Origin of the sequence: Saccharopolyspora sp. ASAGF58 (assembly GCF_012277335.1) — a bacterium.
Classification (GTDB): domain Bacteria; phylum Actinomycetota; class Actinomycetes; order Mycobacteriales; family Pseudonocardiaceae; genus Saccharopolyspora; species Saccharopolyspora hattusasensis.
Genome location: NZ_CP040605.1, coordinates 3,932,762 through 4,158,895, shown reverse-complemented (window position 1 = coordinate 4,158,895; position 226,134 = coordinate 3,932,762). Strand labels below are relative to the sequence as shown.

Below are 226,134 nucleotides of genomic sequence, written 5' to 3'. Positions count from 1 at the left end.
CGGTCGCCGCGCCCGGGACGGCCAGGTCCGCCTCAACGAACACCCCGTTTCCGTCCAGGATTTCCTCCAGCCGCTCGCCGCGGTCGACCGAGCGTCCCGTCGCAACGATCTGGTGCCCGGCCTGGCACAGCCGCATGGCGATCTCGTGCCCGATGCCGGAGGTTGCGCCGGTGACAATGGCGACGGAGCGGTTTCCCGTGCGACTCATCCGCCCCACACCTCCCGGAAGACGCGCAGGAAATTGCCGCCGAGGATCTTGCGGATGTCGTCGTTCCCGTAGCCGCGCTCCGCGACCCGCTGGGCGAACTCCACGGAGTTGGTGCCGTCCAGCGCCCACGGCCACGGCGGTCGCGGGTACTCCTCCGGGTCCCAGACGCCGAGATCGACATTGGTCTGCCAGCCGCTGTCGTCGAAGTAGTCGATGCCCAGACCGACGTGGTCGATCCCGATCAACTGCACGAAGTAGTCCAGGTGGTCGATCAGGTCATCGATGGTCGGCTTCTTCCCGTCGGCACTGACGAACGCGCAGAACGCGCACAGGCCGATGACACCGCCCTTCTGCCCGACCATCCGGATCTGGTCGTCGGTGAGGTTCCGGCAGTGGTCGACCACGCCGCGGGCGTTGGCGTGGGTGAACACGTCCGGTCGCTCGGAGACCTCCATCGCGTCCAGCGTGGTGCGCACCCCGGTGTGGGATAGGTCGACCAGGACGCGTTCCGAGTTCATTTTGCGGACCGCGTCACGGCCGAAGCGCGAGAGCCCAGCGTTCTCCGGCTCCATGCATCCATCACCGAGGTTGTTGCGGAAGTTGTAGGTCAGCTGGATGACCCGCACACCGAGCCGCCGGTAAACCTCGACCATCCACGGGTCGCGGCGCAACGGCGCGGCGTTCTGGAAGTGCGGCACGATCGCGATGCGGCCCTCCGCCTTTGCCTGCTCGATCCCGGCCACCGACGACGTAACGAGGATCGAATCGGCCTGCCGTTCCCCGAGCGCGTACCAGCCGGAAATCTTCTCGACGGTGTCGCCGACGTCGTCCCCGCTGGTGATCGTGGCCAGAGCGACGTCGATGCCGCCGTCCTTGTAGTGCCGCCAGCGGTTCGGGTCCTGCGCCAGCAGCGGCGCCGTCGCGTCCACCACGACGCTGTCGGCGACCAGTCGTTCGATCTCGTTCGTTGCCTGCGATGACATCGTTTCTCCTCCCGCAGTGGTTTCGGGGCGGATCAGGCCTGGAGCTGTGGGGTGATCGTTTCGGGGCTCGTGCTCTCGGCGGTCCGGCGCAGCGGAGCCAGGCAGAAGAGCGTGACCAGGGAGCTGACGATCACGAAGACTGCAACCGCCGCGGTCCCGCTGGTCGCGGCGAACAGCGCCGCGGCCACCGAGGGGGCGACTCCACCGCCGACCGCCGCGCCGATCTGGTAGCCGAGGGAGAATCCGCTGAGCCGGTGACCGGTGGCGAATTGCTCGGCGAAGAACACGATCAGCGGACCGAGCATCACGCCGAGCGCCAGCCCGGCAATCGTCATGCCCGAGACCACCGCGACCGCGCTGCCCTGCAGCAGCGAGAACACTGGGACGATCAGCGCGGCCATCGCGACCGCACCCGCGGCGATGATCGGTCGGCGCCCGAGGTGGTCGGAGAGCCACGCGGAGAGCACCACGGTGGCGACCATGGCGATGTTCGCCGCGAGGAGGCCGAGTGACACGACACCGGCCGAGGTGTCGAGCCCGTTCCGCAGGTAGCCCGGCATCCAGGTGATGACCAGGTAGTACGACCCGATGAAACCGGCGTTGACCCCGACCACGCAGAGAACCCGCGGCAGGTCGATCCGCAACGAGCGGGCCAGCGGGTAGTCGGCGATGTCGTCGTTCTTCCTGACCTTCTGGAACTCGGGCGACTCCGCTAGCCGGAACCGGGCGTAGGCTCCGACGGCGACCACGATCGCGCTCAGCAGGAACGGGATTCGCCAGCCCCACTCGAGGAGGGCGTCGCCGGTGCTCGTCTGCGCCACCGTCCAGACCAGGGTGGCGATGAGCGCCCCGAGCGGAGAGCTCATCCCCAGCACCGAGGTATAGAGCCCGCTGCGTTTGGGCGGGGCGTGTTCCATCAGCATGAGCGCGGCGGATCCCGTCTCGGCGCCCTGCGCGACACCCTGCAGCAGCCTCAGCACGACGAGAAGTACCGGAGCGGCGAGTCCGAGGACGGCATGACCGGGGAGCAGGCCAATGAGCACGGTCGCCCCGCCCATCAGGTACAGCGTCCAGATCAGGACGAGCTTGCGCCCGTACCGGTCTCCAAAGTGCCCGGCCAGCATGCCGCCGATCGGGCGCATCAGGAAGCCGACGCCGAAGGTCATGAAAGACAGCAGGGTACCCGTCGCGGGCGAGTTAGCTGGGAAGAACAGCTGGTTGAACACCAGAGCACTGGCCAAGCCGAAGATCGTCACATCGTAGAGTTCCAGCGTCGGTCCGATACCACAGCCAATCAACAGTCTGGGAACCGATGCGGGCTCCTCAGTAGACGGGCCGGCAGCGACGTTGCTGCTGGCGGTCCTCCTCATGACGGCGTTCCTTCCCTGAGGGGATATGAGCGCGACTCGTGGTCGCCGACCGCGACCACGAGACCGGGTCAGTCAGTCGGTACGACGAGCGGCGACGGCCTCGATCTCGAGCGCCACGCCGCCGATTAGCCGGCCGGCCTGGATCGTGGCCCGGGCGGGGAGGTGGCCGGTAAAGAACTCCGCGTAGGCTTTGTTGATCTCGGCGAAGTCGTCCAGGGACGTCGCATAGATCGTCACCTTCAGCAGGTGGTCGAAGTCCGAGTTGGCGGATTCCAGACTGACCCGCAGGTGCTCCATCGTGTTGGTGGTCTGCTCGCCGGGTGAAAGGTGGCTAAGCAGTTCGCCGTCCGGCCCCAGGGGCAGGTGACCGCCGAGGAAGACGAGGTCGCCGTAGGTGCAGACGGTGTTGTACGGGGCGAGAGGGGCTGGCTCGCCGTCGGGGGTAAAGGCGTGGACGGTGGACACGGCCGTTCTCCTCAGTAGGTGATGGGGTTGGTACGGCGGGGGCCGAGCACGCTGTCGACCTGCTCGGCAACGGTGCGACCCGCGATCGGACCCAGCGTCATGCCCTGGGTGTTGTGGCCGACCGCGGCGATAAGGTTCTCGGCGACCGGGCGCACGATCGGCACACCCGTGGGAGTCATCGGGCGCGCGCCGCGCCAGGACTCGCCGTCGCGGGGCAGGTCGCGCAGCCCGGGCACGGTGACCTCGGCAAGGTGACGCATCCGGGAGATCGCAGCGGGCAGCGGGCCGGGCGCGCCGTGCGCGCCGAACTCCATGCCGCTGGTGATCCGCACGTAGTTCGCGCCGGGCGAGATCACGACGTGCGCGTCACCGGCCATCAGCGCGCCGGTCAGGAGCTGCTGGTTCGGAGCCGAAAGAGTCAGGCTCAACCCGTGCCCGGCCTCGACCGGCAGGGACACGCCGAAACACCGGCCCACGGAGTGGCTGGCGGCGCCGGTGGCGAGGACGAAAGCACCGGCCCGCAGCTCACGGTGGTCGCTCCAGACCTTCGTGATCCGGCCGCCGTGCCGCTCGGCGCCGACCAGGCGTTCCTTAACGAAGCGTGCACCGTACTTCTCGGCGGCCTCGGCGACGACCCGGGTGGTGCGGCCGGGGTCCATGTTGCGGTCGTCGGGGTAGACGACCGCGCCGGCGACGTCGCGGGCGACGTTCGGCTCGCGCGCGGCGAGCGCATCGCGGTCGAGCAGCTCGTGCCGCACGCCGGCGTCCACCAGGCGCTCGGCGAACCGAATGTGGGCGTGGTACTCGCCCTCGTTGTGGAAGACGTAGGTCCAGCCGTGCGGCCGCAGCTCCAGGTCCAGCCCGTCTGCGATCATCTCGTCGTACAGCTCGACGCTGCGCGTCGTCAGGTCATGCAGCGAAGCTGCTTCGCGCCACGCCCGGCCGGGCCGGCAGGCCAACGCGAAGCGGGCCATCCACAGCAGAGTCCGCGCAGGGACCGGGCGGCGGAACGTGACGGGGCCGCGCCCGGTGAGAATGCTCAGCCCGGCCAGGAGGCTGTCCGGGTTCGCCATCGGCAGGCTGTAGCTCGGGCACAACATCCCCGCGTTGCCGTACGAGGCCCCCTCCCCCGGAGCGGGGTCCAGCACGACGACGTCACGTCCCTCGCGGGCGAGGTAGTAGGCGATGCAGGAGCCGATGATCCCGCCGCCGACGACGATAACGTCCGATGTGTCGAGTTCCATGTGAGCTCCTTACGGGCCACTGTTGGGGCAGTAACGACAATCACACACGCGGACACATACAAAAAGCGAAGTTTTCTGGCGCGGAAACGGTAGAGAAACTTCCGCGTGGCGGAGTGGACCCAGCGTCGCGCCGTGGACACGACTTCGTAGTACCGAGCCTGGGGTAGTCAGCTGCGCTCGAGCTCGGCGGCAGCTCCTGCACCGACAGTGTCCAAGGCGTCGATGACGGCGTGAACACTGGCTCGGTCAGCTGGGGGTCGCCACAAAGCGGAGATGGTGCGCTTGAGCGCGGGGCGTACCGGAATCAGGACGACTCCGGCCGGCACGCCGGACCGGCCCAGGCGAGGAACCAGGGCCGCCCCAATTCCCAGGGATACGAGCGACATCTGGGTGGCGAAGCTGCTGACCGCAGCACGAACCGTCGGGTCCAGGCCGCTCAACCGCAGGGTCTGGACCATCCACTCGGCACAGGTTGAGCCCTCTACCCAGGTCACCCATTCCACATCGTTGAGCTCACTCAGCTCGATCGACGACCTGTGTGCCAGGCGATGGCCTGCCGGGAGGGCGAGATCGGCCACGTCCTCGAAGAGCGTCCGGTTCGTGATTGACGAGGGGAGTCTGGTGGGTAGTTGGTCCCAGCTGTCGAACACTGCGATGTCGATGTCCCCGTGCACGACGCGGGGGATCGTGTCCTCGGACTCCCCGGCCAGCAGAGTTATCCGGAGTCGGGGATGACGCTCGACGAGCAGTTGCACCAGCCGCGGGAACAACCCGTCGACGACAGTCGGGAGGGCGCCGACACGCACTGTTCCGGTGACCTCGTCATGCAGCCTGTCCAGCTCGCTACGAGCCAGGGTCAGCCGGTCGAGAATCTCGGCCGCGTGCGCCACGAGTAATCGGCCAGCCGGAGTGAGTCGGACCCCCCGACCGTCCCTGACGAGCAAGGGTTGACCCGCTTCGCGTTCGAGCTTCGCGAGCTGCTGGGACAATCCGCTCGGTGTCACATGCAGAGCAGCCGCTGCTGCAGCGATGGACCCATGGAGAGCCACAGCATGAATCGCTCGCAGCCGATCGAGTCCGAACACGGCGCGATCCTACGGCGCGCCGCCAACCCGTGCACGAATATCCTGGCCGGGTCGCCACTGGTCTGCGGGCCACCACCGGCATGTTGGCGACGCAGTAGTGCCGACACCCTCCTCGACGTAGATGTGGTTCGCGTAGGTGGTGGGCCGGGACGACTCGAAAGCGCCACCCTGATCGATGGCGACGTCGATGACAGAGCAGAGAGCTTGAGCGGACCAAGGTCCGCTCGCCGCAGTACATTGGGCGCGACCCCGCCGGGCACTAGGACGGCGCCGATGACGATGTCGGCCTGGGCGAGTTCGCGGGCTAGGGACTCAAGGTCGGAGACGAGGTCTTGCGGGGCCTTTCTGCAGAGCAGTCGCCAGGTGTGGAATCGCGGGGCGCGCGCCCAGAGAGTCCAAGCGTGCTTCCAGGCGCGGGGCCGATGTCGTGCTCGTGCGAGGCAAGCTGCGACGCGACGGAATCGACAATCGAACTGACCAGATTCCTCAACGCTGCCATGTGGATTCGCGTCGCCGACGGACCTTAGAGTGATGCGTACCATGAACAAACGAAGACGTCGAGCCGCCCAACATCCTCAATGGACACATCGCCAAATCTCCACCTTGCCCCTATGATGACTGGTATTTGATCGCACGGGCTGCGCGATCCCGTGAAGCAATCGCCATGACCGTGCGCGGCGCTGGTCTCCTCACCACAGGTCAACTCTTGGTTCATCAAAAAATGCGACCAATGTGGACCGAGCGAATAGCAGTCTGCTGACCGCTTTCGGCCTGCGGTTCTGTTGGTGCAGTACGAACTCCTGGATTCGGAAAGCCACTGGGCGATCCGGCACGATGTGTGCCGACGACGGTTTGGCAATCACTGCTGGATGCCATGCTTCCGCTTGTCCTGGGTGTGAACAGCGGAGAGGGAGTGGTCAGCACTGTCCGGCAGCACCTGGGCATCGCGGCGTTGCAGGCTGCGGCGCACGAGCGGCCAGAAGACGGCGAGCACAGCCACCGAAATGAGGCTCGTCCAGACCTGGGTGCGCCCGTCACCGTCGGTGAGCAGCATTACCAAGACGATGCCCACCACACCACCAACTGTGAGGATGCCCAGCCACGGGTGCAGCCACATCTTGAGCTTCAGGGCAGCGCGCTCCTCGGGTGTCATCTTCTGCCGCATCCGCATCTGGGTGACCGCGATGAATGCGTACACGAACAGCGCCACCAGCCCCGCAGAGTTCATGATGAAGTCGAAGATGCCCGAATCCGGGGCGACGAAGTTGACGACGACTGCCGCGTAGCCGCCGAGGGTCGACGTCAGCACCGCAAAGGTCGGGACGCCCGACCTCGACTGCTTGGCCACGATGCGCGGGGCAAGGCCCCGTGTGGCGAGCGCCGAGAACATGCGGGCGGCCGAATACAGCCCGGAGTTGAGGACGGAACAGGCCGCGGTGAGAATGACCGCGCTCATCACCAGGCTGGCGCCGGGGAGACCGAAGAGACCGAAGATGTGGGCAAACGGCGCCTCTTTCTTGGGATTCGGAAGCTCGCTCCACGGGACGATCGTCACGATAAGCAGCACGCCACCGACGAAGAAGAGCAGGATGCGCCAGATGACCGTGCTCACCGCTTGCCGGATGCCCTTGGCCTGGTTTTCGGACTCTGCCGCCGCCATCACGGCGATCTCGGTGCCGAAGTACGAGAAGATCACGATCGCGACGCCGCTGATCACGGGCCACCAGCCATTGGGGGCGAAACCGCCGTGCGTCCAGATGTTCGGGATCGAGAAGGCAGAATTTGGCCAGAGCCCGAGAGCGAACAGAGTGCCGACCGCGAGGAACACGAGGATCGCGCAGACCTTCACGCTCGCGAGCCAATACTCGACCTCGCCGAAGGACCGGGCCGACACGAGGTTCGAGGCCGTGAAGAAGAGCAGCAGCACCACAGAGAAGAGCCACTGCGGAACGGCAGGGAACCAACCGGCGAGGATGGACCCGCCGACGACCGCCTCGAACGCGATGACGCCGATCCAGAAGTACCAGTAGAGCCAGCCGACGAAGTAGCCAGCCCACTCCCCTAGGCCGACACGGGCGTACTCCATGAACGAACCGATGGCGGGCCGTGCAGCTGCCATCTCGCCGAGCATCCTCATGGCGAGGAAGACGAGCAGGCCGCCGATCAGGTAGGACACCACCGCGGCCGGGCCGACGGAACGGACGACGTTGCCCGAGCCGACGAAAAGGCTCGCGCCGATGATGCCGCCCAGGGTGATCATCGTGATATGGCGCGACCGGAGCTTCTTGTACTCAAGGCGGGCCATCTTCGGGATCTCCGCAGAGGTATCGGGAGACACCGGCCTATGGCCGCCGTCCGGAATGCGCTCATTCATTGATGGATCTTCCTCTCGATTTCTGCTTGTGGTGTCCCTAGTGGACGCGATGGCGACGTGTAAGACCGTCCTTCGCGGGCGGTGTGTGGATTAGCCCCTGACCCCCTGCACGGACCGACGGCGGCTGCCGCCTGTCGGGACCCGGGCCGTGCGCTTCGGGGGCTAATAGTGTGGCCTGCGTCATCCGATTGTCAACAATCAGATTGATGTTCCGTGGCCGCAGCTCGCTGAAGTGTTGCCAACAAAGGACTCTGTCGTCTTCGGAAGGAGTTTTAGTGCCATTCCAGGACGGACTGCGGCCATCACACTGGAATCCACCCCGTCGCTGATCGCGGCGCAGCTCCGGAAGCTCGCAGGGCAGGGGTCTGTTCCCCGGTGGAAACCAAGTTGCTGCGGACAGGGGCACCACGGCGAGATTCATCCACTGCGGCCGGGTAATCCCGGCTCCACAGAGATTGTGGCGTGACCGGTCGCGGCGCTCCTCGTTCAAGATTCTCGGGCAGGAGGGAAAGCCGCCGCGGAGGACAGGCCACAGTGCCGTGGCCGAAGTCCTCCGAGGCGGCCCAGGTTCGGGCACCCGGACTTGAGCACAGTGCTCCGCCCAACCCGCGGCCCCCGAAGTGCAGGTTTGCGGAACACTCCGCAGCCGCAGAGCCCCAATTGCGTCTAGTTCTAGTGCTTCGGCGCGGTGGTGGGGATGGCCGTGTACTTGTACTCGAGGAATTCCTCGATGCCGACTCGACCGCCCTCGCGACCGATTCCGGACTGCTTGATGCCGCCGAATGGCGCAGCCGGGTTGGAGACCACCCCGGTGTTCACCCCGACCATGCCGACCTCGAGCTCCGCGGAGAACCGGGCAGCCACATCGAGGTCCTGGGTGAAGACGTAGCCCACGAGACCCCACGCGGTGTCGTTGGCCATCCGGATGACCTCGTCCTCGGCGTCGAAGACGGTGATCGGTGCGACGGGGCCGAAGATCTCCGTGCGGCTCATTTCGGCGTCCGCGGGCACGTCGACGAGCACCGTGGGCTTGTAGAAGTACCCAGGCTCCTGCGGCCGGAACCCCCCGGTGAGGACTTTCGCGCCACGAGTGACGGCGTCGTCAACGAGCTGCTGGACCTTGTCGAGCCCGTCCTGGTCGATCAATGGGCCGACCTCGGTGCCCGGAACCGCGCCGTCTCCGACGCGGAGGGCGTCCATGCGTTCAGCCAAGCGGCGGCTGAACTCCTCGGCGACGCCGCGCTGGACGTAGAGCCGGTTGGCGGCCGTGCAGGCCTCGCCCATGTTGCGCATCTTCGCAGCGATAGCGCCGTCGACCGCCCGATCGAGATCGGCGTCCTTCAACACGATGAAGGGGGCGTTGCCGCCGAGCTCCATGGAGGAGCGCATGACGTTCTCCGCTGCCTGCCGAAGGAGGATCTTCCCGACCTCCGTGGACCCGGTGAAGCTGACTTTCCGGGCGATGCCACTGGACATCCAGACACTGACCACCGAGGAGGGGTTGGAGGTCGTGACCACGTTGAGGACGCCGGCGGGCAAGCCTGCCTCGTGGAGGATCGCGGCGAGGGCCAGGGACGTAAGAGGGGCGAGCTCGGCAGGCTTGAAGACCATTGTGCACCCGGCGGCGATCGCGGTGCCGATCTTGCGCGTACCCATGGCAAGGGGGAAATTCCAGGGAGTGACGAGGACGCACGGGCCGACCGGCTCCTTGGTCACGAGGATGCGGTTGTTGCCGTCGACGGTGGTGGTGGAGTCGCCGTCGATACGCGCGGCCTCTTCGGAGAACCAGCGGAAGAACTCGGCGCCGTAGGCGACTTCGCCCTTGGCCTCCGCGAGGGGCTTGCCCATCTCAGCTGTCATGATGGCGGCGAGATCATCGGTGCGGCTGAGGATGATCTCGTAGGCCTTCCGCAGGATGTCGGCGCGGAAGCGCGGCGAAGTCCGACCCCATGATTCCTGCGCCGCACCGGCGGCCTCGATGGCCCGCTGGGCATCTTCCGGAGTCCCGTCGGCGACGTAGGCGATGGTCTCGAGAGTTGCGGGGTTCTCAACGCCGAACTGCTTCTCCGAGGACGCCAGGGTCCACTTTCCGTCTATGAACAGGTCAGTCTGGAGTTCTGGGAGGACTGGGGTGGCGATGCTCATGGGGATGTCCTTCAGTTCGTGGGGGTGTTGCGTGGGTCGACGAGTTCGGCGAGGTGCAGGCTCTTGCGGCTCGGGTCGAGCTGCCTGACCTGCATGGAGCAGCTGAATCCGTCGGCCAGGACCGGGGTGTCCGGGCGGGTCGTCGCGAGGGCTGGAGCGAGTGCCTGCTGTGCGACCTTCATGGAGATGTCGTAGTGCTGGGCTTCGAACCCGAAGTTCCCGGCTACGCCGCAGCATCCGGTCGCCTCCGTGACATCGGCGATGCCGAGGGCCGCGAGGGCCTTGCGCTGGATGGCGGCGCCGAAGGTCGAGTACTCGTGGCAGTGCGTCTGGACGGTGGCCGCGGAGGGCACCGACGCCGGCCTCCACCCGGCCTCCACCCAGTCGGTGACGGCTTCGGCGAAACTGCGGATCCTCGAGGCCACTCTTTGTGCCTTCTCGGTACCGAGGAGCTCGGGTGCTTCCTTCTTCATGGCTGCGGCACAGCTGGGCTCGATGACCACGATTGGAGCGTCGGTGCCGTCGTCGAGCTTCTCCACGGCCTTCGTCAGGGCCTTCTTGGCGGTGTCGAGCTGGCCGGTGGAGATCCAGGTGAGGCCGCAGCACGCATCGGTCTCGCAGGAGACGGTGCGGCCGGTGTCGGCCACGACCCGGGCGGCGGCACCGGCTACCTCCGGTCGGAAGCCCTTGGTGAAGGAGTCGACGAACAGGACGACGTCGGCCGGACTGACCGCGCTGTCGAACCCTTCCAGCTCTTTGCGGAGCATGGCTCGTGAGGCGAACCGCGGGAGAGCACGCTCGGTGGCCAGCCCCCCAATCTTGGCGATGACCTTGCGCAGCGGTGTGGCCAGGACGGCGTTGACGAACGGGCTGGCATGCGCGGTGAGTTTGAGCCAGAACGGCAGCCATCCAAGGGAGAAGTGCGACATCGGCCGCAATCGCCCCGCGTAGTAATGCGAGAAGAACTCGGACTTGTATGTCGCCATGTCCACCCCTGCGGGGCAGTCGTGCGAGCACGCCTTGCAGGCCAGGCACAGGTCGAGCGCCGCGCGCACGTCCTCGGAACGCCAGCCCTCGTCAATGCTGCGGGCCCGACGGACCATATCCTGCAAAACGCGGGAGCGGCCTCGGGTGGAGTCCTTCTCGTCACCAGTAGCCCGGAAGCTGGGGCACATCACGCCGCCAGCTTCCGAACGACACCGCCCCACGCCGATGCAGGCCTGCACCGCGTGGACCCAAGGATCCGTCCCTGCCTCTTGGGCGTCGAGGGGCCTCAGCTCGAAATGGGTCCGCCATTCGCGGTCGGGGATCCCCGCGAGCGCCAGATGAGCGTCGATCGGGTCCGGGTCGGTGATCGAGCCCGGGTTGAGGAGCCCGTAGCGGTCCCACGCCCGTCGGTACGCAGCGAACGCCGTGAGCACGGCCGGGGTGTACATGACCGGGAGGAACTCGCTTCTTGCGCGCCCGTCACCGTGCTCGCCCGAGAGCGAGCCTCCGTGGCGGACCACGAGTTCGGCGGCTTCCCGAGTAAACTCCCGAAAAACCTTCCGGCCCTTGTCGGTGCGCAGGTCGTAGGTGATCCGGATGTGCATGCACCCTGCCCCAAAATGCCCGTACATGATGCCGGTCAGTCCGTGCTCAGCAAGCAATTCCCGGAAATCGGCAAGATAGTCGGCGAGGTTCTCGGGCGCGACGGCAGAGTCCTCCCACCCCGGCCAGGACTCACCTCCACTTGCAGGCCGGGAAGACAGCCCGGCACCGTCCTCCCGTACCCGCCACAGCGCAGCCCGCTCGGAAGGATCAGGGACGGCACGGCCGTCTAAGATGCGCCCGTTGGCCCTGAGCCGTTCGACCAGTCGCTCAGCGTCCTCGGCTACCTGTTCCGGCCCCTCGCCGTCGAGGTCGACGTACAGGAAGGCTTTTCCCGCTGGAAGCCCGGTGATCGAGTCGGCGCCGCGACGCAGCCGCATCGTGTCGACGATCGCCTCGTCGATGCCTTCCACCGCTGCGGGTGAGAACTCGAGGATCGTCCCGATGTCTCGTGCGGCATCGACCACGTCCTCGTAGCCCAGGCACACCAGAAGGGCACTCGGGCTCTTGGGCACCAGCCCCATCCGCGCCCGCACGACGACGGCACAGGTCCCTTCGGATCCGGCGAGGGCCCGGGCGACGTTGAAGCCCTTCTCGGGCAGTAGATGCGAGAGGTGGTACCCGGAGACCTGCCGATGGATCCGCCCGAGCTCGGTGCGCAACGGCGCAAGATTCGCTCGCGTGAGCTCCTTAAGCTCTTCGTCGAGCTCGAAGGCCCGCGAAACGGAAAAAGCATCGGCCGGGTCGGTGGCACGCAACCCGCCGTCGAATGCGGTGAGGCGTGCCCCGTCGGAGGTGACGACGTCGAGCTCGACTACATGGTCCGAGGTTCGACCGAACCGCACGGAGTGATTGCCGCAGGCGTCGTTCCCGACAGCACCACCGACCGTCGCCCGGGTCTTCGAGGACGGGTCCGGGGCGAACGTCAGCGAACCTCCCGTGACACGCTCGGCCGCACGGGAGAGCACGGAGAGCACGACGCCCGGATCGACATCCGCGACACCCGCAACGTGATCGATCGAGTGTATGCGGTCCATGTGCCGGGAAAAGTCCAGAACAATGCCGGGGCCGATCGCGTTCCCGGCCATCGACGTCCCTCCGCCGCGGCTGACCACAGGCGTGCCCGTGGCGCGGCAGATATCCACGACAGCGACCACATCGTCGACGCCCCGCGGGAAGACGACAGCCACCGGAGGAACCCTGTAGTTGGAGGCGTCGAACGAGTACGCGGCAAGCCGATGGCCCGTCGTCTCCACCGGCACGCCAGCGGACTCGATCCTGGACAGTGCGGCTGCGACGTCCGCGACGGCGAGGATGTCTTCGGTCATCCGGTCAGGCTCCGACCGCGGCGGGGGCACTGACCACAGCACCCACGGCGGCCTCGAACCGCTCCAGCCCCGTGGCTATCTCAGCCTCAGTGACGACCAGAGCGGGGATGAGGCGGACGACATTGCCCTCAGGACCGCACGTGAGAGTCAGCAGCCCCTGCGGGATGGCAGCCTGCTGGACGGCCGCGGCCGTGGCCGCATCGGACGTCCCGTCCGGGCAAGTGAATTCGATGCCCGCCATGAGACCGATCCCGCGGACGTCGCCGATCGCAGGGAAGCGGCTCTGGATGTCCTTGAGACCGGCGAGCAGTTCGTTGCCGCGCACGCGGGCGTTGTCGACGAGCCCCTCTTCCTTGATGACCTCGAGTGTCGCGACACCGGCGGCGGCCGCGACCGCGTTGCCGCCATAGGTGCCCCCCTGCGAGCCCGGCCATGCCTTCGCCATCGTCTCGGTCGACGAGGCGATGGCAGAGATCGGAAACCCGGAAGCGATGCCCTTGGCCGTGATGATGATGTCGGGCGACGACTTCGAGTGCTGGTGGCCCCAGAACTTGCCGGTGCGGCCGACACCGGCCTGAACCTCGTCGAAGATGAGCTTGATGCCGTGACGATCCGCGCGCTCACGGAGACCGTCCATAAAGGCCGGAGGCGTCGGGAGATAGCCGCCGTCTCCCAAGGCCGGCTCGATGAGGAACGCTGCTGTGTCCTCGGGAGCAGTTCGCGTCTTGAGTAGGTAATCGAGTTCCTTCAAGGCGAACGCGACAGCAGTCGCCTCGTCCATGCCGTAGCGGTAGGCATATGGGAACGCGGACATGTGCACACCGGCCATGAGCGGGGCGAAGCCCGCCGAGAACTTCGTGCCGGCGGTCGTCAACGAGGCCGCCGCGACAGTGCGGCCGTGGAACCCGCCCTGGAAGACGACGATATTCGGCCGGCCCGTGGCCATGCGGGCGAGACGGACCGCCGCCTCAACCGCCTCCGATCCAGAGTTCGCGTAGAAGACCGAGTCCAGCCCCTCGGGCAAGACCTCCCCGAGCTTCTCGGTCAGTTCGAGCAACGGCTTGTGCATCACCGTCGTGTACTGAGCGTGGATAACCTTGCCGACCTGCTCACGGGCGGCCTCCACGACCTTGGGATGACAGTGACCGGTGCTGGTCGCACCGATGCCCGTCGTGAAGTCGAGGTACTGCTCACCATCGGTGCCGAAGACCCAGCTGCCAAGGGCATGGTCCACGACCACGGGAGTCGCCTGCTTGAGGATGGGGCTCAGAGAAGTCATCGTCCACTTTCACAATCGAGGTGCGGGCAGCACCTGAGAACGCACCGGCATGCCGGAATGAAGGCCGGTCGAGGAGGCCGATCCGGCGCCGTGCGCCCCAATACTGAAGCCGCGATTGCAGATTGTCAACAATCCTACAAAGAGACTGTCTGTTGGCGCCTCGCCTTGGATGCAGGCATGTTGCTCGCGATGATTTCCGATCGCCAGCGGCCATCGGCGTCCCGGCCGCGCGCCGTCACCGGAATGTTGAGCTCGTGACAGGCGCGAACCTGTCGGGTTCCAAAAGTCGGCCGCGCCCGTGACCTGCACTGATCGACACACAGCGGTGATCCAGGAATGATCGTGCGCCGTGCCGTTGCGCCTGCTCTACCTGATCTTCATCCGGCCTGTGGGCTGGCTGGCATTGCTCGGCCGTTCGTCGGCAGCCAAGGATGCGGAGTTGCTGGTCCTACGCCACGAGGTCACCGTGCTGCGCAGAACGACCCCCAAACCGCGCCCGGACTGGGCCGACCGGGCAGTCCTTTCCGCGCTCATACGGCTGCTGGCCGCGCCCCTGCGCGGATACCGGCTGATCACGCCAGGCACAGTCATGCGCTGGCACCGCCGCCTGGTCGCCAAAAAGTGGACCTACCCGCACCGATCCGGACGTCCACCCATCAACGAGACGCTCGCCGCGCTGATCGAGCGGATGGCCACGGAGAACGCGACCTGGGGACATCAACGAACCCAGGGCGAACTCCTCAAACTCGGCCATCGCGTTGGTGCTTCGACGATCCGCAGGATCCTCAGGCGACGGCAGATACCGCCGACGCCATGCCGAAACACCGACACGACCTGGCGGCAGTTTCTGCGCACCCAGGCCTCGACCATACTGGCAGCCGATTCCGGGCCGCCAAGTTCACCTTCCTCATCCGCGATAGGGCCGGTCAGTTCACGGCGTCGTTCGACACGGTCCTGGCTGACACCGGCATCCGTGTCGTGAAGATTCGTACCGGCTGCCCCGAGCGAACTGCTTCGCCGAGAGGTTCGTGCTTACCACTAGAACCGAACTCACCGATCGCATGCTGATCTTCGGTGAACGACACTTGCGAACCGTGCTGGCCCACTACGTTCAGCACTACAACGGTCGGCGACCGCACCGAGGTCACCAACCCCGGCCTCCGCAGGCGGACCACCCCATCCCCAACCTCAACCACGAACGAATCAGACGCAGATCAGTCCTGGGAGGCTTGATCAACGAATACGAACGCGCAGCATGAAACCGCAGGTCAGCCCCACAGACAGAGTATTGAAACCCCACAGGACACGTACACGCAGGTGGTTCACGAGATCCCCAAGCTCCAGGATGCAAAGAGCCTGGACGATGCCGCGTGGATCGCGACGATGAACGAGAAGGAGAAGGAGACCGGCGATAAGCTGCTCGCGGCCAACCATGCTTTCTTCAAGAAGATCAGGGATCGCGGCCTGAAGCACCCGGACGAGCGCCCGTTCCTGATGAAGATCGCAGACGGGTTCGACACCGTCGTCACCGCAGTCATCAACTTCGTGGAAAAGGCGGCCGATTGGCTGGCCAAGAAGGTCGAGTGGGTCTGGAACAAGATCAAGGAAGCAGCCGGCTTGGGTCTGGGACAAGATCACGTCCGCGGCGAAGGCCGTGGCGCACTTCTTTGGGCTCTGACCAGCGGACACAGGAAGGGAAGGCCACCGGCGAGCGCCGGGGGCCTTCTGCTGTTCCAGTCAGGTCCCCACGGAGCCGCTTGTGTGAGCTAACCGTTGCTTTCTCGGCGTGTACTGGCGGCACACTCAGCAACGCTGGCGCGGCCAACGGCGCCGCGTCAGAACTCGTCTCCCTCGAATACGTCGCTGTACCACTACGGCAGGGTGACCTGGCAGTTGCTTTTGGGCACCTCGCCTGCGTGGCGATCAGCGCCCGTGATCACGCGAATTACGTGCCCAGTACGCCTGTTCGGCCTCCAGCCGGGGGATCAGTTCCTCTCGGGTGAGATTGTCGAGATCGGCCCAGGTGAGCCGTTTGAACCGAGCCATCAGAGCGAGCCTATCCGCCGGTGCTGGGCGTCGATGGAGTCGTATACGGTCTGCTTGCGCTGCCGCAGGTCGGCCCACGGTGCGCGAGAGCTGATCACGATCGATCCCGGGCTGTTCATCGCGGACTCCGGCCGTAGGTGGTGCGGCGGGCCCGCGCGGCGCTGGCCTCGGCGTGGGCGGCTCGTCGATGAGGTCATCAGGCACCGCCGGGGGCAGGTCCGACTCATCTCCGCACTCCTCGCTCCGGTGCAGCGGCGTGATCTGCCACAGGTAGCGCCACGAGATCAAAGCCATGCCGAGCAGCAAACGCGCCCCCGCGAGCGCGCGGCGGACGAAAGAAACCTTGGACGCCACAACGGCACTCCTTTCGCACGGATCGCCCAGGCCGGGCATGCTCGTGTCATGCCCCGAAACGCCAGCGATGACACGGGGAGGACCAGTGGTCGTTCGGGCACTGCACCAGGTCGGGCTGCGCAGCACCCATCTGCAGGTGCTGTCGCTGGGGTCGGTTCTGCTGTGCTTGGGCCTGTGGGTCAGGGCCAAGACCGTCGACGAGGAACAGCGCGGCAACGCCGAACGCCGAGCCCTGTTCACCGGTTTGTGGCCACCAACGCTGTGGTTGATCGGTGCTTCACTGCACGAATTCGAACGAAGTCGCGATGCGCGCTCCACTGCTCCGGGGCGTTGACTACGTCTCAGCTCTGGGGAAATTGCGGCACCGCCAGGTGAATTTCACCGCTGAGCAAGTCCAACCGCCGGAATGGCACTTCGACACCTACCGCCAGTACCTCGCGCGCGAGCGACCAGGCCCGCCGGAGCCCGGCGGCGCCTGGGAGATCGCCTGCCAACTCGTCCGGGACTACGAGTTCTCGGTGCCCGAGATCGTCCGTGCCGTCTACGACGGCCGCAACCCGCTGCTGGGGCGGGACATGCTCCTCGAAGGGCGCTTCCACGGGTTGCGCTTCTACATGGGCGTGCGTGTGACCCATGTGGTCGACGAGACGCGTGGCGGCTCGCAGCAGGTGTGGGGCTGGGCTTACGCGACGCTCGAAGGCCACCTCGAGCGCGGCAGGATGAGCTACGAACTCGTCAAGGACCTGGCGTCCGGCGAGGTCGAGTTCGTGATCACCGGCTTCTCGCAACGCTCGCCCGCCCTGGGCCCGATCACCCGGCTGGGCTGGTTGCTGTTCGGTCGCCGCATCCAGCTGCGCTTCTACCGCCAGTGCGGCGCACGCCTGCGCAGGCTGGTGCAAGACCGTCTCGCAGGCGCCACCGCGCCGGCGACCGCGCTGCACGAGGGAGACCTGGTGCTTGCGCCCTCCGGCATCCACCCCACCGCTGGCGATCTGCTCACCGTACGGTGGCACCATCCGGGTACCTGAACATACGAATTGCCCGACCGGTCCAGCATTGCGAAGATCCCGTTGAGTTCCGACTTGTATGTAGCTACCAGTTGGACAGGTCGGATGATCACTGGCCGGTCTGCGCCCAAGCCCGGCAGAACGCCTCTCATCAGCAGGCGAGAACGGCAAACCCACCAGGTTTTGCCTTCGGAAGGAGGTGTGTGCGATGCCGGTGCTGCAGTTCGACCCGTTCCGCGATATCAGCCGGTTGGCCAACGAGGTGTTGACTGCGGCGCGCACGCCGCAGCCCATGCCGATGGATGCCTACCGCCGCGGCGAGGAATACGTCGTCGAGTTCGACCTGCCTGGCATCGACCCCGGGTCGCTGGAGGTCACCGCTGAGCACAACACGCTGACCGTGCGCGCGCAGCGCAGCGCGACCGAGTCCAGCAGTTCGGACGTGAGCTACCTGGTCACCGAGCGCCCCACCGGCACGTTCGCCCGGCAACTCCAACTCGGCGCCGCGCTGGATGCCGACCGCGTCCAGGCCGAGTACCGCAACGGGGTGCTGACCCTGCGCATCCCGGTAGCCGAGCAGGCCAAACCCCGCCGCATCAACGTCGCCCGAAGCGACGAAGCCCGCATGATCTCCGGGCCCACCACGGACCCCGATTAAACAGTCGACCTCTTCCAGCCCGCCGTTCATGCAGCCCGGAGGGCTGGCGCGTTCCTACTCCGGTTCCCGAGCGGGTGGATTTTCGAGGAAGGCGCGGAGCTGGTCGGCCGGGAGCGGGCGGGAGAACAGCCAGCCTTGGTAGAGATCGACTCCGAGGTCGCTGAGGACCCGGGCCGGCGTGCATCCGGGCGGCAGCCCGTCCACGAGACGCCGCGCCAACGCCGTGAGCAGTTCGTCGCCGGCCTCGTGGCCCAGCGCGTCGTTGGCGCGCTTGAAGTCTGTGCCGGACACCGCCTGGCCAATAAACGGGACTCCCGCCAGACTCATCCCGGGATTGCCGTCCCGGCGCAGGAGCCAGCCTTCGTCCACATGGCTGCCGAGCTCGGCGGCCTGAGCCAGCTGCCATTCCGCGTGGTCGGCGACGCCCGGTTCCGCCGGGGAGAACACCGAGAAGTGCTTCCCGATGATCTCCTCGCTGCGATAGCCCATGATGCGTTCTGCCCCGTCATCCCAGCCATCCACCCGACCGGCCGCATCGAGCGCGAAGATCGCGTACTCCTGCAGTCCCGCGGCCAGCAGACCGAGGCGCGCCTCAGCCTTCGACTGCAGCCGCGCAATCCCGCCGTGCCCACCCCGGGTCACGAACTCGGTATCACGTTCCTCGACCATCGGGCCCCGATGCGTTCGATCCTCACCCTGATTTTCGCACCGACGCAGCCGGACTACGACTACAGCTTGCCGTCGAGCAGCACCCCGGGTCGGCTCATCGAGCTCAGGCCTGGAGGTCGACGACGGCCTTCACCTCCTCGGGGCCCGTCTCGAAGACTTGGGCCCAGTCGCCCAGCGGGATCCGGCGGCTGATCAGGGCCCCCAGCCAGTTCCGGTCCGCGCCGGCCAGCGCCTGCACGGCCTGGTTGTAGTGGCGCAGGTTGGCGTTCACGCTGCCCAGAACGACGTCGTTGTCCAGCATCAACTCGTCGTCGATCGCCGCCGCTGGGAAGGGCACGGTGCGGTGGTGGCCCGTGCTGCCGGTCAGCACCGTGATGGAGTTGCGCGCGGTGTGCCGCAGCACCTCGAACACGACCTTCCCAGAACCGGTCGCCTCGATCACGACATCCGGTTCGCAGCCCAGATCGTCCAGCGACGTGTGATAGGTGGCGCCCAGCGCGCGCACCAGATCCGGTTTCGGCCCCTCGGTAGCGTGGTCGAGAACGTGCATGTCCAGGCCGCGCTGCGCGCCCAGCAGCGCACCGAGCAGGCCGATCGGTCCGGCGCCGGTCACCAGCGCGTGGCGGGGAGCGAAGTAGGCTCGTCTGCCGATCGTGTCGACCTGCTCCCACGCCTTGGCCACCGCCGATGCAGGCTCGGTCAGCACCCCCAGATCACCGAGCGCCGGGGTGACCTTGATCGCGAACTGGGGCTCGACCGTCCATTGCTGAGCACCGAATCCGTCCAGTTCCTTGATGCCGCGCTCGGTGTACTCGCCGTTGAGGCAGAAGTCCCACTGCCCGGCCGTACACGCCTCGCACGGCTGCGGGTCCGGACGCCGGACGACGCCCACCACGTAGTCGCCCTCCAAGAAACCACTGACCGCGGGCGCGTGGATCACCCGACCCACAGATTCATGAAAGAGAACCATCCGGTCCCGCCCCGGCGGCAAAAGACCACGCGCGCGTTCGGTGACATCACGATCAATGTCGCAGAACCCCACCAGCAGGCCACGCACCAGCAGCTCCCCTGGCTGCGGCACGGGATCGGGCAGTTCGGTGACCGCCGACAACTCCGGCCTGCCTGGAACCACGGTGGCGGCCTTCACCAGAAAACCCTCCCGTCCCGTCGGGTGCGCACCGACATACGACCAGAACGCGGCTACGAGGTGTTGTCCCTGATGGACGGGTGTCGCAACGGCATGCCGACCGCGTGCAGGTGCCGCAGCACCTGGGCGTAGGAGCTGAGCAATTCGCACTGGCTGTACGAAACTCCGCGACTGGTGCAGAACCGGCGCACCAGCCGCTGGGCATGTCGCAGGTTCGGCCGGGGCATGCTCGGGAAAAGGTGATGTTCGATCTGGTAGTTCAAACCTCCGAGCAGGAAATCCACGAACCGGCTCCCGCGAACGTTGCGGGAGGTGAGCACCTGCTTGCGCAGGTAGTCCAGCCTGTCTCCCTCGGACAGGGTCGGCATGCCCTTGTGGTTGGGCGCGAACGCGCACCCCATGTACACGCCCCACAAACCCTGGTGCACCGCGATGAACACCACCGCCTTCAGCGGCGACAACACCAGCAACACCACCACCAGATAACCCACCACGTGCGCGGCGAGCAGCACGGTTTCCACCCGGTGCGCTTTCACCTCCCGCCGCAGCACGGCCTGGATGCTGCGGACGTGCAGGCCGATCCCCTCAACCGTCAGCAGCGGGAAAAACAGGAAAGCCTGGTACTTCGCCATCCACCGGACGATGCCGCGCTTGGCGCGGGCCTGCTCGGTGGTGAACGCCAGAACCCGGATCTCGATATCGGGATCAGCGTCCTCATGATTCGGGTTGGCGTGGTGACGCCGGTGCTTGCCGACCCACCAGCCATAGCTGATCCCGGTGAGACACCCGTGAACATGCCCTACCAGATCGTTCGCCCGGCGCGTGCGGAAGATCTGGCGGTGCCCGGCATCATGTCCGATGAAAGCGAGTTGGGCGAACGCTCCCGCGAACGCCATTGCCGTGAGCACCTGCCACCAGGAGTCGCCAAGCACGATGAACGCTGCGCCGGCGGCCGCGAGCAACCCTCCGTTGATGGCCATCTTCGCCGCGTAGTAGGCGCGACGATGATCCAGCAGGCCGCGTTGCTTGATCAACCGAGCCAGCTCGGCGAAATCACTACCTCGCCCTGCGCTCCCGTCACCGACCGGGCACACCGCCGTCCGGCGGTGTTCACCCGAAGTCCCGACATCCCCCCGCGAGTTTTGCCGCGACGACCGCCTACCACCACCAGTGGGCGGCGCATCGGAAGTCATGATCGCCCGCCCCCCCTTACGACCGATCGACACCCGCCTTCCTGGGTGCGCTCGGGAGCCTAAACCCAACACGGAGTTGCCGCAGGCACATCATGCCCCTGCCCCCGCACTGGCGACGTCGCCGAGTCCGTCACCACACGGGTACCCATGCGCGCGGCCGTCACTCGAGTGATGCCGTTGCTCGGCGAAGGGCAACCACCAGCGTGCCGAACTACGCTCGGGAACAGCAGAGGACAGGAGCGTGCACTGGGGACCACGTCAGTGCGGACCGGATGAGGAGTGCGCGATGAAGCACCCCGAGGAGTACGCAAAGTCAGCTGAAGAGAGCCTGCAGCAGGCGAAGGACCACTCCACCGAGGAGACCCGAGAGGCTCGTCTGACCGAGGCCGCGGTGTGGGCGCAACTGGCGCAGGCGGCCGCTACGGTCTACGCCGCCGACCAGCAGAGGGCCAGCGAGCGGCCCTGACCCGGCCCGACCTGCCACAACGCCGCCTTCGAGCACGACCGTCTGCTGCCCGAGTCGTATCGGTGGCTCGTACATCAGATGTCTCCGGGTAGCCGCCCTCGTCGACGAGGCGGTTTACGCCAGCCACGGCCTTGTGTCGTCTGTCACTATGAATGCATGGTCGCGCTGGTGTGGTTGATCGCAGGCGTGGTCCTGATCGTGGCCGAGGTCATCTCGGGTGAACTCGTGTTGCTGATGCTCGGCCTCGCGGCCATGGGGGCTGCCGGAGCTGCGGCGTTGGGAGTGCCGCTAGGTGTCGATGCCGCCGTGTTCGCCGTGCTGGGACTGGGATTGATCTTCGTCGCTCGGCCCGCGCTGAAACGCCGGCTGAACCGCGGTATCGAGCTGAAGACCAACGTGGAAGCGCTGATCGGCAAGAAAGCGGTCGTCGAATCGACCGTGGATGCCACGAGCGGCCGGGTACGCATCAATGGCGACGTGTGGTCAGCCCGGGCGTTCGACGGGACCCAGGTGCTGGAGACCGGCCAGACGGTGATGGTCATGGACATCTCCGGGGCCACCGCCGTCGTGTGGGCCGAACCCTGAGGAGGCTGACGTGGACCCGTTCGGACTGATCGTCCTCGCTGTCATCGTGCTGCTGGTCCTCGTGATCGCGGTGAAGACCGTGCTGGTGGTGCCGCAGGCAACGGCTTCGGTGATCGAACGGCTCGGCCGGTTCCGCAACGTGGCCGAGCCGGGCCTGAGCTTCCTGGTGCCGTTCCTGGACCGGGTACGCGCCCGCGTCGACCTGCGCGAGCAGGTCGTGTCCTTCCCGCCGCAGCCGGTGATCACCCAGGACAACCTGACGGTGTCCATCGACACCGTCGTGTACTTCCAGGTCACCGACGCACGCTCGGCGGTGTACGAGATCTCCAACTACATCATCGGCGTCGAACAGCTCACTACCACCACGCTGCGCAACGTCGTCGGCGGCATGAGCCTGGAAGAAACCCTGACCTCCCGCGACGCCATCAACACCCAGCTGCGCGGCGTGCTGGATCAAGAGACCGGGCGCTGGGGCATCCGCGTCGCGCGGGTGGAACTCAAGGCCATCGACCCACCCCCGTCCATCAAGGACTCCATGGAGAAGCAGATGCGCGCCGACCGCGAGAAGCGCGCGACCATCCTCAACGCCGAAGGACAGCGGGAATCGTCGATCAAGACCGCCGAAGGCCAGAAGCAAGCCGCGATCCTCGCCGCCGAAGGCCAGAAGAAGGCGGCCATCCTTGGCGCGGAGGCCGACCGCCAGTCCAGCATCCTGCGGGCGCAAGGCGACCGGGCCAGCCGCTACCTGCAGGCACAAGGCCAGGCCAAAGCCGTCGAGAAGGTCTTCGCGGCCGTCAAACGCGGCAAACCGACCCCGGAACTGCTGGCCTACCAGTACCTGCAGACGCTGCCGCAGATGGCGCAGGGAAACGCCAACAAGGTATGGGTCGTGCCCAGCGACTTCGACAAAGCCCTGGAAGGCTTCGCACGGATGCTCGGCGCGCCCGGCGAGGACGGCGTATTCCGCTACGAGCCACCGACGGAAGAAATGCCCACCACTGCGCCCGAAGAAGAAGAGGAATCGGTCAAAGCCTGGTTCGATACCTCCACCGCCCCAGAGATCGCGGAAGCCGTGCGGGCGGCCGAAGAGGTCGCCCGTAAGGAAGTGCCCAGCCCGAGCAGCATCAGCGGCGGTCCGGTGCCCATTCAGCGTTCGAGCGTTCCGCAACGTGCACCGCAACCGTCGCCGAGTCCGCATCCAGGTTCAGCAGAATTGTCCGATGTGGAATCTTCTGAACGCGACCAACGCGACTGAGATCTTCCAGAACACGGCCAGACAAGAGCTCACCTCCTTGGCAGTGCGCCCGCGCCGGCGCATTTACCGGCTCTGGCGTGACGGCGCGCTCGCCGTCGGCGCCATCATCTCCAGCATTGTCGCCGACCTTTGCGCCTCCGCAGCGCGGTGTGGTCGTGGCCGCGATCATCAGCATCGTCGTCGCGGTCCGCAATTACATCGACCACCACATACGGGACAGGTCGCGGAAGAGGCGGACAGGCAGTAGAAATCGTCGGGCACCAGTCCTCCGGTGATGTGGCTGCTCTAGCCACCATCACGCTCAACCTGAGGGTTGTCCAGCCGGTGCAGCAACTCCGGCAGCGAGGGGTTGCCCAGCGAGATGGTGACCCCGCCGAGCCGATAGGTCGGCGTCCCAACGAGACACACCCCTCATTGCCAGACTGATGTGAGACACCTCGTGTAAGTGCGGGGTCCCTGACGGAGGGCGGGATCGGAGATCCTGGTGCACGTGTCCACACCATCTGACAAGCAGCCCAACCCGTCACCGCTGGCGGGTCTGGGCGACCCGGCACCGCGCCCTCGCGCCGGGTGTTCAGCCCGGAGTACAAGCTGGCGATCGTCACCGAGTACGAGAACGCTCCCAATGGCGAGAAAGGCGCGATCCTGCTGTCGGACTCCGGAGTCAGGGTCGAGGACATCGCCCGCTTGGTCGGCCACAGCGGTACGACCGTGACCGAGACCGTCTACAGGAAGCAGATCAGACCGGTGATCATCGAGGGTGCGCAGGCTATGGATCAGATCTTCGCGAGATCGAATCGAGAGTCATAGTCACTCAGTTAGTCACTCGGCAGGCCATCGGGGGAGCTTGAACCTGCGTTGCACCCCCGATGGCCTGGTGTTTCACGGTGGGCGCAGCAGGGTTCGAACCTGCGACCCCTTGCTTGTAAGGCAAGTGCTCTTCCGCTGAGCTATGCGCCCCGTTGGTGGCCGTCCGCTTCATCCGATCGGATCACCTTGGACACCCTACCGGTGTTTAGCGCCGCTCCCGGCACCCGGTCGGCCACCACGCCGCTTGCAGGCGTTCGTCACGCCACGAGCTCGGCCAGCGCCTTCTTCCAGACGTCCTGGTCGCGGGCCTCGCCCGGCTGGTTCACCTCGGCGAAGCGGACCTTGCCCTCGGTGTCGATCAGGAACGTGCCGCGGTTGGCCATCCCGGCCGCCTCGTTGAACACGCCGTAGGCCTTCGCGATCTCGCCGTGCGGCCAGAAGTCCGACAGCAGCGGGAAGGTGTAGCCCTCCTTCTCCGCCCAGGCCTTGAGCGCAAACGGGGAGTCAACCGAGACGCCGAGGACCTGAACCTTGTCGTTCTGGAACTCGCCGAGGTCATCCCGAACCTGGCACAGCTCGCCCTGGCAGATGCCGCTGAACGCGAACGGGTAGAAGACCAGCAGCACGTTCTTCTCACCGCCGAAGTCGGCCAGCGAGACCTTCTCGTTGTTGAAATCCGGCAGCGTGAAGCCCGGCGCCTGCGCACCGACCTCGACCGTCATGAGTGCATCCTCCTGATCGACGTGACCTTGTCATCGCCGAACCTACACCGAACCGACCGCCGTGGGCACCGATGGCGAACATCGGCGCCCACGGGGCGGAACGCTGCGCGCAGCGACTGGCGGCGGCCGATCAGCGCCGGGCTTTCGCCCTGCGGTAGGCCAACCTGGTGCCCATCCAGCCCTCGCCGAGGCTGACGTTCGCCGTTTGGGCGAGGTTCGCCGTCGATGCCGCCTCTGCGATGTCGGCCGGCTCGACGTAGCCTTCCCGGCCGGTCTTCGGGGTCAGCACCCAGATGACCCCATCGTCGGACAGTGGCGTCATGGCATCGAGAAGCGTGTCTGTCAGGTCGCCATCATCTTCGCGCCACCAAAGCAGCACGACATCGACCACTTCGTCGGCATCTTCGTCGAGCAGCTCGCTTCCGCAGCGCTCCTCGATCGCGGCACGGGCGTCATCATCGACGTCCTCGTCCCAGCCGAGCTCCTGGATAACCATCTCGGGCTCGATGTCGAGCCTCTCGGCGACGTCGGCTTCGCCTTTACCGGCGTCTCCCGCGGCGACCACGGTTTGCTCACTCCTCCAATGCACAGGTGCGGCGACCGTCCGACGCCGCACAACTTCCAGATCTGGCGGATAGCGAACACTGCCGACCACCACCCGCGCAACTGCTGACGGCACGACACGCCGTAGCAAATGCGTTGAGATTCGACTGTAGACCGACGAGCAACGCACCAACAGCCTGGTGCGGAATCCCCCGCCGCTGGTGTACGCACCAGTGGCCAAAATGGGGGAACATGAGAGTGTCGGACATCACTGTCAGACACCCTGCCACGTCCACGACGTAGTCGAGGAGATCCCTTGTCCCCGCTCAACCACGACGATGCCGCCGTCCCCGCCCAACGGGTGCGGGTCATCCGGGACGGTCTCGCCTCCCACTTGCCGGACATCGATCCGCAGGAGACCGAGGAGTGGCTGCAGTCCTTCGATTCGGTGCTGTCGGCCAACGGGCAGCAGCGTGCCCGGTACCTCATGCTGCGGCTCCTCCAGCGCGCCCGCGAGAGCGGCGTCGGTGTGCCGTCGCTGACCAGCACGGACTACGTCAACTCCATCCCCACCGAGAAGGAGCCGTGGTTCCCCGGCGACGAGGAGACCGAACGCCGCTACCGCGCCTGGATGCGGTGGAATGCGGCGATGATGGTGCACCGCGCGCAGCGACCAGGCATCGGCGTCGGCGGCCACATCTCGTCCTTCGCGTCTTCCGCCAGCCTCTACGAGGTCGGCTTCAACTGGTTCTTCCGCGGCAAGGACCACCCGGGCGGCGGGGACCACCTCTACATCCAGGGCCACGCCTCTCCCGGCATCTACGCCCGCGCGTTCCTGGAGGGCCGGCTGTCCGCCGACCAGCTCGACGGGTTCCGCCAGGAGTACTCGCACGCCGGTCCGGGCGGCGGCCTGCCGTCCTACCCGCACCCGCGGCTGATGCCGGCCTTCTGGGAGTTCCCCACGGTCTCCATGGGGCTGGGGCCGATGAACGCGATCTTCCAGGCGCGATTCAACCGCTACCTGCACGATCGCGGCATCAAGGACACCAGCCAGCAGCGCGTGTGGGCGTTCCTCGGCGACGGTGAGATGAACGAACCCGAATCGCGCGGGCTGCTTCAGGTCGCGGCCAACGACGGGCTGGACAACCTCACCTTCGTGATCAACTGCAACCTGCAGCAGCTCGACGGACCGGTCCGCGGCAACGGCAAGATCATCCAGGAGCTGGAGTCGTTCTTCCGCGGCGCCGGCTGGAACGTGATCAAGGTGATCTGGGGCCGCGAGTGGGACGCGCTGCTGCACGCCGACCGCGACGGCGCCCTGGTGAACCTGATGAACACCACCCCGGACGGCGACTACCAGACCTACAAGGCCAACGACGGCGCCTTCGTCCGGGAGCACTTCTTCGGCCGCGACCCGCGCACCAAGGAGATGGTCAAGCACCTCACCGACGACCAGATCTGGGGTCTGCGCCGCGGCGGCCACGACTACCGCAAGGTCTACGCGGCCTACAAAGCGGCCACCGAGCACCACGGCCAGCCGACCGTTATCCTCGCCAAGACGATCAAGGGCTACGGTCTCGGGCCGCACTTCGAGGGCCGCAACGCCACCCACCAGATGAAGAAGCTGACCCTGGACGACCTGAAGCTGTTCCGGGACAGCCTGCGGATCCCGATCAGCGACCAGGAGCTCGACCCCTACCTGCCGCCGTACTACCACCCCGGTCAGGAGTCGCCGGAGATCCAGTACCTGCACGAACGGCGCCGCCAGCTCGGCGGCTACCTGCCGGAGCGGCGGACGAAGGCGAAGCCGCTGGTGCTGCCCGGCGACAAGGTCTACGAGGTGATCCGGCGCGGCTCCGGCAAGCAGGAGGTCGCCACCACGATGGCGTTCGTCCGACTGATCAAGGACCTCGCCAAGGACCGCGAGATCGGGCCGCGGATCGTGCCGATCATCCCGGACGAGGCCCGCACGTTCGGCATGGACTCGATGTTCCCGTCGCAGAAGATCTACAACCCGCTCGGCCAGCTCTACACGCCGGTGGACTACCAGCTGATGCTGGCCTACCGGGAGAGCGAGCAGGGCCAGATCCTGCACGAGGGCATCAACGAGGCCGGGTCGGCCTCGTCGTTCACCGCGGCGGGCACCAGCTACGCCACGCATGGCGAGCCGATGATCCCGGTCTACATCTTCTACTCGATGTTCGGCTTCCAGCGCACCGGCGACAGCTTCTGGGCCGCGGCGGACCAGATGGCTCGCGGGTTCGTGCTAGGCGCGACCGCCGGGCGGACCACGCTGACCGGTGAGGGCCTGCAGCACGCCGACGGCCACTCGCAGCTGCTCGCCGCGACGAACCCTGCGGTGGTCGCCTACGACCCGGCGTGGGCGTTCGAGGTGGCGCACATCGTCAAGGACGGCCTGCGGCGGATGTTCGGCGAGGACGCCGAGAACGTCTTCTACTACCTGACCGTCTACAACGAGCCGTACCAGCAGCCGGCCGAACCGGAGGACCTGGACGTCGACGGGCTGCTGCGCGGCCTGTACCGGTACCAGACCGCGCCGGGCGGTTCCGGGCCGCGAGCGCAGATCCTCTCCTCGGGCGTGATCATGCCGCTGGCCTTGAAGGCTCAGCGGATGCTGGCCGAGGAGTGGGGCGTGCAGGCCGACGTGTGGTCGGCGACGTCCTGGTCGCAGCTGCGGCGCGAAGCGGAGGCCGCCGATCGGCACAACCTGCTGCACCCGGAGGCCGAGCCGCAGGTGCCGCACGTGACTCGGGTGCTGTCGCAGGCCGACGGCCCGGTGGTCGCGGTCAGCGACTGGATGCGCGCGGTACCGGACCTGATCCGGCCGTGGGTGCCAGGCGACATGATCAGCCTCGGCGCCGACGGGTTCGGGTTCTCCGACACCCGACCGGCCGCGCGGCGGGTGTTCCTGGTCGACGCGGAGTCCACAGTGGTCGCGACGCTGGCCGCGCTGGCCCGCACCGGCCAGGTGGACAAGTCCAAGGTGGTCGAGGCGACCCGCCGCTACCGCCTGGACGACGTCCAGGCCGCCGGCCCGCAGACCTCGGACCCCGGCGTGGCCTGATCAGGCGGTGCACGAAGAGCACCTCGGACTCCCCAGCCGGTCCGAGGTGCCCTTCACCTCGCCCTGCCGCTCGGGGGTCCGCAATTTCAATGGAAATCGAAGGCCCGATTTCCATTGAAATTGCGGAGACCCGCCCTGCCGCTCGGGGTCAGCTGCCGACCGGGACGCTTTCTCGGGTGCGCTGCGCGCGCGCCGCGCGGTTCCAGCTCCACCAGCCGTGGATGACCAGTGCCGCGAAGACCACGTAGATCGCCGCGCTGAAGTACAGCCCCGAAGCGATCTGCAGCGGCACGCCAACCGCGTCGACGGCCAGCCAGACCAGCCAGAACTCGACCAGGCCCCGGCCCTGCGCCCAGAACGCGACCAGGGTGCCGATGAAGATGTAGGCGTCCGGCCACGGGGCCCACGAGGCGTCCAGCGCGGACAGCAGCAGCGCGAACGCGGCGGTGCCCAGCGCCAGCGCGGCGATCAGCGCGAGCCGTTCCACGCCGCGGGCCTTGCGCACCACCACGCCGTAGACCGGATCGCTGCGCCGGTTCCAGGCCCACCAGCCGTAGACGGAGATAAGCAAGATCACCACCTGCCGGATGGCCAGCCCGCCCAGGTGGGCGGAGGCGTAGACGGCGAAGAGCAGCACCGTCGCGGCCACCTGCACCGGCCAGGTCGCCAGGGTTCTGCGTTGCGCGAGGAAGACCACGGCGAGCGCGCACAGCTGCCCGACCAGTTCAGCCCAGGAGATCTTCTGGCCCAGCACGGTGAATCCGTTGCCGAGCACCCATTCCGCGATTGCCTGCACGCCCGCTCCTCCCACCGGCTGCGAACGCACCGGGGGTACACGCGGGTAGCCGACGTCGACGGCCGCCGGCGTGGCACGCCGACGGCCGACCGCGGCCGCCCGTGCGCTGCCTCTCATCCGGACTTTCACCGTCGGTTCCGGAATTCCACCGGATCGGCCGACACCTCCGCGGGGAGGCGCTGGTTCGCGGACTTTCACCGCCGGTTCGGATTTTCACCGAGCCCCGGAGCGCACGACTTCGTTTGATCTATTCAACATCGTGCGCCCGTGGATCTGTTCCGAGACCGGTACGTGGTCTGGATCACAACATCGATCCGCCCAGACTCGCCCGGAAATCCGGTTGCACCCGGGCCCGCGCAACGATGATCGTTGCCCGCGTAATTCGGGTGGCTGGGCGCCTCGGTGCTCTTGACGCCCCTGGCGGGGCTTGCGCTGGCCCGCCACCTGATCCACCTGCGACGCGCCGTCGCCGCCCGTTCGCCGCGAGTGACATCGAAATTTCCGCGCAACAGACCGGGATGGCCGATCGAACACGCGTGCCCCCGTCGGTAGACTCGCTCGGCAGCACCGCCAGAGGGAGGGCACGCCGGATGAACGACACCGACCGCGCCATCCTCGCTTTCGAGCTGGAGCACTGGCATTACCAGGGCAACAAGGAACGGGTCATCCAGGAGCGCTTCGGTTTCTCCCCGAACCGCTACTACCAGCGGCTGAACCGCCTGCTGGACGAACCCGAAGCGCTGCAGCAGCAACCGGCCCTGGTCAAACGCCTCCAGAACCGGCGCGACCAACGGGCCCAGCGCCGCACAGCCAGGGATCGCTGACGCCCGGGACCTCGGCCGAATTGGTGATGCCGAGGCCCGGAACCTCTTGGTAAAGAACCGTTTCAGCTGCTCAAGACCCGCAGGTGGTTATGAGCGCTATAGCTATAGCTATAGCTATAGCGGCTGTTTCCAAACTCGTTCTGCGTGGCGATGCGGGTAACGGAGCCTCAGAGGCCGCTGGACTCCGGGATCTTCGACTTGGGTATGAAGCCGCCCTACCACATCCCGGACGACCACTTCCAAAACAGCCTCCATAACACCCAAACCCATTCACGGGTCTTCTGAAGCAGCGCTGGCGCCTACGACTGGGGGCGTTGGGCGTACTGCTCGGGGGTGAGCTGGCGGGCTTGCTGGATGCGGACCAGTTCCGCCAGCAGCGGCGCTGCCTGGTCCGGCGGCAGGGCCTGGAACGCGGCCTTGATCGCGTCCACGTTGGGGCCCGGCCCCTGCGCGGGTACGGCCGGCTGCTGCTTCGCCACCACCTCGTTGACCAGGTCGACGAGCATCGCGACGATCGTGCGCGGGCCGACCTCGGTCTGCCAGCCCTGGATCTCGCCTTTCGGCCCGCAGGGGCCGAGCAGTTCGTGTTCCAGGCGCCGCAGAATCGCGTCCTGCTCCGGAGTCATCACGTCCTCCTGGTCCTTCTTCCCGAGTTCGGCACGGAACCGGTCCATGTCCACGTGACCGGGGTCGATCTTGCCGGTGACGCTGGTCTCCTTGTGGCCGCGCGCGGCGTCCGTCGGGCGCCCGAGGTGGTTGAGCACCGCGGTGGTCGCCTTCAGCGCCGCCCGGTACTGCTCCGGGCTGGGCCCCTGGTTCACGCCCTGGTAGTCCCATTCGAACCCGACGTAAAGGGTGTTTCCGTCGCCCTCCGGGTTCGGCCCGGAGGCCTTCGCCTTCCCTGCGTGGTTGGCCCGCCCGGCGGCGATCAGGTGCACGACGCCGTCGAAGCCGATCACTGCGTGGCACAGCGGTCCCGCCAGGTCGGGTCGGCCGTCGATGCACAACTGCACGCTCGGCGCGGGGTTCTCGTAGGACGCTGGGGTCGCGGTGTGGTGCTCCAGCACGCCTACCGGTGCGGGCTGCGGTCCCGACGTCGCGGTCCGGTCCCGCCAACCGTCGGTCTCGACCACGGTCAACCCGGCCGCGCGCAACACGTCCGCTAGCCAGACGAGAGGCAAAGCCACTTCTGATCACTCTCCCGGCTTGATCCGTTCACTCATGGTGTCGTGATCGCACGCGCGCGACCACGGCCAAGTGCGTGAAAAAGGGGCGGGACCCACCCAACGGGTGAGTCCCAACCACCAGTCGGTACGACACGCGATCACGCGTGACCGCCCACACCGGCGTCACCGGTCTCGGGCTTCGCGCCGTTCTTGCTTGCCCTTCGAGTCGGCGCGAACGGGGCCTCGGCGCTGTTCAGCCACCGGCTCCAGCGCTGCCGCATCGGCCGGATCAGACCGCCACCGACCCCGGCGACGAGGAATATGGCCAGTTTCGGGACGAACGTCTCGACCGCAGCCCGGGCCCCGGCCAGTCCCTGTTGGAGGGCTCTCACTTTTCCTCCTCGACAAAACAGAAGCGAATTCGCGTGCGCCGGAGATCGTTTCGGGCGAATGGATTAACGGCAACCGCGACAGGCTCCCCGAAAGAGCGATTTTTTCCCTCGTTTGGGTATCTGAGCGAGGACGCGGCCACCGCCACCGTTTTCCTCGCGAACGCGTCGCTTCCCGAGGCCGATCAGGTCAAGGTCAGCCACCACGGTGCCGCGATTTCGGCAGGGTACGCATTGAGCGTTTCCAACTTCTTGGATTGCGGTGCGGATAGCTGAACCCAGCGGCGGTGCAAGCCGAGAGGGTGGGCCAAGTCGGCTACGCCGCTTGCGGCAGCCCGTGTCGAACTGCCGATCTGCTGGAGCGCCGGTGCGCTGTGAGCCTGCCCGCACAGGACGGCCGCTGCCCGCCGGGACTGATCGGCGGCGTGCGATTCTGAGGGCATGAGTACCGAACGCGCAGGTGAGCGGGATACCGGTACGCAGCGGCAGGTCTCCGCGGCCACCCTTCGCCGACTGGAACGGGGCACCGGCGGACTGGCCAGCGCCAGCGTCAGCGAGATGGAACAACGCCTCCCGTGGTTCCGGCGGCTGCCCGCCGACCAGCGGGCGAGCGTCCTGCTGGTCACCCAGACCGGGGCCAACAACTTCGTTGCGTGGCTGCAGGACCCGACCGAGGCGATCCGGCTGACCGCCGAAGCGTTCCGCACCGCGCCCCGGGACCTGTCCAGGTGGGTCAGCCTGCGGCAGACCCTGGAGCTGGTCCGGGTCGCCATCGACGTGTTCGAGCGGCAACTGCCCGAACTGGCGGCCGAGGTGCCCGACCGCACCCTCCTGACCGAATCGATCCTGCGCTACACGCGGGAGATCTCGTTCGCGGCAGCCACCTCATACGCCGCTGCGGCGGAGGCCCGCGGTGCGTGGGACGCGCGGCTGGAAGCGCTCGTCGTCGACGGCATCGTTCGCGGCGACGCCGAGGAGTCGCTGCTCTCCCGCGCCGCCGCGCTCGGCTGGGAGCCGTCGTCGGAGGCGACCGTGCTAGTCGGCAACGCACCGTCGGACGACCCGCCGACCATCATCTACCAGGTGCGCAGCCGGGCGGCGCGGCTCGGCTGCCCGGTGCTGCTCGGCGTGCAGGGCACCCGGCTCGTGGTGGTCTTCGGCGGGCCGGGCGACGCGCGCACCAACGATGAGGCGGCCAAGCGGCTGTCCGAAGCTTTCGACGAAGGCCCCGTCGTGGCCGGGCCGACCGTGCCGAGCCTCGCCGAGGCGCACCGGTCGGCCGGCGATGCGATGTCCGCGCTGCGGGCCGTGGTGGCCTGGCCGACCGCGCCGCGCCCGGTGCCCTCCGGCGACCTGCTGCCGGAACGTGCTCTGGCCGGCGACCCGGAGGCCGAACGGCAGCTGGTCGAGCGGATCGTGCTGCCGCTGGTGGACGCCGGCGGCGCGCTGATGGAGACCGTCGACACCTACCTGGAGGTCGGCGGTGTGCTGGAGAACTGCGCGCGGCAGCTCTACGTGCACCCGAACACCGTGCGGTACCGGCTGCGCAGAGTGGCGGAACTCACCGGCCACACGCCGTCCAACGCCCGCGACGCCCACGTCCTCCGGGTCGGCCTCGCGGTGGGTCGGCTCGCCAAGTCCCGCGGCCTGTGGTGACCGCACCGATCACCCGCCGCAGCAGGCATTTACCGATGTTCACGGTTCAGTCACCAACCGGGCACGGCCGACAACGATTCGGGGCCGGGCAGCGCCTGGTCACCCGCTCGCTTGTAGACACTCCACAACTTTGCGGTCCGGACTTCGTCACTCCCGTCATCACGTCGATCACCCCCGGACGTGTTCAGTAGCAAGAGTGATCGCGCTTCTAGCCCCCGGACAGGGGTCGCAGACCCCAGGGATGCTCAACCCGTGGCTTGAGCTGGATGGTGCCGCCGAACGCGTCGGCGCCTGGTCCGAGCTGACCGGCCTCGACCTGCACCGCCTCGGCACCACCGCCGACGCGGACGAGATCAAGGACACCGCGGTCACCCAGCCGCTGGTGGTGGCGCTGTCGCTGATCGCCGCCGTCGAACTGCGCCGCCGGGTGACGATCCCGGACGGCACCCCGGTCGCCGGGCACTCCGTCGGTGAGCTGGCCGCCGCCGCCATCGCGGGCGCCCTGACCTTCGACGACGCCGTTTCGCTGGCCGCCGTGCGCGGCCGCGAGATGGCTGCCGCCTGCGCGCTGGAGCCGACCGGCATGGCCGCCGTGCTCGGCGGCGAGGCGGACGACGTGGTCGCCCACCTCGAACAGCTCGGCCTGGACCCGGCCAACCGCAACGGCGCCGGCCAGATCGTGGCCGCCGGGCGGGTGCCCGCGCTCGAACAGCTCGCCGCCGAACCGCCGGTCGGTGCCCGGGTGCGCCCGCTGCCGGTGGCCGGTGCCTTCCACACCCGCTTCATGGCTCCCGCTCGGGAGACCCTGGCCCAGCACGCGGAGAAGGTGACCGCGACCGACGCCGCCCTGCCGCTGCTGTCCAACGCCGACGGCGCGGTCGTCACGGACGCCGCCGAGATCGTGCAGCGGCTCGTCTCCCAAGTCATCAGCCCGGTGCGCTGGGACACCTGCATGGCGGCGCTGGCCGAACACGGTGTCGAGGCGGTCGTGGAATTCCCGCCCGCCGGCGCTCTCAGCGGCCTGGTGCGCCGCGAGCTCAAGGGCGTCAAGACCGTCGCCCTGAAGACCCCTGCCGACCTGGACAAGGTCGCCGACCTGCTCGGGAGCGACGCGTGACGCGACCCCGCATTGCCCAGAACCCCATCCCGGCCGGCACCAAGCTGCTCGGCTTCGGCAGCACGCAGGGCAACCGGATCGTCACCAACGACGACCTGGCCAAGATCGTCGACACCAACGACGAGTGGATCCGGCAGCGCGTCGGCATCATCCACCGGCGGCTCGGCGACGACGACCAGACGGTGGTCGGCATGGCCGTCGAGGCCGGCGCGAAGGCGGTCGCCGACGCGGGCCTGACACCGTCCGATGTGGACCAGGTGATCGTCGCCACCTGCACCATGCAGGGCGGGATCCCGAACGCCGCGGCCCAGGTCGCCGACCAGATCGGCATCAAGGCCAAGAGCGCCTACGACCTCAATGCCGCCTGCGCCGGGTTCGTCTACGCGCTGTCCACCGCCTCGGACGCGGTGCGCGCCGGTTCGGCCCGCAACGTGCTGGTGATCGGCTCCGAGCGGTTCCAGGAATGGCTGGACTGGGAGGACCGCGGGAACTGCATCATCTTCGCCGACGGCGCCGGTGCCACGGTGGTCGGTCCGGCCGAGGAGCCGGAGCTCGGCCCGGGCGTGCTAGGCAGCGCCGGCGACCTGGCGGACACCATCTACCTGCGCGACGGCAAGTACATCTACCAGGAGGGCCAGGCGGTCTTCCGGTGGGCGACCACGCAGATCGCCCCGGTGGCCGTTCGCGCGGTCGAGGCGGCCGGCCTCCAGATGTCCGATGTGGACGTGCTGGTGCCGCACCAGGCGAACCTGCGGATCGTCGAGGCCATCGCCAAGAAGCTGCAGTCCCAGGGTGCCCGTGACGACCTCGTGCTCGCGCGTGACATCGTCTACTCCGGCAACACGTCGTCGGCGTCCATCCCGCTGGCCATCGACCACATGCGGGCCGCGGGGGAGATCCCCAGCGGTGCCGTGATGCTGCTCGTGGGCTTCGGCGCCGGGTTGTGCTACTCGGCCCAGGTCGCAATCTGCCCCTGAGCCACCCGAAAGCTGCCGCGGGTCACCGAGCCGCGGTGCGGAACGCAAGAACCAGGAAGGAACTACCCGTGTCGAACGAGGAAATCAGCACCGGTCTCGCCGCCATCGTCGAAGAGGTCGCCGGTGTCGACGCCGCCGACGTGACCATCGACAAGTCCTTCGTCGACGACCTGGACATCGACTCGCTGTCCATGGTGGAGATCGCCGTGCAGGCTGAGGACAAGTTCGGGGTCAAGATCCCGGACGACGAGCTGGCCAACCTCAAGACCGTCGGTGATGCGGTTGACTACATCACCAAGAACGCATGACAGCGGATGTCGTGATCACCGGGCTGGGCGCGACGACACCGCTGGGCGGTGACGTCGCGTCCACCTGGGACGGAATCGTCAACGGAGCCTCCGGCGTTCGCCGGCTGGAAGCCGAGTGGGTGGACCGGCTCGAACTCCCGGCCAAGATCGGCGCCCCGGTGGCGGTGGACCCGAGCGAGGTGCTGCCCCGCGTTCAGCTGCGGCGGATGGACCGCTGCGAGGCGATGGCCGTGATCGCCGCCCGCGAGGCCTGGGCCGACGCCGGTTTCGAGCTGCCCACCGACGACAACGAGCCGGTCGACCCAGACCGGCTGGGCGTGTCGCTGGGCACCGGCATCGGCGGACCGATCACGCTGCTGCAGCAGAACGACCTGCTGCAGCAGAGCGGGCTGCGCAAGGTTTCGCCGCTGACCGTGCCGATGCTGATGCCCAACGGCCCGGCCGCGATGGTCAGCCTGGACGTGCGGGCCCGCGCCGGAGTGCACTCCCCCGCGTCGGCCTGCGCCTCGGGCGCCGAGGGCCTGGCCAAGGGCTTCGACATGATCCAGCAGGGGCATGCGGACGTGGTGGTGGCCGGTGGCGCGGAGGCCTGCATCCACCCGATCACCATCGCCGGTTTCGCCCAGGCCCGGACCCTGAGCACCCGCAACGACGACCCGGAGCGCGCCTCGCGCCCGTTCGACGTCGACCGCGACGGGTTCGTGATGGGCGAGGGCGCCGGCGTGGTCATCCTGGAGAGCGCGGAGCACGCCAAGGCGCGCGGCGCTCGGATCTACGGCCGGCTGGCAGGCGTGGGCATCACCTCCGACGCTTACCACATCACCGGTAGTCCGCCGGACGGCCGGGGCCAGGTCGCCGCGATGCGCAAGGCGATGCAGACCGCGGGCCTGCAGCCTTCGGACATCGGGCACGTCAACGCGCACGCGACGTCCACTGCGGTCGGCGACGTGGGCGAGGCGAACTCGGTGCGCAAGGCGATCGGCGACCGCGCGGTGGTCACCGCGCCGAAGGGATCGCTGGGCCACCTGGTCGGCGGGGCCGGTGCGGTGGAGAGCATCATCACGATCCTCTCGCTGCGGCACGGCATCATCCCGGCCACCCGGAACCTGGAAACGATCGACCCGAAGGTCGAGCTCGACGTGGTGGCCGACAAGCCGCGGCACGTCGAGCAGACCGCAGCGATCAACAACGCCTTCGGCTTCGGTGGGCACAACGTCGCGCTCGCCTTCGCCAGGGCATGACCGTTCCCGTAAAGGACGGGCTGAGCCGTTGCTCAGCCCGTCCTTTCGCGCTCTGCGGTACGACGAAACCGCAGGCAGTCGGTCGCCCGTCGGCGAAGCCGAATCTCGTCGCCCGGCGGCCGTACCAACACCGACTTCCCGGAGGATCCGATGACCGCAGTGGCCAGCCGGCCGGAGAGCGTGCAGCAGCAGCGGGATCCGCGTGATCCCGAGGTGCGGCTGGATCAGCTGCTCGATCCGGAGTCGATCGAGCCCCTGCACCCGCGCGACAACAGCGGGATGTTCGCGGTGCGCGGCCGTGTCGATGGCACGAAGGTGGTCGTCTACTGCAGCGATGCCACCAAGATGGGTGGCGCGCTGGGTGCCGAGGGCTGCGGGCACATCGTGGACGCCATCGACGTGGCGGTGCGGGAGCGCTGCCCGGTGATCGGCGTGTGGCATTCCGGCGGCGCCCGCATCCCCGAGGGGGTGGAGTCGCTGGATGGCATGGGCCGGATGTTCGCGGCGATGATCCGCGCGTCCGGTCGGGTGCCGCAGATCTCGGTGGTGGTGGGCCCGGCCGCCGGTGGCGCCGCGTACGGCCCGGCGCTGACGGATGTGGTCATCATGTCCCCGGCCGGGCGCGTGTTCGTCACCGGACCGGATGTGGTCCGCAGCGTGACCGGCGAGCAGATCGACCAGGAGGGTCTGGGCGGTATCTCCGCGCACGGCGCGAAGTCCGGCGTGGTGCACGTGGTCGCCGACGACGAGACCGACGCGTACGTGCGGGCCCGGCGGCTGACGGGGTTGTTCGCCAGGCCGGGCGTGTTCGACCTGCATTCCGTGCAGGGCGCCGACGATCTGCGTGCGCTGCTGCCGGACCGCCCGCAGCGTGCCTATGACGTCAAGCCGGTGATCCGCGGCATCCTCGACGCCCGCGCCGACGGCGGTGCGGACTTCGAGGAGTTGCAGGCCAAGTGGGCTGCGAACATCGTGGTCGGCCTCGGTCGGCTCGGCGGCCGCAGCATCGGTGTGATCGCGAACAATCCGCTGCGCAAGGGTGGTTGCCTGGACTCGCTGTCGGCGGAGAAGGCCGCCCGGTTCGTGCGGATGTGCGACTCGTTCGGCGTGCCGCTGCTGGTGCTCGTCGACGTGCCCGGTTATCTGCCCGGGGTCGGCCAGGAATGGGGCGGAGTGGTGCGGCGTGGCGCGAAGCTGTTGCACGCTTTCGGTGAAGCCGTGGTGCCGCGGGTGACGCTGGTGACCCGCAAGTCTTACGGTGGCGCGTACATCGCGATGAACGCCCGCTCGCTGGGCGCGACCACCGTGTTCGCCTGGCCGGAGGCCGAGGTCGCGGTGATGGGGGCCAAGGCCGCGGTCGGCATCCTGCACCGCAAGACGCTGGCCGCCGCGCCCGAGGGGGAGCGCGAGGCGCTGCAGGCCAAGCTCACCGAGGAGCACGAGCGGGTCGCCGGCGGGGTGGTCCGGGCGATGTCGATCGGTGTGGTCGACGAGGTGATCGACCCGAAGACCACCCGCCGCCGGGTCGCCGAAGCACTGGCCGCTGCCCCCGCAGGCCGCGGTTGGCACGGCAACATCCCGCTGTGACCGGCTGCGGCTCGTGAGTGACAAATCCGGTTCTTACCGGAACGAACACTCACGACCCCTGACCGGTAAGAAGGCCGCCCCGCACCGAGAGGCGGCACTACTGAAGGACCGGGTTGTTGGTCTGGTCCGGCATGGGCGTTGCTTACGCTCCGGCGAATGCGACAGCCGAAACCAAGTTCGTCGCGTCGCTAGCCGCGCGCGGGGTGCGCTCAATTGCCAACGAACAGCGGGCCCGGTTGGGGCGCACGTTCGGGTGTGTGCGCCTGGTGTGGCACAAGACCCTCGAGGAACGCCACCGTACCTACCATGACGAAGGCCGCCGGATCTCGTACAAGGAAACCGACGCGGCCTTGACGCGGTGGAAGAAGACCGAGGAGCTGGCGTTCCTCGGTGAGGTGTCGAGCGCGCCGTTGCAGCAGACGCTCGGCACCAGCACACCCCGTCTTGAGAACTTCTTCGCCGGGCGTGCGCGGTATCCCCGGTTCAAGTCCCGCAACGGGCGCCAGTCGGCGCATTACACTCGCTCGGCGTTCCGGATGCGCGAGGGACAACTGTTCCTCGCCAAACAGGCCACGCCACTGCGGTTCGTGTGGTCCTGGGACGCCGGCACGTTCGCCGCGCTGGATCCCACGATGGTCGTGGTCTCCCGTGACGCGGACGGTCGTTGGTACGTGACAGTCAATGGTTGCAGTAGTCGAGCAGGGCGCTGTTGGGCAGTTTGCTGGTGTCCAGCCGGAAGCTCCTGCCCGCATCGTCCAACACCAGCGGGTACACCACGTTCCAGGCCACGCACGTCGCCTGGAGCTGCGGTGGCGCGTCTTCCAGGGCCTGCTCGCTCATGAAGGTCAGCATCACCAGCAGCGAGCCGTCCGCTCCCTGGTCGATCCGGTGCACCGTCCAGCCGAAGTCGCGAGTCGTCCCGTAGTTGTCGAACCACTTGTCCTTGGGCAGCTCCTGCCACTTCTCCGGGACCACTGTGGACTTCCACCGGTCGTAGTTCCGCTCGTTGATGGAGCTGAAGTGGCTGTCCAGCAGGGACCGCACGCCCGGCAGATCGGGGCTCGCCGCGGCATCCGGGGTGTAGACGATGCCGATCGGGGACTTGACCCACCCGGCCAACTGCGAGGCCTGGGAGTTCTGCTGAGTGAGCGCGCGCGGGTAGACGTTTTCGGCCAGCAGCACCCCACCGCCCGCCGCACCGAGCAGCACGACGACCGCCAGCGGAAGACCCCATTTGAACCAGGAACGCACGGTCTCAGCCTTTCACACCGAGATCGCTCGCGAGCGGTGGTTCCGGCAAGAACCGGAAATCATCCTCGCGAACCGCGCGTCAGCCCACCCGGTGCAGCCAGGTCACCGGAGCGCCGTCGCCGGCGCGGCGGAACGGTTCGAGGGCGTCGTCCCAGGCGGCACCGAGCAGCTGGTCCACGCGGTGGCCGAAGGCCTCGGGGCCCTTGGCGTTGGCCGCGAGGGTCCGCAGCTGGTCCTCGCTGACCATGATGTCGCCGTTGGCGCTGGTGCAGGCCCGCCACAGGCCCAGCCCGGGCGCATGGCAGAACCGCTGCCCGTCGACCCCGGGACTGGGGTCTTCGGTGACTTCGAAGCGCAGCATCGGCCACGCGCGCAGCGCGGTGACCAAGCGCGCTGCGGTACCCGGCTCGCCCGTCCAGTTGCACTCCGCGCGGAGTTGCCCTGGGGCTGCCGGTTGTGCCGTCCAGCGGAGTTCTGTCCGAATGCCGAGTGCGCCAGAGATCGCCCACTCGACGTGCGGGCAGACCGCAGACGGCGACGAGTGGACGTAGACCACACCAGATGTGCGGCCACGGTCGCTGCCACGGGTGCTCACTGCTGACCTCCGCTGTTCGACGAGGGACGTCTTCCCCTACGACCTCGCGTACTTGGCGATCAACAGGTGCGGCGCCATTCTGCATTGCGGATGGAGCGGTCCGCCACCAGAACGTCGTCATCCGTCTCGCGTCCGCGAGCGACCTGCACCGCTCGGCCCGGCCCGGCACCGACTGCGCCGAATAGCGGTAATCGCAGATCCGAGGCGTTGCCACGGGCTTTCCGGGTCGCTCGAAAGCACCAGTGCACGACAGGCCGGAGAGTGGTGGACACCACTCGATCGGACGAAAGTCGGAACTCGCGACAATACTTGGTCCCCCCGACTAACGTCTCAGCTTGAACAGCGGGTGATCGTCGGCGCGCGATGTCCGCCGGATCTTGGAGGTCGTCATGCGACTGGTGCGGCTCGGTGCGGAACCGTCCCAGGTCGGCGCCGACATCCGGGCGGCCATCTCCGCATGGGGCACCGGTTGCTCGGTGCTCGGCGGGGTCGCCGCCTTCGGCTGCCGCCCGCCCGGTAGCCCGCGCCCGCTAGACGCGGTGATCGTGCTGCCCCGCGGGGTGGTCGTGGTGCTCGGGCTCGATCTCCCCGAGCCCGCGCTGAAGGTCGACGCGCCGCTGCAAACCCCGTGGAGGGTCGACGGCTGGCCGCTGGTGCGCACCGAGGGCGCGGTCAACCCCGGGCTGGAGGGGCTCGAATCGGCGGCCGCGCTGGCGCGCAGCCTGCAGTCGCGCGGGCTGGAACCGTTGCCGGTGGCCGCGATCGTGGTGGTCGGCCCGTACGCCGGTCAGGTCACGCAGCCCACCACCGACCTGCACCGCGGGGTGCGGGTGGTTTCGCCGAACACGACCAGCATCCTCGCCGCCGCCCGCGAGCTGGCCACCTACGAACACCCCTGCCCCGTTGAACCCGCCCAGCGGCTGTTGCGGGTGCTCGACGAGAACTGCGAGCTCGGCCTCGCCGAGCTGGCCGGCGAGGGCTTCCCGGAATCCGGGGCCGTGGATCTGGCCACAGCGGACACCATGCTGATCCCGAAGTACACCGGCCAGCCAGCGGCAGCGGCGGCACGGCGATTCGCCCCGCGCGACAGGCTGATCGCGGTAGCGGCGGCGGCGCTGGTGCCGCTCTGCGTCGTCATCGGGATGTGGTTGACGCTCGGCAAACCCACCGCTAGCCCGCCGCCGCGGACCCCGCCTATCCAGCGGGCCGACGGCGTCGAGTTCGCGCAGATGGTGACCGCTCGCGACGCCTCGTGCGCCCAGCACTCGTTCGGCGATGTGCAGCGCTGGTTCGAGCAGCGGTCGTGCCGGAGCCTGACCCGCGCGGTGTTCGACACCCAGGTTTCGGGTCGGCCGGCCGCCGTATCGGTGGTCATTGTCGAACTGCCCGACCAAGGGGCGGCCAGCGAGCTGCGGGAACTCGCCGATGCCGCGGGCACCGGTGGCGTCACGGATCTGATCGCCGAGGGCTCCGGCTGGCCGGACGGCCCCGACGGGTTCGACAACGCGGCGCAGGCCGTGCAGCAGAACGGGAACCAGGTGCGGATCGTGCAAACCGTGTGGCGGCACCGATCCTCCAGCCCGGACGACGTGGGACTCCGCGCGCTGGCCGAACGCGGCCTCCGCCTGACGCCCCAGCCCTGACGCACCGCTCTCCCCGCTCCGGGTCCGCCGCAATTTCAATGGAAATCGGACCTTCGATTTCAATGGAAATCGGACCTTCGATTTCAATGGAAATTGCGGCGGGTTGCGCGGTCACGACTGCCCGGGTTCGCGAACTTCGTTCGGTTTTGGCTGTTCGGGGATCCGGGACGAGCCGCCCCGGGCCGGCGCGCGGTCCGCGGAGAGGATCTTCGGGGCCTTGGTCAGGTAGGGATTTCCCAGCCGGGCGAGGAACAACGCCGGTGCGAACAGCGGGACGACGGCCGACAGCGCTGCCGCCGTCACGCCCGCGCGCAACACGTCGCGCGGCAGCAACGTGGTCCGGCGGTCGACGAAGCGGTCGCTGGTCAGCGCCGCCAGCCACAGCACGAGCACGAACCCCGCCATGGTCGCCACCGCCAGCAGTATCGCCGGTTGGTAGCCGAGCCGTTCCGCGCCGAGCATCACCGAGATCCAGCCGAGCAGCGCCGGCAGCTGGCCGCGCTCGGTGGTGGCCGCCCAAAGCAGTCCGCCCAGCAGCGCGAAACCGCCGCCGCCGCTCTGCCAGGTCTCGGTGAGGCGCTCGGCCCACTCGCCTCCAGTGAGCCCGAAACGGGCGGCGAGCCGACCCAGCACGTCCAGCGCGGTCGGCCCGTCCTCCGGCACCAGGAACTGGCCGGCGATCCAGGCCAGCGTCCACAGCGACACCCCGAACGCGAGGACCTGCTGCCACCTCGGCCGGTCCAACGCGGCCTGGTAGAGCCGCGCCAGTTCCCGTTGTTGCGCCTGCACGTCCACCCCTGTCCTCGGGACCGGAAAGCCGCTGCCGATCGTCCGGGCCCGGCGACGATCAGGTCCGGCATTGATCAAATCGAGGGCGTGTCCGCGCTGCGGAGCGTGACCGGCTTCAGAAGACCCCGGGCCCTTCCGCGCAAGCACCGTCGTCGGTGCAGGCCGGTGGAATCGGGCGGATCACCGAGCCGTCCACGAGCCACTGCCCCTTCCCCTTGGTGGACACCAGGAAGCGGCCGAGCGGGTCCGTGGACAGCCGTGCCTGGCCCGCGGCCAGCGGCGGGGTCCGGAACGGCACCCCAGCGCCGATCTTGCGCCCGCTGTCCGCCGCGAACGTGGCCACCCGAGCCTGCTCGCCGCCGCAGTCCACCGGTTGCAGCGCCGCGACGTCGCGTCCGGACCAGGCAATCGCCACCGGGCCGCAGGTGGCGTCCGGCACCGCATCGACGTGCCCGGCCAGCGAGGTCGCGTCCGGCGCGAGCAGCAGCACCAGGGCCTGGCTGCCCTGATGCCCGGCCAGCACCGCGAGGCGGCCGTCATCGGCCAACGCCAGGTCGTCCACCCGCAGTTCCGGCGGGATCGCGATCCGCTGCTGCTGGCCGCCGTCGTGCACGACCACCACGGCCTTCCCGTCGAGGTAGGCGACGCGCCCACCGCCCGCGGTCAGCAACCGCCCGTCGCCGATGTCGCCGGGCAGCACCCGCTGCCCGCCGCGCAGCAGCACCTCGACGATCCGGCGACCGTCCGATGTGGACACCGTGGTGTAGACCCGGTCGCGGTCGGTGGCCAGGACACCTGCGTCGGCCCCGTCGACGCGGGCGACCTCCTGGTTCTCCCGGCCGGACCGCAAGTCGAAGGAGGCGATCACACCGGGAGCGGGCGCGGCGAGGTAGCTGTCCGGCTGGACGCTGACCGGCTCGGGTTCCTGCTGGCGGGGAATGCCCAGCGAGACCACGACGAACGCGGCCGCCGCAACGGCCACCGCGCCGACCAGGGCGAGCAGCGGGCGGCGCGGCGACCTCCGCCCGCGCGTGGCCGCCAGCAGCCGGGGCAACGCGTCCGGCTTGGGTTCCACGTCCTCGACCAGCCGGTGCAGCTGCGCTCGCAGCAGGTCCACGTCCCGTGTGCTGTTCCCGTCGTTCACACCCTCTCCCCCAGCAGATCCGACAGTCGCGAAACCCCACGCGAGCAGTACGACTTCACCGCACCCTGGCTGCAGCCCATGATCTCGGCGGTGCGGGCCTCGCTGAGATCCGCGTAGTAGCGCAGCACCACGGCCTCCCGCTGCCGGCGCGGCAGCTTCGCCAGCGCTGCGGCCAGCACCGCACGGTCCACCCCGCGTTCCGTGTCGTCCGGCTGGCTGTCCTCGATGGCGAGCTTCGGCTGGTACTTCTTGGCGATCAACCGGCGCCGCAGCATGGACCGGGCCCGGTTGAGCACCGCCTGGCGCAGGAAGGCGAGCGCCTTGTCCGGATCGCGCAGCCGCGAGCGGGAGTCGAAGACCCGCACGTAGGCGTCCTGCACGATGTCCTCCGCGGAGGCACGGTCGTCCACCAGCAGGATCGCGATGCGCAGCAGTTGCCGGTAGTGCTCCTGGTACAGGTCGGTCAGCTTGCTAGTCAGTTCATCCATTGCCGCCAGCCCGTCGCCCGGCCAGGCGGTCACGGGCAATGCGATCGACACCGTCACATATCTGCACGACGCCCAAGACCCCCTCCTTGGTTGTGGCCGGGTTTCACTCGTTATCAATTTGGCTGCGCCCAACGGCGGCGAAGTTTACCGGCGCACCGATCGATGATGATCTCCTGGCGGCTTCTGCGCACCCCGACCCAGATGGATCAGGTTTGGTCAGCCCCATGCACTTCCGCCCCGCGCGACTGGTGTATGGGGCCGCCTCCGGTGGGAAATCTTGCCGCCGGCCGTCCGCGGCGGTAGGTCTGTGGTGCTGACGCGGCGGGAGACTGCATTGGAAGTAGCTTCGAACCTCGCCTTCGAAGCGCCGAAGGGGCTCGGCCCAACCTATCGGGGGCTCTTGGCGAAGCCAGTCCCCAGCGCCGCGCATCGGACACGCACAACGCGGGGATTCCGGAGCCCAAGGTTCCGCCACCCGCACCGCCACGCAAACGAGTTCGGCAACAGCTTTCAGGAGGATGCGATGAAGTTCGGGATTTCCACGTTCATCACCGACGAGGGGATCGGCGCGGCGGATCTGGGCCGGGCCGTCGAGGAACGCGGGTTCGACTCGCTGTTCATCGCAGAGCACACGCACATCCCGGCCAGCCGGGAGTCGCCCTACCCGGCCGGCGGCGAGCTGCCCCGGATCTACTACCGCACGCTGGACCCGTTCGTCGCGCTAGCGGCGGTCGCCGCGGTCACGGAGCGGCTGTTGGTGGCCACCGGGATCGCGCTGGTCGTCGAGCGCGATCCGATCATCACTGCCAAGGAGGTCGCCAGCCTGGACCTGATCTCCGGCGGCCGGATGATCTTCGGCGTCGGGGCTGGCTGGAACCGCGAGGAGATGCGCAACCACGGCACTGACCCGGCGGCCCGCGGCGCGCTGATGGACGAGCGGATCCGGGCGATGCGGGAGATCTGGACCAAGGACGCGGCCGAGTTCCACGGCGAGCACGTCGACTTCGACCCGATCTACTCCTGGCCGAAGCCGGTGCAGCGGCCGCACCCGCCGATCTACGTCGGCGGGGAGAGCGAGCGGTCGTTCGCACGGGTCGCCGAGTACGGCGGCGGCTGGCTTCCGCGCGGCGGCACCGAAAACCTCGGAGAACTGGTGGCGAAGGTGCGCGACCGGGCGGGCTGGCGGGTGCCGGTCGCGGTCTACGCGGCGCCGCGCGATCCGGCGGTCCTGGAGTCCTACGCGGCGGCCGGGGTGGACCGCACGCTGTTCTACCTGCCGACCCGCCCGCGCGATGAATCCTCGCGCAGGCTGGACGAACTGGCCGAACTCGCCGAAAGCCTCGGCTGAACGGGCGGTCGCGAACCTCGCCGGACGCCGGTGACCGGAAGTCAGCCGTGTCTTACATCCTGGTTACTTCCAGGCAACGGGCTGGACATGCGGGGACATGCAAGTCGATCCTCGTGTCTGCTTTGCCAGTCGTATCCACACAGCACAACGGAGAAATGGGGTCTTGGGACGGTGGCTGAGATAACGGCACCGAGCACAGGGGCGGCTCGGAAGCGCAAGATGAGTCCCAAGGAAAGCGCCATCTGGGTGCTGGTGGCGGTCGTCGGCGCAATTTCGTGGGGCGTCATCGCACTGGTCCGCGGCGAGGAGATCTCCGCGGCCTGGCTGGTGTTCGCGGCGCTCGCCTCGTACGCCATCGCCTACCGCTTCTACGCGCGGTTCATCACCTACAAGGTCCTGAAGGTCGACGACACGCGCGCGACGCCGGCGGAGCGGCTGAACAACGGCACCGACTTCCAGCCGACCGACCGCCGGGTCCTCTTCGGCCACCACTTCGCGGCGATCGCCGGGGCCGGCCCGCTGGTGGGCCCGGTGCTGGCCGCGCAGATGGGTTATCTGCCGGGCACCATCTGGATCATCATCGGCGTCATCTTCGCCGGCGCGGTGCAGGACATGGTGGTGCTGTTCCTCTCCACCCGCCGCAACGGCCGCAGCCTCGGACAGATGGCCCGCGAGGAGATCGGCCCGGTGGGCGGCATCGCGGCGCTGATCGCGGTACTAGCGATCATGATCATCCTGCTGGCGGTACTGGCGCTGGTCGTGGTCGGCGCGCTGAAGGGCTCCCCGTGGGGCACCTTCTCCATCGGCATGACGATCCCGATCGCCCTGTTCATGGGCTTCTACCTGCGCTACCTGCGTCCAGGCAAGATCGTCGAGACCTCGGTGATAGGCGTGGCGCTGCTGCTGCTGAGCATCGTCGCCGGCAGCTGGGTCGCGGACTCGTCGCTGGCCGGGTTGTTCACGCTCTCCGGCAACGAGCTGACCTTCGCGCTGGTCGCCTACGGCTTCATCGCCTCGGTGCTGCCGGTGTGGATGCTGCTGGCGCCACGCGACTACCTGAGCACTTTCATGAAGGTCGGCGTCATCGTGCTGCTCGCGGTTTCGATCCTGATCGCGATGCCGATGATGAAGACCGAGGCGATCACCGACTTCGCGCTCAACGGTCAGGGCCCGGTGTTCCCCGGCTCGCTGTTCCCGTTCGTGTTCATCACCATCGCCTGCGGTGCGCTGTCCGGCTTCCACGCGCTGGTGTCTTCGGGCACCACGCCGAAGATGCTGGAGAAGGAATCGCAGGTCCGGGTCGTCGGCTACGGCGCGATGCTGACCGAGTCGTTCGTGGCGATCATGGCGCTGGCCGCGGCGTGCATCATCGATCCCGGCCTGTACTTCGCGATGAACATGCCGTCCGCGGTGCTCGGCGACACGCTGCAGTCGGCGTCGCAGGCGGTCGCCGGGATCGGCTTCCAGATCACACCGGACCAGCTGGCGGCGGCCGCCGCAGCCGTGGACGAGCACACGCTGGTCGGCCGCAGCGGCGGCGCACCGACCCTGGCCGTCGGGCTTTCCGAGGTGTTCTCGCAGGTCATCGGCGGGGACGAGATGAAGGCGTTCTGGTACCACTTCGCGGTGATGTTCGAGGCGCTGTTCATCCTGACCACTGTGGACGCCGGTACCCGGGTGGGCCGGTTCATGCTGCAGGACACCGTGGGCAACGTCTGGAAGCGCTTCGGCGACGTCAGCTGGAAGCCGGGCAACTGGATCGCCAGCGCGGTGATCGTCGGCGCCTGGGGCTACTTCCTGTGGGCCGGGGTCAACGACCCGCTGGGCGGCATCAACCAGCTGTTCCCGCTGTTCGGCATCGCCAACCAGTTGCTGGCGGCGGTGGCGCTGGCGGTGGCCACGACGATCCTGATCAAGTCCGGCCGCGCGAAGTACGCGTGGGTGACGCTGGTGCCGCTGGCCTGGGATGCGGCGGTGACGCTGGTCGCGAGCTGGCAGAAGATCTTCTCCGTCGACCCGAAGATCGGCTTCTTCGCGCAGCGCACGGCCTACCAGGCGGCGCTGGACGCCGGGCAGACCAGCAAGGGCTCGGCGCACACCGTCGAGGAGATGCAGAAGGTCGTAGTCAACTCCACCGTGGACGGTGTGCTCAGCATCCTGTTCGCGCTGCTGATCGTGATCGTGCTGGTGGACGCGGTCCGGATCTGGATCAAGGTGCTGCGCACGAGCGCGCCGCTGCCGAGCACCGAGGCGCCGCACGTGGAGTCGAAGATCTGGGCCCCATCCGGGCTGATCCCGACGGTTGAGGAGAAGCAGACTCAGAAGGAGCTGGCGGCGGCCGGGAAGGCCGAGGCCAGCACATGACCGGCACGCCGATCCTGGCCAGGCTGCGCGGGTCCGCCCGCACGGCCTGGCAGATCGTGCGCGGCGTGGTGGGTGAGAACGCCTACGAGCGCTACCTCGACCACCACCGCCGAAACCACTCGGACGAAGAACCGCTGACGGAGCGGGCGTTCTGGCGCCGCCATGTGGACCGCCAAGACGCCACCCCAGGCTCCCGCTGCTGCTGAACCAGCGGCAACCACGGTGAGGGGCACCCGTGACCCCGGTTACTCGGTCACGGGTGCCCCTCACTCATTTGGCGCACGCTGAAGATATGGCTGCCCCAGCTGAAGGCACGCTGGGCTTCCTTCGCAGATGTCAGGCTCATGCGGAGACTGCGGTCGGTGCTGATGACCTCGAACAGCGTGCCCGGGACTGTGGAGGTTGACGGTGGCCCAGGACAACGGCCTCGCTAACGCGACCGTGCGAAGGTGGCAGCTCACAGAAACGCTTCGTCGGCTTCGCGAGGAAGCGGGACTGACAGCAAGGCCCCCAAAGTCGGTGTTCTGCTCTTCACTCGCACCCAGGCCGACTCCTTGATGCAAGGCCTCAAGAACAACAAGTTCGGTCAGGCCAGCTGACTGTGCACTGGGAGTGTCGGCGGCCAGTTCTGATGCCCACTCGCAGCCAATAAGCGGGGAGCTATCCAGACCGCGAATGTGATGATGAGTGACCGTGGGGATCATGGCCACCTGCGCTGCCGCTTTCGCGCTCGCATTCGCTGCCGTCCTCCTTCGGGTCGGCCGTGCCCGCGACCAGCACTCCGCGGCTTGCAACGTTGCGCTGAGCGTCTCCAAGCTTTGCGCGCGAATCGACTTCGAGCGACAACGCCACCACCACGTCGAAACCTACGGTTGCCACGCACTCCGGACGTGCGCTCCAGCCCCACCCCAAGACCGACGCCTCCCCGACCTCCTCCCCGACCGCGGAAGTTCGCAATGTTAGGGAAAATCGGGCATCCGGGTTGAGTTCCGCATGGCGGATCGACGGGCACCTGTCGCTGTACGTCACGGGATCGGTACTATCCGGCGTCGTTCGTCGAAGCGCTTGGGGGCACCACGGCATGACGCTGTTCAAGAACACCACGTACTCGGTCGACGACCTTGTCGGGCGGGTCGGTAAGGGCGAGATCGCGCTGCCAGACCTGCAACGCCCGTTCGTCTGGGATACCAGTAAGGTGCGCGACCTCTTCGACTCGCTGTACCGAGGCTTCCCGGTCGGCAGCCTGCACCTGTGGGAAGCCCGAGCCGAGCAGGAATCCCGTCAGATCGGCACGGATGCGAAGCAGTCCGGACCACGCTTGTTCGTGGTCGACGGCCAACAGCGCATCACATCCCTGTTCGCGGCCCTGACCGGCGTACCCGTGCTGTCCGACGACTTCGAGGATGTGCACATCCGGATCGCCTTCCGGCCCGCCGACGGGGCCTTCAGGGTGCACGACGCGACGGTGGAGAAGAATCCCGAGTTCATCCCCGACATCGCGGCGGGTTGGGCTGACGGCACCTATCGGGTCATCGACGACTTCCTCACCCGGCTCCAGGAACACCGCGAACTCGACAACATCGACCGGGACAAGCTGGCCAACGCCATCGGACAGCTGCACGCCATCCGGAACTACACCTTCCACGCTGTCGAACTGTCCAGCGCGGCCGATCCGGAGGAGGTTTCGGACATTTTCGTGCGGATCAACAGCAAGGGCACCCCGCTCAACCAGTCCGACTTCATTCTCACCCTGATGTCGGTGTTCTGGGACGACGGACGACGCGAACTGGAGAAGTTCTCGCAGGAAAGCCGACAGCCCAGCATCAAAGCGAACACCTCGTTCAACTGGCATCTGCAGCCCAAGCCACCGCAGCTGCTGCGCGTGATCATCGCCGTGGCTTTTCGGCGGGCTGTGCTACGTGCGGTGTACTCGCTCCTGCGCGGGCACGACATGCGGGGCGGCAAGCTCGACTCCGCTGATCGGCAGGGCCAGTTCGCCCGCTTGCAGCAGGCCCAAGCGCAGGTCCTCGACCTGTCAAACTGGCACGAGTTCCTGCGCTGCCTGGACCACGCCGGTTTCAGCAGCGGCCGGATTATCTCCAGCCAGAACACGGTCATGTACAGCTACGCGCTCTGGCTGATCGGCCGCATCGAGTATGAAGTGCCGGTCCACCAACTGCGGGAAACGATCGCCCGCTGGTTCTTCATGGCCCAGATCACCAGCAGGTACACGGGTTCCTTCGAAAGCCGCGCGGAATCGGACCTATCCGCAATCGATGCTCTCGCGACCAAGGACGCGCAGTCCTTCCTCGACCGCTTGAACCGGACCATCGACGACACGCTCACCGGCGACTTCTGGACAATCACGCTGCCCAACGAGCTGAACACCTCGGCATCCGGATCGCCGGCACTCTACAGCTACCTCGCCGCGCTGAACGTCCTAGAAGCCGACGTGCTGCTGTCGACGAGCAAGGTGAGCAGCCACCTAAACCCGTCCGTGCTCGCCACCCGGAATGTCGAACGCCACCGACTGTTCCCCCGCGACTATCTAGAAAACGCGCTGGGCGTAAACAGCTCCAAGCAGTACAACCAGATCGCGAACATGACGATCGTCGACTGGGTCGATGACATCCGCATCTCCGACCGGGCTCCGAGCGCATTCTGGCCGGAGCAGCTGGCAGCCAAGAATATCGGCGAGAACCAGCTCCAAATGCAGTTGAGACACCACGCATTGCCGAACGGTTGGGAACAGATGGACTTCCAGGAGTTCCTTGCCGAACGTCGCAGTCGCATGGCGAAGGTCATCCGCGAGGCGTTCTTCAAAATCGGCGAGACTACCTACCAACCCACCTACCAGCCTCCGACGCGCAGTTACCTGGAAACTCCCGCAGAATCCGCCGACAAGCGTAGCAACGAAGCGACAGACCTGTTCGGCAGCGGTGTGCTCGCGGACGGCGTCCGGTTGTACTCCGCGTCCGGCGACAAGGTGGTTACCGTCCGATCTGATGGCTCATTCGAGTTCGACGGCGAGGTCTACTCCAGCCTGGCCACGCTGACCGTCTTCGCCGGGTCCTCCCTGGACGGGCAGGACTTCTGGCAGCTGGAGGCCGACAGCGGGATGGTCACTCTGCGCTGGGCACTCATCGAGCACCGACGGCAGCAGAAGAAGTCAGCGTGAACCACCGTCCAACGCCATGACGATGTACGCGGCGGTCTCTTCCAGGCGGGAGATGACCGCAGCGGCCTCCTCCGCGGATACCGGTTGCCGCCGATTTGGATCTGCCTGGTCCAAATCCGCCTGATGCACGATCTGGTTCCGTCGCTCCATGATCCGCTTGAGCCGAGCCTGCACTTCTTTGGCATCCACCTGATCGCCATGCGCATGAGCCCGCTTCGCCACCTCGGCCCAGAGCTTGACGTCGGAAACGTGCTTAAAGGCCTCCTGGATGTAGCGCGGGTTCTGGTACGACTCGTGCCCGAACTCCCGGTCCAGCATTTCCCCGAAGACCGCTTCGCGCGATTCCCCACCGTAGTGGATCCGGTCGAAGAGGTCGACGGGAATGCTCAGCTTGCGCAGCCCAGAGGGCTTCGGCCCATCCGGCTTCAGCAGCAGCGCCAAAGCCCGGTGGCGGATCTCCTCGAACACCCAGTGGTCGAGGGCAGCAACGGCCATCACCCAGGCCGAGCGATACAGGTCCGTCACGTCGAAGTCCTGGATGTCCTGCGCTTCCAAGCGACGCCCACCGTCCACCAGGCCCCGGGCGTACTTGAGGTTCTCGCACAAGCGCCGAAAGGCGTGCGTCGTCTCGTTCATCGAGCCCCCAATAATCGACTTCCGCGCCAATGATGCCGCACCCGGCATGCGCTGGTGTGTACCGGCCAGAAAGGCGTATGCGTCGTTGGTGTGCAGTCCGAGTAATCGGTGGAATCCTACGAGCGCACCGACCGGCGCCAAGGGCCTCAACCTCGCGGTGTCCGATATGGACAGGGTGACCGCCGTCGCCGACCACTACCGGACCGGCAGCGCCACGGGTCCAGCACTTCTCCTGGTGGACGACGTCGATGACACACCGCTTCGGTGGCCCGGCCGCGGCCTTCGACCGCCGCTTGCAACGCTCCCAGTCCGACTACCTCCGCACCTCCACCGCGGCAGCCACCACCTTCGCCGAGAACTACGCCGGCTTCCCCCTGCGCTGAACCGGCCGGTGGAAAATGTGTTTCGCGGCGGGAGCACCGGCGGAATAATCGGTGCAATGGAGTTCAGGGACTTCGACGCGCGGGGTTATCGCACCGTTGACGTGCGCACCGGGTACGGCGAGTGGGTCACCAACTACGAGCAGACCGTCGAGGACGTCATGGACCTCGCGCTGCTGGACCAGCTCCAGGAGCCGTCGTGGGCGACCGTCACCCGGGCCGCCGACCTCGGCTGCGGGACCGGCCGGACCGGGCAGTGGCTGCGGGGCAAGGGAGTTCCGGCGATCGACGGGGTGGATCTCACCCCCGAGATGCTCGCCGTAGCGCAGCGCCGCGGCGCCCACGACCGGCTGGTGGAGGCCGACGTCGCGGCCACCGGCCTGGCGGACTCCGCCTACGACCTGGTGATCTCCTCGCTGATCGACGAGCACCTCGACGACCTGAACCCGCTGTACCGAGAGGCGTGGCGGCTGGCCGCGCCGAAGGCCGCGTTCGTCCTGGTGACGTTCCACCCGCACTTCATCATGACCTCGGGCATGCCCACCCACTACACCAACAGCGCCGGCGAATCGGTGGCCATCACCACCAACGTGCACCTCGTCAGCGACCACGTCGCGGCGGCGCTGGCGGCGGGCTGGCGACTGGCGGAGCTGCACGAGGGCGTGATCGACGACGCGTGGGTCGCGGTGAAGCCGAAGTGGGAACGCTTCCGCAACCACCCGATCTCCGCCGCCTACGTCTGGCGCAAGGACGGCTGATCCTTCCGTGGCCTGTGAGTGCTTTTGGGCGCTATGGCACAATGCCGCTTAGCTTGAGTTGATCTTGTTGTTGGTGGCGGGGATGATCTCGGGTGTGGTGGATGATGGCGTGGTGGCTGGGGCCCGGTTGACGGATCTGGTTTCGCTGGGGGTGCTGGCCTCGTCGGTTCCTCGGGATGTGGTCGATGAAGTGATCGTCGCGGCGGGGCGGCAGGCCAAGCGCTCGGATGGGAAGCTTCCGCCGCACGTCATGGTGTATTTCGTGATGGCGATGGCGTTGTTCGCCACGGAGGATTATGAGGAAGTCGCGGCCCGGCTGACCGATACGCTGGCGGCGTGGGGCTGCTGGGATCAGCAGTGGAGTCTGCCTACTTCGGGTGGGATCACCCAGGCTCGTCAGCGGTTGGGGGCCGAGCCGCTTGCGGAGTTGTTCGCCCGGGTCGCGGTCCCGGTGGCCGGGGAGCTGACCCGGGGTGCGTTTCTCGGGCCGTGGCGGTTGATGGCCATCGACGGGTTCGAGTGGGATGCACCGGACACCAAGGCCAACGGCGCGGAGTTCGGATACGGCGGCTCGGGGGAGAGCCGGTCGGCGTTTCCGAAGGTCCGTGTGGTGTCGGTCAGCGAGTGCGGCTCGCATGCGATGGTGGACGCTGAAATCGGTGGGGTCACCGGCAAGGGCAGCGGGGAACAGACCCTGGCGAGGCGATTGTACGGGCGCCTGCAGCCTGGCTGGTTGCTGATCGCCGACCGCAACTTCTACACCTGGCAGGACTGGTGCACCGCGGCTGACACGGGTGCGGAGCTATTGTGGCGCGTCAAGTCCAACACGAGGCTGCCGGTGCTGGGATCGCTGTATGACGGCTCCTACCGCTCGGTGCTGATCGAGGCGAAAATCCGGGGCAGGGCACGGCAAGCGCTCATCGACGCCGCCGCCCGCGGCGAGGATCTCCCTCCTGATCAGGCCAGGATTGTGCGGGTCGTGGAATACACGGTGCCCGACCGCGACGGCAACGGCAAGGGCGAACTGATCCGGCTGATCACCACTATCACCGACCCCACCGCAGCGCCGGCGGCGGCGTTGGCCGAGAGCTACCACCACCGCTGGGAACACGAAACCGCCAACGGACAGATCAAAACCGTCCTGCGCGGACCGGGAAGAGTGCTGCGGTCGAAAAGCCCCGACATGGTCCGCCAGGAGCTCTACGGCTACCTGCTCACCCACTACGCGATCAGCGCGCTGATCTGCCGGGCGGCCACCGAAGCCGACATCGACCCCGACCGGGTCAAATTCACCCGCACCGTCCGCATCGTCCGCCGCCGGATCGCCGATCCGGCGGCTTTTTCCCCCTGAACACCAGAAACGATCTCTGGCCGCTATCACCTCCGACATCACCGCCGCCCGCAACCTCAATCCCCGCCGCCGCCACCGCAGCTACCCCCGCGTGATCAAACGCGGCCGCCACAACGCCTACCGAGTCAAAAAACCCACCGACACCGGAACCCGCCACGACAGCCCGCCCAGCATCCAACTCACCCACACAGCAGCATGATCAAAATAGGCTAAGCGGCATTGCGCTAGGACACCGAAAAACACTCACCGGCCCTTGGCCCCAACCACTACCGGACCAGCGCTCCCCGGCGGGCGTGATCGGAATGGCCGTCCTCACGGTCGTCGACGGCGGTCTGGCCGCAGTCATGAAGGCCCGCCGCCGGCAGTGACCCGGTCGGGCGACACCGGGAATGCCTGGCCGACCACCTCCGTTGGCCAGTGACATGACCGCAACCCTCGGCAAGCTCGGCATCTGGCGGATTTCCACGGCACTCGACCCCGAACTGGCGATCGAGGTCGAGAAACTCGGATACGGCACGATCTGGATCGGCGGCTCGCCGCCCGCGGACCTGGCGCTGGCGGAACGGCTGCTGGACGCCACCGACTCGATCACGGTCGCCACCGGGATCGTGAACATTTGGAACTCCGCCCCTCAGGCCGTCGCCGCGTCGTACCAGCGGATCGTCGCAAAGCACCCGGACAGGTTCGTCCTCGGCATCGGCGCCGGGCACCGCGAGATTACGGACACCTACACCAGGCCGTACCAGGCGCTGGTCGACTACCTCGACCAGCTAGACGCCGCCGGGGTGCCGAAGACCGACCGGGTGCTCGCCGCGCTCGGCCCGAAGGTGCTCGAGCTCGCCGGCGACCGGGCCGCGGGAGCGCACCCCTACCTGACGGTTCCCGCGCACACGAGGCGGGCCAGGGAGATCCTGGGCGACGCACCGCTGCTCGCCCCGGAGCAGAAGGTCGTGGTCGACACCGACCAGAACCGGGCCCGCGCCACCGGTCGCGCCTCGGTGGGCATGTACCTGAACCTGAACAACTACACCCGTAACCTGCGCCGCTTCGACTTCACCGACGACGATCTCGCGCCACCCGGCAGCGACCGCCTGATCGACGCTGTGGCCCTGCACGGCACCGCGGCCGAGATCGCCGAAGGCATCAACGCGCACCTGGATGCGGGCGCGAACCACGTGAGCATCCAAGCCCTCGGCGACGACCCGCTGCCGTCCTACCGCGCACTCGCCGAAGCGCTCCGCTGACTTCAGGACTCAACCCGGGACGCATCGGGGTTTCTCCCCGATGTGCGGGCCAAGGCACAGCAGGAGGATTCTCCCGTCCTGAGTAGAACGATCGGGGGAGTCTTGCGTGAGGACGTCCTGGTCGAGGTCGCCGTGGACGTTCTTCGCGCTGGTCTTCGTCCTCGGGGCCCCGTTCACGCTCCTCGGCGAGCTCTCCGACGTGCGGCTTCCGGCGAACATGCCGTTGAGCGCCCTGCAGTTCGTGTCCGCTGGTAGCGGCGGTGATCCTCGTTTACCGCAACGACGACAGCGGCGGGGTACGCAGGCTGCTCCGAAGTGCCTTCGACGCTTCGAGGATCAAGCGGGCCTGGTACGCGCCGATCCTGCTCATCGTGCCCGTGGTCACGTTGGTGTCGTACTGGCTGATGCGCATCGCCGGGGAGCCGCTCCCCGAACCGCACATCTCGTTGTCGGCGGTGCTGGTCTACTTCGCGCTCTACAACGTGATCGTCGATCAGCACATAGAGTGCGGTCAGGAGGGTGTCCAGGTTCTTTGCTCACACATTGATCTTGGACGCCCTCCGCTCATGCCCTCGACTCGGGGCCACGCCACTTCACATGATCTTCTTCACCGCGCCGCCCGAGCCGCCGGCGGAAGCGGTCGCGACATCTTGGTCAGCCGGTCGTGCGGTGTCCACATCGGACGGTTGGGTGTGCGCGGTGCAGGACCAAGGCCCGTGAGCGTTTTTCGGTGCTATGGCACCCAAAAGCACTCACGGCCAGGTGGCGACCTTCGCGGGCCGTGCCGCAACGGGTCGCGGGTCTGCTTCTCGTCGACACCAAGGCTGTCGCCGACAACGACGAGCAGCGTGCCCACCGCCTCAAGGTCGCGGATCGAGCGGAACGCGAGGGCACCGGCGGCCGGCTCGCGGAGAGCACCCTGCCGAACCTGCTGGAAGCACGACGCACGAAACGACGGCCAGAGGTCGTCGCCAGCGTCCGAGTCCCTGTGCGGGCGGGAACAACGTGGTCGTCGACGAGCACGTAGAGTGCGCTCAGGAGGGTGTTTAGTTCTTTATTCACACATTGAGCTTGGCGGCATGTTCGACGTAGCGACGTTGACCGGATTCTTCGCCGCAGCAGCGGCAATCGTGCTGCTGCCCGGACCTGGTCAGACGCTGGTGCTTGCCAGGGTCGCCAGCGGCGGTCGGCGAGCAGGCGTGGTCACCACGTTGGGCCTGAACACCGGGACACTGCTGCACGCGGCAGCCGCGGCGGCAGGATTGTCCGCGGTGCTGGCGACTTCTGCGACCGCGTTCACGACGGTGAAGATCGCGGGAGCGGTTTACCTGGTGTGGCTGGGAATCGCGGCCTGGCGATCCGGCGGCGAGGACGAGCACGTCGTTGCGGCCCGAGCGCGCCCGGGCCGGTTGTACCCCGGTGCCCTGGTCACCGGCGTGCTAAATCCCAAGGTCGCGGTGTTCTTCCTGGCTTTCCTCCCCCAGTTCGCCCACCCCGAGAACGGTTGGGTGTTCGGGCAATTCACAGTGTTGGGAGCGCTGCTCGCGACGCTGTCGGTGCTGTGGGACTGCGCCTTGAGCACCACGGCCGGAGCGATGTCGAAGAAGCTCGCGGGGAACGCCAGGTTCGCCCGGTGGCGCCAACGGATCACGGCGACCGTCCTCATCGGTCTCGGGATCCGTATGGCCCTGACCGAACAACGCTGACCGCGTCACGGGTCGGTCTGCTCAACCTCGTGCAGCCTGCGCCGCAGATGCGCGCGTTCGGGTTCGGTACCCACCAGTTCGAGCGCCTCCCGGTAGGCCGCACGACCCTGACCAGGAACAATCCGAGTTCTTCAATGCGGGCGCGCCTCGGTTCGCTCCGCCAGGTGCTCGGCCGAGGTGTCGAGGACGGCCAGGAAGGCCTTCGCCGCGGGTGTCAAGCCGACGTCGTTCCAGACCAGGTGCTCGACGCGGGCCGGTGCGTCGGACACCGGGATGGCGCGCACGCCGGCGAGCTGCGGCACGTAGGTGGACGGGAGCATGGAGATGCCCAGGCCCTGCCGGATGAGCTTCGCCATGAGATCGGGGGCCTGCACTTCAAAGGCGACATCGCGGTCAAGGCCCGCCGCCGAGAATGCCTGGTCGGATTGGGCACGGCCGGCGGTTCCGGCCGTGAAGTCCACGAACACCTCGGATGAAAGCCGGCGGAGGTCGACCTCCGGTTCCTCCGAGAGGGGATGCCCGGGCGCGACCACGGCAACGAGCCGATCTCGGGCGAGTTCCCGGCCGCGGACACCGCGGGGCCGGGCCGTGGTCGGCAGCCCGAGGCAGGCGACATCGATGGCTCCTTGCCTGACCTGCTCGACGAGCTTCTCGCTGCCGCCAACGCGCAGGCCGATGCGCACGTGCGGGTACCGGCTGCGGAACTCGCGCAGCGCGGCCGGGATGTCCACCGCGGCGACGGTGGGGATCACGCCAACGGTGAGCCGCCCGCGCACCTCGCCGAGGGCCGCTGCGACCTCGGCGGCCGCGCGCTCCGCAGCGTCCAGGCATTGGCGGGCGGCGGGGAGAAATGCTGCACCGGCAGGCGTGAGCCGCACCCGACGACTGTTGCGCTCGAAGAGCTTGCCGCCGAGTTCCCGTTCCAGGCGCGCGATCTGGTGGCTGAGCGCGGACTGGACGACCAGACACCGCTCGGCGGCGCGGGTGAAGCTGCTCGTCTCCGCGACCGCGACGACGTAGCGCATCTGCTGGAGCTCCATCCATCCATCGTGCATCGAGATGGATCAGTTGACAAACATGTATTGGACTCATTGATGCAGGTCGAATGAGACTTAGATCGTGATGAACCAGACGACCTCCGGCAGCGGGAGCACTGCAGCCCGCACAGCGCTGACGGCGCTCGCGCCCATGGTGTGGGGCACGACCTACGTGGTCACCACCGAGCTCCTACCCCCAGGAAATCCCATGTCCGCAGGGCTTCTGCGCGCGTTGCCCGCAGGGCTGATCGCTTTGGTGATCACGCGGACCCTGCCGAACGGGACGTGGTGGGCGAAGGCGGCGGTGCTCGGCGTGCTGAACATAGGGATGTTCTTCCCACTGCTGTTCGTGGCGGCCGAAAGCCTGCCAGGAGGCGTTGCCGCCACGCTGGCTGCGGCCCAGCCGCTCATCGTGGCAGTCCTGGCAGTGACCGTCCTCGGCGAGCATCCTTCGGCTTGGCGCTTCGGCTGGGGGGTGGTCGGTGTACTGGGCGTCGGCCTAGTGGTGATCGGTCCGGATGCGGCGTTCGACGTCCCCGGGATCCTGGCGGGCCTGGCGGGCGCGGCATCGATGGCGCTGGGGGTAACGCTAACCAAGCGGTGGGGTCGTCCTGCGGAAGCCAGCCCCACCGCGTTCGCCGGCTGGCAACTCACCGCCGGCGGTCTTTTCCTCCTGCCCGTCACGTTCCTGTTCGAGGGGCCACCGCCCGCGATCGACGGGACGGCCGCGCTCGGCTACCTCTGGCTGGGCCTGGTCGGCGGTTTGGCCGCCTACGTCTTGTGGTTCCGCGGCATCACCACGTTGCCGGTCACCTCGGTCGCCCTCCTCGGCCTGTTGTCGCCGATGGCTGCTGCGCTACTCGGAGTCCTCCTGCTCGATCAGATGCTCGGCCCGATCCAACTGCTCGGCTTCGCGCTCTCGCTCGCCGCAATCGCCGCAGGCCAGTTCTCGCCGCGAACCCGCTCCCCACTTCCGAACCTCACCGCGCAAAGGACTGCTCGATGAAGATCGCCGTAATCGGAGCCACCGGCATGGTCGGCTGAGGAGGGCGCGTCCCGAATCTCGGCAGAAGACCTCGCGGTAGCGGTCCTCGACGAACTGGAGAACCCCCGCAACGAGCAACACTTCACCGTCGCCTACTGAGAAAAAGCGCTGAGCCCGCAGCCCCTCGGGCAACAGCCTGCAAGGGTCTACCGGCGCGCTGCCGAAAGACCCACGAGGACGACACCTCGACCGGTACTGCCCGACGGACCATTGGCCGGCTCAGCCGGTCACGGGGTGGTTCATGGGAACCGGCGCGGGCGATGGCGCCGAGTGAACCCGGGGGGCGAACACCTGCGGCGTTGAGAATGAGATCCGCCATCGCTTCGGGGTGCGACAGATCGGCAGGTGGCTGGAGTCGAGTTCTATGGTCGTCGCCCCCATGCGCGCAGCGAGGAACCTTTCAAGATCAGGCGTCGTGATTCTGTCATTCTTCGACACCGCGTACCAGGTCGGTTTGTGCCTTCACGCCGCGACGCTCGTCTTCGACGAGAACAGCGAACTCGATATGGGGCGCTGCACGGCGTAAAGGCCGAGCGCGCGACTTCTGGGCACGTCGCCGGCGAAATCGCGCAGGAGGATTCCTGGCTCAGTTGTTCGAAGTCGGCGAATTTGACGATCCCGGATTTCGCAAGCGGCTGCGGGAACCGTGCCGCGAGGGCGGCGTAGTCCTCGCCGGCGTCCGGTGCACGAGCTGCGACGTAAACCATACCGGTGACATTCGGGGAAGGTCCCGCATCCGAGATGACCGTTCCTCCCCAGGAATGAGCGGCCAGGACCGTCGAAGTGCTTGCGAGACGCCGACAAGTTGGAGCTCGTCCTGCAGGCCCGGGAGTACCTGTGCGAGGACTACACGCAGCTGGACGAGTGGGTGCGATCGGGCGTGGAGGCAATGACGACGCCACGGGAAAGGCGTTGGCCCGGCGGCTTTGGAGGTGTCGCCGGGTTAGTGGTGGAGCTCGTTCGCTCGCGCTGTCGATCGAAGCTGAGTGGGACACAAAGAGCCGCCCCGCCGGTATTTCCGGGACGGCTCTTTTCATACATTCAAAGAGCTTAGCCATTGTCCGACACGAGGTCGGCGCGATCTAGATGGATCTAGATGACGCTACACCGAAGCGGCTACGCAAAAGACCGAAACTCAATCAGACGCAAGAGGTTCCTGACGCGTTGCCCTGGCTTCAGCCTCGGCGGCGTCCCACGTCTGCCGGTAGCTACGCAGCCTCGGCAACCGATCTTGCACACCCCACACGGCGCGCGCGGCAATGGTCTCCACGATGCCCTCATGCTCGATCAGAGGTTCATGGAGGTCCTGAACCACGTCGGCGATGCTGGCGGCCTGAACCGCTGGAGCCCAACGCGCTAGCAGATCCATCAGCGTCGGCAAGCTGCTGACCTTCAAGTACTCCGACGTCTGGTCCTGATTGCTGACCGCAATGAGGTACTCGCTGCGGCCATCCTGGTCGCGTTGCCAGGTGAGCAGATTCAGGCTCGCCCACTCCCCAGCGCCGAGCCTGAGGTATGGACTCCACCCTTGCGACTCCAGATAGTCCCCGACATCAGTCAGGTCAGAGGCACCGCCGGACACGTCGTATGGCTCCCACTTGCCGTCATCGGAGAGCTGCAAATCCCTAGGTGAGTTCACGGCGGTCACAGTACGACACCAGCTCGGCTCGTCACTCCTTGAACCCATCAGGCTGCCCTTTGGGTCAGCATTCGAGTGCCCGGACGAGCAGATCCTTGATCCCGGCGACTCGTGGTCGACGAAGTCCTTGATGGGTTGCAGGCGGGAGCGTTTGGCACCGGCGCACCAGCCGTGCAGGTACTCGGCGGCGTAGCTGGGGTCCTGGTCGTAGAAGGCTTGGAAGTCTTCCCGCCAGCGCAGGGCGCGCGCGGTGGCCAGTTGCGCCGACGGCCGCATCAGCTGTTGCAGCTCGCGACGCTGCGTGACCGAGAGGTTGGACCAGTTCTTCAGCCACAGCCAGCGGGTGTGCTTGAGCTCGGGACGGGTGGCGATCTCGGTCCGCCGTACCGCGTCAACGGCCTCGGACAGCTTGGCCGCCAGGTGATACCGGTCGAAGGTCAGCCGCGCGTGGGGTTTCGCCGATGCCGGCGATGAACGCCGCACTCATGTCCGAGCTGGTGGTGTGCACCTTCTTGGGGTCGCCACCGTGGGCGGCCAGATCCGCGGCGAACCGCTCGACCGTGGCGGCGTCGCGGCCTTCGGTGGCGAAGGGCGGGCACCCGGGCGGTGTCGAGATCGGCGAACAGGCTGATGTAGTCCTGCCCCGGCGAGCCGAGGTCTCATCCATCCCCACCCGCCGCACCGACGAGAAGTCCTCACCGGCCCGGGCAGTACGCACATGATGCTCCACAACCCGCCATACCCGGACTCGTTCGAACGTGTGGACTAACCGGCCGTTATCTGCTGAAACCACAGCGAGCTCGTGCTCCGTCTTGCCCGGTCTGACGTCGCGCCGGGGCAGATCATGACCGGTTCGCCTGTCGTAGTTCTAGGGTCCAGCCTCTCCGGGGATCGGCATCCTCGCGTACACCGTTGCCGTGATCGTGTCGGCTTCCAGCCCCTGGATGGCCAGCACCGCGAACCCGCCACCACGCTCCGCCGACCCGCCCGCTGGGTCGACCAAAGGAGGTGCCTTCACCGTCCCCAGGACGGTAGTAGCTCGTCAACGTGGGGCTCGGCGTTCCTCGATCTTTGACGAGTCGGCCGCTCAGGAAGGCGTGGAGATGATCTCTCTGCGCTTTCCCCACACGTGTTTCACCTGGGGTTTTGTGGGGCAGGTGGGACTTGAACCCACGACCTGACGGGTCATGAGACCACTCCCCCGTTGTCTGCCATCACCTGACATAGCCAGCAACTTTCACAATCGCACACGCCATAAGGGCACGTTGTTTGCCGACGTTCGACAGGGTTTTGTGCGGGTAAAGCATGGAGATGATCTTGAGTCGTCTTGGTGTTGTCGACCTCCTGCCGCAACAAACCAGGGCGGCCGAACCCTGAACCCGCGGATCTCGTTTCCGTGGTCAACAACGTCTGCCATTGCCTGCCAACACCTTTGACTACCTGCGCGAACGCAAGTTGCTCATCCCGTCTTGCCTGCTGTCGTTTGCTGTCGTTTGCGGAGGATTTTTGGCAATAGATTGGCAATCGCTTCCCTGCTCCCACGACCCGATGCGAAGCAAATTGCCCGGTGGCGGGCAAGGCCAAGAGGCCGAACTCCGGAGCACACACCGTGGTGCGCTTGCCCATAGTCGGCACCGCCGGGTCTTGTCGTGCTGCCGACCTAACCGAGTCACAAACTGATCACAATAAGTAACATTGTGCCCTCTGTCTGTGATCTAGCTGGCGATACGAGGATCTAGCTAGGGACAACAGGTGAGCACATCAAGTGAACGGGACCGTGCGAGCGTTCGCAAGACCAGCCGGACCCAGAATAGTTCAGTAAACGGAACAGTCACTTTAGCGTTAGCCGCACTTGAAGAGGCGCGAATTGCTATGCGGAGCCTCCGAAAGCAGCGAGAAACCAAATCGGACACAATTGAAATTTCGATTCTGCCTTCTTTTGCCGATTTCGGCGAAGCTCTTCGCAACGCCCAGGATGCGCTTGAGAGTTCGCGAACCATATCAATGGAATCCGACTCAGTCGCCACCATTATCGAATCTTGTAAAGTTGCAACAGAGCAGTTTATCTCGCTGTCTAAAATTAGCGATTTCTCATTTGAGGTAATTCACGTCCAGGTTTCGAAAATTCAAAGTTCTGCGCGCCGCATAAACTCTGCCACGCATGAGCTCTTGAAGAGCACCCTAGTAATGTCAGAGTCAGAGCGGGCGCGTATCCTGACTATTATCGACCGCGCTGAGTATCAATCGGCCGAGTTAAACCATTCTGCACGCACTGCCACAGAAAAGCTTCACGATTTCCAGTCTATGTTAAACGCCGAGACTGCCAGACTCGAACACCTCAGAACTTCTGCGGAAGAGCTTAGAAAAGAACAATCAGTCCACTTCAGAGCAGAGTTGAGCTCACTCACAGAGGAACGTGCTAGGGTATTAGCTGAAGCCAGAGAAGAACTAAACACAGCCGTGGGCGTGGCGCGCGAAGAGGAGCGCAAATCAGCTGAATTACACGTTCAGAAAATTGAGAAGCTGCTCGACCAATCGAAATTGGCGGCTTCGAAAGTGGCGAACGATACCATAGCTAGTTACTACACAAACTCCGCGAATAAGGAGGTGCGGAGCGCACGGCTTTGGTCAGCTACGGCAATAGTAACAGGCGTCATCATTTCGGTACTTGTTGTCACGGTTGTCATTATATCCATATTTAAACCCGTGGAGAATACATTTGCCGCAGTACTGCGAATACTCGCCCCACTAATTGGAAGTCCAATTTTCGTATATGCGACGTTAGAAGCGCGGCAACATCGAAAGCGATCATGGGATCTGGATGACGCTGCTATTACACACAGCACCATCGGTGCGATGATCTCGCCGCTCCCGCAGGAAATGCAACATAGCGTCCTTCTTCAAACCGCAACACGTATGTACGTGAACGGCAAACAATCTTCGGAGTTACCTGCGGACGCAAGGGCAGCAGCTGCAACTGCCGAATCCCAAGAGCAGCCATCCGCGTAGTCGTTCGACGAACCGAACTGGGGCAGTATGCATTTTAGATAAAGACCTTGTAATTAGCTACTATCTAAGATAGTAGCTAATCTTACTTCCGGCCCTTTGCGGACAGTTGCGGATAACGCCTCTTCCCTGCGCAGATTCCGATTGCAAACGCTGATAATTCGGCGTCGACTACGGTCATTTCCGATTGATCCTTGAGGATAAAGTGGGGTCTCTGATCGGGACCACAAGCAGGCAACCCCGTTCGGTACGCGATAGCTCGGCACCATGCTGGAGTGGTAAGGTGCCCAGCTTGGCGACGCGCCCAGCACCGTTCTGCGAAGGCTCGCCCAGGTGACCACGTACGGTTGGGAGCCTACGGTTCAAGATCTCCATCTCGGCGGCTTCTGCGGGGCCGCCTGCCTTCCGCTCGCGCCCGGACGAGGCCGCCGACCTTTCCGCTCGCGCCCGGTCGCCGCCGATGGCCGGCCGGGACCGGTGAGCGCAGCGAGCCGCACGCCCGGCCGGCCATCGGCGGCTTGACCGGGCTTGCATACAGGAAGGTCGGCGGCCTCGTCCGGGCTTGCATACAGCAGGCAGGCGGCCCCGCAGGGGCCGCCCTTGATGAAGTAGAGAAAGTTTAAACACACGTGGGCTGGGGCCTGGTGCAACAGCTGTGCGGCAGACAGCAGCCCTAGTCCCGAACAAGCCTGGAGACGTAGCCGACATCAATGAGTCGGCGGTACGAGGCATTGACTTCGACTGGAACTTCCTGGGGGATCGCGAAACCGCGTTCGGCATAGACCGTGATGCGCTGGGTGTCCCCCACGAGCATGTTGATCACGCGGTCGGCGTCTCCAATGGCGCGCACGTATTCGTCCAGCGGCAGGCGCTGCGAGCTACAGACGATCTCGACCTCTGGCCAAATCTTCTTCGCCGTAGCGAACGCTCGGCGTTGCTGATAGGGCCGCGACACCAGCAGGATCGAGCCGACTGCAATATCCTTTGCGGCCAACAGTCTCCGGGTGTACTCGATGTTTTCGGCTGTGTTGGTCGCTTGCGGTTCGACCAGGATTGCCGAGTCCGGAACCTCGCGTTCAAGGGCACGCTCGCGGTAGTGCACGGCTTCTCCCCGGGGAAACCGTCCTACGGTTGTCGGTGCGTTCGCGCCGGTGAAAACGATCAGCGGAAAGTTCCCGGCCTGGTAGAGGTCGACGATATGGTCGGCAACGCCAAGGTCATGGCTGCCCAGGCCGACGCCCACGTCGCAGTCTCGAAGTTCGTGATGAAGGTCGTGGTAGTTCCACAACCGCTCCACATCCGCCCGAACGTTTTCAGGGATGCCTACTGTCGGTGCGTTCATTGCGATTCTCGCGCTCTCGGTTCAGTCGGGGATCTTGAACGTGTACGACCAGGCGAACCGTGATGCCGAGTGCACACCACGGGCGAACTCGACCACACGGCCGCTCGCGGTGCACGTCGCCCGGTTCAAGATCATTACTGGTTCGCCTGCCGGAAGTTCTAGGGTCCCCGCCTCTTCGGGGGTCGGCATCCTCGCGTACACGGTTTCCGTGATCGTGTCGGGTTCTAGCCCCTGGATGGTCAGGACCGCGAATCCGCCGCCACGCCCCGCTGGCCCTTCCGCTGGGTCGACCAAGGGGGTGCCTTCAACGTCCTCAGGGCGGTAGTAGCTCGTCAAGGTGTGGGTCGGCGTTCCTCGATCTTTGACAAGTCGGGCCCGCTCGTACACGGGTGTTCCAGCCTCCACCCCGAGTGCGTCAGCCACTTCCTGATCTGCCTCGATCTTCCGGACCTTGTTGGTTTGATCCTGCGGCTTCCACCCACGACCTGAAGCTTCACGGTCCGCAGCAAACGCAACAACGTTGCCGAACTTCCATTTGCTCTTGGCATACCGATCTGCGCCAAGCCTCCGCATCGGCGGGCGTCTCCGGACGACAGTGCCGCGTCGACGCACTGGAGTGACAAGCCCCTCCGCCTCAAGGGCCGCGATGGCTTTGCGCACCGTGCCGAGGTTGACTTCATAGCGCTCGGCAAGCTCCTTCTGCTTGGGGAGGGTCGAGTCAGGTGGATACTCCCCTCCCTCGATCGCTTGCCGTAGCTCGGCAGCGACCTCCTTGTAACCGGTTCCCATGCCTGTGACCTCCCTTTGACCTGCGGCGATAACCGTACTCCTATCGCCAGCGCAGCGTCCAACAAGTCAATAGATGTACATCTATTGACAACCGTCGAGGCCTGATGTCTAATAGATGTAGACCTAATAGGTCGCGTAGGCCACCCAGAGCTACTCGGAGGCAGTGATGGCACTGAAGAACATCCCGGTGAACATGCAGGGTTACAAGCTGATGATCACGGAGGCCCCGACGGTGAAGATGCGGGAGAACGACAACGGGGTGGCGGAGGCTGTGACGGACCGTCAGGGCGTGCAGCAGTTCGTGGTGTCGCTGTTCGCGAAGAAGCGGCCGCAGCCCGGCGAGTTCGCGGAGAAGGGCGAAGAGATCAAGGTGACCCTGACCGTCGACCCTGGTGAGGGCTTCGAGGAGGGCACCTACGTCCAGCTCGTGGACGCGACGACGAGCCCGTGGCAGACCGAGCGCAACGGCCGGTACTCGTCGGGGATCTCGTTCAAGGCCCACGGCCTGACCCCCCTCGGTGGCTGAGATGCTGCAACAAGACATGCCGTGGTGGCCTGATCCACTGCCCGATGATTGCCCTGATCACTGGGGGCCGGACTGCGAGATCTGCGGGGGCGACGGCTGGGTGTTCAATTCCGCTGTCGAGTATGCCCCTAATCCGTACGAAAGCAATTCTGACTGAATTCGCTTGAGTCGAATTTAGTGAATTCCTGTTCTTTGAGAATTACATAGTGGGCCGAGCTATGCCTTTTTTCGGCGCGGATTCGCGTCGGGGAGGCCATATTGACCCCGGTCGATCAAGCAAGTAGCACCGGGGTCTTCATGGTCTCCAGCACTGAGGAAGGGGTGGCGTTGATGAGTGAACGTCCGGCGATTCCTGGCGAGTTGTGTACGTGTGGCCGTCAGGCGTTGGTGGTGTACGTGTTCGAGGACGAGGACAAGGTCCGGGAGATCGGTTGGTGCGGATTAAGCAACGTCTCGACGCTGCTGCCGTGCCGGTTCTGCGGTTCGGAGGTTCCGCACCGGAGTTCTTGGGGTGACTCGGAGAAGTGCCCTGATTATCAGCTGGTTCCGGCTGGGGAAAGGAAGGGTTAGATGTCGCTGAAGTACTGCCCGGCTTGCGACTGCGACAAGTGGCTTTACCCGCACTCGCAGGACGCGTTCTGCAAGCGATTCGTGAAGGTGAAGCGGTCCTAGTAAGGAGTGTCCTGGTGAACGGCTTCGACGGTTTCGGTTTTCACGGTTCGGGATGTATCGGAGAAGGTGGGAGCAAGTGAGGATCAACGTGAACACGGGTGCTGCGGAGTTCGGCGGCCGGTCCAGCAAGCGCCGGAAGCGGTGGTCACAGCCCGGTTCGACCAGGGCTGAGCGCGAGACTCCGGGCGTGGTCAATCTGAACTTTGGGCAGGTGGAGACGCACGTGGCGGTCCAGGGCGACATCCACGGGGACCTGAATTTCTCGTAGCCCGAACTGGGCACGGACACGACTACTGAGAAAAGGGGAATTGGTTCGTGAATGCGAATTTGCCGGTCGGGATGCGGAAGAACACGCCCGCTGTCGCCCGGCTGAAAAAGATCGGGGAGTTGCTGGATGCGTTGTTCCGGGAACTGTCGCGGGTGGAGTTCCTGGAAGACGACATCATGCAGAAGAAAGATCTCCAGGAAGTCGAGGATTTGGCGGGCGCGGCGCAGTCGTCCGTGTTCGGGGTTCGGGACGCGATCGCCGCAAAGGGCGGTCCGAATGTGGCGAAGGGATATCAAAAGTAATGGCACGTGGTGACGAGGTACACGCGACGGTCCGGCGTATCGATTCGACGATGCTGGCGCTGGTGAACCACTTGAAGAAGTTCGGGGTCCCGAAGGGTATGGGGACCTCGCTGAACAAGATGCGGAACTCGGTCGGCGACTTGGTCGCCAAGCTGGAGATGACCCAGCGCCGGAACTGATACCAGCTCGACTCGGCACAGGGGGCGTTGATCTCTGCGGAGAATCAGCGCCCCCCTTTTTCTGCTCGTAGAAAGGTAAGGCGGCAATGCGGGACACGCGAGTTGACACGGAAAGGACCCCGGTTCGGGCGGCGGCACGGTTCGTCGCGCGGCATCCGCGTTCGGTGGGCTCGGTGGTGGTCCTGGACGCAGCGGTGCTGTGGGTGGGGTACCAGACCGTGCTCATGGCGGCCGGGATTGCCGTGGTGGCCGGCGCTTCCTGGCGGCTGCTGGACCGGCCGACCTTCGACAGGTTCGCCGGTCGCCTGCTGCGGGCGTGGTGGAGACGGTGGTGGTCCTACCGGCGGCAATGGCTTCAGATCATGACCGCCTGCAACCTGACCACCATCGATCACAAGGGAAACACCCTCACGCCGCGCGTGACGCGGGTGAAAAGCACGTGGTCATGGGACACCGTGCACGTCCGAATGGCCAAGGGCCAAGAACCGGAGGATTTCATGAAAGTCATTAATCGGCTGGCGAACTCGTTTAGGGCGCGTTCGACCAACGTGCGGCAGCTCAAGCCCGGCCGGATCGCGTTGGACTTCCAGCGCCGGGAACCGTTCGATGACATGTTCGTGCCCCTGCCGGACCTGGCGGAGTCGGTTGAGGCGGTGGATCTGCGGCGGCTGCCGATCGGCCGGGACGAATACGGCCGGGACTTCACCCTCGACCTGCTCGGCCGGGACCTGCACATCCTTCTCGGTGGGGCGACCGGGGCGGGGAAGGGCTCGTTCATGTGGGCGCTTCTGCGCGCTCTGGCTCCGTTGATCCGGGCCGGTTACGTGCGGCTGTGGGTGATCGACCCCAAGGGCGGCATGGAGTTCGGCATCGGCGAGGACATGTATTACGAGTTCGCCGAAAGCGACCAGGCCGGGCAGAAGCTGATCACGAAGTACACCAGCATGCTCGACGCCCGGAAGCTGGAGCTCGGACGCCAAGGGGTCCGGACGTTCACGCCGTCGCTGGAGACGCCGCTGGAGTTGCTGATCTGCGATGAGCTGGCCGCGATGACCGCCTACGCGGACAAGGCGATCCGGGCACCCTTCGAGCTGGATCTCAGCAAGGCGCTCACGCAGTACCGGGCGGTGGGTGGCCGGACCGTGGCCGCGTCGCAGGAACCGACCAAGGACGTCATCCCGATGCGTGGTCTGTTCCCGACGAAAATCGCGCTGCGGCTGGATTCCGCGTCGTATGTGGACATGTGCCTCGGTGAGGGCATGCGCGATGCGGGCGCGTTCGCCGACAAGATCCCCGAGTACCTCGCGGGTGTCGCCTACGTGAAGAAAGACGGCCGACGGGAACCGCTTCGCGTCCGCGCCGCCTACACCACCGACGACGACATCACCGAGCTCGTCCGGTTCTGCACCGACCGGGGCGCGACGGTCACCCCGATCCGGCGCGAGGCCACCGACGACGAACACGCCGGGCAGACCGAAAAGGACATCTACAGCTTCGACTTCGAGTCGATCGAGGACGCCGAGGACGAGATCGAGGAGATCGGCTACTTCGAAGACGACGAGGGTGACGAAGAGATCGCCTGATCATTCCCTGTTTCAGACGGCCCGCCCGGGCTCCCAGGCAAGAGCAATCCGGGCGGGCCTACCCCTGTAGAGAGGCAGTTTCCATGTTGGCAAAAGTCGTGTTGGGTGTCACCACCGCCACGAGTGTGGCAGCCGGTACCTGCGCCTACCGGCTGTTCCGGCAGACCAGAACGGACCCGTTGACCGGGCTGGGCAACCGTGAGGCGCTGGAGGCCGCGTTCAACCGCGTTCGCTGGCATCGGCGGGGCCTGGTGGCCGTGGCGCTCGGGGACATGAACGGTTTCAAGGCGTTCAACGACACCTACGGGCACCGGTTCGGGGACCGGGTGCTGATCGAGGTCGGCGCGGTCCTGAGACACATGGCATTCCGCGGTGAGGTCCCGGTTCGCCTGCACGGCGACGAGTTCGCGGTCCTCCTCCCGTGGGTCGTCAGCGCCGACGACGCCGAACGACGGGCCCGGGAATTCCAGGCAGCGGTGGCCACGATCACCGAGATCGACGGTCAGCCGGTCGAGGTGTCGATGGCGCTCGGGGTGATGACCGCGCCGGCCGAAACCGCCCAGTTATCCGGGCTGCTCGCCTCAGCCGATGACCGCATGTACGGCGACAAGCACACCACCCGCACCCACACCGCCGCCGAATCGGTTTCCGTTTCCCAGTAAGGAGTTTCGAAGTGCAGAGCATCAACATTCACCTCACCGGCCGCAGCGTCCTGACCGGGCTGCTGCTACTCGCGGTCGTGCTCGGCGTGCTGGCGCTGGTGTGGCTGCTGGTCACCCCGGCCTGGGCGATCGGGATCGGGGCGGGCCTGGTCCTGCTCATCCGGGGCCTGGTCTGGCTGTTCAAGCCCCACAGCGAGTAGGAAGGAACGCAACGTGGGCCTGCTGCGCCGTAAACACGATGACAACACCCCCGCCAAGACGGGGAAGACCCGGCGGGTGCGCAAGCTCGGTGCCCGGATTTTCGAGGCTCGCCAACTGCGGGGCCTGGTGCGGGATCCGGACCTGCAGGCCGTGGAGATGGAACGGCAGACCCGCCGCACCCTGATCGGGCTGTGGTTCTTCCTGTCGCTTGGCCTGGTGTTCACCACGGCCGGTGTGCAGAAGTTCCTTGCGGGCGATGCGACCCGCACGGATCCGCTGTGGTGGGCCGCGTGGACGGTCGAGCCGATGTTCGCCGGGCTGTTGATCGTGATCCTGAACTTCGAGGCCGTGATCCTTTCCTACGGTCTCGACCCGGATCACGAGTGGTGGTACCGGCTGAAGAAGGTGCTGCTGGCCTCCACGCTGGCCATGAACGTCATCCCGCAGATCACGCCGCTGCTGCGGGGCCGCTGGCAGGAGTTCAACCTTGGCTCGGCGGCGGTACACGCGATCATCCCGGTCATCGTCTACGGCATCGCCGAAGTCATCCCGGTCATCCAGGCGAAACGGCGGGAGATCATGCTCCTGATCTACGAGACCGCCGACCAGGCCGACGACACCGAGGAACCCGAACCCGGATCTGAACCGGCGCGGCCGGCCACCGAACCGGCCCCGGCTCCGACCTCGGCACCGGTTCCCGAACCTGTACCGGCTCCGGTGATGCCTGCGGTCCGGCGGGCTCCACGGCTCCCGGCTCCGATCCTCCAAAAGGTCAAGGACGCCCGCTCCCAAGCCCTGGCCAACGGGCGGGAGTTCACCGCCGCCGACATCCAGCGGGTAGCCAAGCTCTCTGCGGACATCGCCGAACAGGTCGCGGCCGAGTTCACCACCCACAACGGCCACGCATTCAACTGAAAACCGTTGCGGGACAACTGAAAACAGAACCAACACAACCACGCTCGGCGGGCAGCACCGCGCGAGGGATGGACCTGGTGGTGATGCCCGCCGGGCTCTCTCCCTCGAAAGGTCACCACATGGTGTTGCCCACGCTCCCCGACGTCGACCGCATCAAACAGCGCACCCAAGCCCCCGATTACCGCGACTGGCGCAAGAAGGTCGAAGACGTCTACGGCTGCCTGCACCCGGTCCGGCTCTCCGGTAGCTGGCAGATCACCGACAAGACCACCGGCCAGGTACTCACCCGCCCCGACGGGCGCCCGGCCGAGACCAGCGGGCACATCCTGTCCCCCTGCGGCAACCGCCGCGAGAGCGTCTGCCCAGCCTGCTCCGACCGCTACGCCGCCGACGCCTTCCAGCTCATGCGCGCGGGCCTCTCCGGCGGCTCCAAGGGCGTCCCGGTCACCGTGTCCGACAAGCCCCGCCTGTTCGTGACCCTCACCGCCCCGTCATTCGGGCCGGTGCACAACCGGCGCACCACCACCACCGGCAAGCACGCTCCCTGCCGCTGCGGGCGCTACCACCACGAACACGACCCGCTGATCGGCCAAGCGATCGCCCCCGACGGCTACGACTACACCGGGCACGTCCTGTGGCAGGCACACAGCGGCAAGCTCTGGAACCGCTTCACCCAGAAGCTCCGGCGGCACCTCGCCCGCGCGGCCGGGCTCACCGTCCGGGACTTCAACGACCACGCCCGGCTGTCCTACGCCAAGGTCGCCGAGTTCCAGCGGCGCGGCATCATCCACTTCCATGCCGTGATCCGCCTCGACGGTCCCGACGGCGCGATCGACGCCACCCCAGCGTGGGGCACGGTCGATCTGCTGGCCGACGCTGTGCGGGCCGCTCATGCCGACACCACGGTCACCTCACCGAAGTTCAACGGCCAGGCGCTGACGTTCGTGTGGGGTGAACAGGTCGACATCCGGCCGATCCGCCCGGCTGAGGCGTCCCGGTTCGAGGACGAGCACGGCACGATCAGCGATGACCGGATCTCCTCCTACGTGGCCAAGTACGCCACCAAGGGCACCGGTAAGTCCGAAGCCGCGGACCGGCCGATCCGCTCCCGCACGGTGATCGAGCTCCTGCGCACCACCGAGCACCACAAACAGATCATGCGCACCGCCTGGGACCTCGGCGCACCCATCGTCTGCCCCGACTGCCACCCCGACGGCGAGCACCAAGCCGGCGGCTGCCCCTGCGCCTCCATCGACCACTGCGGCACCTGCGACAACGGCGGCTGGATCCCCGGGCCGCTCGACGAACTCAACCTCCGGCGCTGGACGCACATGCTCGCTTTCCGTGGGCACTTCCTGTCCAAGTCGCGGGCGTACTCGACCACGTTCAAGCAGCTCCGCGAAGACCGGCAGATCTGGCGCTTTGAGCAGAACCTCGCCGAACTCGGCGTCGAAGCCGACACCGTCGCCGTGGTCAACCACTGGGACATGACCAGCGTCGGCCACCGCACCGACGAAGAACGCGAACTCGCCGCCGCCATCGCCGAACGCACCCGCCAAGCACGCAAACACCGCTACGCCACCGAAAGGAAAGACTGACCATGATCCGCAACCTCTGGGGACCGAACGACGTTGCCAGCTACCTCGGCGTCCCCGTCGGCACCGTCTACCAGTGGCGAAGCCGTGGCGGCGGTCCTCCTGGTCGCCGGGTCGGAAAGTACGTCCGGTACAAGCCCGACGAAGTCGAGCAGTGGTTCGAGTCCCAGCCTGAGGGGATGATCTGATGCCGCGCCCGCCGTTACCTGTCGGCACCTACGGGAAGATCCGCTTCTACCAGACTGCGACCGGTTGGCGTGCGATGACGAAGTATCGCGACTACGACGGTGTGACACGTCCGGTTGAGCGCATGGGCGCCACGCGGGCCAAGGCGGAGAGGAACCTCAAGAGCGAGCTGCGGGAGCGGTTGACCCCGGTTCAGCAGGCTGGTCTTACGCCGGAGTCGAAGTTCGGCGAGGCTGCTGAGCTGTGGCTGAAGGAGTTCGAGGACGCCGTTGTTGAGGGCAACCGTTCACCAACGAGCTTGGACACCTATCGGGGACGGCTCAACAGCATTGTGCTTCCGGCGATGGCCGCGCTTCGGTTACGTGAGGTGACGGTTTTCCGCGCGCAACAGGTCTGCATGACTGTCAAGAAGAACCAGAGTGTTGACTCCGCCCGGACGGTGCGCAACATCCTCTCGGGAATCTGTGGCCTGGCGGTCCGGTACAAGGCCATGCAGGTCAATCCGGTTCGCGACATGGCACCACTCGAGGGCCGACGCAAGGCGTCTCGCTCACTCGAAGCTGAGGAGATGAAGGACCTGCTGCAGAAGCTCGACAGCAGCGAGGTAGCGATCCGTCATGATCTGCCGGACCTCGCTCGCTGGTATGCCGGGACAGGCTTCCGGACCGGGGAGGCTCTCGCTGTCCACTGGCATCACCTCGACCTTGACACGGGCACCGTCGACTGGGCCGGGAATCTGATCCGCGCGAAGGGAACCGGCAACATGATCAACGACGGGAAGACAGAGGTCTCCGAACGGGCTCTCGCCTTGCCGACTTGGCTGGTGGCCATGCTTCGAGAGCGGCATGTGAGGCTGGCTGAGCGGTTCGGTATCGAGCCGGACCAGCTGACCGGGCCGGTGTTTCCGAACACTCAGGGCGGTCTTCGCGACAAGCACAACACGCTAGCTCGGTGGCGGGACTTCCGTTCGGATGCCGGGTACCCGTGGGTGACCTTCCGGACCTTCCGCCGGTCGGTGGCGACGGTGTTGGACGATGCCGGGTTGACTGCTCGGGACATCGCCGATCAGCTCGGCCACTCCAAGGTATCGACGACTCAGGACGTATACATGGGGCGTCGGGTCAAGAGCCGCAAGGCGGCCGACGCGCTGAGCAGGGTTGAGTGGTTCGCCGAATAAAGTGTGGGGAAAGTGTGGAGATGATCTCTCTGCGCTTTCCCCACAGGCGTTTCACCTGGGGTTTTGTGGGGCAGGTGGGACTTGAACCCACGACCTGACGGATTATGAGTCCGCTGCTCTGACCTGCTGAGCTACTGCCCCCGGCGGCTTTCGCAACACCAGCGATCGTAGCGAGGTCGCGGGGGGGCGGAACTGGCGGGTGGATCGGCCGACTGGCCTACAAGGCGGTTGGTCGGACCGGTCGAATCAACAGCGTACGGCGTTACGCCGAGTGGACTACTCGGGTGCCGGCCGCACGAAAACGAGGGCCGGCGCACCCGTGCAGTGCGCCGGCCCCGGACCGTCAACTCAGCCGATGAAGCTGAAGACGTTGAAGGCTCCGCTGAGCTGGCCGATGACCACGATGGTGGCCAGCAGCGCGCCGATCGCCGCCACCGTGATCACCGACAGCATGATCAAGTAGACGATCGCCTTGATCGGCTTCGGCAGCTTGGCTACCGAGCCGAAGTCGGGCAGCGAGATCTGCGATTCCTTGCCGATCCCTGGTGCGGACATCCTGACTTCCCCCATCCTCTGTCAGTCCCCTTGGACGAAACACCACTACTAAAGAGACGAAGCGCAACGGGTTTCCGTTGCGCGCAACGCATCACGAGTTCGTTTCGGTCATCAATCGAGCGGATCAAACAGCACAGCCAAGCCATTCCAGCCCGCAGGTCGCGTGGCTTGCACAAATCATCCGTGCCGACACCGTCGACCGCGAGCCGAGCAAGGATGTAATCGCGCAACGATCCTGGATCGTTATCCAGCCCGACACCGGGCCACTCAGGCAGGTGACACGCACCGCCGCGACCACGGTGTCGCTACCGACAACTCTCCACCGAAATACCCACCACCGATCTTACCCAACGGATGCGCCACCACCGCCACCGGGCTTCGAGACCCCGCACGCCCCACATTCGACCCGTCACGGTGACCCGGGGCGAACAAGTCGTGACGCCCCGTCGCGTCTCGAACGATCGGCACATGGGATGCACATCGGGCGTATTCCGGCAACCTGTCGAGCGGGTGAACTCGTTCAAAATCCATTGTGGACACTTCTGTCGTGGTGGCTCGATCACGAAAACGCGCTCGACTTCCGCCGTGAGCACAAGGAAGATCAAACCCGTGCCGGACGTCTAGGTGTTGGTGCCCTGCGGGCCGGGAGGCGTCGGAAGTCCACAGCCCCCGCCTACGAGCCCATCCGGCAACTCGCCGAGCTCGACCTGGCCCACGCGTTGATCGACTCCGACCGGCTCCAGAGCACGAGCGCAGCTCAACCGGTCCGTGGACCACCTCGCGGCAATCGCCCGATTCGAACCAACGAGCGCGATCGACACGACCCACCAGGGGACGTCAGCGCGACCGCGACGCAGAACCTCGCTTCTGGCCGAATCCGGGAATTCGAAATACCGACCGTCACCATTCGGGATTACCGCAATCGGCTTCCGCTCGTTGTTCCGAACAGTACTGAGCGGTTGCTCGGCAGGTCCGGTTCAGCAATTTCGCTCGTACGGCGCAGGAATAATCCAAATCGGCGAACCTTCCCGGATCTGCTCCGCGACGATCGCCAATTCGCCGAACCAGCTCCGGCGACGTGTCGGCGCAGTCCGGTGATCGCCGTCTCGATCTCGTCGTCGCACTGCCCTTCGCGGGTATGTTTCGTCGTGCAGCAACCGGTGGATGCGAGCGATCACCCCGCCCAACACCCGATCGGCCGCTCCCGGATCGTCCACCACGGTGACTCCAAATTTGTGTCGCGCCGAGATCCACGACACCCGTAACATCACCGAGCACGCTCGCACGATCATGACAGGCTCCCTGCCAGTATCGAACGCATAGCGCGGCACCACGAGGAGATCGCATGACATCGACCGTCTCAATTGAGCAGTACACCGTCGCCGACGGCGAGAGCGGTCCGTACGCGATCGCCACCGGACCGGACGGCGCGTTGTGGTTCACCATGGTCCGCAGCGGCCGGATCGGTCGACTGGTGCCAGGGGGCGAACCCACCGGCCACCAGCTCGCTGCGGAGAGCGGACCGACAATCATCGTCAACGGCCCAGACGGTGCGCTCTGGTTCACCGAGTACCAGGCGCACCGGGTCGGACGCATCACCACCGGAGGAGAGATCGACGAGTTCGAACTCCCCACACCGGAATCGGGACCGTACGGCCTCGCCGCCGGACCGGACGGTGCGCTGTGGTTCACCGAGACGGCCGCCAACCAGATCGGCCGGATCACGCCAGACGGTCAGGTGCGGGAGTTCCCGCTGCCGCTCGCCGGCGCGTTCCCGTCCGCGATCATCGCCGGGGCCGATGGCGGGATGTGGTTCACCATGAACATGGCCAACGCGATCGGGCGGATCGACGGGGACGGCGAGGTCACCGTGCACCCGCTGCCGACCGAGGCCGCCGGGCCGGTGGGGATCGCGGCGGGCCCGGACGGCGCGATCTGCTTCGTCGAGATCGGCGCGGGCCAGATCGGCCGGATCAGCACCGACGGCAAGATCGAGGAATTCCCCCTGCCCGACCGCGCCGCCCGACCGCACGCCATCACCACCGGCCCGGACGGCGCGATGTGGTTCACCGAGTGGGGCGCCAACCGCGTCGGCTCGATCACCGCCGAAGGCGCCATCGAGGTCCACGACCTGCCCACCCCCAGCTCGGAACCGCACGGCATCGCCCTCGGCCCGGACGGAGCGCTGTGGACGGCGCTGGAGTTCGGCGCCCTCGCCCGGATCACCGTTCCCACGCCCGAGAACGACCGCTAGACGAGCAAGCCCCATCGCGAAACCAGCCGCAAAAGGACTTCATAACTGATCAGACGACCATCGGCGCGGGTGTCGAGTTCGACCAGCAGGTCCAGAACCTGATCGACTTCGGCTAGCCGGCGATGGCTGGCTTGGCGCCGCAGTTCGACGCCGTCGTCGCCCCGCTGCGCGACCGCGCTGCGGCAGTCGGGAAGTGCTTCTCGGTCGGCGGCTCGCGCTGCGGCGACCGCCGCGTCGCGGCGATCTGGATCAGCCAGAACGCGCCAAAACTCGGCTGGTGCTGGGAAGACAACCCGCACACGTGGCCCGGGACGGCCTCCCCGGCCGCCCGCCGCGCGGCCGGGTAAACCGAGCGTCGGAAGCCGCCTGGGCTTCCGACGCCATGATCCGGTGTGGACGCTCCTATTAGGCGACGGGCAGCTCCTCGGACACGGTGATCGCCTGCCGCTGCCGCACCTGCCGACGAATCCGGCCCCACGGCTTGAAAACCGACAGCAGGTAGGCGACCAGCAGCAGGGTGGGAGCTACCACGACCGGGTAAAGCAGATCGCTGGGCACCACGGCGGTGCGGTCACCGGCCAGCAGTCGCGCACCGACATCCGCCGCCGCACCAACGCCGGGCCGCAAAGCGAAGACGATCAGCGTCGACATGAGGACGTTCACGCCGAGTTTTACCGCGACCCACCAGTACCGGACCAATCCGTACTTGCTGCCCAACCCGAGCAATGCGCCGGTGGCCAGGCACACGATGCTGGCGCCGAACATCGGCCAGATTGCGAAGATCTCGACCGCCTGCAACGCAATCCCCGCGGTCTGCGGCACGTCGGTCAACAGCGCGGTGACCACGAGGATCCCGAGCGCGAGGTCGATCCCGAACCAAGCTGCGCTGGAGAGGATGTGCGCGGCCAGCAGGGTCTTGCGACTGCGGCCGCTGAGCCTGCGGATCGTCGTGGACATCGCCGGGCCTCCCTGAAAACGCTGGTCAGATCGCCCTTCAATGCTCTACCAACGCGCACACCCACTCATCTGCCCGCGAACGCATCTCCACCTACGCCCACCTGCGTACGCACGCCATGCCGGGGTGCCGCCGGAAGCGACGCGGCCGCAAGATCCAGGTACGAGCCCAGCCGAACACGTCACGCAAGTGCCGAAGCGATGGGATCACCCCCGCAAGAGGCGCTTGATCTTGGACACCAACCTCTGGTTCTACGTCGGCGAAACCATCCAAGCGGGCTGGGCACGCACCGTTCTCGCTGTCTTCCCGCAACTCACGAACCAAGCGATTGTCGCCATCGCAGCCGAGGCACGGTTCGAACGCCCAGAGCAGTACCAGCTACCCGCCGCTTGGTTCGCTGCGGAAGCGCCCGACGGTTTGCGAGGCGTCCAACACCCTGGAGCGTTGTGAGGGGAGCACGAACTCCACCATGGCTGATGTGTGGGGAGCGATCTGCACCATCCAGTCGGACCCGCCAATTCAGCGGGATCATCGACTGCGTGAACCTCCTAGGGCGCGGCCAAGCGGTCAAGCTTGGCGATGAATGACGTTTTGCGCTTGTGGCGCTCCCGCAGGTCGTCGAGGTATGTGTCGAAGCCGGTCGCGTAGTCGATGGCTCGGTAGGCGTCGCGGAGCCGTCGGAGCATCGTGATTGCCTTGCTGTAGCGATACTTGTCGGTGCTGGCATCCAGTCGGTGCTGGATCAGCCGCTGCCACGGCTCGATCACGTCGTTGGGGTGCGTGGGTTGGCGCAGATCGATGAGTTGCTGCCAGCGGGATTCGGGCAGGTCGTCGGGGTGATCGACCGTCACCCGCCACGCCTCGTCCTGTTCGCCTTCGTCGAGCAGCACTCCAACGAGGTGGTCGGCGAACGCGGGCTGTTTCGCAGCGGCGTGGTGCAGGCGCTTGAGCGCTTCGTCTCGCAGGCCGCTCCAGTCACCGGTGCGTTCTGCGGTGCAGCGTAGGTCTCGGTAGTGGGATGCGGTCGGGTGCTGGTCGAACAACTGCCACCGCAGGGCGAGTGCTTCATCGGCCGCGCCGCGCTCAAACAGCAAGTCCACGTAGAGATCGCGAAGCTTGTCCTGGTCGATCGGGTTACCGATTCCGAGCCCACGCTGCGCCCACTGCTCGGCGTCGGATGCACGCCCGGCGTTTCGGAATACGGTGGCGATCTTGAGGTACTGGGAGGCAGCGTAGAGATCTTCGGCCAGCACAGCAACGTAACGGTCGACATCTCCGGTCAGTTCGGCGAGTTGCTCGCGCAAGATGCGGATCCCGAACGGTGTCCTGCCGAATTCGGGCTGTGCTGTCTTGGCGCGTTCGTCGACGATCCGGGCCAGTTCGCCACGGCCCTTCTGGCCGAGCGCGGCAGCGTAGTCGCGCAGCTCGAAGTCCGGCCAGCCCGGCCCATCCAGACGAAGCGTGGCCAGCCACGCTGCCAGCCGCACCGGGTCGGGTGGTGCCGCCGCGCAGGCGCGCGCGTGCACCGCCATCAGCGCGTGGAGATCGTCACCGACGATGCCGGACGAGTCGTCCAGATACATCAGCGCCGTTGTGATCAGGTCGACCGTACGACGGGCGAGGGAAGGTACGGAGGCCGGCTCGGTTTCGATCAACGCTTCACACGCGGCAGCGACCTCCCGAACCCGCTGCGAATACTCCCGTCGCCCGTGCTGTGGGTGCGTCCGACGATTGCGCCGCAGTCCGTCGATCAACCGACGAACCCGCTCCACTTCTGCGCTGACCACGCCACCATTCAACACCGACAGACCCGGCGGCTCGCACAGTGACTACCCTGAGGCCGCGACAGCGCACATGGGAGGGAATAGGTACGAAAAAGATCGTCGCTCGCCTGGGCCCCGGCTGACTTAGGCACCGTTGGTGTTCAGCTTTCACTGAGGTCGTGTTCGCCGGGGTGGGCGCGTTGGATGTCCCGGTCGAGTCGGTTCTTCTCGCCGTCACCCGCGATGTTTCAGGCCCTGGCCGGTCGGGAACAACCGTACTGCCGGACCGCTGGCGGATGACGACAGGTAATGGCGCGTGTTGCCGGTCGAACGCGGTGTGCGGCGTCGGAAAGGTCGGCCTCGTGCATGGCAGTACTCCGGAAAAGAGCTCCCATCAGCTGGTTGTGTGGCGGCAGTTGGTCGATGCTCTCGATCAACTTGAGGTTGTCTGGAGGAACATCCGGGTTACCGTCCCGCGATCATCGGCGTCGTCGCAGCTTCCGGCCAACGTCGCCACAGCCTTGGCGAAGGCCACCGAGCGAGGAACGAGGACCATCGCCGAGGTGACCGACGTCCTTGTGACACAACTCGACAGCGGTGCTGCTTTCCGGCCGGTCGCGGTCGCCCTGCGGCAGGCGCTGGACGAATGGCCGGAGAGGTGACAAACCCTGCCTGGCACTACGGCAGGAGGGGAATACTCGGGATCCGAGGAGGGTGACGCTTCACGCCAGGAGGGATTCCCAAGCCGGCCGCGCCTCGGTGGGGCTCCTGGACACTCATCCACAATGGACGATGTGATCGAAACTCTCACGTGACGCTGGGAAGGGTCTTGACCTCCCCGCGTTCGCGCTTCGAGCGCGCTGACCTGATGCCCGCCGTGGTGCGAGGATACGTAACTCGCACCACGCACGGCACCACGCGGAGTAGTGATCAAGTAGAAAAAGGGCCTATGACCTGCGTGCACCCAACAAGGTAATATACGAACCTAAACCTGTTGGTCAGCGGGTTGCCGGTGGTGGTGAAGGCTTCCTACGCGAAGGTCCGTCGGGACGGGTACCGGCGGAGGCTTACCACGAGTGTGCCGTGGACGTCGACTCAAGCACCCGGGGTCAGACCCAGCCGATGCTGGGACTGAGCAGGCGACAGCGATAACAGGTGTTCCACGATGGCGTCGAGTATCCGCTCAGCGTCGGCATCGGTGAGCAGCCGCAAAGGATAAGCGAAATCGAACTGGTATCCGCCAGTGGCTGTACGACGGACAGTCATTCCGGGCTGGGCCAGCAACCAGCGTTTGGGCAGGTGGAGCGGCTTGGCTGGTGAACCACCGAAGGCCGCCGGAAAATGAGCCCCGGTGAGGTCGTTGAACCACACGTGACCCCCCGCCCCGACATAACCCGTTTCGGCCTGGAGTTGCTGCGCCACTTCGTCGAAGGCGATGCCGAGGTGCGCGACCGCCTCGACGAGAGTTTCCTGCACACCGGGCAGGATTCCCGCGAGTTCGGTTGCCGAGTCCAGCCGGATTCTGACCGGGGTCATCCGGATGAAGTGTCCAATCATCACGTGTGCCTCGGCCGGCTCGCGGACCGAGACCGGCACGCTCACCAGCAGATCGGACGTGCCGGCGTAGCTGGCCAGGACGATGGCCAACGCGGCAAGGAACGTCGCGGCAGCGGTGCAGCCAAGTTGCCTCATGCGCTCGTCCAGCAACTCACTTTCGGATCTGGTCAGTTCTCGTCGAGTCGCCGTGGCGGCGATGGTGGCAGGGTCCGGAACGACGAACGGCCAGACGGGCGGCTTCGGCGAGTCGGTCAACTGGGTGCGCCAGTAAGCCAGATCGTTTGACCGGCGATGCTCGTCCTGGTGCGTCGCCTGCCATTCGGCAAGGTCACCGGGCTGCATAGCCAGTGGTGTCAGCAGGGCGGGCTGCCCGGTAAGCCGTGCCAGGTAGAGCTCCGCCAGTTCGTCGAGGAAGATCTCGATCGAGATCTGGTCACCGATTCGATGGTCGAGGCTGATCACCAGGGACCACCGCTGATCGACGGTGGAGCTGAGCACGCCGACGGCGAACAATGGCAGTGCCCCGCAGTCGAACTCGATATCCCTGATCTGACAACCGAAATCGTTGATCGTGGTGCTGTCCAGCGGTTCCTGCGCCAGCCGGTGGCGGAGGGACACCGGGCACTCCGGCCAAATTCTCTGGTATGGCTCCCCATCCGGCGTTGCCTCGACCGTGCAACGCAGGGACTCGTGCCGGGACACCAAATCCGTCAGCGCGGTTTGCAAAGCTTCGGTGTCGGGCTTGCCGTCGATGATCAGGACCGCGTAATCGTTGACCATCGCTGCTGAGGGCAGAAGTCGCACCAGACGCCACATCGACCGCTGGTCAGCACCCAACGGTGCCACGGCCGGATCGGCACGGAGCGGTAGTGCGGTCAGCTCCGACCAGTTCCCTAACTGCGCACGCAATTCGCCCAGGGTCGGATCGGTGTGCAGCAGGTCCGCGAGAGAGATGCGTGGCCCGCCAAGCCGCTGGATTTCGCCGAGCAATCGGAGAGCGGCCAGACTGTGCCCGCCGGCCTGGCTGAACCGGACGGTCACGTCGGCAGTCGGCTGTCGTAACGCCACGCACCAGGCATGGGTCAGCGCATCGGTGCCGGAGGACGCGGCTGACGGCTGAGCCACGATTTGCTCTGCCTGTCGTCGCAACCGGGCGCGGTCCACTTTCCCGCTCGACAGACGCGGCAACGCGGGCAGGAACCGGAATTCGGCTGGCTGGAACGCCGCCGGCAGTCGGTCGGCCAGCCAAGCCGCGAGCGTGTCCCGCTCGAGCGGTCGGCCGACCAGGAAGGCCACCAGCCGGGGGTCGCCCGCCGATGTCGCGACGACCGCGGCGTCAATCAACGCGGGATGCGCCCTCAGCTGGTGTTCCACCTCCTGCGGTTCGATCCGGTGGCCGCGGATCTTGACCTGATCGTCGACTCGTCCCAGATACATCAATCCGTCGGCGTGCCGCCGCACGCGGTCGCCCGTCCGATACAGCCGCGGAACCGAGCACCATGATGGTGCCGGTACGAATTTCCGCGCGGTCAGTTCCGGTTGGTCCAGGTAGCCGATCGCCAGCGGCACGCCGCCGATGTACAGTTCGCCTTCCTCCGAGGGGCGCCCGTCGTCGTCCAAAACCGTCAGAACGCAGTTGTCGATGGGCAGGCCGATCAGGACGTCGCCAGGAACGCACCGCCAGTGCGTCACCTCAATGGCCGCTTCGGTGGGGCCATAGAGGTTGTGCAGCCGGGCGGGCAGCAGGTCGGTGAACTGTCGCACCAGCGTCGCGCTCAGCGATTCGCCGCTGGCGATCACGAGGCGCAGCGAGGCGCATCGCGCGGCTCTCGGCCAGGCGACGAACTCGGCGAGCAGCGACGGCACGAAATGGGCCACCGTGACCTGTTGCGCGACTATCGTCTCGATCAGTTCGGCGGGATCTCGGTGCGCGTCCGGCGCGGCCAGCACACAACAGCCGCCGGAAATCAGTGGGGTGAAGATTTCCCAGCCTGCCACGTCGAAGGTGAGTGGAGTCTTGTGCAGGATGCGGTCCGCGGGACCGATCCTGTAGTGCTCGCGCATCCACTGCAGCCGGTTGCACAATGCCCCACTGGGTAACACGACGCCCTTGGGCTCGCCGGTGGATCCGGACGTGAACAGCACGTACACCGGCAGGTCGGAAGCCACGGGAGCGAGCGGCGCCGGCTGGTCGTCGTGGTCGACGGTGAGCGTCACGTCCGCCTCGGTGACCACAAACGTCGGCCGGGCACGACGCAGGATCGCGTCACGGCGAACCGGTGGTCCATCCGGGGCGATCGGCAGGTAATACCGGCCCGCTTTGAGCACCGCAAGCAGCGCCACTACCAGTGCGCAACCGCGAGGCAGGCAAACCCCCACCGGACGTCCAGGATCCGGGCAACGTTCACCGATCCGGCGGGCCAACCGGTCGGAGGCCAGTTCCAGCTCGCGGTAGGTCAGCGTCTGATTCCCCTCGAGCACGGCAACCGCGTCCGGGGTGGCCGCCGACACGGTCCGGATCAGGCCGGGAAGGCCGTACGGTGCTGTATGATCGACGATTGGCCCAGCAATTTCGGCGCACTCCTCGATGAGCGTACGGGTCATCGTCAATGGCTCCCTGTACACGGTCAGCCAAATGGTACTGGCTTCATCACTGCCTTGGGCGAGTTATGCACTTGCCGATCGTCCGCGCGAGCATCCTCGGAGCGAGGTCGAGCACGGTCACGAACGCCTTGTACCGCAGACTCGGCACCGACACGACCTTTCCCTTGCGCAGGTCCGAGAGTCCTTCTCGGACCACCTGCTCCGCGGTGAGCCATAGGAACGGCGGCCTACGCTTGCCGGCCCGTTTGCCGCGACTCGGTGAGGGTGAGTCCAGGGCACAGCGCCATCACCCGCAGACCACTGCCGCGCACCTCGCTGGCCAAGCCTTCGGAAAACGACGTGACCCAATTCTTGCTCGCTGCGTAGCCGGTTTCGTATCCGGACAGGAATCCGGCCACGCTCGATACATTGATGATGTCGCCGCGCCGGCGCGCGATCATGCCCGGCAGCGCGGCGTGAGTAAGCCTGAGCACGGCGGTGACGTTGACCTCCAACTGGTGGTGCAGGAGGTCGATCGGGCTGTCGCGGAAGCCGGATCCGAGCGCCACGCCCGCGTTGTTGACCAGGAGGTCGGGCGGGCCGGACAGCAGGAGGTCTTCGACCGCGGAACGACCACTTGCAGTGGCAAGGTCGGCGACCATGAGGTCGGCGGTGATCGGGTGATTGCCAGCGAGTTCGGTCGCGAGGTCTTTCAGGCCGGCCCTGTCCCGCGCGACGAGGACCAGGTCGTATCCCTCCGCGGCGAGGGCGCGGGCGAACTGGGCGCCGATGCCCGTGCTCCCACCGGTAACAAGCGCGGTAGGCCGGGTCAGCCGTCACCACGCGACGGGAACGGCATCTGGTCCCGACCCCACCAGCCGATAGGTCCAGGTGATCTCCTCGGCGGGTACGGCCAACCGTAACCTGGGGAAACGGTCCAGTAGTGCTTCGAACGCGCATTCCATTTGGAGTCTCCCGAACGCGGCACCGATACAGAAAGCAGGGCCATACCCGAAGGCCAGGTGGCGGCTGGCGTCCGTACGCTGGATGTCGAACCGTTCCGGATCACTGATCCAGGCGCTGTCACGGTTCGCGGATTCCCTGGCCACCAGGACGGTTGCATGCCGGGGGATGACGACATCACCGATTTTGACCTCCTCGGTCGCGAACCGGCCGAGCGGGGTGTAAAGCGGTGTGGCTCGAAGAAGCTCCTCTACGGCGGCAGGAAGCAGGGCGCGGTCGGTACGGAGGGCGTCGAGGTACCCGGGACTGCTCAACAGCATGAACATTCCCTGCCCGATCTGGCGACCGGTGTTGCAGTTGTTCCCGACGATCAGCGCCATGATCGTCAGGATCAACTCGTCCTCGTTGAGGCGGTCGTCCTCGGTGTCATCGCGCACGGCGACGAGTCCGGTGATCAGGTCCTCGCCCGGTTGCTTCCGTTTCGTCTCGGCAAGAGCCAGTGCATAGTCACGCATCGCGATGCCCGCCGCGGTCCTTTTCCCTGCATCGTCTTCGCCCGTGGTGGTCACGATGTCGATCCACTCACGGACTTGGCGCTGCTCGATTGCCGGAATGCCGAGGAAATCACAGATGGCCCTGGCAGGCAGCGCGAAAGCGAACGTCTCCAGCAGATCCACCGGCGGCTTACGCCGTGCCATGTCGTCCGCCAGTTCGTTGGCGATCTCGCCGATCCTGCCGCGCACCGCGGCCATGCGTTGTGGGACGAACTCGCGAGCGAGGAGCTTTCGCCACCGCAGATGCCAGGCAGGGTCGTCGGCGTAGGGGAGGTTGAGGTTTCCGTCCTCACCCTCTCGCAATCGCGCCGCTTCGGGTCGGTTGAGGTTGGTGCTGAAACGGCGGTCGGACAGTACGAGTTGGGCGTCGGCGTAGCGGGTCACGAGATACGCGGTGTCTCCGCTGGGCAGCGTGACCACCGAGATCGGTTCGTTCGCACGAAGACCGGCATAGGTCGATGCCAGTCGGTCAAGGTCGTTCGCCGGAAACGGGTACGGGCACCGCTTCGTTTCGACACCCGCGATTTCGCTCGAGTCAATGGTCATGACTTACTCACTCCACTCGACGGGAAGGTTTTCGCACCCACGTAACAAGCCTGTCTTCCACACCAATTCATCGACCGGGACCGCGATCCGCAGCTCCGAGAACCGAGACAAAATGGTTTCGGCGGCGACCCGTATTTCGGTTCTGGCCAACTGAGCTCCGACGCAGTGGTGCACACCATGCCCGAAGGCAAGGTGGGACGAGGACTCGGTCCTGGAGAAATCCACCGTATCGGGATCGGGGTACTGGGCCTCGTCCCGGTTCGCCGACTGCAGGTCCGCGACCACGGTCTCGCCCGCCCGCACCAGAAATCCGCCCACTTCGACGTCCTGACGTGCGACCCGGGCCAGTGTCCCGCCCGCCCACCCGAGCGGGATGAAGCGCAAGAACTCCTCGATCGCCTGCGGGATTTCCTCGGGCGACGCGCGTAGTTGGCGTTGCAGGTCCGGTTCGGTGAGCAACAGGTAGAAGATGTTGACCAGCTGACTTGCCAGGCTGTCGTAGCCGGCGGCAAGCACCGTAATGCCGAGCATGAGCAGTTCCGGCTCGGTGAGCCGATCCTGCTCGTCCCGGGCGTGCACCATCGCACTCAACAGGTCGTGGGCCTCTTCCTGCCGACGCTGCGTGATCAGCCCGGACAGATAGTCCACCATCCGCGTTCGGGCCTCCATGACCTGTTCGACGGGCAACCGGGTCGCGGCGTTGGACAGCAGCGTGGTCACCCAGCCCCGGAAGTCGGTCTGGTCGGCGCTGGGGATCCCGAGGAGGTCGCAGAGCATCGTGATTGTCAGGGGAACGGCATAATCCTCGACCAGGTCGGCCGGAGGACCCACGTCTGCCATCTTGTCCAGCAACGTGTCCGCATTGGTCTTTACCTTGCCTGCCAAGGCACTGACTTTCCGCGCGGTAAAGGCAGGAATGATCACCCGCCGCAGCCGGGTGTGGTCCGGTGGATCCATCGCGGCGATCGCGGTGGGCAGGTTGACCCTGGGGAACATGCGCGGCTCGTCGTCGCCGGCCGCCACCGCGAGAGCGCGGCTGAAACGGTTGTCACCCAGGACGAGTTTGACGTCCTCATAGCGAGTGGCCAGCCATGCCGGACGGCCGTGCGGCAACTGGACCCGCACCAGACCGGGACGGGAACGGCAGTCACGGAGTCCCGCGTCCAGGCTGAGCCGATCCGGCCGCTCGAACGGGTAAGTCGTCGGTGGGAGAACCTCGGTCATGAAAGTTTCGTCCTCTGATAGGTCCTGGAGACCATGATGGTGCAACTCCTTGGGCCTGAAACACCGCTGTCTCGCCGGGCCTCGCGCCTGTCCCGGGGCCGCAGCATATCGATCGACGGACCGCACCCTATTGCGATTCGGAGATCGAGGCAACGACTGATCGGAGTATTTGGTCGACCCAGGATTTTCGTGTAGTGCGGCCACCCTAAGGAGCAAACGGTGAGCGAGTCGGCCCGGAGGGATTGCGCAGGTTTCGTGATTGCGCTAGAACATAAGCTGTCCGACAGGGTAACTTGGTCATGCCCACGACTTCGATGTCTCGATAACGTTGATTCGACCCCAGTCCGCCGAGCCAGGTTATGGTGAACGAGCTTGTTGAAGACGGATTCTACGGACGGCACCCGGCCGGACTCGACAGTGGTCGAGCACTTCGCTACGCTCGTCGAGCCGATTCGTAGCGAACTCGAACGGCGTTGGCGCGGCGACGTCGACAGCCTTGACAGCATGTGCCGATATGCGCTGGTCCCGCCGGGAAAACTCTTACGCCCGGCGCTGGTCGTGGTATCCGCGTTGGCCGTGGGCGGCGAAATCGAACAGGTTCTGCCAGTCGCGATCGGGACCGAATATGGTCACACAGCCAGTCTTGTTCACGACGACATCATCGACTCCGACAAATGGCGGAGGGGCCGGCCTTCGACGCATCACAAGTTCGGGACCGGGAACGCGATAGTAGTTGGTGACTCGCTAATTTTCCACCTTTTTCTCTGTCTCACCGAGAGCCATCGGTCCGGCGCCAGCGCCGAGCGTGTCGTGGCCGCGCTGGAAATTGCGGCGACAGCGGGCATAGATCTTTGTCGGGGTCAGACGATCGAGGCGGAGATCACCGAGAAAAGGAGCCACGAAATCGACCGTTATCTACACATGGTCGAACTGAAGTCCGCGGCATTGTTCAAGAGTGCCTGCCAATGCGGCGCGGTTCTGGGTGGCGGGTCCGAGGAATGGACCGAAAAACTCGGAGTCTACGGCATACATCTGGGGATCGCCTTCCAGATCATCGATGACCTGTTCGCATACGTGAGTGACACCAATGTCATCGGCAAGGAGGTGACCAGCGACATACGCAACCGGCGGCTCACACTCCCGGTACTCCTGGCTTACCGGAACGGAAACGCGGCCGACCGGAGCGTGCTCGATCGAGTTTTCTCCGGTGAAGGAGATCCCGCGAAGGCTCTTGACGAGGCCATCGGCGTCCTCACCCGAACCGGTGCTCTGGAAACCTCTCGCGATATCGCGTCACAACATATTGGATTGGCCAAGGAAGCGCTGTCCGCGCTGCCCGCCACGGCCAGCCGGGACCGGTTGGGCCTCTTCGCCGACTATGTGATCAACCGGGCGGCTTGAATGCCGATGTGGAAGGCGAGACGCGCACTGCTCGCCCACCTCGAGACCTGGCGGCCGTACACGTCGACCTATGTGGGCCTGGTCAGCCTTGCCGGCGCCGCTTTGAGCCCCGGTCATTCGACCGGATGGCGCTTGGCCGGTGCCTGGGCCGTGCCCACTCTCGGCTGGCTGGCGGGCCTGTATGGAGGAGACTATTTCGATCGGAAACTCGACGCGATCGCCAAACCGCACCGGCCCATCCCATCCGGTCGGATGCGAGCGCGGACCGCTTTGCTCTGCATGATACTCTGCGTCGCGACAGGAAGCACGCTCGGCTTGCTGTTGAACTGGCGTACAATCTTTCTAGTGGCAGTGGCGCTGGCTGTCGGGGTCTCGTATAACAGCTGGTTCAAGGCACGTGGGTTGTCAGGTAATCTCGTGCGCGGTTGCCTAACCGCCTTCGCGTTCTTCTTCGGCGTAATGGCGACATCGAACTATCCGCCATTGACGATGATCCCGCTCGCGGCGATGTTCTGGCTTCACGACAGCGGCTCGAACCTCGTCGGTGCACTGCGCGACGTGGACGGAGACAGGGCAGGCGGCTATCAGACGCTGCCCGTACGACACGGCGTCCCGGTCTCACTGGCCTGCGCGGCAAGCTTGTATGTGCTGTGGCTGGGTCTCGCGTTGTGCGCTCCTCTGTTGCTACCCCGGTCCGGCTATATGGCGGGTTACCTGGCATTCCTGGGTATCGCCGCGGTGCTGGGAGCCTTGGCGCTGTTGCTGATCCGGCGGGCGCCGCGTCCTATCACCCGTCGGGTGGCGTTGCGTGCGCACGAAATCCTGGTCATCGAGCGAGTGATCCTCGCGTGCGCGCTGCTGTTTCTTGGTACACAAGCCTCTTTGGCCGCGCTGTTGGGTGTGGTTGCTGTCGCCGTGACAGGGGTGGCCCAGCACCTGATGAGGCGCCGCTACGAGTTCGCGCCGTCTGACCTCGCGGTATCACCTGATCTGGGAGGAGTGGCACGACCATGACCGGCGTTGCCGATGATGTCGCGGACCGGGTACGGCACGGCGTCACTCTCGCGGTTGACGGACTACTCGCACGACAACGCGACGATGGGTCCTGGCAGGACACGCTGCCGTCAGCGGCCGTCGCGACCGCCTCCTCCGTGATCGCGCTCCATCTGGCCGATCCCGTCGGATCGGCTCACCTCGTCCGGGCCGGTGTGCAGTGGCTGCGGGACACGCAGAACGATGACGGTGGCTGGGGAGATGCCGTCGGAGCGCCGTCCACGTTGAACGTCACTCCCTATGCGGTGGGTGCCCTGCACTTCCTCGAGCCGGAGGAATCGGTCGAACACGTGCGCCGGGGGTTGGCCCGCATCGAGTCCTTCGGTGGCGAGGCGGCCATGAGTGACCGTGATCGCTGCAAACTTTTCGTTATGTGCCAACAGTTTCTCGCGTTCGCTGGGCTGTATGACGAAAAGCGGATCATGCGGTTGCCGATAGAGGTCATCCTATTGCCGCGGCGGCTACGGCAGAAGGTTTCGTTCACGGTGCCATTTCTGCTGTCGTGGGGGCTGATGCAGGCACACACCCGACGTTCCGGACCGCTGCGAAGGGCCATCAACCGATTCAGCAGTCCGCGCGCACTGTCGTATCTGGATCGTTTGCACGAGTTCGAGGGTCCCGACGGCGGCTATCAGGAGTCGCCGTTCATGGTCGCGCTGGTCTGCATCGGACTGGCCCGGGCGGGCATCCGGCCCGACATCGTCCGGCGTTGCGGGGACTATCTCCATACGACGGTCCGCGCCGATGGCTCCTGGCCGGTCAACCGTGACCTCGAATTCTCCGCGACGTCATTTGTCACGCACGGCCTGCAGGCGGCAGGCCGCTCCCGTGATCAAACTCTGCGGGCCACGGAACAGTGGATTCGGATGTGTCAACGTGACACACAGTTCGCGCCAACCGGTTGCCCTCCGGGCGGGTGGGGATGGTCACGGCACTGCGGCTGGCCGGATACCGACGACACGGCCAACGCGGTGATCTCGCTGGCGCGCTTCGGCCGTATTCGGACGGACGAGGCGATGCGGCTCGGCCTCGACTGGCTGCGGGCCATGCAGAACCGAAACGGTTCGTGGAGTTGCTTCTGCACCAACAGCCCCGTCGGTCTGGACGGCCCGTGCCCGGCGATGACCGCGCACGCCGTGACGGCGTTGTATGAGGCAGGTGGTCACGCCATTTCGGACGCACCGGTGGCAACGGCGCTCCGATGGTTCGCCAGGGCACAACGGTCCGACGGTTCATTCACCTGTCCGTGGTACCGCGGCCTCGTCGCGGGCACCGGATCGACACTGGAAGCTCTTGGCCGGATGGGACTCGCGGAGGGAACCACTGCGCGACGCTGCAGGCAGTGGCTCCTCGCGGCGCAGAATGACGACGGTGGTTGGGGTGACGGTCAGGGCGCCGAGTCGACGGCCGAGGAGACGGCATGGGCTCTGCTTGGCCTCCTCCACTCGGGACCGACCGATCATCCCGGTGTGCGCCGGGGCGCCGTCTGGCTTACCGAGCGCCAACGACCGGACGGCCTCTGGGATCCGGCGCTCGTCGGGGTGTACTTCCTCGATCTCATGTACTCCTGCGACCTGCTCGCGACCGGGTACGCGTTGCAGGCTCTCGGCCGATACTGGGAGATGGAGACCAGCCGTGACTGGCGACAAACCGCTCACGCCGATGTATGACGTTCTGATCTGCGGCGCGGGGGCGGGTGGGCTTACCCTGGCGCACTTGCTGGGCCGACAGGGTCGGCAGGTGTTGTTGGTGGACAAGCAGTCCGCGCCACGAGCGGTGCACAAGGGTGAACTTCTCCAGCCACGGTCGGTGCAGCTGCTGGACTCGGTGGGTCTGACCGATGCGCTGGCTCTGCGGGGGGCGAGAAGAGTCCGCCGCCTGAGCTGCCATACCGCTGAAGACGAAGAACTGGTCAACCTCGACTTCGCCATGCTGGACGGGCCGTTCAACTATGGACTGCTGCATTTCTACAAGGACTTCAGAGAGGTGGTGGGGGGTCAGCTCACCGCGAATGTCGAGTACTGGCAAAGTACTCGCGCCAAGGGCCTGCTGCGGGACACGGAGCGGCGGGTGATCGGTGCGCACCTGCAAACAGCGGATCGCACCACGGATATTCATGCCGCGCTTACCGTAGTCTGTGACGGCTACGGATCCCGGTTGCGTACCGCCGCCGGAATCGATACGCCCACGACGCGATACGGACACCAGTTGGTCGCCTTCGATCTTGTGGAGGTCCCGGAGCTGGGCGAGGACATGACCATGTATCTGACGTCCGGCGGATTGCGTGTGCTGTTCCAGATGCCCGGCAACCGAGCCCGGCTTTACGTGCAGATCCCGACCAACCGGTTCCGGGAGCTTAACCGGAAACAGCGGGGTGATTGGGTCACCGGCTTGCTACGCGAAGTCCCCGCGCTGGACAAGGTTGCGGCGCAGATTCGCGCAGGCATCGACGATATTCAGATTCTGTCCGCGTCGCGGTACAACTCGTCCAGGTGGACGGTCCCCGGCTTGGTACTCCTTGGCGACGCCGCGCACGGAGTACACCCTATGGTCGGACAGGGCATGAATGCCGCCATCGGTGATGCGTGGTCACTTGCCGAGCAGATGAGCGCGATGGACTCTTTCGCCGCGCGAGATATCGATGCGATGGCCGGACGTTACGAGATGGCGCGTCGGCCCGTCATGGACTACGTTACCCGGCTGAGTCATACGCTCGCCATGCTGTTCACCGCCACGTCAAAGGGTGCCCAGGCAGTACGACCGCGACTGTTGCGAAGCAACCGCGACAACGTCAGGCTCCAGAAGCGAATCGTATACAACATGGCCGGTTTCGGTTCGGAAAAATTCACCGCGTGGGCATTGCTTTCCGCATTCGGCCTGACGCGCCGCGTTTCACTCAGAGGCTGAGTTGAACAGGTCAGCGAACCCGCGGCCAGGATCAGCCGTCGCCCCAACGGTGAAGGAATTGGGTGGGTTGCGCAGCGAGGTGCCGGTGTGTCGGGTCCTTTTCCGCGCAACCTCCCACCGAACCCCGCGGACATCTTTCGATGTACGAGGCTCTCCAGTGATCTATGCCGTGTTGGCGGCTGGCTGGCTGTGGTGGATGGTCTCGTGGCAGGGGTGGCAGACGACGAGGGTCTTGCGGCGTTTCCGTGCCATGAGGGCCGCCCACGCGGGCTGGCCTGTTCCCGGGGTCTCCCAGGCTGGCGAGCTTGCGAAGCCGGTTGAACCGCCAGACGTCGATGGCAAGCGCGTAATACTGCTTCCAGATATCCGGCTTGGAGCATCTGTTTGATCAGCCGCAGGAACCGTCCGTCGTGGATCTTCTCCGACAGGATCTCGACCATGATCTCGACGAACCAGGTCGTTCCGGTCCAGGTGTTGGCCACCTCGCACAGCGCGGTGTGGCATCCCCGGCTAGGACGGAACCCGTGCGAGCGGCCAGAGAACTGAGGTTCGTAGTAGGCCTCCAGCAGCAGGCGCACCACCTCCCCGACCAGTTTGTCCGACCATGACGGCAGCCCCAGCGGACGCAACTTCCCATTCTTCTTGGGAATGTGGATCCGCCGCACCGGAGAAAATCGGTAGCGCTCGTGGCGCATCGCCACGATGATGGCACCGATCTTCTCCATGGACATGCCGTCCGCCGTTTCCAGCTTGGGACATGGCGACGAGGCACTCGCGGATGTAGCTGCGGGTCAGCGGGCGGTCCTCGGTGCCGAACCGCCGCTGGAACAGGTAGGGCATCGGTGGGCTCCAGGTCTGCTCGAACACGTCGTAGGCGGACACCAGCGGCAGGGCCGCGTTGCCGGCGCGGACCCGGAAGATGATCGCGGTCAAGACCTCCGCGAGCTCTGGCGAGACAAGGAGGAGCCTCTCGGCGTCGGTCTTGGACGGAGCGATCTGGAGCATCGGCACGACCTCGCCGGTGGTGGGCAGCGTGTAGGCGACGAAGCTGTGGTGGGTCAGTTCCAGCATCTCCTCGATGCGGATCCCGGTGTGCCGCAAGACTTTTACCGTTGCCCAGGACCAGAACGCGGCCTCCTCCTCGAAGGTCAGATCCCGTCGGCCACCAGTGGCCAAGTCGATGGCGAAGACGCGGCCGGAGTCCCCCTGTCGGCAGCGCTGGAACTGCTGGCCGACTGCGGTGAACCGGCCTTCGGAAGGTGTGGCGCGGGCGGCCTGAAACACGTTCTGTTGCCTCCTTGCGCTGCGCTTCGACGGCCCGCAGCAGGGCGGGCAGCAGCGGCAGCTGAGTGCGGGTCCGCTGGTCCATCCGGGCCTTGACCCGGGCCTGGGTCTTCTTCCGGGTCACTTCGCTGGCCTTGATCGGGCAGGGCGTGACCCAGTGAGCCCACCGGGCCGGATCGTCGGCGGCCCAACGGGCGATGTCCTCGTAGAAGGCCCGCACGAACACCAGCTCGCAGCGGTAGTTCACCCGCGGCCGCACGGGGTTGCCGTCACCGTCGCGGATGTGGGCCAGCCGCTCCTTCCACGCCTGCGCGACTCCGGGGGCAAGCCTCAGCGAGTCGATGCCCGGGTGGTGGATCTCCAGGTCACGCCAGAACAGCCGGCAGAGGTTGCGGGCGACCGACCGCAGCGAGGTGTGGTCCAGTTCGGGGGAACGCTCGGTGAGGTACTCGACCAGCAGATCCCGGATCGGTCGGGATTCGATCCCGTAGGCGTCGACAATCTGCTCGACGCTGCGGCGACCGTCCAGGCGCAGCTCCCGCAACCGGGACGGCGCCTTGGCGGGCAGAACGCCTGCTTCCTTGAGTAACGCGTAGAACAGCGGGCGACCGGCACCACGTGAGGGTCCCGGAGCATCCTCTTGGCGGCCGAGTGCCGTAAATCGTGCAAGGTCCAGTTCGCACCGACCGCGGCATTGGCCTTGGTGAACACCATCCGCGCCGCGTCGTAGGCCAGCGGCCGGAATGGCCGGCGCAGCGTCCACCACAACGGCTTGTCTGATCCTTCGGGACCAAGCCCAGCGTCTCCTGCTGGTAGAGCCGTAGCCAGACGAACGCGTCCGCGGAGGCTGGCAGCCGCTGCAACGCGCGGCTGCCCTTGCGGACCACGCCGATCACCTGCTCCTCCGGCACGCGCGGCGGGGCTGGCGCGCGGTCAAACGCACCCGAACTCGTCGCCTTGGTACGCGCCGGAGCACGCTTCGAGGGCGGCAAACTCGTCGAACGCCCCGACGACCACGCCCCACCCACCGCCGCCTAAACTATCTTGATCCACAGGTATTGACAATTCCTCATACCAACCGCAGGACATCCCAACGAACGCTGACAGACGCCCGCGCTTGACCGCACCACAGCGGCAGCCGAATGCAAACGATGACCTGCGTAGATATTCTGCACCGTCGGGGGACAAATCGGGCACATAAAGAAAAAGCCCAGGTCGTTGACCTGGGCTTTTGCTCCCCCGACTGGACTCGAACCAGTAACCCTTCGGTTAACAGCCGAATGCTCTGCCAATTGAGCTACGGAGGAATATTTCGTTCTCGTCAGCCCTCGTCGCGCTGACAGGAACCACTCTAGCCCATGCCCCCAGACCGCTTCACCGGACCCCCCTGTTGTTGATCCAGACGATGAACCCGCTGGTCAGCGGCGGTGGGCCACGACGAAGATGCGGCGGAACGGGAACCAGGTCGTACCGTCGGGTCGTCGCGGGTACGCCGCCACCAGGCGAGGTGCCAGCTCCGCGCGGAATTCCGCCCATTCCGCGTCGTCCAGCGCCGCCCGGACCGGGCGCAGCGCCGTGCCCGTGACCCACTCCAGCACCGGGTCGGCGCCGCTCAGCGCGTGGACGTACGTCGTCTCCCAGGCGTCCACCTCCGCGCCGAGGTCGGCGAGCGCGTTCGCGTAGCCGATCGGCGACAGCACCGCGTCGGATCCCAGCACCTCGCCCACCCGGTCCCGCCAGCGCGACTCCGCGACCAGTTCCCGGATCGCCACGTAGGACGGCGATTCGAAGTTGCCCGGCACCTGGAAGGCGAACCACGCCCCGGCGGGCAGCTGGGGCAGCCAGCTCTGCAGCAGCTCCAGGTGCTCCGGCACCCATTGCAGGACCGCGTTGCACAGCACGACATCGGTGTCCGGCAACGGTTTCCAGTCCCGGACGTCCTCTTGCCTCGCGGCCACCCCACGAACCTGGGCCGCATCGACCATTTCCGGCGACAAGTCCGTGGCCTCGACCGCCGCCTCTGGCCACCGATCGGTCAGCAGCGAGGTCAGGTTTCCCGCCCCGCAGCCGAGATCCACGACCCGGCGAGCCCTGGTCGCACCGACCCTGGCCAGCAGGTCGTGGGCCGGACGGTCGCGCTGGTCACTGAATGACAGGTACTTCTGCGGCTCCCACACGTCCACACCTCCGCAAACAGTACGCTGGTACTGTATATCCGGGGCTTCGGCGGTGTCGAGCGGAAATCAGTCCGGCTCCGGGCCTTTCGCCTCCCGCAGGCGCTCGGCGACGGTCGCGGCGAACTCGGCCACCGCCGCCTCGTCCGCGTCCTGGTCGGCCCGGACCTGCAGCATGATCCCGTCCTCGCCGGGCACCTTGCGCTGCACGAACCATGCTCCCCCGCCGGGCAGGTCCCGGTGGTGGCGGGAGCGGATGGACTGGTTGACGCGCTCGTGCACGACGTCGGGCAGCCGCCCCGGCTCGGTCAGTTCGAGCCGACGGCCCGGCTGGTCGCGCAGCAGCACCGCGCCGCCCGCCGAACCGGCTTCCTCGGCCTCGATCACGGTGAGCACGCCGTTCTTCCAGGTGGCCTTGCTGAGCAGGTGCCAGCCGACGCGGCGGCCTTCCGGCAGCCACAACCCCAGGTGCGTGGCGAGCAGCGCTCCGCCTGCCGTCTTCGCCACCGCCAGCACGTGCTCCTCGGCCTCCAGCGAGCCGGCGAACTCCGTCGGCACCTCGGCCGTGCCGCCCAGCCGCGCGACCAACCGCCGCAGCCAGGCGATCACAGCGTCCCCATCGCCTGGTCCAGCAACGCCTTGCGGTAGCCCTCCAACGCAACCATGTCGCCGAACAGCGCGTTGTACTCCTCAGCGTCCTCCAGCGGCGACATCCGCTGCACCCTGGACTTGATGTCCGCGATCTGCCTGCTGACCAGCCGCTCCTGCAACCGGGCGATCAAGGCCGCGACGTAGCGCGGGTCCTCCTCTGACTGGTTCTCCAACTGCTCCACTGAGAGCTCGGTGAGCAGGTGCCGCGCGACCTGGCTCGCGCACTGCTGCGACACCGCATCCACGAACGCCGCACCGGACAGGCCGGACACGGTGCCTCCCGCTGCCAGCAGCGCCCGGTGTAGCTCGGCGTAAGCGGGCTCGGTGAACGACTCCTCGGGCAGCGAGTCGTACAGCGGGCCCGCCAGCGCTGGTACCTGCAGCGCCGCCTTCAACGCCTCCCGCTGCAGGAAGCGCGGGTCGTGGCGGGGCGGGCGCTTCGGCAGGTCGATCTCCATGCCCAGCGACTGCTGCGACTGGTCCTGCCGCGGGCGGCGTCGCGACGGACGGGTGGGGGCGCCGGAGCTCTGCCGCACCCTGCGGACCACCTGGTTCTCGTCGTTCCAGCCCGCCCACCAGGCCAGCTTGGCGGCGTAGCCGTCCCGGCTGGCCGGGTCCTTGATCTGCGCGACCAACGGCACCGTGCGCTTCAGCGCCGCGACCCGGCCGTCGACGGAGTCCAGGTCGTACTCGGTGAGCAGGCTGCGGATGGCGAACTCGAACAGCGGCCGGCGGCGGGCGACCAGGTCGCGCACCGCCGCGTCGCCCTTGGCCTCCCGCAGCTCGCACGGGTCCATCCCGTCCGGGGTGATCGCCACGTAGGTCTGGCCGGCGAACTGCTGCTCACCGTCAAACGCCTTCAGCGCCGCCTTCTGGCCGGCCTCGTCGCCGTCGAAGGTGAAGATGACCTCGCCGCGGAACGCGTCGTCGTCCATCATCAGGCGCCGCAGCACGGAGATGTGGTCGTCGCCGAACGCCGTGCCGCAGGAGGCCACCGCCGTCGGCACTCCGGCCAGGTGCATCGCCATCACGTCGGTGTAGCCCTCGACCACCACCGCCTGGCGGCGCTTGGCGATATCCCGCTTGGCCAGGTCGATGCCGAAGAGCACCTGGGACTTGTTGAAGATCGGGGTGGCCGAGGTGTTGACGTACTTGGCCTCGATCGGGTCGTCGTCGAAGATCCGCCGCGCGCCGAATCCGACCACGTCGCCGCTGAGGTCCTTCAACGGCCACAGTAGGCGCCGGTGGAACCGGTCGATCGGGCCGCGGCGCCCCTCCTTGGACAGGCCGCACTTGATCAGCTCGTGGAGCTCGAAGCCCTTCATCAGCAGGATCTTGGTGAGCTTGTCCCAACCGGCCGGGGCGAAGCCGCAGCCGAAGCGCTCGGCCGCCGCCTCGTCGAAACCGCGCTTTGCCAGATACTCCCGGGCCTTCAGCGCTTCCGGCGAGCGGAGCTGCTCGGCGTAGAACTCGGCGGCGATGCGGTGCGCTTCGACCATCCGGGCGCGCGTGCCGCGGTCCCGCTTCGGCCCCGGGGTACCGCCCTCGTACTGCAGTTGGAGACCAACCCGGTCGGCCAGCCGCTCGACGGACTCGACGAAGCTGAGGTGCTCGATCTTCATCAGGAAGGCAATGACGTCGCCGCCCTCGCCGCAGCCGAAGCAGTGGAAGGTGCCGTGGCTGGGCCGGACGTTGAACGACGGCGTCTTTTCGTCGTGGAACGGGCACAGGCCCTTCTGCGCGCCGCCGCCGGCGTTGCGCAGGGCGACGTAGTCGGCGACCAGATCGTCGATCCGGTTGCGATCGCGCACCTCGGCGATGTCGCTTTCCCGGATCCTGCCTGCCACGCACCCAGTCTAGGGGCATTGTGATCGTCACGGTCTAGGTGGTTTGCCAGTGCGGCAGAATCGCGGCTGTGCCCGCCACGAACGCCACCCTCGCCGCAGAATTCGACCAGCACCGCAGCCGGTTGATCGGCATCGCCTACCGGCTCACCGGCCGCCTCGCCGACTCCGAGGACGCAGTCCAGGACGCCTGGCTACGGCTGGCGTCGACCGACCGCGAGAGCATCCGCGAGCTGGGCGGCTGGCTGACCACCGTGGTCAGCCGGCTGTGCCTGGACCAGATGCGTTCGGCCGCCGTCCGACGCGAGCAGTACGTCGGTCCGTGGCTGCCGGAACCGCTGGTGACCTCGCTCGACGAGGATCCGGGTGACATCGTCGCGGGCCGCGACGACCTGCGGATGGCTGCGCTGCGGGTGCTGCACGAACTGCCCCCGGACCAGCGGTTGGCGTTCGTGCTGCACGACGCGTTCGACGTGCCGTTCGCCGAGATCGCCGAGGTGTTGAGGTGCAGCGTGGCGGCGGCGCGGCAGTACGCGTCACGGGCGCGGCGGGCGATGGCCGACGCGGAACCGCCGGAGCGGGTGCCGCTGCCCGAGCAGCAGCGGGCGATGGAGGACTTCATCACCGCGGTGGCATCGAAGGACATCAACGCGATCACCCGCGTGCTGCACCCGGCGGTCGCAGTCTACGGCGACAGCGACGGCAAGGCCCGCACCGCGCGCCGTCCGGTGGTGGGCGTCGACAAGGTCGCCCGGTTCATCGTGGGGCTCATGGCGAAGTACGGCGACGGGCTGGTCGAGAACATCCGGCCGGTGCTGGTCAACGGCGATCTGGGGGTCGTGTTCAGCGGCTCCGAGGACGGCAAGGCGGCGCCCCGCGTGTTCAGCATGGCGGTGCGCGACGGCCGCCCGGCGCAGATCTTCGACATCGTCAACCCGGACAAGCTCACCCGCGTCCCCTGGTGAGAACCGGGGTCACACCCAGGAACCCGTGAGCACTATTGGGGGCGGTAGCAGCTGTTTTGCGGTGTGCTGGTTGAAGCGAACCTACCGTTCGTGCCGTCCTACCGAGGCGAACAGGCCGTTCGCTTCACGCCGGTTGGCGAGGCGGAACGAGAGCGCTCCCGTTGGGATCGCCACCGAAATCTCCAGGCAGAACGGGTTCTCCAACGGCCTCTACAGCACCCAAAGCGCTCACGGAGTTCTACCTGCGGTTCTAAGCAGGCCCCCGGGCTCAGCTGGGGTCGGTCACTCGGGCCAGGAAGTAGAGGGCTCCAGTGGTCTGGTGGCGCACCAGGAATAGGAACGGTCGGTCCACTTCGACGCGGATCGGGTCCGGCTCCCGGACGATCGCGGTCAGCCGCATCATCATCGCCGTCGCCGCCGCGCCTTCGAGGCCGCTCTCGTCCACTTCCAGCACCGACTGGTGCATGATCATCGAAACCCGCAGCGGCTGATCTGTCAGCGGCGAGAAATCCGCCGCTGGGGTGAACAGCGCACGCACCCCGAGCGCGCCGAGCGGGCTGCTCAGTTCGGCATCGCCCGTGACGTCGAACTTCGGCAGGAACAGCTCCACCCGCTGCTGCCCGACGGCGGCCAGCAGCCTGCCCAGCCGCGCCGCGTCGAGATCCGGTTCGGACGTCGCCAGGTCGCCGTCCGGCAGCAGCACCACGGCCTCGACACCGCCTGCTGCGGGTAGGCTGACGACCTGCCAACCTTCCGCTGCGGCGTAGCCGAGGCGGCGGGTGGCGTGCATGGTCTGAACTTCGCGGTCGCCGGCCGGGGCGTGGAATGGCCGTCGACCCGTGGCTTTCTCGTCGAACGCCTGCCGCCACGAAACCTTCAGGTAGAGGGCGTTGACCAGGGCCGCGACCGTTTCTGGGTCGACCGAACCGGCGGGCAGCAGCTCGGGGATCAGTTCACGCGTCGTCTCCGCGACGTCCGCGTTGATCAGCTGCCGGGCATCCTCCGGGGCCGCCCGGAACGGCGCGTTGCGCACCGCGCTGCCGGGCCAGTCCTCCAGCGTGGACAGGTAGGACTGCTCGACCGGGAGACCCGCGTGCGTCCACAGCGTGTTCGCCACCGCCAGCACGGGCGGCTCGGCGGCTCCACCGGCGGAGAGTTCGGCGGCGCCGCTTAGCAGTTTCAGCAGTCCGGCTGGGTCGTCCCGCAGCGCGGAGACCAGCTCGTCCCTGGTCTGACCGCTGGTCGCGGTCGCGGCCAGGCCGAGTGCGCTGGCCACCGAGTACGGCGACCAGCAGAACGGGGTGTCCACCGGCGGAGCGAGCCGCCGGTGGAGGGACAGGCTGAAGTCGAGGTGTTCGCTCACGGCCGCTGGGCTCCGTTCCGCGTCGGCTGACTCGGGCTGATCCCGAGTCTGCCAGCCGAGCGGCCCACACCGCTCGCACCGGCGCTGGCGGATTCTCGCCCACCCGAGCACCAGGGCGTGGGGCGCCGTGCCAGCGGTTCGACGGCTCAGGACGATGGTGTTGCGCCCGAAGTGGAGCGAGCGGCCATCACCGCACGAAATCGCCGACTGGAGCACCGTCGTCGACGTGAGCCCCAGTCGCCGTTGCCACCCGCACCGCCACGCGGAACGAGTCTGGAAACTCGCTCCTAGCGGATGGATTCCTCGACGTCGGAGAGGCCCATCAGGCGGAGCTCCTGGGCGATGTAGTCGGCCGCTTGCTGGGCCGCCGGGTCCTGCCAACGCAGGTCCCGGACCCAGTCGGCCAGGTTGTCGGTGTTCACGTACGGCTCGCCGCCGACGACGAGCTTCTGGATGTAGTGCCGGTTGCGCATCGGGGTCTCCTTGCGGCACGGGGCTTCGGGGCCGGGCCGCGGGCTGTCTCCGCGTCGGACAGCCGGGCGGGGATCGGGGGCCGTGCTGTCGGCGGTCGGGACCCGCCGATTAACACTCTGGGTAAGGATTCTGCAAGCAAATCCCAGATCAACTCTCCCCTTTCGGATTAACGTCACATCGGATTCGCCACATTCCGTACATGCTTTCGATGCCAGCCGATCGCCTGCGCGTCGGTCAACGACGAAACCTGGTCCAGCACGACGCGCAGCCGGGCCGCGTCGTCGCCCGCCCGGCTCCAGGCCGAGGCCATCGCCGGATCCAGCGAATCCGGGGCCCGCTCGGACAACGCCCACACCAGCTCGGCCAGCAGCGCCCGCTGCCGTTCCTGCATCCGCAACCGCTGCGGATCGCTCATCACGTACCGCAGCGCGACGGCCTTGAGCACCGCGACCTCGGCCACCACCGGTTCGGGCACGACCAGCTCCGCGCGGTACCTGGTCAGCGGCCCGGGCCCGAAGCGGTCGGCCGTCCCGGTCACCGCCGCGGCCACGAACCGCCCGACTAGTTCGCTGGTGAGCCGCTTCAGCGCGACCTGCGCGCGGAACGTGCCGTCGTAGTCCAGCACCGCGGCCACCACCGGCCACCGCACCAGCTCCGACGCCGCGTATTCGAGCTGCCCGGCGGTGTCCCCCGAACCGTCGCCCCAGAATTGCTTGGCCGCCATCCGGACGATCTCCGCCCGCTCATCGCCGCTGGTCAGCGAGCGCAGCGAGATCCGCCCCGACAGCACCCCGTCCTCGACGTCGTGCACCGAGTAGGCCACGTCGTCAGACCAGTCCATGATCTGGGCCTCCAGGCACCGACGCGCCGATGGCGCGGCTTCGCGCAGCCACTCGAACACCGCCAGGTCGTCCGGGTAGACCCCGAACTTGGCCTGGCCCGGGCGCTTCGGCCACGGGTACTTCGTCGCCGCGTCCAGACAAGCACGGGTCAGGTTCAGGCCGCGGCCAACGTCACCCGATTCGGCCAGCTTCGGCTCCAGCCTGGTGAGGATGCGCAGGGTCTGCGCGTTGCCCTCGAAACCGCCGCAGGCGCCGGCCAGGTCGTTCAGCGCCCGCTCGCCGTTGTGCCCGAACGGCGGGTGCCCGATGTCGTGCGCGAGCCCGGCGGTGTCCACCAGATCCGGATCGGCGCCCAACGCGGCAGCGATGCCCCGCCCGATCTGCGCGACCTCTAGCGAATGGGTCAACCGGGTGCGCGGCACATCGCCCTCTTCCGGGCCCACGACCTGCGTCTTCCCCGCCAACCGGCGCAACGCCGCCGAATGCAGCACCCGCGACCGGTCCCGCGCGAACGGACTCCGGTCGTCGGAACGGGCGCCGACGGGCACCGCGACCTTCGGCAGCTCGGGCAGCAGCCGCCGAAGGTCGTGCGCGTCGTAGCCGGGCATCGCGCCCGTCGGGTCTCCGGAGCTCATCGCGCTCAGATTACGGCCAGAACCCGACACATCACCGCAGCGCAGCGGGGCCTGTCGCGCGCCGCGCCTCAGCCCAGCCCGTCGCCGGAGATCTCGGACGGGGCGTGCGTCAAGCGGTAGTACACGAGTGCGCCGGTTTCCCGGACGATGTACTTGAACTGGACCTCGCGGGTCTGCACCACGGGCCCGGACCGGGCCGGGGACGCCCACGCCGTGAGCCCGAAGTCGCTGGCCATCGTCCGCGCCCGCAGCGAATGCCAGGGGTCGCTCACGATCAGCGCGCTCGTCCAACCGCGCTGCTGAGACAGCTCGGCGACGGCCTGGAGGCTGCCCAGCGTGTCACTGCCGACATCGACGTCCACGATCTTCCCGGAAGGCACTCCGTTACCCATCAACCACTTCTTGCCGGCCTGCGCCTCGGTGTAGGCGTCACCGGGCAACCGGCCGCCGACCGTGACGATGTACTTGGTCAGGCCATCCTGGTAGAGCTCCAAGGCCTGGTCGAGCCTGGCGGCCAGCACGTCCGAGGGCTTGCCGTGGTACTGGGCGGCACCGAGCACGATCACGATGTCGACCGGCCGCCGGTCGTCGGCGCGGGCCACCTGCCACACGCGGAACGCGGTGCCGCCGATCACCAGCAGCACCACCAGCAGGGCACCGACCACCGCACGCCCCAGCAGCCTACCGGCGGGTCGGCGCCGATGGGCGGCTCGATGAGGGCTCACGTTGGCATCCTCGCAGATCTTCGGGAACCGCCGACGGCGATCCGGGTACGGCCACACCGGCGGTTCGACAGGTCCGTAGCACCAACATTCTCAACCGCTCCCAGACGTCGGGCCGACAAGGTCCGAGGACGCCGCCGGCCCGGACCGGTGCACCAAGCTCAGCAGCCGAGCAGGCGGGCCGCCAGGTACTCCTCCAGCTTGTCGATCGCCACCCGCTCCTGCGACATCGTGTCGCGCTCGCGGACGGTGACCGCGAGGTCGGACAGCGAGTCGAAGTCGACCGTGACGCAGAACGGCGTGCCGATCTCGTCCTGCCGCCGGTAGCGGCGACCGATCGCACCGGCGTCGTCGAAGTCGACGTTCCAGTTGCGGCGCAGCTGCGCGGCGATGTCGCGGGCCTTCGGCGACAGCTCGGCGTTGCGCGACAACGGCAGCACCGCCACCTTCACCGGCGCCAACCGGCGGTCCAGCTTCAGCACGACGCGCTTGTCCACGCCGCCCTTGGCGTTCGGCGCCTCGTCCTCGTGGTAGGCGTCGATCAGGAACGCCATCATCGGCCGCCCCACGCCCGCAGCCGGCTCGATCACGTACGGCCGGTACCGGGAGTTGCTCGCCTGGTCGAAGTACGACAGGTCCACGCCCGAATGGTTCGAGTGCGTGGTGAGGTCGAAGTCCGTGCGGTTGGCGATGCCTTCCAGCTCACCCCACTCCTGACCGCCGAACCGGAACCGGTACTCGATGTCGACGGTGCGCTTCGCGTAGTGCGAGAGCTTTTCCTTGGGGTGCTCGTAGGTGCGCAGGTTCTCCGCGTCGATGCCCAGGTCCGAGTACCAGCGGGTGCGCTCGTCGATCCAGTACTGGTGCCACTGCTCGTCCTCGCCGGGCTCGACGAAGAACTCCATCTCCATCTGCTCGAACTCGCGGGTCCGGAAGATGAAGTTGCCGGGCGTGATCTCGTTGCGGAACGACTTGCCGATCTGGCCGATGCCGAACGGCGGCTTCTTACGCGCGGTGGTCATCACGTTCGCGAAGTTGACGAAGATGCCCTGCGCGGTCTCCGGCCGCAGGTAGTGCATCCCCTCCTCGCTCTCCACCGGGCCGAGGAAGGTCTTGAGCATCATGTTGAACTCACGCGGGTCGGTGTACTGGCCGCGGGTTCCGCAGTTCGGGCACGGGACATCGGAGAGGTCGTCCTCGGCGATCTCCTTGCCGGTGCGCTCGGCGTACTCCTCGGCAAGCTGGTCGGCGCGGAAGCGGTGGTGACAGGAGGTGCACTCCACGAGCGGGTCGTGGAACGCGGTGACGTGCCCGGAAGCCTCCCAGACCGGGCGGGGCAGGATCACCGACGAGTCCAGGCCGACGACGTCGTCGCGGCCCTGCACCATCGACTTCCACCACTGGCGCTTGATGTTGTCCTTGAGCTCGACGCCGAGCGGTCCGTAGTCCCAGGCCGACCGCGTACCGCCATAGATCTCGCCGGACGGGTAGACGAAACCACGGCGCTTGCAGAGATTGACGATCGTGTCGATCTGGTCGGCGGGCACGCTCACTCCGGAATCATCACTGGATATACGTCGAACCAGCTGGTCGGGCTGGAGTTTCCCAGCGTACCGATCCCGGACCGGGTGACGTTCGCCCGGGCTGGCCATCGGGTGGCACGAGGCCACCGGCCGGGCGTTTGATTTGAACCTTCACCCTCCCTTGAACACGAGGCGGATTCCTGGCTCCCAGTGCACGATCGCTCAGCGAATGATCGAGCCCTACGCGATCAGCACCAGCCGGGTTGGAACCAGCCCGGTTCACATCAAAGCCAACGGATGGTGCGTGCTTGGTTCTCGCAGCGCACTGACTGCACCTACCCGATCATCGGAGGCTTCAGGCGACAGGTCGGCTCAGGCGTACCCGTAGGATGGGTTCGTGGAGCGTCACTGCACTCAGCCGATGTCACCGCAGGCAGGCGACCCCGCGTCGAGGCTCGCCGGAAAGGAAACGATGCCCGCCGTCAGCCCGGATTCCGAGCCGGCCCGGTCGACTGCGGGCCCCGCCCTGGACAGCACCGCCGACCACGTGCACTCGCCGGAGCGAGCCGCGCACCCGGTGCCGCTGCGGGACCAGCGCGTCCTGGTCGAGGCCGGGGAGCTGCTGCGGGCCCTGGCAGCGCCGGTGCGCATCGCGATCGTCCTGCAGCTGCGGGAGGCGGAGCGCTGCGTGCACGAGCTGGTCGATGCGCTCGGCGTCGCCCAGCCGCTGATCAGCCAGCACCTGCGGGTGCTGAAGTCCGCCGGGGTCGTCCACGGCGAGCGGCACGGCCGGGAGGTCGTCTACCGGCTCGTGGACGAGCACCTGGCGCATATCGTGGTGGATGCCGCCGCGCACGCGGAGGAGATCTCCGGCACCCGGTCGCGCGGTCCGGCGCCACGTTCCATCGCAACCCGACAGGAGACGGAGACAGCGTGACCACCGGCGAGGGTCCCACGGTCGGCGTACCGGGACTGCGGGCCACCAAGCAACGAGCGGCCGTGTCGAACCTGCTGGACCAGGTCAACGATTTCCGCTCCGCCCAGGAACTGCACGAGGCGCTGCGGCGGCAGGGCGAGGGCATCGGCCTGACCACGGTCTACCGCACGCTGCAAACCCTGGTCGACGCGGGAGAGGTCGACGTGCTGCGCACCCCGTCCGGCGAGGCGGTGTACCGGCGGTGCTCCAGCCACCACCACCATCACCTGGTGTGCCGGCACTGCAGCCGGACCGTAGAGGTGGCCGACCCGCCGGTGGAGAACTGGGCCGAGCGGATCGGCCAGGAACACGGCTTCTCCGAAGTAAGCCACACGGTGGAGATCATCGGCACCTGCCCGGACTGCACCGCCCGAGGCTTCTGATACTGGCGGCGATTTTGCACCGGATGTGGCCTGGTCAGTACTCGTAGGTGTCCTGCGGGGTTGGGATCGGGCGGATCAGCACCGTTTCCAGCGTCGGGACGTAGTCGTTGGCTTCCGTGGCCGTTCCCGGTCGCAGCTTGCCCGTCACCTCGATCCAGGTGTCCGCCGGGAGCTCCGCCGCTTGCGCGGCGGCCGCGAGGTCGACCTTCACCGGGGCCGCGTCCGCGGCGCAGCAGCTGATGCGCATCCTCGCGAGCTGCGTCGTTCCCGGTGTCGGATGCACCACGAAGCCCTGGAGGCGCACTGCCCGGCCGTTCAGCGCACCGCTGTCGTCCCAGATGACGCGGGTGACGAACTCCGACATGCTCAGCAGCGGCGCCTGCTCGGGCGGCAGGTTCGGGAACAGGGATTCCTTCGGCGCCGCCGGTGCCGTCATACGGTCGCGGGTCACCGAGTCGGAGCCGAGGGCGGGCGGGGCGATCAGAAAGATCGCGAACACCGGCAGCAGCAGCATCCAGGGACTGCGCGAGTTGTGCTCGTGCCGTTCGGGCCCGCCGGCCCGGATGTCGCGGACGATCGCGAACGCCGACAGCGCGACCATGACCACCCCCGCGACGACCAGCCACGGGAACAGCGCGGGCTTGACGTAGCGGAGATAGCTGCCGCCCAAGGCGATCTTGAGCAGCGCGCCGCCCAGCAGGAACAGCAGCAGGTTCTGCGTTTCCCGGCGCATCACGCACCTCCCAGCAGCAGGGCGCCGACGGCAACCGCGCAGCCGACGGCGACGACGAACGTGGCGGGTGCGAACCGGGCGGCGAAGCGGCGGCCGAAGGCACCGGACTGCAGCGCGATCAGCTTGAGGTCCACGGCCGGCCCGACGACCAGGAACACCAGCTTCGGGATCAGCGGCAGGCCCGGCATCGAAGCCACTACGAACGCGTCGGCCTCGCTGCACAGCGCGAGGACCACCGCGAGCACCGCCATGACCAGCACACCCAGCACCAGCTGACCGCCGAGCGACTCCAGCCAGGCCGCAGGCACCAGGACATTGAACACCGCGGACGTCAGGCCGCCGAGCACCAGGAATCCGCCCGCCTCGACCAGATCGTGCCGAGCGGACTCGGCGAACACCATCCACCGGCTGCCGGATCCGCGGTGCGCCTCGACCCGCTGCAGCGCCCGCTCGGCGAGCCATTCCGCCTTGCCGAGCCGGGCCCAGAGCCAGCCCATCACGCACGCGGTCAGCAGTGACCCGAGGAATCGCGCCACCACCATCAGCGGCTCGTCCGGGAAGGCGACCGTGGTGGAGACCAGGACGATCGGGTTCACCGCCGGGGCGGCCAGCAGGAAGGCGAGCGCCGCGGCCGGTGCGACGCCCTGCTGCATCAGCCGTCGCGCCACCGGCACCGAAGCGCACTCACAGCCCGGCAACGCCACGCCCGCGACACCAGCCACCGGCACCGCGGCGGCGGGGTTGGCGGGCAGCAGCCGACGCAGCGCCTCCGGCGGGACGAACGCCGCGATCAACCCGCTGACCAGCACGCCGAGCACCAGGAACGGCATGGCCTGCACGCAGACGGCGACGAACACGGTCGAGCCGGTGCGGAGCGCAGGGACGTCGAGCAGTGCACTCAGCTGCTGCTGGAACACCGCCGCGACGACCAGCAGGCCGCAGAGCACCTCCAACGAGGTGATGCTGGGGCGCCGCGTGCGCGGCGGGTCGGCGATCTCGGTCACCGGATCATCGTGCCAGTTCGAACTGATAATCGTTCGCACTAGGGGGCGAAAACACCACCACGACCCCCGGTACCGACACCATCGCCCCTGCTTAAGCGGCGCGCTTGCCGCCGGACCGACACACCGGCGGATCCCCCGGTTCCGTGACGACCCGCAATTTCAATGGAAATCGAAGGTCCGATTTCCATTGAAATTGCGGTCCCCCGGTCTGGTGCCCGGGCCGTTAGTTGGTAGTGCCCTCGGATTCGGTCAGCAGCTCGGTGCGCAGTTGAGACGCCGTCGCGACCACCAGCATCAGCAGGGTGCCCAGCGGCGTCGCCGCCATCCCCTCCGCGGGGAAGGCGTAGCGCAGGGTCACGTCCATGCCGCGCTCGGTGCGGACCACCCCGAGCGTGCCGAACAGGCCCTGCCCCGCACGTTCCGCGACCGACTGCGCGAGCTCGTCGGTGGGCGGCAGGTCCCAGGCGACCACGCAGGTCAGGCTCAGCACCGTCAGCCCCTCGGCGAGCTGCATCGCCTGCACGGCGCACGGGACGTCGGAGTGCCGGAAGGTGAGCGCGCCGTCGTCGTCGACGTGCACGTCGTGGTAGTTCTCCAGCGCTTCCTTCGCCGCGGTCAACAACCGCGCGGTGGCGGCGGCTTCCTGGGTCATCAATTGCCCTCCCGAGCGGCATCGGCGGGCTCACCGGCCGCCGCCCTGTCGATGGCCCCGCCGAACCGCCGGTCCCGGCGCGCGTATGCCTCGCACGCGCTCCACAGGTGCCGGCGGTCCACGTCGGGGAACAGCGTGTCCTGGAAGACGAGCTCCGCGTAGGCGGCCTGCCAGAGCATGAAGTTCGAGGTCCGTTGCTCGCCGGACGGCCGGATGAACAGGTCCACGTCCGGCATCTCCGGCTGGTACAGGTACCGGGCGAGGGTGCGCTCGTCCACCCGCTCCGGGTTGATCTTGCCCGCCGCCGCCAACCTGGCGATCTCGCGTGCGGCATCGCCGATCTCGGCCCGGCCGCCGTAGTTGACGCACATGGTCAGGTTCATGACCTCGTTGTGCTGCGTGCGGACCTCAGCGGCCTGCAGCTCGTTCACCACGCTGCGCCACAGCCGTGGCTTGCGGCCCGCCCAGCGCACCCGCACGCCCATCTCGTCGAGTTCGTCGACGCGTCGCCGGATCACGTCGCGGTTGAACCCCATCAGGAACCGGACCTCGTCCGGGCTGCGCTTCCAGTTCTCGGTGGAGAAGGCGTACAGCGACAGCCACTTGACGCCGATCTCGATCGCGCCCCTGGCCAGCTCCAGCACGACCGCCTCGCCGCGCTTGTGCCCCTCGATGCGCGGCAGCCCGCGCTCGTTGGCCCAGCGGCCGTTGCCGTCCATCACGATGGCGACGTGCTTGGGCACGAATTCCGGCGGCAACGCCGGCGGCTTCGCGCCGGAGGCGTGCGGTTCCGGCGTCCGCACGGTCGGGTCGTCCTTGCCCCGCCCACGGCGTCGCAACATAACTGGGTTCTCCTTCGGACTGCTGGGCGTGCGTGCTCATTGTCCTCGCCCCGGTCGGTCATCGGTTCAGCGCCCGTCCTCGGCGGCGGCGACCAGCGTGGCATCGGCCGCGCGCTCCTGGATCAGCTCCGGCACCGTCCGCTCGACCAGCGGCAACGACCGCAACTGCCGTTCCATGTGCCACTGCAGGTGCGCCGCGATCAAGCCGCTGGCCTCCCTGCGGACCGAGTTCGAGGCAGTCTCCGCAGACGGCCAGTCACCGTGCAGCAGGCATTCCATCAGCGGCAAGGTTTGCACCGAGGGCCGCACCGAACCGGCCGGCCGGCACCGGACGCACACCGCGCCGCCGGCCTGCACGTTGAACGCGGCGTGCGGGCCCGCTTCACCGCAGCGCGCGCACTCGGCGAGCGCCGGCGCCCAGCCCGCGAAGGACATCGCGCGGAGCAAGAAGGCGTCCAGCACCTGCGAGGAATCGCGTTCCCGCCCGGCGAGCGCGCGCAGCGCGCCGATGGCGAGCAGGTAGAGCCGCAGCACCGGCTCGCCTTCTTCGGCGGCCAGCCGGTCGACGGTCTCCAGCACCGCGCAAGCCGCGGTGTAGCGCTGGTATTCATCGACGATGTGCACGCCGAACGCGTCCACGGTCTGCACCTGGGTGATCACGTCGAGCGTGCGACCGGTGTAGAGCTGCACGTCGATGTGGCAGAACGGCTCGACCCGCGCGCCGAAGCGCGACGTCGTCCGGCGCACGCCTTTGGCAACAGCCCTGACTTTCCCGTACCGCCGGGTGAGCAGGGTTATGATCCGGTCTGCCTCGCCCAGCTTCTGCACCCGCAGCACGACCGCGGTATCCCGGTAGAGGCTCACCTCCCCATCGTCGCACCTTCGTGCGGGTTCCCCGCCGCGAAGGCGGCGATTCGAGGGATCCGGCTCGCGTCCTGGAACGTCCCAGGTGTGCGCCGCCAATCGCTGAGAGGAAGAGATGACCTACCCGCACGACCCGCAGAACCCGTACCAGCAGCAGGTACCGATCGTCGTCGGGCCGGGTTATCCGATGATGCCGCGCAACAACGGCATGGCCATCGCCTCGATGTGCGTTTCGCTGGCGGCGATCTTCACCTGCTACGGCGCGATCCTCATCGGGCCGGTCGGTGCGATCCTGGGCCACGTCTCGATGCGCGAGATCAATCGGAATCCGCAGGCCTACACGAACCGCGCCATGGCGCTGACGGGCATCATCGTCGGGTGGGTCGTGCCCGCGCTCTGGGTGCTGTTCATCACGTTCATGATCCTGGCCGCGACCGGTGTCCTCGGCAGCGGCCTGCAGAGCTCGTTCAACGACTAAACGTAGAGCGCTGTGAACGGCGGGAACGGCAGGTTCCTGATCACCGCCCAGACGGCGATCAGGACCAGCCCCGCCATCGGGGACCAGCGCCACTGCTCCCAGGTCGGGATGCGCCGCCCCTGCCAGCGGCCCAGCACCCAGGCGCCCCAGGTCCACAGGAAGAACGGGATGAACGCGATCAGCGCCGCGTTGTAGTGCAGCGCCGACAGCACGTCGCCGTGCAGCAGGCTGTAGAACATGCGCGTCGCGCCGCAGCCCGGGCAGTCGAGCCCGGTCAGCCACTTGACCGGGCACGGCGGCAGCGGGAAACCCGCGTCGGACGTCGGGTCGGCGGCCAGCACGACACCGGCCGCCGCACAGCCGACGAGCACCGTCGCCGCCGGGAGCAGCATGGTGCGCAGCCGCGTCGCGGTCATTGCGTCGTTGCTACCAGGCTGCCGATGAGGACGGCGTAGACGATGAAGAAGACGACGTAGGCGAGGATCAGCAGCCCGTAGGCGCTGGCGCCTACGATGATGCCGATCTTGCCCCACTTCTTGGCCTCGGCCGCGGCGAGCTGAGCCTGGTCGAACTGGCCCTGGGCCCACAACGAGTTGACCGCCAGCGACTTGATCAACGACGGGATCCCGAAGGGCCAGCACACGAGGATGCCGCCGATGGCCCACCCCAGGTTGTTGTTCACCGGCACCGGGGTGTATCCGAACTGCGCCGCGTAGGGGCCCGGCCCCGGCTGAGGAGGTGGCGGTGGCGGTAGCGGCTGCTGCGCCGGCAAGCCGGCGGGGTCGGACGGTTCGGTCATGGCCTCACCAGGGGACTCGAGCATGCCGTTGCGGCCAGCGCTCGGCTGGCCGCAACCACACGACTTTGATCAGTACGAGGACGAGCTCACCGAAGCGGCGATGATGATGCCGAAGATCACGTAGAGCAGGATGATCAGGACCCACCAGGCGGCACCTGCGATGATCCCGATCTTGCCCCACTTCTTGGCGTCGTCCGCGGCCGCCTGAGCCTGCGCGTACTGGCCCTGGGCCCACAGGTTCTGCACCGAGGTGGCCTTGATCAGGGACGGGATCGCGAAGGGCCAGCACAGGAAGATCGAACCGATGCCCCAGCCGATGTTGTTGTTCGGTGGGGCACCACCCATTCCGGGCTGCGGCGCGTAGGGGTTCGCCTGACCGTACGGGTCGGGCTGGCCGTAGGGCTGCTGCGGCATCGGGCCCGACGGCGGACCGTATCCGCCCGGCTGCTGGCCGTACGGCTGCTGCGGGTTGGGCTCCGAGGGCGGGCCGCCATAGGGATTAGTCACGATTTTTCCTTTTAGTGGTCAACAAAAGAAGCCGATGTGTCCTTGCCGTGCGCAAAGACCGGCCAGCAACGTACCTGAGACGCACACGCATTTCGGCGGGTTCCCGGGAATCCGCCGCGAAGTTGTGATCAGAACCCCAGTTTGCGCAGCTGCTTCGGGTCGCGTTGCCAATCTTTGGCGACTTTCACGTGAAGATCAAGGTAGATCTTGGTGCCCAGCAGCGCCTGGATGTGCTTGCGCGCCTGGGTGCCGACCGCGCGCAGCCGCTCCCCGCCGCGGCCGATGACGATCGACTTCTGGCTGGAGCGCTCGACGTAGAGCACCGCGTGCACGTCGATCAGGTCGTCGCGGTCTTCGCGGGGGATCATCTCCTCGATGGTCACGGCCAGCGAGTGCGGCAGTTCGTCGCGCACCCCCTCCAGCGCCGCCTCCCGGATCAGCTCGGCGATGAGCGTCGTCTCCGGTTCGTCGGTCAGCTCGCCGTCCGGGTAGAGCTGCGGGCCCTCCGGCAGCTGTCCGACCAGCAGATCGGCCAGCACGTCGACCTGGAAGGAGTCCACTGCGGACACCGGCACCAGTTCGGCGAACTCCATCACCTGCTGCAGGTCGAGCAGCTGCTGCGCCACCTGGTCCTTGCCGACCAGGTCCGTCTTGGTGACGATGCCCAGTACCGGGGTGCGGCGGGACACCTTCTTCAGCTGCTCGGCGATGAACCGGTCCCCCGGGCCCACCTTCTGGTCGGCGGGCACGCAGAATCCCACCACGTCCACTTCGGACCACGTCTCGTAAACCAGGTCGTTGAGCCGCCGCCCAAGCAGCGTGCGCGGCCGGTGCAGGCCGGGGGTGTCCACGATGATCAGCTGCGCGTCGGGGCGGTGCACGATGCCGCGGATGGCGTGCCGGGTGGTCTGCGGCTTGCTCGAGGTGATCGCCACCTTGGAGCCGACCAGGCGGTTCGTCAGCGTCGACTTCCCCGCGTTGGGGCGGCCGACGAAGCAGGCGAATCCGGAGCGGTGCACATCTGCGGAGCTGGTCACCGCACCATTGTGACCGGCCCGCCCTGGCCGCAGCACAGTGGGCGTGCGACCCGGGCGCCTGCGGCCGGGGAGGCACCCGGTGCCGCAATTTCAATGGAAATCAGAGGTCCGATTTCCATTGAAATTGCGGAAGTTGTCCACAGCCTTCGGCGTGTCGGGGAACGACACGCCGAAAGTTCGCAACTTCCATTGAAATTGCGCCCAGGATCGGCGCTCCGACGACCCGGGACTGGGTTACGCCTGGAGAACGCCTGCGACGGTGCCCGTGGCGTCCGCGCGGAGGATCGTCGCCGTGCTGGTGAGGTCGCGGACCGCAGCCGCGGAGTCGGCGTCGACGGAGTCGGCGTCGGTGACGACCGCAGCCGCCTCCAGCCCCTCGGCGCCGCTGGCGACCGCCGCCGCCACCGCCGCCTGCAGGGCCGTCAGCCGCAGGGACGGGAGGACCACCGTGCACGCCGCGTAGGTCCGGCCGTCGGTGTCGCGCACCGCTGCTCCCTCGGCCGCTCCGGTGCGGGCCCGGGACGCCCGCGCGAGCGTGACGATCTTGGCGTCCTCCGGGTCGATCTCCTGCGGGGCCACCGATTCGACGTGCTCAGCCACGGGCGTTGCTTCCTTCCTGGTCGGCACCGCGCAGCGGTGCTTGATCTGCGTTCACCGGGCGGACGAGCAGCGCGTTGATGCGAATCCGCCCGCGGTGGTCCTTGCCGCCCTCGGCGCGCAGCCGCAGCCCGGCGATCTCGGTCTCCGCCCCGGGCAGTGGCACCCGGCCGAGGCGCTGCGCCAGCAGCCCGCCGACCGTCTCCACGTCGGAGTCGTCGAGCTCCACGCCGAACAGCTCGCCTAGGTCTTCGACCGGCAGCCGCGAGCTGACCCGGACGGTGCCGTCGTCGAGCCACTCGATGGGGCGGTGCTCCTCCAGGTCGGACTCGTCGGTGATCTCGCCGACGATCTCCTCGATGATGTCCTCGATGGTCAGCAGCCCGGCGGTACCGCCGTACTCGTCGACCGCGATGGCCAGGTGGCTGCGGGACAGCTGCATCTCACCGAGCAGCTCGTCCAACCGCTTGGTGTCCGGCACGAAGCTCGCCGGGCGCATCAGCTCCGCCACCGCCGGACCGGCCTCGTCGCGAGCATCCAGCACGGCGCGGGTCAGGTCTTTGAGGGTCACCACGCCGACGATGTCGTCGACGCTCTCGCCGATCACCGGGACGCGGGAGAACCCGGAGCGCAAGCACAGCGCCAGCGCCTGCCGGGCGGACTTGGTCTGCTCGATCCAGATGATCTCGGTGCGCGGCACCATCACCTCGCGGGCGAGGGTGTCGCCGAGCTCGAAGACCGAGTGGATCATCTCCCGCTCGCCCGCGGCCACCACGCCGCGCTCGCCGGCGAGGTCGACCAGCTCGCGCAGCTCCACCTCGGTGGAGAACGGGCCTTCCCGGAAGCCCTTGCCGGGGGTGATCATGTTCCCGATCAGGATCAGCAGCCTGGTCAGCGGGTTGAGCAGCCTGGCCAGCACCCGCACCGGCGCCGCCACCTTGAGCCCGATGCCGTAGGGGTGCTGCCGGCCGAGGGTGCGCGGGCCGACGCCGACCAGCACGTAGGACGCCACCAGCATGATCAGCCCGGCGATCACCACCGCCCAGGCCTCGGAGTTGGCCATCCGGATGGCGACCACGGTGACCAGCACCGTGGCGCCCATCTCGCACGCCAGCCGCAGCAACAGCAGCAGGTTGACGTGCCGGGGCCGGTCCGCGAGCAGCTGCGCGAGCTGCTTGGCGCCGCCGCGCCCCTCGCGGACCAGCTCGTCGACGCGGGCCCGGGAAGCCACGGCGATGGCGGACTCGGAGGCCGCGAAGACCCCGGCCGCCAGCACCAGCAGCACCGCGATGATCAGGAACGCAGTGGAACTGGTCGAGGCCACCGCCACTCCCCTAGTTGGTGGCGGCCGGGCCGCCCTGCGGCGGCTCCGGCTCGTCCAGCCCGACGGCACCCAGCACCCTGGCGTCCGCACTACGCTGCGCGGCCGCCCGCTCGGCCTCGCCGCGGGCTTCGCGGTACTCGGCCAGGATGCGGTTCTGCAGGCCGAACATCTCCCGCTCCTCCTCCGGCTCGGCGTGGTCGTAGCCGAGCAGGTGGAGCACGCCGTGCACGGTGAGCAGGTGCAACTCGTCCAGCAGGCTGTGCCCGGCCTTGCGGGCCTGGTCCTTGGCGAACGCCGGGCAGAGCACGATGTCGCCCAGCAGCGCCGGCCCGGAGCCGGCGGAGTCGGGGCGGCGGGCCGAGTCGTATTCGTCCATCGGGAACGACATCACGTCGGTGGGACCGGGCAGGTCCATCCACCGCTCGTGCAGGTCGGCCATCACGTCGAGCTCCACCAGCACGATGGACAGCTCGGCGAGCTGGCTGACGCTCATCTTGTCAAGGGCGAAGCGGGCGACCGAGACGATGGTCGCCTCGGGCACTGCGACGCCGGATTCGTTGGCGATCTCGATGCTCATGCACGTCCCCGTCGATGCCCGTTTCGCCGCTCCGACCGGTCGTGGTGGTCGGCGTCCTCCAGCGCGTGCCAGCGGTCGTAGGCGTTGACGATGTCGGTGACCAGCCGGTGCCGCACCACGTCGTGGCTGTCCAGCAGGGCGAAGTGCACGTCGTCGACGCCGTCCAGGATCTGCTGCACGATCTTCAGACCGCTGCGCTGCCCGCCGGGCAGGTCGATCTGCGTGACGTCCCCGGTCACCACGATCTTGGAGCCGAAGCCCAGCCTGGTCAGGAACATCTTCATCTGCTCGGGCGTGGTGTTCTGCGCCTCGTCGAGGATGATGAACGCGTCATTAAGAGTACGGCCACGCATGTAGGCCAGCGGCGCGATCTCGATCGTGCCCGCCTGCGTCAGCCGGGGCACCGACTCCGGGTCGACCATGTCGTGCAGCGCGTCGTACAGCGGCCGCAGGTAGGGGTCGATCTTCTCGTAGAGGGTTCCCGGCAGGAACCCGAGCCGCTCACCCGCCTCGACTGCGGGGCGGGTGAGGATGATCCGGTTGACCTGCTTGGCCTGCAGTGCCTGCACCGCCTTGGCCATCGCCAGGTACGTCTTGCCGGTACCGGCGGGGCCGATGCCGAACACCACGGTGTGGTCGTCGATGGCGTCGACGTAGCGCTTCTGGTTGAGGGTCTTGGGACGGATCGTCCGGCCGCGCCGGGACACGATGTCGAGGCTGAGTACATCGGCCGGCGACTCGTTGTGGTCGGACGAGAGCATCCCGACGCTGCGGCGGACAATGTCGGGCGTGAGCGGGCTGCCCTTGGCGATCAGCGCGATCAGCTCGGCGAACACCCGTTCGGCGAACGCGACCTCCGCGGGATCCCCGGACAGCGTCACCTCGTTGCCCCGGACATGGACATCGGCGGTGAGCAGATCCTCCACGACCCGGAGGTTCTCGTCCCTGGATCCGACCAGCGTCAGCACGACGTCGTCGGGAACGGTCACCTTCGACTGCGCTGTTGCCTGCTGCGCTGCGGTCTGGGAGTGCTCTCCGGACTGGGCGGCAGCTCCACCCGCTGCAATACCGGCCACGTGTGTTCGGGCCTGCTTTCTGCGCATTCGCGCGGGTCGTTCGGTCAGTTCTCCCTGGCGTCGATGGTAGTCCACCCGGCAATCAGATTGCCGCCGTCACCGCCACCTCGTCGACGCCGAGATCAGCCCTTGAGCGGGCGGCCGGTGAGTCCGCCGAGCGGTTCGCCGCCGAGCAGGTGCAGGTGCACGTGGAAGATCGTCTGCCCGGCGTCGGCGTTGGTGTTGAACAGCAGCCGGTAACCCGATTCGGCGATGCCTTCCCGCTCGGCGATCTCGCGGGCGACGGTGATCAGCTCGGCGAGCAGCTCCGGATCGGCGGCGGCGAGCTCGCCGACGTTGCGGTAGCGCTTCTTCGGCACGATGAGCACGTGGGTCGGGGCCTGGGGGTTGATGTCGCGGATCGCGATGACCCGGTCGTCCTCGCGCACCACGTCGGCCGGGACCTCGCGCGCGATGATCCGCAGGAACAGGGAGTCCATGTCGCTCATGCCCGGAAGATTAGAGGTTTCACCGTTCATCTTGCGAAGCGGTGCGGGTAGCGGAACCGCGGATGCCGCCTGGACTCCGGGATCTCCGACTCGTCCGATGCGGTTCGATCACCGCAAACCGGTCGCATCCCCGGCACGCTGCGCCGCAACCGGGTCTGGGGGTTGTCCCGGTTGCGGCGCAGCTCTCGCCGGACCGAGGGGGGAGGTGTCCGACGAGCGTTGGGGTCCGATGCCCCGTGCGGCACCGGTCGCGGCAAAACCCCGCCGCGATCTTTCGCACACCGAGCGTATCGCTGAGTCAACCGTTCGCGCTACGGATCGACCGAAGTTTTTGATCTTCTTAGCGGTATGTGACCACCTTGCGCGTAATGCGCCGATTTCGAATGAGATCGCCAGTCACCCAGCCGTGAGATCAGGTCGTTCAGACCCAGCGGTCGGTGCGAACGCCTAGGGCGCCGAGGGCGACCGCGGCGGCTGTCGAGGCCCGCAGGACCGTCGGGCCCAGGCGGACGACGTTCGCCCCCGCTTCGGCCAGCGCGGCAAGCTCATCGCTGGTCACGCCGCCCTCCGGGCCGACGACCAGGACGAGTTCGCCGGTCGCGGGCAGATCGACCGACGACAGCGGCGTGGCCGCCGACTCGTGCAGCACCAGCGCCGCGTCGGCACCGCGGACCAGCGCCGCGAGCTGCTTGGTGCTCACCGGCTCGTCCACCGGTGGCGTCCACGCCCGCCGCGCCTGCTTCGCCGCCTGCGCGGCCGTGCTCCGCCACCGCGCCAGCGCCTTCGCGCCGCGTGAGCCGTCGTCCCACTTCGCCACGCACCGGGCGGCGCGCCACGGCACCACCGCGTCCACGCCCGCCTCGGTCGCCAGCTCCACCGCGAGCTCCCCGCGGTCACCCTTGACCAGCGCCTGCGCCAGCCGCACCCGCAGTCCGGGCTGCGGGACATGCCAGGTCTCGGAGACGGCGAGCTGCAGCGAATCCTTCGCAGCGGCCGCCACTTCGCAGCGCGCCAAACCGCCCTGCCCGTCGGTGAGCAGCAGCTGCTCACCGACGCGCAGGCGGCGGACGGTGGCCGCGTGCTTGCCCTCCGGGCCGTCCAGGGTGGCCGCGCCGACTGCGGGCAACCGCTCGACAGAGAACACCGGCAGCGAGGATTCGGACACGTCCCGCCTCACCGTTCGGTCTGTTCTTCGCAAGCGGCGGGAGCCGCTTGCGGTGTGGGACTCAACAGGCACCGCCGCGGTTTCACGGTGCCCACCTCGCTGGGGTTCTCCCAGCGAGGACACCCCGACGTGGTGAATTGGCTGAGTCGGGGATCCCGCTGCGAGAGGGCCTCTGACGTTCCGCTGCCCGCACCGCCACGCAAACCACTTGGAAGCATCTTCCAGTTCAGCGGTTGCCGAAGGAGCGGAAGCGGGAGAACAGCCCGTGCCGGTTGCCGTTGCCGTTGGCGGTCACCGTCGGCTCCGGCTGCTCCTCGCCGCGCAGCGCGGCGAGCTGGCGCAGCAGGTCGGACTGCGACTCGTCGAGCCGGGTCGGCACCACGACGTCGAGGTGCACGTGCAGGTCGCCGTGGCCGCTGACTCTGCCGTTGGACCGCAGCTTGGGCAGGCCCCGACCGATTAGCACCTGCTCGGTGCCGGACTGCGTGCCAGGCTCGACCGTCAGCTCCTCCTGGCCGCCATCGAGGGTTTCCAGGGTAAGCACGGTGCCCAGCGCCGCGGCCGTCATCGGCAGCTCGACGGTGCAGTGCAGGTCCGCGCCGTCGCGGGTGAACCGCTCGTGCGGGAGCTCCTCGACCTCGACGAACAGGTCACCGGCCGGTCCCCCGCCGGGCCCGACCTCGCCTTCGCCCGCCAGCCGCACCCGCATTCCGTCGCCGACACCGGCCGGGATCTTGACGGTGATGGTGCGCCGCGCGCGGACCCGGCCGTCGCCGCCGCACTGCTGGCACGGGTCGGTGATGACCTCGCCGAAACCGCGGCAGACCGGGCACGGCCGGGACGTCATGACCTGCCCCAGGAACGACCGCTGCACGGACTGCACCTCGCCGCGACCACCGCAGGTGTCGCAGGTCGACGGGGCGCTGCCGGCGCGGGAACCGCCGCCGTCGCACGAGTCGCAGAGCACCGCAGTGTCGACGGTGATATCCCGGTTCATGCCGCTGGCGCACTCCTCCAGCGTCATCTCCAGCCGGAGCAGCGCGTCCGAGCCCGGCTGGACGCGGCTGCGCGGGCCCCGCCCGCCGCCACCGGCACCGCCGCCGAAGAAGGCGTCCATGATGTCGCCCAGACCGCCGAAGCCCGCGAACGGGTCGCCCATGCCGCCGCCGGCACCGCCGCCGTTGGACAGCGGGTCCCCGCCGAGGTCGACCACCTGCCGCTTCTTCGGGTCGGAAAGGACCTCGTAGGCGGTCGTCACCTCGCGGAACCGCTCCTGCGCGGCCTCATCTGGGTTGACGTCTGGGTGCAGTTCTCGGGCGAGCTTGCGGTATGCCCGCTTGATCTGCTCGGGTGTCGCTTCCCTGGCCACCCCGAGGGTCGCGTAGTAGTCCCTGGCCACCTTCTCCGTACTTCCTCTGCTCGATCAACGAGTACACGCCGGTCGGGCGCGGTGAACCGTCACCGACCGATCAGGATCTCACCCACGTACGCGGCTACGGCCCGCACCGCCGCCATGGTGCCCGGGTAGTCCATCCGAGTCGGTCCGACAACTCCCAGGCCGCCCAGTACCATGCCATCCGAACCGTATCCGGTGGAAATCACCGAGGTCGTCTGCATCTCCTTGGCCTCATTCTCCATCCCGATGCTGACCCGCACGGTGCCCGAATCGCGCGCCGCCGCGAGCAGCTTGAGTACCACGACCTGCTCTTCGAGCGCCTCCAGGACCTGGCGCAGCGAGTTGGGGAAGTCGGCGACGTTGCGGGTCAGGTTGGGCGTGCCGCCCAGCAGCATCCGCTCCTCCGGGTGCTCCACCAGCGACTCGATGAGCACGCTGCACACGCGGATCAGCGGGTCGCGCAGCTCCGACGGAGACTGGTCGGGCAGCTCGGCCACCGCGGCGGAGGCGTCGGCGAGCCGCTTCTCGACCATCGACGCGTTGAGCACGTTGCGCAGCCGGGCCACGTCGTCGTCGGTGATCACGTCGCCGAGGTCGACCATCCGCTGGTCGACGCGCCCGGTGTTGGTGATCAGCACCAGCATCAGCCGCGCCGGGGTGATGGTGACCACTTCGACGTGCCGGACGGTCGATCGGGTCAACGTGGGGTACTGCACCACGGCGACCTGCTGGGTGAGCTGCGCCAGCAGCCGGACGCTGCGGCGCATCACGTCGTCCAGGTCCAGCGCCCCTTCGAGGAACTTGTGGATGGCGCGACGCTCGGCCTGGGTCAGCGGCTTGACCTCGTGCAGCCGGTCCACGAACAGCCGGTAGCCCTTGTCGGTGGGCACCCGGCCGGCGCTGGTGTGCGGCTGAACGATAAAGCCCTCCTCCTCCAGGGCGGCCATGTCGTTGCGGACCGTGGCGCTGGACACACTGAGATTGTGGCGGTCGACGAGTGCCTTCGAACCCACCGGCTCCTTGGTCGACACGTAGTCGGCCACGATCGCCCGCAGCACCTCGAAACGGCGATCATCCGCGTTCACCACCGCCACCTCCTTCACCTCCAGCGGCACCCGCCCAGGCTCGATGCCCAGGCACAGCCCGGGTACCACCATCGAGTTTACGGTGTTCGTGCACCGGAGCCGAGGCGCACGGGCGGACGGCGGTAGCCTGCCGCGGGGCCGATGGGCCGGTACATCGAGCGGAGCAGATCGTTTCCGGCGGCGGTAGCCGCAGGCGGACCAACTGCGGCGTGCAACGCGTTCGGCCGTTCGCCAGGAGGTGCCAGCTGCCGTGATCTTCAAGGACGTCCGGGAGGGTCAGCCCTACCCCGACCACCGGATGGCGCTGCAGGACTGGGCGAAGGTGCCGCCGCGCCCGGTGCGGATGGAAGATCTGGTCACCACGACGAAGGTGCTGCACCTGGATCGGCTGCTGAGCCCGGACTCGACGTTCTTCGGGGACCTGTTCCCGCACGTGGTCCGCTGGCGCGGCGAGCTCTACCTGGAGGACGGCCTGCACCGGGCCCTCCGGTCGGCCCTGCACCAGCGCACGGTCCTGCACGCCAGAGTCCTCGACCTGGACGCAATCCGATAGCGATACCAATCATGGTATCGGAGTTGGTACCGTTGCGTCATGGCTCTGAGAGCCTGTCGGCGAATGCCGTCCGCGCCTTTGGAAGCGGCGTAGCCGCTTGCATTCACCTTGCCAGGACGACCATCGGCGGGTTCTGAGAGGTTTTCTGGCAAGGACGGCCCCTCCGCCGCGTATTGGACATACGTCAGGAGGGGCACCCGCAGTCCAGGGAACCTCTCAGGTTCCGCTAAGCGACCACCCACCCAGACCATTCACCAACAGGCTCTGAACCTGCGCCTTCGCGCCGAAGCAGAAAATGCCTTGCGGCCGAAGCGGAACGATCAGGTCGCTCTCAGCAGGAGATCCTCCGTGAAGCCGTAGACCGCTATCTCGGGCTCACTCGGCCGCGGAACCCAAGCACGAGTGGGACCACCTGATCACTTCGGGCAAGGTGCTCCTGCCGAGGAGCCCCTACCGCAAGGTCGTACCGACCAGAACGCTCCCGGCGGGCCAACGGACGATCGACCTGCTGGATCGCGAGGACCGTTTCTGATGCGCGTATACCTGGACAGCAGCGCGCTGATCAAGCGGGTAGTCCGCGAGCCGGAATCCTCCGCGCTCGTCGCGGAACTGGACGATCTCGCCCGCCGCCAGGCACTGTTGGTCTCGACCACGTTGGCCTGGACCGAAGTCGCCCGGGTGCTTCGAGCCAGCCGGGACACGACGTTCCGGGAAGTGGCTGACGAACTGCGGGACGCAATGAGCGGCATCGCCGAGCATCCGCTCGACTTCGAGATCGTGAACCTCTCCCGAAGGCTTGAGCCGAACCAACTGCGCTCGCTCGACGCGATTCACCTCGCTGCGGCAATTGCCCTCGACGTCGATCTGGTGATGACCTACGACAAGAGACTCGCTGAAGCTACCGCGCTGAACGGAATCCAGGTCAGCTCCCCTGCCTGATCACGCGATCAGGCGCTGAACCACTCCGTCGGCCAGGAGGCGGCCCCGGTCCGTCAGGACGCAGCGGCCCGCCGTCAGCGCTTCGGGCTGCAGCAGACCGTCGGCGGCTGCTTGCTTCGCCGCCAGAAGGCCCGGCTCGTCCAGTGCGTCCACCGGGAGACCCGTGGCCAGGCGTAGTCCGAGCATGATCCGCTCGACCCGCTGGTCCTCGTCGTCGAGGCGCTCCCGTCCCGCCGCCGGGGAGTTGCCCTCCGCCAGCACAGCCGCGTAGCGGGCCGGGTGCTTGACGTTCCACCAGCGGACGCCGCCGACGTGGCTGTGCGCGCCCGGGCCGGCGCCCCACCAGTCGCCGCCCTGCCAGTAGCCGAGGTTGTGGCGGCAGCGCGCCGCGTCGTCCCGCGCCCAGTTCGACACCTCGTACCAGCCCAGACCCGCCTCGCCGAGCGCGCCATCGATCAGTTCGTAGCGGTCGGCCAGCACGTCGTCGTCGGGCATCGGGAGTTCGCCTCGGCGGACCTTGCGGGCCATCGCGGTGCCGTCCTCGACGATCAGCGCGTACGCCGAGACGTGGTCGACCCCGGTGGACAGCACCGCGTCCAGCGAGGCCCGCAGGTCGTCGTCAGCCTCCCCCGGCGTGCCGTAAATCAGGTCCAGGTTGACGTGGTCGAAGCCGGCCGCGCGCGCCTCGCCGACCGCCGCGACCGCTCGGCCCGGCGTGTGCCGCCGCTCCAGCACCCGCAGCACGTGCTCCGCGGCGGACTGCATGCCCAGCGACACCCGGTTGAACCCGGCCTCGCGGATCCCGGCGAAAAACTCCGGCGACGTCGACTCAGGGTTGGATTCGGTGGTGATTTCCGCCGCACCGTCGAGCCCGAACGACTCGCGGATCGCGGCCAGCACCTCGCCCAACCGTCCCGCGCCGAGAAGCGACGGCGTGCCGCCGCCGACGAAGACCGTCTCCGCCGCAGGCACCGGCTGATCGCCCGCCGCCAGCACCCGCGCGCCCAGCTCCAGCTCCGCCCGCAGGCCGTCCAGCCAGCTGCCGAAACTCGCCGATGAGCCCAGCTCATCGGCGGTGTAGGTGTTGAAGTCGCAGTAGCCGCAGCGGGTGGCGCAGAACGGCACGTGGACGTACACCCCGAACGGCCGCGAACCCAGGCCCGTCAGGGCTTCGGGCGGGAGCGTTCCGTCGGCCGGGGCGGGTTCACCGACTGGCAGTTGAGCAGGCACTCCACCACTGTCTCACCATTCGGATAGGGATGGACCGGTCGGTGAGCACGTGGCACGCTGCCCCACATGGGTGCGACCTTGCCGAGGCTCTTGCTGGTCACCCGCCGCTACGTGGACCTGCGGCGCGTGTCCAGCGCGCTGTGCCGCGCCATGCGTTGAAACCCCGCCGCCGCGTTCTGCTGCTTTGTCCAGTCGGCGCCGGGAGCGCCGAGCAGTGAGAACCGTCACCGTCGACGGGAATTCCGCGCGGCGCTGCCGCGCCCGAATCCCGGAGGTCGGACATGGTCCCCCCGACGGAAGCCCCTGCTCGCCCCGCCCGCAAGCGCAAGACGCGCGGCGAGGGCCAGTGGGCGCTCGGTTATCGCGAGCCGCTCAACGCCAACGAGCGCTCGAAGAAGGACGACAACCCGCTGAACGTCAGGCAGCGCATCGAGACGATCTACGCCCACGGCGGCTTCGACTCGATCGACCCGGCCGACCTGCGTGGTCGTTTCCGCTGGTGGGGCCTCTACACCCAGCGCGCCCCGGGCATCCCCGGCGCGCGCACCGGCACGATCGAGCCCGAGGAGCTCGACGACCGCTACTTCATGCTGCGGGTCCGCATCGACGGCGGTGCGCTGACCACCGAGCAGCTGCGCACCATCGGTGAGGTCTCGCAGACCTACGCGCGCGACACCGCCGACATCACCGACCGGCAGAACATCCAGCTGCACTGGGTGCGGGTCGAGGACATGCCGACGATCTGGCAGAAGCTGGAGGGTGTCGGGCTGTCCACCACCGAGGCCTGCGGCGACTGCCCCCGCGTCGTGCTGGGATCGCCGGTCGCGGGCGTCGCCGCGGACGAGATCATCGACGCCACCCCGGCGATCGAGGAGATCGCCGAGCGGTTCATCGGCGACAAGTCGCTGTCCAACCTGCCGCGCAAGTTCAAGTCAGCGATCAGCGGCTCGCCGCGCTGGGACACCGTGCCGGAGATCAACGACATCTCGCTGGTCGGCGTCGTGCACCCGGAGCACGGGCCCGGCTTCGACCTGTGGGTCGGCGGCGGCCTGTCCACGAACCCGAAGCTCGCGGTGCGGCTGGGCGCCTGGGTGCCGCTCGGTGAGGTCGCCGAGGTATGGCAGGCCGTGGTGCAGATCTTCCGCGACTACGGCTACCGGCGGCTGCGGCACCGCGCCCGGTTGAAGTTCCTGCTCGCCGACTGGGGTGCGGAGAAGTTCCGGCAGGTGCTGGAGGACGAGTACCTGGGCCGCAAGCTGGTCGACGGCCCCGCGCCGGAGACGCCGACCGGTCACCGCGACCACGTCGGGGTGCACCCGCAGGTCGACGGCAACTTCTACGTCGGCGCGAAGTCCGCGGCGGGCCGGGTCAGCGGCTCCACGCTGGTGGAGGTCGCGAAGGCCGCCGAGCGGGTGGGTTCGCGGCGCGTGCGCACCACCGTTGAGCAGAACCTGCTGGTCCTCGACGTGCCGAAGTCCGAAGTGGACGGTCTGGTCGCGGACCTGGACGGGCTGGGTCTGCAGGCCGACCCGTCGCCGTGGCGGCGCAGCGTGCTGGCCTGCACCGGCATCGAGTTCTGCAAGCTGGCCATCGTGGAGACCAAGGAGCGGGCGATCGCGCTGGTCGACGAGCTGGAGCAGCGGCTGGCCGACATCCAGGGCGACGTCACCGACCCGGTGACGATCAACCTCAATGGCTGCCCGAACGCCTGCGCCCGCACCCAGGTCGCCGACATCGGCCTGAAAGGCCAGATGGTGCCGGACGGCGACGGCAACCAGGTCGAGGGCTTCCAGGTGCACCTCGGCGGCGGCCTCGGAGAGGACGCCGGGTTCGGCCGCAAGATCCGCGGTCACAAGGTCACCTCCGCCGAGCTCGGCGACTACGTGGAGCGGCTGGTCCGCCACTACCTGGCGCAACGCTCCACCGGCGAGCGCTTCGCGCAGTGGGTGGCGCGGGCCGAGGAAGACGACCTCAAGTGAGCCGAGCGGCGCCGTTCTACTGCCCGTACTGCGGGGACGAGGACCTCACGCCCGAGGCCGAGCCGGCCGGGGCGTGGCAGTGCGCGTCGTGCCTGCGGGTCTTCACAGTGCGGCTCATCGGGCTGTCCCTCGGCGAAAAGGCCGAAGACCCGGCCGTTGGAAACGGAGAAGCATGACTGCCGACACCACCACGAACATCGGCGCCCGGCGCAGCGACGACGAGCTGCGGGCGCTGGTCGAGGAGGCCGCGCCGCGGCTGGCCGAGGCCGACGCGGAGGAAGCCCTGCGCTGGGCCGTCGACAACTTCGGCGACGGCCTGATCGTCGCGTCGAACATGCAGGACGCGGTGCTGGTCGACTTGGCGGCCAAGGCGAGGCCGGGCGTGGACATCCTGTTCCTGGAGACCGGCTACCACTTCGCCGAGACCATCGGCACCCGCGACGCCATCGCGCAGGTCCACGACGTGAACATCGTCAACGCGATCCCCGCGCAGACCGTCGCGGAGCAGGACGCCAGCGAGGGCCCGCGGCTGTTCGAGCGGGACCCGAACCGCTGCTGCCTCCTGCGCAAGGTGGTGCCGCTGCGCAACACGCTGGCCCGCTACGAGGCGTGGGTGACCGGGGTGCGCCGGGTGGAGGCCCCGACGCGCGCGAACACGCCGATCGTGACCTGGGACGACCGCAACGCCCTGGTCAAGATCAACCCGCTGGCGGCCTGGTCCGACGACGACATGCAGCGCTACATCGACGAGCACGGCGTGCTGGTCAACCCGCTGGTGCCGGCCGGTTACCCGTCGATCGGGTGCCAGCCCTGCACCGCCAAGCCCGCGCCCGGTGCCGACCCGCGCAGCGGGCGCTGGGCGGGCAACGCCAAGACCGAGTGCGGACTGCACGGCTGAGGAACTCCGGAGGAGACATGACGACAGTCGAGTTGCCGATCGATCGGACCGACGTGCCGCCGCAGGTGGACAACCTGGACGCGCTGGAGTCCGAAGCGATCCACATCTTCCGCGAGGTGGCCGGTGAGTTCGACCGGCCGGTGATCCTGTTCTCCGGCGGCAAGGACTCCACGGTGCTGGTGCACCTAGCGCGGAAGGCGTTCTGGCCCGCGCCAGTGCCGTTCCCGCTGCTGCACGTCGACACCGGGCACAACTTCCCGGAGGTGCTGGCCTTCCGCGACGAGCTGGTGGAGCGGCACGACCTGCGGTTGGTGGTGGCGTCCGTGCAGGACTACATCGACGACGGCCGGCTGCAGGAGCGGGCCGACGGCACCCGCAACCCGCTGCAGACCACGCCGCTGCTGGACGGGATCAGCGAGAACCGGTTCGACGCGGTCTTCGGCGGCGGTCGGCGCGACGAGGAGCGGGCCCGCGCCAAGGAGCGCATCTTCAGCCTCCGCAACGCCTTCGGGCAGTGGGACCCGCGCCGCCAGCGCCCCGAGCTGTGGAACCTGTACAACGGCAAGCACCGGCCGGGCGAGCACGTCCGGGTGTTCCCGCTGTCGAACTGGACCGAGCTGGACATCTGGCGCTACATCCAGCGGGAGAAGATCGAGCTGCCGGAGATCTACTACGCGCACCGGCGCGAGGTGTTCCTGCGCGACGGCATGTGGCTGACCTCGGGTCCGTGGGGCGGGCCCCGCGACGGTGAGGTCGCGGCCACCAAGACCGTGCGCTACCGCACCGTCGGCGACGGTTCCTGCACCGGCGCGGTGGAATCCGAGGCGTACACAGTGGACGATGTGATCGCCGAGGTCGCCGCCAGCCGGCTCACCGAGCGCGGCGCGACGCGAGCCGACGACCGCATTTCCGAAGCAGCAATGGAAGACCGCAAGCGCGAGGGCTACTTCTGAGCCTGGAGCGGATAGGAGGCGGGGATGCTTTCGAAGACGCCTGTCGTCAGGCAAGTGGCGCAGCCACTTGTGGTGGTGGACCGCCACCGCGTCGCTCAACCGACCTGCGCCCGAGCCGCCGCGAGCGGCGAAGCCGCTTAGCCCACCCTCGCAACTTGCACCGCCGCGGGTTCTGAACAGTGTCCATGCGGGGACACCCCGCACCCCGGGCTATCTCGCGAGGACAGCCCCGACGCCGCGTATTGGACACATACATAAGTCGGGGATCCCGGAGTCGAGAAGGCCTCTCAGGTTCCGCTACCCGCACCGCCACGCAAAACGAGCCGAGCACTCCATGAAGCAGGAATGGGTTCTTCAATGACCGAGACGACTACTCGCACCGCGCCGGACAGCGGCACGGAGGTGACCCTGCCGGTGCACAGCGACCTGCTGCGGTTGGCCACCGCCGGCTCCGTCGACGACGGCAAGAGCACCCTGGTCGGGCGGCTGCTGCACGACACCAAGTCGGTGCTGGCCGACCAGCTCGACGCGGTGCACCGCGCCAGCGCGGACCGCGGCCTCGCCACCCCGGACCTGTCGCTGCTGGTGGACGGCCTGCGCGCGGAGCGTGAACAGGGCATCACCATCGACGTGGCCTACCGCTACTTCGCCACGCCCAAGCGCACTTTCGTCCTCGCCGACACCCCCGGTCACGTGCAGTACACCCGCAACACCGTCACCGGTGCCTCGACCGCGCAGCTGGCGGTTCTGCTGGTGGACGCGCGCAAGGGCGTCATCGAGCAGACCCGGCGGCATGCGGCGGTGCTGGCGCTGCTGGGCGTGCCGCAGCTGGTGCTGGCCGTCAACAAGATCGACATGGTCGGCTTCGACGAGGCGGTGTTCACCCGCATCGCCGCCGAGTTCACCGAGCACGCCCGTGCACTGGGCTACCGCGACGACACCGTGGTGACCATCCCGGTGTCCGCGCTGCTCGGCGACAACGTGGTGGAACGCTCCGCGAACACCCCCTGGTACAGCGGTCCTTCGCTGCTGGAGCACCTGGAAAGCGTGCCGGTGGCGCCGGACCCGCACGACGCGCCGTTCCGGATGCCGGTGCAGTACGTGATCCGGCCGCGCACCGCCGAATACCCGGACTACCGCGGCTACGCGGGCCAGGTGGCGGCCGGTGTCGTGGCGGAGGGCGACGAGGTGGTCGTGCTGCCTGCCGGGCTGCGCACCCGGGTGTCCAAGGTGGACAGCCCGGACGGGGCGAGGCCGCGCGCCGCGGCCGGGCACTCCGTCACCCTGCTGCTGGCCGACGACGTGGACATCTCGCGCGGCGACCTGATCGCCGCCGCGGACGCCCCGCCGCGGGTCACCGACGAGCTCGACGCCACGGTCTGCTGGCTGGCCGAGAAGCCGCTGAACCCGGGCGCCAAGGTGCTGGTCAAGCACGGCACCCGCACCGTGCAGGCCATCGTCACCGAGCTGGCGGCCCGCTTCGACGAACAGCAGCTGTCGAGTGTGGACAGTCCGGATTCGTTGCAGCTCAACGAGATCGGCCGGGTGCGGCTGCGCACGGCGGAGCCGCTGCCGATCGACGATTACGCCGCGAGCCGGCGCACCGGATCGTTCCTGGTGATCGACCCCGCCGACGGCACCACGCTGGCCGCCGGGCTGATCGGGGTGCCGTTGGCGCCGCTGGCCGCCGCGTCGGAATGAGCAGGAGATGACCGCTCCACTGGTGGCCGTCGCGCACGGCAGCCGGGATCCGCGTTCGGCCGCGACCATCCACGCCCTGATGGATGTGGTCCGCGCGATGCGCCCGGATCTCGATGTGCGCGTGGCGTTCCTGGACCTGTCGGCACCGCGCGTGGGCGACGTGCTCAGCGCGGCGCACGGCGACGGCCACGGCTCGGCGGTCGTCGTGCCGCTGCTGCTCGGCCGGGCCTTCCACGCCCGCGTCGACGTGCCCGCGGCGGTGGCCGACGCGGAGCGGCGCTATCCGCGGTTCCGGGTGCACGTGGCCGATGTGCTGGGCCCGGATCCGCGGCTGGACGAGGCGGCGTGGCGGCGGCTGGCCGAGGCCGGAGCGTCCGCCGAGGACCCGGAACTGGGGGTGCTGCTGGCCGGCGCGGGATCGTCGCACGCACCGGCGAACCGCCTGGTCGCCGACGTCGCGGCGCGCTGGCAATCGCGCACGTCATGGGGCGGCGCCGTCGCGACCTTCGCCGCAGCCGCCGAACCCGCTGTTCCGGCGGCGATCGAGGCCCTGCGCGCACGCGGTGCCCGCCGCATCGCGGTCGCCTCCTGGTTCCTGGCCCCGGGCCTGCTCCCGGACCGGATCATCGACCTGGCCCGCAAGCACGCGACAAACCCGCTGCTAGCGGCCCCGATGGCCGACGACGAGGGCGTGGCCGACCTGATCCTGAACCGCTACGCCGAGGCCCTCACCGCAGCTCCCCTCCAGCTGTCCGCAGCCCTGTGACGTGCGGTTCTGCCCGTGCTTGCCGCCACCCCCACGCGAGGCGTACAGTATCCTGTACAAGGAGGTGTTTCGGTGAAGACGATGAGCTACTCCGAGTCCCGTGCCAAGTACGCCGAGACGCTCGACTCCGTGGTGAACGACCGCGAGGAAGTCGTGATCACCCGAGCAGGGCACGAGCCCGTCGTGATGGTGTCATTGGATGACTACCAGTCCCTGAAGGAAACTGCCTACCTGCTCCGCAGCCCCGAGAACGCCCGCCGCCTGATCCTCGCGATCGAGCGACTGGAAGCCGGCGGCGGAGAACAACACGAGCTCGCCGAATGAAACTGGTCTGGGACGGGCTTGCCTGGGACGACTACGTCTGGTGGCAAGCCGAGGACCGCAAGATCCTCAAGCGAATCAACGCGCTGATCAAAGACATCTGCCGCAACGGGAACGAAGGAATCGGCAAACCCGAACCGCTCAAGCACGGTTTCCAGGGCTACTGGTCGCGTCGCATCTCTGACGAGCATCGTCTGGTCTACAAGGTTGCGGGAGACGAGATTCGAATCGCGGCTTGCCGCTACCACTACGGCAAATGACTTGGCTGACGGCCTGGTCATCCTCGCTGGCCAGCCTGTGCGCGACCTGAGCGAATACGCAGGATCCTTGCAGCTGTCCGCAGCCCTGTGACCCTAGGAGCCAGACGCCGCATTCATCCTGCGATCCCCTAGCCATAACCCTGACGTTATACTAGAGTCGTGAGCTGAGACGTCGAGTTGCACGAAGAGGTCAACACCTGGTTCTTCTCGTTGGTCCAGAACGACCCCGAGAGCGCCGACCTGGTCGAACAGGCACTCGACCTGTTAGCCCACCAGGGGCCGCGGCTCGGACGTCCACTCGTAGACAAGATTAAGGGGTCTCGATACCACAATCTCAAGGAACTACGTCCCGCTTCGGCGGGCAGGAGCGAGATCAGGATGTTGTTCGCCTTCGACCCACGACGTTGTGCCATTGTTCTGGTGGCGGGCGACAAGGCCGGGAACTGGCGGGGTTGGTACGAGACGAACATCCCGCTTGCCGAGAAGCGTTTCGAGGAACACCTGGCGGAGTTAGAGGAGGGCTGAGCGATGGGTCGTTCCTGGAAGGACGCTAAGAAGGACAAGGAAGCCCTGGACCGGGCGCGTGGCCGCGATGTGGAAGCCGCCAGGGAACAAGCCCGCATCCTCACCCAGGCCTACATTCTGGGCGACCGCCTCGCCCAGCTGCGCAAAGCGGCCGGACTGTCACAGTCGGAGGTCGCCGCGCGGATGCAGGTCAGCCAGCCCCGCGTGAGCAAACTCGAACAGGGGAACTTGGCGCAGATCGAGGTCGGCACGCTTGAGCGCTACGTCGCTGCCCTCGGGGGACGCCTCAAACTCGTAGCGGACTTCGAAGATCACGATGTCACCGTCTCGATGAACGAGCTCGACCACTCCGAAGACGAACTCGACTGCACCGAAAAGGCGGGCGTCTGAGCAAAAGTCGACAACTCTGTTGGTGGGCGCAACCTGCGGGGCATGATGTGGCCGTGTCATCCAGCTGGGTACACGAAGACCGGCAGCGGCCCGGACACCCCCGACAGCCCAGGCCGCTGCCGGACCCGGATTCACAGTGCACCGTGGGGGCCGGATGAACGCACGACCACACCTGATCGCACGCGTCCGAGCCGAGTTCGCGCGCAGCGAGCAGGACAAGTCCTGCCACTTCTTCCCGCTGCCGGACGACGGTGAGCTGCCCGCGATGCTCTACGCCTACTGCGGTTTCGGTATCGTCCCAGGTCAAGCGGAAGCTCTCGACAGACCGGCCGGCATGCCGTGCCTGCAGTGCCTGATGGCCGCCGCGCTCTCCGGCAGCAGCGTTTGATCGCGTCGCGACCAGCGACGACAGCAGAAATCCGCACCTAACGCTGAGTTGTTCTTTCGAACACTTAGCTTCACCCCATGTGGTCATGAGAGAGTTTGTTGCCAGCGTCTGGACGGGGAACCGGCCGCTCCTTGTGCTCGTCTCACCCGTCAGGCCGCGCTAACGAGTGACCGCGCCGTGTGTGGGGGCGATCAATGCAAGGCTGGACGAGGAGTCGGGGACAACAGCGCGAGATGAACACGCAGCAGCCGAATCGACCGGTCATCACGCCGACCATGCGGGAACAGGCCCAGAAGCAGCCCAACACCTGGCTGTACGTGGTCGACCCGATCTTCACCGACCCGAACGCCGAGGTGCCGCCGTGGGGCTTCATCGGCGGCTACCGGGTGGACGAGCAGGGCGAGATCACCGACGACTTCTCACCGAACCCGAACTACCGGCCGTCCCCGGTGGCGCTGCGGCTGCCCGCGCCGACCAACGACGTCGAACGCGCCCTGCAGCTCACCACCACCGGCTACGCGCAGGGGCATTCGCTGCTGACCGCGATGCTGGACGCCGAGCTGATCCTGTTCGCGCAGCCGCAGGGCAGCGGGCTGTTCACGATGGAGCACGAGTCGGGCCGCCGGCAGCTGCAGGTGTTCACCTCGGAGACCTTCCTGCCGCCCAACTGGACGACCTGGCAGCGGATGACCGGTCGGCAGCTGGCGACGCACCACCTCACCGGCATCGACGTGCAGGTCAACCCGACCAGCCCCGTCAAGGCCCGGCTCCCCGCCGAGGAGCTGGCCAAGGCCGCCGCCGTGCCACCGAAGGCCCCTGGCGTGCCGATCAACTCCCCCGCGAACGGAATGCCGGTGCAGGCCCCGCCGGGAGCCGCGCCGCAGCCCGGCGAGCAGGCCCCGAAGCCGACGGGCGGGCCGACCGCGCAGCCGCCGGGCGATCCACTGGAAACCGGGTTCGGCCGCCGGTTCCTCGGCTCGATGCTGGCCGGGGCGATCGGCGACGCCCTCGGCGCGCCGGTGGAGTTCTATCCGGTGGACCAGATCCGCAGCCGCTTCGGCGCGATGGGCGTCACGGAGTACGACCGCGCCGGTGAGCGCCCGGGCGAGTTCACCGACGACACCCAGATGGTGCTGTTCACCCTGGAAGGCCTGATCCGCGGGCACTTCGCGGCCCGCACCGCCGGGGCCGACAGCCCGCTGTCCGCGATCCAGCTGGCCTACCAGCGCTGGCTGCACACCCAGGGCTACGCGTGGATGCGGGCCGCCGGGCCGTTCACGATGAGCCATCCCAAGCCCAACGGCTGGCTGATCGAGCAGCGCGACCTGTTCGCCGTGCGCTCGCCGAACAGCAGCTGCATCGCCGCGCTGCGCGAGTTCGCCGCGGTGGGCGCGCCCGGCACCTTCGAGCGGCCGATCAACGATTCGCAGGACTGCGGCGGCGTGGTCCGGGCGGCACCGGTGGCGCTGTGGTCCGACGACCCCGAGCAGGTCTTCGAACTCGCCGCCGCGACCGCGGCCCTGACCTGCTCGCAGCCCAACGGCTACCTGCCCGCCGGGGCGCTTGCAGTGGTGGTGCACCGGTTGCTGCGCGAGGAGACGCTGGAAGACGCGGTGCGGGAGGCCCGCGAACTGCTCGTGCAGTACCAGGGCCACGAAGACACCGAGCGCGCGTTGCAGGCCGCCGAGGAGCTCGCCGAGCAGGGCAAGCCGAGCCCCGAACAGCTCAAGGACACGTTGGGCGGCGGCTGGGCCGGGCACGAGGCGCTGGCCATCGCGGTGTGCGCGGCGCTTAGCACCGACAGCATCGCGGCCGCGCTGATGGTGTCCGTCAACCACTCCGGCGACAGCGACTCCACCGCGGCCATCTGCGGGAACATCGTCGGCGCCCGCTACGGCGCGCCCGCGCTGCCGGGTGTGTGGCTGCGCGACCTCAAGCAGCGCGGGATCGTCGAGGCGCTGGCGAAGGACGCGCTGCTGGAGTTCGGCCCGACTCCGCCGAGCGGTGACGCGTGGACCTCGCGCTACCCGGCCGCGAAGGACATCTCGGACCTGGTGTTCACCTCCGCCCTGCCGCTGAGGGGCGCGGAGCCGGTCGCGAAGCCCTCGAAGGCGGCGCCGGTCGCCGACGACGCACCAGCCGAAGCGGTCGAGCCCGAAGCCGAACCAGACGCCCCCGCGGTTTCAATTGAAACTGCGGACCAGCAGGAGGCGGAGGCGGTCGAGGCGGTCGATGCGGTCGACGAACCTTGGCTGGCGCGCTACCCGATCGGCGAGGTCGCGCCCGCCGTGCCGCCGCTGGAGGACGTCGTCGCGCCAGCGGCCGAAGTGCCCGAAGGGCCTCGATACGCAGCAGGAACGCCGGAATCGGAGACCGCGCAGCCCGGCGAGGGACCGGTCGAGGACGACGCGGCGCCGGAAACCCCGGACCAGGAAGCGCCCGTCCAGGAAGCCGCAGCCGCGGAAGTTCCGGTCGCCGATTCTCCTGCCGCCGAGACGCCCGCTGCGGAACCTCCAGCTTCCGAAACCCCGGTTGCCGAGGCGGCAGTCGTCGAGGCTCCGGCTGCGGAAACCGCCGTCACGGAGGTGCCGACCGAGGCACGCGACGAAGCCGACGAAGGCCTGTCGGACGAGGAACTGCAGCTGCTCAGCGTGTGGCGCAAGTTCCGCGACAACGGCGACGGGAACTCCGCCGACCTGACGCAGGGACTGCAGAAGCTGCTCGTCGAGGCCTTCGGCCCCGAACGCGCGGCCCAGCTGATCGGCGAGGCCGCCGCCGGGGCGGAACCCGGGGCCGAGCTCGCCGCCGAAACCCGGGTGCAGCTCAGCCGCCGCGAGCGGCTCGAAGGCTGTGTGCTGGGCGCCGCCGTCGGCGACGCCCTCGGCGCGCCTTGGATGTTCTCCGACCTGCGCACGATCCTAAGCGTGAACCCGGAAGGCGTGCGGGAGCTCGCCGAGGCCTTCGGCCGCCGCGGCGCGGCTACCGCCTACTCGCAGCAGGCGGCATTCGTGCTCTACGGCCTGATCGGCGGGACCATCCGCTCGACGCTGCGCGGCGTCCCGGCGTTCCGGCCAGGCTTGGTCCGCACGGTGCTCCAGCAATGGCTGCTCACGCAGGGCGCCCGGGTCGGCGTGAACCTGCCGGCCGGGACGCTCGCCGAGAACGAAACGCTTCGCGTGCAGCGGTTCCCGGACGAGGCGTCGCTGACCTCATTGGCGCAGTGGAGCGACCGCCGGGAGCCCCCGACGCCAGGCAACCCGCCGAACGCCGCCCGCACGCCCGCGGCAACGGTCCGCGGTGCGGTGGTCGGCTTCGAGGTCCGCACCGTGCAGGACTCGATCTCCCTGGGTATCGAGATCGCCGCGGTCACCCACGGGCATCCGGACGGTTACCTGCCGGCCGGGGCGCTGTCGGGGCTGGTGTCCGCGTTGCAGGAGGGCCACACCCTCGCCGAAGCGGTGCATGCCGTACTGGCCGAGCTGGACCAGATGGAGGGTGCTGAGACCACTGCGCTGGGCTTGCGCTCCGCGATCGAGATCGCCTCGAACGGCCCGGTGTCGCCGGCCGGCCTGGAAACCCTGGGCCTCGGCTGGCAAGCGCCGGAAGCGCTGGCGATCGCCGTTGCGGCCGCGCTGGCGCACCCGAACTCGTTCGCCGACGCCGTGTCGCTGGCGGCTACCCACGCCGGTAACAGCGCGGCGACCGCGTCCATCTGCGGCAGCCTGCTGGGCACCGCCCGCGGCGCCGGGCCGATCCCCGCCGAGTGGACCACCGGCCTGGAGCTGCGCCCGGTCCTGGACCAGCTGCTGGAAGACGCGCACCGCGCAGGCACGGAGATCGACACCCACGAGCCAGTGCCCGGCTGGGCGCAGCGCTACCCCGGTTAATCCACAGTGGACGAATCCTGGTTGGACGAGACGGAACGGGCTCTGCTGGCGGCCTGGCGCGAGGCGCACGCGACCAGCCGCCGTGACCCGGCGGAGCAGCAGCTGCTGGACACCTGGCGGCAGTGGCAGCGGAAACCCGCCACCCGCCCGCTGTGGGCGACGGCCCTGCAACACTGGCTCAGCGCGGAACCCCCGCCGGCGCCTGCCACCGGCCTGGCCGACCGCAACGGCCCGCTGCCCGAAGCACCGGGACGGTTGCTCGGCATGCTGCTCGGCGGCGCGGTGGGCGAATTCGTCGCGCTAGGCCGGGTCGGGCAGCGCACCACCGCCGTGCTCTTCGTCCTGGAGGGCCTGATCCGCGCGCACACCCAAGCGCGGTCGGCGGGCGATGGAGATCCGGTCGGCTTCGCCCTCGGCGGACTCCAGCGCTGGCTGCACACCCGCGGCGTGCCTTGGCGAGACTGCGGGACCGACACCGCCCAGCCCAACGGCTGGCTGGTGACGGAACCCGCGCTGCACTCCGCCGACAGCGACGAGCCGACGATGCTCACCGCGCTCGCCCGGGTCGCCGCCGGGCACGCCGCCGGTTCCCGGCGGCTGCCCATCAACACCTCGGACACGGCCACCGCCGTGCCGCTCGGCGCACTCGCCGCGCTGTGGTCGGGCGACCCCGGCACGGTTTTCGCGCTCGGCGGCGACCTCGCCGCGCTCACCCACGGCCACCCGAAAGGCCACAGCCCGGCCAGCGTGCTCGGGGTGACGATGCTGTCGCTGCTGCGCGGCAACGCGCTGCAAACATCGCTGAGCCAAGGACTTTCCGGCTGGCAGTCGGGACGCACCCAGCTCAGGCGCGCCCTGCGGCTCGGCCAGCTCAGCCCCGCCGGGTTCCGGCCGCGCCGCACGAACCTCGACGCGACGCAACCCGGCCGCAGCGGCCTGGACGCGCTGGCGGTCGCGGTCAGGGTCTCATCGGCCTGCGAGGACGATTTCGCCGCCGCCATCGGCTCCGCCAGCGAGCACAGCGGAGACGCGGCGACGGCAGCCATGCTGTGCGGGCAGCTGCTCGGCGCGCTGCACGGCCCGACGGCGATTCCGGCGGAATGGCTGGAAGAACTCCCGATCAGCGCACTGGTCGAGCGGCTCTCCGCGGACGCAGCAAGGGAATTCGGCCCGTACCCGGACGAATCCGATCAGTGGGAGCGCCGCTACCCGACCACCGAATCCGCCGAGCCCCTGGAGCCGTCCACATCGGACTACCGCACCGGGCTGACCGCGGTCCCCCGCCTGGCGGCGTCCCGCGACCGGTTCCTCGGCGCGGTTCTCGGCTGCGCGGTCGGCGAGGCGCTCGGCATGCCCATCGCCGCCGACAGCTGGGACGAGATCCAGTCCCGGCACGGCGCGGGCGGCCTGACCGACTACATCTCGGCCGGGCACCCGTCCGGGCGGCTCGGCAGCGATACCCAGCTGCTGCTGTTCTCGCTGGAGGGCACGATACGGGCCAACATCAGCCGGCGCGCCACCGGCACCGACGACCCGGCACGGCACATCCAGCACGCCTACCAGCGCTGGCTGCACACGCAGCACCTGAGCTGGCCGCGCGCGGCGGGCGAGTTCCTGCACGGCACCCCCGAACCGGACGGCTGGCTGGTCGGCCAGCGGGCGCTGTTCCAGACCCGCAACCCCGGCCGCACCATGATGCGAACGCTCATCGCGTTCGCCAAGGGCCAGCAGCAGATGGGGTCCCCGGACCACCCGGTCAGCGACTCGCAGGGCAGCAGCGCGATCATGCGCGCGGTTCCGGCCGCGTTGTGGAGCAACGACCCGGCGGAGGTCTTCCACGTCGGCATGAGGACGGCGGCGCTGACCCACGGCCACCCGGCGGCCTGGCTGACCGCGGGAGCGCTGGCGTTCCTGGTGTCGCGCCTGATGAACGGCGAGCCGCTGGCCACGGCGGTCGATGCGGCACTGGAGCAGCTCACCCCGCACACCGGGCACGAGGAGGTGAGCCGCCGGATCACCGCGGCGGTCCGCCTGGCCCGCAGCGGCCGTATCGCGCCGGGCGTTCTGGAGCGCAACCTCGGCACGGGATCGACGGCGGCCGAAGCGCTGGGCATCGGGCTGTACGCGGCGCTGGTCTGCGACGGCGACTTCGACGCGGCGCTGCCGGTGGCGGTGAACCACTCGGGCAACAGCGCGACGACGGGCGCGGTCTGCGGCAGCCTGATCGGCGCGGAATGCGGGGCGGAGCAGATCCCGGAGCGCTGGAAGGCGGAGCTGGAGCTCTACGAGGTGATCGAGCGCCTCGCCCACGACGGGGTCCTGGAGTTCGGCCCCCGCCCACCGGACTGGTCCGACCGCTACCCCCCGACCTGACGCCCAAGGCTCGTGAGTGAAAATTCCGGCTCTTACCGGAACTTTCACTCACGAGCGGCATCGCAACTGGAGCACTACCGCTCAAGCACGACGATCACTGACGCCACCGACGTCAAGGACTACCAAACCGCGGCGGATAGCGTCCGCAAGGCCGCGTTGAGCGCAGACCTAACCAGGAGTCTCATCGCTGAGATCGCAGACGAGATGGAGCGACTGAAATGAGCATGATCCAAGGCTGGCGCAAGTCAGCTACAGCAACCCCAACGGCAACTGTGCGGAGGTCGGGCGGTTAGCCGGGGGCGCCGCGATCCGGGACACCAAGGACCGCGACGCCGGGTACATCACCGCCGACCAGGCCCAGTGGCGTTCGTTCCTCCCCGCCGTCAAGGCCGGGCGCTTCCAAGCCTGACCCGCACGCCGGAACCGGTACCACGTCTCTGCTGGCCAGCGCCCGTGAGCGCGTTGGGCCGCTACGGCGTGCTCACGGCCCGTGACCTGCGGTGGAGGCGCTCAGTCCGACCCGGAGTGGGATGTTGCTCACTGGCCCGGGGTGGCTAACGGCGGTTAACGTGCCTGTCATGGATGAACTCGTGCACCTCGCCGTGGCCAACGGCATTGCGACGATCACGCTGGACTCGCCCCACAACCGCAATGCGCTGTCCGCGCAGCTGCGGCGCGAACTGCGGGACCACCTGAACGCAGCGATCGCCGACGACGCGGTGCGCGTGATCGTCCTGGCCCACACCGGCACGGTGTTCTGCGCCGGGATGGACCTCAAGGAGTCGCGTTCGGCGGACTCCGAGAAGCAGGGCGTGAACGAGTTCCCAGCGATCCTGGAGCAGATCTGGACCAGCCCGAAGCCGGTGGTCGCCAAGCTCGCCGGGCCCGCCCGCGCCGGCGGCGTCGGCATCGTCACGGCCTGCGACATCGCGGTCGCGGCGGACACCGCGACCTTCGCTTTCTCCGAGGTGCGCATCGGCGTCGTGCCCGCGGTGATCTCGGTGACCGTGCTGCCCCGTCTCAACTCCCGCCAGGCGCACGAGCTGTTCCTGACCGGCGAGACCTTCGACGCTCGCCGCGCCGCCGAAATCGGCCTGCTGAACTCCGCGGTCGCGGCCGACGAGCTGGATGCGGAGGTCAAGCGTTACGCCGACATGCTCGCCCTTGGCGCCCCGAACGCCCTGGCGGCCACGAAGCAGATGCTCACCAGCCAGCGCCCGCCGAACATGGGCGAGGCGTTCGCGCAGATGCTAGGGCTGTCGGCCAAGCACTTCGCGGGCGAAGAAGGCCAGGAAGGCATGCGGGCCTTCGCCGAAAAGCGAAAGCCCGCATGGGTGCCCGAAAAGCTCAGGTGACCAGCCTGCTCAGTCGCCTTCGCCGCCGATCCGCTCGCGCCACGGTCCCTTGGCCAGAAGCCAGTGCGAAACCAGCTTGATCGGGAACGGGAAGTCGGTGACGAAGGTGTCCTCGCCGAGGACCTGCTGCACCTCCCGGTATTCGCCGTGCTCCAGCAGGAGTTCGACGATTCCCGGTTTCTCTTCATCCGGAGTGACGATCCAGTACGCCTGAATACCGAAGTCGGCGTACTCGCGAGGCTTGGTGTGATGGTCGCGGATGATGCTCTCCGGGGAAACAACCTCGATCGCGAGCAACGGTGGCCGGGTGAGGTACGGCTGCTCGAAATCGGTCTCGTTGAGCACGACTACGTCCGGGATGCGGTGGTGCGTCCGATTCGCGTTGAAGTTGATGCCAGCACCTTGCATCACCACGAAATCCGCCGGCGCGACTTCGAATCCGAGGTAGCCGCAGAGCCTTGCCTCAACGAGGGAGTGGATGCTTACTGGCGCAGGAGACACGTCAAGCCGCTCGTCGACCAACTCGTAGCGGCGCCCGTCGTCGGGAAGCCGCTCCAAGTCGTCGACGGTCATCGGCACGTGCTGCTCGTCCGCCTGCATGTTCACGACAGTCATACTGCCTCCTGTTCTGCACGGGAGCCAGTATTGCGAGACCGCCCCGGCCACTAAGGGGCGATCAAGGCCCGGTCAGGACTGCGGTGAACTCGCGGCCGCAGATGGGGTGCTCGGAGGCGTCGCGGAGGACCGCGTTGATCCGGCCGAAGGCCTTCGGGTCGTGCTCCGCCAGCGTCTGGAAGCCCGACCAGACCAGCACGTGCTCGCCCTCCGGCAGCCACGACAGGTCCGTCAGACAGTCATAGAGGGCGTCGAGGTTTCGGCCCGCCCACTCCGGGAAGTTCAGCACCGCGGCGATCCCGTCCAGCGTCGTCCGCTTGCTGAGCAGGTCTGAGCCGTCCAAGACGTGCGCGGTCGCGCCGCGCTGCTCGGCTTCCTGCACGGCCTCGCGCGCAGTGACGCCGCCGGACGGCTGCTCCAGCTCGCTCACCGCCGGCTCCTTCCGCACCCTGCTAGCCCACTTCGTCGCAAACATCGCACTCAACCTGCGGGGTCGACAACCACAAATGAATCGTAATGATCGCTCGTGTAGTAAAGCTCGGATTGGCCACCGGTGACCAGTCTCTGGGCTCCGCGATCCTTCGAGCCCGGGGTCGGCACGGTGTACTCGTGGTAGTAGCCGGAGGCTTTGTCCGGCAGGACGCCTTCCCGGTTGCCGAACGCCGAGCCGTCCTTGCCTGGGTAAGGGAACGGGCCGCCCTTGACGATCAGCTGCCAGGTCTTCCCGGCTTCCGGCGGCAGCGTGGACAGCTGCTTCACCGGCAGGCCGGACTCAGCCCCGGGCACGGCCCGCTGCTGCGTCGCCGCACCGGGCTCCAGGTCCACGTAGTCCCGGACGAACCAGCCGATGACGACCAGGGCGATCAGCCCGACCAGCGCCACCGAGATCCGTCTGCGCGACGTCACGCCGCCGTCCCCTTCCGCCCGGTCTCGCCGTCCCGGCGGCCGACCGGGGGTTCCGCGTCGCGGACCCTCGTCAGCTTCGCTCCTAGGCCGTCGATGCCGCGGTCGATCACGCGGGCGAGCGCCCAGCACAGCGGTAGCAGCACCGCGAGCACGAGGGTCACCTGCAGCGGGTAGACGAGCTGCACGAGCCACAGCTCGACGCCGTCGTACCACTCGACCAGCCACTCCAACACAGAGCGTCAGGGTACGCCCGGTCCGATGATGCCGTGCGGCGCCCCGGTCCCTCCCGCGACTACCCCACGTGTACCTGTCCCCGCAGGGCAGCACAATTTCGCGAGAAATTGACCGTCACCTGGGTGAACGTCAATTTCTCGCGAAATTGGCAATCGCCCGTCAGTGCTGCTCGGAGCGCTCCCGGACGGACTTGATGATCGCGCCGAAGTCGAGGCTGCCGCCGCCCTCGTCGTTGAACCGCTGGTAGAGCTCGGTGGCCAGGCGGCCGATCGCGGCGTCCGTGCCGCTCTGCTCCGCCGCCGAGGTCGCCAGCTTGAGGTCCTTGAGCATCAGCGCCGCGGCGAAGCCGGGCTCGTAGTCGTGGTTGGCCCGGCTGGTCTCCACCAGGTCCGGCACCGGGCAATTGGTGGTCAGCGCCCAGCACTGCCCGGTCGAGATCGACGCCACGTCGTAGAGCGCCTGGTGCGACAGCCCCAGCCGCTCCCCCAGCACGAACGCCTCGCTCACCGCGACCATGGACGCGCCGAGGATGAGGTTGTTGCACATCTTGGTGACCTGGCCGTTGCCGGGACCGCCGCAGTGGATCACCTTGCGCGCCATCGGTTCCAGCAGGGGCTCGGCGCGGTGGAAGTCCTCCTCCGACCCGCCCACCATGAACGTCAGGGTGCCCGCCTCGGCGCCGGCGGTGCCGCCGGAGACCGGGGCGTCGATCGAGCCGAACCCGGCCTCGGCGGCGCGCTCGTGCGCCCGGCGGGCATCCGCGACGTCCACCGTGGACGAGTCGATGAGCAGGGTGCCGGGCTTCGCCGCGGCCAGCACCTCGTCGTAGCAGGCCAGCACGTGCTTGCCGCTGGGCAGCATGGTGATCACCGCATCGGCGCCCGCGACGGCATCGGCGGCCGACGCCACGGTGGTCACGCCATGCCGGTCGGCGGCCTCCAGCGCCGCCGGCACCAGGTCGAAGCCCTGCACCGCGTGACCGGCCTTGACGAGGTTCGCCGACATCGGGCCGCCCATGTGGCCCAGCCCGATGAATCCGATGACAGCCATTGTCATTTTCCCCTTCTGCGCTGGAACTTCCGTCAAGGCCGAAGCGGCGTCAGCCGAGCAGTTTCGGCTCGTCCGCGACCGGCTCGAAGAACTTCTCCACCCGCGATTCGTCCACATCGGACAGCTGCGCCGGTGACCACTGCGGGTTGCGGTCCTTGTCCACCAGCGTCGCGCGCACACCCTCGACGAAGTCGCCGATCCGCACGCACGCCATCGCCAGCCGGTACTCCTGGAGGAGTGCGTCCTCCAGCGAGCCGTAGTCGCTGCGCAGGGCCTTCAGGGTGACCTTGAGGGAGGTCGGCGACTTGTGTTCGATCGCCTCGGCGGTCTCGCGGGCGGCTTCTTCCGGCCGCTCGCGCAGGCGCCGCAGGACCTCCTCCACGCTGTCGGCCGAGTACGCCGCGTCGATCCACTCCCGCTGCGCGGCCAGCGGCGCCTCGGGGGCGGGCTCGGAGAACTTCTGCAGCACCTCGTCCACCTCGCCACCTGACAGGGCCTCGACGAGCTCCGGCAGGTTCGCGCTGTTGACGTAGTAGTCGGCCACCCCGCAGTAGATCGCGTCGGCGCCGCCGATCGGTGCGCCGGTCAGCGCCAGGTGGGTGCCAAGCTCGCCGGGGGCGCGGGAGAGCAGGTAGGTGCCGCCAACGTCGGGGATGAAACCGATGCCGACCTCGGGCATGCCGACCTTGGAGCGCTCGGTGACCACCCGGTGCGAGCCGTGGGCGGAGATGCCCACGCCACCGCCCATGCAGATGCCGTCCATGATCCCGACGACCGGCTTCGGGTAGCCCGCGAGCGCCGAGTTGAGCTGGTACTCCTCGGTCCAGAACGCGGCGGGCAGCGACTCGTCACCGGCCTTCGCCGCGTCGTGCAGCGCGCGGACGTCGCCTCCCGCGCACAGCCCGCGCTCGCCCGCGCCGTCGATCAGGATCGCCCGGATGTGCTCGGCGGTGCGCCACTGCTCCACCGCCTGCGCCATCGCCCGCACCATCCCCAGCGTCAAGGAGTTGAGCGCCTTGGGTCGGTTGAGCGTGATCCGTCCGAGCGACCCCTGTTCGCGAACCAGGATCTCGGCCTCCGTCATGATGCGACTCCAAGTTCTCGCGCTGCCCACCCGGGCCGGCGGCGGTCAGGCCGCCAGCAGGCCCCGGGAGATGATCAATCGCATGATTTCGTTGGTACCTTCCAGGATCTGATGCACCCGCAGGTCGCGGACGATCTTCTCCAGGCCGTACTCGGCAAGGTAGCCGTATCCACCGTGGATCTGAAGTGCCTCGTTGGCCACCGCGAATCCCGTGTCGGTGGCCAGCCGCTTGGCCATCGCGCACAACCGGGTGGCAGCGGGGTCCTTGACGTCCAGCGCCCACGCCGCCCGCCACAGCAGCAGCCGGGCGGCCTCCAGGTCGGTGGCCATGTCGGCAAGCTTGAACTGCAGCACCTGAAACTCGCTGAGCTTGGCGCCGAAGGCGCTGCGTTCCCGCACGTAGGCGAGGCTCTTGTCGAGCGCGGCCTGCGCGCCGCCCAGCGAGCACGCGGCGATGCTCAGGCGGCCGCCGTCGAGGCCGGCCATGGCGATCCGGAAGCCGATGCCCTCCTCGCCGAGCCGCTGGTCGGCGGGCACCCGGACGCCGTCGAAGATCACCTGCCGGGTCGGCTGGGCGTTCCAGCCCATCTTCTTCTCGTTGGCCCCGAAGGACAGCCCTTCGGCGTCGCCTTCGACGATGAAGGTGGAGATGCCCTTCGCGCCCGGCTCGCCGGTGCGGGCCATCACCACGTAGACGTCCGAGCTGCCGCCGCCGGAGATGAACTGCTTGACGCCGGTGAGCACGTAGTCTCCCCCACTCTCGGCTTCGCTCGAGCGGGAGGTGCCCCCATCATCGCGGACCGCGCGGGTCTGCAGCGCAGCCGCGTCCGAGCCCGCGCCGGGTTCGGTGAGGCAGTAGCTGGCCAGCCGCTCCATCGAGCACAGGCGGGGCAGCCAGCGGGCGCGCTGCTCGGCGGTGCCGAAGCGGTCGATCATGCCCGCGCACATGTTGTGGATCGAGATGTAGGCGGCGATGGACGGGTCGCCGGTGGCCAGCGCCTCGAAGATCAGCACCGACTCGAACCGGCTCAGCCCGCTGCCGCCGACCGACTCGTCGACGTAGACCCCACCGATGCCGAGCTCCCCGGCGGCGCGCAGCGCCTCCACCGGGAAGTACTTGGCCTGGTCCCACTCGATGGCGTGCGGGGCGAGTTGTTCGGCGGCAAATTCCCGCGCGGTCTGCTGGATCGCGCGCTGGTCCTCGGTGAGCTCGAACGGCGACACCGGGCCGGCGACGGCTGCAACGGACACGTCCGCTCCCTTCCCCTGGGCGATTTCGCGCGAAATCGCCACTTCCAAAGGGGGTGCGGCGGCGATTTCGCGCGAAATCGCCGCCGCACCCACCGGTTCAGTGCATCGTCGGAATGGTGAAACTGGCGCCTTCCTTGAGGCCGGAGGGCCAGCGCGAGGTGACCGTCTTGGTCTTCGTGTAGAAGCGAATCGAGTCCGGCCCGTGCTGGTTAAGGTCGCCGAATCCGGACCGCTTCCAGCCGCCGAAGGTGTGGTAGGCGATCGGCACCGGGATCGGCACGTTGACGCCCACCATGCCGGTGTTGACGCGCGAGACGAACTCGCGGGCCGCGTCGCCGTCGCGGGTGAAGATCGCCACGCCGTTGCCGTACTCGTTCTCGCTGGGCAGCCGGACCGCGTCGTCGTAGTCGGCGGCGCGGACCACGGACAGCACCGGCCCGAAGATCTCCTCCTGGTAGATCCGCATGTCCGGGGTGACGTGGTCGAACAGCGAGGCACCCAGGAAGAACCCGTCCTCGTGCCCGGCCAGCCTGAAGTCCCGGCCGTCGACCAGCAGTTCGGCGCCTTCCTCGACGCCCGCGCCGATCAGGTCGCGGACCCGATGCCAGGCCTGCTTGGTCACCAGCGGGCCGAAGTCGGCGGACTTGTCGAAACTGGTGCCGATCTTGAGCTGGTGCACCCGCTCGATGAGCTTCTCGACCAGCGCGTCCGCGGTGGCCTCACCGACCGGCACCGCCACCGAGATCGCCATGCAGCGCTCCCCTGCGGAGCCGTAGCCAGCACCGATCAGCGCGTCGGTGGCCTGGTCGAGGTCGGCGTCGGGCATCACGATCAGGTGATTCTTGGCGCCACCGAAGCACTGCGCGCGCTTCCCGTGGGCCGCGGCCGTCGAGTAGATGTACTCGGCGATCGCCGACGAACCGACGAACCCGACGGCCTCGATGCGCGGCTCGGTCAGGATCGCGTCCACCGCGGTCTTGTCGCCGTTGACCACGTTGAAGATCCCCGGCGGCAGCCCGGCCTCGATGAACAGCTCGGCCAGCCGCAGCGGCACCGAGGGGTCGCGCTCGGAGGGCTTGAGCACGAAGGCGTTGCCGCAGGCGATGGCCGGCGCCGCCTTCCACAGCGGGATCATCGCCGGGAAGTTGAATGGGGTGATGCCGGCGACCACGCCCAGCGGTTGCCGCATCGAGTACACGTCGATGCCGGTGCCGACGCTCTCGCTGTACTCGCCCTTGAGCAGGTGCGGGATGCCGACGGCGAACTCGACGACCTCCAGGCCGCGCTGGATGTCGCCCTTGGCGTCGGCGACGGTCTTGCCGTGCTCGGAGGCGAGCAGGCGGGCCAGCGAGTCCATCTCGTCGTTGACCAGCTGGAGGAACCGCATCAGCACCCGCGCCCGCTTCTGCGGGTTCATCGCGGCCCACGCTGGCTGCGCCTCGGCGGCGTTGCCGACCGCCGCCGAGACCTCCTCCGCCGAGGCCAGCGGCACCCTGGCCTGTACCTGCCCGGTGTTGGGATCGAACACGTCACCGAAGGAACCGGACGTTCCCGCGACTCGCTTGCCGCCGATGAAGTGCTCCAGCTCGTTGGTCATGTCGCAACGCACCTTCCGCCGAACCGGCCGGTAATTACTAGGAAGCCAAACCTTTGGTACTCCAATCTTTCCCAGAAACCCGACGGATGCAACAGGGTGCTCTGCGTCACACCACTAATGGGGGCGGTCCGCCGTCTACGCGTTGCCATCCCGAGGGCGAACAGAACCGGCGGCGAAGGCGATCCGGCCGGGTCGGCAACCGTCCCGCCGAGGAACAGAGCAGGCACGCGGCGGGACGAAGCCCCTGCTCCAGCGCAAAACGGACGGGACACTCCGCTTATCGGCGTTAATGTTGCCGACACCGGCAATGTCCAACCACTTCCTCGCCGCCGAGAGTGACTTTCAACCCGGTCGGTGACCAGGGATCATTCCTGTCGCGCCGGGCTCGCCGATGGCGGATGCATGCAGACCAAGCAGTGGTTTCCACGGCGAGCCGTGGGCCGGCTCAATGCGCGTGTGCTCGCATTGCGGTCCTCGCCCCGGTGGGGCGATGGGTCAGTCGATACCTCACGGTCGTCACCTACACAGGACGACGCTCAGGGCGCACGTTCAGCACACCTGTCGTCCACTGCCGCACCGCCGGCGTCGTCAGGAGCAGAGTGCGCTTTCCCGACTCCAAGACGTGGTGGCGCAACTTCCTGGGTACGGGCGGCCCGATCTCGCTGCACCTGGACGACGAGGACCGCAGCGGACACGCAGTCGGCCACCGCGACGAACACGGCCGCGTCACCGTCACCGTGCGCCTCGACGACTGAAACCGCTCCGGCGCCGCATCTCTACGACCGAAACCGGCAGAATCGACGACTCGACGGCATCGGGTCGGCTCCGGCACTTCGGGCGAGCCAGCCGTCGGCGTTGAAGTCATGGATCACGCACCAAACATGATCCGCGCCGGTGCGTACGGTAGCGCAATCCGGTCCCGCCGCCAGGTCATCACCCGCCCCGAGCCCGGGTGCAGCTGGTCCACTAAGGACGATCAGCTTCGAGGTGCTTTTCAAGAATTTTCCGGAGGTCGGAGCCGAGCGGGATCTCGTCGACCGTCGAGACCCAGGCGTAGGCGTCGTGCTCGGTCAGCCGCACATTTTCGGTCGTGGCGACGGTGACCGACCAGGTGTGCTGTCGGTTGTACGTGCCGCTCCGCGTGGTGTAGTCGAACGCGCCGAGGTATCCGGTGATCTCGGCGATCCGGAGGTTGGTTTCCTCGACCACCTCGCGGTGCAGCGCGGTGTTCAGGTCTTCGCCCGGATCGACCTTGCCGCCGGGGAATTCCCATTCGCCGCCACGGGAATCCGCCGCGCGGCGCCGCACCAGCAGGACCTGCCCGCCGGCGTCGATGACGGCCGCGACGATCTGCTGCTGCACGCCGTCGGCAGCGTCTCGGCGGGCCAGATCGGCCACTTCGGCCAGGTGCATGCGGACCGTCCTCCCGGGCTTTTCGCCACCGTACCGGCCCACCCTGGCTACTACTCGCACACCCCTACCAGACCGGGACCAGCGAGGTGGATGGACATCCGCCGGACCACTTCCAGCGCTCCGGGTTCGAGCGAGTAGCAGATCTGGGTGCCGTCCCGCCGGGTTCGCACCAGCCCGGCCTCACGCAACGTCCGCAGGTGCCCGGAGATGGTCGGCTGGCTCACGCCGAAGTACTCGGTGAAGTCGCAGGCGCGGATCTCGCGCTCCCCGCGGAGCCGGTCGAGGACGCCGAGCCGGATGGGGTGCCCCATCGCCCGGAACAGGCTGGCGGATTGCGCGAGATCATCGTTGCCCACCCGATCATTCTCCTATATAGAGGATAGGAGTTTAACTATATAGGAGGATGGCAATGCCGTCCGGTGTGAACGAGCTGGTCCTGGAGGTGGCGGACCTGGCCGCCCCCGGAGCGCTTCTACACCGAAGTGCTCGGCTTCCTGGCCATCGCACGCCGGGAAGGCGAGCGCTGGCGCAACCGCGAAACGGTGTGGGTGCCGGTGGCACCAGGATCGGCCGGTAGAAGCCAGCGCTGGGCATCGCCCGCGCCCGGGGCGGCGTGCACGTCCACTACGCGCTGCCGGTGAGCGACAGCGAATACGACGCGGCCGTCGAACGGGTTCGCGCGCACGGCGTGCAGGTTGCCAAGTGGAGTTCAGCCCGGGCAATGCCCGCTCGGCGTACGTGGCCGACCCGGACCACAACATCGTCGAGTTCTGGACCTGGGACGTGCGGCAAGGCAACCCCGGAGCGCCGAGCGCGATCAGCGAAGGCGTCTTCGGGCTCTAGCGGATCTGCGAGTCCTTCAGGCCGCCACGGCGGCCCGAAGGACCCATATCGGCCGCACCTCGCGGATCGCAGGCTTTCCCTTCAAGACCAACGGTTTCGCGGCAGACGAGCTGCCTTCCACCGCGTGGCGGCGGTGAGCCGTCCACAAAGCACAGCCGGAACCGGCCGGAACCGCGTCCGAGCCCGGTCCGGATCGCGGCGCGCTGAGCAGGCGTCACGGGCTTACCCTGCAACGCATGCCCCCCGAGTCACCCGGCATCTGGGCAATGGCGGACCTGGCCACGCCGTTCGCAGTTCGAACCGCGGCCACCCTCCGGGTGCCCGATGTGGTCAAGGACGGGCCGCTCCCGCTCGCCGAGATCGCGCACCTCTGCAAGGCAGAGGCGGACCCGCTCGGGCGCGTGCTGCGATTCCTGGTGCACCACGGCATGTTCACCGAACCCGAGCCGGACGTCTTCGGCCCCAACGAGGCCTCGGACGCGCTGCGCAGCGACCTGGCCGACGGCCCACAACCTTGGCTGGACCTCGACGGCGCAGTCGGCCGCGCCGACCTCGCCTTCGTCGAGCTCATCGAACAGGTCCGGGGCCACCACCCCGCCTACCCGGCCGCGTTCGGCCGGTCCTTCTGGGAAGACCTCGCGCACAACCCGCAACTGTCGGACTCGTTCGACTCGCTGATGGAGACCAAGACGTACGGGATCGCTCCGCTGATCGCCACCGCGCACGACTGGAGCGCATACGCGCGGATCGCCGATGTCGGCGGCGGCAAGGGCGTGCTGCTCGCCGAGATCCTCCGGACGAGCCCGCAGTCGAGAGGCATCCTCGTCGACCTGATCGGCCCGGCCCGCAACGCCGCCGACTACCTGCAGGAACAGGGGGTCGCGGAACGCGCTGAGGTGGTCACCGCGAGCTTCTTCGACCCGCTGCCCATCCAGGCCGACGCCGCGGTGATCTGCGACGTCCTCGGCGACTGGGACGACGAGGACGCCATCCGGATCCTCGAACACTGCAGGCAGGCGGTGGAGCCGGACGGGCGGCTGCTGATCATCGAACTGCTGCCCGACAAGGACCGGATGGCGCTATTCACCGAGATGGACCTGCGGATGATGATCTACGTCGGCGGCCGGATGCGCGATCTCGACCGCACCCAGCAGGTAGCCGCGGCGGCCGGGCTGACCGTCGAGGACTTCACCCCGATGGACAACGGCTACGCCATCATCGAATGCCGCCCCGAACGGTAGGGCCGGCTTCGTTACGCGAAGGCGCGGGGAGCGGGCCTCGGACACCGCCTGGGCTCCCTCGACTTGCGCATGTCCAGCCGCCCTCGCCAGACGACGTCCGCGGCGGGCCCTTCGGCGCTTCAAAGGCGAAGAGCAGCCTCAACAGCGCTGCAGGCTGGCGGCAACGGACTTCCGCCATTTCTCCGGCAGGTCGTCCAGGCCACCGGCGACGTGCTCGGCCAGCTCGGCCCGGCCGTGCATCTGGAGGGCGAACACCTCGGCCACCTGCACCCCGTGCCCAGGCCGGGAGATCACCTCGACCGCGTCACCCGCCGCGATCTCACCCGGCTCCTCCACCGCCAGGTACCCGCCGGTCCGCCCGTGCTCGGTGAACCGCTTGACCAGCCCCTGGACATCCCAGAACCCGGCGAACACCCGGCACGGCCTGCGCGGGCCCGTCACCCGCAGCACCGCCCCACCGGCCCGCCACCGCTCGCCGATCACCGCGGAACTGCTGTCGCAACCCGCCAGGGTGAGGTCTCGCCGGCATTGCCGGGAACCAGATCGCGGCCCAGTTCCTTCGACCAGTACGCGAGCTCCTCGCGGTCGAACGCGTAAGCAGCCTGCTACCAGGCCCCGTGGTGCTTCGTGTCGCACACGGTGTCGCCACGCACCCCCGACCTGCCCGAATCGCGCCGGCTGCTCCGCCGGGCGCTTGTCGATGCCGCTGCGCCCGACCCGACCGGTCCAATCCCCGGTCCGCACCACCGCCAGGTTCACCGAAGGAATGTAGTGCGGAGCCCCCCGGATTTATTCGTGGGGAGCAAGCGCGTCAAGTCCAGCACGAGGCGCCCAGCGGTAACCCGCCCACGCTTACTTGTGACCGAGTTTCCACCCCGGCACCCTCGACAGCAGCGGCTCCCCGACCCCGCCCACGCATGCCTGACGCGTGCGGTCGCATACCGCCCAGCGAGCCAAACGCCGAGCAGCGCCACCACCTTTCGCCCGCTGCCGCGCGGGTTTCCTCGGGGCCCTCCCCCTCCCCCTCCCTCCCCATTGCTGCCGCGCGGCAGTGTTCGGTTGATCGCGTCCGGTTGTCCGCGGACGCGATCTCGGTCGTTTGCTACAGCCGGATGCTGGCCTGCTGCAGTGCTTGGCGTGCTTCTTCGGTCAGGCGACGCACCAGTTCCGCTGCCGGCAGCGGGCGCGCCTGGGCATAAGTTTGGCCCGCCCACAGCGACATCAGTTCTGGGTCGCCGGCCTTGCCCGCGGCACCGCGCATCGGCTTGGTCAGGTTGTTCAGCTGCGGGTACGCCGCCGGGGCGTCACCGTTGTCGGCCAGGAACCGGTTCACCAGCCCCCGCGCCGGGCGTCCGCTGAACGCGCGCGTCAGCTCGGTTTCCCGCTGCCCCGCGGCGATTTCTGCACGCTGGGTCGGCTGCGTGCCCGCCTCGTCGCACACCAGGAACGCAGTGCCCAACTGGGCCGCCACCGCACCCGCGGACAGCACCGCCGCGACATCAGCACCGTGCACCAGACCGCCCGCCGCAATGATCGGCAGGTCGACCTCCGCCTGGACCACGCGGATCGCCGCCAGCAGGCCGAACAGCGACCCGCCGCCCGGTAGCGCCGGGTCGTCGTTGAACACCGCACGGTGCCCACCAGCCTCCATGCCCTGCACGCACAGCAGGTCCGCCCCCGCATCCGCGGCAGCACGCGCCTCCTGCGGAGTCGTGACCGTGGCGACGACCTGGGACCCCACCTCGCGCAGCCGATCCACAATGGACCTGTCCGGAAGCCCGAAGGTGAACGACACGACCGGGATCCGCTCGGCGATCACCAACTCCACCTTGGCCGGGTAGTTGTCGTCGTCCCAGCTCGGCGAGCCCGCCTCGGCCCCGTGCCGCGCGGCCGCCGCCTCGACCCGCGTCCGGTAGTCGGAGAGATCGAGGTCCCGCCGCTCACCCGGGACGAAGAGGTTCACGCCGAAAGGCTCCGACGTGATCGCCCGCACCCCCGCGATCTGGTTGGCCAGTGCATCCGCCGTCAGGTAGCCGGCGGCCAGGAAACCGAAGGCCCCCGCAGCGCTCACCGCCGCGGTCAGCTCCGGTGTGGAGACGCCGCCCGCCATCGGCGCCGCGATCAGCGGAATTCGTCGCTCTGCGATCATGTTTCGACGGTAGCCCCAGCCCCACCGGGAGCGCATCAGAGCATCGCGCACGCCACAACCCCGGCCAGGTGATCGTTCGACCAGCTTGGGCAGTTCATCGTCTACAAGGCCAACATGGCTGGGGTGCCGGTGGTCTACGTCGATCCCGCGTACACATCACAGATGTGCGCCGAGTGCGGGTACACGGACCAGAAGAACCGTGTTTCGCAGGGGTCTTTCACTTGCCGATCGTGCGGCCACGCTCAGCACGCCGACCGGAACGCTTCCCGCAACATCGCCGAGCGGGGCAATGCTGTGTGGAACGCGGGGCGTGAGTCACGCGTCCCGGTCGGCGCATAGCCGATCAAGATGCGGCAGCCTCAGCTAGCCGCAAGCTCGGCCCTTCAGGGCCGAGAAGTTGACTTGTGCGTGATCCGGGACTCTTTCAACGGCATTCCTCCTTTCACCCGGGCATAACTGGAATTGAGGAGCTGATCGGAAAGGCACCCCCATGCGAACCACCACGCGCGATGACCTCGTGCTCCGCGCCGCCAGCGGCGAAGACACCGCAAAACTCACCGAGCTGCTCGGCACGGCATACCGCGACGAGCCCCGGATGGCCGGGCTGCTGCCGAACCAGGCGCAGCGAGAAACCAAGCTCCGTGCACTGTTCTCCCTTCTGCTCAAGCAAGACCACCTCGACCACGGCACCGAGATCGCCGCACTGAACGGACACCCGGCGGCAGTCGCGGTTTGGGACCGGCCGGGCAGCCGAACGGCTCCGCTCGGTCGACGCCTCGCGCACCTCCCGGCGCTGCTGTCGGTTTTCCGCTGGCGGCTTCCCGAAACCGCGCGGGCGATCGAGGCGTTCAACGCCACCGACAGCCACCGGCCGGACGAACCGCACTGGCACCTGGCCGCGATCGGCACGGCTCCGCAGGCCCGCGGCCGCGGGCTCGGCCGCGCCCTGCTGGAATCCGGTTTGGCGCGCGCCGACGCCCACGACACCCCGATCTACCTAGAAGCCACGACGCACTTCGGGGTCGCGCGTTTCGAGCGGCTCGGATTCCGCGTGATCCACGAGTACCCGATCACCGGTGGTCTCACCGTCCACGGCATGTGGCGGCCGGTCGACCGCTGACGACCCGAGTCAGAGCCGCAACCCCGCGACAAGGTCTACCGGGGCGAAGCGGAGCGGGAATGGTCGCTGCGGCTCGAACAGCTCGTCCCCGACGACCCGCGCCACCCGCTGGTACTCGCTGCCGCCGACCAGTTCCCAAGCCGTCACCGACGGCACCTCCAGATCCGGGTCGACCAGCCAGAAGTGCTGGGTGCCCAGCCTGGCGTGGGCAGCCTTCCGCAGGCTGATGTCGTTCAACCGGCTGCTCGGCGACGCCACCTCCACCGCGAGCACCGGTGCGGTCCGCAAGTTCTTCAGCGTCAGGTCTTCGTAGCGCGCGACCAGGATGTCAGGCCGCAACTCGGTCCACAGGTCCTGGCGCACCGCGAACGGCGCGGACAGCACCCGGTAATCGGGCGGGCTCGCCCGGTGCAGGCGGACGAACAAGGCACCGAGCGCCTCCTGGTGCGGCCAGCCCGGTGTCGGGCCCACCAGCAGCTCGCCGTCGACGAGTTCGTACCGTCGGCCGTCCTCCGGAAACGCCTCCAGGTCCTGGACCGTGAACCGGCGCCCGCCAAGATCGATCGACATCACTTGCTCCCTCCACTCGCTTGCGGGCCCCGAGGTTTTCGGAGTCCCGCAAATAAAGAGGAGCGAAGGGCCCGAACAGATACAGCCGCCGCCAATGATCACCGGAAAGGGGAACGAAAAAGTGGGCGGGAACCCGACGCCTGGGTTCCCGCCCACTCGCACCATCGCGATTTTCTGACACCCCGCCACAGGGCCGCTGGTGCGTCTGGGGCGTGGTCGGCGCGCTACCCACGCGCCGACCACGGATTCAGTTGGTCTGCGAGATCAGTGGAACTGGGCCGCCTCGGTCGAACCGGCCAGCGCGGTGGTCGAGGAGTCCGGGCTCACCGCGGTGCTGATCAGGTCGAAGTAGCCGGTGCCCGCTTCGCGCTGGTGGCGGGTCGCGGTGTAGCCGCGGTCCTCCGCCGCGAACTCGCGCTCCTGGAGGTCCACGTAGGACGTCATGCCGTCCTCCGCGTAGCCCTTGGCCAGGTCGAACATGCTGTAGTTCAGCGCGTGGAAACCGGCCAGCGTGATGAACTGGAACTTGTAGCCCATGTGGCCGAGTTCGCGCTGGAACTTGGCGATGGTGCTGTCGTCGAGGTTCTTCTTCCAGTTGAACGACGGCGAGCAGTTGTAGGCCAGCATCTGCTCCGGGAACTTGTCCTTGACTGCCTCGGCGAACCGGCGTGCGACCTCCAGGTCCGGGGTCGAGGTCTCCATCCAGATCAGGTCCGAGTGCGGCGCGTAGGCCAGGGCGCGGGTGATGCACGGCTCGATGCCGTTGCGCACCTTGTAGAAGCCCTCCGGGGTGCGCTCACCGGTGACGTACTGGTGGTCGCGCTCGTCGATGTCGCTGGTCAGCAACGTCGCGGCCTGCGCGTCGGTGCGGGCGATGACCAGGCTCGGGACGCCGGCGACGTCCGCGGCCAGGCGCGCGGCGTTGAGCGTCTTGACGTGCTGGCCGGTGGGGATGAGCACCTTGCCGCCGAGGTGGCCGCACTTCTTCTCGGAGGCCAGTTGGTCCTCCCAGTGCACACCTGCGGCGCCAGCGGCGATCATGCCCTTCATGAGCTCGTAGGCGTTGAGCACGCCACCGAAACCGGCCTCGGCGTCGGCGACGATCGGCGCCAGCCAGTGGATGTCCTCGCTCTCACCGCCGGCGCCCTGCGGGTCCAGCGCCTCGGACCAGTTGATCTGGTCGGCGCGCTTGAGGGCGTTGTTGATCCGCCGCACGACCGCCGGGACCGAGTTGGCCGGGTACAGGCTCTGGTCCGGGTAGGTCTCGCCGGCCAGGTTGGCGTCCGCGGCGACCTGCCAGCCGGACAGGTAGATGGCCTGCAGACCGGCGCGGGCCTGCTGGACCGCCTGGTTGCCGGTCAGGGCGCCGAGCGCGTTGACGTAGTCGGTCTCGTGCAGCAGCTTCCACAGCCGCTCGCTGCCCTGCCGGGCGAGGGTGTGCTCTTCGCGCACGGAACCGCGGAGGCGGATGACGGTCTCGGCCGAGTGCGTTCGCTCGATGCCCTGCCAACGCGGGTTGGTGTCCCAGTCACGCTGCAGCTCCTCGACGGCCTGCTTCGCCTGCTCGCGGATGCTCATGATGTTCCCCTTCCGAGATCGCCCTGCGGCCTGTTGATCCCAGTCTTGACCCCCATCCAGCGAAACACGACCAGTATTTCGAGGTAATTTTCGCATTTTTTCTGCTAGCATCAACGCCATGACGGAGTTTGCTACGGAAGAAGACCGTAGTTTTTCAACAGCACACGACCTTTTGGTCTTCGGTCAGCGGCTGCGGCACTTGCGCCGGGCAGCCGGGCTCACCCTCGTGGAACTGGGCGAACGGGTCGGGCGCGCGCCGTCGCAGCTGTCGCTGCTGGAGAACGGCCACCGCGAGCCGAAGCTGTCGTTGCTGCGCGCACTAGCGGATGCGCTGGGCAGCTCCGTCGACGAGCTGCTGTCCAAGAAGCCGCCGAACCGGCGCGCCGAGCTGGAGATCGCCGTGGAGAAGGCGCAGCTCGACCCGATCTACCAACGGCTGGGCGTGCCGCCGCTGAAGGCCGGCAAACGCGTCCCCACCGAAGCCCTCGAACACGTCCTCGCGCTCTACGAAGAACTCAAGCGCCGCGAGACCAAGCAGGTCGCCACCCCTGAAGAGGCCCGCAAGGCCAACGCCGAACTGCGCGGCATGATGCGCGAGCACGGCAACTACTTCCCCGAGATCGAGAAGGCTGCTGCCGGGATCCTCGACAAGGTCGGCTACCACGGCGGCCCGCTGTCCGAGGGCCTGATCCAGTCCATCGCCACGCACCTCGGCTACGGGCTGCGGTTCGTCACCGACCTGCCCCGCTCGGTGCGCTCGGTGACCGATCTGAAGAACCGGCGGATCTTCCTGCGCCGCGAATCGCTGGGCATGCACAGCCCGCGGACCATCCTGCTGCAGACCCTCGGCCACCTCAGCCTCGGCCATCGCCAGCCCCGCGACTTCGCCGACTTCCTCCGGCAGCGCGTCGAGGCGAACTACTTCGCCGCCGCGGTCCTGGTGCCCGAGCAGACGGCCGTGCCGTTCCTGCAGGACGCGAAGGCCGAGCGCGACCTCGCCGTCGAGGACCTGCGCGACGTGTTCTCCGTGTCCTACGAGATGGCCGCGCACCGGTTCACCAACCTCGCCACCCAGTACCTGGACCTCGTCTGCCACTTCGTGCGCAACGACGAGACCGGCATCATCTACAAGGCGTACGAGAACGACGGGCTGGTCTTCCCCACCGACCAGACCGGCGCCATCGAGGGGCAGCGGATGTGCCGGTACTGGGCGGGACGCCAGGTGTTCGCATCCCCGGACCGCTACTCGACCTACTACCAGTACACCGACAAGCCCGGTGCCACGCACTGGTGCGTCGCGCACGTCGACCCCGGCCGCGGGCGGGATTTCGCGATCACCCTAGGCGTGCCCTACACGGAGTCGCGGTGGTTCCGGGGCCGGGACACCAACAACCACTCCAAGTCGAAGTGCCCGAACGGCGAATGCTGCCAGCGCCCGCCCGCGGATCTCGCGAGCCGCTGGGAAGGCATGGTGTGGCCGTCGGCCCGAGCCCACTCGCACGTGCTCGCCGCACTGCCGTCGGACACCTTCCCCGGCGTGGATGAGGCCGACGTGTACGCGTTCGTCGAAGCACACCAGGGCTGAGTGCCGAGGGACATCCGCTGGTAGGTGGCGATTTCGCGCGAAATGGGCTACTAATCCAGCGACCCTACCTCGCGGGCCCCCTCGACTGTCCGGTGTGGACAAACAGAAGTAAACAATCGTCTCATGACGCACAGTGAGCACAAGCGTACCGTTGCGGCGGTTGCGGGGGTGTGTCGGCGTGGGGTGTCGTGGCGTGGTCAGCCCCCGGGCGTTGACGCCCGAGGGCTGACTCGATCGTCGCTCGACCGTGGCGGCGTCGCGGCCTTCGGTGGCGAACAGCACCCGGGCCGTGTCGAGATCGGCGAACAGGCTGATGTAGTCCTGCTCCCGGCGAGCCGAGGTCTCATCCATCCCCACCCGCCGCACCGACGAGAAGTCCTCACCGGCCCGGGCAGTACGCACATGATGCTCCACCACCCGCCATACCCGGGTGTCGTGCTCACGCACCGCCGCGGCGACCCGGGCCACCGGCATCGCCTTGGCGAAGGTCAGCACCAGCGCCTCGAACAGCATCGTGAACCCCGACCCCGGCCGCGCCCACGGCAGGGCCACCAGCCGCACCCCGTGCTCGCTGCAGCGCACCCTCGGCACCCGCGCGTGCAGAAACGCCTTGTGCTGAAAGAAATCCAGATGCCGCCACGTCTTGTCCACCGTGTCATGCACCCCGACACTGCTGCCGCGCGCAACCGGACTCCGGGCACACAAACCGCGCACCCCGCCGGTACGCGACATGCAGGTCCAGCCGCCCCTCCTACTCGGCGAACTCCGCGCCCGTCACCCGCCACGGCTCGCCCAAACCCAGCGCCGTGGTGAACAACTCCAGCCCGTCCATATCGACCTCATCAACCATCCGACCGTCACCGACGGTCACACAGCCAACGAAGCCGTGGGCCAACCAGTCAAAGCCGCCACGCCGATCAAACCCACACGATCTAGCGAGGAGCCTCGTAAAAGCATCAAACTCCAAGTTGCTCCGCAAAACTACTCAATTTAACGAACCCCCTTGCACAAGATCGGGAGTATTCGGTAGAACGTCATCTACCGCGTACCCCAGGCAGGTACTTGGCTCATATTCACTAGCGAGGGAGAACCCCACCTATGTCCCTTGAGATCAGCAACAGGAACGGCGAGATTCCACGTTCCAGACGCTCCGGGCTCGACATTCCAGCGGAGTTATTCCAGGCTGTTGACGACAGCCTGAAGAAAGGCAACAACAAACGCGTTGCCGTCAGCGACGACAAGGAAGCAGAACGGATTATCGCGTGCCTAAGGTCGCTGAAAAACCGACACGGCTATGCGTTCGAAACAGGCAAGGAACGCGACGACGACGGCCGTCGTGTTCCGCACAATCAGCAAAGACGAACAGCCGCGCCGCACCAAGACAGACAGCAAAAAGTAAAGAAACCGACCGACGGCCCAAACGTGATATGACGTTTGGGCCGTCACACTCAGAGGAGGCCACAGCAATGCAGAAACTCTATACGGCTGAAGTGAACAATGATGGTGATCAGTACACGCTGACCGTAACGGACCATCGACTTGCCACGACTGAAACCGCCGACGTTCCAAAGCACATGGTCGACCAAATCCCCATGCTTATCAGCATGATCAGGATGGCGACACGATGACACTCAACAAGGGACCGGCGGCAAGTGTCCAGCTTCAGTTCCGCCAATACCCGTTCAACCACGGACGGCTCTACCAAGACACAGCAACCGGACACACCCTGACACGCTCGAACCAGCGATGGAAGTGCAACCAATGCAGCTTCGACGTTGTTGAGCGCGACTACTCGACTTGGAGAGGCATAGTCGAGGATCATCGAAGATACAACGGCAGAAACTAACAATGACGCCCCGGTGCCACGCACCGGGGCGTCATACATTCAGCGATCGAAACGACCCTGCTGCACCGCACGAACGAGCGACGACACATCGATTGCGAGCGTCGGACCGTTCGGGTCTTTCGAATCACGGATTGCGTCTAATGTGGTGGCCAGTTCGACACAATCGCCGTTAGCGCCGGAATAACTAGACTTGATCCAGCGAATTTCTTTTTCCATTTTCACTCCATTCATTCACAATGAGTCGCGCGATGAATCCGTTTGAATCACGCGTACTCATGGCAAAGCTTGTCATCCTGTTTATTGCGTTTCGATACGCTTTTACGTCGTCCTCATCTTGATCGAACGCACCCGAACTGTGGTGCTCAAAATGCACAACGGAAGGCGAATCGGCAAAGTCATATAGGACAAATGGACCCATCAGGCCGGGATGCCATCCGATCCGTTGCGGAACTATCCTTATTGCAACGTTTGGCCGTTCCGCGATGGCGAGCAAGTGGCGTAGTTGGTCCACCATGACCGTAGGATCACCGATCGGTTCGCGCAGTGCAGTTTCGGCAACTAGGGCCTTAAACGTCACAGGGTCACGTTTGGTGAGAATTTCGCGCCTGGAAAGTTTGACCATCACGCGTGATTCAACTTCGTGTGTTTCCAGTCCGCTCGCTACGGCGATTGACCGCGCATAGTCTGTAGTTTGCAGCAACCCAGGTACGACGCAAGGATTCCACGCGGTAATCAATGACGCTGCGCGTTCGCACTCCCATGCCCCGGCTAGTTGATGCGGTATCCCTGGAATGCCGACAGTCAGCCAATTTGGTTCGCTTACGTTGCGAGCTAGATCGAGAATTCTTTCCCGGTCAGTGGCTGATAGGCGAAGCGCGCCGAGAATCGTCGCTGTAGTTTCGACATTTGGAACGCGCTTGCCGGTTTCCAGGTTCGATAGATACGAGTAGTTCAGTGATACGCGTTTCGCTAGGTCACGCAAGCTCAATCCTCGATCTTCGCGTGCTTTACGCAAAGCTGCTGATAGTGCACGTGCGCGCGGCGATCCTATCGCTGTAGCCATGCGATGCATCCTTCGTGTCATTCCGGCGTATCACCCGTTTAGGCTATTGCCGTTGTCGTTCTGGAGACTCCCAACCTGTTACCTGATCACCCGGTCTGTTCAGGCACAGCGTACTTGTCAGGTCAACACACGTGGGAGGCATCATGGCGGGTCACAGCGCCGTTCCTGGTCCACCTGGCCCAGCTGGTTCGCCCAATCAGACGCCCGAGGGTAGCGACGTGCGGTGGTTCCGCTACAAACAGGGCGTCGTACGTGAGTCGAAACGTGTCCTGCACTGCGCGGAAGAATCTCGGGATGGCACGGTGACGTCCGTGTCTGGGGAGAAGTTCCGACGCGTGCAGGTGGAGGTGTGCGAGGAGGGTGATGGGGCAGCGTGCGTTCCTTGCCTGCTAGTCGTCATTGGCAGAGCTGATCGACTGGCCGAGATGCCACCCGTGGTGAGTCAGGTTCCGGCCGACACGCTTGCTGTGATGCTTGCTGACGCCCAATAAGCAATCAGCGATGCACAGTTCAATATCGTGCGGGGGGACTACCCCCTAGAGAATCAGGTAGCGCTAGCGGACAAATTGCGGCGGCTCTCCCATGTACTTCACGTTCGGGCGCATGCCATGAGATCAGACGGGGGCAAAGAGTGAGCGGATCGGGCTTATTCACACCAGCGCCCGAGACAGAAGGGGACGCCGGACCGCCAGGGTTCCGGGTTGTCTGGACTGACCATCTCGGGTTCGTACACGATCGCAAGCCCGGCACCATCGCGACGTCGCGATGCGGGCTCAACATGGGCAAATCGAACACGCCACCGGCTGTGAGAGCCTGCTCCCGCTGCCTTGAAGGGGCATTGCGGGAAGAGTCACCGGCCGAGGTGATCAGCGGACGCCACAGGCGCACCGCTTAACCCCGGACACGGCCCATGTCGGTCTACCGCAACGACGCGGTACGCCCCCCGGCCCGGCATGGTCCGTTCGCGGCCGGTTGGCGTTCATTGGGCCTGTCACGTCAACCGGCCGCATCCACGTGATTCCTTCATTTTCAAACTAGTACGAACGGTTTTAATGTAGTGAGAACGTCTCCGCAAAGATTCAGCACAGACCAGTTGATAAATCTCACGAAGGAAGAGAGGGACGTCATATATTGAGCGTTATTCAGGCAGCGGGTGATCACCCCAAAATAGAGCAACGACCCCAACCAGGTAAGATCGTTTTCTCCCAAAGAAGACGACTTAAAGGTAGGGCCGTTGCGTTATCAGTCTACTACAGGGCTTGCTGCTGACCAGATCGAGGAGCTTGTCGTGCGTATCTGGCAGATCGTCCAGTGTCGCGGCAAGCAACCGTGGCCTCTGACGGTGGGACTGTATCGGGCTGTCGTGATCACTTTGGTGTATGTCCGACAGAATTTAAACCAGGCAGCTGTCGGCGATTTATTCGGTCTGAGCCAGCCGACTGTATCGCGGATCTATCGAGGGATTCTTCCCTTGATCGGGGAGGCATTATGTCTGCACATTCCAGATCTCAAGGATGCCATCCGTGGCCGACTCGTCCTGGTCGACGGAACCGATGTCCCGACCGGCAACCGCGCTGGTCACGAGGTCAACTACTCCGGCAAGCGCCGCCGCGCAGGCCTCAACATCCAGATCGCAGCAGATACCGATGGTGACCTGTTGGGAATATCCGCGCCGATGCGCGGCTCGATGCATGACCGCAAAGCATTCGACGAGTGCGGTTGGGAAGATCGCCTCTCGGACACCCCTACTATCGCCGACCCCGCATACCAAGGGACTCACGCGATCACTCCACGCAAGAAACCCAAGGGCGGTGAACTCTCCACAAACGACAAGTCGAACAACAAGACCATCTCCTCAATACGGTCTGCCGTCGAGCGATGCATCGCCCACGTAAAGAACTGGAAAATACTCGCCACCGGCTATCGGGGACGCCTCGCCGAACTGCCTACCATCATCCGCATTATCGCAGCGCTCGAATTCTACCGCCTTGGGTGGTAACGCTCGTGAATAACGCTCATTGTATCGCCTGCGAACTTACCGACAATGAAATTGGGATGCGGTTGTACATCTCGAAAGATACCGTAAAGTCCCGATTGGGTAGTATCTACCGCAAGTTTAATCTGCGCAACCGTGTCGGTGCTGTTATTCTGGGGTACGAGCTCGGAATCCTCAAGCCGTCACATTCCGAGCAATTCCGAAATCCCGAAGATTCGCCGATTGACCATACATCCCGCATATGTCCGGTCCGACAACAAGACATGAAAGCAATGGAAGCTTTAGCCCTGACTTTTCATGGCGGTCGGTGAGCGGGTGAGGGGGTTGGGTTTTGCTGTGGTGGGGCTGGTTTTCGCGGCCTGGGCGTGATGGTTGCCCGGCTGTCGGGCCGGGTGGCCGGGGGTTCCACGGGCCCCGGGGTCTTTCTTGGGTCGTAGGGGCGGGTTGGCGCTGGTTAGGGTGCTTGTGGCAGGGCGGTGATGCGCTGCCAGGCGCTCTCGATCTGGGTGGCCCAGGGCCAGGTGCGGGGAATTTTGAGTCGTCGTCGGCGGCCGCCGCGGACGAGGCGGGCCGCGGTGTGCAGGATGCGGTAGCGCAACGTTTTCGGCTCGGCTTTGGCCAGAGCGCCGTCGAGGGCGAGGAGTTTGAGCCAGGAGAGCAGGATGGCGGCGGTCATGGATGTGGTCAGCCAGGCGGTGTTGATCGCGAAGTCGCGGGAGGGGAATCGGCCCAGGCCGGTGTCCTTGCCGGTGCGGATGCAGTCCTCCACCCGGGCGTGCACCCGGTGCGCGGCGTCGATGTACTGCGACTGCCCCAGCCACCCCTTCGTGGTCTCGGGACGGTTGGTGACCCACAGCGTGTAGCGCCACCCGTCTTGGGTTTCGAACAGGGTCAGCTGCGCCCCAGGATGGGGACGTTCGCGACGCACGAACACCCGCATCTTCTCCGGCCAGGCGGAGAGTTGGTCGCCGCCTGGTCCCTGCCGCAGCAGCCCGGTCAGCTCGGCCACGTGGGCCTGCTCGACCCAGCAGCGGGCGTGTGTGCACCGGGGGTTGTCGCAGGCTTCCTCGGCGCGTCGCTCACGCAGCTGCCCGCGCGGCCCGATCGCCTGCACCCACGCCCGCTCGGGCACCAGCCGGATCGCGGTCTTCTCCCGCTCGGTCAGCGCCCACCCCACCGAGTAGATGAGCTGGTATCCGCGCCGGGACGCGAGCTTGTCCAGATGTGCGATGAGCTCGTGACTGGCGCCGGCACCGTCCACAGTGACCATCAACCGCCTCCGAAACTGTTGTGGCAGCGCGGCAATCGCACTATCGGTGATGGCGATGTGGTCCTCGGCTGTGTTGCTGCCGGCCGAACCGCGGCGCAGCATCCACGCCAGCGGCTCACCCCCGGTGTTGTCGCAGTAGGCCTGCAGCGGGTGATGGCCGAACCCCTTGAAGTTCGCCTCCGCCCACTCCTTGTCCGAATGCGCGTCAGTGACCGTCGCGTCGATGCGGACGCAGGTCACCCCCTCCAGGGTCTTGTCCGCGATGCGCACCCCGGGAAGCGTGCCGTGGCGTGTCACGATCTGGTCCCACGCATACCGGCGGGCAGTGTTCACTGCGGCGGTGATCTTCTTCGCCGTGCGGGTTCCGCCGTCGGCGATCTCTTCCAACGTCCGCCACGCGGTGGGCACCGACGCCACCGGCCCGAACAGCTCCCGCTGGTCACCCATCACCCGGAAATCGCTGATCGCCCGCGCCCCGTCGGCGATCGCGCACGCCACATCCGCTACCACCCGGCCCCGGTTATGCACCAGCAACCGGGTGCCGGCCAGCGCCTTCGACAAGCCTGCGGTCAAACCCGTCTTATCGGTCAACCCGCGCAGCAGCGCAAGCCCGGCGTGCGACACGATCCCCTCACCATCAGCGGTGACTTCCAAACCCCGCGACCACCCAGTAGCCTGCACCTCGAAAGTGCTCCTCACCTTGGTTGCGATACGGACGTCAGACACCCGTATCCTCCCAGGTCAGGAGCACTTTCTGTGTTCAGGCACGCCGCAACACAACCGACCCACATGAAAAGTCAGGGTTAGCGGATCTTCTTGCCAGGAGCATGAAAAAGTATCTCCTCACTGGGGTCATGAGCCGACAATGGGAACAAACGAGAAGCCGATCTTAGTCGCGACCCCGCCACCTGTACGGTGCCCCGCACCACGGGTGCGGGGCACCGTCATACCTCAGCAGCGCCGACGCCCCACGCCGACACACCCCCGCACCACCGCCGCAACGGCACGCTTGTGCTCACTGTGCGTCATGAGACGATTGTTTACTTCTGTTTGTCCACACCGGACTGTCGAGGGGTCCCGCGAGGTAGGGTCGCTGGATTAGTAGCCCATTTAGCGCGAAATCGCCACCTAGGCCGCTAGACCGGGCGACGGCGGCCCAGCAGCTCCGACGGCACGATGCGGACCCGGAACGGCTCCGCGTCGAACGCCTCTGGGCCGCTAGCCTTGGCAATCAACTGGTACGACCTCGTCACCGGTCCCGGCCACTTCGACGTGCTCGTCATGGAGAACTTCCCCGGCGACATCCTCAACGACGTCGGCGCGGCCACCATTGGCAGATTCGGCATGCGCCCGTCCGGCAACATCGGCAACCACGTTGCCTACTTCGAACCCATCCACGGCAGCGCGTCCACGATCGCGGGCGGGACGAGGCGAATCCGACCTCTCAAATCCTCGCGGCCGCCCTCATGCTGGGGAACGCCTCGGCGACCACGCGACGGCGGCTCGCATCAAGGACGCCATCACCCGGTAATACGCCGACCGGCAGATCCGCCTGCTCGCCAACGGCTGCCTTTCGGCGAGCTGTGCTCGACGCCGACCTCAACGCGCGACTACCTCGACGGCGCCGAGCAGTTCGACACGTGAGTGATCAGCGGCGTGCCGAAGCTTGCCGACTACAGCCCGGACACGTGGCAGCGCTTCGCCAACGTCGTAGACGTGTTGTGTGACAAGGACATCATTACGCACGTGCCTGCCGACCACAGGATCGCCGACACCCTGGCAAGCGGTGCCGATGTCGAACGCACCGCCAGCCGCCTCGCACTGCTGCGCCCGATTCCGCTCAGGAAAGCGGAAACCGGCAACTCGCCGTGCAACAAGGCGGTAGCTCCGCGGATCAGGCGCGCGGCGCGCGACCCCGCTTCTTGGTGTCGTAGTCATGGCGGGCCTTTTCGACCTTGTCCAGGTTGACCGACCATTCGGAGATCGCCGCGAAAAGCGGCGCCAGGCTGCGCCCGAGGTCGCTGATCTCGTACTCCACCCGCGGCGGGACCTCCGCGTAGTAGCTGCGCACTACGAGACCGTCCCGCTCCAGAGCCCGCAGCCGCTGGGTCAGCACCTTGGGCGTGATCGTGGCAATCCGGCGTTCCAGCTCCACGAACCGTAGGCGGCCGTACTCGTTGAGCGCCCACAAGATCGGGGTGGTCCACCGGCTGAAGACGATGTCGACCACCGGCGCGATCGGGCAGGCGTTCTCCGGAGCCACGCGACCCCGCTGGAGTGTGTCCTGACGCACACTTTCCCCTTTCGCCCATTACTTTCCTCTAGGTATCTACTAGTCCAACGATAGTAGCTTCGCCGAGTCAGCAGATGCACTCGGAAACGGAGCACAAAAATGATCGTGGTGACTGGAGCGACCGGGAACGTCGGGCGCCCGCTGGTGCAGGCCCTGGTCGCGGCGGGCGAGGAAGTGACGGCGGTTTCCCGGCGGATCTCCGCCCAGGACGTGCCGGCAGGCGTGCGCCACCAGCAGGTCGACATGGCAGAGCCGGCAAACCTCAAGCCGGCCATTGATGGCGCCGACGCCATTTTCCTGCTGACCTCCGGCGATTTCGCGGCGGCCGGTGGCGACCTCGACGCCGTCCTGGAAGTCGCGCGGGCCGGCGGTGTTCGGCGGGTCGTCCTGCTGTCCTCACAGGGCGTCGGCACGCGGCACCACTCGCCGGAATTCGAGGACGCGGTGACGCGCTCGGGCCTGGAATGGGCCATGCTGCGGCCAGGGAACTTCGCTTCCAACGCGTTGCAGTGGGCCGAAATGGTTCGCGCACAACGGACTGTCGCCGCACCGTTCGGCGACGTCGGCCTGCCCGCCATCGATCCGGTCGACATCGCCGAGGCCGCCGCCGCCGCGCTGCGCGACACCCGCCACGCCGGCCGCATCTACGATCTGACCGGGCCGGCACCGATCACTCCCCGGCAGCAGGTCACGGCGATCGGCGAGGCGCTGGGTGAGCCGGTGCGCTTCGTCGAGCAGAGCCGGGCGGAAGCCAAAACGCAGATGACGCGCTTCATGCCCGAACCGATCGTCGACCGCACCCTCGACATCTTGGGCTCGCCAGGTGCCCTGCAGCGGGTCAGCCCTGACGTCGAACGGCTGCTCGGCCGTCCGGCCCGCACCTTCGCCGAATGGGTGGCGCGCAACATCGCGGCCTTCGAGTGACCGCCAGCAACACGATCCGAACCTGCACGAAGAAAACCATGCCTGTCGCACACGTTCTCGACTCGACCATGTTCTACCGGGAAATCGGCGCCGGCGTGCCGATCGTCTTCCTGCACGGCAACCCCACGTCGTCGTACCTGTGGCGACGAGTCCTGCCTGCGGTGGGCGATCCCGGCCGACGCCTGGCACCGGACCTGATCGGCATGGGCGCCTCCGGCAAGCCGGACATCGACTACACCTTCGACGATCACGCCCGCTACCTCGACGCCTGGTTCGACGCGCTGCACCTGGACGCGATTGTCCTAATTGGACACGACTGGGGCGGCGCGCTGGCATTCGACTGGGCCGCGCGCCATCCCGGCCGGGGTGCGGGGCACGGCGTTCACCGAGACGATCGTGAAGACGATGTCCTGGGACGAGTTCCCGGCGGCGGGCCGCGACCTCTTCCGCGCGTTCAAGACCACAGGTGTCGGCGAAGCGATGGTTCTGGACTGCGACATTTTCGACGGGCTGCCGGGTACCGTTGCCACCCGGCTCGGCGCCGAGGACCTCGATGCCTACCGCAAGCCCTACCCCACCCGCGACAGCCGCCTGCCCCTGTTGCGCTGGACGCGGGCGATGCCACTCGGCGGGGACCCGGCCGACGTCACCGCAAGGGTCCACAACTACGACGAGTGGCTGACGACCAGTACCGACGTGCCCAAGCTGATGCTCACCTTCGAACCCGGCCCGGGAACGATGATGACCCCGCAGCTCATCGACTGGTGCACGGCGAACATCGCCAGCCTCGAAATCGCCGACCACGAACTCGTCGCGGGTCACCACACCCCGGAGGACCACCCCGAAGCGATCGCCACCGCGGTCGCATCCTGGATGGACAGCCACAACCTGCGCTCGTGAGTGCTTTGGGCAGCTTCCGGACTCTGTTGCCTAATTGATCGTCATGCGGCGAGGGTGAGGTCGAGTATGGCGAGGTGGCTGGTGCGTGTGGTGCCTGGTGAGGGCGGTGCGGTCGAAACCGCCCTGGGTGCGGTCCTGTGGGGAATGCCGACGCGCAACGGACTCAGCAGTGTGATATCGAAGTCGCGCTGGGCGCTGATCATCGGCTCAGCGGAGGTGTAGCCGGCATCCACAATGCGCTCGCCCGCAAGCACGTTGCGGCGGTCAGGGACAGAGACCGGCGGCACTGGATCACCGTCTACCAAAAACGATCAACACGCACCAGCCAGTACACGATCACTACACCCCCGAATTAACCAGCAGGATCCCTATGGCAGCCCAAAACACTCACGAACCGGCAGCTTCGCGTCAGGGGCGGGGCGCTACTTCTTGCCCTTGGCCTTGTCGTCCTTGGCTTCATCGGTGGACAGCGCGGCGACGAAGGCTTCCTGCGGGACCTCGACGCGGCCGATGGTCTTCATCCGCTTCTTGCCTTCCTTCTGCTTCTCCAGCAGCTTCCGCTTCCGGCTGATGTCACCGCCGTAGCACTTGGCGAGCACGTCCTTGCGGATCGCGCGAATCGTCTCGCGGGCGATGATCCGCGACCCGATCGCCGCCTGGATCGGCACCTCGAACTGCTGCCGCGGGATCAGCTCGCGCAGCTTCGAAGCCATCTTCGTGCCGTAGGCGTAGGCGGCGTCGCGGTGCACGATCGCGCTGAACGCGTCTACCGGCTCGCCCTGCAGCAGGATGTCGACCTTCACCAGGTTCGACGCCTGCATGCCGGACTCCTCGTAGTCCATCGAGGCGTAACCGCGGGTCCGGGACTTCAACTGGTCGAAGAAGTCGAAGACTATCTCCGCCAGCGGCAGCGTGTAGCGCAGCTCGACCCGGCTCTCCGAAAGGTAGTCCATGCCCGACAACTGCCCGCGCCGGCTCTGGCACAGCTCCATGATCGTGCCCACGAACTCCGACGGCGCGATGATCGTGCATCTCGCGACCGGTTCGAAGACGTCCTTGATCTTGCCCTCGGGCCAGTCGGACGGGTTGGTCACCACCAACCCCGAACCGTCCTCCATCTGCACCTCGTAGACCACGTTCGGCGCGGTGGAGATCAAGTTCAGGTTGAACTCGCGCTCCAGCCGGTCACGGGTGATCTCCAGGTGCAGCAGCCCGAGGAAACCGCAGCGGAAACCGAAGCCCAGCGCCCCGGAAGTCTCCGGCTCGTAGGTCAGCGCCGCGTCGTTGAGCTGCAGCTTGTCCAGCGCCTCGCGCAGTAGCGGGTAATCCGTGCCGTCCATCGGGTAGAGCCCGGAGTACACCATCGGCTTCGGCTCGCGGTAGCCGCTGAGCGGCTCCTCGGCGCCCTTGCGCTCGGCGGTGATCGTGTCGCCGACCTTGGACTGGCGGACGTCCTTCACCCCGGTGATCAGGTAGCCGACCTCGCCAACGCCGAGCCCCGCCGAAGGCTTGGGTTCCGGCGAGATGATGCCGACTTCCAGCAGCTCGTGGGTCGCGCCGGTGGACATCATCCGGATCCGCTGCCGCGGCGTGATCCTGCCGTCGACGACCCGGATGTAGGTGACCACACCGCGGTAGGTGTCGTAGACCGAGTCGAAGATCATCGCGCGCGGTGGCACGTCGACGGCGCCCTGCGGCGCCGGGATCTGCCGGACCACCTCGTCCAGCACGGCTGCGACGCCCTCACCGGTCTTCGCCGACACCCGCAGCACGTCCTCCGGCTCGCAGCCGATGATGTGCGCCAGCTCGGCGGCGTACTTGTCCGGCTCAGCGGCCGGCAGGTCGATCTTGTTGAGCACGGGGATGATTTGCAGGTCGTGCTCCATCGCGAGGTACAGGTTCGCCAGCGTCTGCGCCTCGATGCCCTGCGCGGCGTCGACCAGCAGCACCGCGCCCTCGCAGGCCGCCAGCGACCGGCTGACCTCGTAGGTGAAGTCGACGTGACCGGGGGTGTCGATCATGTGCAGCACGTGGTCGACGCCGTCGGAGGTCCACGGCAGGCGCACGTTCTGCGCCTTGATCGTGATGCCGCGCTCCCGCTCGATGTCCATCCGGTCGAGGTACTGGGCCCGGTACGCGCGTTCCTCCAGCACACCGGTCAGCTGCAGCATGCGGTCGGCCAGCGTCGACTTGCCGTGGTCGATGTGCGCGATGATGCAGAAATTCCGGATTCGCTCCGGGGGCGTGAACGTGGTGTCGGCGAAACTGCTCACTCAGTGTTCCTCGCGGATGTCGACTGGTGCGGGGGTTCACCCCATCGTCCCATGACACGCCCGGTACCCGGCGTCCAACTCCGGGACATCCCGGATGCGACCACCGGCTTCGGGCTGCTGAGCTGGTCGTATGAGCGGTTTCGTCGCCTTCGCCCTGGATCGTGCTTTCGGTCACCCGAGCGGACTGCTGGGCACCGTGGGCGGTGCGCTGATGGCGCGCGGCAACGCGGCGGTGGAGCAGCAGGTGGTGCGCCTGGCCCGGCTGTCCGGCGGCGAAGCGGTGCTGGTGATCGGGCCCGGTCCCGGCGTGGGATTGCTGGCGGCCGGCGAGCAGGCGGCGCGCGTCGTCGCGATCGAACCGTCGCCGCGGATGCGGCAGGCCGCCTCCCGGCGATGCGCGGCCATGAGCAATGTGACCGTCCAGGACGGCACCGCTGAGGAGACCGGCCAACCGGACGCGGCGTTCGACGTGGTGCTCAGCGTGAACAACGTCCAGCTGTGGCCGGACCGCGCCACCGCGCTGGCCGAACTGCACCGCGTGCTAAGCCCCGGCGGCGTTCTGCTGCTGTCGACCCACGAGCGCTGGCTGCCCGGCGGCCGCGCCGGGCTCCACGCCGACGTCCAAGCCGCCGGCTTCGCCGACGCGCAGACCTGGGCCTGGCAACCACCGGCCCGAGGCACCACCCAAGCCCAAACCCGAGCCATCCGGCCGTAGTCCGGACGTCGACCTCATCAGAGCCGCCCGGGACCGTTTCGGTTGCCGGCACGGCAAGTCCGGCAACGTTGGAGTGAAACCACCCGCCACATCGGAATGTTCGCTTCCGACGTCGAAGGATCGCGCCGGCATTCAGCCATGCAGAGGTCCACGCCCACCGTGCTCGACAACTCGGCGCCGAGCTGCGCAGGTCTCGCGCTGCCACCGGGCTCGGCGCGCCCCAAGTCGCCAAGCGCCCCGGATTGGCGCAAGAGCAGTCGTCGCGGTAACACCAACTGCCTCGAAGTGGCGCTAGGCCCGAAGAGCGCGGCGATTCGAGACTCCAAGGGCCCAACCGGACCGGTACTCGTCGTCTCGGCTGCTGCCTTCGGCGAATTCGTCGCTGGGCTCAGGTCGCGGCGACTCCTGGCTCGTGGGTGATATCCGGCTCTCGCTCACCCTCGAGCGCGGGGTGGCGTCATGCCTGGGGTGGGCGCACGTCGGTGCGGATCGGGTGGTCGGCCGGGATCTCGACCAGGACGATTCGCATGCCGTCCGGGTCGGCCACCCATGCCTCATCCAGCCCCCAGGGCTGGCGCTCGGGCTCGGCGAGGACCGTCACGCCGTGGTCCCGCAGCCGCTCGAACTCGGCTCGGACTTCGCGTACCTGGAGCCAGAGCACCTGGTCCGGGCTCGGTCCCGGGCCACCCCGGCCCGAGATCTCCAGGAATCCCTGCCCCAGGAAGAAGACCGTGCCGCCGGGGAATTCGCGTGCGATGGCCAGTCCGAGCACGTCCCGGTAGAACCGCAACGAGCGGTCCCAGTCCTGGGGACGAAGGATCAACCGGCTGTTCAAGACCTCCATGCCCCGTTTCTACCCGCGGGGACCACCGACCGCCGAACGGTCGGCGCTACTGGAGGAAGGTGACGCTCCGTCGGACCGGGCGTTCGTCGGCGCTGTCGACGAACAGGTCGGGTGCCGTCGCCCGGATCCGCTCCACGTCTCCGAAGACCGCTCGCAGGTGCGCGCGCAAGGCCGTCACGCTGGCCTCCAGGTCGCCCGCGGCGAGGGCGTCGATCCGGCGGCGGTGGTCGAACTGCTGGCGCGCGAGGACATCCGCGTCATCACGCTCACCGTGACGGAGAAGGGGTACCGGCACGATCCGGCGACCGGTGACCTCGACCTGGCCGACCACGAGGTGCTGGCCGACCTCACGGATCGTCCACCTAGGACGGTCGTGGGTCAGCTGGTGCGCGGGCTGCAGCGCCGCGCCGGAACCGGTGCCGGACCGGTCACCGTGGTCAGTTGCGACAACCTGCCCGCCAACGGCCGGACCCTGCGGCGGCTGGTGCAGCAGTTCATCGACGCAGCAGGGCTCGCCGAGCTGGCGGCGTGGGTGTCCGAGCACATGCGGTTCCCCGCCACGATGGTCGACCGGATCGTGCCCGCCACCACCGCCGACGACCTCACGGAGGTGCGGACGCGGACCGGGTTGCGGGACGAGGCGGCGGTGGTCGCCGAGCCGTTCCGGCAGTGGGTGATCGAGGACGACTTCGCCGCCGCCCGCCCACCGTGGGAGCTCGCCGGAGCGGTGCTGGTCGCCGACGTGGAGCCGTGGGAAGCACTCAAGCTGCGGGTGCTCAACGCGAGCCATTCCATGCTGGCCTACCTGAGTTTGGCGTGCAGGCACGCGACGATCGCGGAAGCCGTGGCCGAACCGCTGCTCGCTGGCGCCTGCCGCGGGCTGATCGGCTCGGAGGTCGCGCCGGTGCTCGCTGCACCCTCCGGCGTCGACGTGCGCGATTACGGCGAGTCCGTGCTGGCGCGGTTCGCGAACCCCGCTCTGCGGCACACCACCGCCCAGGTCGCCCAGGACGGCTCACAGAAAACTCGGGCCCCGCCTGCTGGACACGGCATCGGAACAGCTCGCCTCCGGCGGCGACCCGAGTTGGGTGGCGCTCGGGGTCGCGGCCTGGATGCGGCACGTCGCGACCACCGAAACGCTCGACGACCCGCTGGCGGGCGTGCTGCGCGACGCGCTCGGCGGAACCCCAGCCGACGAGGCGAGCCGTCTGCTCGGCGTCGAGCGGATCTTCGCGCCGGAACTCGCTTGGCACCCGGTTTTCCGCGACTCGGTGACGACGACGTACCGGCAACTCGCGGAACGCGGCGCGCGCGCTGTCCTCGCCGAGTGGCTCTGACTCAGGCGATGCCGAGGAGGACGGGCCACTCCGGCGAGGACGACGACCGCGCCCATCATGCGGCGGGCCGGTTGCGGTTCTGCCAGGAGGCGCCAGGCCATTAGATGATTGATTCCGTGAAGATCATGTGAAGGGGGCCGGTGTGACGGCCTGGGAGGAGGGTGTTCAAGATCAAACTGTGACGAAAGAACTGAACACCCTCCTGACCGCACTCTACGTGCTGATCGATGACCATGTCGTCCCGGCTCGGACCGGACGGGGACGGCGCCCGCTGTTCACCGACAGTGAGTTGCTGACGCTGGCGGTGGCTCAGGTTCTGCTGCGTTACAACGGTGAGCGTCGCTGGATGCGGCACGTGCATAGCAACCCCGAGCTGCTGGCGATGTTCCCGCACGTGCCTCGCCAGCCCGGATACAACAAGCGTTTGAGGAACGCGCAGCCCTTGCTGTGCAAGGCAATCATCACCCTGGCCGCGTGCTGCCCGTCCTGGTTCGACGACCTGTGGATCACCGACGCCACCCCGGTGCCATGCGGCATGTCCCGGGAGACGGTGAAACGCTCGGACCTGGCCGGCCACGCCAACTATGGTTACTGCGCGTCACACTCCAGGTGGTACTGGGGCCTGAAGCTCTACCTCGTGTGTACCGGGGACGGGATGCCGGTCATGTGGTGCCTGGCCGACCCCAAGATCGGCGAACGCGAGGTGCTGGCCGCGTTACTCGACAACAACCACTACCTGATCCGCAACGGCCAGATTCTGTTGGCCGACAAGGGTTTCTCCGGCAAGGAGTTCAAGAAACTCACCGAGTCGAAGCAACTGCGGCTACTGCGCCCGGACCGCAAGGACGAAACCTACGCATGCGGCAACCTCGGCGGTGTGCGCCAGTGGATCGAGTCGGTCAACCAGACCCTCAAAAGCCAACTCGGCCTCGAACAGCACGGCGGACGCACCCCGGCAGGCGTGTTCACCCGCGTCGCCCAGCGCTTGCTGGCCATGGCCGCAGGCATCTGGCACAACTGGGAAACCGGCGCGACCAGCAAACGCTCACTCATCGCGTTCGACCACTAACACCAACTTCACGGAATCAATCATTTAGGCCCGCCAGGACGATGCTCAGCTCCCGAGCCGCAGCGACCGGGCTCACCGGGGCGAGTCGCATGGCGAACAGGACCAGGATGTAGGCCAGCGGGGACAGCAGGGCGACCGCCAGGATCTCCCGTCGGTGCGCGTGCCACGCCCTCGCGATCTGCGATCGCCGCGTCGCCGCGTCGCGGCGTATGGGGCGTCGCGGCGTATGGGGCGTCGCGGCGTACGGGGCGTACGGGGCGTACGGGGCGTACGGGGCGTACGGGGCGAGCATCGCCGCGTGCGCGTCCCACAACGTGTAGCTCGCGAACAGCGACCCGGTCAGCAAGCCGAAACCTCCAGGCCCGTCAGATGTGTGACCGCGCTCATTTCGCGACCGCCGGCGCCGCTCGGACCGATCCTCCACGCCCCTGGTTGTCGGCTTTCGGTGGAGCGGGAGCGGAACCCTAGGCACAACCAGGACCAGGTGTTATGCCCTGCGATCCGCGGTGCCGCAAAGCCGTTTCCGCGCCCCGCGCTACGCGCCGGCCGCGAGCTTCCAACCGAGGCTGATGACGAGGCCCACCACCACGGTCAGGAAGACCTGGCGCACGAAGCCGGAGCCGCGTTTCGCGGCGATCATCGCGCCGAGGACGCTGCCCGCCATGTTGCTCGCGGCCATCACCAGCGCCAATCCCCACAGGACCTTGCCCGCCGGGATGAAGAACGCCAGCGCGCCGATGTTCGTGGCCACGTTGACGACCTTCGCTGTCGCCGACGCCGTGATGAACGCGAAGCCGACCAGGCCGACAAGCAGGAACACCAGGAACGAACCGGTGCCCGGGCCGGCGATGCCGTCCCAGAAGCCGATCACGGCGCCACCGACGAGCATCACCAGCAACTGGATGCGTCGCTCGAACCGCGGGACGTCTGCCGAGCCGAGCTCGGGCTTGCGCCAGGTGTAGACGCCGACGAGCGCCAATGCGACCAGCACGACCACGTTGAGCACGTGCGACGGCAGGGCATCGGCGAGCGCCGCGCCGCCGAGGGCCCCGAACAGGGCGACGAGCGCCATCGACAGCGCCGCCCGCCAGTCGATCGGCGTCCGCTTCGCGTAGGTCCGGGCCGCAGCGGCCGTACCGGCGATCGACGCGACCTTGGTGGTCGCCAGCGAATAGTTGACGTCCTTCCCACGGCTAAAGCCGGGGGATTCCAACCAGCGCTAACGCCGGTTGCGGTTCCTGCTTCACGGACCGCCTAACGGCGAGGTCTCCACAGGCTGTCACCGCCCGTCCGGCGGCGAGAATGTTCTTCGCCGCGTTCACGTCAGCGTGCGCCGTGTGGCCGCACTGGGTACACCGAAAAACCGCTTGGCTCTCACGGCTTTCCGGGTCCACAGCACGACACACCGCGCACGTCTGCGACGTGTACGCAGCAGGCACCTTCACGATCTCGCTGCCGGTATAGCGGGCAGCGTTACGCAGGGCCAGTTCAAACTTGTGCCAGCCTTTGTCGAGGATGGCGCGGTTCAGGCCGGACTTTTGGGCGACGTTCCGGCCGGGTTCTCCGGCGGTTCCGCTCGCCGACCGGGTCATGTTCCGGGTACGGAGGTCTTCCAGCACGACCAGCGCGTTGCGGTCGGTGAGCTCGGCCGCGACCTGCGAGCAGAAGTCCGCTCGCCGGTCGCGTTCGCGCCGCTTCAACCGGCGCATCTTGCCGAGCGTCTTCTTACGGTTTGCGCTGCCCCGCTTCTGCCGGGAAAGCTTCTGCCGCAACCCGCGGTAACGCTCATCCGCGCCAGGCGAGACGAAATCGCGGTCAATGAGCTTGCCGTCACTGGTAGCTACCGCTGCCGCGACTCCACGATCGACACCGACGCCGCTGTGGGGTGCGGCGTGCCGTTCTGGGGTGATGGCGCCGTCGTCGACGAGGAACGACACGAACCAGTCCCGGCCGTCGCGGGACACTGTCGCGGACCGCACGGCACCGCCGAGCTGGCGGGTCATGCGGAACTGCACCCACCCCAGCTTCGGGAGCTTCGCCCGTCCCCACCGCTTGTTCAGCCGCTCGACCTCGATGAGCTTGCCCATCGGGAACCGCAACGACGGGTTCCAACGCTGCTTGCCGCGCCACTTAACCCGGAACGTGCCGTGGTCGCGGCACGCCCGGTCCAGGTCCTTCAACGCCTGCTGGAGGATGTGCGACGGCACGGTCTGCAACCAGTCGTGCTCGGTTTTCGCGTCGGCGAGCTGTCCGGCTTGCTCGTTGTAGTTCATCCACGCCCCCCGCCGCCGGTACTCGCGGCGTTGTTCCAGGGCGGTGTTCCACACTGCCCGGCAGATATTGCCGAACTCCTCGCACTGGGCGGCCTGCGCGGTGCTGAGCTTCAAGCGGTAGCGACGTCCCGTCAGCATCGGCTCACCGGGCCTTCTGCTGTTCGACGTAGCGCTTGATGACCGACAGCGGTGCGCCGCCGACCGTCGCGACGAAGTAGCTGTTGGTCCACAGCGTCGGAAGCTTCGACCGCAACCACGGGAACTCTTCCCGCAACACCCGCGACGAACGTCCCTTAATCGCCTTGACCAGCTTGTGCACCCCGTACTGCGGGTCGACTTCGACGACAAGGTGAACGTGGTCCGGCATCGTTTCCAGCTCCACCAGCCACGCCCCCTTCTCCTCGACGACTTCCCGGATGAGCTGCTTCAAGCGTTCCTCCATCCGGCCACCGATGACCCGGCGCCGGTATTTCGGGCACCACACGACGCGGAACGCGCACTGAAAGGTGATGTTCGCGTTCGATCGCAGCGTGACGACCATACCCAGAACTATACAGCGCCGAACTATCTAACGTTGGCAGGGTTACCGCTGGGCACGTCAGGATCGGACTTGACGTGCTAACCCCACGGATAAATCCGGGGGTCTGCGCACTACGTCTACCTGATCACCTCGCCGCCGGGCAGGAGCAGCAGCATCGCGGGCAGCTGGATCAGGCCACCGCCGCCGACGATCGCGTCGACCGCCCCGGCCAGGAACGCGGCGCCGCAGAGGAACAGCAGTCCGGCGAGGGACAGATCGGCGAATCCGGGCCAGTTCAACGCATCGAGCACGAGGCTTGACCCTATGGTTCGGAAACGCCGGATCCGAGCCGATGTGATAGCCCTCGCCCGGCACCGCCCGCCCGAAATCTGCGCAGGTGGGCGCTGTTAAGATGGACGACCGTGCCGTGCGGCATTCCGCCGTGGAGGAAACCTGCCTGAGCGCAGCGCCGACAAAAGCGCGGCACGACCGGTTCGACAGACGAGGAAGAGGCGCCACAGTGGCCAACATCAAGTCCCAGATGAAGCGGATCAAGACCAACGAGCAGAACCGGCAGCGCAACAAGGCCGTGAAGTCCGCGGTCAAGACCGCCATCCGCAAGTTCCGCGAGGCCGCTGACGCCGGCGAGAAGGACAAGGCCATCGAGCTGCAGCAGGCCGCCAGCCGCGCGCTGGACAAGGCCGCCAGCAAGGGCGTCATCCACAAGAACCAGGCCGCGAACAAGAAGTCCGCGCTGGCGCAGCGCGCCAACCAGCTCTGAGCTGAGGCCTGAACTTCGAAAGGCCCCTTCCCCGCTGGCAAAACCCGGGTAAGGGGCCTTTCGCGCGGAGAAGGGGCCTTTCGCGATCTTCGGTGGAAACTGGTGCGATCACGAACGCTGGTTGCGGAGCTCCACGAGGCGCAGGACGGTCCGTTCCAAGGCGTAGGTGGCGTCGGCGGCCATGCCCTTGACCCCGGCGTTGACCTCCGCGACCGCCTGGAGCGCCTGCGCGAGGCTCGAAGCGTTCCAGCCCCGGGACTGCGCCAGCGCCTTCTTCACCTTCCACGCGGGCATGCCCAGCTCCCCTGCCAGCCGAAACGGATCGTTGCGACCGCCTGCGGCGGCGACGCGGCCGATGGTGCGGACCGAGTCCGCGAGTGCGTCGGCGATCAGCACATGCGGGACGCCGAGCTGCACAGCCCACCGCAAGGCCTCCAGGGCGGCCGCCCGGTCACCCGTCACCGCCTTCTCCGCTACCGCGAACCCGGTCACCTCGGCTCGCCCGCGGTGGTAGCGGCGCACGGCCGTCTCGTCGACCTTGCCGCCGGTGTCGGCGACCAGCTGCGTCGCCGCGGCCGACAGCTCCCGCAGGTCGGAACCGACCGTTTCGATCAGCGAAGCCACCCCGGCGGCATCGGTCTTGCCGCCGGCCCGGCGCACCTCGTCGCGGACGAACGCCTCCCGCTCGGCGGGCTTGGTGATCTTGTTGCACTCGGTGACCCGCGCGCCTAGTTTGCGCAGCGCATTGGGTAGTTCCTTAGAGTGCTTGGAGCGGCCGCCGCCGCTGTGCACGACGACGAGCATGACCCCGTCCGCCGGCTGCTTGGCGTGCATCAGCAGCGCCTCGGCGATCTCCTTGCCCGCGTCCTGGGCGGACTCCACCGCCAGCACCCGGCCCTCCGCGAACAGCGATGGGCTGAGCAGTTCGGTCAGCTCCGGAGGAGTGAGTTCGCTCACCTTCACGCGGCGCAGTTCGGCTGCCGGATCGGCCGCGCGGGCGGCCCCGACAGCAGCCCAAAGCGCGCGTTCCACCAGCAGTTCTTCGTCGCCGAGAACCAACTGCAGCGGATCGGGGACCACGGCCGGTGCGCTCATGCACGCATCGTCGCACGCACCCGTGACGTTCCCGCCATCTGGATCGTGCTGGCCAGACCCCGGCGCGGTCCACTAGCGTTGCTGGCACAACCGAATAGCTCATCCAGAGGGGCAGAGGGAACGGCCCGATGAAGCCCCGGCAACCGTTCGTCAGCGAATCGCGCTTTCACCCGCGAGGTCTCTGACGAAAGCGGTGCCAATTCCGACCCGTCCGCGGGACAGATGAGGAGAGGACCTCGCGATGACTGCTGCTGCCCATGCCCAGACGACCCCGAAGAAGACCTTCGACCTGGGCAATGCCGTCGAACTGGTATCCAAGGAAGAGGGCCACCGGCAGCCGTTGGCCCCGGAGTTCGTCTCGCTGGAGGACTTCTCCCCGCTAGAGGTCGCCTACGACTTCGGCAAGATCCGCCGCGAGGACATCGAATCCGGCCCGCGCTCCATCTGGCGCTACAAGCAGCTCCTCCCGGTTCCCACCAACGTCGAAGAGCACCCGAACACCGAGCCGGGCTGTACCCGGCTGGTCCGGGCCGACAAGCTCGCGAAGGCGTTGGGCGTCAAGCGGATCTGGATCAAGGACGACACCGGCAACCCCACCCACTCCTTCAAGGACCGCGTCGTCGCGGTGGCGCTGGCCGCCGCCCGCGAGTTCGGCTTCAAGGTGTTGGCCTGCCCCTCCACTGGCAACCTCGCCAACGCGGTGGCCGCCGCCGCGGCCCGCGCCGGCTGGGACTCGGTGGTGCTGGTGCCCAAGACCCTGGAGCGCGCCAAGATCCTGATGAGCGCGGTCTACGACGGGTCGCTGCTGGCCGTCGACGGCAACTACGACGACGTCAACCGGCTGGCCACCGAGCTCGCTGCGGAGCACGAGGACTGGGCGTTCGTCAACGTCAACGTGCGCCCCTACTACTCCGAGGGGTCGAAGACGCTGGCCTTCGAGGTCGCCGAGCAGCTCGGCTGGCGCATCCCCGAGCAGATCGTTGTGCCGATCGCCTCCGGCTCGCAGCTGACCAAGGTCTACAAGGGGTTCAACGAGCTCGGCCAGGTCGGCCTGGTGGAGCCGAGCCCGGTGCGGATCTTCGGTGCGCAGGCAACCGGCTGCTCCCCGGTGTCGACGGCGTACAAGAACGACCACGACGTGGTCCAGCCAGTACGACCGGACACCATCGTCCGTTCGCTGGCCATCGGCGCCCCCGCCGACGGCCCGTACGTGCTGGACATCGTGCGCAAGACCGGCGGCGCCATCGAGGACGTCAGCGACGACGAGGTCCGCGAGGGCATCCGGTTGCTGGCACGCACCGAAGGCATCTTCGCCGAGACGGCCGGCGGGGTCACCGTGGCCACGGCGAAGAAGCTCATCGAGGCGGGCAAGATCGACCCGGACGCCGAGACCGTGCTGCTGATCACCGGTGACGGGCTGAAGACCCTGGACGCGGTGCAGGACCAGATCGGCCCGAAGGCCACCGTCGCCCCGAGCACCGACGCGGTCAACCAGGCACTGGGGCTCTGAACCCGACCCGACTCGAGACGCGCGGCGTCACCGCACGACGGTGGCGCCGCGCCTTCGTCTACAAAGGACTTCCTCGAAGGCTCCCGGCACAGCCGCTGCCGTCCTACGACTCGCCCGCGCGCAAAGGGCCTCCCCTGGCGACATAGCGGGGCCCCTGCGGGCCGGGCAGGATGGCGATGTCTCCTTCCTGGTCGGTGCGCAGCACTTTCGTGCCCGCGCGGGTTAAGTCGTCGACGACGAACGGGCTCGGGTGACCGTAGGTGTTGCCGTCTCCCACACTGATCACAGCTAGTCGCGGACACACCGATCGCAGGAAAAGCGGTGTGGTGTAACGGGATCCATGGTGCGGCACCTTGAGCACGTCGGTGCCGGATGGACAGTCGAACGCCGCGCCGGGAACCTCCGCCGCCCGGTCCGCGACCAGGATGATCCACTCCAGCTCCGGCGCCGCCAGCGTCGTACTGTGATTCAGGCCAGATCAACGGCAAGGATATAATGATGCGGCCACTACCGTCCCCGCTCGAATTCGGCACGTGGGACACCCTGCCCGAGGACCCTCCCGAGCATCTGCTCGACCTGTCCGACGAGGACGTCAAGGACACGATCCGACGCCGCGACAACCTCAAACAAGAGTGGGCCGCGTACCTGCACTATCCACACGGATTCTGGCCAGACGCCTCGATCAAGCTGGACACCGCGGGGCATGGCGAGGCGTGGCGCAACTGGCTGCTCCGTCGCGCCTGGGACTCGGGAGCAACCCTGAACGCGCATCTGCGCCGCCAGGCCGGTATCTAATAGTCACCTGGGTCCACCGCCGACTGGCAACCGTCGCACAAATCTCCGTCGCGGTCGGCTGCCCCACCGCGCATTTTGCACGCCGCCATGTGATCACCTCCGGCAAGCAGTCTCCGCAAATGATCCTCGGCTCGCGCCTGCCGACAGAGTGAAAGGCCCCGGCGCGGTGGGGCCGGTTGCGGCGCGATGCCGCGCGTCGACCCCTTACGGCCGTCAAGCTGGGCCGTTCCGCGCCGGGGATCCGGGGTGGATGGTCAGCCGACGTCGGGGGGCCTGCGTCGCCTGACCACCCGAGTACCTGGCCGGCCTGTGAGCGAAGGCGCAGGTACGTTGGTTGCGGTGGGAGCACCGGCCGTATGTTGACGTCCTTCCCACGGCTAAAGCCGGGGGATTCCAACCAGCGCTAACGCCGGTTGCGGTTCCTGCTTCACGGACCGCCTAACGGCGAGGTCTCCACAGGCTGTCACCGCCCGTCCGGCGGCGAGAATGTTCTTCGCCGCGTTCACGTCAGCGTGCGCCGTGTGGCCGCACTGGGTACACCGAAAAACCGCTTGGCTCTCACGGCTTTCCGGGTCCACAGCACGACACACCGCGCACGTCTGCGACGTGTACGCAGCAGGCACCTTCACGATCTCGCTGCCGGTATAGCGGGCAGCGTTACGCAGGGCCAGTTCAAACTTGTGCCAGCCTTTGTCGAGGATGGCGCGGTTCAGGCCGGACTTTTGGGCGACGTTCCGGCCGGGTTCTCCGGCGGTTCCGCTCGCCGACCGGGTCATGTTCCGGGTACGGAGGTCTTCCAGCACGACCAGCGCGTTGCGGTCGGTGAGCTCGGCCGCGACCTGCGAGCAGAAGTCCGCTCGCCGGTCGCGTTCGCGCCGCTTCAACCGGCGCATCTTGCCGAGCGTCTTCTTACGGTTTGCGCTGCCCCGCTTCTGCCGGGAAAGCTTCTGCCGCAACCCGCGGTAACGCTCATCCGCGCCAGGCGAGACGAAATCGCGGTCAATGAGCTTGCCGTCACTGGTAGCTACCGCTGCCGCGACTCCACGATCGACACCGACGCCGCTGTGGGGTGCGGCGTGCCGTTCTGGGGTGATGGCGCCGTCGTCGACGAGGAACGACACGAACCAGTCCCGGCCGTCGCGGGACACTGTCGCGGACCGCACGGCACCGCCGAGCTGGCGGGTCATGCGGAACTGCACCCACCCCAGCTTCGGGAGCTTCGCCCGTCCCCACCGCTTGTTCAGCCGCTCGACCTCGATGAGCTTGCCCATCGGGAACCGCAACGACGGGTTCCAACGCTGCTTGCCGCGCCACTTAACCCGGAACGTGCCGTGGTCGCGGCACGCCCGGTCCAGGTCCTTCAACGCCTGCTGGAGGATGTGCGACGGCACGGTCTGCAACCAGTCGTGCTCGGTTTTCGCGTCGGCGAGCTGTCCGGCTTGCTCGTTGTAGTTCATCCACGCCCCCCGCCGCCGGTACTCGCGGCGTTGTTCCAGGGCGGTGTTCCACACTGCCCGGCAGATATTGCCGAACTCCTCGCACTGGGCGGCCTGCGCGGTGCTGAGCTTCAAGCGGTAGCGACGTCCCGTCAGCATCGGCTCACCGGGCCTTCTGCTGTTCGACGTAGCGCTTGATGACCGACAGCGGTGCGCCGCCGACCGTCGCGACGAAGTAGCTGTTGGTCCACAGCGTCGGAAGCTTCGACCGCAACCACGGGAACTCTTCCCGCAACACCCGCGACGAACGTCCCTTAATCGCCTTGACCAGCTTGTGCACCCCGTACTGCGGGTCGACTTCGACGACAAGGTGAACGTGGTCCGGCATCGTTTCCAGCTCCACCAGCCACGCCCCCTTCTCCTCGACGACTTCCCGGATGAGCTGCTTCAAGCGTTCCTCCATCCGGCCACCGATGACCCGGCGCCGGTATTTCGGGCACCACACGACGCGGAACGCGCACTGAAAGGTGATGTTCGCGTTCGATCGCAGCGTGACGACCATACCCAGAACTATACAGCACCGAACTATCTAACGTTGGCAGGGTTACCGCTGGGCACGTCAGGATCGGACTTGACGTGCTAACCCCACAGATAAATCCGGGGGTCTGCGCACTACGTCTACCTGATCAGCTGCGGTGTTCCCACCGGGCTACAGGGTCTGCAACGCGAACAGAAGTCGCCGCAGCATTCCGGGGTGTCGCGCCATCGCTTCCCGGTCATCGACCGGCAAACCTGACTTGACGAGCGGCAGCAGCCGGGTCTCGACCACTGCTAGGTCCTCGGCCAGGTCCCCGCGGATCGTGACTTCGCGGAGCCGATGCCGGCCGGTACCGCGCGCCTCGGCCTCCACCCGTGCGAGCAGGTAGGCGACCGTCAACGCGCCCTCCCCACCACCGGCGTGGCTCGCCGGGGCGTAGTAGAACGTCGCCCAGAGCGCGATGCTCGCCACAGCAGCGAGACCAATCGCACATCCCCAAATGATCATCGAGTTGCCTCATTCCCGATGGCGAACTTGGTCAGCGACGAAAGCTCGGGCGAAGATTGGACCGTCCCCGCGCCCGAGTAGACGCGAGACGCGGGGACGGCTGCCCGGTCCGGTGGGCGCGGCCCGTGATCCGCTCCGTTGCGGTCTCGGTACCACCGGCCGGGCGGTCTTAGAAGTCCCAAGTGCGGGACACGAGGCCCTGATCCAGGACAGCCTTTGCGCACTTCGGGCACTCATCTATGACGTGCGCGCACCGCGGCGTCGCCCCGTACGGCGTTGGCCACGGGATCTTCAGGTCGCATCCACCCAGCGCCGTGATCGTGCTGCCGTGCTGGAGAGCTCCCGGGCGCTGCGTCGTCGCGTGCCGAAATGCTTCTCGCGGCGGGCAAATCCAGTAGGCAATTTCGGGATCTTCGGATGGGGGCGTAGGCGTGTTGCGAACCAAGGCAGGGCCAGCCATAGGAAGCTCCACTCGTCAGTCGTCCTACTCGTCTGAGACGAGTGATACGATAAGCATGTCGATCGAGTTTCGACAAGAGGCCAACAAGTGATTTCATGGAGAGCCAGGCAAGACGACCCAGACGTGTGAGAGGTCCCGGATGAATGCGGCAGCCCGCTACAAGGAGATCGCCGAGATTCTTCGAGGCGAGATCGCTTCGGGTGCCTGGGCGGTCGGAGACAAGCTGCCCGCGGAACCCGAGCTAATCCAGCGGTTCGACGCCTCGCGCACGACGGTCCGCCAAGCACTCGCGGAGCTCCGGGACGCCGGGCTGGTGCGAATGCGGCACGGGGTTGGGGTGTTCGTGGCTTCCCCTCGGGTGGTCAAGAGGCTCGACTCGCGAGAGCGGTTGTCTCGAGCGAGGCGGGAGCGCAACGAAGGCGCGTTCCTGGCAGAGGCGCAGGTTCAGGGCTTTACGCCGTCGTCGAACGTGAAGATCTGGTTCGAGCCCGCGCAGGATTTCGCTGAGCTCTTCGACATCGATGAGACTGCGGAATTGTGTGTCCGAGACCGGGTCATGATCTCGGATGGTCAACCTGTGATGCTCTCTGTCTCCCGGTATCCGCGCGAGATCACCCGCGGAACCGCGATCGAAGAAGCCGATACCGGTACTGGTGGCGTGTTGGCCCGGCTGGAAGAACTCGGGTTCGGGCGGTTCAGGCACGAAGAGATCGTCGGCGCGAAGATGCCAGATGCGAACGAGAAGCAGGCTCTCGGCCTTGGTCGCGGGCCGGTTCTGACGGTTCAGCGGCACACGCACAGCAACGGACGTCTCGTCGAGGTCAACGACATGGTGATGCCTGCGGAAAGCTACGAGCTTCGGTACGCCTGGGACGCAGACTAATCAGCGTGTGCCCTCTGTCACACGATCACTACAGCGCGCTACGCTGCTGGGCGCGGCCCGTGATCACTGACAACGCGGAGGACAAGTCATGGATTTTGACAAGCTTGGCATACCTGCCGGCCGCGATCCGGAGTACCCGAGCCAGATTTGGGCACCTCCGCATCTGTGTTTGCATCCGTACGAGCACGTCAACCTGCAAGCCGCACACTTCCCAGCTGCGATCGAGCAAGCCGTCTTCCGGCTCGACTGCTTCGCCTGCGGTGCGTTTTGGGACCAAACCAACGCACCAGGATGGGCCTACGACTACATGGCGCGCATGATCGACGACAGGAAGTTTCACGTCGTGCATCGCGACAAGATGAGCATCGTCGGTGATGTTAAGTGGGAGCAGACGAAGTACGGCAAGATCTTCGACAAGATCGCGGGGGATTCGAACCCGATCTTGAGCAGCACTATCCAGCTGCGACGACCCGATTAGCCTATCGATCTCCGAGGCGTGCTCAGCTAGCGTGTTGTCTGCGGCTCGTGGTCCGGAAACGGAGCACGGAATGAAGATGATCATCGACGGCGCTGCGCTGGAGTTCGTCAAGGCCAGCAAGAGCCACCTCGAAGGTAACCAGTGCCTGCACGTCGCTGCCGACGGTGACAACGTTCACCTGGTGGAGAGCGACAACAAGGCCGTGATCCTGTCGACTACGCGGGTCAAGTTCGCGGCCTTCCTCGACGGCGCGAAGAAGGGCGAGTTCGACTTCGCCGGCTGACCCCAGAAACACGAAAAGCCCCTACCCGAGGATGGCGTACGGGGCGCGTTCGGCGTTTTCGGGTCAGTACCACTCGCCGGGCTGCCACTGCACGCACATCGGCCGCGCCCCGGTACGGCAGTATTCGGCGATGGCCTCGCGCACCCTCCCCAGTGGGAGTGACGCCGAGGCCGGGAACCACAGGTCACCCTCGGGGTCGAACAGTAGTGCCGGGGTGTCCTCGGTAACGTCTGGGTTGAGCGAGTCGACCAAAGCGCCGTCCGGAGCTCCGGCCCGCACTGCCGACCCGAGGATTCTCAGGTGGGGGCTGCTTAGCAACTATGAGATAAGACCCTGGACGCGGTGCAGGACCAGATCGGCCCGAAGGCCACGGTCGCCCCGAGCACCGACGCGGTCAACCAGGCGCTGGGGCTCTGAACCCGGCCCGATTCGAGACGCGCGGCGTCGCCGCACGACGGTGGCGCCGCGCCTTCGTCTACAAAGGACTTCCTCGAAGGCTCCCGGCACAGCCGCTGCCGTCCTACGACTCGCCCGCGCGCAAAGGGCCTCCCCTGGCGACATAGCGGGGCCCCTGCGGGCCGGGCAGGATGGCGATGTCTCCTTCCTGGTCGGTGCGCAGCACTTTCGTGCCCGCGCGGGTTAAGTCGTCGACGACGAACGGGCTCGGGTGACCGTAGGTGTTGCCGTCTCCCACACTGATCACAGCTAGTCGCGGACACACCGATCGCAGAAAAAGCGGTGTGGTGTAACGGGATCCATGGTGCGGCACCTTGAGCACGTCGGCTCGCAGATCCACACCGGACGACATGAGCCGCCCTTGACCGGGCAATTCGACGTCACCGGTGAGCAAGACCCGCCCGGCCGGAGTGGTCGCGAGCAGCACGATCGACGCGTCGTTGGCGTCCTCCGCCGTCTGCGCACGGGCCAGCACCGGATCTGGGCCGAGCACGTCGAGGACCAGTCCCGGCCAGACCACCCGCTGCCCGGACAGCAGCGGCACGACAGGAACCCGGTGTGCGCGGGCATCTCTGGTCACCTCGTCCATCGCCCACGCCGGTTCTCGCAGCGGGCCGATTGCGACCGCGCCAACCGGGACCTTGCCCATCAGCGCGGCGAGTCCGCTGACGTGGTCGGCATGCAGGTGGGTGAGCACCGCCAGCGCTACCCGGCGAATGCCCAGCCGCTGCAGGCATTCCGCGGCCCGCTGCGGATCCGGTCCGGTGTCGACCACCACGGCCTCGTCCGGGCCACCGGTGGCCAGCACCAGCCCGTCTCCCTGACCGACGTCGCAGGCCACCATGCTCCAACCCGGCACCGGCCAGCCCGGCAACATCGTGCGCACCGGCACCAGCACCAGCGCCGCGAGCAGCACCATGACCGCAACCGCCCAGCGAATCCGCTTGCCGCGCAGAGCGACCAGCCCGACCACCACGAGCGCCGCCAGCAACAACCCGCCGACGGTGCCGGATGGCCAGTCGAACGCCGCGCCGGGAACCGCCGCCGCCCGGTCCGCGACCAGGATGATCCACTCCAGCTCCGGCGCCGCCAGCCAGCCGAGCACACCGGCCAGCCAGGTCGAAACCGGCGCGGCCACGGTGGCCAGCACGCCGAACACCGTCGCCGGCGCGACAACAGGCCCGGCCAGCATGTTCGCCGGTACCGCCACCAGGCTGACCTCGCCGGAAATGGCCGCGATCAGCGGAGCCGTGACGACGTGCGCCGCCAGCGGAACGGCGATCGCTTCCGCTAATCCAATGGGCACTCCTCTCCTCCGCAATGCCGACGACCACACCGGTGCCAACACCACCAGTCCGGCGGTGGCCGCCACCGACAGCGCGAATCCCGCGTTCATCGCCAGGTCGGGCAGGAGCAGCAGCAAACCGATCACGCTCGCGGACAGCACCGGCAACGCCGACCGCTGCCTGCCAAGCACCAACGCCAGCAGCGTGATCGCACCCATCACCGCCGCGCGCAGCACGCTCGGTTCCTGCCCCGCCAGGACGACGAAACCGACGAGCGCCGCGCCCGCGCCGCCGGCCGACACGACCGGCCCCGCGCCGACCAGGTGCAGTAGCACGAGCACCGCGCCGCACACGATCGCGAGGTTGGCCCCCGAAACCGCCGTCAGGTGAGACAGACCGGCCGTCTCGAAGTTCTGCTCCACCTCCGGTGGCAGTCTCCCGGTGTCGCCGACCACCAACCCCGGCAGCAGTCCCGCCGCGGCCGGGCTGAGCACGTCGGCCGACACCCGCCGCAGGCCCTCCCGCAGGTCTTCCGCGACGCGCTGCCAGCCCGGAGCCGCCCCGACATCGGCCGGTTGGCCGAACACCTGGAGCGCGGCGACCGTGAGCTCGCCCGCACGCGGCGGTGAGAGCTTTCCCGTCGCGGTCACCTGTTGCCCGGCAATGAGGTCCCGCCATCCTGCAGTCGGCACCAGCAGCATCATCGCTCCGCCCGCCCGCACTCGACGCCCGGCGAGCTCACCGGACTGCAGCTCCGCGCGAACCAACGACCTGTCCGCCGCTCGTCGGGCACCGAACGCCGCGCCGCGCAACGGCCTTGGCGCGCTGGTCAACACGACCCGCAGTGTTGCCCGCTCGCCGTGCTCGGTTGCCAGTCGCACCGGGTGGTGCTCGACGCCGTAGGCGCGCACCGCAATTCCGGTCGCGGCAACGCCCGCCAGCAGCAGGACCGCGAGGGTGCCCCTGGCAGCCGGCCTGGTCGGCGCCGCCCTCCACACCAGTGGCGCGGCCAACGAGCAGAGCAACGCCAAGACCGCGGCCGGAAACCAGCCCACCAGCAATCCGGTCAACGTCACGGCCCAGACCGCGAGTGCGGTCGGCACCAGGCGCAGGTCGAGTCTTGCGATCACACCCGCACCACTTCCCGCAGCCGGGCGAACCGGGATTCGCCGATGCCGCCGACTTCACGCAGCTGCTCCACCGAGTCGAACCGGCCGTGTTCCGCCCGCCACTGCACGATCCGCTTGGCGGTGACCTCGCCGATGCCGGGTAGTTCATCGAGTTGATCCTCCGTTGCGGTGTTCAGGTCGACCTTGCCGTCGCCTCCGGGCTGGCCGGACGACGCCTGCGGCGGCGGCGGCACGGCGACGTAGAGCTGTTCGCCGTCGACCACCCGGCGGGCCAGGTTGAGACCTGTTAGATCGGTGTCGGGTAGCGGGCCACCGGCCGCCGCGACGGCGTCGGCCACCCGAGCGCCCGGCGACACGGTGACCAGCCCCGGGCGAGTCACCCGGCCGACGACGCTGACGACGAGTTCCGGTGGCGCCGCGGTCGTGACCGGTGGCGGTGGCGGCAAGATGGGCGGCGGCACGGATTCGGCGGCGGGCTGGTTCGCCCATGCCCCGACCACCACACCCACCAGGACCACCAACGCCACTAGGGCGAGCGCGAGCACACCGATCCGACCGGGGTCCGCTCTGGACCTCAGCAGGGATTCGGGAAGCCATCTCTCCGCCAGTCGCCGCCAAGGCGAACCGGATCCGGTATCCGGCGGCGTCACCGAGTAGTTCGGGCCGGCGCGCTCCGCCGGCTCGTCGAAGGACGCATGTCGCCGCAGGGTTTGCAGCCTGCTCCTCGGGTCGAGCTCCTCGGATTCGCCTGTACTGGAATGAAAACTCCGCGTCACAAACATGAGATCGACGGTAGGGGAGACGAAACACGTTGCGCAGCTTTATTTTTCTCCGCCCAGAGCACAGTGGAGGAGATCGCCCCCAGATTCAGCTCGAAGGTGTGGAATCCGCCCACCGAAAGGTTTTCAAGCTCCTGAACGCCACCCGTTCGGGAGCACCACGACACCCACCGCTCCGGGCCCGATGTGCGCACCGATGACCGCGCCGACCTCCGAAACGACGCAGTCGGCGGACTCCCCGAGTTCGGCCCGGATCCGTCCGGCGAGCCGCTCGGCTCGCTCCGGCGCGGCCAGGTGGTGCACCGCGATCGCGGCGGCGCCGGAACCCGCTGCCCCCAACGAAATGTCCAACAACCGAGCCATGGCCCGAGTGGTCGTGCGCACCTTCTCCAACGCGTCGATGCGCCCGTCATGAACGTGCAGCAGCGGCTTTATCGCCAACGCCGTCCCCAAGACCGCGGCGGCGGTTCCGATCCGGCCACCACGCCGCAGGTATTCCAAGGTCTGCACGGAGAACAAAGTCGTCGTGCGCTCGGCCGTCGAAACCGCGGCGCGCTCCACCTCGGCCAACTCTGCTCCCGACTTCGCCGCCTCGGCCGCCGCGAGCACCGAAAAACCCAGCCCCATGGCCGCAGATCGGGAATCCACGACCCGGACCCGCTCCGGATCCACCTCGCGCGCAGCCAGCCGCGCCGCATCCCAGGTGCCTGACAGCTGCCGGGACAGGTGGACCCCGACCACGCCGTCCGCGCCGCAGTCCAGCGCGTCCTGATACGCCTGCGCTAATTCCTGCGGCGTCGCGCCCGCGGTGGTGACCCGGTGCTTGCGGTCGAAGGCACGCGCGAGATCACCAGGACCGAAAACGGGTTCGTCGACCGCGGCGGCGCCATCAACGCTGACGTGCAACGGAACGGTCCGCACCGCGTACCGCTCGGCGTATCCCGCCGGCAGGTACGCCGTCGAGTCGGTGACGACTGCAATTGGCACGCCGCAACCCTACGATGTCGCGGTCGGAATGCGATCAGCCCTCGACCGGTACCCCGGCGTTATAAGCCATCAACCGCCAGCGGTGATCGCTGTTGCTCCGCCGCTTCAGCACAACCCAGTGGCAGTTGCTGATGCCGCCCAGCCCCGGCCACAGGTCCAGCGGCAGACCGACCAGCTTCGCCGTCAGCGCGGTGATCAACCCCCCGTGCGCGCACAGCAACGCGGTGGCGTGGTGCTGGGATTCGAGCTCCTCGACGACCTCCAGCGCGCGCTCGGCGACCTCGACGCGGGACTCGCCGCCCGGCGGCGCCCACGTCGGATCCGCCCGCCACGTGCCCATGGCTCCTGGCCAGCCGTGCTCGACCTCCGCGCCGCTGAGCCCCTGCCACTCCCCCAGGTGCGTCTCGCGCAACCGCTTGTCCAACCGCACCGAAGCCCCGCTGACCTCGGCGAACGCCGCTGCGGTGGTGCGCGCACGGTTCAGGTCGGAGCTGATGGCGGTGTCCGGGGCGAACCGGGCGATCGCCGGCGCCGTGCGCCGCGCCTGCTCCTGGCCGGTCTCGGTGAGCGCGCTGTCGAGGTGTCCTTGGAGACGGCCGGCGGCGTTGTAGTCGGTCTCGCCGTGCCGCCAGAGGATTAACCGGTCCAAGCTCACGATTCGGCGTCCGGCGAGTCGGCCTCGGCGGGCGCGTTCTGGTCCTCGAACTCGATCCGCGGGCAGTCCTTCCACAGCCGTTCCAGCTGGTAGAACGCGCGCTCCTCGGAGTGCTGGACGTGCACCACCACGTCGACGAAGTCGAGCAGGACCCACCGGCCCTCGCGCGCACCCTCCCGGCGCACCGGCTTGGTCCCGGCGGCGCGCAGCTTCTCCTCGACCGCATCGACGATCGCCTCGACCTGCCGTTCGTTGGGCGCCGAAGCGATCAGGAAGCAGTCTGTGATGACCAGCTGCTCGGAGACATCCAGCAGGACCACATCGGTGGCCTTCTTGTCCGCCGCGGCCTGCGCCGCGATCAGAGCCAGCCGGCGGGCGTTCTCGGTGGCTGCCACGTCACTCCTCTCGGGTGGGTCCGGTGTGCCCCACGCCGGGTAGAGGATAGCCAGCCCGCCTCGCACCAGGCCGAACCCGCCTCCACGTCCCTGGAGCCGCAGCCGCCCCAGGTGTCCTCGGGTTCGCCTGTGGTGTTCCCGCATGGGTGCCGCGCGGAGACCGAATCGCCCCTGGCCTTGCCCCCACCACGGTCCTTCACCCAGCGGTGGAACACGCAGGTCGCGCGACAGGGTGAGAGGAGCACCGGCCCATCCCGGCGGCGTTCGACGCCGTCTTGACCACGCCCACGGTCACCGGCGGCCTAACGATCTGCTTCCGACCGCGACGAGGTGCGGGGCGCGTCAGGAACCGGACGGGCCCCACTCCGCGCCGGATTCCTCCCGGTAAAGGCCTCGCTTCGTGATGTACTGCACGATTCCGTCCGGGACCAGGTACCAGACCGGCAGGCCCGCCCGGACCCTGTCCCGGCAGCCGGTGGAGGAGATCGCCATCGCCGGGATCTCCACCAGCGACACCGCCCCGGCGGGCAGGTGGGCCCCGTTGAGCGAGTAGCCGGGCCGCGTCACGCCGATAAAGTGCGCCAGGTCGAACAGCTCGTCGACCCGGTGCCAGGACAGGATCTGCTCCAGCGCGTCGGCCCCGGTGATGAAGTAGAGCTCCGCGTCCGGGTACTGCTGGTGCAGGTCGGTGAGGGTGTCGGCGGTGTAGGTCGGACCGCTGCGGTCGATATCGACGCGGCTGACCAGGAACCGCGGGTTGGACGCCGTGGCGATCACCGTCATCAGGTAGCGGTCCTCGGCGGGGCTGACCACCTCGTGACTCTTCTGCCACGGCTGGCCGGTGGGCACGAAGACGACCTGTTCCAGGCCGAACTGGGCCTGCACCTCGCTGGCTGCCACCAGGTGCCCGTGATGAATGGGATCGAAGGTGCCACCCATGACCCCGATCCTGCGACGAGACATAGCTGACAAGCCTAGAAAGCCGACGGCCCGCGTCGATCGGCGGGGCGTGCGTCGCGCGTCACGGCGGCCGTGGCGCCCGGCCCGGCCCACACTCCCCCCTATGAGCTGGGCCCCAGGCCACTATGAACTGGCCCCAGGCCGCTATGAACTGGCCCCAGGCCGCGCCGACCGTGGAACCCGGCCCACGCTCCCCCCTGAGCCGGGCCCCACGGCCCTGCGCAACCCTCGGCGGCTGGGGGCCTACCTCAGGTCGCGGGCGCTGCCATTTCTCAGGCGCGCACCGGTGTGACGCGCGCACCCGGGAAACCATGACGCGACTTCGAAAGTGGGCTGCATCACTCTGCTGGGGCGATCGCCGCGCCGGTTTCGGTGTCCTTGACCAGGATCGCCTCCACCGGGCACGACTCCGCCGCGTCGACCACCTCGTCGGCCGGCTCCACCGTCGCCTTCTTGGCGCAGGAGTAGCCGTCCACCAGCTCGAAGTGGTCCGGCGCTACACCGGCGCACATGCCGGAACCGATGCAGGTGTCCGCGTCGATCTCGATCGACCAGCTCATTCGCCACCTCTTCCAGTTATGCGCGAGTTGACGTCCTCCGGACGGCTGATAACTAAAGCCGCCGGATTCCAACCAGCAACACTAGTTGGCGGTCCCCCATCACTGAGGTTCCTGGTCCCTGCTTCGCGGACCCGCCCAACGGCTGGAGGTCTCCACAGGCTGTCACCGCTTGAAGCACGTCGGCTTCTTTCCGTCCAGCGGTGAGAATGTTGCGGGCCGCGTTCACGTCCGCGTGCTCGGAATGTCCGCAGGTGGTGCACCGGTGCATCGGCCCCACCGTTTCCCGACCCGTTCGCGGCCCGTGCCGTCGGAACAACGCCGACGCGGCCTGCAACAGCGCTACCTTGTGGTGGCCGAGTCACGCTTGCGGCGCGGCGCCTGGGGCAAGTCAGCTCCCCGGGCAGGAACTGGTGTTCGCCGGGGCGGAACCCGGCCGCACGTGCCCGTCGCCGAAGGCCAGCCACTTCGTTGAGGTCAGCTCCGGCAGCCCCATCGGGCCGCGGGCGTGCAGCTTCTGGGTGGAGATGCCGATCTCCGCGCCCATCCCGAACTCGGCGCCGTCGGTGAACGCGGTGGAGGCGTTGACCATCACCGCAGCCGCGTCCACCTGCACCGTGAACTGCCGGGCTGCGCGGACGTCGCTGGTCACGATGGCTTCGGTGTGCCCGGAGCCGTGGGATCGGATGTGCTCGACCGCGTCGGGCAGCGAATCCACTACCGCTGCCGCGATGTCCAGCGACAAGAACTCGGTGTCCCAGTCCTCATCGGTCGCGGGAACCACGTTGGAGCCCCCGACCTCGACGACTCGCTCATCGCCGTGCACGGTCACGCCCGCGCCGTGCAGCTCGGCGAGCGCGCGGGGCAGGAACTCCGCCGCGATGTCCTTGTGCACCAACACCGTTTCCGCCGCGTTGCACACGCTGGGGCGCCGGGCCTTGGAGTTGAGCAGGATACGCAGCGCGGTGTCGACGTCAGCGCTCGCGTCGACGTACACGTGGCAGTTGCCGACGCCGGTCTCGATGGCCGGCACCGTGGCGTTCTCCACGACTGCCGAGATCAGCCCCGCGCCGCCGCGCGGGATCACCACGTCGACCAACCCGCGCGCGGTGATCAAGTGCTGCACGGACGCCCGGTCGTGGCACGGCAGGAGCTGCACGGCGTCGGCCGGCAGGCCCTGCTCGCGGACCACGTCGGCGAGGATCGCCACAAGCGCGGTGTTGGAGTGCTCCGCCGAGGACGAACCCCGCAGCAGCACAGCGTTGCCGGCCTTCAGCGTCAGCCCCGCCGCATCCACCGTGACGTTGGGGCGCCCCTCGTAGACGATCCCGACCACGCCGAGCGGTACCCGGACCTGCTGCAACTGCAACCCGTTGGGCAGCACGCCGCCGCGCACCACCTCACCGACCGGGTCCGGCAGACCGACGACCGTGCGCAACCCGTCGGCCATCGCGGCGATGCGCTCGGTGCTCAGGCTCAGCCGGTCGATCAGGCTTTCCGGCATCCCCGACTCGCGGCCCGCGGCAACATCCCGGTCGTTGGCGGCGAGGATCTCCGGCGCGCGCTGCACCAGCGCGTCGGCCATCGCGTGCAGCAACGCGTCTTTGTCGCCACGGGTGGCCTGCGCCAGCTCCGCCGCCGCCCGCTTGGCCCGCCGTGCCGCGTCGCGGACCTGCTCCCGCAGCTCGTCTCCGGACACCTGGTCTGTCATCGTGGACTCGGTGGTGGTCACCTGCCCAGACTAGTCCGTTCGGCCCGCGCCCCGACATCGGATTTCACGCCCGGTCACCCCGGACGTGGCACGTCGCGGGCATCCGGTAGGAATCGGGTCGTGGACGAAAACGCGCTGCGCGAACTCGCCGACGACCGACTCCGTGCGCTGGCCGGCCCCGACGCCGCGCTGCGCGAGGACCAGTGGAGCGCGATCCGCGCACTGGTGCTGGAGCGTCGTCGAGCGCTCGTGGTGCAGCGCACCGGCTGGGGCAAGTCCGCCGTCTACTTCATCGCCACCGCGCTGCTGCGCGAACTCGGCGAAGGCCCGACCGTGATCGTTTCGCCGCTGCTCGCGCTGATGCGCAACCAGGTCGATGCGGCCGCGGCGGCCGGCGTGCGCGCCGCGACGATCAACTCCGCGAACCCAGACGAGTGGGCCGACATCGAGGAGGAGGTCGCCGCCGGCGAGGTCGACGTGCTGCTGGTCAGCCCGGAACGGCTGAACAACCCCGACTTCCGGGACACGATCCTGCCGGAGCTCACCCAAGCCGCGGGCCTGCTCGTGGTCGATGAGGCGCACTGCATCTCCGACTGGGGCCACGACTTCCGCCCGGACTACCGGCGGCTGCGGACGCTGCTCACCGAGCTGCCCGAGGGCGTCCCGGTGCTCGCGACCACGGCCACCGCGAACGACCGCGTCGTGCAGGACGTCGCCGACCAGCTCGGGGTGGGCGGCGAGTTCACCGATCCGCAGGAAACGCTGGTCCTGCGCGGCAGCCTGGACCGGGAGAGCCTGCGACTGGGCGTGGTCCGGTTGCCCACGGCGCAGGCCCGGCTGGGCTGGCTGGCGAGCCACCTGAAGGAACTGCCCGGCTCGGGGATCATCTACACGCTCACGGTGGCGGCGACCGACGAGATCGCGGCCTACCTGCGCGAGCAGGGCTACGAGGTGGCGTCCTATTCGGGCCGCACCGATCCCGCCGAGCGGCAGCAGGCCGAGGCCGACCTGCTGGCGAACCGGGTCAAGTCGCTGGTGGCGACCTCCGCGCTGGGCATGGGTTTTGACAAGCCCGACCTCGGATTCGTCGTTCACCTCGGCGCGCCGTCCTCGCCGATCGCCTACTACCAGCAGATCGGCCGCGCCGGGCGTGGTGTGCAGCGGGCCGAGGTGCTGCTGCTACCCGGCCCGGAGGACCGCGACATCTGGAGCTACTTCGCGTCGCTGGCCTTCCCGCCGGAACCGACGGTGCGCGCGGTTCTCGATGCGTTGGCGCACCAGGAACGCATGTCGACGGCCGCGCTCGAACCGTATGTCGAGCTCGGGCGCACCCGGTTGGAGATGGTGCTGAAGGTGCTGGACGTCGACGGGGCCGTCCGCCGGGTGAAGGGCGGCTGGGAGGCCACCGGCGCGCCGTGGCACTACGACGCCAAGCGCTACGAGCGCATCGCCGCGGAGCGGAGGTCCGAGCAGCAGGCGATGCTCGACTACCTCGGGACGTCGTCTTGCCGCATGGAATTCCTGCGGCGGCAACTCGACGATCCGGCGGCCGAGCCCTGCGGACGCTGCGACAACTGCACCGGCTCCGGCTATTCCAGCGACGTCGACGACCAGGCCGTGCAGCAGGCGGAGGAGCGACTGCGGCGACCCGGCGTGGAGGTTTCGCCCCGCAAGATGTGGCCGAGTGGCATGGATGCGCTCAGCATCCCGGTCTCCGGCAAGCTGCCCGCCGGCCAGCAGGCCACCACGGGCCGGGCGATCGGGCGGCTCACCGACATCGGCTGGGGCAACCGGCTGCGGGAACTGCTCGCCACCGGCGCGCCCGACCAGGAACTGCCGGACGACCTGTTCCAGGCCGGAATCAAGGTGCTGGCCGCGTGGGACTGGGCGCGGCGGCCGGTGGGCGTGGTCGCGCTCGGTTCGCGGACGCGTCCGCGGCTGGTGCGCAGCCTCGCTGAGCGGATCGCCACGATCGGCCGGTTGCCGCTGCTCGGCGAGGTGCTGACGAACCCGAACACGACGCCCCGGCGCGCCACGAACAGCGCCCAGCGGGTGGCGTCGCTTTGGCAGCAGTTCAAGGTGCCCGAGGACCTCGCCGCCAAGCTGTCCACGCTGGACGGACCGGTGCTGCTGATGGACGACTACGCCGACACCGGCTGGACCATCACGGTCGCCAGCCGCCTGCTCCGCCAAGCGGGCGCCCCGGCAGTCCTGCCGTTCACCCTCGCCACCACTTCGTGACCGGCCTCGAAACCAAGCCACAGCTCAGGACCCGTGACCGGCTCGAGACCCTGATCGCGGTCGGCGTGCTGACCCGGGAGGACTCGGGCGGGCACCCGGAGTACCTGCTCACCGAGGGTGGGCGGGCGCTGTGGCCCACGATCTTCGCCCTGTCCAAATGGGGCGAGCGGTACACGAGCGGACCACACCCTTCCCGGATCTTCAGCCACACGGCATGCGACACCGACATCGACGACTTCGGGCGATGCCGTGCGTGTGGGCAGATCCCGGGCCCGACGACCTCGTCGTCCGCCCTGGTCCCGGCACCAACGCGATGCACCGCAGCGATCGAGTCGCCCGCGCCCTTGAGAACCCCCACCGGATGCCGACCCCGATCAGCACTGCGGTCGCCCCTGCCGCTGAGTAAGCCTGCTGCGCGGGCGCGGCGAATCACCAAGGACTAACCACAGTGGACACAGCCGACTGGACTGTCTTATTCGGTCCACATCGTCGGCTACCGTCCCATCACAGCACGCAGAATTCGTTGCCTTCGGCGGATGCGTGCTGGGCTTGGCCGCTGGGGTTCGGGGTTTCGTTTTTCTCAGGGGTGGCGATGGTTTTCGGTGTGACCGCGGGCGAGCCGGAGTTGGGTGTGGTCTGCCAGTTCCGTCACCTTACGGAGTTGTCCGGCCATGACCGCGCGCCCGCCGATCCGCTCCCGGAGCGCATCAGCGCCAGCTTCTCGACCTCGCCGACCGGCTGGCCACGCATCACGGCGCGCGCGTAGCCAGAAGTCTGCAGCAGCCCCGGAATCAGCCCGGTGGCCACATTCGTTATGCGAGTGGCGGTGCGCTCGAACTCGATCAGCGCGGTCAGCTCCTGCGACACGACGGAGCGGTCCGAGGTGGGGTTCGGCGCATCGGCATCGCGGGCCATCTCGACGAGTCGATCACGTTGGGTAGCCGAAACGCCCAGAGCGGTCATGAAGGCGGCCACCACTTCCAGCGGCGGGACAGACTTCCCCGTTTCGTACCGCATCAGCCTGACTTGATCGGTGTCGGGCTCCGGTGCCAGTGCGCGCAGGCTCTTGCCGACCTCTTCCCTGGCTTCGCGCAGCTCAGCCCCGAGCGCGAGGGCCTTCGGCGTGCCACCAGTGGTACGGGTCATGAAACATTGCGAAACAGAATTCGGGTCATGGTAACTACTACCTGTTCAGGTAATTGGCCATCCGTTTCAGTACCACCAAAATGGTACGCGCGACGACGACCACCCCAGGAGCATCGCACCCCAGTGTCCGATACCGCGCTCCCGTCGGCGTCGTCCCGGAACCGGCTGCCGGACGCTACACGCGGCGGTCGCCTCAAGTCGAGTTGGAACAGACGGTGATCATGCATGCCACACCCGTTTCGCTGGCAACCGGGCAACGGACAGCGACACGCCACGCTGAAACCCCGGCCCCGCGGCGGCTTTCCGGTCAACTCGCAGGTCGAGACGTTGTGCGGCAAGCAGATCACCGTGGACAACTCCGACATCGCGTGGCTGTGGACGACCTGCCCCGAGTGCAACAAGACCGCGCACGAGTTGGCCGGTGCCCCCATCGCTCCCTGTAGTCCAGGTCCTCCCACTAGGTGAATTCGGACCTTCCGCACGGGCAACGCAGACCGTACTGTGTCGTCACCCGTACGAGGCCCGGAGGACAACAGCACACCTCCGGCGCGCACGGGCGTCCTGCCACGACACTGGAAGGATGCGATGACGCAAGCGACGACGGCAGAGGAATCCCGACTACCCCTTCGCACATTGGTCGCCGCCAGCATCGGCAACGCGGTCGAGTGGTACGACTGGACCATCTATACCGCCTTCAGCGTCTACTTCGCCGCTTCGTTCTTCCCCGGCGAACTCGCGCTGATCAACACACTCGCCACGTTCGCGCTGGCGTTCTTCTTCCGCCCGCTTGGCGGCTGGCTGCTCGGCCGGTTCGCCGACCTCCGGGGCCGCAAGACGGCGATGCTGCTGACCATCTCGCTGATGGCAGGCGGCTCGCTGATCATCGGATTGCTGCCGACCTTCCAGACCATCGGCTGGGCTGCGTCGATCCTGCTGATCCTGGCGCGGGTCGGGCAGGGACTCTCGCTGGGCGGCGAGGTGTCCAACGCGTCGGCCTACCTGGCGGAGATCGCGCCACCGGCCAAACGAGGCCGCTACTCGGCCTTCTTCTACATCTCGACCGGTTCCGCGCTGCTGGTCGCCTCGCTGCTCGGCTACGCGCTGACCGGGCTGCTTTCCGAGGACCAGCTCACCGACTACGGCTGGCGGATCCCGTTCCTGATCGGCGGTGTGCTCGGGGTGCTCGGCATCTGGCTGCGCCGCACCCTCGAGGAGACCGAGCAGTTCGAGGACAACCGCGCCAAGGCCAAGGCGCTGAAGAATCCACTGTGGATGACGCTGAAGCACCACCCCAAGGCGGTCGGCCAACTCGTCGGTTTCAGCATGCTGTCCACGTTGTGCTACTACACGTTCTTCAGCGCGCTGACCCCGTTCGCAGTGAAGAACCGCCACGCCGACGCCACCGACGTGTTCCTAGCGCTGTCGATCGCCACCGCGTTGTTCATCGTGCTGCAGTACCCGATGGGCGCGCTGTCGGACCGAATCGGCCGGAAGCCGCAGCTGCTGGTCTGGTCGGCGGCGACCGCGATCCTGATCGTTCCGCTGTCCACATTGGTCGGCCCCGGACTGGGCGGGCTGCTGGTGGTGTTCTGCGTCGGAGTCGCCTTGTACACGGCGATGACCTCGATCGCGCCGGCGATCATGTCCGAGCTGTTCCCCACCGAACTGCGCGGCCTGGGCATCGGCGCCTGGTACAACCTCACCGTCGCGATCTTCGGCGGCACGGCGCCGCTGGTGATCCAGGCGCTCGCCCGCTACGAGCTGTCAACGATGTTCTTCTGGTACATCGCCATCGGCGCGGCGGTCGCGTTCTTCGTGATCCGCACCCTCCCCGAAACCAAAGGAACCGAACTCCGCTGACCCCGACGGCCTGTGAGTGGAGGGCAACTTTGGCTGCAAGGTGCACAGCTGCAAGGTGCACAGCTGAACGGTGCACAGCTGAACGGTGCACAGCTGAATGGTCGCCCAAAGGTGCCCTTCGCCTCGAAAACCCGTTGCGGGCTGCTCAGCGCAGCGGGACGAGGTCGTCGGCGTGGACCACCTCTCGGCGTTGTTCCGCCGGAAGCTCGTGAGTCGAGCGGCCGATCAGGTCCGGGAGCTCCGTCGCGTCGTAGGCGACGACTCCGCGCGCCACCACCTTGCCCGCCGGGTTGACCAGCTCGACCACGTCGCCGCCGTCGAAGGCACCCTCCACCGCCGTGACGCCCGCCGCTAGCAGGGAACGGCGGCGCTTGACCACGGCCGCCACCGCACCGGCGTCCAACCACAGGCGGCCGTTGGCTCCGGCGGCGTGCGCCAGCCAGAAGCGGCGGGCCGACAGCCTGCTGCCGGTCGCCGCGAACGCCGTGCCGACGTCGGCCGGACCGAGCGCGCGGTCGGCCAGCGCTGCCGAGGTCAGCAGCACGGGAATCCCCGAGGAGCAGGCGACCCTCGCCGCCTCCACCTTCGACGCCATGCCGCCGGTGCCCAAGCCGGACGCGCCGGTTCGGCCCGCCCGCACGCCTTCCATGTCCGCGTCGCCGTTGACCTCGCGGATCGCCGAAGCGTCGCCGCGGCGCGGGTCCCCGTCGTACAGAGCGTCCACATCGGACAGCAGGACCAGCGCGTCCGCCCCCACCAGGTGGGACACCAACGCCGCCAGCCGGTCGTTGTCGCCGAAGCGGATCTCGTGCGTGGCGACCGTGTCGTTCTCGTTGACCACCGGCACCGCGCCGAGTCCGAGCAGCCGGTTCAGGGTGCGCTGCGCATTGCGGTAGTGGCCGCGGCGCACCACATCGTCCGCGGTAAGCAGCACCTGCCCGACCGTCAGGTCGTAACGCGTGAAGGACTCCGCGTACGCGTGCGCCAAGGCCTGCTGACCGACGCTCGCCGCGGCCTGCTGGGTCGCGAGATCCTTCGGCCTGCGGCGCAACCCTAGCGGCGCGATGCCCGCCGCGATCGCCCCGGAAGACACCAGCACAACCTGGCCACCAGCGGCGACGCGCCGGGCCACGGTATCGACCAGCGCCCCCAACCGCGCCGCGTCCAGGCCGCCCTTCGTGGTGGTCAGCGACGACGACCCGACCTTCACCACAACGCGCTGCGCCGCCGCGACTGCCTTCCTGGTCGTCGAGAGCTGATCGCTCACCGGCCTTCCTCCTCCTCGACGAACCGGCCGAACTCGTCCAGCGAGCTGCGGCGGGCTTTCTTCGCCGCCTTGCGGTCCGCGGCCGAGATCCGGTCGTCGTGGTCGATGCGCAGGTCGGTGCCGCGGCGGCCGAGCACACCCGCGACCCCGGCCGGCGTGGACGGCTCCCAGTCGAAGGTCATGTTGCCGATGGTCACCTGACTGCCGGGCTTCGCACCGCGCTTGGCCAGGGCTTCCTCCACACCGAGCTTCGCCAGCCGGTCGGCGAGGAAGCCGATCGCCTCGTTGTTGCCGAAGTCGGTCTGCCGCACCCAGCGCTCCGGCTTCTCGCCGCGCACCACGAACGCGTCCTCGAACTCGGGGTCGGGCTCGACGGTGAAGTTGCTGCTGTCCACGGCCGCTGGCCGGACCACCACGCGCGCCGGCTCCGGCGGCGGCAGCTCCGCGCGGTAACGCTCGACCTCGGCGGCCATCGCGAAGCTGAGCTCGCGCAGCCCTTCGCGGGAGGCGGTGGACACCTCGAACACCGGCCAGCCGCGCGTGACGAGGTCCGCCTTGACCAGTTCGGCCAGCTCCTTGGCTTCCGGCACGTCCATCTTGTTGAGCACGACCATGCGCGGGCGAGACGCCAGGTCCTGGCCGCCCTGCTCGGCCTTCAACGCCGGGGTGTACTGCGCCAGCTCGGTCTCCAGCGCGTCCACATCGGACAGCGGGTCGCGACCGGGTTCGAGCGTGGCGCAGTCCACCACGTGCACCAGGACCGCGCAGCGCTCGATGTGGCGCAGGAAGTCCAGGCCCAGCCCGCGGCCTTCGCTGGCACCCGGGATCAGGCCGGGCACGTCTGCCACGGTGAACACCGTCTCGCCCGCGGTGACCACACCGAGGTTGGGCACCAGCGTGGTGAACGGGTAGTCGGCGATCTTCGGCCGCGCCGCGGACAGCACCGAGATCAGCGACGACTTGCCCGCCGACGGGAATCCGACGAGGCCGACGTCGGCGACCGACTTCAGCTCCAGCACCAGCTCGGACTGCTCCCCCGGCTCGCCGAGGAGCGCGAAGCCCGGCGCCTTGCGGGCCTTGGACGCCAGCGCCGCGTTGCCCAGCCCACCGCGACCACCGGCGGAGGCGACGAACGTGGTGCCAGCGCCGACCAGGTCGGCCAGCACCTCACCGTCCGCGGTCAGCACCACTGTGCCGTCCGGGACCGGAAGGACCAGGTCTCCGCCCTGCGCGCCGTTGCGCATGCTGCCCTGGCCCGGCTTGCCGTTGGCCGCACGGGCGTTCGGGCGGTAGTGGAAGTCAAGCAGGGTGTGCACGTTGGGGTCCACGACGAGCTGGACGTCGCCGCCCTTGCCGCCGTTGCCGCCATCTGGACCGCCCAGCGGCTTGAACTTCTCCCGGTGCACCGAGGCGCAGCCATGCCCGCCGTCGCCTGCCGCGACGTGGATGGTCACGCGGTCAACGAACCGCGACACGAATGCCTCCAGGAAAACTCCGGCCGAGCCAGGCCCGGCGAAAACTGTCTTAGTGCTCCGCGCGTGCGAACCAGGGGCGCACGCAGCGTCACCTACCTCGATGGTGCCGCGCGGGGCGTGATGTTGCCGTGGGGCGTGACCACCCGCACAACGCAAACGACGAGGGGCGGGCCGGACTAGCCGGACCCGCCCCTCGTCGGGAAGTACTTCGCAGCCGAGAGCCGGGTCAGGCCTCGGCCGGCAGCACGCTGACGGCCTTGCGGCCGCGGTAACGTCCGAACTGGACGGTGCCAGCGGACAGCGCGAACAGGGTGTCGTCGTTACCCCGCCCGACGTTCAGGCCGGGGTGGAACTTGGTGCCCCGCTGCCGGATCAGAATCTCGCCGGCCTTGACGACCTGGCCGCCGTAGCGCTTCACCCCGAGGTACTTGGGGTTCGAGTCGCGGCCGTTCCGAGAGCTGGATGCGCCCTTCTTGTGTGCCATGACTACTCAGGTCCTCACTTCGTGATGCCGGTGACCTCAACGCGGGTCAGCTTCTGCCGGTGACCCTGGCGCTTGTGGTAGCCGGTCTTGTTCTTGAACTTGTGGATGCGGATCTTGGGGCCCTTGGTCTGCTCGACCAGCTTGCCGGTCACCGACACCTTGGCCAGCGCGTCGGCGTCGGTCGTGACCTCAGAGCCATCGACGACCAGAAGCGCCGGGAAACTGACCTCGGAGCCCAGCTCGCCCTCGAGCTTCTCGACCTCGACGACGTCCCCGACAGCCACCTTGTACTGCTTGCCGCCGGTCTTGACGATCGCGTACATGAGTCGGAAGTCTCCTGCTGCTCGGTTTCGCTACTTCACCAGGTCTGCGGCGGACGTCCACCTCGACCGCGCTGGGCGAGGATTCCTACCACGCCGCCGGTGCAGCGCCTCGGTGGGTTCCTGTCTCGGCAGCCGAGCCGCACGGGCGATCGCATTCGAAACAGGCGTTTTTTCTCTCCGCCCGTCCGGCGGCGAGAAGTTCTCATCCATCATACAGACCGCGTTCCCAACCCCGATCGACCGGGGCCGAACTGCGGGAGGGACCCGGCCGCGGGGGCCGGTGACGGACGAGCCGCGACAGCCTACGACCACCGGATCCGCGTGGTCAAATCCAGTCGCCCGACGTTGGAAGGTGCCGGGCCCTGACCTGCGCTTGCTAACGTGAGTCGCTTATTGATTCGGATCTGGGGACACAAAGCGTGACAGACATCGCATCCGAGACGGGCCGGGTCGAGCGCGTCACCCCCGAAGCCCCCGTTCCAGGCCTCGTGCAGCGGTTCGGCCCCCTGCTCCTCGGCCTGTCGGCGCTTGTGCCGCCGCTGATGATGCTTCGGGAAGTGCTGCGCTACCCGCAGATGCACTTCTACGACTACTGGTGGGTCCTGCTCGACATCACCAACGACGACGGGTCGCTGCGGCCGGAGGCGCTGTTCGGATTCCGCAACGAGCACCCGTTCGTGTTGCCCAGCCTGCTGTTCTGGCTCAGCGCCCGGTACGGGCACGGGCTCAACCAGCCGCTGGGGCTGCTGATCATCGCGTTCGGTGTCGTGTCCGTGCTGCTCGGATGGGCGATGCTGCCGAAGGCGCTGAACCCGTGGCAGCGGGCCGGGCTGGTGGCGGCCACCTCGACGCTGGTTTTCAACCCGCACGGCATCCACAACTACGTGCGCTCGATGAGCGGGGCGTCGTGGATCCTCGCGCTGATGCTGGTGCTCGCGGCGCTGCTGGCGATGCAGCGGGAGCGCCGGGTGCTGGCGATCGTGTTCGGGTTGCTGGCGTCGATCAGCTACGGCACGTCCTTCGCGGTGTGGCCGGCGCTGGCCCTGGTGGCCTGGCTGCGCGGCGACCGTCGCCGCTCGATCGCGGCTCCGATGGTGGTCGGGGTGCTCGTAGTGGCGTCTTGGCTGGTGCTGCGCGGTCCGCAGGGCGGGGGCGGCAGGTCGCCGACCGACGATCCGGCGCAGGCGCTGCTCGCCGGGCTGAGCATGCTCGGCATGGTGTGGACCGGGACCGAACCGGCGATCGCGCTGATCGCTGGCGTGGCGGGTCTCGCGGTGCTCGCGCTGCACGTCCGGCAGACCGCAGAAGAACGTCGCAGTGCCGCTCCTTGGTGGGGCCTGGCGATCTACGCGATGGGGTGCGCGGTGATGATCTCCGGTTCGCGCGCCGCGTTCGGCGAGGCAGCCGGGTTGCAGAGCCGGTACAACAGCATGACCGCCGCACTGTGGATCGCGGTGCTGGTGATCGTGGTCGCCTGGCCGCGTTGGCCGAAGATCCGCACCGTCGCCGTCGCGGGCACGGTGCTGGCCACCGTCGCCCTGGGCGCCCCGATGGCGCAGAGCGTGCGATCCGATGCGCCCAATCAGAACCTGCTGGCCATCGCCGCGCGCATCGGTCACCCCGACGCGTTCGAGGACCGGTTCCCCGAACCGGACCGGCTGCTGCCGCGGCTGCAGGCGCTCGGGCACTACCCGTTCTCCGGCGAGTTCACGCTGGGCTGCCCCGACGGCCTGGAGATCGGTGACCGGGTCAGCACCGTGGACTGGCGGACCCCCAGCGTTGGCGCGCTGCGCGAGCCGCGGCCGGACGGTCGCGACGTGGTGCTCAACGTGGAGACCGACCAGGTGCAGGGCGGCGCCCGGATGCTCAAGGGCTGGGCCATTTCCGGGATCGAACGCGCCGAATGCATCGCCGTGCTCGACGAGACCGGCACCGTCGTCGGCGGCGGGGTGGTCGACATCCCGCGCTCGGACGCGGAAGCCCGGACGCCCGGTATCGAGATCGGTTTGGGCTTCGAGGCGGTCGCCCCCGCGCAGCCCGGGCTGCTGCGCGTCGCCTTCCACTTCCCCGACGGCTGGTGGATCCGGCCCCTTACGGAAAGTCCGCAGGTCAAGCCATGACAGATGCCGCACCGGAAGTCGAGGTCTCGCTGCTCGCCCCGGCCAAGAACGAACGCGAGAACCTGCCCCGGCTGTTCGCCGAGATCCGCGATGCGATGCAGCAGCAGCACCGGTCGTGGGAGCTGCTGGTCGTCGACGACGGCAGCACCGACGACAGCTGGCAGGTGATCGCGGAGCAGGCCCGGCAGGACCCCCGGTTGCGCGGCATCCGGCTGCGGCGCAACTTCGGCAAGGCCGCCGCTCTGGCCGCCGGGGTCGCCGAGGTCCGCGGGGAGTTGTTGGTCACGCTGGACGCCGACCTGCAGGACGACCCCGCCGAGATCCCGCGGCTGCTCGCGGAGCTCGACAACGGGGCCGACCTCGTCAGCGGGCACAAGGCGCAACGGCAGGACCCGCTGGGCAAGCGCCTGCCGTCGAAGGTGTTCAACTCCGTCACCGGGCTGATCACCGGCCTGAAGCTGGCGGACCACAACTGCGGACTCAAGGCGGCGCGGACCGAGGTCTACCGGCGCGTGCCGCTGTACGGGGAGCTGCACCGCTACATCCCCGCGCTGGCGCACCAGCTCGGCTACCGGGTCCGCGAGCTGGCCGTGCATCACCGGCCGCGGGTGCACGGCAAGTCCAACTACGGGCTGGAGCGGTACGTGCGCGGCGCCCTGGATTTGCTCACGGTCGTCGCGCTCACCCGCTACGGGCGGCGCCCGGCGCACCTGTTCGGCGGGCTCGGGTCGCTGGCCGGGACGATCGGCACGCTGATCCTGCTCTACCTGAGTGGGGTGTGGCTGTTCACGGACCAGTCGATCGGCACCCGCCCGCTGCTGACGCTGGGGATCCTGCTGGAGATCTTCGCGGCGCAGATGATCTCCGTCGGCCTGCTCGCCGAGCTGGTGCTGCACCGGACCGGACGGGACCGGGACGTGGACGTGCTGGTGGCCGACCAGACGACGAACGCGAGCCCGGCTCAGTCCGGTAAGTCACCGTGAGTACTTCTCGGTGCTGGGGCACCCGGAAGTACTCACGGACTCTGACCAGCGGAAACACGCAGCTCTACGGGCATGCGGAAACGGCCCGGCGAACAGGCGAGGGGTGCGCACAACTACGGTCGATCACCGGCCGTATGGTCTCCCCGTGCACCCTGAGTCGGCGAAGAAACTTCGGCTGTACGCCTCGCTGCTCGGGCTCGTCGGCACAGTGCTGGCGTTGCTCGTGCCTTTTCTACCTGTCAACCACGATGTAGTCACATTACGGTGGCCAACCGCAAAAGGCACCAAATCGGTGTCCGCGCCGTTGGTCGCCTATTCACCGCTGTGGCTGGACGCGGCGGTGCCGTGCACGGCCGCGCACGGCCTGGACGCGCGCATCACGGGGCCCGCAATCCTGTTGAGCACCAACCCGCCGTCATCGGATTACGGCAAGCTGACCGGGCTGACGTTGCAGGTCGACAACGGCCAGGCCGCGCTTTACTCCAAGGGCCAGCAGGTGAGCACCGTGCCGCTGCCGACCGGTGACTGCACCATCAGCGTGCGCGCCGACGCCTCCGGCACCACCGCCGGGATCGGCAAGCAGGTGTGGGCGCGCGTCCTCGGCGACCAGCGCCCACAGCTGACCGGCATCTACTCGTCGCTGGACAACACCGTCGACGACGTGCGCGGCCTGTCCTTCGAGGCCCGCGTCGACAACCGGTTCAGCAGCTACGCAACGCCGCTCAAGCTCGTGGTGATCGCCCTGGCCATCGCGGCGTTCATCGGCTCGGTGATCTGCCTACGGCGGCTGGACGTGCGCGCCGGACGGCGTCCGCCGCGGCTGGCCCCGCGCGGCTGGTGGAAGCCGACCTTCCGCGATGCGGTGGTGTACGCGGCACTGGTCGTGTGGTGGCTGATCGGCGCGATGACCTCCGACGACGGCTATGTGCTGAGCATGGTGCGGTCGGAGCAGAGCGCCGGGTACGTCAGCAACTACTACCGCTGGTTCGCCAACCCAGAGTCGCCGTTCGGCTGGTTCTACGAGTTCTACGCGCAGTGGGTAAAGGTCTCGACAGCGACGCCATGGGTGCGGTTGCCCGCGCTGCTGATGGCTGTCATCAGCTGGCTGTTGATCAGCCGTGAGGTGCTGCCGCGGCTCGGCCAGCAGGTGCGGCGCAGCAACGCCGCCGGCTGGGCCGCCGCCGCGGTTTTCCTGGCGTTCTGGCTGCCGTACAACAACGGTCTCCGCGCCGAGCCGGTCGTGGTGCTCTTCTCGCTGCTGGCGCTGTGCGCCGTGGAGCGGGCCGTCGCGACCGGGCGTCTGATGCCCGCCGCGCTGGGCTTGGTCGGCGCCGCGTTGTCGGTGGGCGTCAACCCGCACGGCCTCGTCGCGGTGCTGCCCTACATCGCCGCGGTGAAGCCGCTGTTCCGGTTGGTGCGCAAGCGGGCGCAGGAGTTCGGCTGGGTGCCGGTGCTGGCACCGGTCTCCGCTTCCGGGTTCGTGATCCTGACGCTGGTGTTCTACGACCAAACGTGGCAGTCGGTCATGGACGCAATGGAGCTCAAGACCACCTTCGGTCCGAACGGCCGCTGGTACGAGGAGCTCAACCGCTACAGCCTGCTGTTCAGCCAGAGCCCGGACGGTTCGCTGACCCGCCGGTTCCCGGTGCTGCTGGTGATCCTGTGCCTGGCGACCTGCGCCGTTGTGCTGCTGCGGCGTGGCCGCATCCGCGGCGCCGCGCTTGGCCCGAGCCGACGGCTGCTCGCGATCACCGCGCTTGGCTTCGCCGTGCTGGCACTGACCCCCACCAAGCACACCCACCACTTCGGCATTTTCGCCGCGTTCGGCGGCGCGCTGGCCGCGCTGACCGCGCTGGCGACCAGCACCACCGTGCTGCGCTCCCGGCGCAACCGGGCGGCCTTCGTCGCCGGGCTGATGGTGATCCTGGCGTTCGCCTCCACCGGCCCGAACGCCTGGTGGTACGTCTCGGGCTGGGGCATCCCGTGGTTCGACAAACCGCCGTCGATCAGCGGGCACCAGTTCAGCACGCTGTTCCTGGTATTCGCCGGGATCGCGGGCGTCATCGCGCTGATCGAGCACCTGCGCATCGACGAGAACAACCCGAAGATCGTCGACGAGCGCTGGGACAGCCCGGAGAAGCGCAGCCGGGCGCTGCGGCTCGGGACCGCGCCGCTGTCGGTGCTATGCGCGCTGATGGTGTTCGGCGAGGTCTCGGCGTTCGGCAAGGCCATCCAGGAGCGCGGCGACAGCTACAGCCTGTCCACGGACAACATCAAGCAGCTCACCGGGACCAGCTGCGGGTTGTCGGACTACATCGGGGTGGAGACCGATCCGCAGGCCGGCGTCCTGACGGTGTCGCCCGAGCAGCCCGCCGTGGCCGCGCCGACCAAGAACTCCGACGTGCCGGTGCCGCCGCGCCGCTTGGCGGATCGGGAGACCGCCGAGCAGTACCTCCAGCCCAAGCAGGTCGGCTTCACCCGGCCGGGCGTGCCCCCGAGCGACGGTGCCGACCCGGATTCGCCGAACTGGAAGCCGCCGCACCAGTTCGGCGGCGACAACGCCCCGGCGTGGGGCAGCTTCGACGAGGCCGGCACGAACACCGGCGAGTTGCGCACCCCCTGGTACGACCTGCCGGAATCGGCCCGCAACGGCGAGGTGCCAGTTGCGGTGAGCCTGGCGGGCGCGGAGAGCGGGGCGAACTTCGTCGTCCTCGAATTCGGCAAGGACACCGACCGGGGCTTCCAGGTCACCGGCCGCTACACGGTGGAGCAGGGGCCGCCGCCCGGGTGGCGGGACCACCGCTACATGCTCGGCGCCGAAGCCGAGGGTGCGACGAAGATGCGGCTGATCGCGGTCGACCAGGCGCTGGGCCGGGAGGGCTGGCTCGCGGTGACCGCGCCGCGGGTGCCCAAGCTGACGAACATGACCGAGGTCATCGGCGACGGCGCGACGTTCGTCGAGTGGCCCGCCGCGCTGGTGCATCCCTGCCTGCGCATTTCCGGGCTGTATAACGGGATCGCGGAGATGCCGCAGTTCCGGGTGTCGGCAGGCGAGGAGGTCCGGGACGTCGGTGAGGGCTGGTCGTCGCCGGATGCCGGCGGGCCGTTCGGCTGGTTGACCGTGGCGTCGAGCGTCCGTGAGCTGCCGACCTACCTGCGCAACGATCCGCAGCAGGACTGGGGTTCGCTGTTCGTGGTGCACCCGTACGACGCGGATGCGCTGCCCGCGCAGGCGGCGATGGAGGTGCACTCCGAAACCCACTGGGGCACCTGGTCGCCGGGGCCGCTGACGCAGTCCGTGGAGCTGCCGGGTGACATGCCCAGCTCGGACGACCGCACCGACATCCCCACCTTCGACGACAAGCAGGACTGACCCGGGGTGGGCGTTTCGATCCGAGTGAGGGGCACTTCTGACCGAAAAATCGGACATCAGGTGCCCTCCCAGGTCAGGCCCGGTGTATTCGATCTTGATGCAGCGCTTGCTACTCGTAGCGCTACACAAGATCATCACCGGGCCTGATTCTGGGCTAGGCTCGCCGGTGCGCTGTGCTCATGACCGAAAGGGACATGAGCAATGGGCTACGCCCGATCACTCGCCTCGGGCAGCTGGGCTGCCTACTACCGGGAGCCGTTGGCCGATGCTTCCGGCCGGCGTCTGTGCGCTCGGGTGCCGGACTCGCCGGGTTACCCGACGAAGGCCACCGCCAAGGCGGCGGGGGATGCGTACGAAATCCATCTGAGGGCGCTTGCCTCCGGGCTGGACGCCAAGGTCGCACCCCAGCGTGGGGTGGTCACGCTGGACGCTACGCACCCGGTGCCATCGACCGGACTCCCGATCTCGCCAAGAGAACCCGCAACTCCTACCGGGGCGCGGTGCGCTGCGCCGTGCGGGAGCACTTCGGTGAGGGCTTCCCGGTGGACCGGCTGACTGCCGATGCGGTCGAGCGCTACTACTCCACCATCGGGCACCTCGCTGCGAAGACGAGGCAGACCCGGATCGTGGCCCTGGGGGTTGTGGCCCGGCGGGCCATCCGCGACGGCGTGCTGGCCCCTGAGCACCATCCGGCGCACTGGGGCATCACGGTGCGCGGGGACCAGCCCACCCGGCGACGCCTGCTGACGGACGCCGAGCTGACCCGGCTGGCCGCCGCGATGCCGTCGCATCTGTGGGCCGCAGTGATCATCGGCCATGACACGGGATTGCGAGTTTCGGAACTGGCAGCCCTGTCGGTCACCGATATTGAGTATTCCCCCGACGGGCGAGCGTACCTGTGGATTACGCGGACAACGAATCGCGATGGAAACGAACCGAGCCCCCACATGAAAAATGGGTGATCCGCCGCGTTCCGCTCAGCGCCCGTGCCTTGTCGGCGTGGAATTACCACGTCGCCCATTTCGTTCCCGAGGGACAGCAAAGAATCTTCTGGAAAGGCTCGTCGGGAAAGCGTCGTCTTGCCCCGGCGGGCACGGGATACCTCACCAGTGCAATGCAGCAGTGCCGCGATCGCGCACAAATTGAGCACATGGCGGATTCGGGTAAGCAGCCGCTTGCGGGATGGCACGATCTGCGCCGTGCCTGTGCGACGAAAATCTACCGGGCTACCCGCGATATCCGGGAGCTGCAGAGTGGCTCTGCAAGGGCACTACACGTTGCAGCCCGGCGATCGGCAGTCGTTCCGGCTGCCCGACTACGCCACCCAGGTGTCGATCGCCTACCAGGGCGACACCGAGATCTACGTCAGCTTCGAGTTCGACACCCAGTGGAAATAACCAGGAGAGGAATCCGATGGCACCTGACGAAATCGACCGCCGGTTCACCTTCCATACGCCGACATCGGATAAGGCCACCGAGCACCAGCACGTGCGCGGCCTGTTCCGGGGCCTGGTCGAGGAACTGAACGAACGACTGCCAGAGGGCAGGGAAAAGTCGCTGGCCATCACCAAACTCGAAGAGGGCCTGATGCGGTCCAACGCGGCTATCGCCCGCCCGCAAACCGAGGAGGCGTGATGGGCGAGCACACGTTGAACGAACCGGCTGGGAACGCTGGCCAGAGCTGGAAACCGCAGACGAAGGTCGCCGCATCCGGCATCGGCGGAGCACTGGCCATCATCGTGGTGTGGCTGATCGCCAGCCTCGGCGTTGAAATGCCCGAGGCTGTGGCTACGGCCATCGGTGCGCTGATCACGACCGGAGTTGGCTACCTGACCCCGCAGCGCTGACACGCCGAGGCGAGGACCGGATTTCCTAGACCCGGCAAGGGGATGCCCGACAGGAAAGCTGCCTGCCGGGCACGACAGAGCCCCCGCACCGATACGGGTACATCCCGGTCGGTGCGGGGGCTCTTTCGTGCCTCGTCCTAGGCGAGTAAGTCCAAATCCTGCGGGCATGAGGCGACGGCGTCCATGATCCGTTACCGATTGTCCCTGCGGCGCCTGGGTGCTCCAGAAAACCAGTCTCACCAGGGCAATCCGCGCTATCGAACAACGCCTGGCCGCGCCATGGCGGGAAGCAGTGGGGGCGTGTTCGCGGCTATGCGGTTCGCGACGAGCGTTTCGGTAAGCAGAGAACACCCGTGAGTGCTTTTGGGTGCTATGGCACCCAAAAACGCTCACGGGTGTTCTTCCGCCAGCTCACCCTAGGCTAGACGCCAAGGCCGTGTAGTTAAGGCGTGAGCCGGTTTGTCAACCCCCCCCGGGAACGGGCAACGGAGTCCCTGCTAGAACGGTGTCGACCAAGATCACCAGATAGCAGGAACTCCGTTGGATACCCAGTCTGTCATCACCCGCACGATCACCGTGTCCGGGGGCCGGTTCGCACCCGGCCACCTCGGTGAACTCACCCAGCACCTGCCCTTCGAGATGGTCGATGAGGCCCTGACCGCCACCCGCACCACGCAGTCCCGGCTGCGGGATCTGCCCTCACGGGTGGTGGTCTACCTGCTGCTGGCCGCGTGTCTGTTCCCCGAGATCGGCTATCCCGGCGTATGGCGCAAACTCACCGCCTCGCTCACTGGCCTGCCCCTGGTCACCCCCACCACCAGCGGACTCGCGCAAGCCCGCCGCAGGATCGGCGTCGCGCCCTTGCGATGGTTGTTCGACCTGCTCCGCGGACCGGCAGCCACGGTGGGGCAGCGCGGAACCTGGTGGCGTGGCCTGCTGGTCTGTGCGATCGACGGCACCACCCTGACCGTGCCCGACAACCCCAGAATGCTGGCCCGCTTCACCAAACACCGCGGCAACCACGGTGGCACCGGCTACCCCCAGATCCGGCTGGTGGCCCTGCTCGCCTGCGGCACACGCACCCTGATCGACGCGGTGTTCGGCCCCACCACCACCGGCGAGACCACCTACACACCACACCTGCTGCGCAGTCTGCGACCAGGGATGATCCTGCTGGCCGACCGCAACTTCGGCGCCAAAGACCTCATCACTGAGATCGCAGACACCGGCGCCGACGTCCTCGTCCGGCTGAAAAACGGCCGCAAGATGCCAGTCCTGGCCCGATACCCCGACGGGTCCTACCTGTCGATGCTGGGCCGGCTGCTGGTACGGGTCGTCGAGTGCGAGATCACCATCTCCACCACCGCCGGTCGGCACACCGGTGTCTACCGACTGGCCACCACACTGACCGATCACCAGCACTACCCGGCCGCCGAGTTGATCACCTTGTACCACCACCGGTGGGAGATCGAAACCGCCTACCTGGAACTGAAATCGTCCATCCTCGGCGGCCGGGTGCTACGCGCCCGCACCCCGGCCGGCGCCGAACAGGAGATCTACGCCCTGCTGGTCACCTACCACCTGCTGCGCACCGCGATGGCCGACGCCACCAACACCCAACCCGACATTGATCCCGACCGAGCCAGCTTCACCATCGCCTACCAGGCCGCCCGCGACCAACTCATCCAGGCCGCCAACGTCATCGCCGACACCGTCATCGATCTGGTCGGCACCATCGGCCGCCATATCCTGGCCGACCTGCTGCCCGCCCGACGACTACGGGTATGTCCCCGCATCGTCAAACGCGCCATCTCCAAATACCAGGCCCGAGGCCCGAACATCGACCGAACCAGCTACAAAGCCACTGTCGGCGTCGACATCCTCACACCCGCAGACCCTTGACGATCACTACAACAGCCAAACTTCACGGCCTTGAGACTAGACCCGCTACACCTTCTCGCGTAGGACCTTGATCATGCGCGTAGCAACCACAGGTAAAGCCTTGATCATGCGCGTAGCAGCCAGGTAGCCGTACAGACCTGACAGAGCCTTGCCCAGGCAATACCTGGGGCACCACAAGGTCATGCAAGTGATATCCTGGAACAGGCTTAACAGCCACCCTGACCAGGGATAACAGCAACAGCACAGCTCATCGAGTTGTAGTTCTGCGAGAAGGGCACCTCCGACCGACTGAGTGCGTCGGGGGTGCCCCTCACTCATGCCTGACCAGGTGAGAGGTTGCGGTGTTGGGTGCCTGCGGCGGCGTGGTTGCTCGCACCCGTCGCTGGTTCCGGTGTCGGGGCGGGTGGGCATCATGGGACCGTGAGTCGGTATCGCGAGCGGCCGCCGGTCGGAGCGCTGAGCACGGCGATCGCCTGCGTGTGGACGCACGGGGCTGGGGCGCTCGGCTACCTGCAGCGCGTGGTCCCGGATGGCTGCGTGGATCTGATCTGGATGGGCGACCGGCTCGACGTGGTCGGACCGGACACCACCGCCAGGCTCTCGGCGCTGCCGCCGGGCAGCCGCATCACCGGGATCCGCGCCAAGCCCGGTGCTGCCCGCCTGCTGCTGGGCGACATCCCCGCCACCGAGCTGCGCGATCTGCAGGTCGACAGCATCGACATCTGGGGCGCCTCGATGCGGGACGTCGTGGGCCGGCTCGGCGATGCGCCGGATCGGGCTGGGTGGATCCTGGAGGAGTTCGCGTGCTCGCGGTTGTCGGAGTACCGGCCCGATCCGGCGCTGACGCCTGTGGTGGCTGCCCTCGATGCCCCGGCCCCACCCACTATTCCGGCGCTCGCGGACAGCGTCGGGCTGTCCGTGCGCCAACTCCGACGGCGTGTCGCGGCTGCCGTCGGATACGGCCCGCAGACCCTCGCCGGAGTGCTCCGCTTCCAGCGGGCGACGCGGCTAGGCGTCGGCTCGGGCGGCCTCGCGGGGCTCGCCCACGCCAGCGGCTACGCCGACCAAGCGCACTTCACGCGCGAGTTCCGCCGCCTCGCCGGGGTGACCCCGCGCCAGTACTTCAGCCCGCTGCCGCCGGCTCGTGAGTGCTTTGGGCGCTATTGAGGCTGGTCGGGAACTCATTGTGCGGCGGTGATGCGTCTGGCGTCGCCGGCGTGAAGCGAACGGAACCTCCACCCCGATAGACGGCACAAACGGTCCGTTCGCCGCACCCATCACCGGCATTGCCCCGGATAGCCCGGCGCGCCCCGGCCTCGCGAGGGCGCGCCAAGAGCCTCGGCGCTTCAACGGCACCAGCGGCCCCGCAACAACTCCACACCACCACATCCCAAACAGCCGCCATAGCGACGCGAAACCATTCACGGCACCTGGCGATCAGGCGAGAGCGCTCCAGAAATCCAGGCGGTGTTCGGCGGCGAAGTCCGTTCCGGTGATCTGTTCCGGGTGCAGCGACTGCACGTGCGGATCGGCCGCCGAGAAGGTCTGCCAGCCGGGCAGATCCGGCCCGTTGGGGTCACCGCTGCGCGCGAAGTTCGCCCAATAGTGGTTCATCGTCGCCGCCAGCCGGCGCTGCGCTTCGGTCAGCGGCGCCGGGTCGCCGAGGTCGAATTGGTAGGCAACCTCGGCGGAGTGGTGGGCACCGGGCGGGAATCCCGGCGGGAACGGCACGACCGGCGGCGCCTCCCGGTCGGCGAATTCGTAGACGTACGTGGCGGTTTCCGCGCTCAGCGCGTGCGCGAAGTTCCATACCGAGCGTGCCCAAGCCGCGTCACCGATCACATCCGCCCAGGCCAGGCTCGGACTCGCATGCGCGTCAACGGGGTACCGCTCGGCCACCTCGTCGGCTGCGGCGTCGAAGCCGTCTGCGAGTAGCTTGTCGTAGCCGTCGGGCGTGATCGGTTGACCTGCGGCGTCCCAGAACAGCGCCGTGAACAGCCTGGCCTCGTCCCGGGTTCCACCGGTCAGCACCGGGACCCGGTGGAACCGCCCATCTGGCAACGCCTGTGCAGGGGACTCCGGTAGCACCGCGCCGCCGAAAGCTGGCCGGCTGAACACCGATGACACGTTGATCAGCTGTTCGACCGGGACGCGGCGCAACTGCTCGATCGCCGCCCCCTTCTTTCCCTGGCTGCACCCAGCCGAGCTGGCCGACCAGGTGCTCCGCCAACTCTTCGAGTTCCACTGTGGACAGCCACATGGCCGGCATCTCGGGTGATCCGGGCGCCCAGGCACCGGCCGGGGAACGCAGCAGCGCGAACCCGCTCTGCACGATCGCCCGGTGGAACAGCCCAGCCGAGCCCGGCGCGACCAGGTGCGCGCTGACGTTGAGCCCGCCGTAGGACTCGCCGAACAGCGTCACGTTGCCCGGGTCTCCGCCGAACGCGTCGATGTTTCGCTGCACCCAGCGCAGCACCGCCTGCTGGTCTTCAATCCCGAACCCGCCCCCGCCGGCCAGGCTCGGGTAGCCGAAGTTGCCGAAGATGCCCAGCCGCGAATTCGGCGTCACCACCACGACGTCCTCGGCGACGGCCAGCCGATGCGCATCGAAGATCGCGCCCTCGCCGTTGGCCCCGCCGCCGCCGTGCAGCCACACCATGACCGGCTTGGAGCCGCCGGTCCGGGGGGCGGTGACGTTGAGGAACAGGCAGTCCTCGTCCAGGCTGGCGATGTCGGCGAAGTCCTGCGGGAGCTGCGGGCAGGGGCTGCCCGGCTCGGTCGCGTCGCGCACCTGCGGCCACGGATCGACGGGTTGCGGCGAGCACCACCGCCGCTCGCCGACCGGTGGCGCGGCGTACGGAATACCCTGGAACAGCCGGTACTTCTCATAGGTCAGCCCGCGCACGCGGCCCGAATGCAGTTCCACGATGTTGTTCATGACACCTCCGTGTCGTTGCGGGACGCCCCGCACCCCAGTCGGCTCAACCCGCTCGGGTGGCCAGATCGAACGTCGTCGCGAGCTCGCGGGCGTAGAGGTCGGCGTCGGCATCGGGCTCTACCCCGAGGCGAAGCGCGACGCCGTCCAGCGCGTGGCGCAATGTCACCGCCATGACGTGCGGGTCGAAGTCCCGGAACTCCCCCGACCGCTGACCGGCGCGGAGCAGTTCTCGCAGACCTTCGAGTTCCCGTCGGTGCGGCAACGCCGCGTCGTCGCCGCGTTCGTTCAAGAAGATCTCGGTGAGCGCCCGGAGCTGCCGGTGGTTCGTTCGATAGAAGTCCACACTGGACTCGATGAACGCCCGGAGCTGGTCGCGCGCCGTGCCGGCCGCGTCGATGCGTGCTCCCACCAGCTCCTCGGCCGCCGCGTAGACATCGGTGAGGACCTGCTGCATCAGCTCGGCCTTGTTCTTGAAATGGTAGGAGATCATGCCCGTGCTGCTCAGCCCGGCCCGCTTGGCGATCTGCCCGAACGACGCGCGCGAGTAGCCGAGCTCGACGATCGCCTCGATGGCGGCCTCGACGATCTGCGCACGCCGACCCCGCTCGGTGAACGACCTGCCTTGCTCACCTGAGCTGTAATTTGCTCGCATGAGCAAAACCTAGCACAGGTGAGCAAAGGCTGGGCTACTCACGGCCCCGGTTCAGACTTGGTCGTAGGCGCGGAGGGTGCGCAGGGCTTCGATCGCCACCCGGGGGCGCCACTCCAGGCGGGTACCGGGGGCCCACGCGCGCCAGCGGATCGGCCAGCCGCCGTCGTCCTCCTGCAGGCCCGCGAGGTGGTCGAGGCCCTGTGTCATCTCTTCGTCGGAGAACCACGAACGCGCCAGGCTCGCCGGTTCCGGCGCGTAATCCCAGACGCAGTGCAGCTCGTCAGGGGCGTAGCCGGGAGGCACCTGGGCTCGTTCGGGGTGCTGCGGATCAATCAGTACCAACCCCTGTTCCCGCACGAACTCGCCCAGTCGCTTGGCCGCCGCACGCGCCCGATGCCGATCGGGAACCTGGTCGAGGAACGCCATCGCCGCCTGCACCTCGTACGGGTGACTCTCGGTCAGCCCATCGATCCGCTGCCAGCAGAACTCGGTGGCCCCGGCCAGCCACGGGTGCTCGATCCGGTTCTTGTGCAGCACACCGGCGAGCAGTCCGGTGGTGAGCAGGTTCCCGTCGGGTTCCTCGACCACCGGCATCCACGGCGCGTGCGGGTAATCCCGCAGCCGCGTATCACCGGCGGGCACACCGCCGTCCGGACGCGTGATCGACATCAGGTAGTCGCAGGCCCGCGCCACCGCAGCCCCGTCGCACGCGCCGACCTCGTCGAGGATCATCAGCGCCGTGTAGGTCTGCAGCGGCTGGCTGAACGGGCCACGCGCGTCGGGCTCCAGGGCGTAGCCGTAGCCGCCGTCGGCGCAGCGGTACGCATCGAGCGCTGCCAGCACCCCGTCCGCGCCGCCTTTGGCGAACAAGAACTCGAAACGGCGTTGTTCCAGCACTCGCGCGGTCAGCCAGACGAATTGCTCGACGGCGGTCACGCGCTCGGCGGTGCATCGAATCATGTGCCGACGATAAGAAGAATGGCCGATCCGTTCTTGAACGAATCGGCCATTCCGTCGAATCTGCTCAGCCCTCGGTCGTAGCCCCGGTGGGTTCGTCCTCCACCGGCGGACCGGCCGGACGCGACGCGGCCCGGCGAACCCGCCGCACCGGCGCGGCCGGGGCGACGCTCGGTAGTCCGTTGTCCGCGGACTGCTGCGGCTCCGCCGACTTGCTGACCACCAGCGGAGTCACCGGAGCACCGGCGCTCCCAGCGGCCCGCCTCGCCTTCCGCCGCGGTCGGCCGTTGGCCTCTGCACGGGCCGCCGCCACCGGCTCGGCCTTCAGTGGCTCCGCCGCTGGCTCCACCGCCTTCGGCTCGACAACCGGCTCCGCCGCCGCCTTCGGCTCGACGGCCGCCTTCGGCTCAACCGGCGCCTCCGGCTTCGCCATCTCCGGCTCGGACTCGACGGCCGCAGGCTTCACCGGCTCCGGCGGCTTGACGGGCTCCGGCTTGGGCTGCTCGACCTTGGCAGCCTCGGCCTTCGGCTCTTCGGCCTTGACGGCCTCCGTCTTGCCCTCGCTGCGCGGCTCCGGAGCGGTCTGCTCGTCGTGCTGCTTGCCGCGGTGCCGGTTGCGGCGAGCACCGTTGTTGGCGGCCTGGCCGTTCGGGTACGTGACCGGCTCCGTCGAAACCAGCAGGCCACGACCGCGGCAATGCTCGCAGGTGCTGCTGTAGGCCTCCAGCAGCCCGGTGCCGACGCGCTTGCGGGTCATCTGCACCAGACCGAGCGAGGTCACCTCGGCGACCTGGTGGCGGGTGCGGTCCCGGCCCAGGCACTCGGTGAGGCGGCGCAGCACCAGGTCGCGGTTGGACTCCAGCACCATGTCGATGAAGTCGATGACGATGATGCCACCGATGTCGCGCAGCCGAAGCTGGCGGACGATCTCCTCGGCCGCCTCCAGGTTGTTGCGGGTGACCGTCTCCTCCAGGTTGCCCCCGGAGCCGGTGAACTTGCCGGTGTTGACGTCGATCACCGTCATGGCTTCGGTGCGGTCGATCACCAGGTAGCCGCCGGAGGGCAGCCAGACCTTGCGGTCCAGGGCCTTGGCGATCTGCTCGTTGATCCGCTGCTCGGTGAACACGTCGTTCTTGCCGACGTGCTTGTACAGCCGCTGCGCCAGGTCGGGTGCGACGTGCTTGACGTAGGACTCGATGGTGTCCCAGGCGTCGTTGCCCTGGACCGTCATGGCCGAGAAGTCCTCGGTGAACAGGTCGCGGACGACCTTGATCAGCAGGTCCGGCTCCTCGTAGAGCAGCTGCGGGGCCTGCGCGCCAGGCGTCTCGGCCTTCTCCTTGATGACCTCCCACTGCGCCTGCAGGCGCCGCACGTCGCGGTCCAGCGCCTCTTCGCTGGTGCCCTCGGACGCGGTGCGGATGATCACCCCGGCGTTGTCCGGCACGATCCGCTTGAGGATCTCCTTGAGCCGCTTGCGCTCGGTGTCCGGCAGCTTGCGGCTGATGCCGGTGGCACCGCCGCCCGGCACGTACACCAGGAATCGGCCGGGCAGGCTGATCTGGGTGGTCAGGCGCGCGCCCTTGTGGCCGACCGGGTCCTTGGTGACCTGCACCAGCACGCTGTCGCCGGTCTGCAGGGCCTGCTCGATGCGGCGGGCCTTGCCGGCCAGCCCTGCGGCGTCCCAGTCGACCTCGCCGGCGTAGAGCACCGCGTTACGGCCCCGGCCGATGTCGACGAACGCCGCCTCCATGCTCGGCAGCACGTTCTGCACTCGGCCGAGGTAGACGTTGCCGACCAGCGAGCCAGAGCCCGACGAGGTCACGAAGTTCTCGACGAGGACGTTGTCCTCGAGCACCGCGATCTGGGTTTGGTCGCCGTTCTGCCGGACGACCATCTTGCGGTCCACCGACTCGCGGCGGGCCAGGAACTCGGCCTCGGAGAGCACCGGCGCCCGGCGGCGACCGGCCTCGCGGCCGTCCCGGCGGCGCTGCCGCTTGGCTTCCAGCCGGGTCGAGCCCTTGACCGCGCGGACCTCGTCGTCGCTGCTGTCCTGGCGGGTTTCCGCGGCCGCCGGCTCGCGCACGTGCACGACGGTGTTCGGCGGGTCATCCTCGCGGGCGCCGCTCTCGTCGTCCGCAGAGCCCTTGCGACGGCGGCGACGCCGACGGCGCCGGTTGGACTCGCCCGCACCTTCGGCCTCGGCCGACTGTTCCTCGGTGGCTTCCTCGGCGGCCGGTTCGGCGGCTTCGGCGCTGGTCTCCTCGGTGATCTCCGACTCTTCCTCGCCACCCGACTCGGACTCGGCGCCGCGACCCCGACCACGGCCCCGGCGGCCCCGCCTACGACGGCGGCGACCAGCGGGTTCGTCCTCGGCCTCGGCGTCCGCCCCGGGTTCTTCGGCCTCGACGGCCTCGGGCTCCGGCTGCGCCTCCGGCGGCACCGGCTCGGCCTTCGGCACGGGCCTCGCCTCCTGCTGCGGTGCCAGGAACATCGCCTCTGGCGCGGCGAAGAGCGGCGTCAGCCCGGGCGCGGACGCGCTGGCGCCCGGCTCGACTGCGGCGGGCGTGAAGTCAGCAGCAGGCACCACGGGCTCGACCGCGGACTGCGGTTCGCTCTTGGTTTCGGCCTCGTCCGGCGCCTCGGCTTCGGCCGGGTTGCCCGACTCCGCCACCAGCTCGGGGTGCAGGGCCTGCACCACCTGCAGGGCGACGTCGCGGGTGATGTTCGACTGCGCGCTGCGGACCGATTCACCGATCGATTCCAGCGTCGTGATGATCTCCCGGCTGCTGGCGCCCAGCAGCTTGGCCAGTGCGTGGACCCGGAGCTTGGCGGGCAGCTCGATCGTGCCCTGCCCTTCTCGGGTAGGTGTGGGCGATTGCCCGCTGGTGCTTCCAGCGGGCGTATTCATGTTCAACATCCAGCTCCTCCGCCCCCGGGCGCGTCCGGGTGGACGCGGCCGCACAGAGGCATGTGCGATCTTCGGTCTCCGCCGCCCGCAGGCGACGGCAATTCTTCGTGGTCCCTCCGCCCCGGGCCTTCAGGCCGGGAAGTCACACGGCGGGTCGACGACGTCCGCGCCGCCCGTCACCCCGCCGCGGGGCCTCCCGCCGGAATCCGGTCGCCGCCTGAGGCCCGGGCCAACGGGTCGACAATCCGTCCCCCGTCGTCGAGCCGACCCTGCTCCAGCCGGGTCGCGCTCGCGGCGGCCGACGGTGCCAGATCGGCGACGACACGCAGGGCGCTCAGTACGTCGTCGGGTCGTACGACCGGTGTTGTCTGCCGCACGACCGTTACAAGTATCCCATACGGTTCTGACGCCTCCGGCCAATCGTCCACCTGGGCGGTCGACGCGGAAACTTGATCACCCTGCGCGACGGTCCGGGGAGCGCCCTGGACCTCCGCGCTGACCAACGCCGCCCGCGCGTCGATGGTGCGGCGGCCGTCCTTGGTCATCCGCTCCACCAGCGCGGTGTCGGCCGCCATCAGCGCCGTTACGGCGTCGCGCAGCTCGGCGACGTCCGTGCCGGGAAGATCGATCCGCCACCGGCTGACCTGCAGCCGGTCGGCGAGCGCACCGGGCTCGGCGTCCGCCGCGTCCAGCACGTCGATCCCGTCGGGCAGCGCGGCGTTGAGCTCGTCGCGCAGCACCTCCGGGTCGAGCCGTTCGACGAGTTGGACCTCGGCGTACTCGGCCACGCTGGACACGCCGGTGGGCACGGCGCCCGCCCAGGACACCTTCGGGTGCGGGCTGAAGCCCTGGGAATACGCCATGGGTACCCCGGCCCTCCGCAGCGCGCGTTCGAAGGCGCGCGCGACGTCCCGGTGCGAGGTGAACCGCAGCCGCCCCCGTTTGGCGTAGCGCAGCCGCAGTTTCTGCACCGGTGGCGCCGAGGGATTGGGGTGATCTCGCCGACTCAGGATGCCCTCCCCGACCAATGATCGTCATCGGCGGTCGCCGTCGACCGCTCCGATGTCGATGCTTGCGTGCTCAACCGCAGTGTGACAACACCTGCGGGTCATGTTTCGAAGGACCGTACCCCGGGCGACCACCCCTGCACCGACAGCTCGGCTCACGGGCCCTGGTTGCTCCGGCACACATCCTTGGTTTCACCGAGGCGCAGCCGTTCCGCAATACCTGACCGGCGGAAACCGGGATCTGGTCCGAGTGGTCAGCCGCCGTTGAACGCCGGGTTGCGAACCGGGGAGCCCTGGCCGACCGGGGAGATCGGCAGCAGTTTTCGCCCGGTCGGGCCGACCTCGATGTCGGTGCCCATTGTCGGGCACACGCCGCAGTCGAAGCACGGCGTCCACCGGCAGTCGTCCTGCTCGCGGGCGTCCAGCGCGTCCTGCCAGTCGGCCCACAACCACTCCTTGTCCAGCCCGGAGTCGAGGTGGTCCCACGGCAGCACCTCGTGCTCGCCGCGCTCCCGAGTGGTGTACCAGTCCACGTCCACGCCCAACTGCTCGAGCTCGGCGGCGGCGCAGGACATCCAGCGCTCGAACGAGAAGTGCTCGTTCCAGCCATCGAACCGGCCGCCTTCGCGCCACACCCGCTCGATGACCCGGCCGAGGCGGCGGTCGCCGCGCGAGAGCAGGCCTTCGACCAGGGACGGTTTGCCGTCGTGGTAGCGCATGCCGATGTTCCGGCCCAGGCTGCGGTCGGCGTTGATCGCCTGGCGCAGCTTGCGCAGCCGGTCGTCGATGGTGTCCGGGTCGGTCTGCCCGGCCCACTGGAACGGGGTGTGCGGCTTGGGCACGAACCCGCCGATCGAGATCGTGCAGCGGATGTCCTTGCGGCCCGAAACCTCACGACCGGCCCGGATGACCTCCTTGGCCATCTCGGCGATCTGCAGCACGTCCTCGTCGGTCTCGGTCGGCAGGCCGCACATGAAGTACAGCTTGACCTGCCGCCAGCCGTTGGCGAACGCGGCGGAGACGGTGCGGATCAGGTCCTCCTCCGACACCATCTTGTTGATCACCCGGCGGATCCGCTCGCTGCCGCCCTCGGGCGCGAAGGTCAGGCCAGAGCGGCGGCCGTTTCGGGAAAGCTCGTTGGCCAGGTCGATGTTGAAGGCATCCACCCGGGTCGACGGTAGCGACAGCCCGGTGTTGGTGCCCTCGTAGCGGTCCGCCAGCCCCTTGGTGATCTCGGCGATTTCGGAGTGGTCGGCCGAGCTCAGCGACAGCAGGCCGACCTCTTCGAAGCCGGTGGCAGCCAGCCCGCGCTGCACCATCTCGCCGATGCCCTCGATGGACCGCTCCCGCACCGGTCGGGTGATCATCCCGGCCTGGCAAAACCGGCAGCCTCGGGTGCAGCCCCGGAAGATCTCCACGCTCATCCGCTCGTGCACGCTCTCGGCCAGCGGGACCAGCGGTTTCTTCGGGTACGGCCAGTCGTCGAGCTCCATGGTGGTGCGCTTGAAGACCCGGTACGGCACCCGGTCGCGGTTGGGCACGACTTCGTCGATCGCCCCGTCGGGGCGGTAGCTGACGTCGTAGAACTTCGGCACGTACACGCCGCCGGACTCCGCCAGCCGGAGCAGCAGCTCGTCCCGGCCGCCCGGCTGTCCTTCGGCCTTCCAGCGGCGGATGGCCGCGGTGATCTCCAGGACGGCTTCCTCGCCGTCGCCGAGCACCGCAGCGTCCAGGAAGTCGGCGATCGGCTCCGGGTTGAACGCCGCGTGCCCGCCGGCCAGCACGATCGGGTCGTCGTCGGTGCGGTCCACCGCGTGCAGCGGGATGCCCGCGAGGTCGAGCGCGCTGAGCAGGTTGGTGTAACCGAGTTCGGTGGCGAAGCTGAGACCCAGCACGTCGAACGCGCCGACCGGGCGGTGGCTGTCCACGGTGAACTGCGGGATGTCGTGCTCCCGCATCAGCTCTTCGAGGTCCGGCCACACCGCGTACGTGCGTTCGGCCAGGACATCCGGCTGTTCGTTGAGGATCTCGTAGAGGATCTGCACGCCCTGGTTGGGCAGGCCGACCTCGTAGGCGTCGGGGTACATGAGGCACCACCGGACGGCGACGTCGTCCCACGCCTTCGCCGTCGCGTTGAGCTCCCCACCCACGTATTGCACGGGTTTGGACACGCGCGGTAGCAGCGGTTCCAACCTGTCGAAAACGGACTCAACACGCACGCGACCAGGGTAGAGGTCCGCCCCGGGCAGGAGGACCGGGGGCGATTTCAATTGGACCTTGGACCTTGGACCTTGGACCTTGGACCTTGGACCTTGGACCTTGGACCTTGGACCTTGGACCTTGGACCTTGGACCTTGGACCTTGAATTCCATTGAAATCGCGCAGCATCGGAGTTCAGACGTACCGGGTGAACCCGATTTCGTCGCAGTCGTCGCCCGTGGCGCGACCCAGACCGCGCCCGGCCAGCGGCCTCAGATCTCGGGGAACCACAGCTTGAGCTCGCGCTCGGCGGACTCGGCGGAGTCGGAGCCGTGCACGAGGTTGTACTGGACTTCCAGGCCGAAGTCGCCGCGGATGCTGCCCGGCGCGGCCTTGTCGACCGGGTCGGTGCCGCCAGCCAGCTGCCGGAACGCCGAGATCGCACGCGGGCCCTCGACGCACGCGGCCACGACCGGACCGGAGGTGATGAACTCGATCAGGCTGCCGAAGAACGGTTTCCCGTCGTGCTCGGCGTAGTGCTGCTCGGCGAGCTGGCGGTCGACGTTCTTCAGCTCCAGCGCGACCAGCTTCAAGCCCTTGCGCTCGATGCGGCTGATCACCTCGCCGACCAGGCCACGCCCGACACCGTCGGGCTTGACCAGGACCAGGGTGCGCTCGCTCACGATTGACTCTCCTTCATTTCCGGTGGCGCCGGGTGCGAACACGCACCGCGCCCGATTTGCCCGCCAGGGTATCGATGCAGGTGACACCCCGAGCGGCGGGCCTGCTCAGTCCGGCGCGATCACCTCGACCGTCGGGAAGTAGGTGCGGTACCGGCGCGCATCGCGGGTCAGCAGGCGGAGTCGGCTGACCGCCGCGTGCGCACCGATGTAGAAATCGGGCAGGGGTGACCGCTTCTCCCCGCCTCGTTTCCGGTAGTCCAGGAAGCACTTCCCCGCGAGGAACGCCGCCGACCACGGCAGTGGCGCGCGGATGAAGAAGTCGTTCGGGAACGCTTCCTCGACTTCCTCGATCGTCGGGAAGCGGACCGACACCTCGGCGAAGATCAACGGGTTGATCACCAAGGGGCCCTCTTCCGCCGCCTTCTCCAACGCGTCCGATGACCAGCCGACCCATTCAGCCTCCTCGATGACCATGTCGAGCAGGATGTTGGAGTCGACCAACGTGGCCGGTGCGCGGGCGTGCTCACTCGCCACGGGTCAACGCCATGATCTCGTCGGTGGAAAGCCCCTCCCCGCTGACACGTCCGCGGAGATGCTCCACGATCCGCTGTCCCCGGCTGGGCACCGAATGCCCGCGGGTGAGGATCAGCGCGTTTCCCTCCAATCTGATCTCGATCTGATCCCCGGGGCGCAGTCCTAGTTCGCGGCGCAGGTCGACCGGGATGGTCACCTGCCCCTTCTCCGTCATCTTCATGGAAGTAAGAATACGACTTTTCCTACTTCCACTTCCACGGAATAACTCGATCGTGGCTGGTCAGCGAGTCGGGTCCAGCGTCTTGGCCCACAGCGAGCGGCCGGACTGGTCGCGGAGGTCCACGGTCAGCTGCTCGGTGCGGCCGTCGATGTTGACCTCGCCGAAGTGCTGGAAGCCCTCCCACGGCGAGGCACCCTGGCGGGTCGGGGCGTTGACGAACACCTGGTCCGGTCCGAAGGTCGGGTCGAGCTTGTTCGGCCCGAACGCGCCGGCGTGCAGCGGGCCGGAGACGAACTCCCAGAACGGGTCGAACCCGGCGAAGGCCGCGCGCTCCGGCGAGTAGTGGTTCGCGGCCGTGTAGTGCACGTCGGCCGTCAGCCAGACGGTGTTGCGCACCGACCGGCGGCTGATCTCCTGCAGCACCCACGCCAGCTCGGCCTCGCGCCCGTTGGGCGCCCCCGGCAGCCCGTTCGCGACGGCCTCGATCTTGTCGCCGTCGGGCACGACGATGCCGATTGGCATGTCCGAGGCGATCACCTTCCAGGTCGCCTGCGACCGGCTGAGCTCGTCGACGAGCCAACGCGCCTGGCGGTCGCCGAGGATCCGCTCCGGCGTGGTGCCCGCCGAGTTCGGGTCGCGGTAGCTGCGCATGTCGAGCACGAAGACGTCCAGCAGCGGGCCGTGCGAGACCTTCCGGAACACGCGGCCGTCCACCGCGTCCTGGCGCCGGACCGGCTGCCACTCGTGGAAGGCCTGGAAGGCGCGCTCGGCGAGCACGTCGACCCGCTTCTCGGTGTACTGGGTGAGGTC

General features: G+C 67.7%; 227 protein-coding genes, 3 tRNA genes, 11 pseudogenes and 2 riboswitches (2 of these 243 only partly in view). Of the genes and pseudogenes, 112 read left to right on the top strand and 129 right to left on the bottom strand.

Annotated features, from left to right (window positions below; genetic code table 11):
* The 12 genes and pseudogenes from FDZ84_RS19960 to FDZ84_RS19910 form a co-directional block, all read right to left on the bottom strand.
* A pseudogene (locus tag FDZ84_RS19960) lies at positions 1-136 on the bottom strand (SDR family NAD(P)-dependent oxidoreductase); it reaches 552 nt to the left of the window's first position.
* Between the two features lie 68 nt (positions 137-204).
* Positions 205-1,191 carry a dipeptidase gene (locus tag FDZ84_RS19955; protein ID WP_168587148.1) on the bottom strand — a complete coding sequence of 329 codons (987 nt, stop codon included), beginning with the start codon at positions 1,189-1,191 and terminating at the stop codon, positions 205-207.
* Positions 1,192-1,223: 32 nt separating this feature from the next.
* A complete protein-coding gene (locus tag FDZ84_RS19950; protein ID WP_168587147.1) occupies positions 1,224-2,561 on the bottom strand; it encodes an MFS transporter in 1,338 nt (445 codons plus the stop codon).
* Between the two features lie 72 nt (positions 2,562-2,633).
* Positions 2,634-3,026, bottom strand: coding sequence for a RidA family protein (locus tag FDZ84_RS19945; RefSeq protein WP_168587146.1), 393 nt, complete (start codon positions 3,024-3,026; stop codon positions 2,634-2,636).
* A gap of 11 nt (positions 3,027-3,037) precedes the next feature.
* Positions 3,038-4,270, bottom strand: a complete 1,233-nt coding sequence (locus tag FDZ84_RS19940) for an FAD-binding oxidoreductase (protein WP_168587145.1) — start codon at positions 4,268-4,270, stop codon at positions 3,038-3,040.
* Between the two features lie 167 nt (positions 4,271-4,437).
* Positions 4,438-5,355 (bottom strand): LysR family transcriptional regulator, encoded by a 918-nt coding sequence (locus tag FDZ84_RS19935; protein WP_168587144.1) that lies wholly within the window; start codon positions 5,353-5,355, stop codon positions 4,438-4,440.
* A gap of 9 nt (positions 5,356-5,364) precedes the next feature.
* Entirely contained in the window at positions 5,365-5,544 is a 180-nt protein-coding gene (locus tag FDZ84_RS40760) for a hypothetical protein (protein ID WP_371812904.1), read from the bottom strand.
* A 32-nt stretch (positions 5,545-5,576) separates the two neighbouring features.
* Positions 5,577-5,897 (bottom strand): annotated as a pseudogene (locus FDZ84_RS40755) (hypothetical protein); the annotation flags it as partial.
* Positions 5,898-6,214: 317 nt separating this feature from the next.
* Positions 6,215-7,660 carry an amino acid permease gene (locus FDZ84_RS19925; RefSeq protein ID WP_210435728.1) on the bottom strand — a complete coding sequence of 482 codons (1,446 nt, stop codon included), beginning with the start codon at positions 7,658-7,660 and terminating at the stop codon, positions 6,215-6,217.
* A 741-nt stretch (positions 7,661-8,401) separates the two neighbouring features.
* Positions 8,402-9,874 carry an NAD-dependent succinate-semialdehyde dehydrogenase gene (locus FDZ84_RS19920; RefSeq protein ID WP_168587142.1) on the bottom strand — a complete coding sequence of 491 codons (1,473 nt, stop codon included), beginning with the start codon at positions 9,872-9,874 and terminating at the stop codon, positions 8,402-8,404.
* Positions 9,875-9,885: 11 nt separating this feature from the next.
* Entirely contained in the window at positions 9,886-12,792 is a 2,907-nt protein-coding gene (locus FDZ84_RS19915) for an FAD-binding and (Fe-S)-binding domain-containing protein (RefSeq protein ID WP_168587141.1), read from the bottom strand.
* A gap of 4 nt (positions 12,793-12,796) precedes the next feature.
* On the bottom strand, positions 12,797-14,071 hold the full coding sequence (locus tag FDZ84_RS19910) for an aspartate aminotransferase family protein (protein ID WP_168587140.1): 1,275 nt from the start codon (positions 14,069-14,071) through the stop codon (positions 12,797-12,799).
* A gap of 349 nt (positions 14,072-14,420) precedes the next feature.
* Here FDZ84_RS19910 and FDZ84_RS19905 point away from each other — a divergent pair, with 349 nt between their 5' ends.
* From FDZ84_RS19905 to FDZ84_RS19900, 3 genes are read left to right on the top strand one after another with little or no spacing between them, the layout of a single operon-like run.
* Complete coding sequence (locus tag FDZ84_RS19905; protein ID WP_246868289.1) at positions 14,421-15,053, top strand: hypothetical protein; 633 nt, start codon at positions 14,421-14,423, stop codon at positions 15,051-15,053.
* 46 nt (positions 15,054-15,099) lie between these two features.
* Positions 15,100-15,330: a transposase gene (locus FDZ84_RS39015; RefSeq protein WP_246868288.1), complete on the top strand. Its 231-nt coding sequence runs from the start codon at positions 15,100-15,102 to the stop codon at positions 15,328-15,330.
* 58 nt (positions 15,331-15,388) lie between these two features.
* Positions 15,389-15,841: a hypothetical protein gene (locus FDZ84_RS19900; protein WP_168587139.1), complete on the top strand. Its 453-nt coding sequence runs from the start codon at positions 15,389-15,391 to the stop codon at positions 15,839-15,841.
* A gap of 153 nt (positions 15,842-15,994) precedes the next feature.
* On the opposite strand, the gene FDZ84_RS37850 is transcribed toward FDZ84_RS19900, so the two are convergent.
* Positions 15,995-16,471 (bottom strand): hypothetical protein, encoded by a 477-nt coding sequence (locus FDZ84_RS37850; RefSeq protein WP_210435005.1) that lies wholly within the window; start codon positions 16,469-16,471, stop codon positions 15,995-15,997.
* 85 nt (positions 16,472-16,556) lie between these two features.
* Here FDZ84_RS37850 and FDZ84_RS19890 point away from each other — a divergent pair, with 85 nt between their 5' ends.
* From FDZ84_RS19890 to FDZ84_RS19880, 3 genes are all read left to right on the top strand, one after another.
* Entirely contained in the window at positions 16,557-16,805 is a 249-nt protein-coding gene (locus FDZ84_RS19890; RefSeq protein ID WP_168587138.1) for a hypothetical protein, read from the top strand.
* Positions 16,777-17,499: a DUF1990 family protein gene (locus FDZ84_RS19885; protein ID WP_168587137.1), complete on the top strand. Its 723-nt coding sequence runs from the start codon at positions 16,777-16,779 to the stop codon at positions 17,497-17,499. The genes FDZ84_RS19890 and FDZ84_RS19885 overlap by 29 nt, the downstream gene beginning before the upstream one ends.
* A gap of 187 nt (positions 17,500-17,686) precedes the next feature.
* Positions 17,687-18,136: an Hsp20/alpha crystallin family protein gene (locus tag FDZ84_RS19880; protein WP_168587136.1), complete on the top strand. Its 450-nt coding sequence runs from the start codon at positions 17,687-17,689 to the stop codon at positions 18,134-18,136.
* A gap of 54 nt (positions 18,137-18,190) precedes the next feature.
* On the opposite strand, the gene FDZ84_RS19875 is transcribed toward FDZ84_RS19880, so the two are convergent.
* From FDZ84_RS19875 to FDZ84_RS19865, 3 genes are all read right to left on the bottom strand, one after another.
* The gene (locus tag FDZ84_RS19875) at positions 18,191-18,805 is read right to left on the bottom strand and encodes a diguanylate cyclase domain-containing protein (RefSeq protein ID WP_168587135.1); all 615 of its coding nucleotides are present in this window, start codon (positions 18,803-18,805) and stop codon (positions 18,191-18,193) included.
* A gap of 103 nt (positions 18,806-18,908) precedes the next feature.
* Positions 18,909-19,952, bottom strand: a complete 1,044-nt coding sequence (locus FDZ84_RS19870; protein WP_168587134.1) for a glucose 1-dehydrogenase — start codon at positions 19,950-19,952, stop codon at positions 18,909-18,911.
* Positions 19,953-20,005: 53 nt separating this feature from the next.
* The gene (locus FDZ84_RS19865; RefSeq protein ID WP_246869198.1) at positions 20,006-20,995 is read right to left on the bottom strand and encodes an acyl-CoA desaturase; all 990 of its coding nucleotides are present in this window, start codon (positions 20,993-20,995) and stop codon (positions 20,006-20,008) included.
* A gap of 436 nt (positions 20,996-21,431) precedes the next feature.
* On the opposite strand from FDZ84_RS19865, the gene FDZ84_RS19860 reads away from it, so the two are divergent.
* The 4 genes from FDZ84_RS19860 (at position 21,432) to FDZ84_RS19845 (ending at position 24,261) form a co-directional block, all read left to right on the top strand.
* The gene (locus FDZ84_RS19860) at positions 21,432-21,611 is read left to right on the top strand and encodes a hypothetical protein (protein ID WP_168587132.1); all 180 of its coding nucleotides are present in this window, start codon (positions 21,432-21,434) and stop codon (positions 21,609-21,611) included.
* Positions 21,612-21,767: 156 nt separating this feature from the next.
* Complete coding sequence (locus FDZ84_RS19855; protein WP_168587131.1) at positions 21,768-22,196, top strand: NfeD family protein; 429 nt, start codon at positions 21,768-21,770, stop codon at positions 22,194-22,196.
* A 10-nt stretch (positions 22,197-22,206) separates the two neighbouring features.
* Entirely contained in the window at positions 22,207-23,451 is a 1,245-nt protein-coding gene (locus FDZ84_RS19850; protein ID WP_168587130.1) for an SPFH domain-containing protein, read from the top strand.
* Between the two features lie 570 nt (positions 23,452-24,021).
* Entirely contained in the window at positions 24,022-24,261 is a 240-nt protein-coding gene (locus FDZ84_RS19845) for a hypothetical protein (RefSeq protein ID WP_246868287.1), read from the top strand.
* 78 nt (positions 24,262-24,339) lie between these two features.
* On the opposite strand, the gene FDZ84_RS19840 is transcribed toward FDZ84_RS19845, so the two are convergent.
* From FDZ84_RS19840 to FDZ84_RS19830, 3 genes are all read right to left on the bottom strand, one after another.
* Positions 24,340-24,411 (bottom strand) — tRNA-Val (locus tag FDZ84_RS19840).
* 107 nt (positions 24,412-24,518) lie between these two features.
* Positions 24,519-24,983: a peroxiredoxin gene (locus FDZ84_RS19835; protein ID WP_168587129.1), complete on the bottom strand. Its 465-nt coding sequence runs from the start codon at positions 24,981-24,983 to the stop codon at positions 24,519-24,521.
* A 130-nt stretch (positions 24,984-25,113) separates the two neighbouring features.
* On the bottom strand, positions 25,114-25,548 hold the full coding sequence (locus FDZ84_RS19830; protein ID WP_168590195.1) for a DUF3052 domain-containing protein: 435 nt from the start codon (positions 25,546-25,548) through the stop codon (positions 25,114-25,116).
* A gap of 294 nt (positions 25,549-25,842) precedes the next feature.
* On the opposite strand from FDZ84_RS19830, the gene aceE reads away from it, so the two are divergent.
* Complete coding sequence (gene aceE, locus FDZ84_RS19825) at positions 25,843-28,611, top strand: pyruvate dehydrogenase (acetyl-transferring), homodimeric type (RefSeq protein ID WP_168587128.1); 2,769 nt, start codon at positions 25,843-25,845, stop codon at positions 28,609-28,611.
* 148 nt (positions 28,612-28,759) lie between these two features.
* Here the strand turns inward: aceE and pnuC are convergent, their stop codons facing one another.
* On the bottom strand, positions 28,760-29,407 hold the full coding sequence (gene pnuC / locus FDZ84_RS19820; RefSeq protein ID WP_246869197.1) for a nicotinamide riboside transporter PnuC: 648 nt from the start codon (positions 29,405-29,407) through the stop codon (positions 28,760-28,762).
* A 101-nt stretch (positions 29,408-29,508) separates the two neighbouring features.
* Positions 29,509-29,641, bottom strand: a riboswitch (FMN riboswitch).
* A 356-nt stretch (positions 29,642-29,997) separates the two neighbouring features.
* Between pnuC and FDZ84_RS19815 the strand changes: the two genes are divergently transcribed.
* On the top strand, positions 29,998-30,231 hold the full coding sequence (locus FDZ84_RS19815; protein ID WP_010695534.1) for a DUF3263 domain-containing protein: 234 nt from the start codon (positions 29,998-30,000) through the stop codon (positions 30,229-30,231).
* Positions 30,232-30,530: 299 nt separating this feature from the next.
* On the opposite strand, the gene FDZ84_RS19810 is transcribed toward FDZ84_RS19815, so the two are convergent.
* Both FDZ84_RS19810 and FDZ84_RS19805 read right to left on the bottom strand, forming a co-directional pair.
* Positions 30,531-31,418, bottom strand: coding sequence for an N-acetylmuramoyl-L-alanine amidase (locus FDZ84_RS19810; RefSeq protein ID WP_168587126.1), 888 nt, complete (start codon positions 31,416-31,418; stop codon positions 30,531-30,533).
* Between the two features lie 137 nt (positions 31,419-31,555).
* Positions 31,556-31,789 (bottom strand): hypothetical protein, encoded by a 234-nt coding sequence (locus tag FDZ84_RS19805; protein WP_168584110.1) that lies wholly within the window; start codon positions 31,787-31,789, stop codon positions 31,556-31,558.
* A 438-nt stretch (positions 31,790-32,227) separates the two neighbouring features.
* Between FDZ84_RS19805 and FDZ84_RS19800 the strand changes: the two genes are divergently transcribed.
* The 7 genes and pseudogenes from FDZ84_RS19800 to FDZ84_RS40030 form a co-directional block, all read left to right on the top strand.
* Positions 32,228-33,442, top strand: coding sequence for a CdaR family transcriptional regulator (locus FDZ84_RS19800; RefSeq protein ID WP_210435004.1), 1,215 nt, complete (start codon positions 32,228-32,230; stop codon positions 33,440-33,442).
* A 196-nt stretch (positions 33,443-33,638) separates the two neighbouring features.
* Positions 33,639-34,559, top strand: a complete 921-nt coding sequence (locus FDZ84_RS19795; RefSeq protein ID WP_168587125.1) for an ACP S-malonyltransferase — start codon at positions 33,639-33,641, stop codon at positions 34,557-34,559.
* A complete protein-coding gene (locus FDZ84_RS19790; protein WP_168587124.1) occupies positions 34,556-35,536 on the top strand; it encodes a beta-ketoacyl-ACP synthase III in 981 nt (326 codons plus the stop codon). The genes FDZ84_RS19795 and FDZ84_RS19790 overlap by 4 nt, the downstream gene beginning before the upstream one ends.
* 68 nt (positions 35,537-35,604) lie before the next feature.
* Positions 35,605-35,844 (top strand): acyl carrier protein, encoded by a 240-nt coding sequence (locus FDZ84_RS19785; RefSeq protein WP_168587123.1) that lies wholly within the window; start codon positions 35,605-35,607, stop codon positions 35,842-35,844.
* Positions 35,841-37,085, top strand: a complete 1,245-nt coding sequence (locus tag FDZ84_RS19780) for a beta-ketoacyl synthase (protein WP_168587122.1) — start codon at positions 35,841-35,843, stop codon at positions 37,083-37,085. The genes FDZ84_RS19785 and FDZ84_RS19780 overlap by 4 nt, the downstream gene beginning before the upstream one ends.
* A gap of 150 nt (positions 37,086-37,235) precedes the next feature.
* Positions 37,236-38,672, top strand: a complete 1,437-nt coding sequence (locus FDZ84_RS19775; RefSeq protein WP_168587121.1) for an acyl-CoA carboxylase subunit beta — start codon at positions 37,236-37,238, stop codon at positions 38,670-38,672.
* Between the two features lie 131 nt (positions 38,673-38,803).
* Positions 38,804-38,977, top strand: a pseudogene (locus FDZ84_RS40030) (helix-turn-helix domain-containing protein); the annotation flags it as partial.
* Between the two features lie 373 nt (positions 38,978-39,350).
* Here FDZ84_RS40030 and FDZ84_RS19765 read toward each other — a convergent pair.
* Entirely contained in the window at positions 39,351-39,923 is a 573-nt protein-coding gene (locus FDZ84_RS19765; protein WP_168587120.1) for a hypothetical protein, read from the bottom strand.
* A 79-nt stretch (positions 39,924-40,002) separates the two neighbouring features.
* The gene (locus tag FDZ84_RS19760) at positions 40,003-40,479 is read right to left on the bottom strand and encodes a DUF3145 domain-containing protein (protein ID WP_168590193.1); all 477 of its coding nucleotides are present in this window, start codon (positions 40,477-40,479) and stop codon (positions 40,003-40,005) included.
* Positions 40,480-40,907: 428 nt separating this feature from the next.
* Here FDZ84_RS19760 and FDZ84_RS19755 point away from each other — a divergent pair, with 428 nt between their 5' ends.
* Positions 40,908-42,161 carry a hypothetical protein gene (locus FDZ84_RS19755; RefSeq protein ID WP_168587119.1) on the top strand — a complete coding sequence of 418 codons (1,254 nt, stop codon included), beginning with the start codon at positions 40,908-40,910 and terminating at the stop codon, positions 42,159-42,161.
* Between the two features lie 111 nt (positions 42,162-42,272).
* Here the strand turns inward: FDZ84_RS19755 and FDZ84_RS19750 are convergent, their stop codons facing one another.
* The 3 genes from FDZ84_RS19750 to FDZ84_RS19740 form a co-directional block, all read right to left on the bottom strand.
* A complete protein-coding gene (locus tag FDZ84_RS19750; RefSeq protein WP_168587118.1) occupies positions 42,273-42,956 on the bottom strand; it encodes a hypothetical protein in 684 nt (227 codons plus the stop codon).
* A 109-nt stretch (positions 42,957-43,065) separates the two neighbouring features.
* Positions 43,066-44,094, bottom strand: coding sequence for a hypothetical protein (locus FDZ84_RS19745; protein ID WP_168587117.1), 1,029 nt, complete (start codon positions 44,092-44,094; stop codon positions 43,066-43,068).
* Complete coding sequence (locus FDZ84_RS19740; RefSeq protein ID WP_210435002.1) at positions 44,091-44,639, bottom strand: SigE family RNA polymerase sigma factor; 549 nt, start codon at positions 44,637-44,639, stop codon at positions 44,091-44,093. Before FDZ84_RS19740 ends, FDZ84_RS19745 begins: the two co-directional genes overlap by 4 nt.
* Before the next feature lie 466 nt (positions 44,640-45,105).
* Between FDZ84_RS19740 and FDZ84_RS19735 the strand changes: the two genes are divergently transcribed.
* From FDZ84_RS19735 to FDZ84_RS19720, 4 genes are all read left to right on the top strand, one after another.
* Positions 45,106-45,930 carry an LLM class F420-dependent oxidoreductase gene (locus FDZ84_RS19735; RefSeq protein ID WP_168587116.1) on the top strand — a complete coding sequence of 275 codons (825 nt, stop codon included), beginning with the start codon at positions 45,106-45,108 and terminating at the stop codon, positions 45,928-45,930.
* Between the two features lie 219 nt (positions 45,931-46,149).
* Entirely contained in the window at positions 46,150-48,294 is a 2,145-nt protein-coding gene (locus tag FDZ84_RS19730; protein WP_168587115.1) for a carbon starvation CstA family protein, read from the top strand.
* A complete protein-coding gene (locus tag FDZ84_RS19725; protein ID WP_168587114.1) occupies positions 48,291-48,500 on the top strand; it encodes a YbdD/YjiX family protein in 210 nt (69 codons plus the stop codon). The genes FDZ84_RS19730 and FDZ84_RS19725 overlap by 4 nt, the downstream gene beginning before the upstream one ends.
* A 776-nt stretch (positions 48,501-49,276) precedes the next feature.
* Positions 49,277-51,472, top strand: coding sequence for a DUF262 domain-containing protein (locus FDZ84_RS19720; protein ID WP_246868286.1), 2,196 nt, complete (start codon positions 49,277-49,279; stop codon positions 51,470-51,472).
* On the opposite strand, the gene FDZ84_RS19715 is transcribed toward FDZ84_RS19720, so the two are convergent.
* The gene (locus FDZ84_RS19715) at positions 51,464-52,249 is read right to left on the bottom strand and encodes a hypothetical protein (RefSeq protein ID WP_168584109.1); all 786 of its coding nucleotides are present in this window, start codon (positions 52,247-52,249) and stop codon (positions 51,464-51,466) included. The genes FDZ84_RS19720 and FDZ84_RS19715 overlap by 9 nt on opposite strands.
* A 107-nt stretch (positions 52,250-52,356) precedes the next feature.
* Between FDZ84_RS19715 and FDZ84_RS40025 the strand changes: the two genes are divergently transcribed.
* From FDZ84_RS40025 to FDZ84_RS19695, 4 genes are all read left to right on the top strand, one after another.
* Positions 52,357-52,491 (top strand): hypothetical protein, encoded by a 135-nt coding sequence (locus tag FDZ84_RS40025; protein WP_256413546.1) that lies wholly within the window; start codon positions 52,357-52,359, stop codon positions 52,489-52,491.
* Between the two features lie 56 nt (positions 52,492-52,547).
* Positions 52,548-53,246, top strand: a complete 699-nt coding sequence (locus FDZ84_RS19705; protein ID WP_168587113.1) for a class I SAM-dependent methyltransferase — start codon at positions 52,548-52,550, stop codon at positions 53,244-53,246.
* An 82-nt stretch (positions 53,247-53,328) separates the two neighbouring features.
* Positions 53,329-54,597, top strand: a complete 1,269-nt coding sequence (locus FDZ84_RS19700; protein ID WP_168587112.1) for an IS4 family transposase — start codon at positions 53,329-53,331, stop codon at positions 54,595-54,597.
* A gap of 422 nt (positions 54,598-55,019) precedes the next feature.
* Complete coding sequence (locus FDZ84_RS19695; RefSeq protein WP_168587111.1) at positions 55,020-55,841, top strand: LLM class F420-dependent oxidoreductase; 822 nt, start codon at positions 55,020-55,022, stop codon at positions 55,839-55,841.
* 271 nt (positions 55,842-56,112) lie between these two features.
* On the opposite strand, the gene FDZ84_RS19690 is transcribed toward FDZ84_RS19695, so the two are convergent.
* Positions 56,113-56,253 (bottom strand): hypothetical protein, encoded by a 141-nt coding sequence (locus tag FDZ84_RS19690; RefSeq protein ID WP_168584108.1) that lies wholly within the window; start codon positions 56,251-56,253, stop codon positions 56,113-56,115.
* Positions 56,254-56,622: 369 nt separating this feature from the next.
* Between FDZ84_RS19690 and FDZ84_RS39010 the strand changes: the two genes are divergently transcribed.
* Both FDZ84_RS39010 and FDZ84_RS19680 read left to right on the top strand, forming a co-directional pair.
* Positions 56,623-56,868 (top strand): hypothetical protein, encoded by a 246-nt coding sequence (locus FDZ84_RS39010; RefSeq protein ID WP_246868285.1) that lies wholly within the window; start codon positions 56,623-56,625, stop codon positions 56,866-56,868.
* 52 nt (positions 56,869-56,920) lie between these two features.
* The gene (locus FDZ84_RS19680; protein WP_168587110.1) at positions 56,921-57,547 is read left to right on the top strand and encodes a LysE family translocator; all 627 of its coding nucleotides are present in this window, start codon (positions 56,921-56,923) and stop codon (positions 57,545-57,547) included.
* 131 nt (positions 57,548-57,678) lie between these two features.
* Here FDZ84_RS19680 and FDZ84_RS19675 read toward each other — a convergent pair whose 3' ends face one another.
* Entirely contained in the window at positions 57,679-58,587 is a 909-nt protein-coding gene (locus FDZ84_RS19675) for a LysR substrate-binding domain-containing protein (protein ID WP_168587109.1), read from the bottom strand.
* A gap of 82 nt (positions 58,588-58,669) precedes the next feature.
* Between FDZ84_RS19675 and FDZ84_RS19670 the strand changes: the two genes are divergently transcribed.
* A complete protein-coding gene (locus FDZ84_RS19670; RefSeq protein ID WP_168587108.1) occupies positions 58,670-59,590 on the top strand; it encodes an EamA family transporter in 921 nt (306 codons plus the stop codon).
* 1,174 nt (positions 59,591-60,764) lie between these two features.
* Here FDZ84_RS19670 and FDZ84_RS19660 read toward each other — a convergent pair.
* Positions 60,765-61,935: pseudogene (locus FDZ84_RS19660) on the bottom strand (transposase).
* 518 nt (positions 61,936-62,453) lie between these two features.
* Positions 62,454-62,894, bottom strand: coding sequence for a hypothetical protein (locus FDZ84_RS19650; protein ID WP_168587105.1), 441 nt, complete (start codon positions 62,892-62,894; stop codon positions 62,454-62,456).
* A 126-nt stretch (positions 62,895-63,020) separates the two neighbouring features.
* Between FDZ84_RS19650 and FDZ84_RS19645 the strand changes: the two genes are divergently transcribed.
* Positions 63,021-64,277: a hypothetical protein gene (locus FDZ84_RS19645; RefSeq protein WP_168587104.1), complete on the top strand. Its 1,257-nt coding sequence runs from the start codon at positions 63,021-63,023 to the stop codon at positions 64,275-64,277.
* Positions 64,278-64,947: 670 nt separating this feature from the next.
* Here the strand turns inward: FDZ84_RS19645 and FDZ84_RS19640 are convergent.
* Together FDZ84_RS19640 and FDZ84_RS19635 are read right to left on the bottom strand one after the other, a co-directional pair.
* On the bottom strand, positions 64,948-65,616 hold the full coding sequence (locus tag FDZ84_RS19640) for a YdcF family protein (RefSeq protein WP_168587103.1): 669 nt from the start codon (positions 65,614-65,616) through the stop codon (positions 64,948-64,950).
* A gap of 21 nt (positions 65,617-65,637) precedes the next feature.
* A complete protein-coding gene (locus FDZ84_RS19635) occupies positions 65,638-66,405 on the bottom strand; it encodes a GntR family transcriptional regulator (RefSeq protein ID WP_168587102.1) in 768 nt (255 codons plus the stop codon).
* A gap of 166 nt (positions 66,406-66,571) precedes the next feature.
* On the opposite strand from FDZ84_RS19635, the gene FDZ84_RS19630 reads away from it, so the two are divergent.
* From FDZ84_RS19630 to xerC, 12 genes are all read left to right on the top strand, one after another.
* A complete protein-coding gene (locus tag FDZ84_RS19630; protein ID WP_168587101.1) occupies positions 66,572-66,931 on the top strand; it encodes a hypothetical protein in 360 nt (119 codons plus the stop codon).
* A 330-nt stretch (positions 66,932-67,261) separates the two neighbouring features.
* Positions 67,262-67,501 (top strand): hypothetical protein, encoded by a 240-nt coding sequence (locus tag FDZ84_RS19625; RefSeq protein ID WP_168587100.1) that lies wholly within the window; start codon positions 67,262-67,264, stop codon positions 67,499-67,501.
* 178 nt (positions 67,502-67,679) lie between these two features.
* Positions 67,680-67,871 (top strand): hypothetical protein, encoded by a 192-nt coding sequence (locus FDZ84_RS19620; RefSeq protein ID WP_168587099.1) that lies wholly within the window; start codon positions 67,680-67,682, stop codon positions 67,869-67,871.
* A 47-nt stretch (positions 67,872-67,918) separates the two neighbouring features.
* Positions 67,919-68,173, top strand: a complete 255-nt coding sequence (locus tag FDZ84_RS19615; protein ID WP_101376296.1) for a hypothetical protein — start codon at positions 67,919-67,921, stop codon at positions 68,171-68,173.
* Positions 68,173-68,352 (top strand): hypothetical protein, encoded by a 180-nt coding sequence (locus tag FDZ84_RS19610; RefSeq protein ID WP_168587098.1) that lies wholly within the window; start codon positions 68,173-68,175, stop codon positions 68,350-68,352. The genes FDZ84_RS19615 and FDZ84_RS19610 overlap by 1 nt, the downstream gene beginning before the upstream one ends.
* A gap of 86 nt (positions 68,353-68,438) precedes the next feature.
* Positions 68,439-69,935: an FtsK/SpoIIIE domain-containing protein gene (locus FDZ84_RS19605; protein ID WP_168587097.1), complete on the top strand. Its 1,497-nt coding sequence runs from the start codon at positions 68,439-68,441 to the stop codon at positions 69,933-69,935.
* Between the two features lie 83 nt (positions 69,936-70,018).
* Positions 70,019-70,597, top strand: coding sequence for a GGDEF domain-containing protein (locus tag FDZ84_RS19600; RefSeq protein ID WP_168587096.1), 579 nt, complete (start codon positions 70,019-70,021; stop codon positions 70,595-70,597).
* Positions 70,598-70,608: 11 nt separating this feature from the next.
* Positions 70,609-70,797, top strand: coding sequence for a hypothetical protein (locus FDZ84_RS19595; protein WP_168587095.1), 189 nt, complete (start codon positions 70,609-70,611; stop codon positions 70,795-70,797).
* Positions 70,798-70,810: 13 nt separating this feature from the next.
* Positions 70,811-71,713, top strand: coding sequence for a hypothetical protein (locus FDZ84_RS19590; RefSeq protein WP_168587094.1), 903 nt, complete (start codon positions 70,811-70,813; stop codon positions 71,711-71,713).
* Between the two features lie 119 nt (positions 71,714-71,832).
* Positions 71,833-73,311 (top strand): replication initiator, encoded by a 1,479-nt coding sequence (locus FDZ84_RS19585; protein WP_246868283.1) that lies wholly within the window; start codon positions 71,833-71,835, stop codon positions 73,309-73,311.
* 2 nt (positions 73,312-73,313) lie between these two features.
* Positions 73,314-73,496 carry a helix-turn-helix domain-containing protein gene (locus tag FDZ84_RS19580; RefSeq protein WP_168587092.1) on the top strand — a complete coding sequence of 61 codons (183 nt, stop codon included), beginning with the start codon at positions 73,314-73,316 and terminating at the stop codon, positions 73,494-73,496.
* Entirely contained in the window at positions 73,496-74,671 is a 1,176-nt protein-coding gene (xerC, locus tag FDZ84_RS19575; RefSeq protein WP_246868282.1) for a tyrosine recombinase XerC, read from the top strand. The genes FDZ84_RS19580 and xerC overlap by 1 nt, the downstream gene beginning before the upstream one ends.
* Positions 74,672-74,737: 66 nt before the next feature.
* Here xerC and FDZ84_RS19570 read toward each other — a convergent pair.
* Positions 74,738-74,812, bottom strand: a tRNA-Ile gene (locus FDZ84_RS19570).
* A 207-nt stretch (positions 74,813-75,019) separates the two neighbouring features.
* Positions 75,020-75,226 (bottom strand): hypothetical protein, encoded by a 207-nt coding sequence (locus FDZ84_RS19565; RefSeq protein ID WP_168587091.1) that lies wholly within the window; start codon positions 75,224-75,226, stop codon positions 75,020-75,022.
* A 1,345-nt stretch (positions 75,227-76,571) separates the two neighbouring features.
* Here FDZ84_RS19565 and FDZ84_RS19560 point away from each other — a divergent pair.
* The gene (locus tag FDZ84_RS19560) at positions 76,572-77,480 is read left to right on the top strand and encodes a virginiamycin B lyase (RefSeq protein WP_168587090.1); all 909 of its coding nucleotides are present in this window, start codon (positions 76,572-76,574) and stop codon (positions 77,478-77,480) included.
* A 122-nt stretch (positions 77,481-77,602) separates the two neighbouring features.
* Positions 77,603-77,827: a DUF5701 family protein gene (locus tag FDZ84_RS19555; protein WP_168584107.1), complete on the top strand. Its 225-nt coding sequence runs from the start codon at positions 77,603-77,605 to the stop codon at positions 77,825-77,827.
* A gap of 58 nt (positions 77,828-77,885) precedes the next feature.
* On the opposite strand, the gene FDZ84_RS19550 is transcribed toward FDZ84_RS19555, so the two are convergent.
* From FDZ84_RS19550 to FDZ84_RS19520, 6 genes and pseudogenes are all read right to left on the bottom strand, one after another.
* The gene (locus tag FDZ84_RS19550) at positions 77,886-78,437 is read right to left on the bottom strand and encodes a hypothetical protein (protein ID WP_168587089.1); all 552 of its coding nucleotides are present in this window, start codon (positions 78,435-78,437) and stop codon (positions 77,886-77,888) included.
* A gap of 546 nt (positions 78,438-78,983) precedes the next feature.
* On the bottom strand, positions 78,984-80,207 hold the full coding sequence (locus FDZ84_RS19545; protein WP_371812903.1) for a DUF6880 family protein: 1,224 nt from the start codon (positions 80,205-80,207) through the stop codon (positions 78,984-78,986).
* 1,086 nt (positions 80,208-81,293) lie between these two features.
* The gene (locus FDZ84_RS19535; protein ID WP_168587087.1) at positions 81,294-84,359 is read right to left on the bottom strand and encodes an amino acid adenylation domain-containing protein; all 3,066 of its coding nucleotides are present in this window, start codon (positions 84,357-84,359) and stop codon (positions 81,294-81,296) included.
* A gap of 46 nt (positions 84,360-84,405) precedes the next feature.
* Positions 84,406-85,171 (bottom strand): annotated as a pseudogene (locus FDZ84_RS19530) (SDR family NAD(P)-dependent oxidoreductase).
* Positions 85,172-85,174: 3 nt separating this feature from the next.
* A complete protein-coding gene (locus FDZ84_RS19525) occupies positions 85,175-86,053 on the bottom strand; it encodes a cytochrome P450 (RefSeq protein ID WP_168587086.1) in 879 nt (292 codons plus the stop codon).
* A gap of 351 nt (positions 86,054-86,404) precedes the next feature.
* The gene (locus tag FDZ84_RS19520) at positions 86,405-87,625 is read right to left on the bottom strand and encodes a cytochrome P450 (RefSeq protein WP_168587085.1); all 1,221 of its coding nucleotides are present in this window, start codon (positions 87,623-87,625) and stop codon (positions 86,405-86,407) included.
* Between the two features lie 372 nt (positions 87,626-87,997).
* On the opposite strand from FDZ84_RS19520, the gene FDZ84_RS19515 reads away from it, so the two are divergent.
* From FDZ84_RS19515 to FDZ84_RS19500, 4 genes are read left to right on the top strand one after another with little or no spacing between them, the layout of a single operon-like run.
* A complete protein-coding gene (locus tag FDZ84_RS19515) occupies positions 87,998-89,026 on the top strand; it encodes a polyprenyl synthetase family protein (protein ID WP_168587084.1) in 1,029 nt (342 codons plus the stop codon).
* Positions 89,027-90,040 carry a UbiA family prenyltransferase gene (locus FDZ84_RS19510; RefSeq protein WP_210435001.1) on the top strand — a complete coding sequence of 338 codons (1,014 nt, stop codon included), beginning with the start codon at positions 89,027-89,029 and terminating at the stop codon, positions 90,038-90,040.
* A complete protein-coding gene (locus tag FDZ84_RS19505) occupies positions 90,037-91,749 on the top strand; it encodes a prenyltransferase/squalene oxidase repeat-containing protein (protein ID WP_168587083.1) in 1,713 nt (570 codons plus the stop codon). Before FDZ84_RS19510 ends, FDZ84_RS19505 begins: the two co-directional genes overlap by 4 nt.
* Positions 91,715-92,986, top strand: coding sequence for an NAD(P)/FAD-dependent oxidoreductase (locus FDZ84_RS19500; RefSeq protein WP_168587082.1), 1,272 nt, complete (start codon positions 91,715-91,717; stop codon positions 92,984-92,986). The genes FDZ84_RS19505 and FDZ84_RS19500 overlap by 35 nt, the downstream gene beginning before the upstream one ends.
* A 162-nt stretch (positions 92,987-93,148) precedes the next feature.
* On the opposite strand, the gene FDZ84_RS40750 is transcribed toward FDZ84_RS19500, so the two are convergent.
* Entirely contained in the window at positions 93,149-93,490 is a 342-nt protein-coding gene (locus tag FDZ84_RS40750; RefSeq protein WP_371812634.1) for a hypothetical protein, read from the bottom strand.
* Positions 93,491-93,496: 6 nt separating this feature from the next.
* On the bottom strand, positions 93,497-94,270 hold the full coding sequence (locus FDZ84_RS37845; RefSeq protein WP_210435000.1) for a hypothetical protein: 774 nt from the start codon (positions 94,268-94,270) through the stop codon (positions 93,497-93,499).
* Between the two features lie 157 nt (positions 94,271-94,427).
* Between FDZ84_RS37845 and FDZ84_RS19490 the strand changes: the two genes are divergently transcribed.
* Entirely contained in the window at positions 94,428-94,859 is a 432-nt protein-coding gene (locus FDZ84_RS19490) for a hypothetical protein (RefSeq protein ID WP_168587081.1), read from the top strand.
* Positions 94,860-95,504: 645 nt separating this feature from the next.
* Here the strand turns inward: FDZ84_RS19490 and FDZ84_RS19485 are convergent.
* The 4 genes from FDZ84_RS19485 to dnaG form a co-directional block, all read right to left on the bottom strand.
* A tRNA-Asn gene (locus FDZ84_RS19485) sits at positions 95,505-95,577 on the bottom strand.
* A 111-nt stretch (positions 95,578-95,688) separates the two neighbouring features.
* Positions 95,689-96,447 (bottom strand): trans-aconitate 2-methyltransferase, encoded by a 759-nt coding sequence (locus FDZ84_RS19480; protein WP_168587080.1) that lies wholly within the window; start codon positions 96,445-96,447, stop codon positions 95,689-95,691.
* 66 nt (positions 96,448-96,513) lie between these two features.
* The gene (locus FDZ84_RS19475; RefSeq protein ID WP_168587079.1) at positions 96,514-97,053 is read right to left on the bottom strand and encodes a hypothetical protein; all 540 of its coding nucleotides are present in this window, start codon (positions 97,051-97,053) and stop codon (positions 96,514-96,516) included.
* Positions 97,050-98,942, bottom strand: coding sequence for a DNA primase (dnaG, locus tag FDZ84_RS19470; RefSeq protein WP_168587078.1), 1,893 nt, complete (start codon positions 98,940-98,942; stop codon positions 97,050-97,052). The genes FDZ84_RS19475 and dnaG overlap by 4 nt, the downstream gene beginning before the upstream one ends.
* Before the next feature lie 68 nt (positions 98,943-99,010).
* On the opposite strand from dnaG, the gene FDZ84_RS19465 reads away from it, so the two are divergent.
* Entirely contained in the window at positions 99,011-99,904 is an 894-nt protein-coding gene (locus FDZ84_RS19465; RefSeq protein ID WP_168587077.1) for a sigma-70 family RNA polymerase sigma factor, read from the top strand.
* A 268-nt stretch (positions 99,905-100,172) separates the two neighbouring features.
* Here the strand turns inward: FDZ84_RS19465 and FDZ84_RS19460 are convergent, their stop codons facing one another.
* The 5 genes from FDZ84_RS19460 to FDZ84_RS19440 form a co-directional block, all read right to left on the bottom strand.
* Positions 100,173-101,267 carry a serpin family protein gene (locus FDZ84_RS19460; RefSeq protein ID WP_168587076.1) on the bottom strand — a complete coding sequence of 365 codons (1,095 nt, stop codon included), beginning with the start codon at positions 101,265-101,267 and terminating at the stop codon, positions 100,173-100,175.
* A gap of 287 nt (positions 101,268-101,554) precedes the next feature.
* Positions 101,555-101,740, bottom strand: a complete 186-nt coding sequence (locus FDZ84_RS19455) for a hypothetical protein (RefSeq protein WP_168587075.1) — start codon at positions 101,738-101,740, stop codon at positions 101,555-101,557.
* A 173-nt stretch (positions 101,741-101,913) separates the two neighbouring features.
* Entirely contained in the window at positions 101,914-103,218 is a 1,305-nt protein-coding gene (locus FDZ84_RS19450) for a deoxyguanosinetriphosphate triphosphohydrolase (RefSeq protein ID WP_246868281.1), read from the bottom strand.
* Between the two features lie 68 nt (positions 103,219-103,286).
* Complete coding sequence (locus FDZ84_RS19445; protein WP_210434999.1) at positions 103,287-103,943, bottom strand: YdcF family protein; 657 nt, start codon at positions 103,941-103,943, stop codon at positions 103,287-103,289.
* 158 nt (positions 103,944-104,101) lie between these two features.
* Complete coding sequence (locus tag FDZ84_RS19440; protein ID WP_168590185.1) at positions 104,102-105,487, bottom strand: glycine--tRNA ligase; 1,386 nt, start codon at positions 105,485-105,487, stop codon at positions 104,102-104,104.
* Between the two features lie 448 nt (positions 105,488-105,935).
* Here FDZ84_RS19440 and FDZ84_RS19435 point away from each other — a divergent pair, with 448 nt between their 5' ends.
* Together FDZ84_RS19435 and FDZ84_RS19430 are read left to right on the top strand one after the other, a co-directional pair.
* Positions 105,936-106,400: a metalloregulator ArsR/SmtB family transcription factor gene (locus tag FDZ84_RS19435; protein WP_168587074.1), complete on the top strand. Its 465-nt coding sequence runs from the start codon at positions 105,936-105,938 to the stop codon at positions 106,398-106,400.
* Entirely contained in the window at positions 106,397-106,822 is a 426-nt protein-coding gene (locus FDZ84_RS19430) for a Fur family transcriptional regulator (protein WP_168587073.1), read from the top strand. Before FDZ84_RS19435 ends, FDZ84_RS19430 begins: the two co-directional genes overlap by 4 nt.
* Before the next feature lie 34 nt (positions 106,823-106,856).
* Here FDZ84_RS19430 and FDZ84_RS19425 read toward each other — a convergent pair whose 3' ends face one another.
* From FDZ84_RS19425 to recO, 5 genes are all read right to left on the bottom strand, one after another.
* Positions 106,857-107,555 carry a TIGR03943 family protein gene (locus FDZ84_RS19425; protein ID WP_168587072.1) on the bottom strand — a complete coding sequence of 233 codons (699 nt, stop codon included), beginning with the start codon at positions 107,553-107,555 and terminating at the stop codon, positions 106,857-106,859.
* Positions 107,555-108,559 carry a permease gene (locus FDZ84_RS19420; protein ID WP_168587071.1) on the bottom strand — a complete coding sequence of 335 codons (1,005 nt, stop codon included), beginning with the start codon at positions 108,557-108,559 and terminating at the stop codon, positions 107,555-107,557. The genes FDZ84_RS19425 and FDZ84_RS19420 overlap by 1 nt, the downstream gene beginning before the upstream one ends.
* Before the next feature lie 223 nt (positions 108,560-108,782).
* Positions 108,783-109,211, bottom strand: a complete 429-nt coding sequence (locus FDZ84_RS19415) for a hypothetical protein (RefSeq protein WP_168587070.1) — start codon at positions 109,209-109,211, stop codon at positions 108,783-108,785.
* Positions 109,211-110,053: an isoprenyl transferase gene (locus tag FDZ84_RS19410; RefSeq protein WP_168587069.1), complete on the bottom strand. Its 843-nt coding sequence runs from the start codon at positions 110,051-110,053 to the stop codon at positions 109,211-109,213. The genes FDZ84_RS19415 and FDZ84_RS19410 overlap by 1 nt, the downstream gene beginning before the upstream one ends.
* Before the next feature lie 66 nt (positions 110,054-110,119).
* Positions 110,120-110,917, bottom strand: coding sequence for a DNA repair protein RecO (gene recO, locus FDZ84_RS19405; protein ID WP_168587068.1), 798 nt, complete (start codon positions 110,915-110,917; stop codon positions 110,120-110,122).
* Between the two features lie 115 nt (positions 110,918-111,032).
* On the opposite strand from recO, the gene FDZ84_RS19400 reads away from it, so the two are divergent.
* On the top strand, positions 111,033-111,395 hold the full coding sequence (locus tag FDZ84_RS19400) for a DUF4190 domain-containing protein (protein WP_010695661.1): 363 nt from the start codon (positions 111,033-111,035) through the stop codon (positions 111,393-111,395).
* Here the strand turns inward: FDZ84_RS19400 and FDZ84_RS19395 are convergent.
* From FDZ84_RS19395 to hrcA, 12 genes are all read right to left on the bottom strand, one after another.
* On the bottom strand, positions 111,392-111,811 hold the full coding sequence (locus FDZ84_RS19395; RefSeq protein ID WP_168587067.1) for a DUF2752 domain-containing protein: 420 nt from the start codon (positions 111,809-111,811) through the stop codon (positions 111,392-111,394). The two genes, FDZ84_RS19400 and FDZ84_RS19395, sit on opposite strands and share 4 nt — an antisense overlap.
* Positions 111,808-112,194, bottom strand: a complete 387-nt coding sequence (locus FDZ84_RS19390; RefSeq protein WP_168587066.1) for a CD225/dispanin family protein — start codon at positions 112,192-112,194, stop codon at positions 111,808-111,810. The genes FDZ84_RS19395 and FDZ84_RS19390 overlap by 4 nt, the downstream gene beginning before the upstream one ends.
* Before the next feature lie 69 nt (positions 112,195-112,263).
* Positions 112,264-112,701 (bottom strand): CD225/dispanin family protein, encoded by a 438-nt coding sequence (locus tag FDZ84_RS19385; RefSeq protein ID WP_168587065.1) that lies wholly within the window; start codon positions 112,699-112,701, stop codon positions 112,264-112,266.
* A gap of 128 nt (positions 112,702-112,829) precedes the next feature.
* A complete protein-coding gene (gene era / locus FDZ84_RS19380) occupies positions 112,830-113,738 on the bottom strand; it encodes a GTPase Era (RefSeq protein ID WP_168587064.1) in 909 nt (302 codons plus the stop codon).
* A gap of 234 nt (positions 113,739-113,972) precedes the next feature.
* On the bottom strand, positions 113,973-114,338 hold the full coding sequence (locus FDZ84_RS19375) for a cytidine deaminase (RefSeq protein ID WP_168587063.1): 366 nt from the start codon (positions 114,336-114,338) through the stop codon (positions 113,973-113,975).
* The gene (locus FDZ84_RS19370; protein WP_168587062.1) at positions 114,331-115,659 is read right to left on the bottom strand and encodes a hemolysin family protein; all 1,329 of its coding nucleotides are present in this window, start codon (positions 115,657-115,659) and stop codon (positions 114,331-114,333) included. The genes FDZ84_RS19375 and FDZ84_RS19370 overlap by 8 nt, the downstream gene beginning before the upstream one ends.
* Positions 115,660-115,669: 10 nt before the next feature.
* Positions 115,670-116,236 carry an rRNA maturation RNase YbeY gene (gene ybeY, locus FDZ84_RS19365; protein WP_168587061.1) on the bottom strand — a complete coding sequence of 189 codons (567 nt, stop codon included), beginning with the start codon at positions 116,234-116,236 and terminating at the stop codon, positions 115,670-115,672.
* Positions 116,233-117,339 (bottom strand): PhoH family protein, encoded by a 1,107-nt coding sequence (locus FDZ84_RS19360; RefSeq protein ID WP_371812633.1) that lies wholly within the window; start codon positions 117,337-117,339, stop codon positions 116,233-116,235. Before FDZ84_RS19360 ends, ybeY begins: the two co-directional genes overlap by 4 nt.
* A 95-nt stretch (positions 117,340-117,434) precedes the next feature.
* Positions 117,435-117,800, bottom strand: a complete 366-nt coding sequence (locus FDZ84_RS19355; RefSeq protein WP_168587059.1) for a histidine triad nucleotide-binding protein — start codon at positions 117,798-117,800, stop codon at positions 117,435-117,437.
* A gap of 421 nt (positions 117,801-118,221) precedes the next feature.
* Positions 118,222-118,965 carry a 16S rRNA (uracil(1498)-N(3))-methyltransferase gene (locus FDZ84_RS19350; protein ID WP_168587058.1) on the bottom strand — a complete coding sequence of 248 codons (744 nt, stop codon included), beginning with the start codon at positions 118,963-118,965 and terminating at the stop codon, positions 118,222-118,224.
* 226 nt (positions 118,966-119,191) lie between these two features.
* Positions 119,192-120,364 carry a molecular chaperone DnaJ gene (gene dnaJ / locus FDZ84_RS19345; protein ID WP_168587057.1) on the bottom strand — a complete coding sequence of 391 codons (1,173 nt, stop codon included), beginning with the start codon at positions 120,362-120,364 and terminating at the stop codon, positions 119,192-119,194.
* A 59-nt stretch (positions 120,365-120,423) separates the two neighbouring features.
* Positions 120,424-121,449 carry a heat-inducible transcriptional repressor HrcA gene (hrcA, locus tag FDZ84_RS19340; RefSeq protein WP_168590184.1) on the bottom strand — a complete coding sequence of 342 codons (1,026 nt, stop codon included), beginning with the start codon at positions 121,447-121,449 and terminating at the stop codon, positions 120,424-120,426.
* 247 nt (positions 121,450-121,696) lie between these two features.
* Here hrcA and FDZ84_RS19335 point away from each other — a divergent pair, with 247 nt between their 5' ends.
* The 3 genes and pseudogenes from FDZ84_RS19335 (at position 121,697) to FDZ84_RS19330 (ending at position 122,938) form a co-directional block, all read left to right on the top strand.
* The gene (locus FDZ84_RS19335; protein WP_168587056.1) at positions 121,697-121,999 is read left to right on the top strand and encodes a type II toxin-antitoxin system VapB family antitoxin; all 303 of its coding nucleotides are present in this window, start codon (positions 121,697-121,699) and stop codon (positions 121,997-121,999) included.
* A gap of 308 nt (positions 122,000-122,307) precedes the next feature.
* Positions 122,308-122,415, top strand: a pseudogene (locus FDZ84_RS40745) (hypothetical protein); the annotation flags it as partial.
* A gap of 115 nt (positions 122,416-122,530) precedes the next feature.
* Positions 122,531-122,938, top strand: a complete 408-nt coding sequence (locus FDZ84_RS19330) for a PIN domain-containing protein (protein ID WP_168587055.1) — start codon at positions 122,531-122,533, stop codon at positions 122,936-122,938.
* Here FDZ84_RS19330 and hemW read toward each other — a convergent pair whose 3' ends face one another.
* Positions 122,939-124,168 (bottom strand): radical SAM family heme chaperone HemW, encoded by a 1,230-nt coding sequence (gene hemW / locus FDZ84_RS19325; RefSeq protein WP_168587054.1) that lies wholly within the window; start codon positions 124,166-124,168, stop codon positions 122,939-122,941.
* 66 nt (positions 124,169-124,234) lie between these two features.
* Between hemW and FDZ84_RS40740 the strand changes: the two genes are divergently transcribed.
* The 17 genes from FDZ84_RS40740 to FDZ84_RS19250 all read left to right on the top strand — a co-directional run bounded on the left by FDZ84_RS40740 (position 124,235) and on the right by FDZ84_RS19250 (position 139,964).
* Positions 124,235-124,327 (top strand): putative leader peptide, encoded by a 93-nt coding sequence (locus FDZ84_RS40740; RefSeq protein ID WP_317891387.1) that lies wholly within the window; start codon positions 124,235-124,237, stop codon positions 124,325-124,327.
* A 122-nt stretch (positions 124,328-124,449) separates the two neighbouring features.
* The gene (locus FDZ84_RS19320; RefSeq protein WP_168587053.1) at positions 124,450-126,147 is read left to right on the top strand and encodes a nitrite/sulfite reductase; all 1,698 of its coding nucleotides are present in this window, start codon (positions 124,450-124,452) and stop codon (positions 126,145-126,147) included.
* Positions 126,144-126,323 carry a hypothetical protein gene (locus FDZ84_RS19315; RefSeq protein WP_168587052.1) on the top strand — a complete coding sequence of 60 codons (180 nt, stop codon included), beginning with the start codon at positions 126,144-126,146 and terminating at the stop codon, positions 126,321-126,323. Before FDZ84_RS19320 ends, FDZ84_RS19315 begins: the two co-directional genes overlap by 4 nt.
* Positions 126,320-127,045: a phosphoadenylyl-sulfate reductase gene (locus FDZ84_RS19310; RefSeq protein WP_168587051.1), complete on the top strand. Its 726-nt coding sequence runs from the start codon at positions 126,320-126,322 to the stop codon at positions 127,043-127,045. The genes FDZ84_RS19315 and FDZ84_RS19310 overlap by 4 nt, the downstream gene beginning before the upstream one ends.
* A 17-nt stretch (positions 127,046-127,062) precedes the next feature.
* Positions 127,063-127,998, top strand: coding sequence for a sulfate adenylyltransferase subunit CysD (gene cysD / locus FDZ84_RS19305; protein ID WP_168587050.1), 936 nt, complete (start codon positions 127,063-127,065; stop codon positions 127,996-127,998).
* A gap of 357 nt (positions 127,999-128,355) precedes the next feature.
* Positions 128,356-129,699 (top strand): sulfate adenylyltransferase subunit 1, encoded by a 1,344-nt coding sequence (locus tag FDZ84_RS19300; protein ID WP_246868280.1) that lies wholly within the window; start codon positions 128,356-128,358, stop codon positions 129,697-129,699.
* A 7-nt stretch (positions 129,700-129,706) separates the two neighbouring features.
* Positions 129,707-130,465: a sirohydrochlorin chelatase gene (locus tag FDZ84_RS19295; protein WP_168587049.1), complete on the top strand. Its 759-nt coding sequence runs from the start codon at positions 129,707-129,709 to the stop codon at positions 130,463-130,465.
* 81 nt (positions 130,466-130,546) lie between these two features.
* A complete protein-coding gene (locus tag FDZ84_RS19290; protein ID WP_245761466.1) occupies positions 130,547-130,789 on the top strand; it encodes a type II toxin-antitoxin system Phd/YefM family antitoxin in 243 nt (80 codons plus the stop codon).
* A complete protein-coding gene (locus FDZ84_RS19285; protein WP_168587048.1) occupies positions 130,786-131,046 on the top strand; it encodes a Txe/YoeB family addiction module toxin in 261 nt (86 codons plus the stop codon). The genes FDZ84_RS19290 and FDZ84_RS19285 overlap by 4 nt, the downstream gene beginning before the upstream one ends.
* A gap of 177 nt (positions 131,047-131,223) precedes the next feature.
* Entirely contained in the window at positions 131,224-131,571 is a 348-nt protein-coding gene (locus FDZ84_RS19280; protein ID WP_168587047.1) for a type II toxin-antitoxin system RelE/ParE family toxin, read from the top strand.
* Between the two features lie 3 nt (positions 131,572-131,574).
* Entirely contained in the window at positions 131,575-131,961 is a 387-nt protein-coding gene (locus tag FDZ84_RS19275; protein WP_168587046.1) for a helix-turn-helix domain-containing protein, read from the top strand.
* Between the two features lie 154 nt (positions 131,962-132,115).
* Positions 132,116-132,349, top strand: coding sequence for a hypothetical protein (locus FDZ84_RS19270; protein ID WP_168587045.1), 234 nt, complete (start codon positions 132,116-132,118; stop codon positions 132,347-132,349).
* A gap of 233 nt (positions 132,350-132,582) precedes the next feature.
* Positions 132,583-136,236, top strand: coding sequence for a type VII secretion system-associated protein (locus tag FDZ84_RS19265; protein ID WP_168587044.1), 3,654 nt, complete (start codon positions 132,583-132,585; stop codon positions 136,234-136,236).
* A gap of 21 nt (positions 136,237-136,257) precedes the next feature.
* Positions 136,258-138,609, top strand: coding sequence for an ADP-ribosylglycohydrolase family protein (locus FDZ84_RS19260; protein WP_246869104.1), 2,352 nt, complete (start codon positions 136,258-136,260; stop codon positions 138,607-138,609).
* 12 nt (positions 138,610-138,621) lie between these two features.
* A complete protein-coding gene (locus tag FDZ84_RS39000; protein ID WP_246869103.1) occupies positions 138,622-138,831 on the top strand; it encodes a Scr1 family TA system antitoxin-like transcriptional regulator in 210 nt (69 codons plus the stop codon).
* A 13-nt stretch (positions 138,832-138,844) separates the two neighbouring features.
* Entirely contained in the window at positions 138,845-139,018 is a 174-nt protein-coding gene (locus FDZ84_RS40735; RefSeq protein WP_168590182.1) for a DUF397 domain-containing protein, read from the top strand.
* A gap of 169 nt (positions 139,019-139,187) precedes the next feature.
* Positions 139,188-139,964 (top strand): enoyl-CoA hydratase-related protein, encoded by a 777-nt coding sequence (locus tag FDZ84_RS19250; RefSeq protein WP_246869102.1) that lies wholly within the window; start codon positions 139,188-139,190, stop codon positions 139,962-139,964.
* Positions 139,965-139,973: 9 nt separating this feature from the next.
* Here the strand turns inward: FDZ84_RS19250 and FDZ84_RS19245 are convergent, their stop codons facing one another.
* The 8 genes from FDZ84_RS19245 to FDZ84_RS19210 form a co-directional block, all read right to left on the bottom strand.
* Entirely contained in the window at positions 139,974-140,579 is a 606-nt protein-coding gene (locus FDZ84_RS19245; RefSeq protein WP_168587041.1) for a Uma2 family endonuclease, read from the bottom strand.
* 61 nt (positions 140,580-140,640) lie between these two features.
* Positions 140,641-141,009, bottom strand: a complete 369-nt coding sequence (locus FDZ84_RS19240; protein WP_246869101.1) for a barstar family protein — start codon at positions 141,007-141,009, stop codon at positions 140,641-140,643.
* Between the two features lie 50 nt (positions 141,010-141,059).
* Positions 141,060-141,485, bottom strand: coding sequence for a ribonuclease domain-containing protein (locus FDZ84_RS19235; RefSeq protein WP_168587039.1), 426 nt, complete (start codon positions 141,483-141,485; stop codon positions 141,060-141,062).
* A complete protein-coding gene (locus FDZ84_RS19230; protein ID WP_168587038.1) occupies positions 141,482-141,718 on the bottom strand; it encodes a hypothetical protein in 237 nt (78 codons plus the stop codon). The genes FDZ84_RS19235 and FDZ84_RS19230 overlap by 4 nt, the downstream gene beginning before the upstream one ends.
* 160 nt (positions 141,719-141,878) lie before the next feature.
* Positions 141,879-142,769, bottom strand: coding sequence for a 3-hydroxyisobutyrate dehydrogenase (mmsB, locus tag FDZ84_RS19225; RefSeq protein ID WP_168587037.1), 891 nt, complete (start codon positions 142,767-142,769; stop codon positions 141,879-141,881).
* A 49-nt stretch (positions 142,770-142,818) separates the two neighbouring features.
* Entirely contained in the window at positions 142,819-143,853 is a 1,035-nt protein-coding gene (locus FDZ84_RS19220; RefSeq protein ID WP_168587036.1) for an enoyl-CoA hydratase/isomerase family protein, read from the bottom strand.
* A 45-nt stretch (positions 143,854-143,898) separates the two neighbouring features.
* The gene (locus tag FDZ84_RS19215) at positions 143,899-145,104 is read right to left on the bottom strand and encodes an acyl-CoA dehydrogenase family protein (RefSeq protein WP_168587035.1); all 1,206 of its coding nucleotides are present in this window, start codon (positions 145,102-145,104) and stop codon (positions 143,899-143,901) included.
* 97 nt (positions 145,105-145,201) lie between these two features.
* Positions 145,202-146,701: a CoA-acylating methylmalonate-semialdehyde dehydrogenase gene (locus FDZ84_RS19210; RefSeq protein WP_168587034.1), complete on the bottom strand. Its 1,500-nt coding sequence runs from the start codon at positions 146,699-146,701 to the stop codon at positions 145,202-145,204.
* Between the two features lie 599 nt (positions 146,702-147,300).
* On the opposite strand from FDZ84_RS19210, the gene FDZ84_RS40730 reads away from it, so the two are divergent.
* Positions 147,301-147,456: a hypothetical protein gene (locus FDZ84_RS40730; RefSeq protein WP_371812872.1), complete on the top strand. Its 156-nt coding sequence runs from the start codon at positions 147,301-147,303 to the stop codon at positions 147,454-147,456.
* A gap of 211 nt (positions 147,457-147,667) precedes the next feature.
* Here FDZ84_RS40730 and FDZ84_RS19200 read toward each other — a convergent pair whose 3' ends face one another.
* On the bottom strand, positions 147,668-148,114 hold the full coding sequence (locus FDZ84_RS19200; protein WP_168587033.1) for an NUDIX domain-containing protein: 447 nt from the start codon (positions 148,112-148,114) through the stop codon (positions 147,668-147,670).
* 50 nt (positions 148,115-148,164) lie between these two features.
* Positions 148,165-148,470, bottom strand: a complete 306-nt coding sequence (locus tag FDZ84_RS19195) for a helix-turn-helix transcriptional regulator (protein ID WP_168587032.1) — start codon at positions 148,468-148,470, stop codon at positions 148,165-148,167.
* Between the two features lie 346 nt (positions 148,471-148,816).
* On the opposite strand from FDZ84_RS19195, the gene FDZ84_RS38990 reads away from it, so the two are divergent.
* On the top strand, positions 148,817-148,957 hold the full coding sequence (locus FDZ84_RS38990; RefSeq protein ID WP_246869100.1) for a hypothetical protein: 141 nt from the start codon (positions 148,817-148,819) through the stop codon (positions 148,955-148,957).
* A 236-nt stretch (positions 148,958-149,193) separates the two neighbouring features.
* Positions 149,194-150,198 (top strand): methyltransferase, encoded by a 1,005-nt coding sequence (locus tag FDZ84_RS19185; protein WP_246869099.1) that lies wholly within the window; start codon positions 149,194-149,196, stop codon positions 150,196-150,198.
* 138 nt (positions 150,199-150,336) lie between these two features.
* Here the strand turns inward: FDZ84_RS19185 and FDZ84_RS38985 are convergent, their stop codons facing one another.
* Both FDZ84_RS38985 and FDZ84_RS19175 read right to left on the bottom strand, forming a co-directional pair.
* Entirely contained in the window at positions 150,337-150,834 is a 498-nt protein-coding gene (locus FDZ84_RS38985) for an MOSC domain-containing protein (protein ID WP_256413762.1), read from the bottom strand.
* A 466-nt stretch (positions 150,835-151,300) separates the two neighbouring features.
* A complete protein-coding gene (locus tag FDZ84_RS19175) occupies positions 151,301-152,347 on the bottom strand; it encodes a nitronate monooxygenase family protein (protein WP_168590180.1) in 1,047 nt (348 codons plus the stop codon).
* An 87-nt stretch (positions 152,348-152,434) separates the two neighbouring features.
* Here FDZ84_RS19175 and FDZ84_RS40725 point away from each other — a divergent pair.
* A pseudogene (locus FDZ84_RS40725) lies at positions 152,435-152,686 on the top strand (zinc ribbon domain-containing protein); the annotation flags it as partial.
* 151 nt (positions 152,687-152,837) lie between these two features.
* Positions 152,838-153,467, top strand: coding sequence for an N-acetyltransferase (locus FDZ84_RS19165; protein ID WP_168587031.1), 630 nt, complete (start codon positions 152,838-152,840; stop codon positions 153,465-153,467).
* 9 nt (positions 153,468-153,476) lie between these two features.
* On the opposite strand, the gene FDZ84_RS19160 is transcribed toward FDZ84_RS19165, so the two are convergent.
* Both FDZ84_RS19160 and aceA read right to left on the bottom strand, forming a co-directional pair.
* Complete coding sequence (locus FDZ84_RS19160; protein WP_168587030.1) at positions 153,477-154,037, bottom strand: Uma2 family endonuclease; 561 nt, start codon at positions 154,035-154,037, stop codon at positions 153,477-153,479.
* Positions 154,038-154,301: 264 nt separating this feature from the next.
* Positions 154,302-155,615, bottom strand: coding sequence for an isocitrate lyase (aceA, locus tag FDZ84_RS19155; protein WP_168587029.1), 1,314 nt, complete (start codon positions 155,613-155,615; stop codon positions 154,302-154,304).
* A 118-nt stretch (positions 155,616-155,733) separates the two neighbouring features.
* On the opposite strand from aceA, the gene FDZ84_RS38980 reads away from it, so the two are divergent.
* The gene (locus tag FDZ84_RS38980) at positions 155,734-157,200 is read left to right on the top strand and encodes a helix-turn-helix transcriptional regulator (RefSeq protein WP_246869097.1); all 1,467 of its coding nucleotides are present in this window, start codon (positions 155,734-155,736) and stop codon (positions 157,198-157,200) included.
* Positions 157,201-157,611: 411 nt separating this feature from the next.
* Here FDZ84_RS38980 and FDZ84_RS40720 read toward each other — a convergent pair.
* Positions 157,612-157,932: pseudogene (locus FDZ84_RS40720) on the bottom strand (helix-turn-helix domain-containing protein); the annotation flags it as partial.
* 366 nt (positions 157,933-158,298) lie between these two features.
* On the opposite strand from FDZ84_RS40720, the gene FDZ84_RS19145 reads away from it, so the two are divergent.
* Both FDZ84_RS19145 and FDZ84_RS19140 read left to right on the top strand, forming a co-directional pair.
* Positions 158,299-158,631 (top strand): hypothetical protein, encoded by a 333-nt coding sequence (locus tag FDZ84_RS19145; protein ID WP_168587027.1) that lies wholly within the window; start codon positions 158,299-158,301, stop codon positions 158,629-158,631.
* A 35-nt stretch (positions 158,632-158,666) separates the two neighbouring features.
* Positions 158,667-158,828 carry a hypothetical protein gene (locus FDZ84_RS19140; protein WP_168587026.1) on the top strand — a complete coding sequence of 54 codons (162 nt, stop codon included), beginning with the start codon at positions 158,667-158,669 and terminating at the stop codon, positions 158,826-158,828.
* Between the two features lie 257 nt (positions 158,829-159,085).
* Here the strand turns inward: FDZ84_RS19140 and FDZ84_RS19135 are convergent, their stop codons facing one another.
* Entirely contained in the window at positions 159,086-159,262 is a 177-nt protein-coding gene (locus FDZ84_RS19135; protein ID WP_168587025.1) for a DUF397 domain-containing protein, read from the bottom strand.
* Entirely contained in the window at positions 159,231-160,109 is an 879-nt protein-coding gene (locus FDZ84_RS19130; RefSeq protein ID WP_210435622.1) for a helix-turn-helix transcriptional regulator, read from the bottom strand. Before FDZ84_RS19130 ends, FDZ84_RS19135 begins: the two co-directional genes overlap by 32 nt.
* A gap of 1,234 nt (positions 160,110-161,343) precedes the next feature.
* On the opposite strand from FDZ84_RS19130, the gene FDZ84_RS19125 reads away from it, so the two are divergent.
* On the top strand, positions 161,344-162,108 hold the full coding sequence (locus tag FDZ84_RS19125) for a transposase family protein (protein WP_168584374.1): 765 nt from the start codon (positions 161,344-161,346) through the stop codon (positions 162,106-162,108).
* A complete protein-coding gene (locus FDZ84_RS40715; RefSeq protein WP_371812871.1) occupies positions 162,102-162,416 on the top strand; it encodes a response regulator transcription factor in 315 nt (104 codons plus the stop codon). The genes FDZ84_RS19125 and FDZ84_RS40715 overlap by 7 nt, the downstream gene beginning before the upstream one ends.
* A 143-nt stretch (positions 162,417-162,559) precedes the next feature.
* Here the strand turns inward: FDZ84_RS40715 and FDZ84_RS19115 are convergent, their stop codons facing one another.
* The gene (locus FDZ84_RS19115; protein ID WP_246868362.1) at positions 162,560-164,101 is read right to left on the bottom strand and encodes an IS1380 family transposase; all 1,542 of its coding nucleotides are present in this window, start codon (positions 164,099-164,101) and stop codon (positions 162,560-162,562) included.
* A 498-nt stretch (positions 164,102-164,599) separates the two neighbouring features.
* Between FDZ84_RS19115 and FDZ84_RS19105 the strand changes: the two genes are divergently transcribed.
* Positions 164,600-165,019, top strand: a complete 420-nt coding sequence (locus FDZ84_RS19105) for an isocitrate/isopropylmalate family dehydrogenase (RefSeq protein WP_168584106.1) — start codon at positions 164,600-164,602, stop codon at positions 165,017-165,019.
* 250 nt (positions 165,020-165,269) lie between these two features.
* Here FDZ84_RS19105 and FDZ84_RS19095 read toward each other — a convergent pair whose 3' ends face one another.
* Positions 165,270-165,668 (bottom strand): helix-turn-helix domain-containing protein, encoded by a 399-nt coding sequence (locus tag FDZ84_RS19095; RefSeq protein WP_246869096.1) that lies wholly within the window; start codon positions 165,666-165,668, stop codon positions 165,270-165,272.
* Positions 165,669-165,767: 99 nt separating this feature from the next.
* Between FDZ84_RS19095 and FDZ84_RS19090 the strand changes: the two genes are divergently transcribed.
* A complete protein-coding gene (locus tag FDZ84_RS19090) occupies positions 165,768-166,592 on the top strand; it encodes an NAD(P)H-binding protein (protein ID WP_168587022.1) in 825 nt (274 codons plus the stop codon).
* On the top strand, positions 166,559-167,530 hold the full coding sequence (locus FDZ84_RS40710) for an alpha/beta fold hydrolase (RefSeq protein WP_371812870.1): 972 nt from the start codon (positions 166,559-166,561) through the stop codon (positions 167,528-167,530). The genes FDZ84_RS19090 and FDZ84_RS40710 overlap by 34 nt, the downstream gene beginning before the upstream one ends.
* A 3-nt stretch (positions 167,531-167,533) precedes the next feature.
* On the opposite strand, the gene FDZ84_RS19080 is transcribed toward FDZ84_RS40710, so the two are convergent.
* Together FDZ84_RS19080 and lepA are read right to left on the bottom strand one after the other, a co-directional pair.
* Positions 167,534-167,779, bottom strand: coding sequence for a hypothetical protein (locus tag FDZ84_RS19080; protein ID WP_168587021.1), 246 nt, complete (start codon positions 167,777-167,779; stop codon positions 167,534-167,536).
* A 135-nt stretch (positions 167,780-167,914) separates the two neighbouring features.
* The gene (gene lepA, locus FDZ84_RS19075) at positions 167,915-169,765 is read right to left on the bottom strand and encodes a translation elongation factor 4 (RefSeq protein WP_168587020.1); all 1,851 of its coding nucleotides are present in this window, start codon (positions 169,763-169,765) and stop codon (positions 167,915-167,917) included.
* Between the two features lie 130 nt (positions 169,766-169,895).
* On the opposite strand from lepA, the gene FDZ84_RS19070 reads away from it, so the two are divergent.
* Together FDZ84_RS19070 and FDZ84_RS19065 are read left to right on the top strand one after the other, a co-directional pair.
* Complete coding sequence (locus tag FDZ84_RS19070; RefSeq protein ID WP_168587019.1) at positions 169,896-170,480, top strand: class I SAM-dependent methyltransferase; 585 nt, start codon at positions 169,896-169,898, stop codon at positions 170,478-170,480.
* A 96-nt stretch (positions 170,481-170,576) separates the two neighbouring features.
* Positions 170,577-170,900 carry a DUF397 domain-containing protein gene (locus FDZ84_RS19065; RefSeq protein WP_371812869.1) on the top strand — a complete coding sequence of 108 codons (324 nt, stop codon included), beginning with the start codon at positions 170,577-170,579 and terminating at the stop codon, positions 170,898-170,900.
* Positions 170,901-170,937: 37 nt separating this feature from the next.
* Here the strand turns inward: FDZ84_RS19065 and FDZ84_RS19060 are convergent, their stop codons facing one another.
* Entirely contained in the window at positions 170,938-171,324 is a 387-nt protein-coding gene (locus tag FDZ84_RS19060) for a VOC family protein (protein WP_168587017.1), read from the bottom strand.
* Here FDZ84_RS19060 and FDZ84_RS19055 point away from each other — a divergent pair.
* Both FDZ84_RS19055 and FDZ84_RS19045 read left to right on the top strand, forming a co-directional pair.
* The gene (locus FDZ84_RS19055) at positions 171,323-172,765 is read left to right on the top strand and encodes a mannitol dehydrogenase family protein (RefSeq protein WP_210435621.1); all 1,443 of its coding nucleotides are present in this window, start codon (positions 171,323-171,325) and stop codon (positions 172,763-172,765) included. The two genes, FDZ84_RS19060 and FDZ84_RS19055, sit on opposite strands and share 2 nt — an antisense overlap.
* Positions 172,766-172,839: 74 nt before the next feature.
* Positions 172,840-173,730: an IS982 family transposase gene (locus FDZ84_RS19045; RefSeq protein ID WP_168584373.1), complete on the top strand. Its 891-nt coding sequence runs from the start codon at positions 172,840-172,842 to the stop codon at positions 173,728-173,730.
* A gap of 25 nt (positions 173,731-173,755) precedes the next feature.
* Here FDZ84_RS19045 and FDZ84_RS40705 read toward each other — a convergent pair.
* From FDZ84_RS40705 to FDZ84_RS19020, 5 genes and pseudogenes are all read right to left on the bottom strand, one after another.
* Positions 173,756-173,890 (bottom strand): annotated as a pseudogene (locus FDZ84_RS40705) (EamA family transporter); the annotation flags it as partial.
* Between the two features lie 375 nt (positions 173,891-174,265).
* Positions 174,266-174,943 carry a TSUP family transporter gene (locus FDZ84_RS19035; protein ID WP_168587015.1) on the bottom strand — a complete coding sequence of 226 codons (678 nt, stop codon included), beginning with the start codon at positions 174,941-174,943 and terminating at the stop codon, positions 174,266-174,268.
* On the bottom strand, positions 174,924-176,141 hold the full coding sequence (locus tag FDZ84_RS19030) for an RNA-guided endonuclease TnpB family protein (protein WP_168584596.1): 1,218 nt from the start codon (positions 176,139-176,141) through the stop codon (positions 174,924-174,926). The genes FDZ84_RS19035 and FDZ84_RS19030 overlap by 20 nt, the downstream gene beginning before the upstream one ends.
* A gap of 4 nt (positions 176,142-176,145) precedes the next feature.
* Positions 176,146-176,544 (bottom strand): IS200/IS605 family transposase, encoded by a 399-nt coding sequence (gene tnpA, locus FDZ84_RS19025; RefSeq protein ID WP_168587011.1) that lies wholly within the window; start codon positions 176,542-176,544, stop codon positions 176,146-176,148.
* Between the two features lie 116 nt (positions 176,545-176,660).
* Positions 176,661-176,834, bottom strand: a complete 174-nt coding sequence (locus tag FDZ84_RS19020; protein ID WP_305852036.1) for a hypothetical protein — start codon at positions 176,832-176,834, stop codon at positions 176,661-176,663.
* A 209-nt stretch (positions 176,835-177,043) separates the two neighbouring features.
* Between FDZ84_RS19020 and rpsT the strand changes: the two genes are divergently transcribed.
* Complete coding sequence (rpsT, locus tag FDZ84_RS19015; protein WP_010695744.1) at positions 177,044-177,304, top strand: 30S ribosomal protein S20; 261 nt, start codon at positions 177,044-177,046, stop codon at positions 177,302-177,304.
* A gap of 108 nt (positions 177,305-177,412) precedes the next feature.
* Here the strand turns inward: rpsT and holA are convergent, their stop codons facing one another.
* Positions 177,413-178,399, bottom strand: coding sequence for a DNA polymerase III subunit delta (holA, locus tag FDZ84_RS19010; protein WP_168587014.1), 987 nt, complete (start codon positions 178,397-178,399; stop codon positions 177,413-177,415).
* A 96-nt stretch (positions 178,400-178,495) separates the two neighbouring features.
* Positions 178,496-178,628, top strand: a riboswitch (SAM riboswitch).
* A 12-nt stretch (positions 178,629-178,640) separates the two neighbouring features.
* Between holA and thrC the strand changes: the two genes are divergently transcribed.
* Positions 178,641-179,909, top strand: coding sequence for a threonine synthase (gene thrC / locus FDZ84_RS19005; RefSeq protein WP_168587013.1), 1,269 nt, complete (start codon positions 178,641-178,643; stop codon positions 179,907-179,909).
* 103 nt (positions 179,910-180,012) lie between these two features.
* Here thrC and FDZ84_RS19000 read toward each other — a convergent pair whose 3' ends face one another.
* Positions 180,013-180,195, bottom strand: a complete 183-nt coding sequence (locus FDZ84_RS19000; RefSeq protein ID WP_210435620.1) for a hypothetical protein — start codon at positions 180,193-180,195, stop codon at positions 180,013-180,015.
* 209 nt (positions 180,196-180,404) lie between these two features.
* Between FDZ84_RS19000 and FDZ84_RS18995 the strand changes: the two genes are divergently transcribed.
* Complete coding sequence (locus FDZ84_RS18995) at positions 180,405-180,704, top strand: hypothetical protein (protein WP_168587012.1); 300 nt, start codon at positions 180,405-180,407, stop codon at positions 180,702-180,704.
* Between the two features lie 377 nt (positions 180,705-181,081).
* Here the strand turns inward: FDZ84_RS18995 and FDZ84_RS18990 are convergent, their stop codons facing one another.
* The 3 genes from FDZ84_RS18990 to FDZ84_RS18980 form a co-directional block, all read right to left on the bottom strand.
* Positions 181,082-182,299 carry an RNA-guided endonuclease TnpB family protein gene (locus FDZ84_RS18990; RefSeq protein WP_168584596.1) on the bottom strand — a complete coding sequence of 406 codons (1,218 nt, stop codon included), beginning with the start codon at positions 182,297-182,299 and terminating at the stop codon, positions 181,082-181,084.
* Between the two features lie 4 nt (positions 182,300-182,303).
* Complete coding sequence (gene tnpA / locus FDZ84_RS18985) at positions 182,304-182,702, bottom strand: IS200/IS605 family transposase (RefSeq protein ID WP_168587011.1); 399 nt, start codon at positions 182,700-182,702, stop codon at positions 182,304-182,306.
* A gap of 147 nt (positions 182,703-182,849) precedes the next feature.
* On the bottom strand, positions 182,850-183,185 hold the full coding sequence (locus FDZ84_RS18980; RefSeq protein WP_168587010.1) for a hypothetical protein: 336 nt from the start codon (positions 183,183-183,185) through the stop codon (positions 182,850-182,852).
* Between the two features lie 599 nt (positions 183,186-183,784).
* Here FDZ84_RS18980 and FDZ84_RS18975 point away from each other — a divergent pair.
* From FDZ84_RS18975 to FDZ84_RS18965, 3 genes are all read left to right on the top strand, one after another.
* Positions 183,785-184,528 carry a GntR family transcriptional regulator gene (locus FDZ84_RS18975; protein WP_168587009.1) on the top strand — a complete coding sequence of 248 codons (744 nt, stop codon included), beginning with the start codon at positions 183,785-183,787 and terminating at the stop codon, positions 184,526-184,528.
* Between the two features lie 88 nt (positions 184,529-184,616).
* Entirely contained in the window at positions 184,617-185,006 is a 390-nt protein-coding gene (locus FDZ84_RS18970) for a hypothetical protein (protein ID WP_168587008.1), read from the top strand.
* Between the two features lie 70 nt (positions 185,007-185,076).
* Positions 185,077-185,289 (top strand): DUF397 domain-containing protein, encoded by a 213-nt coding sequence (locus FDZ84_RS18965; protein ID WP_210435619.1) that lies wholly within the window; start codon positions 185,077-185,079, stop codon positions 185,287-185,289.
* Between the two features lie 63 nt (positions 185,290-185,352).
* On the opposite strand, the gene FDZ84_RS18960 is transcribed toward FDZ84_RS18965, so the two are convergent.
* The 10 genes from FDZ84_RS18960 to FDZ84_RS18915 all read right to left on the bottom strand — a co-directional run bounded on the left by FDZ84_RS18960 (position 185,353) and on the right by FDZ84_RS18915 (position 194,205).
* Positions 185,353-185,568: an Imm1 family immunity protein gene (locus tag FDZ84_RS18960; RefSeq protein ID WP_246869095.1), complete on the bottom strand. Its 216-nt coding sequence runs from the start codon at positions 185,566-185,568 to the stop codon at positions 185,353-185,355.
* Between the two features lie 241 nt (positions 185,569-185,809).
* Positions 185,810-188,161 (bottom strand): ComEC/Rec2 family competence protein, encoded by a 2,352-nt coding sequence (locus tag FDZ84_RS18955; protein WP_210435618.1) that lies wholly within the window; start codon positions 188,159-188,161, stop codon positions 185,810-185,812.
* Positions 188,158-188,943, bottom strand: coding sequence for a ComEA family DNA-binding protein (locus FDZ84_RS18950; RefSeq protein WP_210435617.1), 786 nt, complete (start codon positions 188,941-188,943; stop codon positions 188,158-188,160). The genes FDZ84_RS18955 and FDZ84_RS18950 overlap by 4 nt, the downstream gene beginning before the upstream one ends.
* Positions 188,944-189,066: 123 nt before the next feature.
* Positions 189,067-189,927 (bottom strand): DegV family protein, encoded by an 861-nt coding sequence (locus FDZ84_RS18945; protein WP_168587007.1) that lies wholly within the window; start codon positions 189,925-189,927, stop codon positions 189,067-189,069.
* Between the two features lie 34 nt (positions 189,928-189,961).
* Positions 189,962-190,582, bottom strand: coding sequence for a histidine phosphatase family protein (locus FDZ84_RS18940; protein ID WP_168587006.1), 621 nt, complete (start codon positions 190,580-190,582; stop codon positions 189,962-189,964).
* Positions 190,579-190,977: a ribosome silencing factor gene (rsfS, locus tag FDZ84_RS18935; protein ID WP_168587005.1), complete on the bottom strand. Its 399-nt coding sequence runs from the start codon at positions 190,975-190,977 to the stop codon at positions 190,579-190,581. Before rsfS ends, FDZ84_RS18940 begins: the two co-directional genes overlap by 4 nt.
* A gap of 342 nt (positions 190,978-191,319) precedes the next feature.
* On the bottom strand, positions 191,320-191,940 hold the full coding sequence (gene nadD / locus FDZ84_RS18930) for a nicotinate-nucleotide adenylyltransferase (protein WP_168587004.1): 621 nt from the start codon (positions 191,938-191,940) through the stop codon (positions 191,320-191,322).
* Between the two features lie 335 nt (positions 191,941-192,275).
* Positions 192,276-192,497 (bottom strand): ferredoxin, encoded by a 222-nt coding sequence (locus FDZ84_RS18925; protein ID WP_168587003.1) that lies wholly within the window; start codon positions 192,495-192,497, stop codon positions 192,276-192,278.
* 52 nt (positions 192,498-192,549) lie between these two features.
* Positions 192,550-192,813, bottom strand: coding sequence for a transposase (locus FDZ84_RS37840; protein ID WP_256413761.1), 264 nt, complete (start codon positions 192,811-192,813; stop codon positions 192,550-192,552).
* 72 nt (positions 192,814-192,885) lie between these two features.
* A complete protein-coding gene (locus FDZ84_RS18915) occupies positions 192,886-194,205 on the bottom strand; it encodes a glutamate-5-semialdehyde dehydrogenase (protein WP_168587002.1) in 1,320 nt (439 codons plus the stop codon).
* A 120-nt stretch (positions 194,206-194,325) separates the two neighbouring features.
* Here FDZ84_RS18915 and FDZ84_RS18910 point away from each other — a divergent pair, with 120 nt between their 5' ends.
* Entirely contained in the window at positions 194,326-196,446 is a 2,121-nt protein-coding gene (locus FDZ84_RS18910) for a RecQ family ATP-dependent DNA helicase (RefSeq protein ID WP_168587001.1), read from the top strand.
* Positions 196,443-196,889 carry a helix-turn-helix domain-containing protein gene (locus tag FDZ84_RS18905; RefSeq protein WP_210435615.1) on the top strand — a complete coding sequence of 149 codons (447 nt, stop codon included), beginning with the start codon at positions 196,443-196,445 and terminating at the stop codon, positions 196,887-196,889. The genes FDZ84_RS18910 and FDZ84_RS18905 overlap by 4 nt, the downstream gene beginning before the upstream one ends.
* A 205-nt stretch (positions 196,890-197,094) precedes the next feature.
* On the opposite strand, the gene FDZ84_RS18900 is transcribed toward FDZ84_RS18905, so the two are convergent.
* Positions 197,095-197,592: a Scr1 family TA system antitoxin-like transcriptional regulator gene (locus tag FDZ84_RS18900; protein ID WP_168587000.1), complete on the bottom strand. Its 498-nt coding sequence runs from the start codon at positions 197,590-197,592 to the stop codon at positions 197,095-197,097.
* A gap of 225 nt (positions 197,593-197,817) precedes the next feature.
* Here FDZ84_RS18900 and FDZ84_RS18895 point away from each other — a divergent pair, with 225 nt between their 5' ends.
* The 3 genes and pseudogenes from FDZ84_RS18895 to FDZ84_RS40700 all read left to right on the top strand — a co-directional run.
* Positions 197,818-198,057 carry a zinc finger protein gene (locus FDZ84_RS18895; protein ID WP_168586999.1) on the top strand — a complete coding sequence of 80 codons (240 nt, stop codon included), beginning with the start codon at positions 197,818-197,820 and terminating at the stop codon, positions 198,055-198,057.
* A gap of 120 nt (positions 198,058-198,177) precedes the next feature.
* On the top strand, positions 198,178-199,452 hold the full coding sequence (locus FDZ84_RS18890; protein ID WP_168586998.1) for an MFS transporter: 1,275 nt from the start codon (positions 198,178-198,180) through the stop codon (positions 199,450-199,452).
* 12 nt (positions 199,453-199,464) lie between these two features.
* Positions 199,465-199,548, top strand: a pseudogene (locus tag FDZ84_RS40700) (pentapeptide repeat-containing protein); the annotation flags it as partial.
* 49 nt (positions 199,549-199,597) lie between these two features.
* Here FDZ84_RS40700 and proB read toward each other — a convergent pair.
* The 4 genes from proB to rplU all read right to left on the bottom strand — a co-directional run bounded on the left by proB (position 199,598) and on the right by rplU (position 203,001).
* Positions 199,598-200,719, bottom strand: coding sequence for a glutamate 5-kinase (proB, locus tag FDZ84_RS18885; protein ID WP_168586997.1), 1,122 nt, complete (start codon positions 200,717-200,719; stop codon positions 199,598-199,600).
* On the bottom strand, positions 200,716-202,206 hold the full coding sequence (gene obgE / locus FDZ84_RS18880) for a GTPase ObgE (protein ID WP_168590174.1): 1,491 nt from the start codon (positions 202,204-202,206) through the stop codon (positions 200,716-200,718). The genes proB and obgE overlap by 4 nt, the downstream gene beginning before the upstream one ends.
* 214 nt (positions 202,207-202,420) lie before the next feature.
* The gene (gene rpmA / locus FDZ84_RS18875; RefSeq protein ID WP_010695777.1) at positions 202,421-202,678 is read right to left on the bottom strand and encodes a 50S ribosomal protein L27; all 258 of its coding nucleotides are present in this window, start codon (positions 202,676-202,678) and stop codon (positions 202,421-202,423) included.
* 14 nt (positions 202,679-202,692) lie between these two features.
* The gene (rplU, locus tag FDZ84_RS18870) at positions 202,693-203,001 is read right to left on the bottom strand and encodes a 50S ribosomal protein L21 (protein ID WP_010695780.1); all 309 of its coding nucleotides are present in this window, start codon (positions 202,999-203,001) and stop codon (positions 202,693-202,695) included.
* Positions 203,002-203,420: 419 nt separating this feature from the next.
* Here rplU and FDZ84_RS18865 point away from each other — a divergent pair, with 419 nt between their 5' ends.
* From FDZ84_RS18865 to FDZ84_RS18825, 9 genes are all read left to right on the top strand, one after another.
* Positions 203,421-205,121: a hypothetical protein gene (locus tag FDZ84_RS18865; protein WP_168586996.1), complete on the top strand. Its 1,701-nt coding sequence runs from the start codon at positions 203,421-203,423 to the stop codon at positions 205,119-205,121.
* Positions 205,118-206,104 (top strand): glycosyltransferase family 2 protein, encoded by a 987-nt coding sequence (locus tag FDZ84_RS18860; protein ID WP_168586995.1) that lies wholly within the window; start codon positions 205,118-205,120, stop codon positions 206,102-206,104. The genes FDZ84_RS18865 and FDZ84_RS18860 overlap by 4 nt, the downstream gene beginning before the upstream one ends.
* A gap of 145 nt (positions 206,105-206,249) precedes the next feature.
* Complete coding sequence (locus FDZ84_RS18855; protein WP_246869094.1) at positions 206,250-209,477, top strand: arabinosyltransferase domain-containing protein; 3,228 nt, start codon at positions 206,250-206,252, stop codon at positions 209,475-209,477.
* Positions 209,478-209,989: 512 nt separating this feature from the next.
* Positions 209,990-210,439, top strand: a complete 450-nt coding sequence (locus FDZ84_RS18850; RefSeq protein WP_168586994.1) for a hypothetical protein — start codon at positions 209,990-209,992, stop codon at positions 210,437-210,439.
* Positions 210,440-210,730: 291 nt separating this feature from the next.
* Positions 210,731-210,874, top strand: a complete 144-nt coding sequence (locus tag FDZ84_RS18845) for a hypothetical protein (RefSeq protein ID WP_168586993.1) — start codon at positions 210,731-210,733, stop codon at positions 210,872-210,874.
* Positions 210,875-210,890: 16 nt separating this feature from the next.
* Complete coding sequence (locus tag FDZ84_RS18840) at positions 210,891-211,112, top strand: hypothetical protein (protein WP_210435613.1); 222 nt, start codon at positions 210,891-210,893, stop codon at positions 211,110-211,112.
* Positions 211,112-211,324 (top strand): hypothetical protein, encoded by a 213-nt coding sequence (locus tag FDZ84_RS18835; protein WP_168586992.1) that lies wholly within the window; start codon positions 211,112-211,114, stop codon positions 211,322-211,324. Before FDZ84_RS18840 ends, FDZ84_RS18835 begins: the two co-directional genes overlap by 1 nt.
* 540 nt (positions 211,325-211,864) lie before the next feature.
* Entirely contained in the window at positions 211,865-213,226 is a 1,362-nt protein-coding gene (locus FDZ84_RS18830; protein ID WP_168585152.1) for an IS4 family transposase, read from the top strand.
* 420 nt (positions 213,227-213,646) lie between these two features.
* Positions 213,647-214,393, top strand: a complete 747-nt coding sequence (locus tag FDZ84_RS18825; RefSeq protein ID WP_168586991.1) for a helix-turn-helix transcriptional regulator — start codon at positions 213,647-213,649, stop codon at positions 214,391-214,393.
* A 270-nt stretch (positions 214,394-214,663) separates the two neighbouring features.
* Here FDZ84_RS18825 and FDZ84_RS40020 read toward each other — a convergent pair whose 3' ends face one another.
* From FDZ84_RS40020 to FDZ84_RS18775, 11 genes and pseudogenes are all read right to left on the bottom strand, one after another.
* Complete coding sequence (locus FDZ84_RS40020) at positions 214,664-215,521, bottom strand: carboxylesterase family protein (protein WP_256413760.1); 858 nt, start codon at positions 215,519-215,521, stop codon at positions 214,664-214,666.
* Positions 215,522-215,597: 76 nt separating this feature from the next.
* A pseudogene (locus FDZ84_RS40015) lies at positions 215,598-216,164 on the bottom strand (carboxylesterase family protein); the annotation flags it as partial.
* 43 nt (positions 216,165-216,207) lie between these two features.
* Positions 216,208-216,816, bottom strand: a complete 609-nt coding sequence (locus FDZ84_RS18815) for a TetR/AcrR family transcriptional regulator (RefSeq protein ID WP_168586990.1) — start codon at positions 216,814-216,816, stop codon at positions 216,208-216,210.
* A gap of 51 nt (positions 216,817-216,867) precedes the next feature.
* Complete coding sequence (locus tag FDZ84_RS18810) at positions 216,868-217,776, bottom strand: hypothetical protein (protein ID WP_168586989.1); 909 nt, start codon at positions 217,774-217,776, stop codon at positions 216,868-216,870.
* A gap of 64 nt (positions 217,777-217,840) precedes the next feature.
* Positions 217,841-220,690: a translation initiation factor IF-2 N-terminal domain-containing protein gene (locus FDZ84_RS18805; RefSeq protein WP_168586988.1), complete on the bottom strand. Its 2,850-nt coding sequence runs from the start codon at positions 220,688-220,690 to the stop codon at positions 217,841-217,843.
* A 167-nt stretch (positions 220,691-220,857) separates the two neighbouring features.
* Positions 220,858-221,652, bottom strand: coding sequence for a TIGR03936 family radical SAM-associated protein (locus tag FDZ84_RS18800; protein ID WP_168586987.1), 795 nt, complete (start codon positions 221,650-221,652; stop codon positions 220,858-220,860).
* Between the two features lie 290 nt (positions 221,653-221,942).
* On the bottom strand, positions 221,943-223,907 hold the full coding sequence (locus FDZ84_RS18795) for a TIGR03960 family B12-binding radical SAM protein (protein ID WP_168586986.1): 1,965 nt from the start codon (positions 223,905-223,907) through the stop codon (positions 221,943-221,945).
* Positions 223,908-224,159: 252 nt separating this feature from the next.
* Positions 224,160-224,570: a nucleoside-diphosphate kinase gene (ndk, locus tag FDZ84_RS18790; RefSeq protein ID WP_168586985.1), complete on the bottom strand. Its 411-nt coding sequence runs from the start codon at positions 224,568-224,570 to the stop codon at positions 224,160-224,162.
* A 105-nt stretch (positions 224,571-224,675) separates the two neighbouring features.
* Positions 224,676-225,104: a type II toxin-antitoxin system VapC family toxin gene (locus FDZ84_RS18785; RefSeq protein ID WP_210435612.1), complete on the bottom strand. Its 429-nt coding sequence runs from the start codon at positions 225,102-225,104 to the stop codon at positions 224,676-224,678.
* Positions 225,094-225,318 (bottom strand): AbrB/MazE/SpoVT family DNA-binding domain-containing protein, encoded by a 225-nt coding sequence (locus tag FDZ84_RS18780; protein WP_256413759.1) that lies wholly within the window; start codon positions 225,316-225,318, stop codon positions 225,094-225,096. The genes FDZ84_RS18785 and FDZ84_RS18780 overlap by 11 nt, the downstream gene beginning before the upstream one ends.
* Before the next feature lie 66 nt (positions 225,319-225,384).
* Positions 225,385-226,134 carry the end of an alkaline phosphatase gene (locus tag FDZ84_RS18775; protein ID WP_168586983.1) on the bottom strand. Its footprint extends 789 nt past the window's final position, so 750 of the gene's 1,539 nt are visible here — the last part of the coding sequence; its start codon lies off the right edge, out of view; its stop codon occupies positions 225,385-225,387.

Excerpts from the sequence above, each read along its gene's own strand:
- FDZ84_RS19290 (WP_245761466.1), top strand. The coding sequence starts at position 130,547 with ATGAGCTACTCCGAGTCCCGTGCCAAGTACGCCGAGACGCTCGACTCC.
- FDZ84_RS18980 (WP_168587010.1), bottom strand. The coding sequence starts at position 183,185 with ATGATCATTTGGGGATGTGCGATTGGTCTCGCTGCTGTGGCGAGCATC.
- FDZ84_RS19355 (WP_168587059.1), bottom strand. The coding sequence starts at position 117,800 with ATGAGCGACATGGACTCCCTGTTCCTGCGGATCATCGCGCGCGAGGTC.
- FDZ84_RS19855 (WP_168587131.1), top strand. The coding sequence starts at position 21,768 with ATGGTCGCGCTGGTGTGGTTGATCGCAGGCGTGGTCCTGATCGTGGCC.
- FDZ84_RS19860 (WP_168587132.1), top strand. The coding sequence starts at position 21,432 with ATGAAGCACCCCGAGGAGTACGCAAAGTCAGCTGAAGAGAGCCTGCAG.
- FDZ84_RS19625 (WP_168587100.1), top strand. The coding sequence starts at position 67,262 with ATGAGTGAACGTCCGGCGATTCCTGGCGAGTTGTGTACGTGTGGCCGT.
- FDZ84_RS19585 (WP_246868283.1), top strand. The coding sequence starts at position 71,833 with ATGGTGTTGCCCACGCTCCCCGACGTCGACCGCATCAAACAGCGCACC.
- FDZ84_RS19330 (WP_168587055.1), top strand. The coding sequence starts at position 122,531 with ATGCGCGTATACCTGGACAGCAGCGCGCTGATCAAGCGGGTAGTCCGC.
- rplU (WP_010695780.1), bottom strand. The coding sequence starts at position 203,001 with ATGTACGCGATCGTCAAGACCGGCGGCAAGCAGTACAAGGTGGCTGTC.
- FDZ84_RS19835 (WP_168587129.1), bottom strand. The coding sequence starts at position 24,983 with ATGACGGTCGAGGTCGGTGCGCAGGCGCCGGGCTTCACGCTGCCGGAT.
- rpmA (WP_010695777.1), bottom strand. The coding sequence starts at position 202,678 with ATGGCACACAAGAAGGGCGCATCCAGCTCTCGGAACGGCCGCGACTCG.
- FDZ84_RS18840 (WP_210435613.1), top strand. The coding sequence starts at position 210,891 with ATGGCACCTGACGAAATCGACCGCCGGTTCACCTTCCATACGCCGACA.
- FDZ84_RS40740 (WP_317891387.1), top strand. The coding sequence starts at position 124,235 with ATGGGTGCGACCTTGCCGAGGCTCTTGCTGGTCACCCGCCGCTACGTG.
- FDZ84_RS19910 (WP_168587140.1), bottom strand. The coding sequence starts at position 14,071 with ATGACTTCTCTGAGCCCCATCCTCAAGCAGGCGACTCCCGTGGTCGTG.
- FDZ84_RS18835 (WP_168586992.1), top strand. The coding sequence starts at position 211,112 with ATGGGCGAGCACACGTTGAACGAACCGGCTGGGAACGCTGGCCAGAGC.
- FDZ84_RS19560 (WP_168587090.1), top strand. The coding sequence starts at position 76,572 with ATGACATCGACCGTCTCAATTGAGCAGTACACCGTCGCCGACGGCGAG.
- mmsB (WP_168587037.1), bottom strand. The coding sequence starts at position 142,769 with ATGGCTGTCATCGGATTCATCGGGCTGGGCCACATGGGCGGCCCGATG.
- aceA (WP_168587029.1), bottom strand. The coding sequence starts at position 155,615 with ATGAGCATCCGCGAGCAGGCGAAGCAGGCCGTCGAGGAGCTGCAGCGT.
- FDZ84_RS19310 (WP_168587051.1), top strand. The coding sequence starts at position 126,320 with ATGACTGCCGACACCACCACGAACATCGGCGCCCGGCGCAGCGACGAC.
- FDZ84_RS19885 (WP_168587137.1), top strand. The coding sequence starts at position 16,777 with ATGCGCGCTCCACTGCTCCGGGGCGTTGACTACGTCTCAGCTCTGGGG.
- FDZ84_RS19800 (WP_210435004.1), top strand. The coding sequence starts at position 32,228 with ATGAGTACCGAACGCGCAGGTGAGCGGGATACCGGTACGCAGCGGCAG.
- FDZ84_RS19400 (WP_010695661.1), top strand. The coding sequence starts at position 111,033 with ATGACCTACCCGCACGACCCGCAGAACCCGTACCAGCAGCAGGTACCG.
- FDZ84_RS19275 (WP_168587046.1), top strand. The coding sequence starts at position 131,575 with ATGGGTCGTTCCTGGAAGGACGCTAAGAAGGACAAGGAAGCCCTGGAC.
- FDZ84_RS19395 (WP_168587067.1), bottom strand. The coding sequence starts at position 111,811 with ATGACCGCGACGCGGCTGCGCACCATGCTGCTCCCGGCGGCGACGGTG.
- FDZ84_RS18915 (WP_168587002.1), bottom strand. The coding sequence starts at position 194,205 with ATGACAGACCAGGTGTCCGGAGACGAGCTGCGGGAGCAGGTCCGCGAC.
- FDZ84_RS18925 (WP_168587003.1), bottom strand. The coding sequence starts at position 192,497 with ATGAGCTGGTCGATCGAGATCGACGCGGACACCTGCATCGGTTCCGGC.
- tnpA (WP_168587011.1), bottom strand. The coding sequence starts at position 176,544 with ATGGTCGTCACGCTGCGATCGAACGCGAACATCACCTTTCAGTGCGCG.
- FDZ84_RS40750 (WP_371812634.1), bottom strand. The coding sequence starts at position 93,490 with ATGCCACACCGCGCTGTGCGAGGTGGCCAACACCTGGACCGGAACGAC.
- FDZ84_RS18815 (WP_168586990.1), bottom strand. The coding sequence starts at position 216,816 with ATGCGAGCAAATTACAGCTCAGGTGAGCAAGGCAGGTCGTTCACCGAG.
- FDZ84_RS18810 (WP_168586989.1), bottom strand. The coding sequence starts at position 217,776 with ATGATTCGATGCACCGCCGAGCGCGTGACCGCCGTCGAGCAATTCGTC.
- FDZ84_RS19505 (WP_168587083.1), top strand. The coding sequence starts at position 90,037 with ATGACCGGCGTTGCCGATGATGTCGCGGACCGGGTACGGCACGGCGTC.
- FDZ84_RS19265 (WP_168587044.1), top strand. The coding sequence starts at position 132,583 with ATGAACACGCAGCAGCCGAATCGACCGGTCATCACGCCGACCATGCGG.
- cysD (WP_168587050.1), top strand. The coding sequence starts at position 127,063 with ATGACGACAGTCGAGTTGCCGATCGATCGGACCGACGTGCCGCCGCAG.
- FDZ84_RS18780 (WP_256413759.1), bottom strand. The coding sequence starts at position 225,318 with ATGACGGAGAAGGGGCAGGTGACCATCCCGGTCGACCTGCGCCGCGAA.
- FDZ84_RS19880 (WP_168587136.1), top strand. The coding sequence starts at position 17,687 with ATGCCGGTGCTGCAGTTCGACCCGTTCCGCGATATCAGCCGGTTGGCC.
- FDZ84_RS19270 (WP_168587045.1), top strand. The coding sequence starts at position 132,116 with ATGAACGCACGACCACACCTGATCGCACGCGTCCGAGCCGAGTTCGCG.
- FDZ84_RS19185 (WP_246869099.1), top strand. The coding sequence starts at position 149,194 with ATGCCCCCCGAGTCACCCGGCATCTGGGCAATGGCGGACCTGGCCACG.
- FDZ84_RS19550 (WP_168587089.1), bottom strand. The coding sequence starts at position 78,437 with ATGTCCACGACGATCCGCAGGCTCAGCGGCCGCAGTCGCAAGACCCTG.
- FDZ84_RS19565 (WP_168587091.1), bottom strand. The coding sequence starts at position 75,226 with ATGTCCGCACCAGGGATCGGCAAGGAATCGCAGATCTCGCTGCCCGAC.
- holA (WP_168587014.1), bottom strand. The coding sequence starts at position 178,399 with ATGAGCGCACCGGCCGTGGTCCCCGATCCGCTGCAGTTGGTTCTCGGC.
- thrC (WP_168587013.1), top strand. The coding sequence starts at position 178,641 with ATGACTGCTGCTGCCCATGCCCAGACGACCCCGAAGAAGACCTTCGAC.
- FDZ84_RS18995 (WP_168587012.1), top strand. The coding sequence starts at position 180,405 with ATGATGCGGCCACTACCGTCCCCGCTCGAATTCGGCACGTGGGACACC.
- FDZ84_RS19320 (WP_168587053.1), top strand. The coding sequence starts at position 124,450 with ATGGTCCCCCCGACGGAAGCCCCTGCTCGCCCCGCCCGCAAGCGCAAG.
- FDZ84_RS18900 (WP_168587000.1), bottom strand. The coding sequence starts at position 197,592 with ATGACCCGTACCACTGGTGGCACGCCGAAGGCCCTCGCGCTCGGGGCT.
- FDZ84_RS19730 (WP_168587115.1), top strand. The coding sequence starts at position 46,150 with ATGAGTCCCAAGGAAAGCGCCATCTGGGTGCTGGTGGCGGTCGTCGGC.
- FDZ84_RS19940 (WP_168587145.1), bottom strand. The coding sequence starts at position 4,270 with ATGGAACTCGACACATCGGACGTTATCGTCGTCGGCGGCGGGATCATC.
- FDZ84_RS19525 (WP_168587086.1), bottom strand. The coding sequence starts at position 86,053 with ATGGCCGCGGTGCGCGGCAGGATCGGCGAGATCGCCAACGAACTGGCG.
- FDZ84_RS19755 (WP_168587119.1), top strand. The coding sequence starts at position 40,908 with ATGCGACTGGTGCGGCTCGGTGCGGAACCGTCCCAGGTCGGCGCCGAC.
- FDZ84_RS19920 (WP_168587142.1), bottom strand. The coding sequence starts at position 9,874 with ATGAGCATCGCCACCCCAGTCCTCCCAGAACTCCAGACTGACCTGTTC.
- FDZ84_RS19090 (WP_168587022.1), top strand. The coding sequence starts at position 165,768 with ATGATCGTGGTGACTGGAGCGACCGGGAACGTCGGGCGCCCGCTGGTG.
- FDZ84_RS19640 (WP_168587103.1), bottom strand. The coding sequence starts at position 65,616 with ATGAACGCACCGACAGTAGGCATCCCTGAAAACGTTCGGGCGGATGTG.
- FDZ84_RS18890 (WP_168586998.1), top strand. The coding sequence starts at position 198,178 with ATGACGCAAGCGACGACGGCAGAGGAATCCCGACTACCCCTTCGCACA.
- FDZ84_RS19700 (WP_168587112.1), top strand. The coding sequence starts at position 53,329 with ATGATCTCGGGTGTGGTGGATGATGGCGTGGTGGCTGGGGCCCGGTTG.
- FDZ84_RS19875 (WP_168587135.1), bottom strand. The coding sequence starts at position 18,805 with ATGGTCGAGGAACGTGATACCGAGTTCGTGACCCGGGGTGGGCACGGC.
- FDZ84_RS19030 (WP_168584596.1), bottom strand. The coding sequence starts at position 176,141 with ATGCTGACGGGACGTCGCTACCGCTTGAAGCTCAGCACCGCGCAGGCC.
- FDZ84_RS19455 (WP_168587075.1), bottom strand. The coding sequence starts at position 101,740 with ATGCGCAACCGGCACTACATCCAGAAGCTCGTCGTCGGCGGCGAGCCG.
- FDZ84_RS18860 (WP_168586995.1), top strand. The coding sequence starts at position 205,118 with ATGACAGATGCCGCACCGGAAGTCGAGGTCTCGCTGCTCGCCCCGGCC.
- FDZ84_RS18965 (WP_210435619.1), top strand. The coding sequence starts at position 185,077 with ATGAAGATGATCATCGACGGCGCTGCGCTGGAGTTCGTCAAGGCCAGC.
- FDZ84_RS19675 (WP_168587109.1), bottom strand. The coding sequence starts at position 58,587 with ATGGAGCTCCAGCAGATGCGCTACGTCGTCGCGGTCGCGGAGACGAGC.
- FDZ84_RS18895 (WP_168586999.1), top strand. The coding sequence starts at position 197,818 with ATGCCACACCCGTTTCGCTGGCAACCGGGCAACGGACAGCGACACGCC.
- FDZ84_RS19415 (WP_168587070.1), bottom strand. The coding sequence starts at position 109,211 with ATGACCCAGGAAGCCGCCGCCACCGCGCGGTTGTTGACCGCGGCGAAG.
- FDZ84_RS19670 (WP_168587108.1), top strand. The coding sequence starts at position 58,670 with ATGAACCAGACGACCTCCGGCAGCGGGAGCACTGCAGCCCGCACAGCG.
- FDZ84_RS19520 (WP_168587085.1), bottom strand. The coding sequence starts at position 87,625 with ATGACCGAGGTTCTCCCACCGACGACTTACCCGTTCGAGCGGCCGGAT.
- FDZ84_RS19285 (WP_168587048.1), top strand. The coding sequence starts at position 130,786 with ATGAAACTGGTCTGGGACGGGCTTGCCTGGGACGACTACGTCTGGTGG.
- FDZ84_RS19950 (WP_168587147.1), bottom strand. The coding sequence starts at position 2,561 with ATGAGGAGGACCGCCAGCAGCAACGTCGCTGCCGGCCCGTCTACTGAG.
- xerC (WP_246868282.1), top strand. The coding sequence starts at position 73,496 with ATGCCGCGCCCGCCGTTACCTGTCGGCACCTACGGGAAGATCCGCTTC.
- FDZ84_RS19535 (WP_168587087.1), bottom strand. The coding sequence starts at position 84,359 with ATGACCCGTACGCTCATCGAGGAGTGCGCCGAAATTGCTGGGCCAATC.
- FDZ84_RS19680 (WP_168587110.1), top strand. The coding sequence starts at position 56,921 with ATGTTCGACGTAGCGACGTTGACCGGATTCTTCGCCGCAGCAGCGGCA.
- FDZ84_RS19600 (WP_168587096.1), top strand. The coding sequence starts at position 70,019 with ATGTTGGCAAAAGTCGTGTTGGGTGTCACCACCGCCACGAGTGTGGCA.
- FDZ84_RS38980 (WP_246869097.1), top strand. The coding sequence starts at position 155,734 with ATGACGGAGTTTGCTACGGAAGAAGACCGTAGTTTTTCAACAGCACAC.
- FDZ84_RS19510 (WP_210435001.1), top strand. The coding sequence starts at position 89,027 with ATGCCGATGTGGAAGGCGAGACGCGCACTGCTCGCCCACCTCGAGACC.
- FDZ84_RS40025 (WP_256413546.1), top strand. The coding sequence starts at position 52,357 with ATGACACACCGCTTCGGTGGCCCGGCCGCGGCCTTCGACCGCCGCTTG.
- FDZ84_RS19610 (WP_168587098.1), top strand. The coding sequence starts at position 68,173 with ATGGCACGTGGTGACGAGGTACACGCGACGGTCCGGCGTATCGATTCG.
- FDZ84_RS19425 (WP_168587072.1), bottom strand. The coding sequence starts at position 107,555 with ATGCGCCGGGAAACGCAGAACCTGCTGCTGTTCCTGCTGGGCGGCGCG.
- ybeY (WP_168587061.1), bottom strand. The coding sequence starts at position 116,236 with ATGAGCATCGAGATCGCCAACGAATCCGGCGTCGCAGTGCCCGAGGCG.
- FDZ84_RS19650 (WP_168587105.1), bottom strand. The coding sequence starts at position 62,894 with ATGGGCAAGCGCACCACGGTGTGTGCTCCGGAGTTCGGCCTCTTGGCC.
- FDZ84_RS19435 (WP_168587074.1), top strand. The coding sequence starts at position 105,936 with ATGCCCGCCGTCAGCCCGGATTCCGAGCCGGCCCGGTCGACTGCGGGC.
- FDZ84_RS19915 (WP_168587141.1), bottom strand. The coding sequence starts at position 12,792 with ATGACCGAAGACATCCTCGCCGTCGCGGACGTCGCAGCCGCACTGTCC.
- FDZ84_RS19725 (WP_168587114.1), top strand. The coding sequence starts at position 48,291 with ATGACCGGCACGCCGATCCTGGCCAGGCTGCGCGGGTCCGCCCGCACG.
- FDZ84_RS19210 (WP_168587034.1), bottom strand. The coding sequence starts at position 146,701 with ATGACCAACGAGCTGGAGCACTTCATCGGCGGCAAGCGAGTCGCGGGA.
- FDZ84_RS19295 (WP_168587049.1), top strand. The coding sequence starts at position 129,707 with ATGACCGCTCCACTGGTGGCCGTCGCGCACGGCAGCCGGGATCCGCGT.
- nadD (WP_168587004.1), bottom strand. The coding sequence starts at position 191,940 with ATGTCTCGTCGCAGGATCGGGGTCATGGGTGGCACCTTCGATCCCATT.
- FDZ84_RS19580 (WP_168587092.1), top strand. The coding sequence starts at position 73,314 with ATGATCCGCAACCTCTGGGGACCGAACGACGTTGCCAGCTACCTCGGC.
- FDZ84_RS19410 (WP_168587069.1), bottom strand. The coding sequence starts at position 110,053 with ATGTTGCGACGCCGTGGGCGGGGCAAGGACGACCCGACCGTGCGGACG.
- FDZ84_RS19555 (WP_168584107.1), top strand. The coding sequence starts at position 77,603 with ATGGCTGGCTTGGCGCCGCAGTTCGACGCCGTCGTCGCCCCGCTGCGC.
- FDZ84_RS19165 (WP_168587031.1), top strand. The coding sequence starts at position 152,838 with ATGCGAACCACCACGCGCGATGACCTCGTGCTCCGCGCCGCCAGCGGC.
- FDZ84_RS19695 (WP_168587111.1), top strand. The coding sequence starts at position 55,020 with ATGACCGCAACCCTCGGCAAGCTCGGCATCTGGCGGATTTCCACGGCA.
- FDZ84_RS19070 (WP_168587019.1), top strand. The coding sequence starts at position 169,896 with ATGAGCGGTTTCGTCGCCTTCGCCCTGGATCGTGCTTTCGGTCACCCG.
- FDZ84_RS19055 (WP_210435621.1), top strand. The coding sequence starts at position 171,323 with ATGCCCCGTTTCTACCCGCGGGGACCACCGACCGCCGAACGGTCGGCG.
- FDZ84_RS19135 (WP_168587025.1), bottom strand. The coding sequence starts at position 159,262 with ATGGAAAAAGAAATTCGCTGGATCAAGTCTAGTTATTCCGGCGCTAAC.
- FDZ84_RS19140 (WP_168587026.1), top strand. The coding sequence starts at position 158,667 with ATGCAGAAACTCTATACGGCTGAAGTGAACAATGATGGTGATCAGTAC.
- FDZ84_RS19145 (WP_168587027.1), top strand. The coding sequence starts at position 158,299 with ATGTCCCTTGAGATCAGCAACAGGAACGGCGAGATTCCACGTTCCAGA.
- FDZ84_RS18975 (WP_168587009.1), top strand. The coding sequence starts at position 183,785 with ATGAATGCGGCAGCCCGCTACAAGGAGATCGCCGAGATTCTTCGAGGC.
- FDZ84_RS19925 (WP_210435728.1), bottom strand. The coding sequence starts at position 7,660 with ATGGCCCGCCTTGAGTACAAGAAGCTCCGGTCGCGCCATATCACGATG.
- FDZ84_RS40710 (WP_371812870.1), top strand. The coding sequence starts at position 166,559 with ATGGGTGGCGCGCAACATCGCGGCCTTCGAGTGACCGCCAGCAACACG.
- FDZ84_RS19775 (WP_168587121.1), top strand. The coding sequence starts at position 37,236 with ATGACCGCAGTGGCCAGCCGGCCGGAGAGCGTGCAGCAGCAGCGGGAT.
- FDZ84_RS19390 (WP_168587066.1), bottom strand. The coding sequence starts at position 112,194 with ATGACCGAACCGTCCGACCCCGCCGGCTTGCCGGCGCAGCAGCCGCTA.
- FDZ84_RS19220 (WP_168587036.1), bottom strand. The coding sequence starts at position 143,853 with ATGACGGAGGCCGAGATCCTGGTTCGCGAACAGGGGTCGCTCGGACGG.
- FDZ84_RS18805 (WP_168586988.1), bottom strand. The coding sequence starts at position 220,690 with ATGTTGAACATGAATACGCCCGCTGGAAGCACCAGCGGGCAATCGCCC.
- FDZ84_RS19630 (WP_168587101.1), top strand. The coding sequence starts at position 66,572 with ATGGCACTGAAGAACATCCCGGTGAACATGCAGGGTTACAAGCTGATG.
- FDZ84_RS19635 (WP_168587102.1), bottom strand. The coding sequence starts at position 66,405 with ATGGGAACCGGTTACAAGGAGGTCGCTGCCGAGCTACGGCAAGCGATC.
- FDZ84_RS19130 (WP_210435622.1), bottom strand. The coding sequence starts at position 160,109 with ATGGCTACAGCGATAGGATCGCCGCGCGCACGTGCACTATCAGCAGCT.
- FDZ84_RS18950 (WP_210435617.1), bottom strand. The coding sequence starts at position 188,943 with ATGTTTGTGACGCGGAGTTTTCATTCCAGTACAGGCGAATCCGAGGAG.
- FDZ84_RS19605 (WP_168587097.1), top strand. The coding sequence starts at position 68,439 with ATGCGGGACACGCGAGTTGACACGGAAAGGACCCCGGTTCGGGCGGCG.
- tnpA (WP_168587011.1), bottom strand. The coding sequence starts at position 182,702 with ATGGTCGTCACGCTGCGATCGAACGCGAACATCACCTTTCAGTGCGCG.
- FDZ84_RS19735 (WP_168587116.1), top strand. The coding sequence starts at position 45,106 with ATGAAGTTCGGGATTTCCACGTTCATCACCGACGAGGGGATCGGCGCG.
- FDZ84_RS19200 (WP_168587033.1), bottom strand. The coding sequence starts at position 148,114 with ATGCACCTGGCCGAAGTGGCCGATCTGGCCCGCCGAGACGCTGCCGAC.
- FDZ84_RS19360 (WP_371812633.1), bottom strand. The coding sequence starts at position 117,339 with ATGCGCAGAAAGCAGGCCCGAACACACGTGGCCGGTATTGCAGCGGGT.
- FDZ84_RS19815 (WP_010695534.1), top strand. The coding sequence starts at position 29,998 with ATGAACGACACCGACCGCGCCATCCTCGCTTTCGAGCTGGAGCACTGG.
- FDZ84_RS19300 (WP_246868280.1), top strand. The coding sequence starts at position 128,356 with ATGACCGAGACGACTACTCGCACCGCGCCGGACAGCGGCACGGAGGTG.
- FDZ84_RS19060 (WP_168587017.1), bottom strand. The coding sequence starts at position 171,324 with ATGGAGGTCTTGAACAGCCGGTTGATCCTTCGTCCCCAGGACTGGGAC.
- FDZ84_RS18970 (WP_168587008.1), top strand. The coding sequence starts at position 184,617 with ATGGATTTTGACAAGCTTGGCATACCTGCCGGCCGCGATCCGGAGTAC.
- FDZ84_RS19160 (WP_168587030.1), bottom strand. The coding sequence starts at position 154,037 with ATGTCGATCGATCTTGGCGGGCGCCGGTTCACGGTCCAGGACCTGGAG.
- FDZ84_RS19780 (WP_168587122.1), top strand. The coding sequence starts at position 35,841 with ATGACAGCGGATGTCGTGATCACCGGGCTGGGCGCGACGACACCGCTG.
- FDZ84_RS19705 (WP_168587113.1), top strand. The coding sequence starts at position 52,548 with ATGGAGTTCAGGGACTTCGACGCGCGGGGTTATCGCACCGTTGACGTG.
- FDZ84_RS19175 (WP_168590180.1), bottom strand. The coding sequence starts at position 152,347 with ATGATCGCAGAGCGACGAATTCCGCTGATCGCGGCGCCGATGGCGGGC.
- FDZ84_RS18990 (WP_168584596.1), bottom strand. The coding sequence starts at position 182,299 with ATGCTGACGGGACGTCGCTACCGCTTGAAGCTCAGCACCGCGCAGGCC.
- FDZ84_RS19450 (WP_246868281.1), bottom strand. The coding sequence starts at position 103,218 with ATGAGCTCCGGAGACCCGACGGGCGCGATGCCCGGCTACGACGCGCAC.
- FDZ84_RS19690 (WP_168584108.1), bottom strand. The coding sequence starts at position 56,253 with ATGCGCATCAGCCAGTACGACACCAACGTGACCACGGGCACGATGAGC.
- FDZ84_RS19250 (WP_246869102.1), top strand. The coding sequence starts at position 139,188 with ATGGATGAACTCGTGCACCTCGCCGTGGCCAACGGCATTGCGACGATC.
- FDZ84_RS19245 (WP_168587041.1), bottom strand. The coding sequence starts at position 140,579 with ATGACTGTCGTGAACATGCAGGCGGACGAGCAGCACGTGCCGATGACC.
- FDZ84_RS19065 (WP_371812869.1), top strand. The coding sequence starts at position 170,577 with ATGTTCGCTTCCGACGTCGAAGGATCGCGCCGGCATTCAGCCATGCAG.
- FDZ84_RS19955 (WP_168587148.1), bottom strand. The coding sequence starts at position 1,191 with ATGTCATCGCAGGCAACGAACGAGATCGAACGACTGGTCGCCGACAGC.